The organism is Microbacterium sp. 22303 (genome assembly GCF_052045265.1).
Classification (GTDB): Bacteria; Actinomycetota; Actinomycetes; order Actinomycetales; family Microbacteriaceae; genus Microbacterium.
This window is the reverse complement of record NZ_JBQEOQ010000003.1, coordinates 172,661-397,841: the sequence shown is the minus strand read 5'-3', so window position 1 is coordinate 397,841 and position 225,181 is coordinate 172,661. Positions and strand designations below refer to the sequence as shown.

Below are 225,181 nucleotides of genomic sequence, written 5' to 3'. Positions count from 1 at the left end.
GCTCGTACTCGAACCTCGTCGACGCCGACTTCATCCTCGACAAGCGCGTCGTGGGCGGGCTGCAGCAGGTCCCGCAGCTGCTCGCCGAGCGCCTCGGCGATGATGTGCTGCTGAACCAGCCGGTGCGCACCCTCGAGTGGGACGAGCACGGCGTGACCGCGACCACCGACTCGCTCACCGTGCGCGCACGCTACGCGATCCTCGCGCACGCCCCGGTGCTCTACGACCGGATCTCCTTCGTGCCGTCGCTGCCGCGCCGCCAGCACCAGATGCACCAGCACCTGTCGATGGGCTTCGTGATCAAGGTGCACGCCGTCTACGACCGTCCGTTCTGGCGTGAGCAGGGCCTGTCCGCCACGGCGTTCAGCCCCTACGAGCTCGTGCACGAGGCGTACGACAACACCAACCACGGCGACGAGCGCGGCACCCTGGTCGGCTTCGTGAGCGACCAGAACGCCGACGACGTGTTCGAACTGAGCGCCGAGGAGCGCAAGGAGCGGATCCTGGAGTCCCTCGCGCACTACTACGGCCCCGAGGCGAAGAACACGGTCGTCTACTACGAGAGCGACTGGGGCTCCGAGGAGTGGACCCGCGGCGCCTACGCGGCGAGCTTCGACATGGGCGGTCTGCACCGCTACGGCAAGGACCTGCGCACGCCGGTCGGCCCCATCCACTTCGCCTGCTCCGACCTGGCCGGCGCCGGGTATCAGCACGTCGACGGCGCGATCCGCATGGGTCGCCTCGCCGCGTCGCAGATCCTCGACGCGGACCGCGGCGAGGAGGCCGGCGAGCTCATCGCCGCAGAGGCGGCCGAGGTCTGATGACCACCTCCATCGTCGTCGGCTACACGGCGACGGAGACCGGTTCCGACGCGCTGGCGCTGGGCGTGCGACTCGCCCGTGCCACGCGGCGGCGCCTGCACGTGCTCATCGTCCTGCCCGGCCACGGCGAAACCGCCGGCGCGGAGCAGGACAGCCCGGCCCAGGGGCAGGCGGCACAGTGGCTCGACGAGGCGCAGGAGATGATCCCCGCGGACGTCGCGCACACGGCGCACGTGCGCGTGCACGACTCCTTCGCGGAGGGGCTCGTGCTGGCGGGCGAACAGCTCGAGGCTGCTCTGATCGTCGTCGGTGCGGCGAACGGGGCGACCATCGGTCTGCACCGGATGGGCAGTATCGCGCAGGCGCTGCTGCACTCCTCGCCGATCCCGGTGGCGCTGGCGCCGGCCGGCTTCGCGCACAGCGTCGACGTGCAGGCACCGATCTCGCGGATCACCGCCGCGATCGGCAATCGCCCCGGCGCCGACGCACTGCTGGAGACGGCGGTGGCGCTGTCCGGCGCGACCGGCGCGACGCTGCGACTCGTCTCGCTCGTCGCGTTCGACGTGCCGCGCGGGTTCGACCCGAACTCCATCCGCCTGGTGAGCGCGGCGCACGGTGACGACGTGCTCGCCCGTGCGGAGATGGAGCTGCCGCGGGGCGTGCGCGCCGAGCTCGAGCGGGCTCCGGGGGACACGGTCGCGGAGGCCGTGGCGCAGCTGGCATGGCTGCCGGGGGAGCTGATCCTGGTCGGATCCAGCCGGCTCGCGCAGCCGCGGAGGCTGTTCCTCGGCTCGACCGCGGCGAAGATGCTCGACATCATCCCCGTACCCATGATCGTCGTTCCGCGCACACGCCTGGACGACAGCGCAGACTCTGGGTCCTGACCGGACCCGCACCACCTGATTGCATGAGAATCGAAGCATCTGACAAGGAGGATCGTATGACCGATCTGGAGAAGACCCTGCTGGAGAGCGTGCCCACCGGGCTCTACATCGCCGGCGAGTGGATCGCCGCCGAGGGCGACAAGACCTTCGACGTGCGCGACCCCGCCACCAACGAGGTGGTGCGCACGATCGCCGACGCCTCGCCGGCCGACGGCATGCGGGCCCTCGACGCGGCCGTCGCCGCACAGGACTCGTGGGCCGCGACCCCGCCGCGCACCCGCAGCGACATCCTCCGCCGCGCGTTCGACCTCGTGCAGGCGCACAAGGAGGACCTGGCGCTGCTGATGACCGTCGAGATGGGCAAGCCGCTGGCCGAGGCCCGTGGCGAGGTCGTCTACGGCGGCGAGTTCCTGCGCTGGTTCAGCGAGGAGGCGGTGCGCATCTCCGGCCGCTACGGCTTGAACCCCGAGGGCACCGGCCGCATGGTCGTCTCGCAGCGTCCCGTGGGCCCGTCGTTCTTCGTCACGCCGTGGAACTTCCCGTTCGCGATGGCCACCCGCAAGATCGCGCCCGCGCTCGCCGCCGGCTGCACCGTGGTCATCAAGCCGCCGGCACTGACCCCGCTCACCACGATGTACTTCGTGAAGCTGCTCGAGGAGGCGGGCCTGCCGGCCGGCGTCGTGAACGTCGTTCAGACCTCGCGCTCGTCGGCCCTGTCGGCGCCGATCATCGCCGACCCGCGTCTGCGCAAGCTGTCCTTCACCGGATCCACCGAGGTCGGCCGCAAGCTCATCGCCCAGGCGGCGGAAGGCGTGCTGCGCGTGTCGATGGAGCTCGGCGGCAACGCCCCGTTCGTGGTCTTCGAGGATGCGGATCTGGACAAGGCCGTGGAGGGTGCCCTGGCGGCGAAGTTCCGCAACATCGGCCAGGCGTGCACTGCGGCGAACCGCTTCATCGTGCACCAGGACGTCGCGGACGAGTTCGCCCGCCGCATCACCGAGCGCGTGAACGCGATGAAGATCGGGCGCGGCACCGAGGACGGCGTCTCGATCGGCCCCCTGATCGACCACGACGCTGTGGCCAAGGCCCAGGAACTCGTCGGCGACGCCGTCGAGCGCGGCGCGACGCTGCTCTCCGGCGGCAAGGCGCTGGAGGGTGTCGGATCCTTCTACGAGCCCACCGTTCTCGCGAACGTGCAAGCCGGCAGCGAGATCCTCCGCGAGGAGATCTTCGGCCCGGTGCTCGCGATCGCGACCTTCGCCGACGAGGCCGAGGCCGTGCGCCTCGCGAACGACACCGAGTACGGCCTGGTCTCCTACGTGTTCACGCAGGACCTCGCGCGCGGACACCGGATGATCGACGCTCTCGAGACGGGCATGATGGGTCTGAACGTGGGCGTCGTCTCCAACGCGGCCGCTCCCTTCGGCGGCGTCAAGCAGTCCGGCGTGGGCCGCGAGGGCGGCTTCGAGGGCATTCACGAGTACCTCTCGACCAAGTACACGCTGATCCCGGTCGACTGAACGCCAGCACCGGCGGGCTCGGGTTCCGCACGGATCCCGAGCCCGCCGGGACACCCCACAATGATGTGACACCGAAAGGATCGACATGACCGATTACGCCGTCGTCAACCCGGCAACGGGCGAGACCGTCGCCACCTACGAGACCTTCACCGATGCGCAGATCGAGGATGCCGTCGCCCGTGCGCACGGCGCCGCGGCGGTCTGGGGGCGCACTCCCGTCGCCGAGCGCGCGGCCGTGATCCGCCGCATCGCCGAGGGGCACCGCGCCCACCGCGACGAGCTCGGCGCGATCATCACACGTGAGATGGGCAAGCCCCTCGCCGCTGCCGTCGGCGAGGTCGACTTCGCCGCCGACATCATCGAGTTCTACGCCGACAACGCCGAGAAGATCAACGCCGACCAGCCTCTGGACATCCTGGGCGACGGCACCGCGGTGATCCGCAAGGCTCCGCTCGGCGTGCTCTTCGGCATCATGCCGTGGAACTTCCCGGCCTATCAGGTCGCGCGATTCGCCGGCCCGAACCTCGCGGTCGGCAACACGATCGTGCTCAAGCACTCCGAGCAGTGCCCGGAGTCGTCGGCTCTCCTGGAGAAGATCTACCACGAGGCCGGACTCCCCGACGGCGGCTACGTCAACGTCTACGCATCGATCGAGCAGGCGGCCACCATCGTCGCCGACCCGCGCGTGCAGGGCGTGTCCGTGACCGGATCCGAGCGCGCCGGTGCGGCTGTCGCGGAGAACGCCGGCCGCAACCTGAAGAAGGTCGCGCTCGAGCTCGGCGGATCCGACCCGTTCATCCTGCTCTCCACCGACGACCTCGACGCGACCGTGCAGGCCGCCGTCGACGCACGCCTGGACAACAACGGCCAGGCCTGCAACGGCGCCAAGCGATTCATCGTCGTCGACGGGCTCTACGACGCGTTCGTGGAGAAGGCCGTCGCCGCGCTGTCCGCGGTCACGCCGGGCGACCCGACCCAGGAGGACACCGTGCTGGGCCCGCTCGTCTCGGAGGCGGCCGCGGTCAACCTGCAGAATCAGGTCGACACCGCGGTGGCACAGGGAGCGACCCTGCTCACCGGCGGCACCCGCGACGGCGCGTTCTACACGCCGACGCTGCTCGCCGATGTCACGCCCGAGATGGACGTGTACCGCCAGGAGCTGTTCGGCCCCGCCGCCGTGGTCTATCGCGTCGCGGACGAGGACGCGGCGGTCGCGCTCGCGAACGACACCTCCTTCGGTCTCGGCTCGTACGTGTTCACCACCGACGACGCCCAGGCCGAGCGAGTGGCGAACGGCATCGACGCGGGCATGGTCTACGTCAACGTCGTGCTCGCCGACAGCCCGGAGCTGCCCTTCGGCGGCGTGAAGCGCAGCGGCACCTCGCGCGAACTCGGTCTGCTCGCTGCCGACGAGTTCGTGAACAAGAAGCTCGTCCGCGTGGCCTGATTCCGGCAGCTCGGATTCGTCCCGCCGCACTCAGCGGGAGAGAAGGGGCGGGCGTCGCATATCCTGCGGCGCCCGCCCCTTCGCCATGCCAGGGAACTCGACGGGAGCGTCAGGATCCGCTCTGCGCGCGGGCGGCGAACACGGTCAGCGCCTCGGCGTAGCGCTCCGGATCCGCCCGCGTCTCGGCCGTCGCGAGCAGCGCGGAGGAGCCGGCGATGCGAGTGAACTCGCCGCGGCACGGGATCTCGATCACCCGGACGAGCCCGGCCCTCCACGCCGGGATCAGGGTGTGGAGGGCGCGCCGCTCCGGGTGCTCGTGCAGCGGTGCGCGGTGTCCGGCGACGCGCTCGTGGACGCGACGCGAGACCCAGTCCGAGAAGGACGCGTCGAACGCCTCTGCGCCGAAGCGATCGCGCCACGTGGGGCCCCTCAGCTGCTCGAGCAGTGCGCGCCGCTCGTCCGAGCCCGGCGCGGTCGATTCGATCTTCGCGATCAGCGGCAACGGGTCCAGATCCGCGAGGTGGGTCAGGGCGCCGCGCCACAGCACGGACCACGCGTTCGACGATGCGGTCGCGTCCCTCGGGGAGCGTCGTGCCGTGGGCGGATCCGCCAGCGGAGGCGGCACATCGCCCGGCGGCTGCAGCCCGTAGACGTCACGCACCCAGAGCAGCTCGAGCAGGGCGTGCGGATCGTCCTCCACGCTGATCGACATGTCATGCGGCCAGGGGTTGCCGGGGATGGGGCGGGCGGAGCGCATGCCCTCAGGGTGCTCGTCGCTCCGGGCCGGGTCAAGCCCCCGCCCCGGCGCACCGGGTGGGGTCAGCCCGCCACAGGAAGGAGTCCGGAGAGCACCACGTCCACGATCCCTGCCGCGATGAGCTCGGCGTCTGGCACGGCGTCGAGGCCCTCGAACGCCGCGAGGAAGCCCCGGTGGAATGCGGCCCCGACCAGCAGTCGCGCGGCCGACTCCGTGTCGGCGTCCGCACGAAGGCGCCCGGCTTCACGCTCCGCATCGAGGTGGGCGCGCACGCCGTCGACCACGTGCGCGGGCCCGCTCCCATGCGCTGCGACACCCTCGCGATGCTCGGCGAGCAGCGCGGGCGAGCCGAAGATCGATGCGGCGATCGGGAACGTGCTGGTGAAGAACGCCATGAGGCTCACCACGAGCCCCGCGAGCCCCGCGGCCAGATCCCCGGGGTCGACCGGCAGGGGATCGAGCTGCGCGCGGGGCGTCCGCTCCTCGAGCACGCTGAGGAACAACTGCTGCTTGTCGGCGAAGTGCTTGTAGAGCATCGCCTCGGACAGGCCCGCCTGCGCGGCGATCAGTTTCGTCGTGGTATTGGCGAGTCCGCGTTCGCGCATCACGAGGAGTGCGGCGTCGAGCATCCGCTCGCGGGACGACGCGTGAGGTGTGGCCGAAGGCATCCTCCGAGTATAGTGAGTGAGTAATCACTAACCCCTTGGCTGAAGGAGAAGCGGATGCGTGTCGTCATCGTCGGAGCATCGGGTCGATCGGGCAGAGCCGCGGTCGCGCACGCCCTCGCCGCCGGGCTCGAGGTCGTCTCGATCGTGCGCAGGCCCGCCTCCGCGCCGGAGGGGACGATCGTGGCGACCGCGGACGCGCGGGACGTCGCTGCGCTCACGACGGCCCTGCGCGGCGCCGATGCGGTGATCTCCACGATCGGGCACGTCCGCGCCGACGGCGATGTCGTGCTGCTGCAGGAGGGCATGGCGGCACTCCTCGCGGCGATGGAAGCCGCCGGGGTGTCCCGCGTGATCGCCGTCTCCGCATCCGGGGCCTACGTGGCCCACGACGACCCGCTCTCCCGCTTCGTCGCGAAGCCGATCCTCGAGCGCGTGCTGAAGGCGAACAACACCGACACCCGCGCCATGGATGCGGCCCTCGCCGCCAGCGCCACGGATTGGACGAGCCTGCGTCCCTCCCGACTCATCCCCGGCGCGGGCGCCGCTGACTACCGTGTGGGCATCGATCGCACCGTGCGCTGGCACTACAGCACCCGTTTCGACACGGTCGGACGTGCCGCGGTGGATGCCCTGTCCCGTCCCGAGTGGATCCGGCACGCGGTCTACATCACCGAGTAGCGGGCGGCCCTGGGCAGGGATGGCCGGGCGTAGCCTCGAGATGTCCTGTTGCTTTCACGAGAGGCCGTCATGACCACCGTCGCCGAGAACATCGTCAGCACCCTCCGCGCGAACGGGGTGAAGCGCGTGTACGGGATCCCGGGGGACTCCCTGAACGGCTTCACCGACGCCCTGCGCAAGGACGGCGCCATCCGCTGGGTGCACGTTCGTCATGAGGAGACGGCCGCGTTCGCCGCGGCCGCGGAGGCCGCGCTCACCGGGGAACTGGCGGTCGCGGCCGGATCCTGCGGCCCGGGCAACCTGCATCTCATCAACGGGCTCTACGACGCCAACCGTTCGCGTGTGCCGGTGCTCGCGATCGCCGCGCACATCCCGACCAGCGAGATCGGTACCCAGTACTTCCAGGAGACCCATCCGCAGGAGCTGTTCCGCGAGTGCAGTGTCTACGTCGAGTACGTGTCGGATCCGGCCCAGATGCCGCGGTTGCTGCAGATCGCGATGCGTCAGGCGATCGAGAAGCGCGGGGTGGCGGTGCTCGTCATCCCCGGCGACATCGCGCTCGCGCCGGCCGAGGACGACCGCGTCACCGTGATCGAGCGCAGCCGGCCCGTGGTGGTCCCGAGCGGTGCAGAGCTCGAGCGCGCGGCGACCCTGCTGAATGCGGCGTCCAAGGTCACGATCCTCGCCGGCGCCGGAGCGGAGGGCGCACACGACGAGATCGTGGCGCTCGCGGATCGGCTCGCCGCGCCCGTCGTGCACGCCCTCCGCGGCAAGGAGTTCGTGGAGTACGACAACCCCTTCGACGTGGGCATGACCGGCCTGCTCGGCTTCGCGTCCGGCTACCGGGCGATGGACGGCGCCGACGCCCTGCTGATCCTCGGATCCGACTTCCCGTACCCGCAGTTCTACCCGGCGAACGCGACGACGATCCAGGTCGACATCCGCGGCGAGAACCTGGGGCGGCGCCATCCTCTGGATCTGGGTCTGGTCGGAGACGTCGGCGCGACCGCTGCGGCGCTGCTGCCGCGGCTCAAGGCCGACCGTCGGCGCACCCACCTCGACGATGCCACCGCGCACTACCGCAAGACGCGCGCCAAGCTCGACGAGCTCGCGGTGCCCTCGCGCGGCAAGGCGCCGATCCACCCGCAGTACCTGGCCCGGCTGCTCGACGAGGCCGCCGCGGACGACGCCGTGTTCACCGCCGATGTCGGCTCGCCCACGGTCTGGGCCGCACGCTATCTGCACATGAATGGCCGGCGCCGGCTCATCGGATCGTTCAACCACGGATCCATGGCGAACGCCCTGCTGCACGGCATCGGCGCGCAGGCGAGCGAGCCGGAGCGTCAGGTGGTGGCGCTCGCGGGCGACGGCGGGCTCACCATGATGCTCGGCGAGCTCATCTCCCTCACCCAGAACCGGCTGCCGGTGAAGACGATCGTGGTGAACAACTCCTCGCTCAACTTCGTGGAACTGGAGATGAAGGCGGCCGGTTTCGTGAACTACGGCACCGACCTGCGCAACCCCGACTTCGCCGCCGTCGCGGAGGCGATGGGCATCTTCGGGCGTCGCGTGGAGCGCAGCGAGGATCTTCCCGGCGCGCTCGCCGAGGTGCTCGCACACGACGGGCCGGCGCTCCTGGACGTCGTGACCGAGCGGCAGGAGCTGTCCATGCCCCCGGCCGTCAACGCCGAGCAGGTCAAGGGCTTCGCGCTGTACGCGATCCGCACCGTGCTCTCCGGACGCGGCGACGAACTGCTCGACCTGGCGAAGGCCAACTGGCGTCAGCTGTTCTGACCGGCGCCGGATCCGGTCCCGTGCCATGCCGCCGGGACCGGATCCGTCTCAGTCCTCGGCGAGCCGGCGCACCTCGGCGGCCTCGGCATCGCGACCGAGGCCTTGCAGCACGTCGCCGAGCTCGAGGGCCGCGATCTGGCGCAGGGGCGGGATGCCCGCGGCCTGGTCGAGCACCGCGCGGTAGGCGGCGACGGCATCGGCCGAGCGCTCTGCGCCATTGAGCGCCCTCGCGGCGAGCAGCGCGGAGCCGCCCGCCGACTGCGCGTCGCCGACGGCGGCGAAGGCATCCGAGGCGGTGAGCGCCGCCGCGACGCCCTCGTCCACCCGCTCGGCCGACAGCAGCGCCCGCGCGCGGGAGTCCGTCACATCGGCGATCACCCAGTCCGCGTCGTTCGCCCGCGCGACGGCCTCCACTTCGTCGAACAGCGCGAAGGCGCGAGGATCCTGCTGCGCGCCGTACGACTGGCCGAGGTTGTGCAGCACCTCGACCACGGCGGCCGGCGCATCCTCGGCCGTGCGGACGATCGCCGCGGCCTCCTCGAGGGTCTCGACGGCCTGGTCCCGCTCGTCGTACTGGGCGAGGATCTGCGCTCTGTTCATCAGGGCGAGTGCCTGATCGGCGGGGTTCTCGGCCTCGCCGAACAGCTCGGCCGCATAGCCGAAGGCGCCGTACGCCTGCCCGCCCTCGCCCGCGGCTCGCAGCGACCGCGCCAGCATCAGCGCGGTCATCGCCCTGCTGCCCGCGGGGACCTCGTCCGCCTCCTCGAGCTGCAGCACCTCGCCGAACAGCTCCGCCGCCTCCTCCACGGCTCCGGAGTTCAGCATGCTGCGCGCCACGCGGTACTTCGCGCCCGGGACGTCGCCGCCGATCTGCTCCAGCAGCCGAGCGCCGACGCGGTAGCGCGCGAGCGCCTGCTCCGGCTCCTCCGCGTCCTCCCAGAGTGCGCCGGCGAGCATCTGCGCCCCCGCGAAGCCCGACCTGCTGCCGAGCTCGGCCAGGATGCGGCCGGCCTCGTCGGCGTCGGCCGCGCCTTCGGCGAACGCACCGCGTCCGCCGTGGACGCGCGCACGCATCTCGAGCGTGCGTGCACGCACGCCTCGGGTGATCGCCGCGTCGGCCAGCAGGGCGTCGATCCGAGCGAGCGCCTCGTCGCCGCGGTCCGCCCGCAGCAGCGCCATGGCCGCCGCGATCTCCGCGCCGTGCCCGAGGCGGGCGTCCCCCGCCTCCGCGAACAGGGTGGCCGCCTGCTCCGAGAGCGCGAGGGCCGCGGCCGGGTCGTCGCCGAGATCGAACGCCAGCGTCAGCGCGATGTCGCCGCGGGTCGCGGGCGGCAGCGCACCAGGGCCGGACGGATCCGCGGACGCCGCGAGCAGGTCGGCGAGGGCCGCGTTGTCGGCCTCGGTCGCGGTGCCGAACAGAGCCAGCCCGAATCGCTCCTCGACGCCGGCCTGAGCATCGAGGCCGGCGGCGCGCAGGGATCGGATCCGGTCGGGCAGGAGCGCCGTCGCCTCGTCGATGCGCTCGAGGTTCACCAGCGCGGCGAGCCGCTGGCCGGTGAGCACCGCGCGGCGTTCGGCGTCGACGCGGTCGATCACGTGGGCCAGCGCATCCAGCGTGTCGGCGGCGGCGCCGTAGCCGGCGAGATCGAGCGCACGGCGGTACCAGCCGTCGTCGTCAGTCGGGGCGGTGTCGACCGGGGGCGCGGCGAACACGTCGCTGCGGATCGGCAGCTCGTAGCGCTCCGCGGCGGTCTGCCGGGCGAGGCGCAGGCGCTGCGCATGGTTATCGGTGCCGTCGCGCTCGTCGAAGCGCGCCCCGATCCGCTCGGCCGCGGCCCAGGCCGCCGCCGCGAGCCCGCCGGCGGACCACGACCCGCCGTCCGCGCCGTCGCGCACGCCGAAGAAGCGCTCGAGATCGGGGGAGTCGGCCCCGCGCACCGGCGTGGCTCCGTGGCCTGCCGCCGTGACTGCGTCGAGAGCCGTGCCGATCGCGGTGAGCATGCGGAAGTGGCCCTGTGCGTTGAGCGCGTCGTGGGCGAACCAGGGCAGATGCCGCTCGACGAGCGTGAGCGCGCGGGCCTCGTTGCCGCTCAGGGCGCAGAACCGGATGCTGTTCGCGATCGCCGTGAGCAGATCCGGGTTGTCCTTCGCCAGCCGGTAACTGCGCAGATGGGCCGCACGAGCCTGCTCGCCGCGGCCGAGGCGCAGGTACGGCAGCAGGGACACCGACAGTGCGTGCTCCGGCTCCTCGCCGCAGGAGAAGCCGCCCTCGAGCATCTCCTCGACGAGGCGGATCGCGTCCTCGTCGCGGTCCGTGTCGGCGAAGAACCCGGCGACCTGGCTCCGGCCGCAGGCATCGCAATGGCTGTGCGAGTCGCGCGGCGTGGCTTCCAGCTGCACGCGCAGCCGCTCCGCGTCGTCCATCCGCCCGGCCGCGTGCGCATCCTCGAACCGCGCCATCAGCACGCCGCTCATGCCGAGCCCTGCGGTGCGGTAGTGCGCCTCCATGTCGTCCAGCACCGCCGCGATCTGCTCCGGCGCGAAGGCGGGCGAGCTGCGCAGCGAGGAAGCCATCCACTTGAACTGCCACATCAGATCGGCCGCGCCGTTGTCGATGTCGGCAGGGAACCGGACCGGATCCGCGTCGTGGTGCGCGAGGCACCAGGCGAACGAGCTCAGCATCAGGTCGGTGAGCCCGCCCATGTTCGCAGAGGCGGTCTGCCGCATGCGGGCCTGGTACTCGAGCTGCTCGTCGCCGATCTCCTGCGCGAGCGCGACGGCCTCGGCGACGAGGGCGCGCTCCTGGGGTCCCCAGGGCGTGCGGTCGATCTCCTCGAGGAGACGGTCCAGCTGCTTCTTCGGTCCTGCCATGTCGTCCTCCGGGTGTGTGCGGCCCCGCGGTCTCCGCGAGGGAAGTGCTCCCGCCGTCGTGCGGGATCCTGGCCCCCGTCGTCAGGACGGGGTGAGGGGATCGGGTTCGTCGGCCAATGGGGGAAGCTCGAGGCCGGTCACTCCGGCCGACAGCGCGACGAGATCGGACAGTGCGCCGGTCATCAGGGCCCGGTCGGCGTCGCCGAGCGGACGGTGCCCGGCGAGCAGCGCCTGGATGTACAGCAGCTGCACGGTGCGCGCGAACACCGCGTCGTCGGCGACCGCGCTCAGCGAGCGCACCACACGATTGCCCCAGTTCAGGCACAGCCGGGCCGTGAGGTCGTCGTTCCGGTCCTCGCCCACCGCGCCGTCGATGCGGTCCAGCACGCCGCCCCAGAGGGAGCCCGCGATGCCCTTGGTCCTGGTGCGGTCGATGCGCCGCAGGACGGCGGGGTCCGCGACGTACAGCGAGGGCAGCTCCGGCTGGTCGATGGTGCGCACCACGACGGCGCACCCGACGTCGGCCAGCACGGCGCCCGCACGATCCTCCAGCGCGACCGCGGCGGCCCTGTCGTCCAGCGGAGGCGAGTCCAGCCGGTCCAGTTCGCTCACGACGTCGACCCGCTCGACGGTGACCGCCGGAAACAGCTCCGGGAGGCGGCGGATCAGATCCGCGTCGTACAGATAGCCGCCGTTCACCAGGATCTGCTCGGCTCGGCTGATGCCGGCGACCTGGCGGAACTCGTCCACGGTCTCCGCGTAGCGGATCCGCTCGTAGCGTTCGACGAGGTCTCCGACGCTCAGCGTGCCGTGCGTCGTCTCCACGGTGAGCCAGCGCGTGATGAACCGGGCGAGCTCGTCGTCGTGCCGGATGAGCGACTTGAGCCCCACCTCGTGCACCGCGACGAACTGCGCGAGCCGGTGCGGTTCGCGCAGTCCCAGCTCCAGCACCCAGCGCCGCAGCGCCGCGCCGAGCTGCTCCCGCACGAGGGCGAGCGCCTCGTCGTCGACCAGCGACTCGCGGCTGGCCGTGGGGTTCAGGCCGCTGGAGTCGATCACGGCGCGTACGAAGAACGCCCAGTCCGGCAGCACGTCGTCCGCGCGCTCGGACAGCAGCATGCGGCCGAGGTACATCCGCGTCGCCTGCCGGGCGCCGGGCGGGGGAGCGAAGGGCAGCACATAGGCGACACCGCGTGTCCCGGTGGCGGGCTCGGTGAGCTCGATGATGTCGAGCGGAGCGGATCCGATGATCTCGCGGCCGTAGGCGGCCGTCGCGGCCGGATCCTGCCGCGGGTCGAGGAACGGCGCCTCGTGCGTGATCCGCACGTCGCCGCCGGGCAGCTCCAGCAGCACGGTCGTGGGCAGGAACTCGGCGAAGGTCGTGGCGAGCTCACGCACGGCATCCGCGCGCAGCAGGTCGCCGGCGTCGAAGCGCGGCACCAGATGCACGCTGGTTCCGATGGGCAGGTCCTCGTCGAGCTCGCGTACCCGGAATGTGCCGTCGGCGGATCCGATCCATTCGACCGCCCGACCGCCACGGGCGCTGCGGGAACGGATCACGATCTCGTCCGCCACCATGAAGCAGCTGAGCAGCCCGATGCCGAACTGGCCCAGGTAGTCGCTGCGGGGCAGGTCGAAGATGTCGCGCTTGGAGCTGCGTCCGACCGTCGCGAGCAACTCGGCGACCTCGTCGGCGGTGAGGCCGACGCCGTCGTCGCTGAGCACGAACTCGCCGCCCTCGGCAGGGAGCGGACGGATCCGGATGGTGCCGCCGAGCCCGTCGACCTCGAGCCGCGCGGCGAGGGCGTCCCGGGCGTTCTGCAGCAGCTCGCGCAGGTAGACCCGGGGTCCGGAGTAGATGTGGCGGCTGAGCAGGTCCACGACGCCGCGCAGGTCCACCTGGAACTGCTGCGCGTCCGCGGGTGCCGGATCCTCCGCCGCCATCGACTCTCCCTCCGCGGGCGCCGATCCGTGGAGGCTCGTCGACCGCATGCCGAGCCTAACAAGCACCGCTCGGGGTCGACGGGCGTCCGCGCGCGGGGGAGCCCGGTGCCCATGTGCCGCGCCCGGGATGCAGCCCCGGTTCGGAGGGCCGGTGCGGATGCCGTACACTGGACGAGCAGTTGTTGTCTGCATTCTTTCGCCGTGCCCCGGGTCTCCCGGAACGCGGAGAAGATGCGGACAGAGATCCTCGGATCTCTAGGGCGGTAGCTCAATTGGCAGAGCAGCGGTCTCCAAAACCGCAGGTTGCAGGTTCGATTCCTGTCCGCCCTGCGCGTCGGCGCGCAGCCGGCACACGAAAGGTACTCCAGGATGGTTCAAGACGCATCGGGCGCCGTGGTTCCCACGGCGAACGGCGGCGCGAGCCGCGATAAGAAGCTGGGCTTCTTCGGTCGCATCGCGCTGTTCTTCCGTCAGGTGATCGCCGAGCTCCGCAAGGTGGTCACCCCCACGCGCAAGGAGCTCGTCAAGTACACCCTGGTCGTACTGGGCTTCGTGATCGTGATGATGGCCCTCGTGTACGGGCTCGACATGGCCTTCTCGTGGCTGACGACGCAAGTCTTCGGGGTTCCCGGGAAAACCGCGTGATCCCGCGGCCCGGTGGCAACTGACCCCGGGCCGAACCTGAAGGAGAGAAGAACCAGTGTCCGAACGCGAACGATACCTCGGAGACGACGTCGACTGGGCGACCGCCGCCGAGCAGTCCAGTGAGGACGACGAGGCCCAGGAGGGCGACGTGCTCGCCTCCGAGGAGCGCGCCGTCACCGCCGCCGAGCGGGTCGCCCTGCACATCGAGGGCGACGAGGACGACGTGGACGACGAAGACATCGAATTCGAAGATGACCCGGAGGCAGACGCGATCGTGAACGACGCTCTCAACCTGGACCAGGCGGCCGAGTCCGAGGCCGCCGCAGAGGTCCTCAACGACTCGGTGGCCGAAGAGGCCGCAGACCGCAAGGCCGCTGCTGCTGACGAGGTCACGCCGTACGACGGCCCCGACGTGAACGGCGAGGAGGACGCCCCCGTCCTCGACCCCGAGGAGGTCGCAGAGATCGACGCGGCCGCCGGTGTCGTGGACGCGGTCGAGTCCGAACTCGATCCTGCCGACGCAGCGAGCGCGCCGAGCGACGTCGACGAGGCCGATGCGGAGGAGGACCCGTACGAGGCCTTCCGCATGGACCTCCGGATGCTCCCCGGCAAGTGGTACGTGATCCACTCCTACGCCGGCTTCGAGCGCAAGGTGAAGGCCAACATCGAGCAGCGCAAGTCGACGCTCGAGGTCGAGGACGACATCTACCAGATCGAGGTCCCGATGGAGGACGTCGTCGAGATCAAGAACGGCCAGCGCAAGATGGTCACGCGCGTCCGGATCCCCGGCTACGTGCTCGTGCGCATGGAGCTCAACGAGGACACCTGGTCCGTCGTGCGGCACACGCCCGGCGTCACCGGCTTCGTCGGCAACGCGCACAACCCGACCCCGCTGCGCTTCGAAGAGGCCTTCAACATGCTGAAGTCCCTCGTCGAGGTCAAGGACGTCCCGACCGCCAAGGCCGTCGCTGCCAAGGGCGGCGTCGCCGTGGCCCGCCCGCTCGCGGCCGAGGTCGATTTCGAGATCGGCGAGACCATCACGATCAAGGAGGGCTCGTTCGCGGGCCTTCCCGGTTCGATCTCCGAGATCAAGCCGGAGAGCGGCAAGCTCACCGTGCTCGTCTCGCTGTTCGAGCGCGAGACCCCGGTCGAGCTGTCGTTCGACCAGGTCACCAAGATGATCTGACGCTTCCCCGGAAGCGCACGCGGAACGGCCGTCCCCTCGGGGGCGGCCGTTCTCGCTTCGTCATCGGCGTGGTCGCGGGCCCCATGTCGCGCCGGCGTCCCGACCCGGTGGCTGCCTGTGCGCGGACGCGCCCGGGATCCGGTAGACTTCTATGGTTTGTGCGCCGCCTCGTCGTGCGCGCGAACGCCACCGCGTTCCGGAGATGCCGGATCCGCGGGAGAGGGATGCCTCCGGCATCCGCTCGAGAAAGGAATCACTATGGCACCGAAGAAGAAGGTGACCGGCCTGATCAAGCTTCAGATCAACGCCGGTGCAGCCAACCCGGCGCCGCCGATCGGCCCCGCGCTCGGTCAGCATGGCGTCAACATCATGGAGTTCTGCAAGGCGTACAACGCCGCGACCGAGTCGCAGCGCGGCAACGTCATCCCCGTCGAGATCACCGTCTACGAGGACCGCAGCTTCACGTTCATCCTGAAGACCCCGCCGGCCGCCGAGCTGATCAAGAAGGCTGCGGGCGTGCAGAAGGGCTCTGCCACTCCGCACACCGTCAAGGTCGCGAAGATCACCGCCGAGCAGGTCCGTCAGATCGCCGAGCAGAAGCAGGCCGACCTGAACGCGAACGACATCGACGCCGCGTCCAAGATCATCGCCGGAACCGCCCGTTCCATGGGCATCACGGTCGAGGGCTGAGGGAGATAACAATGGCTACCAAGTCCAAGGCTTACAACGCTGCTGCCGCGAAGATCGAGGCAGACCGCTTCTACACCCCGACCGAGGCCGTGGTCCTCGCGAAGGAGACCGGCTCCGCGAAGTTCGACTCGACCGTCGAGGTCGCGCTGAAGCTCTCGGTCGACCCGCGCAAGGCGGACCAGATGGTGCGCGGCACCGTCATCCTCCCGCACGGCACCGGCAAGACCGCCCGCGTCATCGTGTTCGCGACGGGTCCGGCCGCTGAGGCCGCGATCGCCGCGGGTGCGGATGAGGTCGGCGGCGCCGAGCTCATCGAGAAGGTCGCCGGCGGCTGGACCAACTTCGACGCCGCGGTCTCCACCCCGGAGCTCATGGGCCAGGTCGGCCGTCTCGGCAAGGTGCTCGGCCCGCGTGGTCTGATGCCGAACCCGAAGACCGGCACCGTGACCCCGAACCCGGCCAAGGCCGTCGAGGAGATCAAGGGCGGAAAGATCGAGTTCCGCGTCGACAAGCACGCCAACGTGCACTTCGTCGTCGGCAAGGCATCGTTCTCGGCCGAGCAGCTCGACGAGAACATGAAGGCCGCGCTCGAGGAGATCGTTCGCCTCAAGCCGTCCAGCTCGAAGGGCCGCTACATCCAGAAGGGTGCGGTGTCGACCACGTTCGGCCCCGGCATCCCGCTGGACGTCAACGCCATCTGAGCCTGACGCTCATCACGAAGACCCTCGCCCCTCGGGGCGGGGGTCTTCTGCGTTGCTGATCGTTTCGCGGGTGGCGCTGACCGTCGCGGTCGCCGTTCAGCGCACCACCAGCGCGACGCACAGCAGCACCAGGGCGAGTCCCTGCAGCGTGGCCCGCAGGGGGATGATCGACTCCCACCGATCCTGCAGGGCCCGGACGTCGGTCGGCACGGTGCCTCCGAGTGCAGCAGCGGTGAGCGTCGTGTTGATCGGTTTCGCGATCGTGCCGAACAGCACGAGCCAGAGCAGCAGGGCCACGAGCGCGACGGTCGCGAGGACGGCGGCGGCGAGGCTGCCCCAGAATGCCGAGAGCGCGGCGGTCGCCACCGTGAGCACCACGCCCGCGATGCCGAAGCCCGGCAGTCGGCGATCCCCGTAGTAGTGGCCGCGGCCGACCACCTGTACGAGGGTCGGTTCATCGACCTCGGCGTAGACGGCGCGCAGCACGACGGCGGCGAGCACGTCGGTGCCGAAGATGACGGCGATGGCGGTGATGGCGCCGATGGCGGTGGTGATGATCGCAAAGGACATGGCTTCTCCTTCTTTGGGTTAGCGATGCTAACAGTTAGCGATGCTAACATCGTGCCATGACCCCGTCAACGCCCCCGCGCGCCGATCCCGCGGAGCGCTCCCGTGCCATCGTCGACGCCGCCCGACGCGTCGCCGAGACGGAGGGGTGGTCGGCCGTGACCGTCCGGCGGCTGGCGGCCGAGATCGGCTTCAGCCAGCCGATCCTGTACCGCAACTTCCCCGGCGGGCGGGACGAGATCGTCGAGCAGGTGATGATCGCAGGATTCGTGGCGATGACGGACGAGCTTGTGGATCCGGTCGAGGCGGATCCGCTCGAGCACCTCGTCCGCGCCTACCTGGCGTTCGCCCGCGCCCACCCTGCCCTGTACGAGGCGATGTTCGAGGCACGCACCCGCATCGTGTTCGCAGCCGAGCAGACGCCTGCCCAACTGCGCGCCGCATTCGAACCCTTCCTGCGCGCGGCATCGATGGGCGAGGTCGATGAGCGGACCGCGGTCGTGCGCGCGGAGCTGCTGTGGAGCATGCTCCACGGCGTCGCGAGGCTGTCGGCGTCCGAGAGGCTCGACCCTGCGCTGGAACAGGCGCGTCTCGGCGCGATCATCGCGCTGTTCGTGTCCTGACGCCTGAAGCGGCCCGCTCAGAACGCCGCACCGCCCTGGGCCGCCCACCAGATGAGCAGCATGGTGGCGAGGAAGCCGCACACGTAGTTCAGCAGGAGGAAGCGGCGCCATCCTCGGTTCGTCGCTCCTGATCCCTCGTCCGAGACCGAGCGGAACGGCCAGACGGCGCCGATGTACGGCAGCACGAGGACGGCCCCGAGTGGGCCCGGCCATGACGTGAAGAGCATGAGCGCGCCGGCGAGCGCCCACATCGCCGACGCGAAGCGCACGGTCCGCTTCGCGCCCAGCACGGTCGCGATCGAGGCGATCCCTGCATCTCGGTCCGGGACGACGTCCTGCACCGCGCCGAACGCGTGGCTCGCGACGCCCCACGCGAAGAAGGCGAGTAACAGCATCACGAGCGCCGGCGTCGGCGTCGCGCGCGCCAGCACGAGCCCGTAGACAGCGGGAGAGACGAAGTGGACGCTCGACGTCGCCGAGTCCAGGAAGGGGATCTCCTTGAACCGCAGCCCTGGCACGGAGTAGGCGATCACGGCGAACAGGCTGAACGCCAGTACCAGCCAGGACACCGGATCCCCGAGCGCGACGAGGAAGACGATGAACGGCACCGGGAGCAGCAGTGACCATGCCATCACCGCGCGGTGCAGTGTCGGAGAGAGCACGGCGCCCTCCGCACCGCCCTTGCGCGGATTCGCGAGGTCCGACGCATAGTCGAAGACGTCGTTGATGCCGTACATCGTGAGGTTGTACGGCACGAGGAAGAACAGCGTGCCGACCGCGAGGGCAGCGTCTACGCGGCCGGTCGTCAGGATGTAGGCGGCCGCGAAACCGAAGGCGGTGTTGATCCAGCTCAGCGGCCGAGAGGTCAGCAGCAGATCGAGGGGTAGGGATCGTGCTGTGGTCATGCTCATCGTGGTCGGTCCTCCGGGGTGCGGGCGTCGGGACCCCGTTCAGCCCTCTGCAGCCGCTCCTCGGGTGACGAGCGGCGCAGGTTCCACGCGGCCGAGCCGAGCAGAGCGGCCGCGATGGGATACGCGAGGTCCTCGATCGGGGCCAGGCCGATCCTGATCCCGCTGATCAGGCCCGGCGCGTACGTGAACAGGCCTGCGGCGATCATGAGCGAATCGAAGACGGCGGTGAGCACGATGAGGCCGAAGGCCGCGAGGACGAGCGCCGCGCCGTGACCTGCAGGCGCCCGGCGCCAGGTGAGCCCCTGCATCACGATGCAGGGGACGAGGAAGGTCGCGTCGACGATCAGATACGTGCCGTTCATCGACGGCGCTCCTCGCGTGCACGCAGGATCCGCAGTGCGCCCGTGTAGAGCACCATGGTCAGCTGCACCAGGAACAGGAGGAACACCGGCTCCTCGATCGGCAGATGGGGCAGGAGCAGGACGCCGGTGGAGAGCGGGTTGGGCTCACGCGTGAAGATGCCGGTCGCGATCCCGACGACATCCCAGAGCAGCAGCACTCCGGCGCCCGCGGCCAGGATGAGCAGCGCTCGCCCCGGCTCGGCCCAGAGGAACAGTCGCCAGCGCCGGTCGATGACGCCGACGCCCGCGATCGACACCAGCAGCAGCGCGAGATGGAGGAAGCTCACCACGCCTCCGCCGGCACGGGCAGCGGTCCGCTCGTGCGATCGTCGCGGAACGCCTTCAGCACGAGCTCTGCACTGATGAGGCACATGGGCAGACCGATCCCCGGCAGCGTCGTCGCGCCCGCATAGAACAGTCCGCGGGTCGTGCGGGAACGCGTGCGCCCGCGCAGGAAGGCACTCTGCCGCAGCGTGTGCGCGGGGCCGAGCGCCGACCCGCGGTACGAGTGCAGGTCGCGGGCGAAGTCGGCAGGACCCACGGTGCGCCGTACGACGATGCGCTCTGCGAGATCGGGCGCGCCCGCGTGCACCGCGAGCTCGGAGATCGCCCGGTCGGCGATGCGTTCCACCGCGGCAGCGCCGCGGCCGTCGAGACCTCCCACACCGATCGCCGGATCCGCCGGCACGGGGACGAGCAGGAACAGGTTCTCGTCGCCCTGCGGCGCGACCGTGTCGTCGGTGGCGCTGGGCATGCACGCGTAGAACGACGCCGGTTCCGGCACCCGCGGGGCGGATCCGAAGATCGCGTCGAAGTTCGCGTCCCAGTCCTCGGTGAAGAACAGGTTGTGGTGGGCGAGCCCCGGCAGGCGTCCGCGGACGCCCAGCATCGCGAGCACCGCGCCGGTTCCGGGGTTCATCCGCCGCCAGCGCCGGGGCGAGCGTTCGCGGGCCGCCGAGGGCAGCAGCGCCGTGTCGCTGTGGTGCATGTCGACCGTGCTCACGATGCGATCGAACGGCTCCTCCCGGACGACGCCGTCCGTGGCCACGGCGATGCCGCGCACGGCTCCGCGTTCGATCAGGATCCGGCGCACCTGTGCACCGGTGTGCAGCCGGGCCCCGGCGACGCGCGCTCGCCGCGCGAACGCGTCGATGACCGTGGTGAAGCCGCCCTGCGGGTACTGCACGCCGTCCTCCAGATCGAACGTGCTCATCAGATGGAACAGCGCGGGGGCGATCGAGGGCGCCCCGCCGAGGAAGACCGCGGGATACTGCAGGATCTGCCGCAGCCTCCGGTCCGAGAAGGAGGACTCGACCATGCTCTGCAGCGAGGTGCCCAGCAGCGTGGCCAGACGCGGCAGCTCGCCGACGTCGCTCCCGGGGAGGAACGCCCGCGGGTGCGAGAAATCGGTGTACAGGAAGCGGTCGGTGGCGATGCGGGCCGTGCGCGCCGCGGAGTCGAGATGACGGGCGAGGGCGGCCCCGGCGCCGGGCTCGAGCGATTCGAACAGGGCGAGCGAGCGGTCGCGGGCGGAGTGCATGTCGAGCGGAGCCTCGTTGTCGGAGAACACCCGGTAGGCGGGATCGAGGCGGATGAGATCGAGCTCCTTCTCGGCGCTCGTGCCCAGAAGGCGGAAGCAGTGGTCGAACACCTCGGGCATGAGGTACCACGAGGGGCCCGTGTCGAACCGGAACCCCTCCCTCTCCCAGCTCCCCGCGCGTCCGCCGAGTCGGTCGGACTGCTCGAAGAGGGATACATCGTGGCCGTCCGTGGCGAGCAGCGCCGCCGCCGCGAGCCCGGAGATCCCCCCGCCGAGAACCGCGACGCGGCTCACCGGGCGCCCCCGCCGCGGAGCATCGCGCGGCCGAACAGGGCGGCCTTGCGCGAGGCGGGTACGCGGATCCGGCGGACGACCAGCTCCTGCGCGGGCGTGCGCCGCAGCCGGGTGGAGAGATCCGCATAGAGCAGGTGCGCGGCCGCCACTGCCCGGCGCGAGGACGAGGGCAGCTCGCCGATCACGGCGTCGGCGGTCGAGAGATCCGCGTCCACCCGATCCAGGATGCTGTCGCGCTGCGCGTCGGTGAACGAGTGCGGGTCGACGCCGGGGAAGTAGGCTCGTCCGAGCGCGTCGGCGTCCTGGCCGAGGTCGCGGAGGAAGTTCACCCGCTGGAACGCCGATCCGAGGGCGATCGCGCCGCGATCCCAGCGCGCATCGCGCACCGGATCCGGCTCCAGCCCGCGGCGGAACGAAGCCAGGCACATGAGTCCGACCACTTCGGCGGATCCGTACACGTACTCGTCGAGCTCGCGCTCGTGCGTGAAGACGACGGGGGTGAGATCGCGCCGCATCGACGCGAAGAACGGGCGCGTCAGGTCGGTGCCGATCCCGGTCGCGCGTGCGGTGGCGGCGAACGCGTGCACGACGAGGTTCGCGCTGTATCCGGCGCGCAGTGCGGTCTCGAGCTCGCGTTCGAGCCCGTCCAGCACCGCACGGCATTGCGCAGGGGAGAGCCCGGCGCCCGCGGCGCAGCCGTCGACGATCTCGTCGGCGACCCGCACCAGCGCGTAGATCGCGGCGAGGTCCGCGCGCACGACGGGAGAGCACAGCCGGCTCGCGAGCCGGAAGGACGTGGAGTAGCTCACCAGGATCTGGGCCGATCCGCGCGCGGCGGCTCGATCGTAGAGGGCCAGCCCTGTGTCTGCGGTCATCGGCGGCGCTCCGTCGCGCTGACGATCAGGTGCTCCAGGTCGTCCCTCAGGCGTGCGGGAAGGTCGGTGAGCAGCATCGAGGCGCGCGCTTCGACGACGAGGCTCGAGATCACCGCTTCGGTGCGGGCGAGCCCGCCCGAGCACTCGATCGCGGTGCGGATCTCGGCCGCACCCCGCTCATCGAGCTCGGGATCGCCGAAGAGATCCGCCACGGCCCGCCATGACGGATGGGTTCGCGAGTGCGCGATGAGCAGGGTCAGCTTGCCCTCCCGCAGGTCGGAGAGGACGGACTTGCCGGTCTGGCGAGGGTCGCCGAAGACTCCGAGCACATCGTCGCGTGCCTGGAAGGCCACGCCGATGGTCGTGCCGATGAAGCCGAGCGCCTCCACCGTGGCGGCCGGGGCGCCGCCCAGCAGCGCTCCGATCCGCAGGGGCGCGCTGAACGAGTAGCGGGCGGTCTTGTGCTCCATGGTGCGCAGGATCGCCGCCTCACCGGCCTCGCCTCGGATGCCGAGCCGGATGTCCGCATGCTCGCCGACCGCAGCGGCGTCGATCGCATCGGCCAGGATGCTCGAGAGCGCACTGCGCGGCGCTGCGGAGGCCTCGAGGCCGACGATGAGACGGTGCGCGGCGGACAGGAGCAGGTCCCCCGTCAGGATCGCGCAGCTCTGGCCGTATCGGAGGGCGGTCGCCTCGTCGGCGCCGTCGGCGAGGGCCGCATCACGGCGCAGGGCGATCAGGTTGGGTCCGCCGCGGCGTACGAGGTCGCGGTCGATGACGTCGTCGTGCAGCAGGAACGCCAGATGGAGCAGTTCGACGGCGGCGGCGGCGCGGATCGCGTCGTCGGAGGGCTCGTCGGCGAAGGCGCGATGCGCGGCGAGCACGAGCCGTGGGCGCAACATCTTGCCGCCCTGTGCGCCGCGGCGGGCCTGAGCCCACACCGTGTCGAAGCCCTCGATTGCGCCGATGCGCTCGGCCACGTCGTGGAAGCACTCGTCGACCACGGCGTCGACCTCGGCGAGCACGTCCGCCGAGAGCATGCGGTCGCTCACGATGCCAGCTCCTCGAGCCCTCTGCCTCCGCCGAGGAACGGGAGCAGCTCGGCCTGGAGGACGAGCCAGGGGCTGAACGCCCACGGGGTGCGGCGCACGGACTCGGCGAGATCGTCAGCGTCGACCCAGCGGTGCTCGATCACCTCGTCGGGGTGCGGGCGGGGCGGCTGCGCGGTCGTCGCGATGTACACCGGGCAGATCTCGTTCTCGACGACGCCGGAGGCGTCCGTCGCGCGATAGCGGAAGAACGGCAGCACCGGTTCCACGGAGTCCAGGCGCAGTCCGAGTTCGTGCTCGGCTCGTCTGCGCACGGCGTCCACGAGCCCCTCCTCCGGGGCGGGGTGTCCGCAGAAAGAGTTGGTCCAGACGCCCGGCCAGGCGGTTTTCGTCAGCGCGCGGCGGGTGACGAGCAGGCGCCCTCGCGCGTCGAACACGTGGCAGGAGAAGGCGAGGTGGAGCCGGGTGTCGGCACCGTGGACGCTGCTCTTCGGCGCGACGCCGATCTGGGTGCCGTCGGCGTTCAGGAGCACGACCATGTCGGCGTCAGGGATCACGATCATCCTTTTGCTAACTAAGAAACTAACTAACCAGGTTAGCTGGAACTCTATGGCATAGAGTCCTCCCGTGGAAGTCCCCGAATCCGAACCCCGCCTCGATCGAGCGATGATCGATCCTCGGCTCATCGATCCCGCTGCGGAGCTCGTGCGGCGCGACCACCTGGCGGATGGGGAGGTCGACGAGATCGTCGAGCTGATGGCGGCGCTGCGTGCGTGGCACGGCGCGGCCGAGCGCATGAGCGCGGCCTCCCGGCGGTACATGAACCTCAATCAGAACGACATGCGCGCCGTGCGCTTTCTCATCGCGGCGGAGAACGCCGGACAGGTGGCGACCGCCCGCGCCGTGGCCGACCATCTGGGGATCAGCACCGCGGCCACGACGAAGATGCTCGATCGACTGGAGCGCGGCGGGCACATCATCCGGCGGCCGCATCCGGCCGACCGGCGATCGATCGTGCTCCAGGTCACCCCTTCGACGCGTCAGGCGGCCCGGGAGGGGGTCGGGCGTCTGCACGCGCGGCGCTTCGACGTCGCTGCCCGGATGTCGTCGGCCGACCGCCGCGTCGTCACCGGGTTCCTGCGTGATCTCGCCGCCACGGAGGGCGAGACCGCGGGCGGCGAGGAGTAGCGCCCGGACGTCGCTGTCGCCGACCTGTCCCGGGATCCGACGCGGATCGGCGCTCAGCCGAAGAACACCGGCAGCACCAGGCTGATCCCCATCACCACCAGCAGCGCGGCGATCGCGGTGTCAAGGATCCGCCAGGCGCGCGGCGTGCGCAACCAGCGGCCGAGGTGGCGCGCCCCGAATCCGAGAGCGAAGAACCAGATGACGCTCGCGATGATGGCGCCGGCTGCGAACAGCCACCGGCCATCGCCGTGCGTGGCGGCGATGGATCCGATGAGCAGCACCGTGTCGAGGTACACGTTGGGGTTCAGCCAGGTGAAGGCGAGCGTCGCCAGGATCACGGGCGCGAGCGGGGCCGTGCGGGTCAGCGTGGCGGTGCCGCCGGATCCGTTCTCGGGAGAGTCCGCGGGGGCGGCCTGGTCGGTCATGGCGGGTTCGGCGAGCAGTGCTTCGCCGCCGGCTTTCCACGCGCGCCGGGCCGCCAGCACGCCGTACACCACGAGCGAGATCGCCCCGGCCCAGCGCGCCACCACGATGAGCCAGGGCAGGGTCTTCACGAGGTAGCCGAGCCCTGCGGTGCCAGCCAGCACGAGGGCCGCATCGGAGGCCGCGCAGATCAGGACCACGGGCAGCACGTGCTCGCGGCGCAGTCCCTGGCGCAGCACGTACACGTTCTGTGCGCCGACGGCGATGATGAGCGAGAACATGAGACCGAGGCCGGAGAGCAGGATGAGCACGGATCGAGAGTATGGCCGGGATCCGGTTCAGTACCAGCGAAGATTCCTTAAGCGAGATTAGAATCGCTCATGTGCAGGTGGATCCGGAGTCCGCGCGAACGGTGGCCGCGGTGCTCGACGAGGGCAGCTTCGAGGCGGCGGCCCGCCGACTGCTGCTGACCCCGTCCGCCGTGAGCCAGCGGATCAAGACACTGGAGCAGCAGCTCGGTCGGATCCTGCTGGTGCGAAGCAAGCCCGCGAGAGCCACCGAGGCAGGGGAGGCCGTTGCCCGGTTCGGCCGCCAGATCGCTCTCCTCGAGCGCGATGCGATCGCCGGTTTCGGTCTGTCCGCGGAGGGAGAGGGAGCACGCATCAGGATCCCGCTCGCGGTCAATGCCGATTCGATGGCGACCTGGTTCCTGGCCCCGCTCGCCCGGCTCTCCGAGCGATACGACGTCGAGTTCGACCTGCATCGCGACGACCAGAACTTCACGGCGCGGCTGCTCGAATCGGGCACCGTGATGGCGGCGGTGACGAGCGAGTCGGAGCCGGTCGGCGGCTGCCGGGTCGAGGCTCTCGGTGCGCTGCGCTATGTGGCGGCGGCATCTCCGAGCTTCGCGCGTCGCTGGTTCCCTGATGGCGTGACCGCCGAGTCGCTCACGCACGCGCCGTTCGTCGACTTCGACCGGCGCGACCTGCTGCAGCAGGACTGGCTGCGCGAACGCGGCGTCGACCCATGGCCGGTTCCACGGCACCACGTGCCGGCCTCCGCGGACTTCTCGGTCGCCGTGGAACTCGGGTTGGGGTGGGCGCTGCTTCCCGTGCCGCATGCCGAGGCGGGCCTCGCGGACGGACGCCTGGTGCGGCTCGACGACGAGGAGTTCGCTTCGCCGCTGTTCTGGCAGCAGTGGAACCTGCGCTCCGAACTGCTGGAGGCGATCGCGGCCGAGATCCGCGCCGAGGCCGATCGCGTGCTGCGCTGACGGCGAGCTGCCTCTGGTTTCTCGCGGATCCGTGGCGCCGCGTCGGCGGCGCACCCTAGGGTCGAGTCATGGCATCCGAGCGCATCACGCTGACCGTTCCCGGACCCGACGGCGACCGGACCCTGGACCTGTCCAGCCCCAACCGCGCGGTCTGGCCGGCTGCGGAGGGCGGCCCCATCACGAAGGGCGAGCTCGCCGACTACGTGCAGACGGTGTCGACGCCGTTCCTCACCTCGACCGGCAACAGACCCGTCTCGCTCGAGCGCTTCCGGGACGGCATCGGTGGTGAGAGCTTCTTCTCGAAGAACCCGCCCAAGGGCACGCCCGACTTCGTGCAGAGCGTGATGTGCACGTACAACAGCGGACGCAAGCATCCGCAGATCGTGCTCACCGAGACCGCCGCGATCGTCTGGGCCGTGCAGATGAACACGGTCGTCTTCCACCCATGGGCCTCGCTCGCGTCCGACACCGACAATCCGGTGGAGCTGCGCATCGACCTCGATCCGCAGCCGGGCACGGGCATCGCCGAAGCGATCCCCGCGGCGCATGAGCTGCGCGCCGTGCTCCGTGAGGCGGGACTGGAGGCGTTCATCAAGACCAGCGGCAACCGCGGGCTGCACGTCTTCTGCCCGATCGTGCCGGAATGGGAGTTCCTCACGGTGCGGCACGCGGTGATCGCCGCGGGCCGCGAACTGGAGCGGCGGATGCCCGATCGCGTCACCACGGCGTGGTGGAAGGAGCAGCGCGGGGAGCGCATCTTCGTCGACTTCAACCAGGCCAATCGCGACCGCACGATGGCCGGCGCCTACAGCCCGCGCGCGCTGCCGGCCGCGACGGTCTCGACGCCGATCGAGTGGGACGAGCTGGACGACGTGGATCCCACCCGGTTCACGGTCCGCACCGTGCCGCAGCGCCTGGCCGACCTCGGCGATCCGTGGGCGCGTATGCAGGAGGCACCCGGACGCATCGACACGCTGCTGAGCTGGTGGGACCGCGACGTGGAGAACGGACTCGGCGAGATGCCGTTCCCGCCGGAGTTCCCGAAGATGCCCGGCGAGCCCCCGCGGGTGCAGCCCTCGAAGAAGGTCGCTGCGAACTGGGACGAGAACGGCGAGCGCGTGGGGGAGTGAGCCGCGACGTCAGTCGATGACGTCGGCGAGGTCGTATCCGGCGACGGTCTCGAGCTGCTCGTAGGTGCACGAGCGCGCCTCGCGGTCGTCTCGCCAGCGCTCGAACTGCACCGTGTGCCGGAACCGCCAGCCCTCCAGCTGGTCGTAGCGCACCTCGAGCACGCGCTCAGGGCGCAGCCGCACGAACGAGGTGTCCTTCGCGGCGCTGAACCGCGAGCGCTCGCCGTCGCCGGTCACGGCGGCGCCGGATTCGTCGCGCTCCACGAGAGGCGCGAGGTCCTCGACGAGCTGCTGGCGCATCGCGTCGCTCCACGCGGCGACGCCGCCGACCTGGCGCAGCACGCCGTCGTCGCCGTACAGACCCACGAGCAGGGATCCGACTCCGGATCCGCTCTTGTGGATCCGGTAGCCGAGCGCGACGACGTCCGCGGTGCGGGCGTGCTTGACCTTGATCAGGGTGCGCTTGTTGGGCGCGTAGGGCTGATCCAGCGGCTTGGCGACGATGCCGTCGAGGCCGGCGCCTTCGAACTCGGCGAGCCAGCGCCGGGCGGTGCCGGGATCCGTCGTCGTGCGGGTCAGGTGCAGGGGATGGGGCACCTCGACGAACAGGCGCTCGAGCCGTGCGCGGCGCTCGCCGAACGGCAGGGCCTGCAGGTCGTCATCGCCCTCCGCGAGCAGGTCGAACGCGACGAACATCGCGGGGGTCTCCACCGAGAGCTTCTGCACCCGTGAGGCGGCGGGGTGGATGCGCTGGCTCAGCGCCTCCCAGTCCAGGCGCTGCGATCCCGGAGGTCCGGTGGCGACCACGATCTCGCCATCGAGCAGGCACGGACCCGGCAGGAGGCGCGGGATCGCCTCGACGAGCTCGGGGAAGTAGCGGGTCAGCGGCTTCGCCCCGCGAGAGCCGATCTCGACGTTCTCGCCGTCCCACGACACGAGTCCGCGGAAGCCGTCCCACTTCGGCTCGTACAGCAGGCCGTCGGGGAACTTCGCCGGATCCGGCACAGCGGCGGCGGCCTTCGCGAGCATCGGTGCGGGGATCTCGTAGCGCATGGATCCCATCCTGCCGCCCGGCGGCCCTCCATGGCCATCGTCAGCCCGCCGGCGTGGATCCGAACAGGTCTCCCAGATCGACGCGCTCGCCGGCGTCGGCCAGCGCGGTGCGGGCGGCGTGCCAGCCCGCCATGAAGTTCACTCCGGGCCCTGGCGGTGTCGCGGCCGAGGCGAGGTAGACGCCCGGCATCGGCGTGCGCCACGGCGCGGGGGAGAGCACGGGGCGCACCACGGCCTGGCGCATCGTGAACGCGCCGCCGAAGATGTCGCCGCCGATCTCGGCCGGGTTCAGGTGCGTGCGCTGGCGCGGTGTGACGGCATGGCTCGCGAGGATGCGGTCACGGAAGCCCGGGGCGTACCGCTCGATCTGCCGCACGACCGGCTCGGTCGCATCGACGTCGGAGTTCGCAGGGGCGTGGATGTAGGCCCACAGCACCTGCTGGCCGGCCGGGGCCCTGGTGTCGTCCAGTACCGAGGGCTGCGCGACGAGCGCGTACGGCCACTCGGAAACGCGCCCCTGGGCGACGGCATTCTCGCTCGCCCACACCTGAGCGCGGGTTCCGCCGACGTGCACGGTCGGGGCGAGGGCGACCTCGGGATTGGCCCACGGCACCGGCCCGTCGAGGGCGAAGTCCACTTTCGCCGCCGCCGTGCCGTAGCGGTACGCGCGCACCGCCCTCGCGTAGTGCGGCGGCACGTCGCGCAGCGTGAGGGCCAGCCGTGGCGACGTGTTCAGCAGCAGCAGATCGCCGCGGTGCGGATCCCCCCAGTCCAGTGCGGAGAGGTCGACCACGCGCGTGCCGGTGCGGATCGTGCCGCCGTGCGCACGCAGATCCTCGGCGAGCACGTCGGCGATCCGCTGCGCACCCCCGCGCGGATACGCCCAGCCGCCGGCGTGCGCCTGGGCCATGAGCAGCAGGCCCGCCGCGGCGCCGCTCAGCGCCGGCAGAGCGGTGTTGGCGTGTGCGACCACGCCGGCCACGAGCGCCGCCGCCTCCGGGGTGCGGAAGGTGCGCGTCGCCATTGCGGAGCCCTGCTCGAGCGCGCGCAGCCCGTAGCGCACCGCGGTGACCGGGTCGCGGGGGAACCGCAGCAGCGAGCCGCCGGTGAAGTCCAGCACACCCTCGAGGTGCGAGCTCAGCGGACGCAGCATTGCGCGCCAGGCGCGGGCGTCGGGGCCGAGCCCATCGGCCGTGCGCTCCAGGTCGTGCCAGGCGATCCCCGCCCGCCCGCCGTCGAGGGGATGCGCATATGCCGCTTCGGGAATGATCCAGTCGATCCGGTCGCGGCCGAAGGCGCGCAGGAACGGGGAGGAGTAGGCGGCGGGATGCACCGCCGAGCAGACGTCGTGCACGAAGCCGGGCAGGGTGACCTCGGCGCTGCGCACCCCGCCGCCGATCGTCGCGCCGGCCTCGACCACCTCGACGACGTAGCCGGCCCGGGCGAGCGAGACGGCCGCGGCGAGCCCGTTCGGCCCGCTTCCGATGACGGTGGCGCGGGGCATGCCGCCAGTCTTTCACGCACGCAGGTCGCGCAGAGCAGAACGTGGGATGCTTGGAGCAATATGAATGAAGTCCAGGGTCCCACCCCTACTGGCACCTCCCGTCCTTACAAGTCCCTCGCGGACGCCCTGCGCGCGCACCGCATGGACTCCGCGAACTACGACTTCATCCGTGCGATCGTGGAAGCGGTCGGCATCAGCAGCCTCATCGATCGCGGCCGCTACATCGAGGCGATCCGCCTCGGCGAGGGCGCGGCCCTGCACATCGGGCGCACCTACACCAACGGCTTCGCCGAGGGCGAGCAGGTCGTCGTGGCCGGACGTGTGCTTCCCCTCGCTCCGAGCGAGGGCAGGGCGCCGTACTTCTACGTCACCCACCCCAGCGAGCTGCTCGGTGGACCGGCCGGCGTCTCGCGCCCGGCGCGCTCCGCGGGCACCCGCACCCCGGCGAAGCCGAAGCCGGAGCCGCGCGCCCCGAAGGCGACTGCGCGCGAAGATCGCGACTACGGCATCTGCGACGTCTGCTTCATGGTGAAGACGCCTTCCGGAGGCTGCGGCTGCGACTGAGTCGCAGCGCGGGCCGTGCGTCTGGGACGAGCGGCCCGCTCGTCAGGCGAAAGCGCTCATCCCGGTGATGTCGCGGCCGATCAGCAGGGCCTGCACGCTCTCGGTGCCCTCGTAGGTGTGGATCGCTTCGATGTCGGCCATGTGCTGCATGACGCCGTTCTCGAGCAGGATCCCATTGCCGCCGAGCAGATCGCGCGCCGTCGACGCGATACGTCGTGCGGCACGGGTGTTGTGGAACTTCGCCAGGGACGCCTGCGTGGGGCGGAGCGTGCCGGCCTCGTCCATGTCCGCCATGCGGCGGCAGTACAGCTGCATCGCGGTGAGCTCCTCGAGCATGTGCGTGAGCCGCTCCTGGACCATCTGGAACTTCGCGAGCGGCTTGCCGAACTGCACCCGGGTCTTCGCGTAAGCGAGGGCGGCCTCGTAGCAGGCGGTGGCGTGCCCGAGCGCCGACCAGGCGACGCCGGAACGCGTGGCGTACAGCACGATCGAGGCGTCCTTGAAGCTGCGCGTGCCGGGCAGCACCGCGTCCAGCGGCACGCGCACGTCGTCCAGGCGGATGTGCGCCTGGTGGATGCCGCGCAGCGACACCTTGCCCGTGATGACCGAGCCGAGGTATCCGGGGCGCTCCTGCTCGACGACGAAGCACCGCACGGATCCGTGCTCGGCCGCGCCCTCGTCGTCGATGCGCGCCCAGACGAAGGTGATGCCGCCGGAGGCGCCGTTGCCGATCCATTTCTTCGCGCCGCGCAGGACCCACGCGTCGCCGTCGCGCCGCGCGACGGTCTCGAGCGAGACGGAATCGGATCCGTGATCGGGCTCGGTGAGCGCGAAGGATCCGAGCACGGATCCTTCGGCGAGCGGGACGAGCCAGCGGTCCTGCTGCTCGGGGCTGCCGAACAGGGCGAGCGTGCGCAGAGCGAGCCCGCCCTGCACGGCGAGGACGGTGCCGAGGGAGCCGTCGCCGCGGGAGATCTCCATGTTCACGAGCCCCGCTGCGAGAGGGCTCATGCGAGTGAGGGCGGGGTGGACGATGCCGTCCACGACGAGGTCCATCTCGCCCATGCGGCGCGCGACGGCGAGCGGGTACTCGGCACGATCCCACGCGTCCTGCATCTGCGAGCCGACCTCGTCGACGTAGGCCTGCGCCCGCTCCCAGTGCGCACGGTCGGCGGAGGGGATGTCGGAGAAGACCTCGTAGTAGTCGGTGCCGCAGCGTCCGGTCACGTCGTAGGAGGTGACGGCTTCGCCGGGGAAGAGGGCGTCGTTGCTCATGGGGTCTCCATCCGGGGGAGTGAGACTCAGTCTCAAGATTCATGAGACAGCGTACCGTCTATCGACTGCTTTCGCGCACCCCGACGGCGCCGCGCTGCGGCGGGCGGGAGGTGGGCCGACTGCGGGTCAGCCCAGCTCGTCGCGCAGGCGACGGGTGATCTCCGCCATGGGCATCGAGCGTGGGAACACGGCGACGACCACCGAGTCCTCGCCAGGATCCGCCGCGGCGTCTGGATGCACGCCGTAGCGGCGCAGCACGTCGTCGAGTGCGCGACGCAGAGCTGCGGCCGAGGTACGGGATCCGCGCAGCAGCCGGCGCAGCACGTGGTTGTGCACGGCCGTCACGAGCGCGGCGAACCCGACCGCGTCGAGCGGATCCAGATCCGGCATCGAGCGGCGCAGGTACTCGTCGAACAGGCGCTCGTAACGGAACACCGTCACGATCTCGCGGTCGCGCAGCGTGGGAACGTCGCGGACCACCTGGTAGCGCAGCCGTGCCATCTCCGGGTCGGCGGCGAAGGCGCGGAACACCATCAGCGACCCATCGCACACCGCCGTCCAGGGGTTGGCGTGCGGGCGCTCGAGGTAGCGGCGCAAGCCGTCGAGGAGCTCCTCATGATCGGCGAAGACGACGTCGTCCTTGCCCCCGAACTGCCGGAAGAAGGTGGAGCGGGAGATGCCTGCGGCCTTGGCGATCTGTTCGACCGAGGTCGAATCGAAGCCCTGGGCAGAGAACAGCTCGAGCGCAGCGCGCACCACGGCGGTGCGAGCGGGGGACACGTCGGCGTGCTCGGTCATAAAAGGAGAGCCTAGTTGTCAGGATCCTGCGCCGGGAATGCTGAGTCATCGGACGTCGCGGGGGCCCGACCGATGGCTGGGTGCGCGGTCAAGAAGCGCGATTCCGCGGTAGTAGGCTGGCCTATCGGGTCGACTCACATCGACACCCGACAGAATTCCTGTCGCGTCCCATTCGTCGCAACCAGCGAAGGACTGCACGTGGACCTCTACGAGTACCAGGCACGAGACCTTTTCGAGAAGTACGGGGTGCCGGTTCTCGCCGGCATCGTCGCCGACACCCCTGAGGAGGTGAAGGCAGCAGCGGAGAAGCTCGGTGGCGTGGTCGTCGTCAAGGCGCAGGTCAAGACCGGTGGCCGCGGCAAGGCAGGTGGCGTCAAGGTCGCCAAGAACCCCGACGAGGCGTACGAGGCCGCCAAGGCGATCCTGGGTCTGGACATCAAGGGCCACGTCGTCAAGCGCGTCATGGTCGCCGCCGGCGCCCGCATCGCCCGCGAGTTCTACTTCTCGGTGCTGCTGGACCGCTCCAATCGCTCCTACCTGAGCCTCGCCTCGGTCGAGGGCGGCATGGAGATCGAGCAGCTCGCGGTCGAGAAGCCCGAGGCTCTCGCCCGCGTCGAGGTCAACCCGCTCGAGGGCATCACCCTCGACAAGGCCCTCGAGATCGCCAAGGCCGGGAACTTCGAGCCGGGCCTGGCCGAGAAGGTCGCCGACGTCTTCGTGAAGCTGTTCGAGGTCTACAAGGGCGAGGACGCGACCCTGGTCGAGGTCAACCCCCTCGTGCAGACCGAGGAGGGCGACATCATCGCCCTCGACGGCAAGGTCACCCTCGACGACAACGCCAGCGAGGTGCGCCACCCCGAGCACGAGGAGCTCGCCGACAAGGCGACCGAGAACCCGCTCGAGGCCAAGGCCAAGGAGTCGGGCCTGAACTACGTCAAGCTCGACGGCCAGGTCGGCATCATCGGCAACGGCGCGGGTCTGGTCATGTCGACCCTCGACGTCGTCGCGTACGCCGGCGAGAACCACGGTGGCGTGAAGCCCGCGAACTTCCTGGACATCGGCGGCGGCGCGAACGCGCAGGTCATGGCCAGCGGTCTGGACGTCATCCTGAACGACGAGCAGGTCAAGAGCGTGTTCGTGAACGTCTTCGGCGGCATCACCAGCTGCGTGGCCGTGGCAGAGGGCATCGTCAAGGCGCTCGAGATCCTCGGCGACGCCGCCACCAAGCCGCTCGTCGTGCGTCTCGACGGCAACCAGGTCGAAGAGGGCCGTGCGATCCTCGCCGCCGCCAACCACCCGCTCGTCACGCTCGCCGCCACCATGGACGAGGGCGCGGACAAGGCCGCCGAGCTGGCGAACGCCTGATCCGGCTTCCGAGACAAGGACAACGAACATGTCGATCTACCTCAACAAGGACTCCAAGGTCATCGTCCAGGGCATCACGGGCGGCGAGGGCACCAAGCACACCGCCCTCATGCTGAAGGCGGGCACGAACGTCGTCGGCGGCGTGAACGCGCGCAAGGCCGGAACCACGGTCTCGCACACCGACAAGGACGGCAACGCCGTGGAGCTGCCGGTGTTCGCCTCCGTCGCCGAGGCCATCGAGAAGACGGGCGCCAACGTGTCGGTCGCCTTCGTGCCGCCGGCGTTCACGAAGGACGCGATGGTCGAGGCCATCGACAGCGAGATCCCGCTGCTCGTGGTCATCACCGAGGGTGTGCCGGTCGGCGACTCCGCCGAGGCGTGGGCGTACGCGACCGAGAAGGGCAACAAGACCCGCATCATCGGTCCGAACTGCCCCGGCATCATCACTCCGGGCGAGGCGCTCGCGGGCATCACCCCGGCGAACATCACCGGCAAGGGCCCGATCGGTCTCGTCTCGAAGTCGGGCACGCTGACCTACCAGATGATGTTCGAGCTGCGCGACCTGGGCTTCTCCACCGCGATCGGCATCGGCGGCGACCCGGTCATCGGCACCACGCACATCGACGCGCTCGCCGCGTTCGAGGCCGACCCCGAGACCAAGGCGATCGTGATGATCGGCGAGATCGGCGGCGATGCCGAGGAGCGCGCGGCCGAGTTCATCAAGGCCAACGTCACCAAGCCCGTCGTCGGCTATGTCGCAGGCTTCACCGCGCCCGAGGGCAAGACGATGGGCCACGCCGGCGCCATCGTCTCCGGCTCCGCGGGCACCGCGCAGGCGAAGAAGGAGGCCCTCGAGGCCGCCGGTGTCAAGGTCGGCAAGACGCCGTCCGAGACCGCCGCCCTGCTCCGCGAGGTCTACGCCGCGCTGTAAGCATCACGACGAGGGGCTCCGGGCGATCTGCTCGGGGCCCCTCGTCGATTCCCGTCGCTCCGCCGGGTTCAGACCGGATCCGCGAACGCGCGCCGGTGCGCGCCCGGGGTGGTGCCGAAGCGCGCCCGGAAGTGATGGCGCAGGGTCACCGCACCGCCGAAGCCCGTGCGCGTCGCGACGGCCTCGATCGGCAGACCGGACGTCTCGAGCAGTCGCCGCGCCTCGTCCAGGCGGCGCTGCAGCAGCCAGTCGCCGGGGCTGGTGCCCGTGCGGTCGCGGAAGCGCCGGGTGAACGTGCGCCGGGAGAGGTGCACGGAGCCGGCCCAGGCGTCGATAGGCGGGGGTTCGGCGATCCGTCCCAGAGCCCAGGTGATGGCCCGGTCGATCTCGTCCCCCTCGGGGTCGGCGGCGAGGGGGCGGGACAGGAACTGGGCCTGCGAACCCTCCCGGTGCGGGGCCATCACGAGTGAGCGTGCGAGGTCGGCGGCGACGGCGCTGCCGAGCTCGGTGCGGACGATGTGCAGGCAGCAGTCCAGCGCCGCCGCCACCCCGGCCGAGGTGACCACGTCGCCGAGGTCGGTCCACAGCGCCTCGCAGCGCACAGTGAGCTCGGGATGCCGGGCGGCGAGCTGAGGCCCCGCCGACCAGTGCGTGGACACCTCCCTGCCGTCGGCGATGCCGCTCGCGGCGACGACGAACGTCCCGAGGCACAGGCCCAGGATCCGCGCGCCGCGGGCGTGCGCTTTGCGGACGGCGTCGAGCAGCGCGGCACTGGGCGCGACCTCCGGATCCCAGCTCGGAATCACGACGAGGTCGGCGGACGCGAACGCTTCGAGCCCCTCCGTCACGACGAGGTCCAGCCCCGCGGCGGTGCGCACCGGACCGGGCGTCTCCGCGACGGTCACCGTGCGATAGGCGGCCTCGACCGAACGCACTCCGACGCCGCCGAAGACCATCAGCGGCACGGACAGATGGAACGGGCTGATCCCGGGGAAGGCGAGGACGGCGGCGCGGCGCATGGCCCGATCTTATCGAAGAGTGTCGTCAGGGCCACTCCCGCGGCCGAACGGACGTCGCCACGATGGATCCATGACCGAGAACTCCGTGACCCTGACCCTGGTCGGTGGGCCGACCGCGATCATCGAATACGCCGGCTTGCGCCTGCTGACCGATCCGACTTTCGACGCACCGCGCAGCTACGACGGCGGCATCGCCCTGCACAAGCTGAGCGGGCCTGCGCTCGGCGCCGATGCGGTGGGTGCGATCGACGCCGTGCTGCTCTCGCACGATCAGCACCCCGACAACCTCGACGAGGCCGGGCGGACCTTCCTGCCGCGCGCGGGCGCCGTGCTCTCCACCCCGGAGGCGGCCGGCCGCATCGACGGCGTGACGGGGCTCTCCGCGTGGCAGACTCATCGCTTCGGCGATGTCGAGGTGACCGCGGTGCCGGCGCTGCATGGACCGGAGGGCGCCGAGGCGCTGTCCGGCACCGTGACCGGTTTCGTGCTGCGTGCGCCGGAGCGACCGGTCGTCTACGTTTCGGGCGACAACGCCTCGGTCGAACTCGTCGCAGACATCGCGGCGAGGATCGGACGGATCGACATCGCCGTGCTCTTCGCCGGAGCGGCCAACGTCGGGCGGTTCGGCGACGCCGACCTCACCCTCAACGCGCGCACCGCGGTCGCCGCCGCGCGCGAGCTGGGCGACGCCGTCATCGTGCCCGTGCACGCCGAGGGCTGGCACCACTTCTCCGAGACCCGCGAGCGCCTGGTGCGCGAGTTCGGCTACGCAGGGCTGGCCGATCGCCTACGCGTGCCGGAGGCCGGGGTGCCGCTCGTGCTCTGACGGCGTGGCGGTGGTCCGACGGCGCGGCGGCGCGAGACCGTCCAACCACATCGAGACCCCCTCTCAGGATCGAGGCCCCCTCCCAGGAGCGTTCCCGGAAGGGGGCCTCGACGCCGTGAGGGGGCCTCGAGCGGATCCTGGCGATCCAGCGGGCCCAGCGGATAGCGGATCCGGTCAGGCGCCGAGCAGCGCCTCGATGGGACCGCGGGCGAAGAACAGCACGAATCCGACACCGACCACCCACAGCAGCGGGTGGATCGTCTTGATCCGGCCGGTGAGCGCGTTGACGACGATCCAACTGACGAAACCGGCGCCGATGCCGTTGGCGATCGAGTAGGTCATCGGCATGACCGTGACCGTGAGGAACACCGGCAGCAGCACGCGGAAGTCGCCGAGGTCGATGTTCTTGATCTGGGAGAGCATCATGGCGCCGACGAGCACGAGCGCGGCCGCGGCGACAGCGCTGGGCACGAGGGCGGTGAGCGGCGTGAAGAACATCGCGAGCAGGAACAGCGCGCCCGTGATCGTCGTCGCAAGGCCTGTGCGCGCACCTTCGCCGATGCCCGCGCCGGATTCGACGAACACCGTCGCGGACGAGGACGACGTGCCGCCGCCGACGATCGCGCCGACGCCCTCGACGACCAGGGCCGCCTTGATACGGGGGAAGTCGCCCTTCTCGTCGGCCAGGTCGGCCTCCTTCGCCAGGCCGGTCATCGTGCCCATCGCATCGAAGAAGTTCGAGAACAGCAGGGTGAAGACGAACATGACCAGGGCGACGCCGCCGACCTTGGCGAGGTCGAAGCCGAAGTCGACCCGGCCGATCAGGCTCAGGTCGGGGATGCTCACGATGCTGCCCGTGAAGCCGAAGTCCTGGCCGAACGGCCAGATGAGGTTCACGATCGCGGCGAGCACGGTGCCGCCCACGAGCGCGATGAGGATCGCCCCCTTGACGCGCAGGGCGATGAGCGCCCCACCGATCAGGAGGGTGAGGACGAACAGCAGCGTGGGGATCGAGGCCACGGATCCGCCGACGCCGAGGTCGACCGGGGGAGAGGCCTGCTTCGTCGAGGTCACGAAACCGGCGTTCACGAACCCGATGAAGGCGATGAAGAGGCCGATGCCGACCGTGATGGCGAGCTTGAGCTGCACGGGCACGGCGTCGAAGATCAGCTTGCGCAGGCCGGTCGCGGCGAGCAGGACGATGATGACGCCGTTGATCATGACGAGGGCCATGGCCTCGGGCCAGGTGATCGATTTGACCACCGTGAACGCGAGGAAGGCGTTGATGCCGAGCCCGGCCGCGAATGCGAACGGCAGGCGGGCGATCAGTCCGAACAGGATCGTCATGACGCCGGCGGTCAGCGCCGTGGCGGCCGCGACGGCTGCGCCGGGCAGCGTATGGCCCGCGACATCGGCGGTGGACAGGATGATCGGATTGAGGATCACGATGTAGGCCATCGTCACGAACGTGACGATGCCTCCGCGGATCTCGGTGCCGAGGGTGGATCCGCGCTTGGTGATCTCGAAGAAGCGGTCGACGGCGTTCTTCGGCTCGGTTGCGGTCGGGTCGGACACGGGCGGGGGGGCTGTTGTCATGGGAGACCTCCGCGGAAGACCGTATCGCGTCGCGGATGCGGTCCGTGCGCCGCGCGGACGATCTCGGCCGCGGCGGCCGTCCGCGGCAGGCGTTCGACGCTCCGTTTCCGCGCGCCCGTCAGGGCCGCCGAGGCGGAGCACGTAGGCTCGAAACCGTCATGCAACGCCTCCTCATCGTGCTCCTGGCGGCGGTCGATGCGATCGTCGCCGCGGCCATCGGCCTCGCCGTGCTGCTCGCTCCGCTCACGGTGATCTGGGCGATCGCATTCGGTGCGAGCGCCGACTGGGGAGCGCTCTGGCCGAGTGCCGCGACGCTCTGGCAGTTCGGGCACGGCGTGCCCCTCGCGGTCGCACTGCCTGATGCGCTGGTGCGGGCGGTCGGGCTGGATCCGTCCGCGGCGTCCTTCGCCCTCTCGGTGCCTCCGCTTCTCTTCCTCGGGTTCACCGCGATCTTCGCAGCGCGCTCGGGGCGCCGAGCAGCGCTCGCCGGATCGTGGCTCACCGGCGTGGCGAGCGGCACGGCGGTCTTCGCCGTGATCTCTGTGTTCGCGGCGCTGACGGGCGGGCTCGGGGTGCTGAAGGCGCCGCTGTGGCTCGCGATCCTGTTCCCGCCGCTGGTGTTCCTGTGCGGCGCTCTCGCCGGGGCGGTCGCCACGGCGTGGGGCGAGGGCGACGGCGGCCTCGTCGACCGTCTGCAGGACGCGATGGACCGCTGGCCCGACTGGGCGCACGTCCCCGGTGACATCGTGCGCGGCGCCGCGGCGGCCGTGGCCGGCGTGGTCGGCGCGGCGGGGCTCGCCGTCGCCGTCACGGCGCTGTTCCGCGGCGGTCAGATCGTGGCGCTGTTCGAATCACTGCGTGCCGACCCGCTCGGCGTGGTCGTGATCGGGCTCGCTCAGCTGGCCTACCTGCCGACGCTCGTGGCATGGGCCGTGGCATGGATCGCCGGCCCCGGCTTCGCGATCGGTGCCGGAACCGCGGTCTCACCCGCGGGCACCGTACTGGGCGTGGTGCCCGGTGTGCCCGTGCTGGGCCTCGTGCCCGACTCGTCCTCGCCGTGGCTCCTCATCGTCGTGCTCGTGCCGGCGGCCGCGGGTGCTTTCGCGGGGTGGCTGATCCGCTCGCGGCAGGTGTCGGCGGGGGCGGAGGCCGGGATCGGCTCCCGCCTGGCGACCGCGGTCGGGATCGCCGTGCTCGCGGGCGGCTTCGGCGCGCTGCTGGCGGCGCTGTCCTCCGGATCCCTCGGCCCCGGCCGGCTGGCGGTCGCGGGACCGGATCCGGGTCCGGTCGCGCTCGCCCTCGGGCTGGAGGTGCTGGTCGGTGCCGCGATCCTGCTGCTCGCACCCCGTCGGCACGGCGATGTCGACGCCGCGTGGATCGACGACGATCGGGTCTGAACGGCGGGTGCGTCTCGGGGGACGGCGCCCTCTTGGCTCCCGGCTAGACTGTCTGGGTGCTGACGGTCGCCGTTCTCATCTCGGGCACCGGCTCGAATCTTCGTGCCCTCCTCGACGCGGCCGCCGACCCCGGATTTCCGGCTCGCATCATCGTTATCGGCGCCGATCGGGAGGCCGACGGTCTCGCCCACGCCGAGGCGTACGGGATCCCCTCCTTCGTCGTGCCGTGGGAGGCATTCGACAGCCGCGAAGCCTGGGGTGCCGAGCTCGATGCCCAGCTCAAGGTCTGGCGACCGGACCTCATCGTGCTCAGCGGGCTCATGCGGCTGCTGCCGCGCGACGTCGTCGCGGCCTGGTCTCCGAACATCATCAACACGCACCCGGCATTCCTGCCCGAGTTCCCCGGAGCGCACGGCGTGCGCGACGCGCTCGCGGCCGGGGTGAGCGAGACCGGCGCCAGCGTGATCGTGGTCGACGACGGCGTCGACAGCGGGCCGATCCTGGCGCAGGAGCGCGTACCGGTGCACGAGGGCGACACCGAGTCCGCCCTGCATGAGCGCATCAAGCCCGTCGAGCGGCGCCTGCTGATCGACACCGTCCGCCGTATCGCCGAAGGATCCCTGGATCTCGGCGCCCGCCCCCACGATCTCGGATCCTCATCGGCCCAGGCCGCTGACGAGAACTGACGCCTACCCGGAAGGAACCCCGATGGCCGGTCCCGCCCACGACCCGTCCCTCTACCGCCCCCGTGACGCTGTGCGCATCCGTCGCGCACTGATATCGGTCAGCGACAAGACCGGCCTGGTCCCGCTCGCGCAGGCTCTCGCGGCAAGCGGTATCGAGATCGTCTCGACCGGATCCACGGCCCAGACCATTCGTGATGCGGGCCTGGAGGTCACCGACGTCGCGACGGTGACGGGCGTCGCCGAGATGCTCGACGGCCGTGTGAAGACGCTGCACCCGTCCATCCACGGCGCGGTGCTCGCGGATCTCCGCCTGGAGGACCACGAGCGCCAGCTGGCCGAACTGGGGATCAGCCCGTTCGAGCTCGTCGTGGTGAACCTGTACCCGTTCGTGCAGACCGTGGCCTCTGGCGCGGTCGGCGACGACGTGGTCGAGCAGATCGACATCGGCGGCCCCGCCATGGTGCGCGCCGCGGCGAAGAACCACGCCAACGTCGCCATCGTGGTCTCGCCCGAGTCCTACCCCTCGCTCATCCGCTCGATCGACGAGGGCGGCACGACGCTCGCGCAGCGCCGCGAGCTGGCTGCACGTGCGTTCGCGCACACGGCGGCCTACGACACCGCCGTCGCGCAGTGGTTCTCGGACGGCACGCTGTCGAGCGATGGCGAACTGCCCGAGCAGCTCACGATCTCGGCCTCCCGCCTCGCCACGCTGCGCTACGGCGAGAACTCGCACCAGCGCGCCGCGATCTACACGCGCGCCGGCGGGCACGGCATCGCCCAGGCGACGCAGCTGCAGGGCAAGGAGATGTCGTACAACAACTACGTCGACGCCGACGCGGCCCTGCGCGCGGCCTATGACATGGTGCACCCGGCGGTCGCGATCATCAAGCACGCCAACCCGTGCGGGATCGCGACGACGGCTCCCAACGCTCTGGATCCGATCGCGAGCGCGCACCTGCGCGCCCACGAATGCGACCCCGTCTCGGCCTACGGCGGCGTGATCGCGGCCAACGGCACCGTGACGCTGAAGATGGCGGAGAACCTCAAGGACATCTTCACCGAGGTCATCGTCGCCCCGGCCTTCGAGCCGGCGGCGCTCGAGGTGTTCAAGGCGAAGAAGAACCTGCGTCTGCTGCAGCTGCCGGACGACTGGCAGCAGGAGCGCATGGACGTGCGCCTCGTCTCGGGCGGCCTGCTGCTGCAGGATGCGGACCGGTTCCCCGACGACATCCAGTCCGTCGCGAACGGCTGGGAGCTGGTCTCGGGCGAGCGCCCCGATGAGCTCGAGATGGAGAACCTCATCTTCGCGTGGAAGGCGTGCCGCGCCGTGAAGTCCAACGCGATCGTGCTGTCCAAGGGCAACGCCACGGTCGGCGTCGGCATGGGCCAGGTCAACCGCGTCGACTCGTGCCGTCTCGCGGTCGAGCGTGCGGGCGACCGTGCGGCCGGATCCGTCGCCGCCTCCGACGCGTTCTTCCCGTTCGCCGACGGCGCGCAGGTGCTCATCGACGCGGGCGTCACCGCGATCGTGCAGCCGGGCGGATCCGTGCGCGATGAGGAGGTCGTGGCCGCTGCCCGCAAGGCCGGCGTCGCGATGTTCTTCACGGGGGAGCGCCACTTCTTCCACTGAGCCCGGGAGGGTCCTGCGGGGCCGACAGGCTCCCACTGTCATGTCCGATTTCCGCGAGCCTGCGGGATTCGGACATGTCAGAGTGGAGGCATGAGCTTCCTCGGTATGACCTTCGACGAGCGGTATCGCGCGATCGATGCGCGCGACACCCGCTTCGACGGGCAGTTCGTCACGGCGGTGCGCTCGACCGGCATCTATTGCCGTCCGAGCTGCCCGGCGCGCACGCCTAAACCCGAGAACGTCACGTTCTTCCCGACCAGCGCCGCCGCGCACGAGGCCGGCTACCGCGCCTGCAAGCGCTGCCTGCCGGAGGCCGCCCCTGGCTCACCCGAGTGGAACCTGCGCGGCGATGTCGCGGCCCGGGCCATGCGCCTCATCGCGGATGGGGTCGTCGAGCGGGAGGGCGTGCCGGGGCTCGCCGCGCGGCTCGGCTACTCCTCGCGCCACCTCACCCGGCTGCTCGCCGGGGAGCTCGGTGCGGGTCCGCTCGCCCTCGCCCGCGCCCACCGTGCGCACACCGCCCGGATGCTCCTGGTCGGCACCGACCTGCCGATCGCCGACGTCGCATTCTCCGCAGGGTTCGCGAGCGTGCGCCAGTTCAACGACACCGTGCGCGAAGTCTTCGGCCTGGCGCCGGGGGAGTTGCGCGCCCGGCGCCCTTCGACAGACTCTGGGACCGGACGAGATGCGACGGCTGCGGCGACCGCGGTGCCCGGTGAGATCGACCTGCTGCTGCCGTACCGCAGGCCGTTCGACGCGGAGGGCCTGTTCGCGTGGATGCGTGCACGGGCACTCCCCGGGGTCGAGGAGGTGGGCGAGCGCCGTTTCTCCCGCCACCTGCGATTGGACGGCGGGCCGGGCTGGTTCGAGCTGAGTCTCGATGACGCCGACCGGCTGCACCTGCGCGCCCGGCTGGCGCAGCTCGCCGACCTCGCGCCCGTGGTCGCCCGCGCCCGTCGCCTCTTCGACTTGGACGCGGATCCGCTGGCGGTCGATGCCGCCCTGTCCGCGCATGAGCGGCTCGCCCCGTTGGTGGCGCACGTCCCGGGCATCAGAGTGCCAGGGGCCGCGGATCCGCATGAGATGCTCATCCGCGCCATGATCGGGCAGCAGATCACGGTCGCCGCCGCGCGCACCACGCTGACACTGCTCGCCCAGGAGCTGGGAGAGCGGGTCGGATCCGCCGATGACGCGCAGGGGGAGGGAATCCTGTTCCCCACCATGGCCGCGATCGCCGAGCACGGGCACGAGGTGCTGCGCGGGCCGGCGGCGCGGATCAGGGCGGTCACCGGAGCCGCCGCCGCCCTCGCCGACGGCTCGCTGTGGCTGACGCTCGGCGATGACGGCGAGGCGCAGCGTGCCGCGCTGCTGGCGATGCCCGGGATCGGGCCGTGGACGGCCGACTACGTGCGGATGCGTGTACTCGGCGATCCCGACGTGTTCCTGCCCGGCGACGTCGCGGCCCGCGCGGGAGCGGGTGCAGCCGGCCTGCCCTCGGAGGCGGGGCCCCTGGACGCGTGGGCCGCTCGCACGGCGCCCTGGCGCAGCTACCTCACCGCGCACCTCTGGCGCGCGGTCCCGCCGAAGGCTGTCAAGAACGCCAGGAACGCCACGACGGCTGCGACCGGCGCCGGCGCATCGAGCGCCGTCGACGCCGTCCGCTCCGACACCACCAAGACCACTCAGACCATCTCGATCACGGAAGGCTCGAAATGACCGCCATCATCCAGACCATCGACACCCCCGACGGCCCGTTCACGATTCTCGCCGACGAGCAGGACCGCGTGCTCGCGTCCGGCTGGACCGCCGATCACGAGGCGATCCTGCACCGCCTCGCGGAGAAGAACCGGCCCGCGGACGTCGTCGAGGGCCCGACTGCGGCGGCCGACGCGGTCGCCGCGTACTACGCCGGCGACGTCACCGCCATCGACGCCGTCGAAGTGCACCAGTTCGGCACCGACATGCAGAGCGCGGGCTGGGAGGCGCTGCGTCGGATCACCCCCGGGGAACCGCTCACCTACACCGAGTTCGCCGTCGCCCTGGGCAAGCCGGGCGCCGTGCGTCCCGCCGCCTCGATCTGCGCGCGCAACGCGCCCGCCCTGTTCGTGCCCTGCCACCGTGTGCTGCGCACCGACGGCACCCTCGGCGGCTTCGCCTGGGGGGAGGACGTCAAGCGCCGCCTGCTGGATCGGGAGGCGGCGCACGCGATCGTCGCGTAGCGGATCCGTATCCTGGCTCTACTCCTCCCGTCGTCCACGCCCCCTCCTGCTGTCCGAGCCCCCTCGTACGGGCGAACGCTGGAGGGGGCGCGGGCGCGCAGAGGGGGCCTCGACGCGCCGACGGGGGCCAAACCGGATCCGGCGGATCGGGAATGGATGCAGCACGCCGGATGCTGCCCTCAGTACCGGAGAGCCGTGCGAGGGCGACGGCCCGGGACGGGTCCACGGCGGCCGTGAGATCGGTTTCGGGAAAACGCTTGCGTTCAGGCGGTTCACAAACATAGGCTGGACGGCTGTCGCGTCAACCGACCGGCGGCCGTCGAACCGAGGAGGACACCATGCCCACGATCACCACTGCATCGTCGATCAGCGCTGTCGCCGGTTCGCCCCTCGCCCCGGCCGAGGACTGACTCGGAGCCACCCGCTCACGGCGGAACCTCTGCGTCTTCTCGGACGTCCGGCGGCTCAGGGCCGCTGAACCGCTCCGACCCCCTCAGGCCCCACCGGCCGCTCATCGCACGGATGTCTCGCATCCGCTCCTTCTCGTCCCCTGTCGTCCCTCCTGTCACGTAACTGCTGAGAATCATGTCTGAAGAATCCACGTCGTCCTCATCCGCCTCCACACTCTCCACGCCCCGTGCGCTCGCGCGCCTGGCGCCCTTCGTGAAGCCCGTCGCCTGGCGCCTCGTCGGGGGCGGTGCGTCTGCTCTGGCCGCCGCCGTGATCGCGCTGTGCGTGCCGCTGCTGCTGCAGGTCGTGCTCGAAGGCCCCATCGCCACCGGCGAGATCGGCGCCATCATCTGGGGTGCGGTCGCCGTCACGGTGCTCGCCCTCGGCGAGGCGATCATGGTGTGGTTGCGTCGCCAGTTCGTGCTGAACCCCGCCACGCAGGTGGAGTACCGCATGCGCACGCAGCTGTACTCGAACCTGCAGCGCCTGCCGGTCGCGTTCCACGACCGCTGGCAGTCGGGCCAGCTGCTCAGCCGCATGATGCAGGATATCGGCCTGATCCGCCGCTGGCTCGCCTTCGGTCTGGTGCTGCTCGTCGTCAACCTGCTCACCATCGTGATCGGCGCGGCGCTGCTGTTCCGCTGGCACTGGCTGCTCGGCACGATCTTCCTGATCACTGCCGTGCCGCTGTGGATCTCGGGCTTCCTGTTCGAGAAGCGCTACGGCGTGCTCACGCGGCGCAGCCAGGACCAGGCCGGCGATCTCGCCACGAGCGTCGAGGAGAGCGTGCACGGCATCCGCGTGCTGAAGGCTTTCGGACGCGGCAAGCACGCGCTCGTCAAGTTCGCGCGCCAGGCCGAGTCGCTGCGCGAGACCGAGCTGAGCAAGGCCCGTTCCGTGGGCTGGATCTGGTTCTGGCTCGTGCTGATGCCCGAGATCGCGTTCGCGCTCAACCTCGTGGCCGGCATCTGGCTGATCGCCCAGGGCGCCCTGAACGCGCCGGAGCTGTTCGCCTACTTCGCGATGGCGACCGTGCTGCGCTGGCCGATCGAGTCGATCGGCTTCCTGTTCTCGTTCATGCTCGACGCGCGCACGGCCACCGATCGCGTGTTCGAGATCTACGACGAGCAGAACACGATCACGGATCCGGAGAGCCCGGTGAGCATCGCCGAGCCCCGGGGCGAGCTCGCGTTCGAGGGCGCCCGCTTCCGCTACCAGGACGCCCGCCCGCACGAACGCGACCTGCTCGACGGCATCGACCTGGTGCTGCGCCCGGGCGAGACGATGGCCCTGGTCGGCATCACCGGATCCGGCAAGACGACGCTCACGACCCTCCCGACGCGTCTGTACGACGTGACCGGCGGACGGGTGACGCTCGACGGCGTGGACGTGCGCGACCTGACGCTGGCCGAGCTGCGCACGCACATCGCGATGGCGTTCGAGGACGCGACGCTGTTCTCGGCCACCGTGCGCGAGAACGTGCTGCTCGGCCGGGCGGACCTCGACATCCACAGCCCTGAGGCCGAGCGCGTGCTCCGGGAAGCGCTCGATGTGGCGCAGGCCGCCTTCGTCGACACGCTCCCCGAGGGCGTCGAGACGATGATCGGCGAGGAGGGGCTGAGCCTGTCCGGCGGACAGCGTCAGCGCCTCGCACTCGCCCGTGCCGTCGCGGCCAAGCCCAAGGTGCTCGTGCTGGACGATCCGCTCTCCGCGCTCGACGTCGACACCGAGGCGCTCGTCGAGGAGGCGCTGCGCCACGTGCTCGCCGAGACGACGGCGCTCATCGTCGCGCACCGCCCCTCGACCGTCGCCCTCGCCGATCGCGTCGCGCTGCTGCAGAACGGCAGGGTGACGGCCGTGGGCGCGCACTCGGAGCTGCTGCGCACGAGCGCGCATTACCGGCATGTGATCTCGAGCCTCGAGGCCGAGGAGGCCGCGCGCACGGGGGCGATCCCCGTGATCCGGGAGGCGGTCCCGGGGGTTGCGCCCGCCGCCGAGGCGCTCGACGAGATCGCCCCCGATACCCACGCCCAGAACGAGGAGGTGCAGGCATGAGCGTCATCGGAACTCAGGACGAGGACCGCTCCGACCTCACGCACGAGGAGAGCCGCGCGATCCGCCGCCGCTCGCTGCGGCTGTTCGGATCCCTGATCGCGCCGCTGAAGGTGCAGATCACGCTCACCGCGCTGGTGCTGGTGGTCTCGACGGCTGCCCAGGTCGCGGGCCCCGCGCTGATCGCGTACGGGCTCAACACGGCGCTGCCGGCGGTGCTGAAGCACGCGGACTGGATGCCGACCATCGTGGTCGGCATCGCCTTCCTCGTGATCGGCGCGCTCGGATCCGCCCTGATCGGCTGGTATGCGGTGCTCACCGCGCGCATCACGCAGGCGGTGCTGCTCGATCTGCGCAAGCGCATGTTCCTGCACACGCAGCGGCTGAGCCTCGAGTTCCACGAGAGCTACACCTCGGGCCGGATCATCTCGCGTCAGACGAGCGACCTGGACTCCATCCGGGAGCTGCTCGACGGCGGTCTGAACCAGCTCGTGTCCGGGCTGCTCTACGGCCTCTTCACGTTCATCGCGCTCGTCCTCGTGGACTGGGAGTCGGGCGTGGTGCTGGTGCTCGCCGGCATCCCGCTGGTGTACCTGATGCGCTGGTTCTACCAGCGCTCGCAGCTCGTGTACCGCGAGTCGCGCGTGATCAGCGCGAAGGTCATCGTGCAGTTCGTGGAGACGATGACCGGCATCCGCGCCGTGAAGGCGTTCCGCAAGGAGCCCCGCAACGACGTGTCGTTCCAGGAGGTCGCCGGCGACTACCGCGATGTGAACCGCCGTTCGATGCTGCTGTTCGGCACGTTCGAGCCGGGACTCATGGCGGTCGCGGCGCTCACCCTCGGCGTGGTCGTGGTGTGGGGCGGCGTGCGGATGGCGAGCGGCGAGATCCAGGTCGGCATCCTGCTGGCTGCGGTGCTGTACGTGCGCAACTTCTTCGCGCCCATGCAGGAGATCGCGATGTTCCTGAACTCCTTCCAGTCCGCCACGGCGGCGCTGGAGAAGGTGTCGGGAGTGCTCGACGAGGTGCCGACCGTTCCGGACCCGGTCAAGGCCGTCGACCTCTGGGAGTCGAGGGGGCACGTGCGCTTCGACGACGTCGAGTTCGGCTACGCCCAGGACCGGGTGATCCTGCCCGACTTCTCCCTGGACATCCCGGCGGGGCAGACGATCGCGCTGGTCGGCACGACAGGTGCGGGAAAGTCGACCCTGGCGAAGCTCGTGTCGCGCTTCTACGACCCGACCGCGGGCGCGGTGACCCTCGACGGTGTGGATCTGCGTGATCTGCATCCGAAGGACCTGCGTCGGGCGATCGTCATGGTCACGCAGGAGGCCTACCTGTTCAGCGGCACGGTCGCCGACAACATCGCGCTCGGCAAGCCCGACGCGACGATGGAGGAGATCCGGGCCGCCGCGCGGGCCGTGGGCGCCGATGCGTTCATCGACTCGCTTCCCGACGGGTACGAGACCGACGTGAACAAGCGCGGCGGCCGCGTCTCGGCGGGGCAGCGTCAGCTGATCTCGTTCGCGCGGGCCTTCCTCGCCGACCCCGCCGTGCTGATCCTCGACGAGGCGACCGCCTCGCTGGACATCCCGTCGGAGCGTCTGATCCAGGACGCGCTGCAGACGCTGCTCGCCGACCGCACCGCGATCATCATCGCGCACCGCCTGTCGACGGTCGCGATCGCCGATCGAGTGCTGGTCATGGAGCACGGCCGGATCATCGAGGACGACGCCCCGGATGTCCTCATCGCCGGCACGGGCAAGTTCGCGCAGCTGCATGCCGCGTGGCAGCAGACGCTGGTGTAGTCGCTCGAGCGCCGCGCGTCCTTCTTCGTTGTCTGCTGATCGGAGTGCATGGTCGGAGCAATTCGATTCACGCGTGGAACGGGGCGAGATGCGCGCCGCGGGCGATCGCTGCAACGAGGATCCGCTCGACGTTGTGCCAGTCGTACAAGATCTGCGCGTAGGAGAAGCGGAGCACGGTGTAGCCGCGCAGGCGCAGCTCGGCGTCGTGCGCGATGTCGCGTGTGCGGTCCGCCGATGACGAGTGGTACGCCCAGCCATCGACCTGGACCACGAGGTGCGTCCCGATGACGAAGTCCCCACATCGTGGCCGGCGAGGTGTACTTGGAAGCGCAGGCGTACGCCCCAACCGCTCAGCCGCACGTGGAAGATCGTCTCGAGCGAAGACCCTGTGTCCCCGCGAACGTGCTCGAGGACGCGACGCGCGGCTGAGCTGCGCCAGCCCACCTGTCTCAGCGATTCCAGCGTCATGGCCTCCCTGCGGATCGCCGACTCCCAGATGGCCGTCGCGTGGTCGAGGTCGAAGCACGCCGCGGCGTGGGCGAGTGCGTCTTCGAAGGACGCTTCCAATGATCGAGGCCGGCGGGGGCCGAGTGGCTTGGTCCAGTGGGCCCGCAACCCGACATCCCGGATCGATTCATGTGCGGGAAGGTGCAGATGCAGCATCTCCTCGGTGTCGGGCGGCACCCACCATCCCCGTCGTCGTGCAAGGGACACGCACGTGACCGCGCCTCCGGCCTCGGCCGCTCGCACCAGATCCACCGGAGCCGAGGGGATGGCGATCCACCGGGCGCGGATGCGCTGCACTCCGCCCGCGCGGATGGCGGCTCGCACGCGGGGAGGGGCGAATCCCGCGGCCGCGGCATCGTCACGGTGCCCGATGCCATCACGATGAGAGAGCCAGGTGAGCAGGTCCATGCCGACAGCCTGCAATGCGGCTTCAGTGCGGGAGAGCCGGTCTGCGGAACCGGGGTGGAGATCGCGTCCGCACGCAGTTGTGGAGGACGAGCTCCCACTCGGCAGACGGAACGAGATCCGCCACACGTTTTGCAGGACGCCCGCAACTCTGCAGGATGGATCCGGAGGATCTGACCTGTGGAAATGCAAATGCCCTGCGGAGTTGCGAACGCCGCGTTCCCGAGCGGAGAGCTCGGGGCGGCCGGATCCGTGGGCGATGTGCGCGGATCGCGGATCTGTAGGCTCGAGGCGTGGATCCGTTCTGGGCCTTCGCCGCGGAGTTCTGGTGGACCGCACCGGTCGTCGCCGGGGCGGGGGCGGTGAGCGTGCTCGGTGCACGCCGCGGGGCCGCCGGGGGACGCCGGCTGGGCTATGACGCCTCGCGCCTCGACCTGCAGGCCGCGCAGCGGATCGCGACGGAAGCGCGCCTCCGGGTGCGGGTCGCGCGGGCCGAGCTCGCGGGCCTCGTCGCGGGGCGGGCGGCGGGATCCGCGCACGCGGCCGAGGTGGCCGATGCCCGGCGCGCCCTGCGCGAGGCCGAGACGGGCGCCAGAGCCGCGGCGGCCTCGGTGCGGGCGCGACGAGCGCAGGTAGAGGCGGCGCGGGCGGACCTGGCGCTGAACGCGGATCCGCGGCGTCGTCCGCTGCCGCGCGCGATGGCGGCGCATGACGCGGTCGTGGCGCGCTGGATGGCCTACGAGACGGATCCAGCGAAGCTCATCGCATACCCCACCATCGGCGACGCCCGCGATCCGTCCACCGCCGCGTTCCTGCTCGCGATGGACGAGGCGCGGCAGGCGCGCCCGGATCCTGCCCGCCGCGTCGCCCCGGCCGAGTTCGGCGCCTACCGCGACGCGGTGGCCCGCCTCGAGCGCGCGTTCGACCTCGCCGAGCGCGACGCGCATGCCCGTGCCGAGGGCAGGGACCCGGAGCGCGAGCGCGCATCGCGCGGGACCGGATGGCAGGACACCGCCCAGCACGTGATCGCGCTGTCGGCCGAGGCTCTGGATCGGGCGGCCGATGCGGCGGCCTCGGCGATCGCCGCGTGGAACGCACGCGAGCGCGGACCGAAGCCGCGCAACCAGAACGACTGAGCGCAGGGGGCGCGATGCGTTCTGGAGGACGATGTCGCTTCTGAAGGACGTACCGGTCGGATCCGTCCTTCAGACGTGCAAACGTCCTGTGGAGTTCAGGATGACACGGGACGGATCACAGGGCGGCGACGTCCGGTTCGCCTGCTCATCGGGGAGAGAAGACGACGGGGCTTCGATGGGGGAGGGGATTCGAAACCCCGCCGCCGATCACAGCGTACGCGTGTCGCGGGCGCGCCGGGGTGCAGAACCGGGCGCGCCGGGGTCAGAAGCGGATCTCTGCGATGACTTCGGCGTATTCGGTCTGGCCGACCGGCGTGAAACCGACGCGTTCGAAGAACGCCTCGGGGCCTCCCGTGCCCGCCTCGTAGATCACGTTCAGGTGCTGGAAGCCGCGTGCACGGGCCTCGGCGATGAGGCTCTCCACGGCGAACCGGCCGACGCCGCGCCCCTGGTCGTCGGCGTCCACGTTGATGCGCCACAGCACGGAGCGGAAGTGCTCCTCCGGGGCATCGGGATCGAAGTTGGCGCTGACGAAGCCGACGACCTCGTCGCCGTCCAGCACGACCCGCTGCCAGCTCGTCTGCGGATTCATGACGGTCGCTGCGATCCCGTACGAGACGGGCGCGAGGTACTGCTCCTGCCCGGGCTTGAGGGAGAGGTTGTTGACGGCGACGATCGTCGCCGCGGACAGTTCGACCAGTCGCAGTTCCGTCATGGACAACAGGCTAAACCCTGGATGGGCCTCGTGACGGTCCGAGCCGAAACGTGGGGATAAGTTCATCTGCGCGGCACCGGGCGTGCGGATGGGGCCGGGCGCACGCGCGTGCAGGAACCGACGAACCTCGCTCGGGAACCGACCGAGGGCAGGTATCTTGGTATCGAGACAAATCCGCGCGATACCCCGCGCGCGCATCGCGCGAGGCCGCTGTCTGAAACCCTTCCTGCGTGAAACGGAGACCCCGGTGACCGACGACGCCATCATCTACACCTACACGGACGAGGCGCCGGCACTGGCCACCGCCTCGCTGCTGCCGATCGTCCAGGCCTACGCCCACCAGGCGGGCGTCGACATCGAGACCCGCGACATCTCGCTCGCAGGTCGGATCCTCGCGACGTTCCCGGAGCGTCTGAGCGCCGGCCAGGCCGTGGGCGACGCGCTCGCCGAACTCGGCGGGCTCGCTACGACGCCCGAGGCGAACATCATCAAGCTCCCGAACATCTCGGCCTCCATCCCGCAGCTCAAGGCGGCGATCGCCGAGCTGCAGAAGCAGGGCTTCGACGTCCCGGACTACCCGGACGACGCGACGACGGTCGAGGAGAAGGATATCCGCGCCCGGTACGACCGCATCAAGGGGTCCGCCGTGAACCCGGTGCTGCGCGAGGGCAACAGCGACCGCCGCGCCCCGCTCGCGGTGAAGAACTACGCGAAGAAGCACCCGCACCGCAACAAGGCCTTCGCCAACGGATCCAAGACGCATGTCGCGACGCTCGGACACGACGACTTCAAGGCGAACGAGCGCAGCTGGGTCTCCCCGGGCGATGACGTGCTCACCATCCAGCACGTCTCCGCCGACGGGCAGGTCACCGTCCTGAAGGAGAACCTCAAGGTGCTCCCGGGCGAGATCGTCGACGCGACCTTCCTGAACGCCGCGGCCCTCGACGCCTTCCTCGCCGAGACCCTCGCCGAGGCGAAGGCCGAGGACGTGCTCTACTCGGTGCACCTCAAGGCGACGATGATGAAGGTCTCGGATCCGATCATCTTCGGCCATGTCGTGCGCGCCTACTTCGCGGACGTCTTCGCCCAGTACGGCGACAAGCTCGCCGCGGCGGGCCTGACCGCCAACGACGGGCTCGGTTCCATCCTCGCCGGACTCGCCGGCATCGAGGGCGGCGAGGAGATCGCGGCGGCATTCGCGGCGGCTATGGAGAACGGCCCGCGCCTGAGCTACGTCAACTCGGACAAGGGCATCACCAACCTGCACGTCCCGAGCGACGTGATCGTCGACGCCTCGATGCCCGCCCTCGTCCGCAACGGGGGCAAGCTCTGGGGCAAGGACGGCGGAGAGGACGACACCCTCGCCGTCATCCCGGACTCGTCGTACGCCGGCGTCTACCAGGCCACGATCGAGGACGTCATCGCGAACGGCCCGCTGGACCCGGCGACGATCGGGACCGTGCCGAACGTCGGCCTCATGGCCCAGGCGGCCGAGGAGTACGGCAGCCACGACAAGACCTTCGAGATCGCCGCCGACGGGCGCGTCCAGGTCCTCACCTCGGCGGGCGATGTCGTGCTGGAGCACGAGGTGCACAAGGGTGACATCTGGCGCGCCACGCAGACCAAGGACGTCCCGGTTCGCGATTGGGTCAAGCTCGCCGTGAGCCGAGCCCGCGCCACCGGAGCGCCCGCCGTGTTCTGGCTGAACCCGGACCGCTCGCACGACGCGGCGCTCATCGCCAAGGTGACCGAGTACCTCAAGGACTACGACACCGACGGCCTGACGATCGAGATCCTCACCCCGGAGGAGGCGACGCGCTACTCGCTCGCCCGGATGCGCAAGGGCGAGGACATCATCTCGGTCACGGGCAACGTGCTGCGCGACTACCTCACCGACCTGTTCCCGATCCTCGAGGTCGGCACCAGCGCGAAGATGCTGAGCATCGTCCCGCTGCTCGCCGGCGGCGGCCTGTTCGAGACCGGTGCGGGAGGATCCGCCCCGAAGCACGTGCAGCAGCTCGTCGAGGAGAACTACCTGCGGTGGGACTCGCTGGGTGAGTTCTTCGCGCTCGCCGCGTCGTTCGAGCACTTCGCCGACCGCACGGGCAACGCCAAGGCCGCGATCCTGGCGAAGACGCTCGACGCCGCGACGGGCACGTTCCTCGAGAACGACCGTTCGCCGGGCCGCGCTCTCGGCACGATCGACAACCGCGGCAGCCACTTCTACCTCGCCCTGTACTGGGCGCAGGAGCTGGCGAAGCAGACCGAGGACGCCGAACTCGCGGCCGCGTTCGCGCCGGTCGCCGCCGCGCTCGCCGCGGATGAGGAGCGCATCGTCTCCGAGCTCACCGCGGTGCAGGGCAAGCCTGCCGAGATCGGCGGCTACTACCGCCCCGACGGCGCCCTCGTGGCGAAGATCATGCGTCCGTCGGCGACGCTGAACGCGGTCATCGACGGCCTGAACTGACAGCACGACGAAGGGGGCGGATGCTGCGGCATCCGCCCCCTTCGTCATTCCGTCCGGCGAGCCGTCGCATCGCGTCGCGCCGGGCACGAGAAGGGGCCCGCCGCGCGATGCGACGAGCCCCGTCCGGACGAGAGATCCGGATCCGGATCAGTAGTGCACGTTGACCTCGGTGCCCTGCGGGCTCCAGTCGAACAGCCACTCGGCGCGCCACTCCGGCATGCCGACGCAGCCGTGGCTCATCGGGCTGCCCCAGTTGTCGTGCCAGTACACGCCGTGCAGGGCCTCGTCACCGTTGAAGTACATGATCCACTTGACGTCGGGCTGGTAGTAGTACGGCGCCTTGGTGAGGTCGGTGTTGCCCATGTTCTGGGTCTCGAGCTTCCAGTTCACCGCGAACGACCCGGTGTGCGTCGCGAAGCCCTCGCGGCCCGAGGAGACCAACCAGGAGTCGACCACGTTGCCGTTCTCGGTGACCGTCACGGTCTCGGTGCTGAGGTTGACGTCGATCTTGCGCAGCAGCGTCGTGGAGCTGAAGGGCGTGTCTGTGATCGGGAGAGTGAGGGTGCCGTTGCCCTTCGCGATCTGCGCGGCGAACGTCGCCGCCGCCCCCGACATGTCACCGAGCTGGCGGCCGGTCACACCGGGGGTGATGTCGGCGAGCACCTCGCCCGAGGAGTTCACGACCGTGGTGGCGTTGACAGGCGCGCGGTTGACCGTCGCCGCGAGCGTGTCGATGCTCTTCTGGATGGCGGTACGATCCGCGGTGATCGCGAGCTTGCCGTCGTCGGGCGTGAGGGTGAGCCAGCTGGCGGCTGTGGCCGGGTCCACGGGGACCGTGCGCTCCGTGCCGACGTAGAAGCCGATCGTGGAGAGCAGGGTGTTGAGCTCGGTGACCGTGGCGGCGGCGGTCTTGTCGCTGATGGCGGGGGCGACCGGCGCCGCGTTCGCCTCGAACGTGAGCGAGCTGCGCCCGTTCTCGGCGGCTGACGAGATCGCCGCCGTGAGGGCCTTGAGGTCGATGCCGGAACCGTCCTTCGCGGGAGTCGCCGCGTAGCCGGTGCCGTGGAAGGCGACCGTGGCATCGGTGGCGTCCCGATAGACCGTGGGGACCTGCGCGCGCAGCGCGTGTTCGGCGGCGCGCTCGTCGAGGGTGATGGTGCCGGGGATCGGGGCGGACATCCAGCTCGTGATGTTCCACATCGGGCGCTCGGCGAAGGCCTTGTCGGCGAGCTTGGTCGCGTCGACATGCGCGCCCAGGTCGGATCCGCTGACGTGCTTGCCGTCGCCCTCGCCGGTCAGCGTCACCTGCATGGCGCCGATGTGGTTGCTGACGGCCTCTGCCGCGGCGCCGGGCGTCATTCCGCCGACCTGCACACCGGCGATCGCGGTGCCGGGGGCGATGAGGATCGTCGACGCGGCGCCCAGGCCCAGGACGAGCACGCCGAGGCCGATGCCGACCCAGCGGCCGACGTGGCGCTTCTTGCGCGGAGGCTCATCGGCGGGCGCCCACTCCACAGGGCGATCGCCCGCGCCGTCTCCGGCGGCGGCCTCTGCGGTCGCATCCGTGTCGTCGACGATCGTGTTCTCCTCGGTCGGAGCCCCCGCTGCCGTCACCAGATCCGTCACGTGCACACCCCCCTTGCCCTTCGGCGTTGTCAGTCTTTCAAGGATACGGGATGCCATATCACAAAACGGCAACGGAAGCACATGGACGGACGGAGGTGCGCGGGATCAGTGGCCCCGGGGCCTCGTCGTACAGCGCCGCGCGCGGGAAAACTTGGGGTGAACGAGCCAGGATCCGGTAACGTTCGAGGAGACCCGGTTCGCGACGCGCGCGACCGGGCTTGATTTTCACCCGTTCGTAAGGTGTACTAACAAACATGGCCCCACGGATGAGCAGCGTCGCCCGATGAACGCGGAGAGCGGGTCCAGCCCGCATCGCTTCGGGTCCGCGCGCAAGCTGCGCACGAGCACCAAGGTGCTCCCCGAGCACGCGCGCGGACACAATCGCGCCCTGGTGCTGCAGACGCTGTATCACTCCGGCGCCATGAGCCGCGCCGACCTCTCCCGGGAGACCGGTCTCACCCGCGTGACGATCTCCGACCTGGTCGGCGAGTTCATCCACGACGGCATCGTCGTGGAGAAGGGCATCCGCGAGACCACCGGCCCGGGTAAGCCGCCCATCCTCATCGACATCGATCGCGACGGCCATCGCATCGTCGGCCTCGACCTCTCCGGTCCGGGCGCCTTCGAGGGTGCGCTGATGAGCCTGGACGGCGTGGTGCTCGAGCGACGCGAGGTGCCCCGCCCGAACGGCGGCGCGGCCGCGTACGAGGCGGTCCGCTCCCTCGCTGCGGAGTTGGTCGAGCTGTCCACCGTGCCGGTGCTCGGCATCGGCGTCGGTGCTCCGGGAATCGTCCGGCCCGATGGGGTCGTGCTGAACTCGCCCAATCTGGACTGGAGCGATTTCCCGCTCGAGCGGCTGCTCAGCGCGGCCCTGGACCTGCCGGTCCTGGTGCGCAATGACGCGAACGCCGCGGTGCTCGCCGAGTACACCTTCGGCCAGGCTCGTCCGGACATGCTGCTGATCAAGATCGGCCGCGGCGTCGGGGCAGGCCTGATCTCGGACAGCCAGCCCCTCGTGGGCAGCCGCTACGCGGCGGGCGAGATCGGCCACGTCGTCGTCGGCACCGACGGCGGGCCGCGCTGCGCGTGCGGCAAGGAGGGATGCCTGGAGGCCTGGCTGAGCGCATCCCAACTGCGCGCGCGCATCGCCGAGGACCCTGCAGCCGAGGAGCAGGTGCTGCGTGAGGCCGGAACACGGCTCGGCGTCGCCATCGCGCCCATCGTCGCCGCGCTCGACCTCTCCGAGATCGTGCTGTCGGGACCTGCGGATCTGCTCGCCGGCACGCTCATCGACGCAGCCACGCGCACGCTGACCGAGCGCACGCTGGAGGGCGTCTTCGACGACGTCGCGATCCGGCTCACCGCGCAGGACGACATCGTGCTGCGCGGAGCCGCCGTCATGGTCCTGTCGGGCCAGCTGGGCGTCTCGTGAGCGCGATCCGCGTCGGCCTCGACGTCGGCGGAACCAAGATCGACGCGCTCGCTCTCGCCGCCGACGGCGCGATCCTCGCGCGCACCCGCATCCCCACGGGATGGGGCGATCACGCCGTCGTCACCGCCGTGCACGACGCCGTCGACGCGCTCGCCGGCGAGGGCGGCTTCCCGGTTTCGGACGTGGCATCGGTCGGCATCGGCATCCCCGGTCTCATCGATGCCGATGCGGGCCGCGTGCTGCACGCGGTGAACCTCGGCGTGACCGACCTGAATCTCGCCGAGGCCGTGCGCATCCGCCTGCCCGTCCCCGTCTCCGTGGAGAACGACGTGAAGGCGGCGGCCCTCGGCGCCGGGTCACTGCGCGGCGACGCCCACTCGATGGCCTACCTGAACCTGGGCACCGGGGTCGCCGCGGGGATCGTCATCGACGGGGCTCTCTGGCGCGGCGCGCACGGTACGGCCGGGGAGGTCGGGCATCTCTCCGTGGATCCCCGCGGGCGGGTGTGCGGCTGCGGGCAGCGCGGCTGCATCGAGACCTTCTGCGGCGGAGGCGCCGTGACCAAGGCCTGGGCGCGCGGCGGCGATCTTCCGCTCCGCGACATCTTCGACCTTGCGGAGGACGGCGACGCGCTCGCCCTGGAGCTGCGCGAGGGCATCGCGTTCGGCGCGGCCTCCGCGGTCCGCAGCCTCGTGCTCAGCGCCGACGTCGAGACCGTCGTGATCGGCGGCGGGGTCACCGCCCTCGGCGACCGCCTGCTGGACGACCTCGTGCGCCGGCTGCGCCAGGAGGGTGCGGAATCGCCGTTCATCGGCTCGCTGCGGTTGGACCGGAGAGTCGAACTGCTGCCGCTCGGATCCCCTGCGGCAGCGCTCGGGGCCGCGCTCGTCGGGGCCGCCCGCCTGCCCGCCGAACTCGTCTGATCACCGCACCGCCTCGAACCCGCACATCCGAATCCACGCCACCGACACCTAGAGGGAGCACCCCATGGCCGAAGTCGTCATCGTCGAGAACTCCACCGCCGCCGGCGAACTGGTCGCCGCCGAGATCGCCCGACTCATCGCGCGCCGCTCCGATGCGGTGCTCGGGCTCGCGACCGGATCCACTCCGCTGCCGGTCTACTCGGCACTGCGCACGCGACTCGCCGGCCTCGACGTGTCGCGCGTTCGCGGCTTCGCGCTGGACGAGTATGTGGGCATCGACCCCTCGCACCCGGAGAGCTACCGTTCCGTGATCACGCGCGAGGTCGTTCAGCCGCTCGGCCTGACGCCGGCGCTCGTTCATGTTCCGGACGGATCCGAGGACGGCATCGAGCACGCCGGGGCCGAGTACGACGCCAAGATCCGGGCGGCGGGCGGGGTCGACCTGCAGCTGCTCGGCATCGGCACCGACGGCCACATCGGGTTCAACGAGCCCGGCAGCTCGTTCGCGTCGCGCACCAGGGTGAAGACCCTCACCGAGCAGACCCGGGAGGACAACGCGCGCTTCTTCGACTCCCCGGACGACGTCCCGATGCACTGCATCACCCAGGGACTCGGCACGATCCTGGAGGCGCGCCACCTCGTGCTGCTCGCTTATGGCGAGGGCAAGGCGCAGGCCATCGCCGACGCCGTCGAAGGGCCGCTGTCGGCCTTGGTGCCGGCCACGGCGATCCAGCTGCACCCGCATGCCACGGTGGTCGTGGACGAGGCAGCGGCGTCGAAGCTCACGCTCGCGGACTACTACCGCTACACCTTCGCGAACAAGCCGGCCTGGCAGGGCATCTGACCGGCGGGCGCGAGTTCAGCGGGCGAGATCCGGCCATGCCAGGGGGAGCAGGTGCTCCTCGCTGAGCGGGGCGAGCGGCAGCGACTCCGCATCGGCCGGGGTGATCCACCGCAACTCGGCGAGCTCGGCCTGCACCTGCACGTCGCCGGGCTCGGCGATCGTGGCGAATGCGGTCGCGATCACGCGATGACCGGGCTCGTTCGCAGCCGCGGAGACGAACACGCCGAGCGGGCGCAGCGCGTCCTCGTCGATGCGCAGCCCCAGTTCCTCGTGCAGCTCGCGTGCGAGGGTCTGCGCGGCAGTCTCGCCGGCCTCGGGCTTGCCGCCCGGCTGCATGAACCGCTCGGTGCCCTGCTTGCGCACGACCAGCACGCGCCCCGCGGCGTCGGTGATGATCGCGGCCGAGACGTGGATGTCAGGCATGGGGATCCTCCGTGTCATGCTGCACCGCGTCGTTCGGCGCTGCGGTGTCGGGCTCGGTGATGCGGGGCGCGTAGACCCTGCCGGGGGCGAGTATTCCTGTCGGATCGAACGCCCGCACGATCTCGCGCTGCAGCTCCCACTGGTCCTCTCCGAGCTCCTCGGCGAGCCAGCGGCTCTTCAGTATTCCGATGCCGTGCTCGCCGGTGAGCGTGCCGCCCAGGCGCATGGCAGCACGGAACAGGTCGTCGGCGGCCTGCCAGATCCGCTCGGGGATCTCCGGGCTCTGCACGATGAAGTTCGGATGCAGGTTGCCGTCGCCGGCGTGCGCGACTGTGGGGATCTCGATCCCGTACTCCTGCTCGATGCGCGTGATCTCGTCGAACATCGCCGGCAGCGCGCTGCGCGGCACGGACACGTCTTCGATGAGGGTGGTGCCCAGGGCCGCCATGGCGGCGTGCATCGATCGACGGACCCGCAGCAGCTCCTCGCCCTCGACGGGGTCGTCGGTCACCGTCACGGTGCCACCGGCCCCGCGCAGCACCGGGGCGATCTGCTCCGCCTCGACCGCGGCCGAGCGTCCGTCGGTCTGGATCGTCAGTTGCGCCACGCCCTCGAGCGGCGGCTCCAGCCCGAGCAGCGCGTGCACGGCGGCGAGGGAGCGCGCGTCCATGAGCTCCATGATCGCGGGCTCGGCGCCCGAGGCGGTGACGGCCGCGGATCCGCGGGCCGCGTCGCGGACGGCGGGGAAGTTCGCGACGATCGTGCACGGGGTGCCGGGCACGACGCGGCGCAGCTTCAGGGTGGCGCCGACGATCACGCCGAGCCGGCCCTCGGACCCGATCACGAGCGACGTGAGGTCGAGGCCCGTCACGCCCTTCACGCTGCGGTGTCCGAGGTGCAGCAGGCGACCGTCGGCGAGCACGAGGTCGAGCGCCAGCACGGCATCGCGCACGACGCCGTACTTCGCGCACAGCAGCCCGCCCGCGCCTGTGGCGATGTTGCCGCCGATCGTGGAGATGTCGCGGCTGGCGGGGTCGGGCGGCCACCACAGGCCGTGTTCGGCGAGGAGCGCATCGAGCTCGGCGTTGAGGATCCCGGGTTCCACCACGGCGAGGAGATCGTCGGGGCGGATCTCGAGCACACGGCGCATGCGCAGAGTGGACAGCACGATCTCGCCGGCGCCGGCGATGGCGGCGCCTGCGAGCCCGGTGCCCGCCCCGCGCACCACGACAGGCGTGCGGGTCTCCTGCGCGATGCGAAGCGTCGCCTGCACGTCGGACGTCGATTCGGCGTGCACCACGGCGAGAGGAACGGACGGCGAGGCATGCCCGGATCGATCGGCGCGGGCGGCGTCGAGCGCAGCATCCGTCGTGTCGACGCGGTCGCCCAGCGCGGTGCGGAGCCGGTCCAGGACGGTGACGGGCACCGGCGGCCTCAGGACAGGGCGCGGCGGCCGGCCATGAGTCCCGTGGCGACCGCGACGACGGCGAAGCCGAGTCCGATCCAGGCCTGTCCCATCGTCCACCAGGCGACGGTCACAGCGGCGTAGAGGAGGAGTTCGACGGCGGCGCGCACGAACGGGTGCACGACCAGCACCGGGCGCGGCGAGAGGAACAGCGCCCACAGCAGCAGCGTGATTACCGGCGCGCCGATCGCGGCGACGATGTTCCACGGCAGGGTCCACGCGGCGAGGCCCCACAGCACGAGCGACGCGAGCGCGGCGACCAGGACGATCACGCGCACGATGTCGAGCGCGGTCGCGCGGGGGAGCACACCCTGCTGCAGGGGAAGCGGGGTGGCCGTTCCGGAGGTCTGGGTGGGGGTGTCGGCGGACATGCCGACAAGTCTACGCGCCGGGCGTGGGCAGGACCGTGGTGGGTGCGAGCGGGGGAGCAGGCTCGGACGGGGACGGCGTCACCGGTGCGTTCGTCGTAGCGGCGGTCGCGGGATCGGCGGCCACGGTCGCATCCTGAACCGGAGCGGGAACGACGGGAACGGCAGGCTCGGCGGGTGCAGCAGTGGTCGCGGCCGGAGTCGGCGCGGGCTCGGTAGGCGCCGCGGGCGCCGGGGAGGGCGCTGGGGCGGCAGGAGGAGGCGTCGTCGCAGGGGTTGCTGGGGGCACGCTCGGAGTGACGGTCGGGTCAGGGATCGAACCGGTCACGGCCAGTTCGGCCAGGGACGTCGTTCGCCACGCTCCCGGTGTCCCGGCCTCCATGGCGCGCAGCTTCACGGCGGCATTCAGGAGGATCTCGGCGGCGTTCGGACGAATGTCGGCCGTACCGGTCCCGTCGGCATCGAGCACGAGCTCGTCGCCTCGTGCGGGCCGTCCCTTGATCCAGACCTGGATGGTCGTGCCGGGCGTGCCCGTGATCGGGATCAAGACGTGCGTGTGCAGCTTCCCGTCGACCGAGAAGGTCGCCTTGCCCCACGAGAACGAGGGGCCGGTCCCGGGGTCTGTCCCCGGATCTGTGCCGGGATCCGTTCCCGGATCTGTGCCGGGATCTGTTCCCGGATCTGTGCCGGGATCTGTTCCCGGATCTGTGCCGGGATCCGTTCCCGGATCCGTGCCGGGGCCCGGCGGAGCAGGATCCACCGGCGGTACGACAGGGGCGGCGTTGCTCGCGGGTTCGCTCTGAGGGACGTCGACCGGGACGTTCACGATCGTCTTCGGCTTGTCCGGTCGCGGCGCGGGGTCGGGGGCCGGGGCGGGGTCTGGCTGAGTGGCGGGGGCTGTCGACGGCGGCGACACCTGAGCGACGATGCCGGACTCGCTCTGATCCGCGGCGGAGGGCGCCGAGGTGGAAGCGGGGTGCGCGGTCAGACCCGGCACCACGGCCGCGGCGACGATCGCGCCGGCGATCACGAGCGCAGCAGAGCCCGCGCCGACGAGCGCGCCGAACCCTGCCATGGCGCCGCCGGATGTGCCGGATCCGCCGCCCGAGGCCGCCGAGGTCCCCCCTGCCGCGGCCGCGCCGTGAGCCGCGCCGACACCCGTCGCGCCGGCACCGGCGGACCCGGCGACGACGGCGCCCTGCACGACGCTCGAGGGCATCGCGGCAAGGGCGACGACCGGAGCGGATCCGCTCTGCAGCATCGCGAGGTAGGCGCCGGACCCGCCGATGCCGAGCACCAGCGGCAGCAGCACGAACGCGAGGCGGTGCGAGACCTCCTTGGCCTCGGCGGCGACGATCAGGCAGCGTGCGCACTCGCCGAGATGATTCTCCAGCTTGCCGCGGTCGCGTGCCCCGAGATTGCCGCGCGAATAGGCGCCGAGGCGCTCGATGGTCCACTCGCAGACGGAACCGGCCTCGGCGGTGCTCAGATGGGCCTGGATCCATGCCTCGCGCAGACCCTCACGCGCCCGGAAGGCGAGCTGCGCGGTAGCTCCGGCCGTCATGCCGATCAGCGGCGCGATCTCGGCCGGCTTCATCTGCTCGATCTCGGAGTACCAGAGCACCTCCTGCCAGCGCGAAGGGAGGCTGCGGAAGGCCTTGGCGGAGAGGCTGTGGTCGAGGGCGTCGTTCGCGGCCTGCTCTGTCGAGGAGGGATCCGCGACGGTGTCGAGCTCATCGATCGGAGCCTCGCGCCGTGCGCGGCCCCAGCCGGCCGCGGTGTTGCGGATGCTGGTGAACAGATAGGCGCGGAAGGACCCGACGGGGCCTCCGCCCTTCTGGATGGCCTGATAGATCCGGGCGAAGGCCTCCTGCACGAGGTCGTCCGCGTCGAACGTGCTCGTGATGGACCGTGCCACCGAGATGCCCGATGCGTAGTGCCGACGCCACAGCTCGGCGTAGGCGCCGGCATCGCCCGAGCGGCTGCGCAGCACGAGGTCGGCATCGCTGCGCGCCGATTCGGGCGCGGCATCGTTCGGTGAAACGGTGTAGTCGGTCATCTCTCGGTTCTCAGGTCGGAAGCGTTCTCATCAGAAGAGACGCAGACCCCAGGTTCTCATCACGCGGAATATCCATTCTTCACCCTGAAGGGCGAACACGCCAGGGTGCGAACGAAATAGCCGGTCCTCGTCAGGGGCCTCGCGCGTCGGACTCGGTGCCGAGGCGCGTGAGACAGCGTGTCAGAACTTTTCTGAAGAAATCTTGCGAAGTCGCGTAATGGATCCGCGCCATCCCCATCTCTCCAGTCAGAGACAGTCTGAGTGGGCCACCGGGGGGCGGCGAGCACAGGCTCCGGCGGATGGGGATCCGTCGGCGGGGTCGGCCCGGCACCTCGGGGGAGGAGTTCCGGGCCGACCCGCTCTGACACGGGGACCTCTGATCGGGTACCAGAGGATCTGGGGGATCACGGGAGGGGGCTGCCGCTGGGGAACGGCGGCCCCGCCCTGATCGACGGCCTCGCGGTCAGCGCCGCAGCGGCGCGCCGGTCCACACGGTCGCCACGTCGAGTCCGGCGGCCAGCAGCACCGCGTCCGCGAGCTGCCCGGGCTCGAGCTCGCCCAGCTCGTCTGCGACGCCGATGGCACGCGCGGGCGTACGGGTCAGCGCGAGCACGGCGTCGGCGAGCGGCACGCCGGCCTCCACGGCGCGGCGCAGCGCCACGTCCTGCGTGAGCGTGGAGCCGGCGATCGAGCCGCTGTCCACCCTCGCCACGCCGTCGAGCACGGTGACGTGCAGCGAGCCCAGCATGTAGTCGCCGTCCGCGGATCCGGCTGCCGCCATCGCATCCGTGACCAGCGCGACCCGTCCCGGCGCCTCGTCGAACACGAGCTTGATGATGTGCGGGTGCAGGTGGATGTTGTCGGCGATCGCCTCCAGCGTGACGCGCTCGTCGCGCGCGGCGGTGAGCACCGGCCCGGGATTGCGGTGGTGCACCGGACGCATGGCGTTGAACGCATGGGTGAGGATCGTCGCGCCGGCGTCGAATGCGGCGCGCATCGTGTCGTCGTCGGCGTCGGTGTGACCGACCGCGGCCGCGGCGCCCGCGGCGACGACGAGGCGGATCGCCTCCAGGCCGCCCTCGAGCTCGGGAGCCAGAGTGACCTGGCGGACCGTGCCGCGGCCGGCGTCGAGCAGACGCTGCACGTCGGCCGCGGCAGGAGCACGCAGCAGCGCCGGATCGTGGGCGCCCATGTGCCCGGGGTCGAGGAACGGGCCCTCCAGATGCGAACCGAGCAGATCGTGGTCGGTCTGCATGAGGTCGGCGACCATGCCGACACGGGCGCCCAGCTCGTCGAGGGTCGCGGTGATCAGCGAGACGACGGCGCGCGTCGTGCCGTGCGTGCGGTGCATCGCGCGGGCGGTGCGGATCGCGTCCACGCCGTCGTCGAAGGCCGCGTTGGCGCCGCCGTGCCCGTGGATGTCGACGAAGCCGGGGGTGAGGATCGCGCCGTGGCCCGCCGTCTCGCGTGCGTCCACGACGATGTCCGCCGGCACCCAGTCGGATCCGGTGCCGCGCGCTGCGACGGACCCGTCCTCGAACCGCACCCAGCCGTCCTCGACGATCGATCCGCCGGAGACGATACGGGCGGAGTGGATGACGAGGGATCCCCGTGCGGAACTCTCGGTGCGGGCGGTCATGCGGTCTCCTCGAAGCTCGGGGCGAATGCGGCGGTGACGGGCTGCGGGATGCCGCCCGGCTCCGGAGTGGTCTCGTCGTCCAGCGCGGTGCGGTCGACGGCGATGCCCGAAGACTCCCACACGGGGATCAGCCGCGCGAGCCTGGCCCGGAACGAGGGCCAGGATCGCTCCGGTCCATTCTGCGCCGACCATCCGATCTCCGCCTGCGCGGCGATGCGCGGGAAGGCGAGGCGGTCGGCATCGGCGAGGCTCGACACGGTCTCGGTCCACAGCGGCGCCTCGACGCCGAGGATCGCATCGGCGGGCACATCGTCGAGGACCGCGGTCGGCTCCCAGTCGTAGGCGGTGCGCAGCGGCACCACACCGGCCCAGGCAAGGCCGAGCGGGAAGCCGGCGTGCGGCTTCATGTCGAGGTACGCCCGGTCGGAGGGGGACAGGATCAGGGCGCCACCGCGCTGGGCGAAATGCGCGGCATGCTCTCCGTGCGCGCCCTCGGGGACGGCGCCCGCCCAGTACTGCCCGAGCGTGCCCTCGGCGAGGTCGTCGACGGCGCCGGCCTCGTGCCAGGCGATGGGAGTCTTGCCCGTGGCCGCGGCGATCCGGCTGACCCGCTCGAAGAACAGTGCGAAGTCCTCGGATGAGGTTCCGAGGCACTCATCGCCGCCGATGTGCAGGTACGGTCCGGGCGTGAGGGCGGCGACTTCGGTGAGCACGTCGGTGATGAAGGCGTACGTGCTCTCGTCGTGGATCTGCACCGAGGAATGCCCGACGGCCCAGCCGGTGTACGGCTCGCCGTGCACCGGGAGGGACTGGTTCAGCGCGGTCGATTCGGTGATCGTCTTGTCGCTGAGGGAGGGCAGCGCGACCAGCTCCGGATAGGCGACCCCGACCGCATGGGTGTGCCCCGGCAGGTCGATCTCCGGCACCACGATCATGTGGCGCGCCGCGGCGTAGGCGACGATCTCGCGGTACTGGTGCTGGGTGTAGAACCCGCCGGCGCCTCCGCCGACCTCGCCGGCTCCGCCGCGCTCGGCGAGCAGCGGCCAGGACTCGATCTCGATGCGCCAGCCCTGGTCGTCGGTGAGGTGCAGGTGGAGGTGGTTGTACTTGAGCGAGGCCGCGCGGTCGATCCAGCGCTCGACGTCGGCGACCGAGAAGAAGTGGCGCGCGACGTCGAGCATGACGCCGCGGTAGCGGAAGCGCGGAGCGTCCTCGATGCGGATCTCCGGCACGGACCAGCCGGCGCGCTCTCCGCGGCGCAGCAGCTGCAGGAGGGTGCGGGTGCCGTAGAAGAGACCGGTGGCGTCGTGCCCCGTGACGCGGATCCCGTCGGCGCCGGCATCAAGCGTGTAACCCTCCGCGGAGCCTTGGGCGGGGTCGATCCCGAGCGTGATCCGCATGCCGCCGCTGTCGTCCACCGCATCGGCGCCGAGGAGCGCGCCGAGTTCGGCACGCAGAAGCGCGACCGCTTCGGGGTCGCCGTCGAGGCGCACGGATCCGAGCGGGACGGATCCTTCGCCCAGGCGCACGGAGGAGGGGAACGGGATGAGCGACGGTGCATCATGCAGGACCATGAACAAAACCTACCGTGCGCACGGCGTGCCGCACGGACGGGCGTCGTCATCGCCCTCCGGATCCTCATCCCGATCCGGTAGGCTCGTCGATGTCGCGACTGGCGTCTGGGTGGGTCACCACCGGGGAGCGACCGTCATGGATTCGACCGCGCGCCTGGGCCGATGAGCACCCCTCTCTTCGCAACCGTCAAAGGAGCATGCCATGACCGACCGTTTCTTCAATGCGCCTCTTTCCGAGGTGGACCCCGAGATCGCCCAGGTCCTCGACCGTGAGCTGAAGCGTCAGCAGACCTTCCTCGAGATGATCGCCTCGGAGAACTTCGTCCCCGTCTCCGTCCTGCAGTCGCAGGGATCCGTCCTCACCAACAAGTACGCCGAAGGCTACCCGGGCCGCCGCTACTACGGCGGCTGCGAGGAGGTCGACGTCGCCGAGGAGCTCGCGATCGCCCGTGCGAAGGAGCTGTTCGGCGCCGAGTTCGCCAACGTCCAGCCGCACTCCGGTGCGACCGCGAACGCCGCCGTGCTGCACGCGATCGCCCGCCCCGGCGACACCCTGCTCGGCCTGTCCCTGGACCAGGGCGGCCACCTCACGCACGGCATGAAGATCAACTTCTCCGGGCGTCTCTACGACATCGTCGCCTACGGCGTGAACCCCGAGACCTCGACCATCGACATGGACGAGGTGCGCCGTCTCGCCATCGAGCACAAGCCCAAGGTCATCATCGCGGGCTGGTCGGCCTACCCGCGCACCCTCGACTTCGCCGCATTCCGCGAGATCGCCGACGAGGTGGGCGCGCTGCTCTGGGTGGACATGGCGCACTTCGCCGGACTCGTCGCTGCGGGCCTGCACCCGAACCCGGTGCCGCACGCGCACGTCGTCTCCTCGACGGTGCACAAGACCATCGGCGGCCCCCGCTCGGGCTTCATCCTCACGAACGACGCCGACATCGCCAAGAAGATCAACTCCGCTGTCTTCCCGGGCCAGCAGGGCGGCCCGCTCATGCACGTGATCGCCGCGAAGGCGACCGCGTTCAAGATCGCCGGCACCCCGGAGTTCAAGGAGCGCCAGGAGCGCGTGCTGCGGGGCGCGGCGATCATCGCCGACCGCCTCTCGCAGCAGGATGTGAAGGACGCGGGCATCGCTGTCCGCTCAGGCGGAACCGACGTGCACCTCGTGCTGGTCGACCTGCGCGACGCCGAGATCGACGGCAAGCAGGCCGAGGATCTGCTGCACGACATCCACATCACGGTGAACCGCAACGCCGTCCCGAACGACCCGCGTCCGCCGATGGTCACCTCGGGCCTGCGCATCGGCACGCCCGCGCTCGCGACCCGCGGCTTCGGCGACGCCGAGTTCACCGAGGTCGCCGACGTGATCGCGCTCGCGCTGCAGCCGGGCGCCGACGTCGAGTCGCTGCGCGCCCGCGTGGACGCGCTCGCCGGCGCCTTCCCGCTCTACCCGGACCTCGTGCAGTGACGGCTCGGATCCTCGACGGCAAGGCGGCCTCGGCCGAGATCAAGGCGGAGCTGGCCGAGCGGGTCGCCGCGCTCGCGGAGCGCGGCATCGTTCCCGGCATCGGCACGGTGCTGGTCGGGGCCGACCCGGCCTCGCAGCTGTACGTGGGGATGAAGCACAAGCAGTCCGAGGCGATCGGGATGAACTCGATCCAGCGCGAGCTGCCCGCCGACGCCACGCAGGCCGAGGTCGAGGCCGTCATCGATGAGCTCAACGCGGATCCGTCCTGCCACGGCTACATCGTGCAGCTGCCCCTGCCGAAGCACCTCGACACCGACGCGATCCTGGAGCGGATCGACCCGGCCAAGGACGCCGACGGGCTGCACCCGACGAACCTCGGCCGGCTCGTGCTCAACGTGAACGCGCCCATCCGCACGCCACTGCCGTGCACGCCGCGCGGCGTGATCGAGCTGCTGCTGCGCAACGACTACGACCTCAAGGGCAAGCATGTGGTGGTCGTCGGCCGTGGCGTCACGATCGGGCGTCCGATGGGGCTGCTGCTCACGCGTCGCGACATCAACGCCACCGTCACCCAGGTGCACACGGGCACGCCGGACATGTCGCCGTACCTGCGCGAGGCGGACGTGATCGTCGCGGGCGCCGGAGTCAAGCACCTCATCCGGGCGGAAGACGTCAAGCCGGGCGCCGCGGTGCTCGACGTGGGCGTGACGCGCGAGACGGATCCGGAGACCGGCAAGAACAAGGTCTACGGAGACGTGGAGCCCGCGGTCGCCGAGGTGGCCGGCTGGATCTCGCCGAACCCCGGCGGGGTCGGCCCGATGACGGTCGCCCTGCTCATGACGAACGTGGTCGAGGCGGCGGAGCGCACCGCGGGCTGAGCGCCCCGGCGCACGCGCACCGACGACGAACGGGCGGATCCGACGACAGGTCGGATCCGCCCGTTCCGTCTGCGGGTCGCGGGCTCAGCCGAGCTCGTCGAGCATGCGGCGCTGCTCGGGCGTGAGGCCGTCCTGGAGCTCCCCGCGTGCCGCCGCGGTCGCCTGGGAGGACGCGGCGGAGGGAGCCGAAGCCGTCTCGGACGCGGATGCGGAGCGGGATCCGGCGATCTTCGCCCCGGCGGCGTCATACAGCTCGCCGGTCTTGCGTGTCAGTGCATCGTCGACCTGGTCGTAGACCACCCAGCCGACCAGAAGGATCAGCGGCGGCAGGATCCAGCCCCAGACGTTGCCTGCGCGCACGCCGCTCAGCCAGACGGTGAGCAGCCAGATGACGAACTCGACCACGAATACGGCCAGGTACTGCACGACCTTGGTGCCGCCGGCGGACATCGACGACGCGACCCTCTGCAGCAGCGGCTTGAGGAAGAGTGCCGCCAGGGTCAGGATCACCGATGCCCAGAGCGCATGCAGGCCGACTCTGGCGGGTGTCAGCCACCCGATGACGAGCAGCACGACCACGTTGAAGACGTAGAGCGACGCGAACCGCACGATCAGATTCCTCATGCGTCCAGACTGTCACGGAATCGGGTCCGGGGCCCGCTGCGCGGGTCGGATGGGCAGGGGTGGGGCGGATGCCCGGCTCTGCTCAGCCGGTTTCGGGCGGCCCGGCCCGGCCGGCTCGGCGCGAGTGCGTCAGCGCCCCGGGTGCACCGCGGCGATCGTGTCGAGCACGGACGCGTAGACGGCGTCGGCGTCGATCCACGGCGGTGCGACGCCGGCCAGTTCGAGACTGACCGCACCGTGCACCTGCGCCCACACCGCGAGAGTGCTGCGCAGATCGACCCCCTCATCGACACGGCCGACCCCCGTGAGCGTGCGTGCGAGGGGAAGGAGGGCGTCCAGCTCCGGATCCGGGTCCGGACCGCTGCCGCCGTCCGTCGCGCCGTGGGCGGCCCCGGCGATCGCGCCGCTGAACATGAGCCGGTAGCGATCGGGGTGCTGCAGCGCCCAGGCCCGATACGCCTCGCCGAGGGCTCGCAGGCCGCCGGCCTCCGCTTCGTGCTGCGCCTGCGCGAACGACGCGAACGAGTCCGCGATCACGGCGGTGATCAGGTCCGCCTTGCTGCCGAACAAGGTGTAGACGGCGGAGGTCGAGGTCTCTGCGCTGAGCGCCGCCTCGCGCACGGAGAAGCGCTCAGGCCCGTCGCGGTCGATCATCGCCGAGGCGACCTCGATGAGCCGGGAACGCAGGTTCGCATCGTGGGTGATGGGTCTTGCCATGGACGCGACTCTACCGTAACGTCGTTCTGTAACGACGTTCTATAACAACGTTCGAAAGGAGCGATGATGGGTCGGCAGGTCTTTCCCGGCCGGTACACGGCCGTCGTGGATCGCAGTGACATCACGGTCTTCGTGATCGGGATGCGTGCGAACAAGTGGTGGCAGCTGGGCCGCGTGCAGCGCGTGGCGCGGCAGATGCCGAAGATGCTCCGCCATCTCGCGCAGCATCCGGAGACAGGCATGCTCGGCTGCGAGAGCTGGCTGGGCCGTACGACGATCCTGCTCTCGTACTGGGAGAGCCCGGAGCACCTGCAGCGCTTCGCCGCGGATCGCGACGCTCCGCACCTGCAGCCCTGGCGCGACTTCATGCGCACGCTGCTCGGATCCGGCAGTGTCGGGGTCTGGCACGAGACCTACCAGGTCCCGGCGGGGGAGATGGAGGCGATCTACGCCGACATGCCGCTCTTCGGGCTCGCCGCGGCCACGGCCCACGGGCCCGTCGGTGCGGGGAGGAACACAGCGCGTCAGCGGCTCGGCCGCTGACGGCGTCGCCCTCGGCGGCTCAGGGGGTTCCCGGCAGGCCGAGGACCCGCATCGCGAACCAGAGCAGGCCGAACAGGAGCACCACGGCGGTGACGACGATGCCCAGCACGGTCGCCGTGCGGGGCATGCGGCGGCGCAGCAGCAGGAGCGGCGGGAAGACCACGAGGATGACGGCCAGCTGCACCGCCTCGATGCCCAGGTTGAACACGAGCAGCGACCACAGCAGCGTCCAGGACCACGGCTCGTCGATCTTCAGCGCGGTCGCGAAGCCGAGCCCGTGCACGAGGCCGAAACCGAACACGATCCCGAGTCGCACGAGCGAGGCCGAGCGGGACGGCGGCGGCGCCGGCTCGCCTCGTCGTCGCGCCGCGCGTCGGAGCCGCTCCTCCCAGAGATGCCAGCCCGCGACGGCGGCGATCGACAGCGCGATGGCGGGCTCGACCAGATTCGCACCGATGTGCACGAGCCCGAGCGCGGCGAGCAGCAGCGTGATCGAGTGCGCGAGGGTGAAGCAGGTCGCGGCGAGGACCACGTCGCGCAGCCGGCGCGAGCTGATGATGAGCGCGATGAGGAACAGGATGTGGTCGATCCCGGTCAGCAGGTGCTCGGCGCCGAGCAGGAAGAACTCGGCGAAGCGCGCGGTCCAGGGCTGCGCCGTCGAGAACTGCGGGTGCGCGGCGTCGAGGGCGGCGCTGCCGCTGCGGCCGTCGATCGCGTACGTCACGATCGTCTTGGTGTCCCTGACCATGCCCTCGGCGTCGGGGAACAGCGTGCTGTGCACGACCAACGCGCCGCCGTGGCCGGCCGCGCACGCATAGCGGATCCCGAAACGGGCGTAATCGGTCGCGTCCCTGGTGTGGAACACCGCGGGGACGTCAGGATGCGGTGCACAGACCGAGCCGCCGTCGACCGCAACGGTGAATCGTTTCGTGGTGTACGCGAGGATGGCGGCGGCGTGGTCGGCGAGCACCTGGTTCTCCGCGCCCGGCCGAGGGTGCTCGACGGCAGTGGCGAAGAGCGCGGGGTCGTCCTGCGCCTTGGCGGCGGACGCGCTGAGCAGCTCGTACTGGAGGTCGAACTCGACCCGGACATCGCTCGGGCCGGTCGCGGTGAGGTCGGCATACGCGACCGTTGTCACATGCGCCCAGGCCGGGGCGGCGGACAGCAGCAGCGCGGCGACGGTGACCGCGAGGGCCACCGCGACGCGCGAGGCCGAACGCATCTCCGGGTGCTTCGCAGCGCCCGGATCAGGCCTGCGGGGCCTGCCCGAGCTGCGACTCGATGCCCGCGATCCGGGCGTACTCGTCGAAGCGGAACGTGGCGCTGCCGCTCGCATCGCTGACGACCGCCGCCGAGTACGCCTCATCGGCCCACTGCATGTTCCAGCCGGCGAGCCGGGCCAGATCCCACACGGAGGAGCGCGCGTCGGAGAGCGTCAGCTCGGACAGGATCCGAGGCAGGGCGACGACGGCGTCGGCGACCGTGAGCGGCGGAAGGGCTGCGTCCAGCAGGAACACGGCGCGCGTGCCGCTGCCGACCGGGGCGGAGTAGTACGGCGAGCGTCCGGTGATCTCCTCGGCGATCGCGCCGACCTGATGCGCGGCGCCGGCGATCCAGCCGTCCAGGTCCGCGTCGATCTCGGCCGGGAACGGCAGCTCCGGATTGGACAGCGCATCGATCGAATAGGTCGTGCCGTAGTCGCGGAGGCCGGCGACGGACGGATCGGATCCGCCCTGCGGGTGCGCCCAGGCCCACATCAGCGAACGGGGTCCCGGGGCGATCGTGGCGACGAGCGATGCCCGCGCGACGAGCTGGCGGCTCGGATCGGTCTCCGACGTGAAGGTGAGGGTGCCCGCTGCAAGGTCGACGTCCCAGCGGTGCTCGCCCAGGGCGGCGGTCGCGGTGACCAGCTGGTCCTGGCGGAGGGCGGCGAACAGCGCGGCGCGGTCGGCGAGGGGCGCGAGGGCGGGGAACGTCATGCCCTCATCCTGCCGCGCAGGCCTATGAATGCGCCAGTCGCGCCGTCACGGAGGCGGCATCGGTGCATCACCGTCGTCACGACCCCCTAGGGTGGAGGGGTCCGCGGGAGCCCAGAGGGGCTGAGAGGGCCACGTGCCGACCGCTGAACCTGATACGGGTCATACCGTCGTAGGAAAGGGCACAGCCATGCGCATCATCGTCGTCGGCGCCGGGATCATCGGCCTCGCCAGCGCTTCCGAACTGCTTCGCCGCGGTCACGAGGTGACCGTGTTCGACCCTCTCCCCGCCGCGGGGGCGAGCCGCGCCGCCGCGGGAATGCTCGCTCCGACCACCGAGCTCACCTGGGGCCAGGACGTCCTGCATCCGCTGCTGGCAGAGGCGGCGGCGCGCTACCCGGCCTTCGTCAGCGCACTCGAGGAGCGCACCGGGCTCGGCACGGGCCACCGCCGTACCGCCACTCTGGCGCTCGGCGTCGACGCCGCCGACCGGGCGACGCTCGCAGAGCTCGCCGCGCTGGGTGGCGGCGCCGTGCGGCGGATCACCGGATCGGAGGCGCGGGAGCTCGAGCCCGCGCTCGCCCCGGCCGTGTCCGGGGGACTGCTCGTCTCCGAGGACCATCAGGTCGACCCTCGCCGGGTCACTGCCGCGCTGCTCGCCGAGCTCGGCTCGCGGGTGCGTCTGGAGGCGGTGGCCGCCGTCGAACGGGAGGCCGGCTCCGGGCGTGCGACCGGAGTGCGATCCGCGTCCGGCGAACGGGCGCCCGCCGACGAGGTGCTCGTGGCCGCGGGCCTGGGGGCGGCGCGGATCGGCGGAGTGCCGCGGCTGCCGCTGCGTCCGGTGTGGGGCGACATCCTGCGCCTGCGGGTGCCGGACGGGATCCGCCCGCTGCTCACCCACACGGTCCGCGGGCTGGTGCGGGGCTCCGCCGTGTACCTCGTGCCCCGCGAGGACGGCGAGCTCGTGCTCGGCGCCACCGTGCGCGAGGGCGGCGTCGAGGGAGTGCAGGCCGGTGGCGTGCTCGCGCTGCTGCGCGACGCGGAGCGGATCGTGCCCGGCATCGCGGAGTGCGAGGTCGTCGAGGTTCTCGCTCGGGCTCGCCCGGGCAGCCCCGACGCGGTGCCGCTGCTCGGCCGTGTCGCGCCCGGGCTGGTCGTCGCCACCGGGTTCGACCGGCATGGCGTGCTGCTGACGCCGTTGGCCGCTGAGCTCGGTGCGGACCTGGTCGAAGGGCGAGATGTCGCCCCGGCCTTCTCGGCGGCGCTGGATCCGTTCCGCTTCGGCGGCACCGGCGTGGCGGATGCCACCGTCGCCTCTGCTCTCAGCGTCGCCTGAACACCTCGTCCGTCGTGCGCCCGGACCTCGCCGTGCACTCGGCGCCCCGCGCCTCGCCGGTGCCTCTGCAGGTCCCCTCCCGCGTATCCCGCATCCTCCGAAGAAAGGCCGATGATGACCGACACCTCCATTGCCCCCACGATCCGGCTGAACGGCGCCCCGCGTGCCGTCGCGGCCGGATCGTCTCTGCTCGACCTGGTGGCGCAGGTCACCGGGCGCGAGCTCCGCGCCGACGGCGCGCGCGCCGACGGCGGACGTCTCGGCGTCGCCGCGGCGATCGCCGGCTCCGTCGTGCCTCGCACCGGCTGGTCCGTGCGCACTCTCGCCGATGGCGACGAGGTCGAGGTCGTCACCGCGGTGCAGGGCGGCTGACCGTCATGACCGCGATCGACACCACCCGCGCGCGTCCCGACCTCGCTGCGGACCTGCCCGCGGAGACGGATCCGTTCCTCGTCGCGGGGGAGCGGTTCTCCTCCCGTCTCATCATGGGGACGGGAGGCGCGACCAGCCTCGCACTGCTGGAGCAGGCGCTCCTGGCCTCGGGCACCGAGATCACCACCGTCGCGATCCGCCGGTTCTCCCCGGAGGGACGCGACTCCGTGTTCGCGCTGCTGGAGCGGCTGGGCGTGCGCGCCCTGCCGAACACCGCCGGCTGCTACACCGCCCGCGACGCCGTGCTGACCGCGCAGCTGGCCCGCGACGCGCTCGAGACCGATTGGGTCAAGCTCGAGGTGATCGCCGACGAGGAGACGCTGCTGCCGGATCCGGTGGAGCTGTTCCGGGCCGCGGAGGAGCTCGCCGCCGATGGTTTCCGCGTGTTCGCCTACACGAACGACGACCCCGCACTGGCTCGCCGTCTGGAAGACGTGGGCGTCGCCGCGGTGATGCCCGCCGGGTCGCCGATCGGCAGCGGTCTGGGCATCCTGAACCCGCACAACATCGCGACGATCGTGGACCGCGCGGGGGTGCCGATCGTGCTCGACGCCGGGGTCGGCACCGCGTCGGACGCCGCGTTGGCCATGGAGCTCGGCGTGGACGCGGTGCTGCTCGCGAGCGCCGTCACCCGCGCGCACGACCCCGCGGCGATGGCGAGGGCGATGCGCGCCGCCGTCGAGGCGGGGCGGCTGGCGCGCGCGGCGGGGCGGATCCCGAAGCGACCGCTCGCCCTCGCCTCGTCCGGCGCCGAGGGGCTCATCGCACGCCGCCCGTCGGAGGCGGACCTGTGACGCCGGCCGCCGTCGGCGCCGCCGTCGCGGACGATGTGGTCGGGTCGGCTGATGCGGTTGGGCCGGCTGCGCTGCCACCCCTGGTGGAGCCAGGCCCCGAATTGCCTCCGGCGCGGGCCGCGCGGTTCGCCCGGCACCTCGCCCTCCCGGGGGTCGGCGTGGAAGGGCAGCGCCGCATCGCCGCCGCCCGCGTGCTGGTGATCGGCGCCGGCGGATTGGGCGCCCCCGCGATCCAGTACCTCGCCGCGGCCGGCATCGGCCGGATCACCGTGGTCGACGACGACCGGGTGGAGCGCACCAACCTGCAGCGACAGGTGCTGCACACCGAGAGCGATGTCGGTCGCCCCAAGGCCGAATCGGCGCGGGAAGCCGTGGCGGCTCGGGACGCCGTGGTGCAGGTGGTCGCACGGGTCGAACGGCTCGGTCCGGACAATGTGCTGGCGCTCTTCGCGGCGCACGATCTCGTGCTCGACGGCAGCGACAACTTCGCCACCCGGTACCTCTGCAACGACGCGGCGGAGCTCACCGGCACCCCCGTGGTGTGGGCCGGGATCCTGCGCTTCGCCGGCCAGATGAGCGTGTTCTGGCCCGGTCGCGGGCCGATGCTCCGGGATCTGTTCCCCGAGCTTCCCGATGACGAGTCCCTCGACTGCGCGACCGGAGGCGTGTTCGGCGCGCTCTGCGGCGTGGTCGGATCGGCGATGGCCGTGGAGGCCCTCAAGCTCGTCTGCGGGATCGGCGAGCCGCTCGTCGGACGGCTCGCCCGGTACGACGCGCTCACTGCGAGATGGGACGAGCTGCGTTTCGCGGCGGATCCGGACCGCCCGCGAGCGACCGGGCTCGAGGCGGTCGCAGATGCGTGTCGCGCGGCGGCGGCGCTGCCGGAGGATCGCCTCGAGGACATCTCCGCGGGCGAGGTGGGCGTGCGCCTGCGCGCCGGGGCGGGCGGTCTCGTCGTGGTCGACGTGCGCACGTCCACGGAGCGGGCGGCGGCGTCGATCCCGGGATCCTTGCATGTGCCGCTCGGCCGCATCCTCGCCGACGGCTGGCCTGCGCTCGCCGCGGGGCTGGGCGAGGCCGCCGCGGACGGACGCGACATCGTCGTCACCTGTCAGTCCGGGATCCGCTCGGCCCGTGCGATCGACGCGCTGCGATCGACCGCTCCGGAAGGCACCCCGCTGCGCAACCTCGCCGGCGGTATGGCGGCCTGGGGCGTTCCGCTTTGAAACGGATCGGGTCAGTAGCTGGCGGCGGGGCCCGCCTCCGGGGCCGGGAGGAAGCGGGTCGCGAGGGCCTCGGAGGCGCGGGCGAGCAGAGCCACGTCTGCCCCGACGGCGACGAACGCGGCACCCGCGGCGATGTATGCATCGGCGGCGACCGGGTCGAACGCGTTCACCCCGACCGGCTTTCCGGCTGCGGCCACCGCACGGAACACGTGCTCGACCGCGGCGACGACGTCGGGGTGCGTCTGCTGTCCGAGCAGCCCCATCGACGCCGCCAGATCCGAGGGGCCGACGAACACGGCGTCCACGCCGTCGACGGCGGCGATCTCGGCGGCCGCGTCCACGCCCGCCGTGGTCTCGATCTGCACGGTCAGGGACACGTGCTGCGCTGCGTCGCCGAGGTAGCCCGCGACGCGGTTCCAGCGGGCGCTGCGGGCCAGGGCGGATCCGACGCCGCGGACGCCCGCGGGCGGGTACCTGGTGGCCGCGACCGCGGCGCGGGCCTCATCGGCGGAGGAGACCATGGGGACGATGATGTTCTGCGCGCCCAGGTCGAGCACCTGCTTGATGATCACCGGGTCGTTCCACGGCACGCGCACGAGCGGCGTGATCGGGTAGGCGGCAGCAGCCTGCAGCTGCGTCTGGAGCGAGTCGAGCGTGTTGGCCGAGTGCTCTCCGTCGATCAGCAGCCAGTCCAGTCCGGATCCGGCGGCGATCTCGGTGACGAGAGGACTGCCGGTGCACGCCCAGATGCCGATCAGCGCGCGGTCCGAGGAGGCCAGGTGCTCGCGGAAGGTCGGATTCAGACGAAGCGGCATTCGATCGTTCCCATCGGTCCGTAGTCGCACAGCACCTCGTCGCCGCGCGCCACCCACATCGGGCGCGTGAACGATCCTGCCAGGATGATCTCTCCTGCCTCCAGACGCGCGCCGTGCTGGTGGAACTTGTTCGCCAGCCAGGCGACGCCGGTGGCGGGGTGGCCCAGGACTCCGGCGGCGACGCCGGTCTCCTCGATCTCGCCGTTGCGCGAGAGCACGCCGGGCACCCAGCGCAGGTCGATCTCGTCGGGGCGCTTGTGCACGGTTCCGAGCACCATCGCACCGTAGGCGGCGTTGTCGCTGATCGTGTCGACGATCGTGCGGCCGTCGAGCTCGATGTGCGAGTTCAGCACCTCGAGCGCGGGGACGGCGTAGTCGATCGCGGCGAGGGCGTCCTCGAGCGTGCAGTCCGGACCCTCCAGCGGCTGCTTGAGCACGAAGGCGAGCTCCACCTCGATGCGCACATTCGAGAAGTGATCGACGGGGATCTCGGATCCGGACGGGTACACGGTGTCGTCGAACATGACGCCGTAGTCGGGCTCGGTGATGCCCGTGGCCTGCTGCATCGCCTTCGAGGTGAGCCCGATCTTGCGGCCGACCAGCGTGCGGCCCGCGGCCACCTGCGCGTCGCGCCAGACGCCCTGGATCGCATAGGAGTCCTCGACCGTCGCCTCCGGATGCCGTGCCGTGATCCGCGGGATCACGCCGTGCGTGCGGTCGGCCTCGGCGAGCTCTGCAGCGAGCGCGGTGATGGTGGATTCGGGCAGGCTCATAGCTGGTGGCCGAGCTTGTATTCGCCCTGCTTCCACTCCGGCATGGCCTCCTCGTCGGCGGGACGGGTGTAGCTGAACCCGTCGGCGCCGATCGTGACGGCCATCTCGCTGGAGTCGGTGCGGGCGACGACCGGCTGCGGGTTGCCGTCCAGGTCGAGCACGAGCGACGCGTCGGTGTACCAGGACGGCACGACGGGGTTGCCCCACCAGTCGCGGCGCTGGTTGTCGTGCACGTCCCACGTGATGACCGGGTTGTCCGGGTCGCCCGTGTAGTAGTCCTGCGTGTAGACCTCGACGCGGTGGCCGTCGGGGTCGCGCAGGTACAGGTAGAACGCGTTCGACACGCCGTGACGGCCGGGACCGCGCTCGATCGCATCGGAGCGGCGCAGCGCCCCGAGCTTGTCGCAGATCGCGAGGATGTTGTGCTTCTCGTGCGTCGCGAAGCACACGTGGTGCATCCGCGGGCCATCACCGCCGGTCATGGCGGTGTCGTGCACGGTGGGCTTGCGGCGCATCCACGCGGCGTAGACCGTGCCCGCGTCGTCCTGAATGTCCTCCGTGACGCGGAAGCCGAGGTCCTGCATGTACTTCACGGCGCGCGGCACGTCGGGCGTGACCTGATTGAAGTGGTCCAGGCGCACGAGCTCGCCCGGGATGTGCAGGTCGTAGCGCCAGCTCATCCGCTCGACGTGGTCGGTCTGGTAGAAGAACTCGTACGGGAAGCCCAGCGGATCCACGACCCGCACCGAGTCGCCGATGCCCTTCACGAAGCCGGACGGCGAGCGGCGCACGTCGCAGCCGAGCTCGGTGTAGAACGCGACGGCGAGGTCGAGGTCCTCGGGCGTCCGCACACGGTAGGAGAAGGCGGCGACCGCCGCGACCGGGCCCTTGCGCAGCACGAGGTTGTGGTGGATGAACTCCTCCGTGGAGCGGAGGTAGATCGCCTCGTCGTCCTCCTCGGTCACGTACAGCCCGAGCACGTCGACGTAGAACACCCGCGACGCGGCCAGGTCGGTGACGACGAGTTCCATGTACGCGCAGCGGAGCACGTCCGGCGGCGGGGAGGAGGGGGTGGCGACCGGGTTGTCGGTCGTGATGGGCGCCTCCTGGCTGGTGAAGAAGCCCGAGGAGGTGAGCGTCATGTCTGCACGATTGGTCATGTCAGCGTCCTTGCGTGATGAGAGGTTCGGGATCCGGTCAGCGGGGATCCGGGTCGTCGAGATCCTGCTCGGCGGGCGTCCCCGAGCCCGTCGAAGGGTCCTGCTTGCCGAACACCGGGTTGTGCGGGGCGCCGAGCGTGATGTGCACGCTCTGCTGGTCGGTGTAGAAGTCGATCGAGCGGTAGCCGCCTTCGTGCCCGAGGCCCGACGCCTTCACACCGCCGAACGGCGTGCGCAGGTCGCGCACGTTGTTCGAGTTCAGCCAGACCATGCCGGCCTCGACGGCACCCGCGAAGTTGTGCGCGCGCTTGAGGTCGTTGGTCCAGATGTACGCGGCGAGGCCGTAGCGCGTGTTGTTCGCGAGCGCGAGCGCCTCCTCGTCGGTGTCGAAGGGGGTGATCGCGACGACCGGGCCGAAGATCTCCTCCTGGAAGATCCGGGCGTCCGGAGACACATCGGCGAACACGGTCGGGGCGACGTAGTTGCCCGTCGGGAAGCCCTCGGGGCGTCCGCCACCGGCGACGAGGCGACCCTCGCCCTTGCCGATCTCGACGTAGCTCATGACCTTCTCGTAATGCTCCGGGTGCACGAGAGCGCCCACTTCGGTGGTCGGGTCGTGGGGCAGGCCGACCTTGACGCGCTTCGCCTGGGCGGCGTAGCGCTCGACGAACTCGTCGTAGATGTCGCGCTGCACGATGATGCGGGACCCGGCCGTGCACCGCTCGCCGTTCAGCGAGAACACGCCGAAGATGCAGGCGTCGATCGCGGTGTCGAGGTCGGCATCGGCGAACACGACGGCGGGACTCTTGCCGCCGAGCTCCATGGACAGGCCCTTCAGGAACGGCGCGGCGTTGCCGAAGATGAGCTGCCCGGTGCGGCTCTCGCCGGTGAACGAGATGAGCGGCACGTCAGGGTGCTTGACGAGCGCGTCGCCCGCATCCTCGCCGAGACCGTTGACGAGGTTGAAGACGCCCTGGGGGAGCCCCGCCTCCTCGAAGATGCCCGCCCACAGGGAGGCGGACAGCGGCGTGAACTCGGCCGGCTTCAACACGACCGTGTTGCCGGTCGCGAGCGCAGGGCCGAGCTTCCACGACTCGAGCATGAACGGGGTGTTCCACGGCGTGATGAGGCCCGCGACGCCGATCGGCTTGCGGTTGACGTAGTTCATCTGCTTGCCGGGCACCTTGAACGCGTCGTCGGCCTGGGCGACGATCAGGTCGGCGAAGAAGCGGAAGTTCTCGGCGGCACGGCGGGCCTGGCCCAGCGCCTGGGTGATCGGAAGGCCCGAGTCGAAGGACTCCAGCTCGGCGAGGCGCGCGTCGCGGGACTCGACGATGTCGGCGATCCGGTGCAGCACCCGCGAGCGCTCGCGGGGGAGCATGCGCGGCCAGGGGCCTTCGTCGAAGGCGCGCTTGGCAGCGGCGACGGCGCGCTCGATGTCGGCCTTCTTGCCGGCGGCGGCGTGCACGTAGGTCTCGTTGGTGACGGGGTTGAGCACCTCGAAGGTGTCGCCGTCGAGGGAGTCGACGAACTCGCCGTCGATGTAGTGCTGGATCTTCTCCGGCAGATCTGCCGGGGCGTAGGCGTCGGTCATCATCGTCCTTCCGGGTGGTTCGGGTGGCTTCGGTGGTGCGGTCAGAGGATCTCGGGGTGCAGCGCCGCGAGGAACGCGTCGCGCGTGCGCCAGCGGTGGTTGCGGGCGGCGAGCTCGATCTCGAGCGGATCCGCTCCGGTGCGGATCAGCTCCACGATCTGGGTGTGCTCCTCGACGGAGTGCTCGGCGCGTCCTGGCACGAAGGCGAACGTCGATTCGCGGATGCCGCTCAGGCGGGCCCAGCCGCGCTGCACGAGGTCGAGGATGTGCGGGTTCGGGCACGGCTCGTAGAGCACCGAGTGGAACTGGCGGTTCAGCTCGGTGAACCGGTGCGCGTCGAAGTTGTCGAGCAGGCGCGTCATGCGGTCGTTGACCTCGAGCGCCCGGTCCAGCGCCGTCGCGTCCAGGAGCGGGGCGGACAGCGACGTCGCCGCGCCCTCCACCAGCCCCAGGGTCTGCATGGTGTGCGCGTACTCGCTCTCGTCGACGAGGGTGACCCTGGCGCCGACGTTGCGCTCGAACGTGACGAGACCTTCGGCCTCGAGCCGGCGGATCGCCTCGCGCACCGGGACCACGCTCATACCGAGCTCGTCCGCAATCGTGCCGAGCACGAGCCGGAAGCCGGGACCGTACGCGTGGGAGGCGATGCGCGCACGGATCCAGGCGTAGGCCTGCTCCGACTTGCTGCCGGCGAGGACGTCGGCCATCAGACGCCGGTCCCGGTCCCTGAGCCCGTCGAAGGGTCGGCCCGGTGGGCGGCATCGTACTTCGCGCGCCAGGCGGCGTTCATCGGGAAGAGCCCGTCGACCGGATGCCCGGCCTCGACCTGCTCGGCGATCCAGGCGTCCTCGTCCTCCTGGGCGAGGGTCGCATCCACGACCTCCTCGACGAGGGAGGGCGGGATCACGATCACGCCGTCGCTGTCGCCGACGATGATGTCACCCGGCTGCACCGTGGCACCGCCGCAGGCGATCGTCACGTCGACGTCCCACGGCACGTGCTTGCGGCCGAGCACGGAGGGGTGCGCGCCTTGCGAGAACACGGGCAGGCCGATCTCTGCGACCGCCGCGAAGTCGCGCACGCCGCCGTCGGTGACCACACCGGCGGCGCGGCGGGCCCTGGCGCGCAGGGCGAGGATGTCGCCGAGCGTGCCCGTGGTGGCGTCGCCGCGGGCCTCGATGACGATGATCTCGCCCTCCTCCACGGCGTCGAAGCAGCGCTTCTGCGCGTTGTAGCCCCCGCCGTGACTGGTGAAGAGGTCCTCACGGGCGGGGACGAAGCGCAGCGTCTTCGCGGTGCCCACGATCTTGGCGCCGGGCAGGTTGGCTGAGACGCCGTCGATGAAGCAGGCGTGCAGGCCGCGCTTGCGCAGCTGGGCGCTGAGCCCTGCGGTCGGGGCGGCGAGGAGCTTCTCGCGCAGCGCGGGATCGAGCGCGGGCTTCGCGGGCGCCGGTGCCGCGGGCGCCTCCTCTGCCGGCAGCCCTGCAGCCTCGCGCGACCCCCAGGCCTCGGCGCGCTGCAGGTCGTCCACGGCGGGGAGGGATCCGAGCGCGCCGTCGAAGGCGACGGTGCCCTGGGTGACCGTGGTGCGCAGTCCACCGGAGGTGAGCGTCTTGGAGGAGTGCGGAGCGTCGACCTCGACGACGACCACGTCGCCGGGGACGATCACGCTGGATCCGGCCGGCGTGCCCGTCAGGATCACGTCGCCGGGCTCGAGCGTGAAGTGCTGGGAGAGGTCGGCGACGAGCTGCGGGAGCGGGAAGAGCAGGTCGCTGGTCTCGTCGTCCTGGCGCAGATCGCCGTTCACCCAGGCGCGCACGCGCAGCTGGGCGGGGTCGACCTCCGCGGCGGGGATGAGGTCGGGGCCGAGCGGCGTGTAGCCGTCGCCGCCCTTGGAGCGGACGTTGGAGCCCTTGTCGTTCGCGCGCAGGTCGTAGAGCCCGAGGTCGTTCGACGCGGTCACCCAGGCGACGTGCGACCACGCGTCCTCCGCACGCACCCGGTGCGCGGCGGTGCCGATGATCAGGGCGATCTCGCCCTCGAATGCGAGCAGCTCGGTGCCCGCCGGGCGCTCGACGACGCCGTCCGTGCCGGCCACCGAGGAGGCCGGCTTGAAGAAGTAGGAGGGTGCAGCGGGGATGCGGCCGCGCTGCTCCGCACGGGAGCGGTAGTTGAGGTGGATCGCGATGATCTTGCCGGGCCGGTCGATCGCTGCGGGCATGGGCGCCTCCTCGCGCGGATGTGTGCCGAAGGGGACTCCCTTGGCGTCGTATCCGAAATCGTATATCATCGTGCCGAGCCCGGCAAGCATGGGATCCGGATCCGTCCGCAGGATCCTGGATCCCGCGTCGGGCACGACGACGATGTCGGCCAAGACGACGACGTCCCACGCAAAGGAGACAGCATGTCCGCAGAATCCTCCCCGGGTTTCACGCCCACCGGCACGATCGCCTCATCCGCAGACCGGCGCAGGGTGGTCTTCGCCACCGTCATCGGCACCACGGTCGAGTGGTACGACTTCTTCATCTACGCCACCGCGGTGGGGCTCGTGTTCGGCCAGCTCTTCTTCAAGGACCTCGGCGCCAACAGCGCCCTGATCGGGTTCGCGACGGTCGGCGTGAGCTTCCTGTTCCGACCCCTCGGCGCCTTCCTGGCTGGCCACTTCGGCGACAAGTTCGGCCGCAAAGCGGTGCTGATGTGGACGCTGATCCTGATGGGTGCGGCGACAGCGCTGATCGGCGTGCTGCCCGATGCGAACGCGATCGGCGTCGCGGCTCCGATCCTGCTGGTGCTGCTGCGCATCCTGCAGGGGATCTCGGCCGGTGGTGAATGGGGCGGTGCGGTGCTGATGGCCGTCGAGCACGCGCCCAAGGCCAAGCGCGGCATCTTCGGCGCCGCGCCGCAGATCGGCGTGCCGCTGGGGCTGCTGATCGCCTCCGGTGTGATGGTGATCATGGCGCTGGTCGCGCCGGGCGACCAGTTCCTGTCCTGGGGCTGGCGGATCCCGTTCCTGCTCAGCGTCGTACTGATCGTGGTCGGCTACTACGTGCGCCGCCGGGTCGAGGAGAGCCCCGTGTTCACCGAGCTCGCCGAGCGCAAGGAGGCCGCGAGCATGCCGATCGTGCAGCTGTTCCGCAAGCATCTGCTGCTCGTGATCATCGCCGCGCTCGTCTTCGCCGGCAACAACGCGGTCGGCTACATGACCACCGGCGGATACATCCAGGGGTATGCGACCAACCCGGAGGGCGCGCTCAAGCTCGATCGCGGGCCCGTGCTCTGGGCGGTGGCCGGATCCGCCGTCACCTGGCTGCTGTCGACCCTGGTCGCCGGATGGATCTCGGATCGGATCGGTCGCCGGACCACCTACATCGTCGGATGGATCCTGCAGCTCATCGGTGTGTTCACGCTGTTCCCGCTGGTGAACACGGGTCAGATCGGGCCGCTGTTCGCTGCGCTCGCCTTCCTCACGATCGGTCTCGGCTTCACCTACGGCCCGCAGGCGGCGCTGTACACCGAGCTGTTCCCGGCGTCGATCCGGTTCTCGGGCGTCTCCATCTCGTACGCGATCGGGGCCATCGCCGGGGGCGCCTTCGCGCCGACCATCGCGACCGCGATCGTGCAGGCGACCGGCTCGACGCAGGCGGTCACCTGGTACCTCGCCGGGATGACCGTGATCGGCCTCATCGCGACGCTGCTGCTGCGCGACCGCAGCGGCATCCCGCTCGGGCCCGATCACGAGGCCGAGCAGTCGGTGAGCCCGATCTACGGGCTGTCCAAGGCCTGAGGCCGGCCGCGACTCCACAGGATGATTGCAGCTCTGGAGGACGATTCCGTCGGGAACGTCCTCCAGAAGTGCATCCGTCCTGAGGTGATGCGGTGCAGGGGAGTTCAGGCGCCGCGTCGCGGTCAGGCCCCGAGGGCCTCGCGGATCGTCGTCGCCGAGCGCTGCAGACGGGCGGCGATCTCTGCGTCGGTGCGGTCCGTGGCGACGTGCACCACGGCGATCGCCGCCGGGCGCTGCCCGCGCAGGGCCAGCGGCACGGCCACGGACTGCACGGTCGGGATCACCTCGTCGTGGCTCGTCGCGAAGCCCGCGGTGCGCACGCCCGCAGCCTCCGAGCGCAGCGCCGAAGAAGCTTCCGAGGGCCATTCCGCCTCCGCCAGCTGCGCGAGGATCGCCTTGCCCGGAGCGCCGACCTTCACCGAGTGCCGCGCCCCGGGACGCTGGGCGACACTGGCCACGGCATGCCGCGGTTCGACGCTCACCAGCGTGATGCACTCCTCGCCGTCGAGCACTGCGAGGAAGCAGGTCATGCCGAGTTCGTTGGCCACGGCGGTGAGCTCGGGGAGGGCCTCCGCCTGCAGGTCGTTCGCGACGCCGGCAGCGAGAGCGGCCATGCGCGCGCCGAGGGACACGAGCCCCGAGGCGTCTCGGGAGACGAGCCCGTGATCCTCGAGCGTGCGCAGCAGCCGATAGGCGATCGAGCGGTGCACGCCGAGTGCGCCGGCGATCTCGTCGATCGAGAGCCCTCCGCGCGCATCGGCGAGGACCTCCAGGATCCGGATGCCGCGGCTGAGGGTCTGCGAAGCGGGTGCGTCGGCCACGAATACTCCTCGCCGTCTTGATCGCTGACGCGACCTCGGATAGCCTGTGTTCAATAGTAGAACTTCGTGTTCGAATATAGAACATGGCGTCGCGAAGCGCAAGAGCCTCGCAGTCACGCAGTACCGAGCCCGACGGCGCCGTCAGGAAGGAATCGACGACGATGCAGTTCCACCACCACGGATATGTGTCCCACGACCCGCGGGTGCTCCCCGCCGCCGGCACGGGCATCGACCGCCCCGAGGATCTCCCCGACGAGATCGACGTGCTCATCGTCGGATCCGGCCCTGCGGGCATGCTCCTCGCAGCGCAGATGTCGCAGTATCCGGACGTCACGACGCGCATCATCGAGCGCCGCGACGGACGGCTCGTGCTGGGCCAGGCGGACGGGATCCAGCCGCGCAGCGTCGAGACCTTCCAGGCGTTCGGATTCGCCGAGCGCATCATCGCCGAGGCCTACAACATCGGCTGGATGAACTTCTGGGGCCCTGACCCGGAGAACCGGCAGAACATCGTCCGCACCGCGCGCACCGCCGACTACGGGTTGGACATCTGCGAGTTCCCGCACCTCATCGTCAACCAGGCCCGTGTGCTGGACTACTTCGCCGAGGCCGCCGCCGACGGCCCCGGCCGGATCATGCCGGACTACGGCGTGCAGTTCCTCGGCCTCACCGTCCAAGAGGAGGGCGAGTACCCGGTCGAGGTGCAGGTGCGATACGTCGCCGGGGCGCGCGAGGGCGAAGAGCGCACGATCCGGGCGAAGTACGTGGCAGGCTGCGACGGCGCGCGCAGCGGAGTGCGCGAGGCCATCGGACGCACGCACGTGGGGGCGATGGCCGCGCATGCCTGGGGCGTCATGGACGTGCTCGTGAACACCGATTTCCCGGACTGGCGCACCAAGTGCGCGATCAACGCCGAGGCCGGCAACATCCTGCACATCCCGCGCGAGGGCGGCTACCTGAGCCGGATGTACATCGACCTCGGCGAGGTCGCGGCCGATGACAATCACGCCGTGCGCGCGACCCCCATCGAGGCGATCATCGGCAAGGCGAACGAGATCCTGCACCCCTACTCGATCGACGTGAAGCAGGTCGCCTGGCACAGCGTCTACGAGGTCGGCCATCGCATCACCGACGGCTTCGACGACGTGGATCCGGGCTCCGCCGCCACGCCGCGCGTCTTCCTCACCGGCGACGCGTGCCACACCCACAGCGCCAAGGCCGGGCAGGGGATGAACGTGTCGATGCAGGACGGCTTCAACCTCGGCTGGAAGCTCGGCTCGGTGCTCACCGGCCGCGCGCCGGCGGCGCTGCTGTCGACCTACGGCGCCGAGCGCAAGCCGGTGGCGCAGCAGCTCATCGACTTCGACCGCGAGTGGTCCTCGCTCATGGCGCGCAAGCCCGAGGAGATCTCGGATCCGCAGGAGCTGGCGACGTTCTACCTGGGAACGGCCGAGTTCCCGTCCGGCTTCATGACGCAGTACGGCTCGTCGATGATCATCGGATCCGACGCGCACCAGGCTCTCGCGGCCGGGTTCCCGCTCGGAAAGCGGTTCAAGAGCGCGGAGGTCGTACGGGTCTCCGACGGCAACGTCGTGCACCTCGGCCACCACGCCAAGGCGGACGGCCGCTGGCGCGTGTACGCGTTCGGCGATGCGACCGGGTCCGGGCTCGATGCCTGGGCCGAGGCGGTGGCACCGGTGCTGGCGCGGTTCACGCCGGCCGCGGGAGATGTGGACGCGGTCTTCGACGTGAAGGCGATCTACCAGCAGTCGTACGAGGACCTCGACGTCACGACCGCGCCCGCGCTCTTCCAGCCGAAGACCGGCCCGCTCGGCCTCACCGACTGGGAGAAGCTCTACGCCGCTGCGCCCTCGCACTGGTCGAAGGGCGACATCTTCGTCGAGCGGGAGCTGTCACGCGACGGCGTCGTGATCGTGGTGCGGCCCGACCAGTACGTCGCCGCGATCCTGCCGCTCGGCGGCGTGGACGAACTCGCGTCGTTCCTGGAGGGCGCCTTCCTGGAGGCGTGATGATCACCAGCGGCAGGGATCCGGATCCCGAGAAGATACGGATCCCTGTCGCCTCTGGCGTCGCCCGGCACCCGCCGGTAACGTCGGCTCTGCGCGCGCCGCAGCGCTGTGGAGAGGTCGTGACGATGACGGACAACCCTGTGCCCGAGGTGCTGCCGGGTTCGATGATGCTGGAGCTGGTCCTCGTGCCGGTGACGGACATCGACCGGGCCAAGGCCTTCTACGCCGAGCAGCTCGGCTTCACCGCGGACGTGGACGTCCGCCCGCAGGAGGGCGTCCGCATCGTGCAGCTGACGCCGCCCGGTTCCTACTGCTCGATCACGCTGACCGAAGGCCTGCCGGATCAGCGGATGGACCCGGGCTCGCTGCGTGGTCTGCACCTCGTGGTGGCGGACATCGAGGCTGCGCGTGCCGAGCTGATCGGCCGCGGCGTCGATGTCGCTCCGGTCGTGGACCTGGGCGGCGTGCTGTATGCGGGATTCGAGGATCCCGACGGCAACACCTGGACGCTGCAGCACATGCCCTGGCGTCGCTGAGCAGGGCCGGGCGCCCTCCGCTCAGGAGTTCACGCGGATGATCTCCTCCTGGTACGGCGCGATCACGTCGCCCGAGATGCGCAGGTCGAGCACGAGGAACGGGCGCGTGGCCGGATCCTCGGCGCCCCAGGTGGCGAGCCGGTCGAGGTCGGCGAGAGTGTGCACGGCGACGCCCTCCGCGCCCACGGCCGCGGCGAACGCGGCGAAGTCGACCTGGGGGATGAGCATGGGCTCGCGCGCCAGACCCTTGAGCCCGTACAGGTTGACCTCGGCGCCGTAGGCCGCGTCGTTCCAGATCACGGCCACACCGCGGCCGCCGGCCGAGCGCACGGCCGACTCCAGATCGGCGATCGCCATGAGCCCGCCGCCGTCACCCGAGGTGAGCACCACGGTCGACTCGGGGCGCGCCCGGGTCGCGCCGACGACGCTGGGCCAGCCCTGTCCGATCGCCTGGAACGCGGTGCCGATCATCATCATCCGGTCGGGTGATGCCACCGGCCAGTACATGTTGGCCCATCCGATGAAGTGCCCGCCGTCCGAGACGACCACGCGATCCTCGGGCAGCAGCTCGGCGATGCGGCGGGCGGCGGAGCGTGGGTCGAGCCGGCCGTCGGGCGCGGCCTCGTCGCCGGGCGCGTACGCGCGGGCGGTGGCCACGTCGACGCTCTCGCGCCAGTCTGAGCCCGTCGCGCCCTGCAGCCGGGCGACGAGCGCCTCGGCGGCGAGCCGCGCGTCCGCGCGGACGAAGCCGCCCACGTGCGCGTGGGTCGCGGCCGGGGCCACGTCGATCTGGAACACCTGCGTGCCGGGTGCGAACAGCGCGCCGAACCGCATCGTAAACTGATTCAGCGACGCCCCGAACACCACGGCGACGTCGGCGGTGCGGACGAGCTCCATCGCGCCCTCGGCGCCGAATCCGCCGGTCACGCCCAGGTCGTAGCGCTGGTCGCCGAAGACTCCGCGGCCGAGCGCGGACGAGGCGGTCAGCGCGCCCGTCGCGTCGGCGAGCGCGGTCAGGGCCTCGCCGGCGCCGGCCAGCCAGGCACCGCGCCCGGCGAGCAGGAACGGACGCTTCGCGGAGCGCAACGCCTCGGCGATCCGGTCGAGCATGCCCTCGGCGAACTCCCCCTTGGGAGCGAGCGGCGCGGGCACACGCGGAGCCGGAGCGGCGGGCACCTCGCCCGCCTCGAGCGCGGCGACGTCGTAGGGGATGGCCAGCACGACGGGCACCCGGTAGGTGAGGGCGTGCTCGATGGCGATGACCGTGGTGGCGGCGGCGTCGGCCCGGCCCACGGTGTAGGTGCGGGCGCCGACGCCCGACGCGAGGGCGATCTGGTCGACGTCCCAGGGGCGCGGCCCGCTCGTGGGCTCGTCGCCGACGACCAGGACCAGGGGGATGTGCGCCTGCACCGATTCGGCGAGAGCCGTGAGCGTGTTCGTGAAGCCGGCCCCGTAGGTGCTGGTGGCGGCGGCGATGCGGCCGGAGGCGCGGAAGTGCGCGTCGGCGGCGACCACGGCGCCCTGCTCATGACGGACGGCCGTGAACGAGGCGTCGGTCTGCTTCTCGATCGCGTCGAGGAAGTAGGCGTTGCCGTTGCCCATCACGCCGAAGACGGCATCGATGTGCTGGGCGAGGGTGAGCGCGACGTGCGCGGAGACGGTGGGCATGCTGAAGGCCTTTCGAGACGACAACGGAACGAGGATCCGTATGTGTCTCGCCGGAGCGCGTCGTCGCACTGCGGGCTTCGTGCCCCTTTTTCGAGCACCGGCGCGGCAGCGGTTCGCGCATGCGCCGGACGCTCCCAGTGTAGCGATCGGCGGCGGCTGCCGCGGAGCGCCTATTCCCGAAGCAGCGCGCGGAGGGTCTGGATCGTGTCCGCGTCGGCCGCGGTCTTGTCGGGACGGTAATGCTTGACCCGGGCGAAGCGCAGCGCGATCCCGCCGGGATAGCGTGGCGACTGCTGCACGCCGTCGATCGCGATCTCGACGACGATCTCGGGGCGGAGGAGCACGGCGGCACCCGTGCGTCGCGTCTCGTAGCCGGGGAACGTCTCCGTCTGCCAGCGCAGCAACTCGTCGGTGAGGCCCTTGAACGTCTTGCCGACCATGACGAAGCCGCCGGGCTCGCCGAAATCGCCGTCCGGATCCCTGGCCCCGAGGTGCAGGTTCGAGAGCCAGCCGCGGCGGCGGCCGGATCCCCATTCCGCACCGAGCACGACGAGGTCGTAGGTGAGCACGGGTTTGACCTTCACCCAGGACTTGCCGCGGCGCCCTGCCGCGTAGGCGGATCCGATGGCCTTGACGACCACGCCCTCGTGCCCGGCTGTCAGCGCCTCCCGGGACAGGCGCTCGGCCTCCTCGGGGTCGGCGGTGACGATGCCCGGCATGCGCCAGGCGCCGGCGACGCGCTCGAGCTCTTCGAGGCGCACGGTGAGCGGCTCGTCGAGGAGGTCGCGGCCGTCGACGTGCAGCACGTCGAAGAACCACGGCCGCAGCACGAGCTCGCGTGCGACGTCGGCGCCGAAGCGGGACATGGTCTGCTGGAACGGGCGCGGCCCGCCGTCCTCGTCGAGCGACAGGGTCTCGCCGTCGAGGATGACGTCGTGGGCGGGTAGCGCGCGCACGATCTCGACGATCTCGGGGAGGCGGTGCGTCACGTCGGCGAGGCTGCGCGTGAAGATGCGGACGTCGTCACCGTGGCGGTGCACCTGGATCCGCGCGCCGTCGAGCTTGTACTCGACGGATGCTTCGCCGGTGATCTCGAGCGCCGCGCTCGGCGTCGCAGCGCTCGCTGCAAGCATCGGTAGCACGGGGCGGCCCACGGCCAGACCCACCGCATCCAGATCCTCCGCGGAGCCGGTCAGGGCGATGAGCGCGGTCGCGCCGAGGTCGCCGGAGAGCATCGCGGCTCGTCGCACCGCTGCGGCAGGGCGGTCGGAGGCGCGGGCGATCGCGTCGAGCACCACGCCCGCGAGCGCGCCGGTGCGCAGCTCGCCGAGCATCGCCCGGGCGAGGAAGTCCCATTCCGCGGCCGTGGCGCGTCCCGCGAGCCCCTCGAGCGCGGCGGAGCGAACAGCGGCGGATCCCGATCCCGTGACGGCGGCGAGTTCGTCGAGCGCGCGGTCGACGTCGTCGATCGTGAGCGCCGATTCGGCGGCGTGCGGCACGTCGATAGCGGTGATACCGCGCCAGCCGACGCCGAGCCGGCCCTGTCTGGGTGAGGCCAGCAGCAGGCCGACGACGGGTGCGAACTCCCCGGGCTCGGCACTCTGCAGCAGCCGCGCCAGCACGTCGATCTTGGCCAGGCGCGATGAGGTGGCAGCGGTCTGGCCAGCCGCGGCGACGAGCTCGCTGAGCTTCATGACGGCATTGTCACACTGGGGTCGGACATCGCGCTGGGTGTGCCCGAGGGAGGAACGCCCGAACGGATGCTTCGGCTCAGCGCCCGACGCCGAGCGCCGCGAGCCTGCTCTGCGAGGCCCGGGCGTCCGCGACGACGCGTCCGGTGTCCGCGTGCACCATCCGACCGCCGCTCTTCACCCGTCGGCCCGCAACGAAGACGGTGTCGACGTTGCCTTCGTGCGCGCCGAGAACGACGGCTGCGACGGGGTCCGATACCGGCGCGAGGTTGAGGTCCGTGGCTCGGATGCAGACCATGTCAGCGGACTTGCCCGGAGTGATCGATCCGATCACGTCATCGAGGCCGACGGCGCGCGCCCCCTGAAGCGTCGCGAACTCCAGCACGTCGTGCAGGGTCAGTTGGTGCGGCTCCGCCACGCTGCTGTGGCCGCCCCCGACCCACGAGCGGTAGTAGCCGAACAGCGAACGCATCTGCGTGAACATGTCGCCAGAGCATTTGGTCTCGGTATCTCCGCTGAGGCTGGGCCGGATCCCCACTGACAGCAGCCGGTCCAGCGGGATGTCTCCGATACCCCTCGCGTTCAGCTCGCAGTGCACACCCAGCGACACCGTGGCGCCCGCATCGGCGATCATCGACAGCTCCTCGGTCGAGGTGTTCGAGCAGTGCACGAAGGTCATGTCCTGTCCGAGCAGCCCCGCGCGGTGATACTGGGCGACGGCGCGCGCGGCGGCGTTGTGGCGGTAGGCGCCCACGTGCACGCTGACCCGGATGCCCAGGTCCCGCGCGCGGGCGATCTCGTCGTGCCACACCTCGGCCGAGGCCATCTCGGGTCCGCGCGCCGCGAGAGCCAGCTGAAGGAGAGGAGATCCCGCCGTGGTCGCGGCCAGTCGCTCGACGTCGCGCGGATGCTTCAGCACGCTGTCGTCGGTCCACTCGCCGGTCGCCGTCAGCGGCCAGCCGTGGCCGAGGATCCCGCGGATGCCCGCCTCGGTCAGCGCCGCGATGCCGGCATCGGCGTGCGCGGGGGAGTTCTGGATGTGCGCCCAGTCGAACAGCGTCGTCGTGCCGGCGCTCAACGCCGACACCGCCCCGAGCAGGGTTCCGGCGTACACGTCCTCCGGGAGGTAGTGCGTGCCCGCGCCGGCGAGCACTTCGCGGAAGTACGACAGCGGATCCGCGTCGCCGTAGGTGTGCCTGATCGCACTCTGCCAGGTGTGACGATGCGTGTCGACGAACCCCGGGATCACGATCCACTCCGTGGCGTCGACGACCTCGCCCAGGATCGTGGACCTGCCCTCCGCGACTTCGGCGATGAGGCCCTCCCGGATGACGACGTCCGCGTCGCGCAGCACACGACGCTGCTGGTCCATGGTCACCACGGTCGCGCCACGGAGGACCGTGACCGCGGAAGCCGCACCGCTCACGGGATCGTCACCCAGTCCGCCAGCGCGTCACGCACGGTCGTGAGGTCGGCGGGGCGTTCGCTCGTCGCCCAGTGCACGAATCCGTCCGGACGCACGATGGCAGCGGTGATCGTGCCCCAGTGCTCCGGCGGGTTCGGGATGACTCCGCTGATCACCGTCACCCCCGGAGCCTCGAGGTCGGCGAAAGCGCCGTCGCCGACGAGATCCAGGGTCAGCAGTCTGCCTTCGCGCAGGAGCTCTGCGCTGGTGTGCTGCCCCTCGGCGGTGCGGATCGTCAGGGGCGGGATGGGGCGGCCCGCCACGTCGGCGCCGGAGCGGGCCGTCGGATAGGCGGCGCTCAGGCCGTTCAGCTGCAGTCCGATCTCGCGGTTGGCACTCTCCTGCGGCAGGATGTCCCGCGCGAACATCCGCCGGAAGGCGATCCCTTCCGGCGTGAAGTCGAACTGGATCGAGCATTGGGCCTGCACGCTCTCCAGGAGGCCGTCGATGACGGGGCGGCGGTCGGCCTCGTAGGTGTCCAGGATCGACGCGGGCGACGCTCCGGTCGCGACGCGGCCGAGCTTCCAGCCGAGGTCGAATGCATCTTGGATGCAGAAGTTCATCCCGACGCCGCTGGCGGGATAGTGGATGCGCGCGCTTTCGCCGACCAGGAACACCCGGCCGGAGCGCAGGCTCCCTGCGACCCGCATCGCGTCGGTGAAGCGGGACGCCCAGAGCAGGTGGTCGAACTCGAGCTCCAGCCCGAAGATGTCGCGGATGCAGGAGCGCACCTCCTCGACCGTGACCGGTTCGGACTTGTCGGCGTGCCGGCGCTCCGCGTGCACGAGGTTGAAGCGGGTGGTCGCTCCGTCTGCGCCGAAGGGGAAGGACGCGCCCCAGCCATGCTCGTTGTCGGCCATGCCGCGACCGGCGGGCCACTTCATGTCGAGTGGCAGATCGACGATGATTCCCGTGAAGGTGCCGTCGTGTCCCTCGAACGGGATGCCCGCGAGCGTGCGCACGGCGCTGCGCCCGCCGTCCGCGCCGACGATGTACCCCGCCGTCCAGGTGCGCCGTGTGCCGTTTTCGTCCTCGGTGACGGCCGATGCGCGGTCGGAGTCCTGACTCAGCCCGACGACGGTGTGCCCGCGATGCACCGGCACAGCGGCCTCGGCCACGATCTCGTCGAGGACCTCCTCCGTGACGCTCTGCGGCAGGATCAGGCGATAGGGGAACTCGGTGCGCAGAAGCCGCCAGTGCACGGGCTGCATCCCCGCCCAGATGTGGAAGAGCAGGAACGGGTTCTTCCGGATGGCGGCGGCGCGCGCGATGAAGCGATCGGCGTGGCCACGGTAGTCCAGCAGCTCGAGCACGCGGGGGAGCACGGTGCCGGCGCGGGACTGCACCGGGGTGGTTCGTCGCTCGAACACGAGGACGCGCGCCCCCTGCAGCGCGAGCTCGGCGGCGGTTGTCAGGCCGGAGGGCCCTGCTCCGACCACGATGACATCAGCATCCATCTCACTCATGATTCTCCTCGACTGCGGGTGTGAACGTTGTCACGAATCGGGCGATCTCCTCGATCGCGGGCGGCTCGGCGAAGGCAGGATCCTCATGGTTCGCCCCTGCGACGAGCACGAGACGGCAGGGGACGTCGACCTCGGCCGCCCGTGCCGCGAGCCGTTCGGAATGGCGGTGATCAACGACCGCGTCCCGAGTGCCGTGCAGCAGCAGCGTGGGCGGTGCGGCAGGCATGATCATCGAGGTGGGGCTGAGTGCGGCGAGCATCTCGTCATCGAGTGCGGCGAGCGGTGCTCCGGCCAGGAGAGCCAGGCGGGAACGCGGGTCCAGACCGGTGAAGTCGGGGCCCGCCTCCGTGCGGAGGATCTCGGCGGGGACGGTGAGGCCGGGTGCGGGACGCAGTTCGTCGCCGGCGGCGGTGAGGTCGTACCGGCCGAAGAGCCCGATGACGCCGTCGACGGCGTGCGGGCGAGTGTAGCCGATGAGCGCCGCCAGGTGCGCGCCGGCGGAGGCCCCCATGAGGAACACCCCGGTGCCCGTGGGGGCGAGGGCGTCGATCACGGCTTCCACATCGTCGCGCTGGGAGGGGAACGGCGCGCGGTCCACGGTGCGGTATCCGACGGAGAGGACCGAGACGCCGCGGGCGGCCAGTGCGGCGAGACGTTCCGGGTGGTCCTGACAGCTGCCGGTCACCCAGCCGCCGCCATGCAGGTAGATCACAGTGGGGGAATCGGGCCTCGGGCTCGGATAGCGCTCGACGGGCAGCGTCGATCCATCGGGTCGTCGCAGCAGGAGGGACTCGGCCGGGAGCGGGTCGGCCGCCGCCGACACGGAGGACGGGGGAGAAGATTCCAAAACTTCACCAATCTTTGAAATACTGGCGAGGTGAGCACAGCCAAGACCCGAGTGGAACCCGTCCAGACCCAGCTGCGGGGGGAGATCCTGTCCGGCGTCGTGGTGCCGGGATCGAAGCTGCCGCTGGCCGAGATCGCCGGCCGGCTGCAGGCGAGTGTCGGTGTCGTCCGGGAGGCCCTGATCCGCCTCACCTCCGAAGGCCTCGTCGTCGCCGAGCCGCAGCTCGGATTCCGGGTCGCGGCCGTCTCGGAGAAGGACCTGCACGAGCTGATCGACACGCGGCTCGTGGTGGAGTGCGAAGCGTTCCGCAGTGCGATCGCGCACGGCAGCGTCGACTGGGAGAGCGACGTCATCGGCGCGTACCACCGGCTGCACCGCATCGAGCGGGATTCGGAAGGCGAGCGGAACAAGGATGCCTGGGTGTCGGCTCACCGGGCGTTTCACGAGACGCTGCTGGCCGGCTGTCCGAACCGCAGACTGGTCGCCGTGGCCATGTCGCTGAGGGATGCGGCCGAGCTGTACCGATCGGCATCGGTCACCGTGATGACCGCGGAGGATGAGGCGCGCCGCGATGCCGAGCACATCGCGCTGCGCGATGCCGCGACCGCCCGTGACCTCGTACGCGGTCCAGAGCTCCTCGGCGAACACATCAGGATGACCGCACGGTACTTCGACGGCATCGCCTGACCGGTCAGGCATCGTCTTCGCCTTCCGGGGCGCCGATCCCGAACCGGGACATCAGCTGGGCCAGCAATCGGTAGTAGCCGACCGTGGTGACCACCTCGGCCACCAGCTCCGCGGCGAGACCGGATCCCTGCGCCGGAGGGTTCGCATGCGCCGTCAGGTCTTCGGCGAGCTGGGCAGCAGCGGACTCGATCGGATCGGTGCACACGAACCGCCCGGTGCGGAGATCGGAGATCTCAGCGTCGGAGAGCCCGGAGGTCCGTGCCACGGCCGTGTGCGCGTAACGCTCGAACGCGGAGTCCGCGGCGCGGGCCACGGTGAGGATCACGATCTCGCGGACGCGCGCGCTCATCCTCGTCCGATACCGCAGCACCGCCCCCAGCTCCTGCAGGGGGGCGCCCAGTACGGGGAACCGGACCATCAGGCCGAAAGGGCCGACGAGCGAACCGTCCGGGTTCTGGAGTGGAAACGGCGAGGCACCGCCCCGGGGGCCGCCGGCGATCGCGTCGTGCACGGCACGCTGCGCCTCCGACAGTCCCGCCGGAGCAGTGGCGTCGTTCATTCGGCCTTCACGCTCTCAGCGATCGTGGACTTCGCGTCGACCACCGAATCCGTGATACCCGCGGTCTTGGCCCATTCGAAGCCGGACTTCAGGCCGGGCAGCGAAAGGGTGGCGTTATAGGTGTACTCGGAGATGCGGTCGCGCAGCGCCTTGCTGTCCGGGGTGCCTCCGGCCTTTGCGATCGTCACGACCTCGTCGAGGTGCTTCGGATCCTGGATGAATGCCGTGGCCTTCGCGATCGCCTTCTGCACCCGCTCGGCGGCGCCCGGCTTGGCGGCGATGGCTTGCGCCGTCATGAACAGCGCCGCATTCGACTGGTGCCCGAAGATGTCCGGGATGCCGGCATCCAGCCGGAACACGAACGAGGCGAGCCCGTGCTCCACGAGCGGAAGATCGAACCCTCCGCCCGAGACCACCGCCGCGACCTGTCCCGCGGAGAGCGCGTTGCCGGCGGCCGGTCCGGGGGTGTCGATGAGCGTGTATTCGCCGGGCTGCACGCCGGCCTCGCTCATGAGCTTCGTCACGGTGAGGCCGATGGGCCCCGCCTTCGCGGCGACCCCGATCGACTTCCCTCGCAGGGCTTCGAACGACGCCCTCCACCCGTCCGCGCCCTGGGGTTTCGGGATGTCCACGTTCTTCGCCGCCAGGAGCGTGAAGTCGACGTTCTCGTTCAGCCCCGAGACGAACTGCACCTTGACGCCGTTCTGCAGGTAGCGGCCGACGTTGTAGACGACGTCGGCCGACATGTCGAGCTGGTTGCCCGCGAGCGCGGCGGGCAGGGCCTGCGCCGAGGTCTGAACGACCTTGAGGTCGATTCCGTCCTCGGTGAAGTATCCCTTGGCGAGGGCCACGTCGACGGGGAGGAACGGCAGGGCGCCCGCGACTGGAGCGCTGTAGTTGATCGTGATGCTCTTGGACATGTCGCCCGATGCCGAGGCGGACGACGGCGCGGTGCCGGTGACGGCGGGATTGCACGCGGCGAGGCCGCCGATCAGCGCGAGCGCGCCCAGCGCTGCCAGGCTTGCGCGGGTGTACCTCTTCATTGCGGATCCTTCCAGGGGTCTGAGGCCGTCGACTTCGACGGCCCGGTCTATGTCGGGTGGGAAGCGGGATTCGGGCGGGGAATGGGAGGGGAAAAGACGGATCAGAGGCGCTGCCAGCGCAGCAGCGTGTGCTCGGTCCATGCCACGACGCCGTTCATGGCCGTGGTGATCACCGCGAGCAGTGCGAGCACGGCGAAGACGCCGGCGGAGTTGAAGTTCTGCCCGTAGAGCACGACCTTCTGTCCGAGGCCGCTGCTGGAGGCGACCATCTCCGAGGACACGACTCCGAGGATCGAGGTTACGACGCCGAGGCGCAGGCCGGCGAAGATCGCCGGGACGCAGGCGGGAAGCATGATGGTCCGAAAGCGCTGCCACGGCGAGGCGTGGAAGGCCCTCCCCAGCGAGACGAGGTCGGGCGGGACGCTCTTGGTGCCCGCGGCGGTCGAGACCAGCACCATGAAGAACACGATGGACACAGCGAGCGCGACCTTCGACATCTCGGTGATGCCGAACCAGAGCAGGAACAGGGGCGCCAGAGCGACGCGGGGGATGCTCATCAGGACCGAGATCCACGGCTGTAGTACACGGTCGAGCAGGGAGACGGCGGTGATGGCGAAGGCCGCCGCCACGCCGGCGACGCTGCCGATGGCGAAGCCGAGCAGCGTCGCGCGCAGCGTGACTCCGGCATCCGCCATCAGCGCGCCGAAGTTGGAGACGAAGAATCCGCCGATCGCGCTCGGGCGCGAGAAGAAGAGCGGATTGAGGATCCCGACGGCGGCGAACCATTCCCAGATCGCCAGGACGACGACCAGGCTGAGCACCTGCAGCACGCGGATCAGAACGCTCATTCCGCGTCTGTTGCGCACCGTCACGATCGCGGACGTGGCGATCGCGTCGTTCAGTTCGGCGTCGACGCGCGCGGCAAGGCTGCCAGTGATGCTGGTCGGCGACATCATTCCGCTCCTTCGGCGAACAGGTCCCACAAGGAGCGGACGAGATCCTGGTACCCGGGCTCGAATCGGAGCGTGTCCAGATTCCGGGCGCGGGGGAAGTCCACGGCGATGTCCGTGCGGATCGTGCCTTCGCGCATCATCACGATGCGATCCGCGAGGAGCGCAGCCTCTCCGAGGTCATGGGTGACGAACACCACGGTCTTGCCCGTCCCCTCCCAGATGCGCAGGAACTCGCCCTGCAGGCGGGCCTTCGTCTGCGCGTCGAGGGCGCCGAACGGCTCGTCGACGAGCAGCAGCTCCGGATCCATCGCGAGCGTGCGGGCGAGGTTCGCACGTTGGCGCATGCCGTGCGAGAGCTGGGAGGGATGCATGTCGCCCTTGCCGTCGAGCCCCACCAGGTGGAGCATCTCCGCGACGCGCGCCGAGCGTCGGGCCCTGGGCACGTGTCGCAGTTCCAGTCCGTAGGCGACGTTGCTGCTGATCGTGCGCCATGGCATCAGCGAGTCGCGCGCGAACATGTACCCGACGGCGGAGGACGCCGGCTGCGTGGTGGTGACCTCAACCGACCCGCGGCGCGGCGTCAGCTGGCCGGAGATCATGTTCAGGAGCGTCGTCTTGCCGCATCCGCTGGGGCCCACGAGGCAGACGAACTCGCCCCGCCGGATGTCGAGCGAGATCGCGTCGAGGGCGACATGGGTCGAACGCGCGGAGGGGAACCAGTGCGTGAGATTCTTCACGCTGATCATGGTGTCCGTGCCGGCGGAGGCGCCATCCTCCGTCCTTGGGGGCACCGCTCGTGCGGTCTCAGGCGTGTCGCTCATGACGATCTCCCTTCGCTGATGCGGTGTGCCGTGCGGGAACCGGTTCGTGCCGGGTCATCGTGCGGTCGGGGGGACGCCGTGGTCGAGGATGCCGTCGGGCACCTGTCCGTCCCACTGGTTGATCCAGAACAGGTCGTCCTCGCGCCACCGCCGGACCTCGCGTTCGGGATCGAAGATGCGCTCCAGATCGGTGTAGAGCTCGATGACGGCCCCGGTCGGCTCGACGTAGTAGACGGCGATGTTGTCGCCCGCGCCATGCCGGACCGGGCCCCAGGCCAGGCGGGACCCCGTACGCGCGAGCCGGTCGCCGAGACGGCCGAGATCGACGATGCTCTGGGTCTGCCAGGCGTGGTGATGCATCGCGGCGCGGGCGCTCTTGAAGACCGCGACACCGTGATGATCGTTGTTGCAGCGGAGGAAGAACGCGGCATCGGCGCCGATCTGATCGGAGACGCGGAAGCCGAACACGTCGACGAGGAAGTCGCGCATGGCCAGAGCGTCGACGACCTGGACATTCACGTGCCCGAAGCGATCGGGTCCGAAACCGCCGTGCTTGACCATGCTGTAGGCGGAACGCTCGAGGTAGATCTGCCAGGTGAACCCCTCGGGTCCGACGACGGCGAAGCCCTCGTCGATCTGATCCTCGATCGGCTGCTCCGAGACGACCCGGTATCCGGCGCGGGCGACGTTCTCGCGGATCTGCGCCAGGGCCTGCCGGCTCTGCGCCACCAGGCCGATGTGGTCGACGGAGTTCTCGTCGCTGCGGGTGTACACGATCTCGTGATGGTTGGCCTGCGCGCTGAGGAACGTCTTCTGCCGCGTCGACTCGACCTCGTGCAGTCCGAGGATCTCGGTGGCGTTACGGATGACGGCGTCGAGGTCGGTCGTCCGCAGCGACACATAGCCCAGGGAGGAGATGAGCCCGGTTCCGGTCATGAGTGCTGCCTTTCAGGAGAGGTTCGGGCCGGCTGCGGGGTCAGCGGGGACGAGGAAGCGCTGATTCAGTTCGCCGATTCCCTCGATCCAGCTGCGCAGGGATTCACCGGGCTGAAGGAACCGGGCGGGTGTGCGTCCGACGCCGACCCCGGCCGGGGTGCCCGTGAAGATGACATCGCCGGGAAGGAGCGTGATGGTCGCCGACAGGCGTGCGATGAGCGCTGCGACGGGGAAAAGGAGGTCCCGGGTCCGGCCCTCCTGCACGATCTCTCCGTCGATGGCGCAGCCCAGGGCCAGGTCGTCGCGGTTCCCGACGTCGTCCGGCGTGACGAGCCACGGACCGATCGGGGCGAACCCAGGAAACGACTTGCCAAGCGAGAACTGCGGTGCCGGTCCCTGCAACTGCGAGATGCGCTCGGAGAGGTCCTGGCCGACCGAGAGACCGGCGACGTGATCCCATGCGTCCGCCTCCGCGATGCAGTGCCCCGCCCGGCCGATGATCACCACGAGCTCGACCTCCCAGTCGGTGTGGCCGCCGGGCGGAAGCTGCACATCGGTGTCCGGCCCGGTGATCGACGAGACGAATTTCGTGAACGTCGGCGGGAGCTGATCCGGCAGGTCGAACCCTGACTCCGCGGCGTGGGCGCTGTAGTTCAGGCCGACCGCGATGACCTGCCGAGGCATGGGAGAGGGGCTGCCGAGGAGCGAACGCTCGATCGGCAGCGTCGGTAGCGCGGCGGTGTCGAGCGTCTTCGCCCAGAGCGTGAACTCGTCCCAGTTCTGCAGTACGGCTTCGGGGGTGGGCCCGAACTGGCCGTTGCTCGCCTCGGCGATGTCGACTCCGTGTTGCTCGTCGATGACCAGGAGACTCCGGCCGTCGTGGTTCGCGATCCTCATTCGGTTCCTCCAGAAGCGAGGCGCGTCCGCTCGACTCGCCCCGTTGCGTCTGCCAGCCCATCGTGCCGACAGATGCGAGATTCTCACAAAATATCGAAGATGGCAAGAAAATTCGTAAATAATGCGAGGATGCGAAGATTCCGAGGATGCGAGGGTCATGGCGAGCGAGACGTCGACGGAGGGCGGCGGCCGTCGGGGTGCGCCGTACCCCGCCAGGCGGTCCGTGCGACGCCCCTACGCGGCGGACTTCGTCAGCGCGAGCGCTGGATGAGCGCGAGCAGCGCCTGCCCGTACGCCTCGGACGGATCGGGATGCTCGAAGAGCAGCGGCTGCCCGGCGATCTCGATCTCGACCTGGAACGCGTCGTCGAGCCGCACCAGGCGGCGGAATGTGCCGCGCAGCAGATCCCGTAGCTGATCCTCACGCGGCAGCCAGACCGCTTCGGTGACCGTCACCGCGTCGAGCGCCCATTCGGTGGTGCCGTTGAATGCGAGGATCGTGCCGGTCGGGGTGCGCCGGGCCTCGATGGTCATGATGCTGACGGTGAAGACGTCGGCCTCGATCTCCAGCTCCACCTCATCCGGCAGAACGAGCTGGAAGCGGTCGCCCTCCGCGGGGTGCCACGCCAGGCCGGCGTCGCGCAGCGCGAGCGCGAGGTCCCGCGTGATCACGAAGCGGTCCTCGGGGCGATCGCGGCGCAGGGACCGGTCATTGGTCGCGCCGGTGTGCTCATCTTCTGAGCGTAGCCGCGCGCGGGGGAGGGCGGGCGAGCGCATGTCGGAGGAGTGCGGCAGGCTGGAGGCATGACGCAGCACGGCGCTTCACCCGAGACGCACGCGGCCGCCCTCACTGCCTTGCGAGCCCTCGTCGGCCGACCCGACGCCGAGTTCCACGATGGGCAGTACGAGGCGATCGAGGCGCTGGTCGCCGACCGGCGGCGGGCGCTGGTGGTGCAGCGGACCGGGTGGGGCAAGTCGGCCGTCTACTTCGTCGCGACCCTGCTGCTGCGGCACGAGGGCGCCGGCCCCACCGTGCTGGTCTCGCCGCTGCTGGCGCTCATGCGCGACCAGATCGCCGCCGCGGAGCGCGCGGGCGTGCGCGCGGTCGCGATCAACTCGACGAACGCGCATGAGTGGGCCGACGTGCTCGCGCAGCTGGACCGCGACGAGGTCGACGTGCTCCTGGTCTCGCCCGAGCGGCTCAACAACCCCTCGTTCCGCGAGCAGCAGCTGCCCGCCCTCGTACGCCGGATCGGCATGCTCGTGGTCGACGAGGCGCACTGCATCAGCGACTGGGGGCACGACTTCCGCCCGGACTACCGGCGGCTGCGCGAGCTCATCGCGCAGATGCCTGCCGACGTGCCCGTGCTCGCCACGACCGCGACCGCGAACAGCCGGGTGGTGGCCGATGTCGCTGAGCAGCTCGGCGCTGCGGAGGCAGGAGGCGGATCCGAGGTGCTCACGATCCGGGGTCCGCTCGCCCGCTCCTCTCTGCGGCTCGGGGTGCTGCGGCTGCCCGATGCGCCCAGCCGGCTGGCCTGGCTGCTCAGCCATCTGGACGAGCTGCCCGGATCCGGCATCATCTACACGCTGACGGTCGCCGCAGCCGTCGACACGGCGCGTCTGCTGCGCGATCGCGGACACGAGGTGCGCGCCTACACGGGCCAGACGGATCCGGACGAGCGTGCCGAGTCGGAGGCGATGCTCAAGCGCAACGAGGTGAAGGCGCTGGTCGCGACGAGCGCGCTGGGGATGGGATTCGACAAGCCCGATCTCGGGTTCGTGCTGCATCTGGGCGCCCCCTCGTCTCCGGTCGCCTACTACCAGCAGGTGGGCCGCGCGGGGCGCGCAAGCGAGAGCGCCGACGTGCTGCTGCTGCCGGGTGTCGAGGACCGCGACATCTGGCACTACTTCGCGACGGCCTCGATGCCGGATCGGGAGCGGGCGGAGCGGGTGATCGCGGTGCTCGGGGACGCGCCGGTGTCGACCCCCGTGCTCGAGGCGATGGTCGACATCCGGCGCACACCGCTCGAGCTGCTGCTCAAGGTGCTCGACGTCGACGGCGCGGTGCGCCGCGTGCAGGGCGGCTGGATCGCCACGGGCGAGCCCTGGGTCTACGACGCCGAGCGGTACGACCGCATCGCCGCCGAGCGCCGCGCGGAGCAGCAGCACATGGTGGAGTACGAACAGGGTTCCGGCTGCCGTATGGAGTTCCTGCAGCGCACCCTCGATGACGACACGGCCGAGCCGTGCGGGCGATGCGACAACTGCGCCGGCGTGTGGTTTCCGACCGGGATCGGCACCGAGGCCAGCGTCGCGGCCACGGCGTCGCTGGACCGGGTGGGCGTGCCGATCGAGCCGCGCCGGGCCTGGCCGACGGGCGCCGACCGGCTCGGGGTCCCCGTGAAGGGGCGCATCGCCGTGGAGGAGCAGGCGGGGGAAGGGCGCGCGCTCGCGCGTCTCACGGACCTCGGCTGGGGCGGTGCGCTGCGCGAGCTCTTCGCCGCCGGCGCCCCCGACGGCCCGGTTCCCGATCGGCTCCGCGACGCCTGCGTGCGGGTGCTCGCCGGCTGGGGGTGGGCCGAGCGTCCGGTCGCGGTGGTCTCGATGCCGTCGCGGTCCCGGCCGCTTCTGGTCGGGTCGCTCGCGCGGAGCCTCGCCGAGATCGGCCGGCTGCCGTATCTGGGCGAGCTCGACATGGTCGGAGCAGGCCCGACCGGCGGGCCAGGGGGCAACAGCGCGTTCCGCCTCGCGGGGGTCTGGGACCGCTTCTCGACCGACTCCCTCACCGTGCCCGCCGGCCCCGTGCTGCTCGTGGACGATCAGGCCGACAGTCGATGGACGCTCACCGTCGCCGCCCGCCTGCTCCGTCGGGCGGGCGCGACCGACGTCCTGCCGTTCGTGCTCGCGCTGCGGGGGTGATCCGCGGGGTCAGCGCACCCGGCCGAAGGCGCGCGCCGGGTGTTCCAGCAGCTCCATCACCCGGCGCAGGAACGAGGCGGCGTAACCGCCGTCGCACACGCGGTGGTCGAACACCAGCGAGAGCTGCGCGATGCGCCGCGCAACGATTGCGCCGTCGACGACCCATGGGCGCTCGATCATCCGGCCGATGCCGAGGATCGCGACATCGGGGTGGTTGATGATCGCCGCGGATCCGTCCACGCCAAGGCCGCCGTAATTGTTCAGCGTGAAGGTCGATCCGCGCAGGCGCTCGGGCGGCATGGATCCGGCTCGTGCGGTCGTGGCGAGCTCGCGCAGCGCCGCGTCGAGCTCGTCGACGTTGAGCTCGTGCGCACGCGGGATCACCGGCACCATGAGGCCACGGTCGGTGTCGGCGGCGACCCCGAGGTTCACGCCGTCGAACGAGAGGATCTCGCTCGCGTCGTCGCTGAGCCGCGATGCCAGCAGCGGATGCTCGGCGAGGGCGATCAGCACGAACCGTGCCACGAGGGCCGTGAGCGACGGGGCCTTGCCGCCTTCCGGCGCCATGGCGGCGCGGAGCGTCCGGAGCTCGGTGACGTCGACGTCCACCCAGACCGTGGCCTCGGGGATCTCGGACCGGCTGCGGGTGAGCTTCGCGCTCACCGCCTTGCGCAGCGGCGACATGCGCTCGCGGGAGGCGACGGCGAGCCCGTCGACGATCTCCCCGCTCAGTGGTCGCACATTGCGGTCATTCGCATCCGGTGACCGCAATTCGAGACCAGTGAGCGAGGGAGAGGCGGTGCTCGACAGGGTCGCGCCTGCCGAGGCGCCGAGCGCGTGCAGGGAGATCCCGTCCACGGCCTGGTCCACGGCGGCGCGCAGCACGTCGGCTCGGGTGACGGCGCCGTCGGATCCAGTCGGAGTGACCCGGCGCACGTCGAGACCGAGGTCGCGCGCGAGGCGGCGGACGAGGGGCGAGCGCACGGCGACCGGGCCGACGGACTCAGCCGTATCGTCAGCGCGCGGCGTCTCGTCTCTGCGTTTCGACTCGCCTTCGGCTCGCTCAACGAACACCGGCTCCGCCGGTGCTCGCTCAACGTCCAAAGGCACGCTCGGACGCCCCGCGGGGGAGCCGTCTCCGCGCACGGGCCCCGCCGTGCGGCGCGCGCGGCGTCGTCCCGACCCCGCGCGTTCGGTCGTGCCGTAACCGATCAGCACATTGCCGGATCCGGATCCGGCGCGCTCCTCGGACCGATACGCCTCCTTCTCGACATCGCCCGCGGCGGCCGGAACCGCGGCGGACGGCGCCGCAGACGCATCGGGATCGGCGACCTCGAGCACCGGAGCGCCGACGTCGATCGTCTCGCCCGGTTCGCCGTGCAGCGCCACGACCACGCCGGCATAGGGCGAGGGCAGCTCGACCACGCTCTTCGCGGTCTCGACCTCGGCGATGGGCTGGTCGGTGCGGATCGTATCGCCGACCTGCACGAGCCACTGCACCAGGCCGGCCTCGGTGAGGCCCTCGCCCAGGTCGGGGAGGCGGAAGACCTTCGTCGTCGCGGTGGTCATGCTTCTTCTCCGTGCTCGTCGAGCCAGTGCAGGGTGTCGATCGCATCGAGCACCCGGTCGGCGTCGGGCAGGTACCAGTGCTCGAACTTCGGCGGGGCGAACGGGGTGTCGAAGCCGGTGACCTTGCGCACGGGCGCCTCGAGGAATTCGAAGCAGCGCTCGAACACCCGGGACTGGATCTCGCTGGCCACGCTCGCGTAACCCGGCGCCTCGGCGACGACCACGGCGCGGCCGGTCGAGCGCACCGCGGCGGTGATCGTGGCGTCGTCGATCGGCGTCAGCGTGCGCACGTCGATGACCTGCACGCTGCGGCCTTCCGCGGCGGCGATCTCGGCGGCCTCGAGGCACGTCGCCACCGAGGAGCCGTAGGAGATGAGGGTCACGTCCGTGCCCTCGCGAGCGACCCGGGCGGATCCGATCTCCCCGACGATCGAGGTGTCGACCTCGCCCTTCGTCCAGTACAGCTTCTTCGGTTCGAGGAAGACCACCGGATCCGGCGACGCGATCGCCGCGCGCAGCAGGGAGTACGCGTCCTGCGGGGTCGACGGGCACACCACCGTGAGCCCCGGAGTGTGCGCGTAGTAGGCCTCGGACGAGTCGCAGTGGTGCTCGACGCCGCCGATGCCGCCGCCGGTGGGGATCCGGATCACCATCGGCATGGGCAGCGCGCCACGGGTGCGGTTGGCCATCTTCGCGACGTGGCTGACGACCTGCTCGAACGCGGGCAGCGCGAAGGCGTCGAACTGCATCTCGACGACCGGTCGCATGCCGTTCATGGCCATGCCCACTGCGGTGCCGATGATGCCCGACTCCGCGAGCGGGGTGTCGAAGCAGCGGTCCTCACCGTAGCGCTCGGTGAGTCCGTCGGTGATCCGGAAGACTCCTCCGAGCGCGCCCACATCCTCGCCGAACAGGACGACGTCGGGGTCGGTTTCGATGGCGTCGGCGAGGGCGCGGTTGAGCGCCGCCGCCATCGTCATGGTCTGCATGGTCGGAACCGTCTGGTTCTCGGGGGTGGCGGCGTCCACGCGGACGCCCTCGTGCGCGATGGTCATCGGGTGCCTCCTTCGGCGGATCCGGAGCGCTCCAGCTCGTCACGCAGCTGCTGCCACTGCTCCTGCAGCTGCGGCGAGCGGGTGCCGCGGACGAAGCGGAACAGGTCCTCAGGGTCGAGCTCGGGGTCGGCATTCAGGGCGTCCCGGAGGGCCGCGGCGATGGTCTCGGCGCCCTCGGCGAGCTCCTGCTCGCGGGCCTCGTCGAGCAGGCCGCGTGCGCTGAGGTGCGCGCGCAGGCGCGTCAGCGGATCCTTCGCGACCCAGGCCTGCACCTCGGCGCGCTCGCGGTAGCGGGTGTCGTCGTCGGCGTTCGTGTGCGCCTGCATCCGGTAGGTGTGGGCCTCGACGAGGGTCGGTCCACCGCCGGCACGGGCGCGATCCACGGCCTCGCCGAGCACGGCGATGAGGGCCGCCACGTCGTTGCCGTCCACGCGCTGCCCGGGCATGCCGTAGCCGACCGCCTTGTGCGCGAGCGAGGGGGCGGCGGTCTGCCGGCTCAGCGGCACGGAGATCGCGAACTCGTTGTTCTGCACGAAGAAGACGACGGGCACGTGGAACACGGCGGCGAAGTTCAGCGCCTCGTGGAAGTCGCCCTCGCTCGTGGACCCGTCACCGCACATCGCGAGCACCACCGTGTCCTCGCCGCGGTGCTTCGCGGCCTGCGCGAAGCCGACCGCGTGCAGCAGTTGCGTCGCCAGGGGCGTGGTCTGCGGGGCCACGTGGTGCTCGTGCGGGTCGTAGCCGGAGTGCCAGTCGCCCTTCAGCAGCACCATGGCGTCGGCAGGGGACACGCCCCGGGCGATCACCGCGACCGAGTCGCGATAGGTCGGGAACAGCCAGTCCTGCGCGCCGAGCACGAGCGAGGCCGCGATCTGGCAGGCCTCCTGGCCGTGCGAGGAGGGGTAGACCGCGAGGCGCCCCTGGCGGACCAGCGCGTTCGCCTGATCGTTGATGCGGCGTCCCTCGATGAGGCCGCGGTAGGCCCTGTCGAGCACCTCGTCCGCGGGCATCGGATAGCCGTCGTCGACGCGCGAGGATCCGGTCTCGTCGATCAGCTGCACCGGTTCATCGCGGGGGAGCAGATCGCGGGGATCCGTGTCGTGCGCGTGGCTCGTGGCAGGCATGGTGTGCTGCATCGGGTCCGCCTTCCTTGCCGAACGTGATGTCTCCAGTGTGCGTCGGTAGATGCAGTCGTCCAACAAGATCATGCTGAATCTGGACGATTGCAGATCAGAGGCACCAGAATGTGGCAGAGTGTCAGCGAAGAGAGCAGGGAAGGCGCGCGCATGGCGGAGCTGGATGACATCGACCGGGCGATCCTCGATGAGTTGCGTCGCGATGCGCGCGTGTCCATGACGGCGATCGCCGAGTCCGTGCACATCTCGCGAGCGGGCGCGCACGCGCGCATCAAGCGGCTGACCGACGCCGGGGTGATCACCGGGTACACCGTGCGCACGGATCCGGTGCTGCTCGGCCACCACGCCTCGGCCTACGTCATGCTCGCGCTCGAACAGCCGGCCTGGCAGGAGGTGCAGGAGCAGCTGCAGCGGATCCCCGAGGTCGAGCACATGGCGCTCGTGGGCGGCGACTTCGACGTGATCCTGCTCGTGCGGGCCAGCGACGCACGCGATCTCCGCCGGATCGTGCTCGAGGACATCCAGGCGATCTCGGCGGTCCGCTCCACGCGCACGACGCTCATCTTCGAGGACTTCGGGCAGAGCTGACCGCATCCGCGTTCCCGGGAGGTGCATCCGCACGGCAGAATGTATCCATGACGGATGCGGTGATCGAGCGCGAAGTGCTCACCTGGGACGGTTTCGGCGAGGCGACGCGGGATCTGGCTCGCCGGATCCTCGAGTCGGGGTTCGAGACCGAGGTGGTCGTCGCGATCGCACGTGGCGGGCTGCTGCCGGCCGGGGCCATCGCGTACGGCCTCGGCGCGAAGAACTGCGGCGCGATCAACGTCGAGTTCTACACCGGCATCGGCACGGTGCTGGACGCTCCTGAGGTGCTACCGCCGGCGCTCGACATGGAGTACCTGAACGGTCGCCGTGTGCTGCTGGTCGACGACGTCGCTGATTCGGGGCGCACGCTCGCCCTGGCCGTCGAGCTGCTCAAGAGCAAGGGCGCGGCCGTGCGCTCGGTCACGATCTACACCAAGCCCACCACGATCATCCAGCCCGACTACGCGTGGAAGGACACCGATCGCTGGATCGACTTCCCGTGGTCGGCCAAGGGCACGGTCCGCGAGGAGGACCTGGGCCTGGCGCCCACGGCCTGACCTCTCTCCATCTTCCGAATCGTCCCGGTGAGCGCCCTGCTCACCGGGACGATTCGTCGTCGGGGAGGGCTCAGTCGTCGGCGGGCGCGATGCGCGGGGGCCAGGCCGTGGCGCCGAGCTCGCGGGAGATGTTGCGGGCCGTGTCGCGCAGCGCGTGCAGCACCGCGTCGGGTGCGGGGCCATCTGCCGTCGGGTACACCACGGCGACCGCCGCCACGATGTCCCCGCGGGAGTCGGCGACGGGGGAGGCGAGCGACGACTCGCCCAGAACGGCCTCGTCGACCTCGGTTGCGAAGCCGTGCTCGGCGATCGCGGGAAGGCCGGCCGCGAGCACCTCGGGATGCGTGACGGTGTCGCCGGTCAGGCTCCGCAGCGGGCCTGAGAACACGGCCCGCTGGAATCCGAGGTCGTGCGCGAGCAGCACCTTGCCCATGGCCGAGGCGTGCGCCGGCAGCGCCGCGCCGGTCTCCAGCATCTGGGGGCTGTCATCGGGGCGAAGCACGTGGTGGATCACGAGCACCTCGGCGAAGTGCGGGGCGCCGAGCCGCACGGCCATGCCGGTGCGCCGCGCGAGCTCCTGGGTCCAGCGAATCGACCGCGCCCGCACATCGAGGGAGTCGAGGTAGACGCTGCTGAGCTTCAGCAGGGTCGGGCCCAGCATGTAACGCTGGCCGCCGCGCTCCTTGGCGACGAGCCCGTGCTCGCGCAGCGACGACACGATGCCGTGCACGGTCGACGGCGGCAGCTGCAAGGCAGTCGCGAGATCCGTGATGCCGAGGTGGCGGGAGCCCTGCAGCAGCTCGAGCACCTTCGCGGCGCGATCGATCGCCTGGATCATCGGTGCGGTTCCCTCCTCGACGGCAGCGGCGACGACGGTGCGGATCCGGATCTCTTGACAATCCGACATCCTCAACGCATATTCGACATTAACGAAAAGTATTCCGATTCTGGAGTGCAGTCGCCCGTGACGCAAGAGGTTCCGACCTCGGGTCTCGGCACGCCCCCGGATGCGGATCCGTCGGGATCCCGACCGTCGCGGAATGCTGGTCGGATCGCAATGGTGCTGGTGGAACTGCAACGAGGAGGTCGCAGGATGAAGAAGCTCATCAACGCCCCGGAGGACGTGCTCGCGGAGTCGCTGCGCGGGCTCGCGCTCGCGCATCCGGAGCTCGAGGTCGACCTGGCGAACCGCGTGATCCTGCGCGCGACACGCAAGGACGAGGGCAAGGTCGCGCTGCTGAGCGGCGGTGGATCCGGACACGAGCCGCTGCACGGCGGATTCGTCGGGACCGGCATGCTCGACGCCGCCTGCGCCGGAGAGGTCTTCACCTCGCCGACGCCCGATCAGATGCAGGTCGCCACGAAGGCGATCGACCGCGGCGCGGGCGTGCTGCACATCGTGAAGAACTACACCGGCGACGTGATGAACTTCGAGATGGGCGCCGAGCTCGCCGCCATGGACGGCATCGACGTGCGCTCGGTCGTGGTGGACGACGACGTCGCCGTGCAGGACTCGCTCTACACGGCGGGCCGCCGCGGTGTCGGCCTCACGGTGCTGCTCGAGAAGATCGTGGGGGCGGCCGCAGAAGAGGGGCAGGATCTCGCCGCTGTGGCCGATCTCGCCGCGCGTGTGAACGGCCAGGGGCGGTCCATGGGCATGGCGCTTTCGAGCTGCACCGTGCCGGCCGCGGGCAAGCCCACGTTCGATCTGCCCGACGATCAGATGGAGATCGGCATCGGCATCCACGGCGAGCCCGGCCGCCACCGCGTTCCGCTCGCGCCCGCCAAGGACATCGCGGCGCAGCTGGTCGAGCCGATCCTCGCCGATCTGGATTTCACCGGATCCCCGGCGATCGTGATGCTCAACGGCATGGGAGCGTCGCCGCTCATCGAGCTGTACCTGATGTACGGCGAGGTCGCGACGCTGCTGGAGAAGGCCGGCGTGACGGTCGCCCGCAACCTCGTCGGCAACTACATCACGTCGCTGGACATGGCCGGGTGCTCGGTCACCCTGCTCAAGGCCGACGACGAGCTCATCCGGCTGTGGGACGCGCCCGTCGTCACCCCCGGCCTGCGCTGGGGCGCCTGAACCGCTCGAAGGAGAACATCTGCATGTCGAACACCATCCCGCTCGCCGCTCTCGTCGACTGGCTGCACCGTTTCCGTGACGCCGTCGTCGCGCAGCGCGACTGGCTCACCGAACTCGACTCCGCGATCGGCGACGCCGACCACGGCGCGAACATGGCCCGCGGCATGAACGCGGTGGTCGAGAAGGTCGACCAGGCCGCGCCCGCGACGGCGGACGAACTGTTCAAGACCGTCGGCATGACGCTGGTGTCGACCGTGGGCGGGGCGAGCGGGCCGCTGTACGGCACGTTCTTCCTGCGGATCGGAGCGACGCTGGGCGCGGTGACGGACGTGGAGCCGTCGGCGCTGGCCGCGGGTCTGCGTGCGGGCCTGGAGGGCATCGTCGCGCGGGGCAAAGCGGAGGCGGGCGACAAGACGCTCTTCGACGCGGTGGCTCCGGCGATCGACGCGATGGACGCGGCACTCGTCGACGGGAAGTCCGCGGGAGAGGCGGCGGCGACGGCGGCCGTCGCCGCCGCGGCCGGGCGCGATGCCACGATCGACCTCGTCGCGCGCAAGGGCAGGGCCAGCTATCTCGGGGAGCGCAGCGCCGGGCACATGGATCCTGGATCCGCGTCGGCGACGCTGCTGTTCGAGACGCTCGCCGCGGCCGTCGCGGACTGACGGATCGATCTCATGCGTGCTGACGCTTGCGGGGTACGGGGGCCGGATCGATGAGCACCACCGGGATCGTCGCCGTCTCGCACAGCATGCGCCTCGCCGAGGCCGCCCGGGAACTCGCGGCGCAGATGGTGCCCGGTGGCACTGTGCCGATCGCGCTCGCCGCGGGGGCCGGGACGGATGCGGACGGCGTGCCGATTCTCGGCACGGATGCGACGCGGGTCGCGGCGGCGATCGACGAGCTCGCGAGCTCGTGCGACGGCGTGCTGGTGCTGATGGATCTCGGATCCGCGGTGATGAGCGCCGAGTTCGCCCTCGAGCTGCGCGCGAGCGACGTTCCGGTGCGGCTCGCGTCGGCGCCGTTCGTGGAGGGGTTGCTCGCGGCCGCGGTGACGGCGGCGCAGGGGGCGTCGTTGGACGAGGTCGCGGCGGAGGCGAACGGCGCGCTGATCGCGAAGTCGGCGCAGCTTTCGGACGAGCCGCAGGCTCCGGTCCGGTCGGGGGGCCCTGTGCTCGATGAGAGCGTGCTCGATGAGAGCGTGCCGGGACCTGCGGTCTCGCGGCCGGGGGAGAGGGCGCGCACGGTCGTCGTGCGCAACCCCGCAGGGGTGCATGCGCGTCCCGCCGCGATGATCGCGCAGGCGGCCGCCGGGGCGGAGTTGCGACTGCGGCGCCTGCCGGGCGGGGATCCCGTTCCCGCCTCGAGCATGATGCGGCTGCTCGCCTTCGGCGCCCGCCCCGGCGATGAGGTGCAACTGTCGGGTGATGCTGCCGCCGTGGAGCGCGTGGCCGCGCTGTTCGAGGACGGCTTCGGCGAGATGGCCGGACTGCGGAGCGCGGACGTGTCGTCCTCGGGGTCGTTGAGCGAGGACGCGCGGAGCGCGACCGAGACGAAACGCGGTGCCCTCGCAGGTGACGGCGTTTCGTCTCGCTTCGCTCGCTCAACGACCCCGGCCGGGATGCCGGCGACCCCGCACCCGGCTCCGGGGTCGCCCCCGGAGCCGGGCTCGACGCTGCGCGGCCTCGGGGTGAGCCCGGGGCGCGCGATCGCCCCGGTCGCCCGACTGGGCACGGTGATCGCCGAGCCTGCCGCCGCCGAGGCGGTGCCCGCCGCCGATCGCGACGCCGAGGCCGAGCGGGTCGCACCCGCTGCGGCGGAGGTCGTCACCGCACTCCGCGAGAGCGCGGCCCTTGCCGAGGGCGAGGTCGCCCAGATCCTCGAAGCGACCGCCCTGCTGGCCGCCGACCCCGATTTCGCCGCGGGGGCGGCCGCCCGAGTGCGCGCGGACGGGGTGTCGGCCGCCCGTGCGGTCTGGGACGAGGCGGCAGCCCAGGAACAGGTGCTGCAGGGCCTGGGCGGGCGGATGGCGGAGCGTGCGGTCGATGTGCGCAGCGTCCGCGACCGCATCGTGGCCCGGCTGACCGGACAGGAGCTCCCGGGGATCCCGGACCGGGCGGACCCGTTCGTGCTCGTCGCGCGGGACCTCGCGCCGGCCGAGACGGCGACGCTGGGCCGCAGCGCGTGCGTCGGGCTCGTCACCGAGGAGGGCGGGCCGACCTCGCACACGGCGATCCTCGCCCGTGCGCTCGGCATCCCCGCGGTCGTCGGGGTCGCTGATGCGACCGGCATCACGGCGGGGACCGTCGTGCTCGTGGACGGCGGAGCGGGGACCGTGCAGCTCGACCCGCCCGCGGATGAGCAGAGCACCGCAGCCGAGGAGATCCCCGCGTTCGACGGCGCCGGTGCGCTCGCCGACGGCACCGCGATTCCGCTGCTCGCCAACGTCGGCGGCGCGGCTGATGCGGACGCCGCGGCCGACGCCCGCGCGCAAGGCATCGGCCTGTTCCGTACCGAGTTCTGCTTCCTCGACCGCGCCGAGGAGCCGACGGTCGCCGAGCAGGTCACCGCCTACCGCGGCGTGCTCGCACCGTTCGCGGGGCGCAGGGTCGTGGTGCGCACGCTCGACGCCGGATCCGACAAGCCGCTCCCGTTCGCGATCACCGCCGACGAGGAGAACCCGGCTCTGGGCGTACGCGGACTGCGCGTCGCTCGTGCGCATCCGACGCTGCTCGCGCACCAGCTCGCGGCGATCGCGGAGGCGGGAGCTGCCGAGAGCGCGGAGCTGGAGGTGATGGCGCCGATGGTCGCGACGGTCGACGAGGCCCGCGACTTCGCGGCGGCCTGCCGGGCGGCGGGCATCGCACGCGTGGGGATCATGATCGAGACCCCCGCCGCGGCGCTCCTGGCCGCGGAGCTGCTCGCCGTGGTCGACTTCGTGAGCCTGGGCACCAACGACCTCACCCAGTACACGATGGCGGCCGACCGGCTCTCGGCGCCGCTCGGTGCGCTCAACGACCCGTGGCAGCCCGCCGTTCTGCGGCTGATCGGCACCGTGGGTGCGGCAGGACGTGCCGTCGGCAAGCCCGTGGGCGTGTGCGGCGAGGCCGGCGGCGACCCGGCGCTCGCGCCCGTGCTGGTCGGACTGGGGGTCACGAGCCTGTCGATGACGGCGCGGTCGCTCGCACAGGTGGCGGCGCGCCTGCGCACCGTCACCCCGGACGACTGCCGCCGCGCGGCCGCCGCGGCGCTCGGATCCGTGACCGCCGCCGAGGCGCGCATCGCCGTCGTCTCCGTTCTCGGGTGACCCCACGCTGAGCCTCGCCCCTCGCGGGCGCTGACGCGGGCCCGAAGACGCGAGAAACCAGATCCAGCATGAGACATCACCTCAGGCGTGGTGTCTCATGCTGGAAGTGGTTTCTCGTGGCCGCGTTCGCCGGGAACGGCCTACCACGCGCCTTCGTGGCGCAGACGAAACGGCCCCGGATCCAGGGAGCGGAAGCCGGGGCCGGTTCGGAGGGTGAGGGCTCACCCGGCGGTGAGCACCGCGCCCTCGGTCGTCGCAGCGGCACGGGCGACGGGCGCGCCCAGCTCCGCCGTCGGGGTGCGGTAGGTCTCCCGCAGGCCCAGGGTGCACAGTGCGATGATCGCGCACGCCGCCGCGGAATAGAGGCCGACGCCGAGCGGGTTGCCGTGGAACGCGATGAACATCGCCGTCGCCACGGTGGCGGCCGTACCGCCGCCGATCGCGGCGCCGGTCTGGTAGGTCACGGAGATCGCGGAGTAGCGCGACTGCTTCGAGAACTGCTCGCCGAGGAAGGCAGGGATCGTGCCCTGGGGCATGGCCATGAAGATGTTCACGCCGATGTAGCCGAGCACGACCAGCACCATGATGTGGCTCTCCGCCATCGGGAAGAAGGCGAAGAAGAAGGCGGCGTAGACCACGGCGCCCCAGCCGACGAGCTTCTTGCGGCCGATCCGATCCGACAGCAGGCCCATGCACGGGGCCGCGAACATGAACGCGGCGGCGCCGACCAGCTGCAGCACGAGCGACTCGGTCGAGGTGTAGCCGATCTCTTCCGCGTAGGTGATCGTGAAGATCGAGCCGATGTACGCGATCGTGTTGTAGCCGAACGAGACGCCGATCGCGAGCAGGATCGCGCGCGGGTGCTGCCGGATCGCGGCGACCAGCGGGACCTTCGGCGCGTTCTCGGTGGCGATGGTCTCCTGTGGCATGCGCAGCCGTGCGATGAGGCCGACGATCACGAGCGCGCCGCCGAGCCAGAACGGGATCCGCCAGCCCCATGCCAGCAGCTGCGCTTCGGGGAAGATCGAGATCGCGAGGAACACCAGCGTGCCCAGCAGCGATCCGATGCCGATGCCGGTGCTGGTGAAGCTGCCCCACAGGCCGCGACGGTTCTCCGGCGCGTTCTCGATGCCGAACAGCGACGCGCCGCCCCATTCGCCACCCGCCGCGAAGCCCTGGATCAGACGCAGCGAGACCAGCAGGACGGGTGCGAGCGCGCCGACGGCGGTGTAGGTGGGCAGGCAGCCGATGAGGAAGGTGCTCGATCCCATGATCAGCAGTGTGAGCACGAGCATGGACTTGCGGCCCAGGCGGTCACCGAAATGACCGATGACGATGCCGCCGAGGGGGCGAGCGACGAAGCCCACGCCGAAGGCTGCGAACGCGAAAAGGGTACCGGTGAGCCGGTCTGCGGTCGGGAAGAACAGCGTCGGGAACACCAGCGCGGCGGCGAAGCCGTAGATGATGAAGTCGTAGAACTCCAGCGCCGTGCCGAAGCCGGAGATGAAGAAGGTGCGCACCGCCGTCGCGGCGCGCTGCGCGACGGCTCGGGTATCGAGGGAGGCCATGGCTTGTCCTTTGCGGGTGGGGTCTAGAACCGGGTCATGCCGCGACGCGCGGCGTCGGCGGGCATGCCGGGGTAGACGTCGAGGTGGACCGATCCGGCGTCGATGCCGATCGTGAGGAGTGTCTCCCACTGTTCGTGGGCGGGCTTGTCGAGTTCGGGGCGCATGCACACGGCGGCGCCCGTTCCGTCGCCGCCGCACATCGCGGCGGCGCGCTCAAGGGGGTCGAGGCCGGTCATGCCGGCTTTCACTGCGGCGAGGTGCGTGTAGCGCTCGGCCGTGGTCGAATCGGCGGGCATCGTGTCGCCCGCCGAGAGGCCCTCATCGAGGAAGTGGTTGGTGTGCAGCAGCCAGCCGTCATCGCCGGGGTGCACGATGGCGACGCCAGCGGGGGAGACCTCGATCGAGGCCGCGCTCGGCCGGCGGTCGGCCGCGCCGCGCTCTGTCACGGTGAACACGGTGGAGGCGCTCACCGTCGCCGAGGAGGCGAGGGCGACGGCGTCGGCCACCGTGTCGGCCTCGTCGATGATGCGGCGGGCGATCGCGTGCACCGGCACGCCGCCGGTCGCGACGTCGTCGCGGTGGCTGAGGATGTTGAAGTGCAGTCCGAGTCCTGCGCTGTTCACGCCGATCTTCGCGGCCGTGCCGAACTCGGTGAACAACTTGGCGCGCCGGCCGGTGGCGGGGGCGTAGTCGAGGAGCAGCCCGAAGGGCACGAGCGTCGAGTGCCAGTCCCAGGTCTGGATCGTCTCGGCGGTGCCGGTGGCGGGCACGTGCACCGCGGTGGAGCACTCGCCCTCGCGCTGCGGCTCGGCGGCGGCGAGGATCTCGGTGCGCGCCCCGACGGCGGCGACGAGCAGGCGATCGACGTCGGCGGCATCGGCCATCGCGTCGGACTCCTCGGCGAGAGGGGCGTGCCACTGCCGCAGGAGGTCGTGGCTGCGGCGGGTGATCTCGTCGGCGAGGTCGAGGTCGATCCCGAGCGCGATGAAGTGTGCGCGGTACAGCTCGGCGCTGCGGCGCACGGCCTCGGGATACGCGCGCCCGATCGACCTGCCTCGCTCGCGCGGGTCGGTGGTGCTGCTGGTGAGCGTGAGAAGCCGCATCGGTCTCCAATGTCCATGCTGTGCGGTGCGACGCGCCGTCCTTGGCAGCGTGCGAGTGCTGTGGATAGAACGCTAGGAACATAAAACGTTTTATGCAAGGTGCTGGTGCGGAATTCTCCTCGGGACCTCTCCGGCGGATCCCGCAGCGCACGCCGGAGGGGATGGATCCGGCCCGGAATCGGAGAGAGACGTCCATCTCGCGTAGCATCCGAGCATGGCCCAGGGGCACGGCATCACCATCCGCGACGTCGCGCGTCGCGCCGGAGTCTCGATCACCGCCGTCTCGCATGCGCTGAACGGCAAGGGCACCCTGTCCGAGGGCACGCGCGCGCGGATCGTTCAGGTCGCCGCGGAACTCGGATATCAGGCCGACGCGATGGCGCGCGGGCTGCGCAGCTCGTCGATCGGTGCGATCGGACTCGTGTTCCGCTCGCTCGATGCGCTCGCGGACTACCGCCCGAGTGGCGTCGACGTGTTCATGCGCTTCGCGGGAGAGCTGTCGGCGCAGGCGCTCGCACGAGGGCTCAGCGTCGTGCTCGTGCCCGACCTCACACGCACCCCGATCCCACCGCTGGCGTTCTCGCTGGACGGATACATCGTCACGAACCCGCACCAGGACGACCCGGTGGTGGCCCTGCTGGAACGTCGCGGGATCCCGTGCGTCGCGCAGGGCAGCGTGCCCGGCCGCCCCGACTTCGTGGACTGGGTCTCAGAGGACGACGCCGCCTCGATGCGGCGCCTGCTCGACCACCTCGGGAAGGCGGGGGCGCGCTCGGTCGTGCTCGCGCACGGGACGGATCCGAACTCGTGGAACCTGGACAGCATCGACGCCTACACGGCGTGGTGCGCGGAGCACGGTGCGACCCCGCGGCTGCTCGCCCAGCCCGAGCGCACCGGGCTCGACGGCGGCGCCGAGATCGCCGCGCGCCTGCTCGCCGAGGGGCTTCCCGACGCGCTCGTCTGCATGACCGGGCGGCACGCGGCCGGCGCGGAGCAGACCCTGCTGGATGCGGGTGTCTCCGTGCCGGGCCAGGTCATGATCGCGACCGGATCCGATTCGGCGCACGCGCGGGCGGCGCGTCCGGCGATCACCGCGATCGAGATGACGCCGCGGGAGACCGGCATCGCCCTGCTGGACGCGCTCGAGGAGCTCATGGCCGGGCGCACACCGGAGACGCCCCGACGCACCGCGAGCGTGCTGCGGACCCGGGGGTCCACCGCGCGCGGCGTCAGTCGAGCGTGAGCACGAAACCGTCTCCGTCCGCGGACACCGTCACGTGCGTCAGGTCGGCGACGACCGCGTCCGGGGCGTGCACCGCGGATCCCGCGCCGACGCCGATCACGCGCATCCCCGCCGCCTGAGCGGCCTGGATTCCGGCCTCGGAATCCTCGAAGACGATGCAGTCCGCGGGATCCACCCCGAGCCGGGCCGCGCCGAGCAGGAAGCCCTCCGGATCCGGCTTCGACGCACTCACGTGCTCGGCGGTGACCAGGCCAGCCGGCACGTCGAGCTCGGCGGCACCCATGCGGGCGCGCATGAGCCGGTCGTCGGCCGAGGTGACGATCGCGTGCGGGAAGGGTGCGAGGGCGTTCAGGAATGCGGCGGCGCCCGGCACCTCGATGACTCCGTCCACGTCGCCGCTCTCGCGCTCGAGCATCTCCTGGTTCTCGGCGAGGTTCGCCTCGTGCGGACGGTCCGGCAGCATGATCGCCATGCTCTGGTGCCCCTGGCGTCCGTGCACCACGCTGAGCACGAAGTCGGGGTCGAGTCCGTGCGGCTCCGCCCAGGCCAGCCACAGCCGCTCCACGACCGCCGTCGAGTCGACGAGTGTGCCGTCCATGTCGAGCAGGGCGGCGCGGGCGCGGAAGGTCTGGGTCATGCTCCCAGGGTAGTGGCGGGCTCCGCGCCGGCGACCCGCGGGCGCCTGCTCCGCCCGACCGCGAGCACGGGGCAGCTCGGCCATAGGGTGGACGTGACAAGGGAGGGCGGCGCGATGCGAGCCGAGTGGGACCGACTGATCACCTGGATACGCGACGCGCGCGCTTTGGCGACGCTGCGCCAGATGCGCGAGACCGACGCGCTGCTGACAGGGGCGATCGCCTTCGTGCTGGGGTTCCTCGTGGCGTTCGCGATATTCTGGAACCGCACCCTGTCGATCACCGGCCCCTGGTCCGTCGGCGCGGTCGCTGCGATCGGCGGCGCTGCCGTGGCTGTACTGAGCTTCACCGCCGGCCGCATCGGGCTGCGCATGGAAGCGGTCGAAGCGCCCGAGAAGCAGGATCCGAGCGCCGCGAACGACGGCTTCGCGATCCCCGGGCAGAAGCTGCGCTGGTACGAGCTCGTCGCGATATCCCTCGCACATGGTGCGGTCGCGCTGCTCGCGTTGTTCGGACTCGCCGCGCTGCTCGAGGCGAGCTTCCGCGACGCCCCGGTCTTCCCCTTCCCCGGTGCCATTCTCGTCGCGGTCGCGCTCGCCCTCACCGCCTATGTCTGCTACCTCAGCGCGGCCGCGCTCAGCCCCACCTCGATCTCGCTGATCCTCGCGATCTTCCTTGTGATCGGCGCTCTCACCGCCATGCTCGAGGCGACGGATCCGCACTGGTGGCGTGACAACCTCTCCGCGCTGGGCATGTCGAGCAACGCCTCCTCGCCCGCGTTCAACAGCACCCTCATCGTGGCGGGCGTGATGGTCACCACGATCGCCCGCTATGCCACGGCGGCGCTGCCCGTGCCGGAGCCGAGGGATGAGCGCGGGCGCACGATCGTGCGGGTCGCCCTGATCCTGATCGGGCTCTTCCTCGCCTGTGTAGGGATCTTCCCCGTGGATCGCTTCTTCCTCCTGCACAACACGGTCGCGACGGGCATGGCGGTCTGCTTCGCCGCGGTCGTGATCGCGCTTCCCTGGCTGCTGCGACGGATCTCGCGAGTGTTCGTGGTGCTGGGCTGGGTGTTCGTGCTGGTGATCGCGCTGCTCGGAGTGTTCTTCGCGACCGGCTACTACAACCTCACCGCGGTCGAGCTCGTCGCCGCCGTGCTGATCTTCAGCTGGATCATCGTGTTCCTGCGTACCGCGGGCGCCGACCACGGACCGTGGGACGCCGAGCGCGTCGTCCGCGCCCAGGCCGCCGCCCGGAGCTGAGCAATATTCGCGACAGGGAAGGTGCGAACCGAACGGGCTCGGGGGCGTCCCCTTCGCGCGATGAGTGTCACCCTAAGGACGCGCCATCGTGGATGCTCTAAGCGTTGCGCCGGGCGATTTTGGAGCGGCGCCGCGAGCACGCGAACTCCGCCCTGATCAGAAGGGTGGTGGGTCGTTCGTTCGGAAACCGGTCGGGGTGATGACTTGGACGGTGTGGTTCTCGCGGTTCCGGTAGATCATCCTGGTGCGATGTCGTCGGACGTGATCGGCGGGGCACAGCGGTCGCAGGTTGCTCGTGTTGGTGGGTCCGCCTCGGGACCAGGGGTGGTCGTGGTCGAGGTCGGCGTCGAGCGCGAGCCGGTCGCAGCCGTCTCTCGCGCAGGTGCCGTGCTGCAGGACCAGCCAGTCACGTTGCGCCTTGGTGGGCCGATACGTGCGCCGATCCATGTCCAAGACGATGCCGTGGACGGGGTCGGTGATCACGCGCCGGAACCCGGTCGCATCCAGGAACGCCTGCCGTGCGGTGGCCGGGTCGATCGGACCGTGCCCGACCAGCTGCGCCTCCGTGCCCGAGGCGACCGGATTGCCCAGGAACGCTGTCGACGGCACTGCCGTCACGGTCTCACCGGTGACGAGGCCGATCGGTACGGTCACGAACACCGTCGTCTTCACCGCCCGGTCAGTACCGACACCCAGCAGCCAATCGCACAGCAAGTCCGCACGAACCTGATCCCTCGTGCGCCCCTCCCGGCGGTCCTTCTGGAGGTGTTTCGCGGTCGAGGTGAGGCGTCGCTTGATCGCAACCGCCTTCACCGTCGGGATCAGGGCTGTCAACCAGGACATCCCGTCACCGGCGTCTTCCACGACCACCCGCCGGTCCACCATCCCGCGGGCATGTTTGCGCTCGGGCGGGGTGGGGTCGAGCCGGTCGGTGAGGATCGTCACTCGCCGTCGGAACGTGCTGATGGGCAGGTGCAACGCCCACCTCGACGCGGTCTCATCGATCAACGCGATCGCATCCGCCGCGTACTGGCGGGCAGTCGGGTCAGCCCCGACCGGAGCCTGCAACCGCAACACCGCCGACACCGCGGTTTCCACGAACCGGAGTGACACGAACCCGTCCCGGGCGTGCTCCCACAACAACGGTAGGCACTCCGCCGCGGTCGACGCGGTGCACTCCAGCGAGCGGGCCTCGTTCTCCGAGATCTGCAACCGCACGGCCACATCGAAGAACACCGACCGCCGCGCATGATCCGCATCATCCCCGACCGCATAGATCTCAGGGTGTCGGCGGGCCAGGTCCACGACCTCCACGACCCGCTCCGCACGCCGCACCGCCCGCTGATTCAACGCGACATCATCCTCCTGCAACCCATCCAGGATCCGCGCGGCGACGAACGTCTCATCCACCACCACCATCACCTGAGGAGCATCGGCAACAGCCAGCTCCTCGAACAGTGCAGCGGTGGGGTGTTCCATTCCCCAAGTCTAGCACTTATGTTCGAACTACGGAAGAGCCAATCCGCCAGTTCCCCCGGGAAATCGCGGCCTGGGACGCTGCCGCCGAGCCCGTTCGAGAGGCGACGGGTCCGGCATCGTCGGGGCGCGGAGCATGACGAACGCCTGCAGTGGGACGGTATTGACGCTTTGTGCGGGAACGGGCTCGTGGAGATCCCTTCGCGGCTGGACGAGCGCCGTGCACTGCATGACAAGTCGCGGCGAGCCACCCCGTCGACAATGGGAGCATCGACCGTCGTCCGCACACTCGAAGGAGAGACCGATGACCGACACGTCCGCTGTGTCCGCGCTGCTCGACCGTATCCAGGCGCCCGAGGGCTCCGGCCGCGACATCCCCGATGCCGCCACGCGCGAGATCATCGGCCGCGCTCCCGTGCAGACCGCCGCCGACCTCGATGACGCCATCGCCCGCGCCAAGGCCGCGCAGCCCGCCTGGGAGGCACTCGGCCATGCGAAGCGGAGCGAACTGCTGCTCGCCGCGGCCGATGCGATCGACGCGAATGCGGAGGCGCTCGCGCAGCTGCTCTCCCGTGAGCAGGGCAAGCCGCTGAACGGCCCGAACGCCCGGTTCGAAGTGGGGGCGTGCACGGCGTGGCTGCGCACCAACGCGACGACGGTGCTGGAGCCCGAAGTGCTCGTCGACGACGAGAATCTGCACGCCGAGCTGGTCTACAAGCCCGCCGGCGTCGTGGGTGCGATCGGGCCGTGGAACTGGCCGTTGATGATCACCATCTGGCAGATCGGCCCGTCGCTGCGGATGGGGAACACCGTGGTCGCCAAGCCCAGCGAGTACACGCCGCTGAGCGTGCTGGCTCTGCTGTCGGTCATGAACGAGGTGCTGCCGGCCGACGTGCTGATCGGCATCTCCGGCGACCGCGAGGTCGGCGCGGGGATCGCGTCGCACCCCGACATCGACAAGATCATGTTCACCGGATCCACGGCCACCGGCCGGAAGATCATCGAGAGCTCCGCCGGCAATCTCGCCCGCCTCACGCTCGAACTCGGCGGCAACGACGCGGGCATCGTGCTTCCCGGCACGGATCCGGCCGCGATCGCCGAGGACCTGTTCTGGGGTGCGTTCATCAACACGGGCCAGACCTGCGCGGCCATGAAGCGCCTCTACGTGCACGACTCGCTGTACGACCAGGTCGTCGACGCGCTCGCCGGCATCGCCGCGAACGTGCCGATCGGCAACGGCCTGGACGAGAACAATGTGCTGGGCCCGCTGCAGAACAAGCAGCAGTTCGACATCGTCTCACGCCTCGTCGAGGACGCGAAGGCGCGCGGCGCCCGCATCGTGACGGGCGGCGAGGCGGCTCCCGAGCTCGGCGAGCTGTTCTACCGGCCCACGATCGTGGCCGACATCCCGAACGATGCGGCGCTCGTGCAGGAGGAGCAGTTCGGGCCGGCGCTGCCGATCATCCGCTACTCCGACGTCGACGAGGCGTTCGCGCTCGCCAACGCGGTCGATGTGGGCCTCGGCGCCTCGGTGTGGTCGAGCGACCCTGAGGCGGCCCGCGAAGCCGCGACCCGGATGCAGTCCGGCACGGTGTGGATCAACTCGCACGGCGGGCTGCACCCGATGGTGCCGTTCGGTGGGGTGAAGAGCTCCGGCTACGGCCTCGAGTTCGGTGTCGCCGGGCTCAAGTCGGTGGCCGTTCCGCAGGTCGTCTCCGGCCCCGGCCGGAGGGCCTAGACCATGGCCCGCTCCGCGATCGTCGTCGGAGCCGGCACCTCGGGGAGCATCGTCACCCGGCGTCTCGTGGACGCGGGGTCCGACGTGACGCTCATCGAGGCCGGCGGGTACGACACCAACCCCGCGATCCACGACCCGTCCCGTGCGGGCGAGCTCTGGCACGCCGCAGAAGACTGGGACTACTTCACCGTCCCTCAGGAGCACGCGGCCGGGCGACGGCTGCACCTGCCGCGGGGCAAGGTCACCGGCGGATCCCACGCACTGAACGCCATGATCTGGGTGCGCTGCGCGGCGAGCGATTTCGACGGCTGGGAACGCTCCGGCGCGACCGGCTGGGGCTGGTCCGACGTGCTGCCCGTGTACGAGGCGATCGAGAACGACCTGCTGCCGGTGACGGACGACTACCCGCTCGTGCCGATCCAGCAGTCGATCATCGACGCCGCCGTCGAGGAGGGACTGGAGCACAACCCCGACTACAACGGCGGCACGCTCGACGGCGTCTCGCAGGAGCAGGTCACGATGCGCGACGGCCGGCGCGTCAACACGTGGATGGCGTATGTGCGTCCCGTCGAGGACGCCCCGAACCTGCGCATCGTCACCGACGCCGAGGTCGCGACCGTGATCGTCGAGGACGGCGTTGCCGCGGGCGTGCGGCTGAGCGACGGATCCGAGCTTCGTGCAGATGAGGTGATCCTCGCCGCCGGCGCACTGGGCAGCCCCGCGATCCTGCTGCGCAGCGGCATCGGACCGCGCGCGGACCTCGAAGCCCTCGGCATCGAGGTGCTCCGCGACGTGCCGGCGGTCGGCGCGAACCTGCACGACCACCTGCTGTCCCCGGTGATCTTCACGACCGCGCAGCCCGTGGGCGCGCCGCAGCCGGGTGTCTCGGTCACGCAGACGCACCTGTTCTGGCGGTCGTGCGACGACCTCGCCGAGCCCGACACCCAGCCGATCCACTTCTCGGTGCCGATGTGGGGTGAGCTCGAGCCGCGGCCCGGCGCGCACGGACCCGGCGACGGGTTCTCGCTCCTGGCAGGTCTCGTGACGCCGCACAGCCGAGGCTCGCTGCGCCTGTCCGGCGCCGGGGTGCAGGATCCGCTCCTCATCGACCTCGCGGCCCTGGAAGACGACCGCGACGTGGCCGCGCTCGCCGCGTCCGTGCGCCAGGCGCGCCGGATCGGTGCCCGCCCGGCGCTTGCCGGGGAGTGGGGCGCGATCGAGGCCTATCCGGGGCCGGAGGTCTCGGACGCCGACGTGGAGGATTGGGTGCGCCGTACCGCGATCACCTATCACCACCAGGTCGGCACCTGCCGGATGGGGTCGGATCCGGACGCGGTCGTGGATCCGCGCCTGCGCGTGAACGGGATCGCGGGGCTCCGGGTGATCGACGCCTCGGTGATGCCGACGATCACCACGGGGAACACGAACGCCCCCGCCGCCGTGATCGGCGAGCGTGGCGCGCAGTTCGTGATCGAGGACGCGCGCTAGGACGGTCCGTCCGCGCCCCCTCTGAGCGTCGGCGCCCCCTCGCAGTGACGCACGTGCGAGGGGGCCCGGATGCTGCGAGGGGGCGCCGACGGACTCAGGATGCCTCGAGGAGGTTCGCGCTGTAGGGGACGCGCAGCGTCTGGGCGAACCGGTCGAAGAGCGCAGGGTCGCCGTCGAGCACGACGACGCCGGTGGCGAGCGCGTCCTGCGGGCTGAGCGTGCCTGCAAGCAGGTCGCGGATCCCCGGTCCTGCGGTGATCTCGAGATCGGCGTCGTCGAGAAGCCCGGGGTCGGCGGTGACGGCACCGCCCCGCATCACCACGTGCACCTCGATCTCGCCGACGCGCACGTTGTAGACCGTGTCCCAGTCGGCCGGCACCACGCCGTCGCCCGCCGCCACCCGGAGCGCCGCCGTGATCGAGGAGGTCGTGACGATCTCTCCCTCCCGTGGCTCACGCATGCCGCCGGCGCCCCAACGGGAGAGGGCGTCCAGTGCCGGCCCGAGCTCCTCCCCGCGCGGCGTGAGGCCGTAGACGACCGAGCGCTCGCCGCCGGCGGGCGCCGCCCTCTCGACGATCCCCTCGTCCTCGAGCTCCTTCAGCCGCGTCGCCAGCGTGTTCGTGGGAATGCCGGGGAGCCCCGCGACGAGTTCCGAGTAGCGCCGCGGCCCCACGCTCAGATCGCGCAGGATCAGCAGGGTCCAGCGCTGTCCGACGATCTCCGCCGCGCGGGCGAGACCGCAGAACTGGCCGTAGTGCTGGTTCGTCATGAAAATCACGATACCACTTGACTTCATTATTTGCAGTGTGCTTTATTTTTTGCAGTAACCCGGATTCGGGCACATCGCGAGAAGGAGAAGGACATGACCGCCACCATCGCCCCGGCCGAGATCGATGCCTCGCCGGAATCGGACGCCGGAGTCGCCGCGCGCAACCGCACCGCGCTGAGGCTGCTGCTCGCCGCGGTCTTCGTCGTGTTCCTGAACGAGACGATGATGGCCGTGGCACTGCCGCGGATCCAGGAGTCGCTGCACATCGACGCGACCCGTGGGCAGTGGCTGACTACGGCCTTCGCGCTCACCATGGCGGTCGTCATCCCGACCACCGGCTGGCTCATGCAGCGCCTGCGCACCCGCACGGTCTTCACCGTCGCGATGTCGAGCTTCGTCGCCGGCACGGTCATCGCCGCGCTGTCCCCGGTCTTCGAGATGCTCGTGGTGGGCCGCGTCGTACAGGCCATGGGCACCGCCGTGATGATGCCGCTCATGATGACGACCGTGATGACGGTCGTGCCCGCTGAGGAGCGCGGCAGGGTCATGGGGCGCGTGTCGATCGTCATGTCCGTGGCGCCTGCCGTCGGACCCATCGTCTCGGGCGCCCTCATCCAGGTGCTGCCGTGGCAGGGGCTCTTCTGGGTGATGCTTCCCATCGCACTCACGATGCTCGCCATCGGGATCCGCCGCATCCCGAACGTCTCGGAGACGCGTGCCGTTCCGCTCGATGCGCTGTCGGTGGTCCTCGCCGCCCTGGCGTTCTCCGCACTGGTGTTCGGTCTCAGCCAGATCGGCGCGACCGCGGTCGGCGAGGCGGCGGTGCAGCCCTGGATCCCGATCGTGCTCGGCCTGGCCGGGCTCGGGCTCTTCGTCTGGCGTCAGCTCGTGCTGCAGCGCACCGACTCGGCGCTGCTCGATCTGCGCACGTTCCTCTCGCGGGACTTCGCCGTCGCGGTCGCCATGATGACCGCCGGCATGGTGTCGCTGTTCGGCGCCTTCATCGTGCTGCCGCAGTTCGCGCGCTACACGCTGGGCCTCGACCCGCTGTGGGTCGGTGCAATCCTGCTCCCCGGCGGCCTGCTGATGGGGCTCGCCGGACCCACCGTCGGGCGGCTGTACGACCGCTTCGGTCCGCGCCCGCTGGTCATCCCGGGATCCATCGGTCTCGCGGCCTCGCTCTGGACCCTCGCGTTCGGACTGGGGGAGCACTCCTCCTGGGTGGTGCTGCTGGGGGCGCACATCGTGCTGATGCTGTCGCTCGCCTTCCTGTTCACGCCGGCGTTCAGCGCCTCGCTCGGTTCGCTGGCCCCGCAGCTGTACTCGCACGGCAGCGCGACGATCGCGACGCTGCAGCAGGTGGCCGGCGCCGCGGGCACGGCGATCTTCGTCGCCCTGTACGCGACCGGGGTGACCGCGACCGGATCCGCGGATCCCGACCTCCCCTCGCCGGCAGCAGCTGCCGCGGGCTCGCACCTCGCGTTCCTCGCAGGCGCGATCCTCTCGCTCGTCGTCATCGCCCTCGCCCTGTGCGTGCGCCGTCCGGCGGCGGCGGCGGTGGCGGCGACGACGGCGGAGGAGGAGGCGACGGCGGCGGTGGCGGCCGAGGTCTCGGAGGCGGAGGCCTGAACCGCCGACGCCCCCTCTGAGAATCGGGGCCCCCTCGCAGCGACGTTCCTGCGAGGGGGCCCCGATGCTGCAAGGGGGTGCCGGCGTCGGGGGCGCTCAGTCGTCCAGCAGCGCCGCGGCGAACATCGGGCGGGCGGCGTCCGCGCTCGGCGGGTGGAACAGTCCCGCCGTGGCATCGCGGTACAGACGGCTCAGCTCGTGGCCGTTGTCGAAACCGGATCCGCCGGTGCACATGAGGGCGGCCTCGGCGGCGCGGCGGGCGGCCGTCGAGGCGTTCAGCCGTGCACTCACGAGCAGCAGCGGCCACCGTGCGCCGTGGTCGAGCAGTTCGTCGAAGTCGCGGCAGTACGCCTCGAGCTGCGCCGGCACGGCGAGATAGTCGAGGTGCGCATCGGCGAGCCGGGTGCGGGACTCGGGAACCTCGGCGTAGGTCGCGTCAGCTTTCGCGGAGCGTCGCTTCTTCAGACCTGCTGCGCCCAGGTCGAGCGCACGACGGGCGACGCCGGCGTAGACGGATCCGATGAGCAGCTGGAAGTTGCTCGTGATCGCGAACGTGAGCAGATCCGGCACCCGCCCCACGGCGATGCGGCGGTTCACGCGCTCCGGCGCCATGCGCACGCTCTTCAGGATCGTGGCGCGGCTCTGCGACGCCCGCATCCCCATCACGTCCCACTGGTCCGACACGGTGATGCCCTCCGTGCCGCGTTCGAGGAAGCCGTAGACGAGCATCGGGTTCTCCGGATCCGTGTCGTCGCGGCCGTGCGTGATCAGCCGGGTCCAGACGGGGGAGAGAGACGTGAAGATCTTGACGCCGCTGAGGAGGTAGCCGCCGTCGGCCTGCGGAACGGCGGCCGTCTTCGAGTCCTGCATGACCCAGTCGTTCGAGGGCTCGCTGATCCCGAAGGCGAAGATCTCGCCGGCCATCGCCTCGGCGAATACGTCGTCGAGCGAGTGGTCGCCGCGGTCGGCGAGGGCTTTCGCGACGCCGGTGCACATGAGGTGCATGTTCACGGCCAGCGCGGTCGCGGGAGCCGCGGTCGCGAGCCGCTGCTGCAGATGCGAGACCTCATCGAGGCTCAGGCCGGGGCCGTCGTGCGCCTCCGGCACGAACAGCAGCAGGTACCCGCGCTCGGTGAGTTCGGCGAGGTCCTCGTCGAAGAACCGGTTCTCCAGGTCGTACACGGCGGCGCGTTCGCGGAACCGCTCGAGCAGCTCATCCGGCAGATAGTGCTCGGCGAGCTCGGCGTGGCGGGTGAGACGGTCGGTCATCGTGCCTCCTGTGCGTGGTCGGAGAGGTCGGGGGACTCGAGCACGATGGCGCCGTTGTGGCCGCCGAACCCGAAAGAGGGGGAGAGGACGCGGCGGATCCGCCCGGCCGCTCGGGCCATGCCGCGCACGATGTCCCAGTCCGCGAACTCGGGGTCGTCGAGGTTGACCGTGGGGGGGATCAGGCCGGTGCGCAGCGTCTGGATCGCGAGGATGGCCTCGACGGCTCCGGACGCGCCGAGCAGGTGTCCCGTGCTCGACTTCGTCGCCGTGGTCGGGATCTGCCGGGCGTGCGCGCCGAACACGTTCTCGAGCGCCGCGAGCTCGGCCGCGTCGCCGGCCGGGGTGCCTGTGCCGTGGGCATTGACGTGGTCTATGGCGTGTGCGGCATGCGGATCCAGCCCGGCGTCGGCGAGCGCCGCGGCGACGGCCTGCGCGGCGCCGAGTCCCTGCGGATGCGGGGCCGTGGGATGGTGCGCGTCGCTGGACTCGCCGAACCCGGCCAGCACGGCGAGCGGTGCGGCGCCGCGGGCGCGAGCGACGTCCTCGGCCTCGAGCAGCAGAGCCGCGGCGCCCTGGGCCATCACGAAGCCACGGCGTCCGCGGTCGAACGGACGGCTGGCCGCGGACGCATCCGACTCGTACCCGCTGGCGAGCGCGCGCAGGTTCGCGTTCGCCGCAAGGTTGACAGGGTTCAGGCAGTCCTCCATGCCGACGACGAGCACGGCGTCGGCGTACCCGTGCCGGATGCGGCGCAGCCCGTCGCCGAGCGCGATCGCGCTGGACGCGCACGTCGCCGTGACCCCGTGCGCGGTGCCGCGGGCGCCGTACCGCTCACTGAGCAGCGCTGCCGCGGCATCCGGCGCGCCGTGCACGACGACGCTCAGCGGCACGCCGCGGGGACCACGGGCGTCGAGGGCGCGGGTGGCGGCCTGCATCGCGTCCACCGGGCCGGATCCGGTCGCGGCGAGGACGGCGGCGCGGGTCGGATCCCAGGGGAGCGCTGCTCCGGAGCGCAGCGCGCCGGGATCGACGCCGGCGTCGGCCAGGGCCTGATCCGCGGCGGCGATCGCCCAGAGCTGCAGGGGGCTGAGGCGGCGGCTCAGCGGCGGATCAACGACCCCTGTCGCGTCGAAGCCCTGGATCCTGCCGCCGATCCGCACGGCCAGTTCTCGGAAGTCCGGTTCGTCGAGGGCGGTGATGGCGCTGCGGCCCGCGACGACCGCGTCCCAGAGGGAGAGGACGTCGAGGCCGCTCGGCGTGATCGCGCCGAGCCCGGTGACGACGACGCGCCGCGCCGCCGGGCTCACAGCCGGATCCCTTCGCCCTGCTCGATGAGCGCGGTGGTCGCCGGGCGCCGGATCTTGCCGCCGGCCGTGCGCGGGATCCGCTCGAGGACGTACCAGCGCCGTGGCACGAACTGCGGCGCCAGCCGCTCGCGCGCCCAGGCCTGGAGGGTGGCCTTGGTGATCTGCGCGGGGGAACCCGCCTCGACCACGAGCGCCACAACGCTGCCGAGTCGCGGATCCGGCAGGGCCACGGCGCACACCGGACCGAGCCCGGGCATCGCGTCGAACGCGCGCTCCACCTCGGGCAGTGAGACCTTGTGCCCGCCCGTCGTGACGATGTCGCCGGCTCGTCCGGCCAGCTGCAGTCGCCCGTCCACCAGGCGGCCCATGTCGTGCACGGTCGCCCAGCCGTCGGGCCCTCGCAGCACGGCGTCGGTCGCCGCGGCGAGGTAGCCGTCCGAGCAGGCGGCGGCGTGGATCCACAGCGTGCCGAGCTCGCCGTCGGGCACGACGTCGCCCTCGTCGTCGCGGATCTCGGCGCCGATGCCGTCGTAGATGTCGAGCAGCGTGCCGTCGCCGCCGCGGCTGTCGCCGATGAATCCGATCTCCGCGGCGCCGTAGTAGCTGATCAGCCGCACGCGCGGCAGTGCCGTGGCGAGGCCATCGCGCAGCGCCGCGGGCAGGTTCGCACCGCCGGTGACGACGAGGTCCAGCCCGGCGAAGGCGTCGGGAGCGCGCCGGGCGGCATCGATGAGCACCTGCACCACGGCCGGCACGGCGACGATCCGAGTGATCCTCTCCGCCGCGACGCGCTGCGCCAGGTGGGCGGCATCGAAGGCATCGGCGAGGTGTGCGCCGCCGCCGGTGGCGAGGCATTCGATGAGCGCGTACAGCGTGAGGCTGTACGACAGCGGTCCCGGGGCCAGAGTCTGCACACCGGGACGTGGTTCGAGGTGCGCGCTCGAGACGGTGACGTTCTCGCGGTACTGCCGCCGCGTCTTCAGGAAGGCCTTCGGATCGCTCGTGGTGCCGGAGGAGAACAGCAGCAGGAACGCCTCGTCGGCATCGCGCACCGTGGGCGGATCCGCGAGAGCCGTCGTCGCCTCCCGCGCGCGGAACTCCGCGAGGGAGAGCACGGTGCCGGTCCATCCGGCGGCGCGGAGTGCGGGTGCGAGCGCGGGGTCGTCGCCGATGACGAGCCCGATCCCCGCCGCCACCACGACGTGCACGCGGTGCGCGAGCGGCCACTGCGGGTCGATGGTGGCGGACACCGCGCGATAGCCGGCGAGGCCGGCGACGATGCGCGCGGCGTGGAAGGCGCTGGCGATGCTGACCGCGGTGATCGGGATCCCGCGGGTCTCCGGCGCTGGTGGCGGGGGAGCGGCCTGTGCGCGATGTGCGGCGTCGACGACGGCGAACACGCGACGGGAGTCCTCGACGAGCCCGGCGTAGTCCAGGGCGCCATCGGGCCCGACGATGGCCGGCTGAGCGGGATCGTGCGCGGCGGTGGAGAGCACGGTCCTGGTGATCGGCATGCCCCGCCCTTCCCGTGACGCGTGCGCGCCGGGCGCGGCCCGGCTTCGCCGATCCAGTCTATGACCGGGCGCGGTCACGGGACCGGTCGGGCCGCTGGTCACTCGTCCTGTGAGCGAGGCGACCGCGCCGATCGGGTGCACAGGCAACGGTGCTACTGTCGAAGGAGTCGGCATTCCTGCCGACGACCAGGGAAGACTTCTTGTCGACCGATGGGCTTCGGCCTTCCGCTTTGCGTCGCCTCCTCTGCGAGACCTGTAGGAGACCGATGCACGCTCTTGTCGCTGTTGATTCTGCCGAGCCGCGTTCCGCGGACCTGACCGATCCGACTCCTGCCCTTCCCCCGGGCTCCACAGCGGTGATCTACTGCGAAGGCCAGTTCGGCGAGCAGGACGGCAAGACCGCGAACGGTCTCATCCGCCACTCCGAGAAGTACGAGATCCTGAGCGTCCTCGACAGCCGCCATGCCGGAGCCGATGCGGGAATGCTGCTGGATGGCCATGCCAATGGCATTCCGGTGCTCGCCAGTCTTGCTGAGGCGATCGCTCATGCGGGCACAGCGCCCGACTACCTGATCTGCGGAGTCGCGCCGGCGGACGGCCTGCTCTCCACAGAACAGCGGGTGGTGCTCCTGGATGGCATCGCCCACGGGATGCACATCATCAACGGCTTGCACGAGTTCCTCAACGACGACGTCGAGTTCGTGGCGGCGTCCCTCGTGGCGCGCGTTTCCCTCACGGACATCCGACGCCCGCGGGAGAAGCAGGATCTGCATCTCTTCTCCGGACGGATCTTCGACGTCACCTGCCCGCGGATCGCCGTCCTCGGCACGGACGGCGCGATCGGCAAACGCACCACCGCGACTCTGCTGGTCCGGGCGTTGAACGAGCGCGGCATCCGCGCCGTGATGGTCGGCACCGGGCAGACGACGATCATCCAGGGCGGCAAATACGGTATCGCTCTTGACGCTCTGGTTCCCCAGTACTGTTCCGGTGAGGTGGAAGACCAGGTGGTCGCCGCGTTCGAAGGGGAGGATCCTGACGTCATCGTCGTCGAAGGGCAGGGCGCGCTCAGCCACCCCGCCTATCTGACGTCGGCGCACATCCTTCGCGGCAGCCGTCCGGCGGGCGTTCTGGTGCAGCATGCTCCCAAACGCCGCACGCTGGGGGACTTCCCGATGGTGCCGATGCCCACGCTGGCCAGCGAAGTGGCACTGATCGAGGCCTTCGCCGACACGAAGGTCATCGGGGTGACGGTGAACCACGAAGGCATGACCGACGCGGAGATCGGCATAGCCATCGAGAGCATCGAGCTCGAGCTCGGCCTTCCCGCCACCGATCCGCTCACTCGCCCGCTCGATGCCCTCGTCGAGATCGTGCTCCGCGCGTTCCCGGAGCTCACCCCGACGGTCGAGCGTCTGGCGTCCGCGCGGTCGCTCTGAAGACCGCCCTGCCGGGCTTCGTCTTGATCTCTCTTGCCATGCAAGCTAGCTTGTGATGCATGATACCGGACGCCGGGGCGCAGATGCGCAAGGGCGTTGTCGAGTACTGCGTGCTCGGGCTGCTCGCGCGCGGTCCGATGTACGGCTGGGAGCTCGCCGAGCGGCTCACGGCCGAGGGGCTCATCGCGAGCATCGGCACGCTCTATCCTCTGCTGTCGCGGCTGCGCCAGAGCGGCTGGGTGCGTACGTTCGAGCGCCCGTCGGAGTCCGGCCCGGTGCGCCGCTACTACGAGCTCACCGACAGCGGAGTGCGGCAACTCGCGCAGTTCCGCACATCGTGGACGCCGTTCGCGCGCAGCGTGGCCGGTCTGATCGCAGAGGCCCCGCCGACGGCGCGGGTGACCGCAGAGGGGGAAGCATGACCGAGGCCGAGGCGCAGAGCCTGCGTGACGACTACCTGGGACGGCTCGACGCCGCCATCGCGGATCTGCCGTGGCGTGTCGCGAACGAACTGCGCAGCGGCATCGAGGAGGAGCTCGACGGGCTCGATGCTGCGGAACTGCAGTCGCGGATCGTGCAGCTCGGGGATCCGGTGCGGATCGCCGCGGCCGCGAAGGAGGAGACCGGGTCCGCGCCACCCGCGCCCGTGGTCGTCGTGACTCCGGCACCTGTTCCGTCGGCGAAGCCTGCGATGGTCGACACGAAGTGGTTCGCGATCGTCGGCGCACTCGTGCTCGGCATCGGCAGCTTCCTGTTCCCGATCGGCGGATGGGTCATCGGGGTGGCCCTGGTCACATCGAGCAGGTTCTGGCGGCGGTGGGAGAAGGCGGTGGCGATCCTGCTGCCGTTCGCCGTTTGCGTCCTGATCGCGCTGATCTCACTCCTCGGCGCGCTGTGGCAAGGCAGCGGCTCGGCCGCCGGACCGGGCACGTCGAATCCGTTGCTGCCATCGGGGCTTGCGATGTGGCACACGTCGATCGTGCTGGGGTTCTTCTTCGTCCCCGTCGGCGCAGCATGGCTGCTCTGGCGCCTGCGCGGACGCGAGACGCCGCGTCGCTGACGAAGGCCGCGGACCCGGATCCGATCAGGCTCCCGGTGTGCCGTGGTAGCGCATCAGCGCGGGCACGCTGAGCGCCATCACGGCCAGGAACAGCATCAGCAGGCTCGCGCTGATCACCGTTGTGGCGGCGATCCCGATGCTCTGCGCGGTGGCGCCGATGGCCAGCGCCGCGATGGGCTGCGCGCCGATCGCCAGCTCCTGCAGTCCCATGGCCCGCCCCTGCAGCGCCGGCGGCGTGGCGGACAGCATGAGCGTGTTCTGCAGCACTCCGAACACCGACGAGACGAGCCCCGCGAGGATGAATGCGCCGGTCGCGATGAGCGTCGTGGGCGCCAGGGCGAACAGGATCCAGCACACTGACATCCCGGCGATCCCGCACACGAACACGGCGCCCTTCCACGGGAAGTCGCCGAGGGCGGCGATCACGAGCGAGCCGACGATTCCGCCCACTCCGAACGCGGTCAGCAGCAGGCCGAGTCCGGCCGCGTCCAGCCGCATGCTCTGCGCGAACACCGGCATGAAGCCCTGGTGGATCGACCAGATGAGGAAGTTCACGGCGACCGTGATCAGCAGCACTGCCAGCACCACGCGCAGGCGCGCGATCGCGAGGAAACCCTCGCCAAGCATGCGCCAGATCGAGGAGTGCGGCACCTCGGGCGGCCTGTAGCCGCCAGTCACGCCACGAAGCGCGATCAGCGAGAGCACGAACCAGAGGGAGCCGATCCACAGCGCCGTCGCCGTGCCGAACGCGCTCACCAGCAGCCCGCCGACCGCCGGCCCGAGCATGAGCGTCGTGTTCATCGCCAGGGCGTTCAGCGCGTTCGCGTTGCTGAGCTGTTCCGCCGGCACCTTGCCCGCGACCAGCGCGGCCCGCGCGGGCTGGGAGGGGGAGTGCGCCAGCCCCAGCGCCAGCCCGCCGGCGGTGAGCACGCCGAACGAGCCGAGCCCGGCCGTGGTGAGGGCGGCGAGGCCGACGGCTGCGACGATCGCGACGCCGCACGCGATCATGAGCAGGCGCCTGCGGTCCATCCGGTCCGAGATCGCGCCGGAGAGCGGGCCGAGCAGCAGGGGAAGCAGCCGCACCGTGGTGAACGCGGCGACGAGGATCTCGGATCCGGTCTGCGCGAACACCATCCAGCCGAGGATGAACGTGAGCGTCCACATCCCCCCGAAGAAGGCGATGTTCGAGAGCAGCAGGGCCGAGAACTCGCGATTGCCGTGCAGGGAGGAGAACGGGCGGAGCAGAGCGGCGGAGAACCGATTCGGGCGGGCGTCGGGGCGCTCCTCGATGGCCATCCGGTCTCCTGATCGTGCGCGGGCGGGCGCGATCCGGGGCACGGTGCGCGATTGGTATACCATTCTACGCCCGTGGCGGGGCCACGCAGAACGCCTCCGCGCCGCCGGCAACGAGCACGGCGGCGCGGACGGATGCGCGACTGCTCAGTCGGCCGTGTACACCTCACGCCCGGCGAACCAGGTCGAGAGCACGCGCGCGTCGATGATGGCGTCGGCGGGGCCCGCGATCGCGTCACGGTCCAGCACAACGAAGTCGGCGGACTTGCCGACCTCCAGGGATCCGGTCTCGGATCCGAGGCCCATCGCGACGGCGGCGTTGCGGGTGAAGACCTGCAGGGCCTCCTCGGCGGTGATCGCCTGTTCCGGCCAGAGCGTTCCTGGCGCGCGGCGCAGGGGATCCGCCCGGGTCACCAGTCCCTGGATGCCCTCGAGCGGGTTCGGCGACTCGCTCACCGGCCAGTCGGATCCGCCGGCGACGAGAGCCCCGGCGTCGATGAGAGCCCGGTTCGGCTGCGAGTGCTCGGCACGCTCGCCGAGCACCTCGGTGAGCATCTGCGGGATGACACCGGGGAACCAGATGAAGGGCGAGATGTCCGCCACGACGTCGAGCGCGGCGAGTCGCGGGATGTCGGAGTCGGCGAGGAACTGGCCGTGCGCGATCTGGATCGGGGTCGTGAAGCCCTCGGCGCGCAGCTGCTCCGCGACATCGAGCACGAGGCGGGCGGATCCGTCGCCGGTGCAGTGCACCTTGGCGCCGAGGCCGCGCTCGGCGACCTGCCGCAGCCAGCCGTACAGTTCGTCGAACGTCATCGTGGTCTCACCGTGGAAGTGCGCCCCGTGCGCCGCGTCGGGGACGTACGGCTCCAGGAACGAGGCGGTGCGTGCCGGCGGCACGCCGTCGAGGAAGATCTTCACGAAGTCGGGGCGGTGGTGCGCGGTGCGGAACTCCTCGCCGCGCTCGATGAGGGCGGATCCGACCGGGTCGAAGCCGAAGATCTCGTCGTTGACGAGCAGGGAGGACACGACCCAGGCGTTCAGCTCGCCATTCGTGTCGAGGGCTCGGAGCGCGCCGAGGATGTCGATGGAGACGCCCGCATCCTGGAACGCGGTGATGCCGTAGCTGTTCGCGAGGTGAACGCCGTGCGCCGATGCCGCGCGGTGCTGCGCGGCGCTCAGACCGCCGGATCGGTCGTACGCCTCCTGCACGGGGATCCCGGCGGCTTCGAGCAGCACGCCCGTCGGGGTGCCGTCCTCGGGGTCGAGGATCGTGACGCCGCCGGCCGGGATCGAGCCCGGCGCGATGCCCGCGAGCTCGAGGGCGCGCGAGTTCGCCCAGCGATTGTGCCGGGAGTCCTCCGCGATGACCACCGGGCGCCCGCCCGCGGCCTCGTCCAGCCGGAGCCGGACGGCCGTGCTCTGCAGCGACGGGAGCATGGTCGAGGCGACCACGCCGCCGATGATCCACGCGTCGTCCGGCAGCGTCGCGGCCTTCTCCCGCACCCGGTCGAGGATCTCGTCCAGAGTGAGGGAGGGCGGCAGGGTGAGCTCGAAGAGCTCTGTGCGCCCGGCCAGAGCGTGGTGATTGTGCACGTCTGCGAAGCCGGGGTAGACCGCGGCCCCGCCGAGCTCGAGCACCCGTGTCGCGGGTCCGCGCAGCGCGTCGACCTCGGCGCGCGTGCCGATCGCGGCGATGCGGCCGTCGCGCACGGCGAACGCCTGGGCGTCGGGCCGAGCGGGATCCACGGTGCGGATGACGTCGGCGGCGACGATGAGCTCGGCGGGGGCGGTCGTCATGTCAGGCCGTCGCCTTCTCGCCGGTGCCCTGCGCGCCGAAGTTCGCCGGCTCGAGCTCGGGCGCGTGGTGCGTCACCGAGATGAGGCGGCCCCAGGCGCCGAACGTGAAGTGCGTGGGCACCTCGCCGGTCTCGTCCAGTCCGAACAGCACGCCGTGCGAGCGGATCTTGTTGATGTCGCGGTGGTCGGCGACGGTGATCGACGCGCACGGGATGACCTTCTCGCGCCAGGCGAACATGTAGATCCCAGGCCGGATCTCCCACACGCTGTTCTCATCGGTGTCGGCGAGCCCGCGCTCCGGGCCGGCCAGGCACTGCCAGGTGTACCAGCGCTCGGAGAGGTACACGTGCTCGTACGCGTGGATCTCGCTGTACACCCACTCGACACGGCGGCCGATGAGGGCGGTCGTCGGCTGCGGCTCGACGCCGGCGGCCTCGATGCCGTCGATCGTCGCGGTGCCGAAGTGGTGCTGCACGCGCGTGCGGCCCTGCTCGGCCTGCGGCAGGATCTCGCTGATGATCGAGAGCACGCGTCCGGCGCGCAGGTCGATCACGAGGGAGACCGCCTCGTTCGGCAGGTAGCGGTGGTGGAACTGCACGTAGAACAGGTCGTCGTCGACCTCGATGGCCTCATAGGCGTCGGTGTCGGTCGCGGGCGCCGTCGGGTCGCCCTCACCCGGCGAGTAGGTCCAGGTGACCTCGTCGTCGGCGAAGCGATGCGCGATGCGGGTGCCGTTGGGGGCGGTGACGTTGATCTCGCGCCCGGACAGAGCCGTGGTGTGCGGCGCCTTGTTCGCGTCGAAGCCGGGGGCGAGGCCGTCCAGCGGCAACCAGGTCGAGGTGTCGGCGGGGTTCATGGTGGTCATGATGCTCCTTGATGAGGGGTGGTGAAAGTGGATGTCAGCGGTTGCTGAACTGCTCGAGATCGGCGGCGAGGCCGTCGTAGACGGCGGGTCTGGTGCGCTTCAGGTATTGCGCGTAGACGATCCCGCCGACCACCGCCAGCACCAGCAGCAGCGGCAGGAGGTTGATCCAGAGCTCCTCGGATCCGGCCACGATGTTGAAATTGAAGATCGCGAGGATCGAGATCGCCGCGATGCCCAGGAAGCCGATCCCCGGCGCGATGAAGGTGCTCCACCAGCGAGTGTCGTGCTGCCGGCGGAAGTACACGACGATCGACAGCGCCGCCAGGCCCTGCAGGATCAGCACGCTGAGCGTGCCGAAGCCGAGCATGGCCGGGACGACCTGCACGATCGGATCCGCACCGACGACGAAGAAGACGACGGCGACGACGCCTGCGAAGCCGGCCTGCACGATGCCGGCGATCGCCGGAGACCCGCCCGCGCGGGTGCGGGCGAGCGCACGGGGCAGGATGCGGGCGCGGCCGAGCGCGTACAGGTAGCGGCTCGCGGAGTTGTGGAAGGCGAGCATCGCGGCGAACAGGCTGACCAGCAGCAGGATCATCATGACCGTCGTGAGCGGGCCGCCGAGGTAGCGCTGGGCCAGTACGAAGATGAGGTCGCCCGTGGGCAGGTGCTTCACGGCGACAGCCTGCGCGTCCGGCACGCCGATCGCGCTGACGACCGCCCAGGTGGTGACGCCGAGGATGACGCCGATCGCGATGATCGCGGTGTAGGTGGCGCGCGGGATCGTGCGCAGCGGCTGCTTGGCCTCCTCGCTGAACAGCGCCGTTGCCTCGAAGCCGAGGAATCCGGTCGCCGCGAGCAGCATGCCGATCGGGAGCGAGCCGGAGAACACCCATTCGGGGCTGAACGCGGCGAAGGAGAATCCCTTCTGCACGAACACCGACACATCGAAGACGAGCAGCATCGTCGTCTCGAGCACGAGGCAGACGCCGAGCACCTTGGAGGAGAAGTCGACGCCGATGCGGGCGAGCACGAAGCAGACGGCGATCGAGAGCAGGCCCCAGAGGATCCAGCTCATGTCGAAGCCGGTGAGCTCCTTGATGATCGACTGCATGAAGAAGCCGCTCGTGCCGATGGTGCCGACCACGAAGAAGTTGTAGCCGAGGGTGGCGATGAGGCCGGCGATCAGCCCGCCGGTGCGGCCGAGGCCCTTCACGACGAAGGCGTAGAAGCCGCCCGCGTTCACGAGCTGCTTCGACATCTGCGCATAGCCGACGGCGAACAGCAGCAGGATCGCGGCGACGAGGAAGAACGACATCGGCGCGCCGCCGCCGTTGCCCAGCGCGATCGCAAGGGAGGCGACGACGACGATGCCGGTGAGCGGCGCGACGGCGGCGAGCACCAGGAAGACGATCCCGGCGACGCCGAGGGCTCCCTGTCGCAGTGCGGTGTGGGTCTGTTGGTCTTGTTCAGTGGTCACGTCGGCTCCTTCGCTCGGTGACGGCGCGTTCTTCCGGCCAGGGTGGGCGTCGCAGCGCGGACGTGATGCTGCGTGGAAGACGGGCATTCTCGGACTCTGCCGAGTCTGCCCTTCCCGGGTGCGGCGGACTTGCTCATGAGCGAAGGACGATGGTGTCAGCGTGCACACCCGTCCCGCGCCCCCTCGATCCCGCTTCGTCGGCGGAGCAGGATGGCGGAACGGAGACGGTCGGCATGGCCGGCACCGCGCACGGAGGGAGCGGCGATGGAGCTGCAGCTGCAGGGCAGGACCGCCCTGGTCACCGGTGCCGCCGGAGGGATCGGGCGTGCCGTCGCACAGGCGCTCACCGCAGAGGGGGTGCGGGTCGCGCTGCTGGACCGTTCGGCCGAGGGGCTCGCGGAGACCGCCGCGACCTGCCCGGGGTCCGTCCCCGTGGTCGCCGATGTCACGGACGAGATCGCGGTCGGCGCGGCCGTCTCCGATGCCGTCGCTGCCCTCGGCGCCCTGCACACGGTGGTGTGCTGTGCGGGCATCTCCGGCTCGGTCGGATCCGGGATCGACGAGACCTCGCTCGCCGAGTGGCAGGCCGTGTTCGCCGTGAACGTGACCGGGGCTTTCCTCGTGCTCCGGGCCGCGCTGCCGGCGCTGCGCGCGGCGCCCGCGGCCTCGGTCGTGCTGGTGGCCAGTGACTCCGCGTTCGTGGCGTCGCCCGGCATGGCGCCGTACTGCGCGTCCAAGGCCGCCCTCGTGCAGTTCGGGCGCGCGCTCAGCGTCGACCTCGCGGACGATGACGTGCGGGTGACGACGGTGTCGCCGTCGGTCGTCGACACTCCGATGAGCCGGGGCGATCTCGGCGACGAGGCGTTCGTCGCCCCGGCCTTCCCCGTGCAGAGCGCCGAGGAGATCGCGGCGCACGTGGTCTATCTCGCCTCTCCGCGCGCCCGCGCCGTGAACGGATCCGGCATCCTCAGCGACTTCGGATACAGCGCCCGCTCCGGCTTCCCCGCCTGAGCCTCGACATCAATCCGGCCCCTTCTCTCTCGCATCCCCGCTTCCCCGACAGGAGACCCCATGACCACCAACGGATCGACCGGACGCGTCGTCGTCATCACGGGCGGCGGCACCGGCATCGGCGCCGCGATCGCCGCCCGCTACGCCGCGGAGGGCGCGCACGTCGTCGTCGTCGGACGACGCGAGGCGCCGCTGCGCGAGGTCGAGCGCGCGGTCGGCGCGCATCCCGTGATCGCCGACGCCGCCTCGACCGAGGACGCGAAGCGTGCGGTCGCCGAGGTGCTGGCGACGTTCGGCCGCATCGACGTGCTGGTCGCGAATGCGGGCGGGCACGGGTTCGCCCCGGTGGGGGAGACGGACGATGCCGGCTGGGAGGGCGCGATCCGCGCGAACCTCACGACGGCGTTCGTGATGGCGCGCGAGGCGCTCCCCGCGCTCATCGAGGCCAAGGGCCAGATCGTCGTGATCTCGTCGCTCGCGGGACTCTTCGCCGGCCCCTCGGTCGCGGGGTACACCGTCGGCAAGCACGCGCTGATCGGCCTCACTCGCACGCTCGCGCGCGACTACGGCAAGCACGGGGTGCGCGTGAATGCGGTCTGCCCCGGATGGGTGCAGACGCCGATGGCGGACGAGGAGATGGACGAGTTCGCGGAGCACGCCGGCCTCGCGTCGCGGGAGGAGGCGTACGCCACGGTCACCGCGGACGTGCCCCTGCACCGCCCCGCGCAGCCTGCCGAGATCGCGGCCGTCGTGCGGTTCCTGGGATCCAGCGAGTCGTCGTACATGACCGGATCGGTGCTGGTCGTCGACGGCGGCGCGCACATCGTCGACCTGCCCACGACCGCGTTCGAGCACGCCGGGATGTAGGGCGGGTGGATCCGGTCTCTGAGCCTGTCGAAGGGACCGGATCCGCGTTCGAGGCGTTCAGTTCTTCGACGCGCGCGGATCCGAGCCGTCCGTCTTCGCGGCGGTCGGCGCTGTCGCCGTGGTCGGGGCGGCGCTATCGGCGGCACGCGGGCCTGGATCCGTCCGGGCGAGCACCGTGCGCAGCTCCGCGATCTCGGCGCGAAGCGCATCGACGTGCGCGACCGTGGCGGCCTGGCGACTGGTGTTCTCGGCCGACACCTGCTCGACGATCCATGAGGCGAACGTCGCCGTGACGACACCGAGCAGCGCGATGCCGCTGAGCATGAGACCGACGGCGATCACCCGTCCCTCCAGCGTGATCGGGGCGAGATCGCCGTAGCCGACGGTGGTGATGGTGGCGAACGCCCACCAGATGGCGTCGCCGAAAGTGGTGATGCTTCCGCCGCCGGCCCGCTCGGCGTCGAGCACTGCGAGCGAGGCGACGTAGACCAGCAGCAGGGTCGCGCTGGTGACGTAGATGACGATCTGGCCGCGCACGGCCCGGCCGGCCGTGCGCTGAAGCACGGCGAGAAGCGTGACCACGCGCAGTACGCGCAGGGGGCGGAGCATTGGCAGCACCACGGTAGCGAGGTTGAACAGGTGCGTGAGGAACCAGTGCCAGCGTCGCGGCGCGAGCACGAGGCTCACGATGTAGTCGATGAGGAAGGTTCCCCACGAGACCCAGAGCAGGTCTTCGAGCAGGGCGCCGAGTTCTCCCCGAGGATCCACGATCACCTGGATCGAATAGGTGACGAGGAACAGCAGGGACGCGACGATGAGCGGCCACTCGGTGATCCCCCGCCAGCGCTCCAACGTCATGCGCGCATCGTACGCCCGGACGGGTCGGCACGGGATGGCCGCGCGCGCCCGGATAGGCTGGGCGCCGTGACCCGGAGGACGAGGTGGACGACGATCGTCGTCGTGGTGATCCTCGCCGCGCTCGCGACGCTCGCCGTCGGGAGGGGATGGATCCCTGCTGATCAGCCCGCGGTGGTGGCTCCGTCCACGGCGACCTCAGGACCGGCCGCCGTCGGACCGGCCGCCTCTGGATCTGCCGGCGGAAGCTCCGACGATCCCGTCCGCGCGCTGTTCGATGAGCACCGCAGCGGAGTGGAGGTGCAGGGCACCGGCGTGGTCTCGCGCGTCTTGGCGGATGACACCGAGGGCTCGCCGCATCAGAAGTTCATCCTCACCACGCCCGGGGGCGTCTCGATCCTCATCGCGCACAACATCGACATCGCCCCGCGGCTTGACGGACTGTCGAAGGGCGACCGTGTCGACTTCCTCGGCGACTACGAGTGGAGCGACAAGGGCGGCACGGTGCATTGGACGCACCATGACCCGTCGGGGCAGCACCAGAGCGGCTGGCTTCGCTGGAACGGCCGCACGTTCTCCTGAGGTCCTGCGCGCGGGGCTTCCGCGACCTGTGCAGGCCCTCGAGACTGCCGTGGTGACGCCGTCGGCGTTCGTTGCGCTGACAGGCCCCGGGGTCTCATCCGTCATGAGCCGGCAGGATGCGTCCCCAATTGACGCGGATCCGCCTACCCGCCCAGATACGCCCGGTGCAGCAGCTGCGGATCCGCGTGCAGGTCCTCGGCGGTTCCCTGGAACGACACACGCCCACCCGCCACGACTACGGCCTCGCGCGCGATGCCGAGCGCGAGCTGGGTGAACTGCTCCACGAGCAGCACGCCCACGCCGGACTCGGCGATCGACTGCACGATCGGCACCAGCCGCATGAACACGACCGGCGCAAGGCCCAGCGACATCTCGTCGATGAGCAGGATCTTCGGTTTCGCGGCGAACGCGCGGGCGAGGACCACCATCTGCTGCTCGCCGCCCGACAGCAGCGCCGTGGCGGAGTCGATCCGCTTCTCCAGCTCGGGGAAGGGCGCGAGCGCCGCCTCGAGCTCGGCCGGGGTGCGCGCGGTGAGCGACAGGTTCTCGCGCACCGTCAGCGACGGGAACACGGCTCTGCCCTGCTCGATGTGCACGATGCCCCTGCGGGCCCGCGACACGCGGGAGAGCTTGTCGATGCGCTCCCCGTCCAGCGTGAGCGCACCGGCGGAATGACCCACGACGCCGGAGATCGACTCGATCAGGCTGGTCTTGCCCGCGCCGTTGGGGCCGACCAGGGCGAGCACCTCGCCGCCGCGCACGGTCAGCGACACGTCCGAGATCACCGGGCCCGCGCCGCGGCTGACGGTGATGCCGTCCAGCACCAGTTCGCTCATGACAGCAGCTCCGTCTCTCCCATGTAGGCCTTGACCACGTCGGGGTTCGCGAGCACCTCGTCCTGCGGCCCGGTGGCGAGCACCGTGCCGAAGTTCAGCACGGTGAGCATCGGGCACACCGAGCGGACCAGATCGAGGTCGTGCTCGATGATGATGAGCGCCGTGCCGTAGCGCTCCGGCAGCTCGCGCAGCCGGGCGGCGAGCGCGAGGTGCTCGTCGTGCGAGAGTCCGGCGGCGGGCTCGTCCAGGATCAGCAGCCGCGGCTGCGAGAGCAGCGCCGCCGCGACCTCGACCAGCCGGCGGGTGCCGACGTCGACGCTCGACAGCCGCGCCCTGGCGGGCGGGCAGCCGAAGAACGCGAGCGTCTCGTCGATGTCGGCGGCGGACAGTCGGCGCCGTGCGACGAACCGCACGTAGCCGCCCACCGTGAGCAGCGGCGGCACCCGGTCCTGCTGGAAGGTGCGGCGCAGCCCGAGCCGGGCGCGGCGCGTGGGGGAGAGACCGGCGAGATCCCGTCCGCCCAGCAGCACGCGTCCGCCGTGCTTGGGCAGGAATCCGCTGATCGCGTCGACGAACGTCGACTTGCCGGCGCCGTTGGGTCCGATCAAGCCCATGATCGATGCAGCGGGCACCTCGAACGACACGTCGTCCAGCGCCTTAAGCGCGCCGAACTGCACGGTCAGGTGCTCGACGGTGAGCACGGGCTCGCCGTTCAGCACCGCGGGGTCGAGCACGGCGGTGGTCGTGGTGCGGATCTCCTCGACGTGCTCGTCCGCGTCCGCGGGCAGCGCCGTGAGCACCGCGGCGGATGCGTCCGCGTTCTTGCGATCCTGTCGCTTCCAGATCGCCGAGCGGATCGTCTGCCCGAGGTTGGATCCGCTCGTGAGCGCCTGCACGCCCAGCACGCCGAAGATCACGAAGCCCCAGTCCTGCGGGATGCCCCAGCGCTTCAGCAGCTCGGGCACGAGCACCCAGAGGATGCCACCGAAGACCGCCATGTCGATGAGGTGCGCGCCCGACATGATCGCCAGCACGTACAGCGCGAGTGACTGCAGCGGAGTGAAGCTCGATGCGAACGGCAGCTGCACCTGACCGGCGAGCAGGCCGCCGGAGATGCCGCCGAGCGCGGCCGACACGGCGAAGGCGGTGAGCTTCGCGGTCTGCACGCTCTGTCCGGCTGCGGCGGTGCCGCGCTCGGAGAAGGCGACGGCCTTCCAGCTCGCGCCCCAGCGGCCGCGCTGCAGGAAGAAGACCCCGAGGCCGCACACCACCAGCACGATGATCGACAGGAAGAAGAACTGCTTGTCACTCGTGAAGCCGGCGGGGCGGTCGATCGAGATGCTGTCGGCGGATCCGGGGAACTGGATCTGTACGAGCGTCACATCCGCCGCAGCCGCGAAGCCGAGCGTGACGACGGCCAGGTTCACGCCGCGCAGGCGCAGCGCGGGCAGACCCACGAGCATCCCGACGAGGCCGGCCGCGATGCCGCCGGCGATGAGCCAGACGATGAAGCCGCCCGGCACGTGCCAGAGGTTGAACAGCGCCACGATCCAGGCGCCGACGGCGGCGAAGGTGAGCTGGCAGAGCGCGATCATGCCGGCGGATCCGGTCACGATGCCGAGTCCGAGGATCGCGATCGCGGCGGTCACGGCGCTGATCGCGAGGAAGACGAAGTACCCGGAGAGCGTGTTCGACAGGACCAGGCCGACGAGCACGCAGACCACGGCGACGGCGAACGGCCAGGTGTTGCGGAACAGGGGGTTCCCGGTCAGGCCCCGGCTCGAGGCGAGCGGGCGGTCAGCGTGCGGCATCCCACACCTCCTTGCGCTGCGTCCAGAGCAGCAGGATCACGATGAACAGGAACGGCAGGAAGTTGCGCACCAGCGCGACCTGGTTGATCTGCGCGACGAGGCCGCCGAGCACGCCGAGGACGAGTCCGCCCACGACGGTGAGGTCGAGACGCTTGAATCCGCCCAGCAGCGCGGCCGCGGCGGCGGGGATGATCAGCATCGCGAGCCCCGTGGCGTCGTTGGACTGCGACGGGGCGACGATGATGATCGCGATCGCGCCGATCACGCCGGTCACGAACCAGACCGCGATCGACAGCGGGCGGGACCGGATGCCGAGCAGCTCGGCCGTGGTGGGCCGCTCGGACAGGGCGCGCAGCTGCACGCCCACCCTGGTGCGGCTGAGCACGAGCTTGACCAGCAGCGCGGTCACGATCGCCATCAGCACGGTGGCGACAGTGACCTGGCTGACCACGACGCCGCCGATCGAGAAGGCGGGGCCGGCGATGATCGGGTCGAACGGCTGGGGCTTGTTGCCGAACAGGATGAACGACAGCGATATCAGCAGCAGCAGCGGCCCGACGGTCATCGCCGAGCGCGTCGTGGTGGAGGCCTCGGACAGCCAGGTGGCGGCGATCCAGCCGATCGCGACCGCCAGGACTCCGGCGACGAGGACGCCGAGAACCGAACCGAGCCAGATGGGCAGGCCGGCCTGGCGCACCAGCCAGACAGCGGTGAACGCGCCGAACATGCCGGTGGCGGCCTGCGCGAAGTTCACCACCCGCACCAGCCGCGACATCAGGGTGAGGCACACGCCCAGCACCGCGTAGAGGCCGCCGGCGGCGAGGCCGGCGATAGCGCCCTGCAACATGGCGTCGTCCTTTCTGTGTTCCGGTCGCTGAGCTCGTCGAAGCGCCCGGAAAGGGGTAGGCGGATCCGGTCTGCTCGGGCCCTTCGACAGGCTCAGGGACCGAGCAGACCGGATCCTCGGATCACTTGGTCAGGCGCAGCCAGTCGTCCGAGACCTTCTCCCACTTGTGGGTGCCGCTCTTCAGCACGATCGGCCAGCCGGCCGTGTTGTCGACGCCGAAGGTGTACGGCGTGCCGATCATCTTGTCGTTGATCGGCTTCATGCTCTTCAGCGCGGCGCTGACGCTCTCCCGGGTGACGTCGCCCTTGATCGTCTTCAGAACCTCGATGAAGTGCGTGGCGGCGAGGTAGCCGCCCTGGCTGAACGAGGTGAGCGGGATCTTGTTCTTCGTCATCAGGTCGCGCCAGCCCTTGTTGATGGCGTTGTCGTCGGTGAACGGGTAGAACTCGGCGGGCACGTAGACCCCGGCGCCGGCGTTGTCCACCGCCTGGGCGAAGTTGTCGCTGTAGACGCTGGTCAGGTACAGGAACGTGACGTCGTTCCAGCCCTGCGCGTTGGCGGCCTTGATCTGGCCGATCGCGTCCGGCTCGATCGGGTTCACGGCGAGCGCCTTGCAGCCGGCCTGACGGGCCTTCACGATGTACGGCGTGTAGTCGCTCGCGCCGTACGGCAGGGTGTCGTCGACGTACGAGGGCTTCTTGCCGGTCGCCTTGGTCCACTTGTCGATCGCCGCCTGGTAGGTCGGACGGGTGGAGCCGGCGATCTCGAGCAGGACGCAGATGTTGTCGAGGTGCAGCACTTCGGAGCCGTAGGTGAGGGTGAGCGTGAGGTCGTTGTACGGGCCGACGTTGGCGGGCGAGATGCTCTTGCTGTCGAAGCAGCCCGTGTCGACGCCGATGCCGGGGATCGACAGGATCCCCTCCTGCTCGTAGTACTTCTTGTTCAGGTCGCACTCGATCAGGCTCGCGGAGCCGACCATCGCGACCGCGTTGTCGCTGCCGACGATCTCGCGGGCGTTGGCGGTCGCCGTGGCAGGGTCGCCCTTGTCGTCGAGGGCCTTGTAGTCGATCTTCTGGCCGTTCAAGCCGCCCGCGGCGTTGAACTGGTCGAACACGGCCTTCGCGGCCTGGGACGCCTCGGGGAAGGTCGCAGGACCCGAGATCGTGTTGACGGACCCGACCACGATCGGATCCTTGGATCCGCCTGATCCGCCGGATCCGGAGCAGCCGGCCAGAGCCAGCACACCCGCGGTCAGCAGCGCTGCCGCGACGGTGATGCGCTTGTTCATGTGATTCCTGTCTTTCGGGTTGCGGGGCGGACCCCCGCGCTGTGGTGCAGGTCTGTGCGAGGTGTTCGTCAGTCGCGGGTGGCGCGGGAGAGCATCTCGGTGTCGGTGAACTGCTCGAAGGCCACGACTTCGCCGCCTTCGAGCCGCCACACGTGAGCGACGCGGGCGGCGAAGAAGCGTCCGGTGCTCTTGTTCGTGCCGGAGTAGGTGCCGATCCCGATCACGGTGTCGCCGCCGTCGATGACCTCGTCCACCGCGAGCGTGTAGTCATCCCAGTCGTCCTGGAGACGGGTGAACACGTTCTCCACGATCGCGTCCGCGCCGACGTAGGTGCCGGCGTAGGGGAAGCCGGCAGCCTCGGTCCAGCGCACATCGGCGGCGAGCGGGGCGAGCATGCCGTCGAGGTCGCCGCGATCGCTCGCCTCGTAGTGCGCGCGGATGATGTCGGCGTTGCTCATCGTGTGTGCCCTTTCGCGGTGTCGGATTCTGGAATGGAGGCCCCCGGGGCTCAGGAAGGGAGTCGTGAGCCTCGGGGACCGGTCTGTCAGACGGGCTGGGCGTCGGGGTAGACGACCGCCCCGAGCGGGTAGATGTGGCCGCCGGCGCGGGAGTGCTCCGAGGCGCCCTCGCCGTTCAGGCCGAGGAAGATGCCGGTCGTCCTGAGCTGGTAGCCGAGGTCGTGCAGCCAGACGCTCGCGACCGCGATCCGGAACTCCCGGAAGCAGAACAGGTACAGGCCGTCCGCGAACTTCCACACGGTGGAGAGGTCGGTGTCGCCGTGCCCGCGCTGCACGCCCTCGAGGCACTGCCAGGCGTAGCGCTGGCTGGACAGGTACACGTGCTCGTACAGGTGGTGCGGACTGTACCGGTAGACGTTGCGCTTGCCGATCAGGTCGCGGCTCGGACCGGGTGCCTCGCCGCTCGGCTCGCCGCCGTCGGTCGTCGCGGCCCAGAACTCCTGGCCGACCTGCGGGGTGCCCTCGATCGCCTCCGCGGCGATCCGGGAGCGGATCACGGTCGCCCGGTGTGTGGTCGTGGAGTAGACGACGGTGAGCGCCTCGCGTTCGCGGGAGGCGAGAGGCACGTTCACGAAGACGACATCGTCACGTACCGCGACAGCGTCGTAGGGGTCGGTGCCGGAGGAGCCGAGGCCGGACCAGTCGACGGTCCCTGAGCCTGTCGACGGGCCGAACGAGAGCGCCAGTGTCTGACCGTCGTCCAGCGTGAGGGTCAGCGCCGTCCCGGCGAGGTCGGTGTTCGGCAGGCGGTAGGTGTCGATGCCGGCGGCGAACTCGTCGTAGGTCCGCCACTCGTCGAGCGCCGGATCGGCGGCGGATGCGGTCACATCGTCGGTCACAGTGGGACTCCTTCGACCCAGCCCCGCCGGACTGCGGGGTGAGGCAATGCTCCGCCGTACTCGATCCAGCGCTCAACAACCCGACGCGGATCGCGCACCGAGAGTCAACCGGCGTGCCCCCAGGAGCAAGACGCCGGTCGGGGAGATTGCTTGCTAAAAACAAGTAGCGGGATCAGACTGCAACCATGACAGTGAGCGAGCGGAAGCTGATCCTGAGTTACTACGTGTCCGTCGACGGCAAGAGCGTCGGCGCGGAGAACGGGATGCGCGGCGTCATGGAGTCGATCGACGACGACGTGCAGGAGAACGAGTATGTCCGGCAACTCTGGGAGGCGGGGGCCTTCCTGATGGGCCGGGCCTCGTACGACGCGATGAAGGGTTTCTGGCCGGTGGTGGAGCATCCGTCCGCTGCGCCGATGAACGCGATCCCGAAGGTGGTGTTCTCACGCACGCCGGTCTCGGTGGAGGAATGGGGCGAGGCGAGCATCGCCGCGGGCGACCTCTCGGAGGAGATCGCGCGGCTGAAGGCCGAGCCGGGCAAGGACCTCTTCGCGATCGCAGGCGACACCTTCCAGCGGGCGCTGATCGCCGCCGACCTCGTCGACGAGTACCGGCTCTGGGTGCTGCCCGCGGCGGCCGGCACGGGCACCGCGCTGTTCCCGAAGCGGAGCGCCCCGCTGAGGCTGCGGCTGGTGCAGAGCACGCCGTTTCCCAGCGGGATCGTCGAGCTGCGTTACGCGCGCCAGTCGTAGAACGCGACCTCCTCGAGGGGGCGTCGGAGGCGGTGACCGCGAGATCAGTGCGTGGAGCGGTACTCGCTGGGGGAGACGCCGTAGGCGGTCTTGAACGCGCGGCTGAAATGCGCAGCGTCGACGAAGCCCCAGCGGGCGGCGATCGCGGCGACGGGACGATCGGCGAGGATCGGATCCAGCAGATCTCTGCGGCACTGCTCGAGTCGGCGGGTGCGGATCCACGTCGACACGGTGGTGCCCTGCTCCTGGAACAGGCCGTGCAGGTGCCGCGTGGAGATGAAGTGCGCGGCTGCGATCGACGTGGGACCGAGCTCGGTGGATGCGAGGTTGCGGTCGATGTGCCCGCGGATGCGCTGGATGAGGGCGCGGTGCGGGTCGCCGGCCGCCTCGTCGAGTCCCAGCTCGCGGGTGAACACGGTGGAGACGAGGTCGAGGGCGCTGTGCGCGAGGCGCGCTCCCGTGGCGCCGGCGAGCTGGTCGAGGTTCGTGGCGAGCTGACGCAGGTACGGCACGACCATGCCGCCCAGGCCTTCCTGGCCCGAGATGCGCACGGCGGTGAGCTGCCCGACCATCTCCGGCGGCAGGCTCAGCAGGTGCTTCGGGAACATGACGACCATGGTGCGGAAGTCCTCGTCGAACACGAGCGAGTACGGCCGGTCGGTGTCGTAGACGGCGAGGTCGCCGGGGGCCAGGACAGCCTCGCGGTCGTCCTGGATGAGCAGGCCGGTGCCGGCCAGCATCAGGCTCACCTTGAAGTACGAACGGTCGCCGCGGGCGATGAGCTCGGGCGTGCGCTCGACGACATGGCTCGTGGCGCGCACGTCGGTGACGTGCACCTCATCGACCGAGGCGCCCCGGATCATGCCGCGGAACGGGTCGGCTCCGGTGCCGCTCACCTGGAGCGGCACGAACGAGTCGGAGACCGCGGAGCGGAACTCGCTGATGTTGCGCGCGACGAGCGTCGAGACGGACTCTGCGGGAGCGACGGGAACTGCTGCCACGGCTGATCACCTCGGGAAGATGAAGGGTGGATCGACGACTTTGTATACGATCCGTTGAGGCACTCTACCACCGCGGCCCGTCCGGCGGGTGAGTTCCCTCCTGACGGGCCGCGGCGATCGAGGATCCGGCGCTACTCCACGAGCTTCCCGGCGGTGTCCACCTCGCGGATCAGCGCGTCGATCTCCGCCGGGATCGACGGGATCTCCTCGCGTACGACGCCCGTGGACGGCGACCACACCAGGTTCACCTGCAGGGCCGGATCCATCGCGGGGTAGTCGCTGCGGTTGTGGCAGCCGCGGGTCTCGCGGCGCTCGAGCGCCGCCTCCAGCGTCGCCCGTGCGGCGAGGGCGGAGGAGCGCAGGTCGAACGCGTGCGCGAGATCCTGGAACCCGGCGATGTCGGGGTGGATCCCGATCCGCGTCATCCGCTCCTCGATCGCGTCGAGTTCGGCGAGGCCCGCGACCAGTCCGTCCTCGTTGCGGACGACGCCGGCGTGCGCCGTCATGGTGTCGCGGATCGCCCGCTGCAGGGCTCGCACGTTCTCCGGGCCGTCGGTGGCGAGCAGGTCGTCGATCTCCGCCCGCGCACGGCGCACCGCGACGGTCGAGCGGCGCTGCGCGTCGAGTCCGTAGGCGTGCGCGACGGCGGCGCGGCCGGTGATACGGCCGAACACGAGCAGCTCGATGAGCGAGTTGCCGCCGAGCCGGTTCGCGCCGTGCAGACCCGAAGAAGCTTCGCCGATCGCGTACAGCCCGTTCACGTCGGTGCGGTGGTCCTCGGGGCGCACCCAGACTCCGCCCATCGAGTAGTGCGCGGTCGGTGCGATCTCGATCGGGTCCTTCGTGATGTCGAGCATCTGCAGCTCGAGCATCGTCTGGTACACGCGCGGCAGGCGGGTCATGATCGTCTCGCGGGGCAGGTGCGAGACATCCAGCCAGACGCCCCCGTTCGGGGTGCCCCTGCCCTCCGCGATCTCCGTGTACGCGGCCAGCGCCACGCGATCGCGCGTGGAAAGCTCCATCCGCTCCGAGTCGTACTTGCTCATGAAGCGCTCACCGAGGCCGTTGCGCAGAATGCCGCCCTCGCCGCGCGCCGCCTCGGAGACCAGTGTTCCCGCCTCGCTCTCCGGTTCGATGATGCCGGAGGGGTGGAACTGCACCAGCTCGGGGTCGCGGATCCGCCCGCCGGCCTCCACGGCCAGACGGAACGAGTCGCCGGTGTTCTCGTCGCGGCGCGACGACGTGCGCCGCCAGATCCGGTTGTGGCCGCCGGCGGCGAGGATCACGGCGTCGGCGTGGATGAGGTAGCGCTCGCCGGAGACCAGGTCGAAGCCGTAGGCGCCGAAGATGCGGGGCGCGGTGCCGCCGTCGGGTGCGGCGACGTCGTCGACCAGCAGGCGCGTGATGTAGACGGTGTCGAGGATGGGGATCTCGAGCTGTTCGGCGCGGTCGACGAGTGCGCGCTGGATCTCGAGCCCGGTGTAGTCGCCCGCGAACGCGGTGCGGCGAAAGGTGTGCGCGCCGAAGAAGCGCTGCGAGATGCGGCCGTCGTCCTCGCGGGCGAAGCCCATGCCGTAACGCTCGAGGTCGCGGATGCCCTCTTCCGCGCCTCGTGTGACGATCTCGACCGTGCGGGGATCCGCGAGGAAATAGCTCTCCTTGATCGTGTCGGCGGCGTGCTGCTGCCAGCTGTCCTGCGGATCCATGGTGCCGAGGGCGGCGTTGATGCCGCCGGCCGCGAGGGAGGTGTGGGCGTCGTGGCGCGGGCGCTTGCCGACGGCGAGCACGTCGACGCCCTGCTCGGCGACCTCGATGGCCGCGCGCAGTCCGGATCCGCCGGTGCCGATCACGAGCACAGTCGTGGAGACGAGGTGCTCGTGGGTGGTGTTCTCAGTCATGGCTTCCACGCTAGGAATCCGCCGACGATTACTCCAATGCATAATGCCGCTGGACTGAATGCCTCTAGGCTATGGCCATGAACCTCGAGCAGCTCCGCGGATTCGTCGAGATCGCCCGGCTCGGCAACTTCACCCGGGCTGCCGAGGAGCTGCATCTCGCGCAGCCTTCCCTGAGCCGGCAGATCTCGACGCTGGAGCGAGAGCTCGGATCCGAGTTGTTCCATCGCGCGCGCGGGCACATCTCGCTCACGGCTGCGGGCGAGGTGCTGCTGCCGTACGCCCGCCGCATGCTCGCCGATGCCGCCTCGGTGCGCCGGGAGATGGCCGAGATCGCGGGACTGCGCCGGGGGCGGGTGCGCCTGGGCGCTCCGCCGTCGCTGTGCGCGAGCATCGTGCCGGAGGTCGTGGGCGCGTTCCGTGCCGCACACCCCGGGATCGAACTGGAGATCACCGAGCGCGGCTCGCGGGGGCTCGTGTCCGCGCTGGCCGAGGGCGCGCTGGACCTTGCGCTCCTCGCCTCCTCGGATGCGGCGGCGGCCTCTCCGGTGAGCCTCACCCGTACCGCGCTGCTGGAAGAGGATCTCGTGGTGATCTCGTCCGCCGCGCAGTCGCCGGTGAGCCACGGCCGGGCGATCGCGCTCGCCGCGGTCGCGGATCTGCCGCTCATCGCCTTCCCGCGCAGCTACGAACTGCGCGCCGCGACCGATGCCGCCTTCGCCGGATCGGGGCTGACCGCGGAGGTGGTCGTGGAGGGGCCGGAGATGGACACCGTGCTGCGCTTCGTGGAGCGCGGAGTGGGCGTCGCCGTCGTCCCCGCCATGGTGGCGCTCGACCGCCCGGGCTTGCGCGCCGTGCCGCTGGCCTCGCCGAAGCTGACCCGCACGGTGAGCCTGGCGCACCGCGCCGACATGGCGCCGACCCGCGCTGCGGCCGCTCTGCGGGACACGATCATCGCCACCGCCGATGCGCTCGTCGGATCCGGCGGCTTCGTCGCGAAGGCGGTGTGAGCCCGCTCCGGCTCGTCCTCTCCGAGCGTCGCGCGGATCAGGATCCGGAGAGCACGTCGCCGAGGACGCGTGCGGCCTCGGGGAAGCGCTCGGGGGCCGCTCCGGAGTAGTTGAGTCGGACGAACGCACCAGACGGCTCTGCGGGGAACCACTCCGACCCCGGCGCGAGGATCACGCCGCGCACCGCGCACTCGCGCACGACCTGCTCGGCGTCTCCGCCCTCGGGCAGGCGTACCCACAGATTGAGCCCGCCGCGCGGCACCGTCTCGACGCTCGCGGTCGGGGCGTGCTCGTGGAGCGCGTCGAGCAGCAGATCCCGGCGGGCCCGCAGCTGCTCCCGCAGGCCTCGCAGATGAGTGCGCCAGGCGGGCTGTGTGACGACGTCGAGCGCCGCGGCCTGCAGCAGCCCGCTGACGTACATGGACTCCGCGGCGCGATCGGCCAGGATGCGCTCCCGCGCAGGCCCGCGGGCGATGACCGCCGCGACGCGCAGGGCGGGCGACACGCTCTTGGTCAGCGAACGGAGGTAGATCACATGGCCGTCGTCGTCCTGGAGGGCGATCGGACGGGGATCCGCGTCGATCGCGAGGTCGTGCGCCCAGTCGTCCTCGATGAGGAACGCGCCGTGCTGTCGCACGATCTCGAGCACGGCGGTCCTCGTCGTCTCGGACCACATCGCGCCCGTGGGGTTCGCGAACGTCGGCTGGGCGTAGAACCCGCGGGCGCCGGTCTCGGCGAAGGCGCGTTCGACGGCATCCGGATCCGGCCCATCCGGACCGGCGGGGACGGGCACGAGCTCGACGCCCGCCTGCGCTGCCGCGAGGATCGCGCCCCAATAGGTGGGCGATTCGATGAGCAGAGGCTGGCCGACGCCGACCACGGCGCGGAAGATCGAGCTGAGCCCGCTCTGGCTGCCGGAGATGATGAGCGCGTCTCGGGCGGATGCCGGGGTCACACCGACCGGAGCGGCAGCGGCGAGCTCCCCGGCGAACCATGCCTGCAGCTCGGGGGATCCCGCCGCGGGGGAGCGCAGCACGGCCGCCTCCAGGCGGGCCGCTCGGGCGAGCGCCTGCCGGACCAGGCGTTCGGGCAGCAGTTCGGGAGCCGGGTAGCCGGAATGCAGTGCGATCGCATCGGGGGCCGCGGAGCGCTGGGTCGAGGAGAGCAGAGGCATCCGCGACGGCAGCGCCCCGAGGGCCGCGGTCTGCCAGGAGTAGTCGGCGGGTCGTGCCGTGCGCATCGCGCGGGCGAACGTGCCGACCCCGGGCCGGGTCTCGATCAGGCCGAGTGCGGACAGTCGGCGCATCGCCTTCTGCACCGTCACCGGGCTGGCCCCGTGCTGGAGCGTCAGCTCCCGATTCGAGGGGAGACGGGCGCCCGGCGCCGCACGTGCGATCCACTCGCGCAGCGCTGTCACGATGCGCTCGGTGCTATCCTGACTCATGAAAGAACAGAGTAGCGTTACTCATCCGCCACGCCAAGCGTTATCCCTCCCTCCTGGGCTCGGCTGGGGTCTTCTCGGGGTCGTGGCGTTCTCGTTCACGGTGCCGTTCACCCGGGTCGCCGTCGGCGGGCTCTCTCCGCTGTTCATCGGCTCCGGCCGTGCCGTGGTCGCCGCTGTCCTCGCCGCGTCCGCCCTCGCTCTCACACGGCAGAAGCGGCCGACGGCGCGGCAGTGGCTGCGCGTGGCGGTCGTCGCCGGCGGCGTCGTCGCGGGCTTCCCCCTGCTCACGTCCTTCGCCCTCACGTCGGTGCCGGCGAGTCACGGTGCGGTCGTCATCGGGTTGCTCCCTGCGGCGACCGCCGTCGCCGCGGTGGTGCGCACGGGGGAGCGCCCCGCCCGGTCGTTCTGGCTCTTCGCCGCCTTGGGCGCCCTGACGGCCATCCTGTTCGCGGCGCTGCAGAACGGAGGCCTCGGTGAGCTGCGGCCGTCCGACCTGCTGCTGTTCGGCGCGGTGCTCGCCGCCGCGATCGGCTACGCGGAGGGCGGGCTGCTCGCGCGGGAGCTGGGGTCCTGGCAGACCGTGTCCTGGGCTCTCGTGCTCTCGGCGCCGCTCATGCTCGTGCTGGCGACGTTCGCGCTCGTGAACCGACCGCCCGACGCGACACCCGTGCAGTGGCTCGCGTTCGCGTACCTCGCGGTGGTGAGCATGTTCCTCGCCTTCTTCGCGTGGTACCGGGGACTCGCGATCGGGCCGATGGTGCAGGTCAGCCAGATCCAGCTCGTGCAGCCCGTGCTGAGCATCCTCTGGGCGGGGATCCTGCTCCGCGAGCAGCTCGGCTGGGCCACCATCCTCGGCGGACTCGCCGTCGTCCTGTGCGCCGCGCTCGCGGTGCGCACCCGCCTTCGGAAGGACTCCTGATGCGTCACACCTCTCGCTACCTGATGACCGAACCGGACGAGGTCAAGCGGCTGATCCGCGCGCACCCGTGGGCGACGTTCGTCTCGCACACGGCGACCGGGCTCGTCGCCTCGCACTACCCCGTGATCGTGGACGAGGCCGCCTCCGCCGGCGACGAGATCGTGATCGTCAGCCATTTCGGTCGCCCCGACGAGCAGCTGCACGAGCTCGGTGCGCACCAGGTGCTCGTGATCGTGCAGGGTCCGCACGACTACGTCTCGCCGAGCTGGTACGCGCCGGGCGACCTCGTGCCGACCTGGAACCACGTCACGGCGCACCTCTACGGCACGCCGGAGATCCTCTCCGACGAGGAGAACTACGCGATGCTCGGCCGGCTCACCGATCATTTCGAGCAGCACCGGCCTCATGGCCGCAGCCTGTCCGAGGACGAGGAGGGCACCCGCCGGATCGCCCGGGGCACTGTCGGTCTGCGGATGTCCGTCGATCGCTTCGACGCCCGGGCCAAGCTCAGCCAGAACAAGACGCCCGAGGTGCGCGACACGATCGCCGCCCGCCTGGACGAGCGCAACCCCGCCCTCGCCGTCGAGATGCGGCGCCGGCGGGGTTGATCCGTCCGGTCAGTGTCCGCAGGTGCAGGCGTCCCCGCCGCCGCAGCAGGCGGATCCGGATCCGGTCGCGGCGTGCGCCTGCGATGACTCGGGCACGTCCATGCCCGGGTTCTGGTCGAGGAAGCCGTACGGGCGGAACGCGAAGCCGGCGGTGTCGACGGGCATGATCGGCCAGTCCTCGGGGCGCGGGAAGTGCGTGAGCCCGAACGTGTGCCAGAGCACGAGGTCGGTGCCGTCGGGGCCGTCCAGGGGTGCGTCGCCCGAGGAGTACTCAGGCAGCCCGGATCCGCCCTGGTGCGCGTTCGGGTAGCGGCCGGCCGGCCACAGCTCGCCTTCGCGGTGCGCGGTGGCCCAGAGGTGCTTCGTCGCGAACGCCGCGCGCGCGGCCACGGAGGAAGCCGGATCCGCCATGAGCAGCGCGGTCGGCTGCGGCACCAGCTGATAGGCGGTCGCACGGCCCACGGCATTGGTGTGGGAGGCGCTCTGCACTTCCCACACCCGGGCGACCGAGGTGTCGGCCTCGCGCTGCGCGGCGGACTCGGAGGCCAGCACGGTCTCGGTCCAACTGAACGCGTTGCCGAACGGGTTCTCCGGGCCCATCGGCACGCGCTGGGCGTCGACCTCGACGAGGCGGTTGTCGTTGCCGTCGATCGCGACGTCCAATCGTGCGGAGAAGAGATGCTGGTGCACGGGGGCGAACACGCCGGGGGCGAGCTCGGTGGCGTGACGCTGCGGGACACCGGGTTCGCCGGCGCCCACGAACACGATGCCCGTGGCCTTCGCGATCACCTCGATCGTGCCGTCCAAGCCGAAGTTCCAGTAGAAGCCGTAGTCGTAGTTGCCGATCGTGGAGAAGTACGAGACGACGAAGCGGCGGGCGCGGCGCACATCGGAGCGGCCCTCGAGATTCGTGTGCTTCCAGAGGATCCCGGTGTCCTCCTCGTGCATGCAGATCACGTTCGGGATCCGCACCGGGTTGCCATGGTCGTCGGCGACGTAGCCGTCGAGGTACCGGATCACGCCCAGGCAGTCGCAGCCGAGCTCGAGGTGGTTGGCGTTCTTGCCGAGCAGGTACTCGCCGGCGTCGAAGTAGCTGATCCAGAAGCGTCCCGGTGCGGTGTCGCCGTACGGCACCACCATCTCGGGCACGCTGGCCCGGTTCAGCACCGGCCGGCCGTCGAAGCGCACGTCGTGCAGCACGAGCCCCTCGCGGGCGTTGAAGCTCACCCGCATCGACCAGTTCTCCCACTCGACGAGGGATCCGGAGACCGAGAAGCTCGGGCCCTCGGGCTGGACGATCTCGATGGGCTTGAGGGACGTGCGCGCTTCGCCCTGCACCTCGGGGTAGTAGTTGCCGTGTCCGGCGGGCACGGGGACGTCGCCGATGTCCTCGACGCGGATCACGCTGTTTGACGTGAGGTCGATGTGCACGATGAGGCCCTCGACGGGGTGCGCCCAGGGCGAGTCGTTCTCGTCGTAGCGGAGGAACGTGAGCGAGCGGATCACCCGTCGCCCGACCTCGTCGGCGCGGCCCGTGTAGCCCGGGGCGAGCGGCCCGCAGAAGGCGAGGTCGATGTGCGCGGCGAGTCCGCGGCGCTCCATCGCGGCGCGCCACTCGGGGGAGACCTTCGCGATCGCCTCGGCGCGCTCGTACTCCTCGAACAGGTACTGCGGCTGGCCGTAGGGCGGGGCGTCGTTGGGTACCCGCTCGGCGCGCAGCACCTCGCCGCGCGTGATCGACACCACGACTTCGGTGGCGACGCCGGTCGTCATGTCGAGCAGGGTCGCGTCGACGCGGCGGTCGATCGGGGCGCCCGGCGTCCACGCCGCGAGCTCCTGGCGGGTGGGCTCGTCGGGCAGCAGCATCGGCACCCGCACGGTGTCGCCGAGCAGGCCCGCTGATTCGAGGATCGCGCGGGCGGCTGCGATCTCGGGCCCGGTGAGGGGATCCAGCGGATGCGGCGTCGGGATGGCGTCGAGCGTGATCGGCTGCGGGGCGTGGTGGGGCATCGTCGACCTCTGCGGTTTAGTTGAGCGATTGCTCAAGAAACGGGTTGGCTCGATGATAGGCCGCGCAGGGGCGCGGGCGCAACGGGCGGATCCGCGCGCCGTCACGGGGTGCAGCGTGTGACGATCGGCACAGCGTGTGGCGATCAGCACACGGATCGGCGCCATTCCTGTGCTGATCGTCACGGAGTGTGCCGATCGTGACACGGCGTGGGCCGGCTGTGGTCCCTCAGGCGCGCCAGGGGTGCAGGATCGCCGCGAGCACGCGCAGGTGCGTGGCAGCGTCCGCCGGCTCGGCGACCTCGACGATCTGCTGCCCGTACGTGATCGCGCGCAGGAGGGCCAGCACGTCGTCGAGTGGGGTGTCCGCCCGCAGTTCGCCGTCGGCGACGGCCTGTTCGAGTGCTTCGGAGGTCTCCGTGCGCCAGAGCGGGATCGTCGGAGCGGACGCCTCGGCGGTGGGCGCGATCGAGGCGAGGCGCCCCCAGAACCCCACGACGACATGCGCTTCGGTGCGCGTGGTGGCGTCGACCGGCAGAACCTCGCGCATGATCGCCTCCAGGCGTGCGAGCCCGCGCAGGCCTTCGGTCGCCGTGCGGATCCGCTCCTCGGTACGGCGGGTGACTTCGGCCGCTGCGGCGCGGATCACGTCGTCGAAGCCGTCGAAGTAGTGCCACAGGGACCCGACGGCGACGCCCAGCTCGCGCGCCACGGCCCGCGAGTTCACCCCGTCGTGGCCGTCGCGGGCGGCGACGGCCAGCAGCGCCGCGGCGATGTCGCGCCGGCGCGCGTCGTGATCGACGACTCTGGGCATGCATCCATCCTGGCGCAGATTCCGCGATGGTCGTCCGCGCATCCGGGTGGCGCCGCGGATGGATCCGGTCTGGCCAGTCACCGATCGGTCGTCGAGATCCGGATGCCTCCCGGGGGTATTGTTTTTGAGCGTTCGATCAATAACACTGTTCGGATGCTCCACATGGCAGCGACGGTGCTGATGATCGGATTCGCGATCGCCGCGGCGGCGTGCTGCCTCGGTGCCGGACGCGTCGTGCCCAGCGCGGTGCCATGGCAGGCGCGGCAGAGCGCCGTGGTGATGGCCCTCGGCATGGTCGCCTTGTGTGCGGGCGGCCACGACGCCCGCATCCTGCTGCTGGTCGCGGTCTCGGGGATCGTCTCCGCGATGCTGGGCGTGGCGGGAACGCGCGGGCGGACGCACGCCGACGCCTGCTTCCACCGCGCGCTCGGCGGCGTGGTGATGGCGGTGTGCGCTCTGGCGATGCTGCGTACCGAGGTCGTCACGGGCGCGAATCCGGGCTCGACCGGCGGCGTCGCCGCGGCGGCGGCCGCGGGTCCTGGGCATGCCGGTCACGGCGGGATCGTGCCGCTGTCCGTGGTGGCGGCGACCGGAGTCACCGTGCTGCTCGGGCTCATGCTCTTCGCGCGGGTGCGGCACCGTACGGTTCTGGGCCGTGCCGCAGCGGTCGGTGCTCGGGGGACAGCGCGCGCCGTCGCTGTCGCCGCCGGTGGCGCGTCTTCCGGTCGCGCGGTGACGCGGGGGAGCGGGGCGCTCAACGGGCGGATCCTGCTCGAGGCGGAGGGCGCGGCGATGGCGGTGTCCATGGTCGTGATGGGCGCGATGGTGCTCGTGATCTGAGGTGCATGCGGCGCCTCGCAGCCCGGCTTCCCGCGTATCGTTCGGATCCCGTACATTCTGATGCATGACCTTCTCCGGCACTGCTGCGATCGACCTGGGTAAATCGCTGTGCCGCGCTCGGCTGACGAACGACGGGGACGGGATGCGCCGCGAGGGCGGGGGCGCGCCGGGACTGGCGGCCCGCGACGGTGTGGCGCTGGCTCTGGCCTCGATCCTGCCGCTGCTGGCCGACGTCCGCCCGTCGCGGATCGGCGTGGGCGCGGCCGGAGCGATGTACGCGGCGGCCGAGGCCGATGCGCTCGCGCGCGCGATCGCCGACGACCGTGGTGCGCCCGTCGCCGTCGCATCCGACGTGGTCACCGCGCACGTCGGCGCCCTCGGCGGGGAGGCGGGTGTGCTGCTCATCGCCGGCACCGGCGCGGTCGCGCTGGGCGTCACCGCCGACGCGTATCGCAGCGTGGATGGCTGGGGGCCGGACCTGGGCGACTTCGGCAGCGGGTCCTGGCTCGGACGCGAGGGCGTGCGAGCCGTCCTCCGCGCCAGGGACGGGCTGGGGCCGGAGACGGTGCTGACAGACGTGATGACCCTGCTCATAGGCGAGGAGACGTCGCCCATCGCGTGGCTGGGAGGCGCCGCGGCGCCGGCCCGGTTGCTGGCGACCTTCGCACCCGCCGTGCTCGACGCCGCCGACCAGGGCGACGCAGCCGCGCGCGCGATCCGCGACGAGGCCGCCCGGTTGCTCGCCGAGACCGCGCTCGCCGCGTCCGATGGATCCTCCCTGGTGGCCCTGCACGGTGGCCTGACCTCGCACGACGGATTCCGCGCTGCAGTCTCATCCGCACTCGAGACCCGCGGGCTCGAAGCCGCCCCCGCCCGCGGCGATGCCCTCGACGGCGCCGCCATGATCGCCGAGGGGCGCGCCCCTCTCCACGAAAGGTTCGTGCACCGTGCCGAATGAGAGCCTGCCCGACGAAGCCCTGCCGACCGATGCCGCGGCGACCGACGATGCCCGACTCGCGGCGCTGATCGGGGAGCTGTCGCACCTGTCCACCGAGCAGGCCGACACCTCTCGCGGCGATCTCGATCTGCTGTCGACGCTCGACCTCGTGCGGGCGATGAACGCCGAGGACCGGCGGGTGCCGGAGGCGATCGCCGCCCAGGCCGATCGGATCGTCGAGGCCGTCGACGGCATCACGGAGCGCTTCCGGCGCGGCGGACGGCTGATCTACATCGGGGCGGGGACTGCGGGGCGCGTCGGGGTGCTCGACGCCTCCGAATGCCCGCCCACGTTCGGCACGGATCCGAACATGGTCGTCGGCATCATCGCCGGCGGCGAGACGGCGATCCGCAACGCCGTGGAGAACGCGGAGGACGATGACGCCGCTGCCGCGGAGTCGTTGCGCGCCCTCGGACTGGGCGAGAACGACACCGTCGTCGGGATCTCGGCCTCGGGGCGCACGCCCTACGTGCTCGGCGGACTCAGCTATGCGCGCGAGGTGGGCGCCTTCACCGTCGCGATCGCTGCGAACGCCGGATCCGCCATCGGCGCTGCCGCCGACGTGCCGATCGAAGTCGTCGTCGGCCCCGAGTTCGTGACGGGGTCGACCCGTCTCAAGGCCGGTACGTCGCAGAAGCTCGTGGTGAACATGCTCACCACGCTGTCGATGATCCGCCTCGGCAAGACCTATCGCGGCGTCATGGTCGATCTGCAGGCCACGAACGAGAAGCTGCGGGCCCGGTCGGTGCGAACCCTCATCCAGCTCAGCGGCGCGGCGCAGGACGATGCAGTGCGCGCACTTTCGGAGGCGGGCGGATCCGTCAAGCTCGCCCTGCTGATGCTCTTCACGGGCGCCTCTGCGGAGGTCGCCGCACCGGCGCTGGCGGCGTCGGGCGGCGTGCTGCGCGACGCGATCGCCGCGTTGAACTGAGCTGAGCTGAACTGAACTGAACTGAGCTTCGGCATTCAGGTCGCAGTTTCTGCGCCAAAACGGGCGTCCAAAGGACCAAAAGTGCGACCTGAACACCCTCGACGGGACGCTGGGGACGCGCAACGGTCGCGAGAGCAAGCGATCAGCTCGACCGTCGTGCCGTGGGGCGCACGAAGAACCACGCGATCAACGCCGCCACGAGTGCCGCCGCGGCCATCGTCACACCCATCGTCACCGCGTTCGCACCGCCGATGCTCACGGCGAGGGGAGACAGCAGCGACCCCACCAGGAATGTCGACATGCCGAGCAGGGCGGAGGCGGTGCCGGCGCGGGAGCTGTGGTGCGCGAGCGCGAGAGTCGATGAGTTCGGGCCGCCCAGCCCGGCGCACAGCATGAATCCGACGAGCGCGGCGGCGACGCCCCAGACGCCTGCCCCGAGAAGTGCCAGCACGGCGAGCATGACGGCGGCGATGGCCGTCGCCGTGACGCCCAGCAGATAGACGCGCAGCGGACCCGTGCGCCGCACCACCAGACGGCTGGCCTGAGTGCCTGCGATGTTGGCGAGTGCTCCGAGCGCGAAAGCGAGACCGAAGGACTGCGGATCCAGTCCGAACTCGTCCTGCAGCACGAACGACGTCAGCGACAGGTACGTGAAGAACGCCACGCCGCCGCCGGCCCCGGCGCACAGCACCGCGACGAACAGGCGGTCCCGCAGGACCGCGCCCGTGTGTGCGCCGAGCTCCCGGATCCCGCCCGCGTGACGGTCTGCGGGGTCCAGCGTCTCGGGCAGCGCGAACAGCACCACCAGCAGCAGTGCGACGCCGATGCCCGCGAGCACGCCGAAGATCCCGCGCCAGTCCATGATCCGGGCGAGCTGCCCGCCCACCACCGGCGCGATCACCGGGGCGGATCCCGACACGAGGAACAGCAGCGACAGCATGCGACTGAGCTCGGCGCCGTCGAACTGGTCGCGGGCGACGGCGAGGCAGATGACGATGCCCGCGGAGCCGGCGAGTCCCTGCAGGAAGCGTGCGATCAGCAGCACCTCGATCCCGGGGGCGAGCGCGCAGACGAGCGACAGCACGGCGAAGGCCGAGACACCGACCAGGAGCGGGCGGCGCCGGCCGAAGCGGTCGCTGAGCGGCCCGGCGGCGAGCTGGCCGAGTCCGAGGCCCACCATGCACGCCGACATCGTGGCCTGCGCCAGCACGTCGCTCGTGCCGAGTGCTGTGGCGAGCTGCGGCAGCTGCGGCAGATACAGGTCCATCGACAGCGGGCCGAACGCCTCCAGCAACCCGAGCACGAGCATCGCGCGCAGCGTGCCCATGCGCGGGCGGGCGAGCACCTCGCTCATCCGTCGAGTCGCAGCACGCGGCGCAGCCAGCTCTCCCGTGCGGCGTTCGCCGCCACCGACACCGCGGCGTCCGGGGAGAAGCCGTGGAACCCGTGATACCCGCCGGCCCAGACGTGCAGCTCGGCCTGTCCTCCGGTCGCCCAGATCCGTGACGCGTAGTCGACCGCCTCGTCGCGGAACGTCTCGGCCGCGCCCACCTCGATGTATGCGGGGGCGAGGCCGGCGAGATCGGTCGCTCGTGCCGGGGCCGTGTACGGCGACACCCGGTCGGTGAACCGGTCGGATCCGGCGATCGCCGTCCAGGCGGTGTCGTTGTTGTTGCGGTCCCACGCGCCGATGCCGTCGTACTGCCGCGCCGACACCGTCTCGTTGCGGTCATCGAGCATGGGGCAGCCGAGCAGCTGCCCGGCGAGGCGCGGGCCGTTGCGATCGCGCGCCAGGAGGGCCACCGCCGCGGAGAGCCCGCCACCGGCGCTCTGCCCCGACGCGATGATGCGGTCGGGATCGATGCCGAGTTCGGCGGCGTGCGCCACCATCCACACCAGCGCCGCGTAGCAGTCCTCGGCCTGCGCCGGACCGGGGTGTTCCGGGGCGAGACGGTACTCCACGGCGACGCCCACGACGCCGTGCCGCTCGGCCAGGTCGATGAGCTCCGGCGTGCCGAAGAAGCGCGTGCCGAGCACCATGCCGCCGCCGTGGATGGACAGCACGGCGGGCCCCGGATCCGGGCTGGCGGTCGCGGGCCGGACGATCGTGATCTCCACGTCCGGTGCGCCGGCGGGGCCGGGGATCACCCGGTCCTCCCAGGTCACCGCTCTGCCTGCGGCCTGCGCGGTGATCGGCGGGATGATCGTCGCGAAGTGCGCGCGGTTCGCCAGGATCGTGTCGGCGCGCAGCGGGATGATCTCGACCAGGTCCAGGAACGCCGCGAGGCCGTCGACGAGCTCGGGGTCGTAGGGCACGGGCGTGATGGATCCGATCGCGGTCCCATTCGTCGTCATCACGCGCCCCAGATCCGGCGCAGCCAGCTCGCCCGCGCGGCCAGCGCCGCCCGCGAGATCTCAGCCTCGGGCATGTACATGTCGAAACCGTGGGCTCCGCCGCCCCAGACGTGCAGCTCGGCTCGACCGCCGGTGGCCCAGATCCGCAGCGCGTAGCGGGTGTCCTCGTCGCGGAACATCTCCGCCTCGCCGACCTCGATGAAGGCCGGGGCGAGGTTCGAGACGTCGACGGCGTGCGCCGGCGCGGCGTAGCCGGAGGCCTCCGGGCTGAACGCCAGTTCGTCGCCGAGCAGGCACGACCAGGCGAGCAGGTTCGCCTCGCGCTGCCACGTGCCGATCCCGTCGTACTGCAGGCTCGACACGGTGGTGTTCGTGTTGTCGAGCATCGGGCACAGCAGCAGCTGCCCGGCCAGCACCGGCCCCTGGCGGTCGCGGGCGAGCAGGGCGACGCCGGCGGCGAGGCAGCCGCCCGCGCTGCCGCCGCCGACGACGATCCGGTCGGGGTCGACGCCGAGCTCGGCGGCGTGGGCGTGCAGCCAGAGCAGTGCGGCGTAGCAGTCCTCGAGCCCGGCCGGGGAGGGGTGCTCCGGCGCGAGCCGGTACTCGACGTTGACCGCGACCACGCCGTGCTCCGCCACGATGTCGACCACGCGGCCGGTCTCCCAGCTGCGGTGCCCGACGATCTGTCCGCCGCCGTGGATGTTCAGGTAGGCGGGACGGCTCCGGTCGGAGGATCCACGCGGGCGGAAGATCGTGATCTCGATCCCGGGCGCCCCCGCCGGGCCCGGGATCACCCGGTCCTCCCAGTCGATCGCGCGCCCGGCGATCACCGTGTCGTTGTCGGGGAACATCGCGTCTGTGCCCTCGCGGGGCAGGGTCTCGCGGGTGAGGGCGGGCGGCGGGTTCAGCGCGATCGCATCGAGCACGATCTGCACCTCAGGGTCGAACGGGACCGGGGTCACGGTCGGATAGCCGGCGGCGGTGACGGTCATGCGGTGCTGCCTTTCGGTGGATACGGGAAGTTCAGGGACCTTCGGGATCGACGACGTCGCGGTCGGCCCAGAAGGGTTCGACGAGGCGGCGCAGCTCGGCCGATCCGACTCGGTCGACGAGCGCCGCCGCCTCGAGGTTCGCGCGCAGCTGCGCGATGCTCGAGGCCCCGAACAAGGTCGTGGTGAGCGCAGGGTGCGTGAGCGTGAAGGCGATGCCGAGCTGCGCCGGCGTCACCTCGAGCGACTCCGCGAGCGCCGTGAACGCCGGGACGTCGTCGACGATGCGCTGCCGGATGCCGCCCGGATCCCGGCCGATCTGCCGCTCGCCGTTCACCTTGCCGGCGAGCACTCCGCCCTCCAGGCAATCCGAGGCCTGCAGGGTCAGCCCCTGCTCCCAGAGCCGCGCGAACGGCTCGCCATCGGGAATGGACCGGCGCGAGACGCTGTACTTCAGCTGAGCGATCTGCGGACCTGCGACTCCCTCCGCGGCGGCGATGTCGATCAGCGCCTGGATGGATCCGGCCGACCAGTTGTTCACGCCCCAGGCGCGGATCAGCCCGCTATCTGCGAGGCCGGCGAGATCGAGCACGAGGTCGCGCAGTTCCAGGTCCTCCCGGCGCAGGTCGCCGAGGATCACCAGATCCGCATGCTCCGTGCCGACGCGGAACAGGGCGTTCTCGAGCTGCGGGCGGAAGCCGTCGGCGCCGAACGCCTCGAGCCACAGCTTCGACGACAGCAGCCACTCGTCGCGGCGGAGCCCCGCCGCGCGGACCATCGCGCTGAAGATGACGTCGGTGAAGGCGGGCGGCATACCGGGCCCGGTGTAGACGCCGACGTCGAAGAGGTTCACGCCGCGGTCGACGGCCTCGCGGAGCATGGCCGTGGCGTCGCCGAAGTCCATGCGGTCATAGGTGTGCCAGGATCCCAGCGAGAACAGCGAGGCGTGGATGCCGCTGGTGCCGATCTCGCGGCGGGGGAGTGTCGTGGTCATCGTGGTCCTCACAGCCGGGGGTCGATGACGGCCTTGACCTCATCGAGGTGGTGCATGTTCGCGATCTTCTCGGAGGCCTGGGCGAGTCCGACCGGCGCGCTGAACAGGTCGTCCCATTCGAAGCGGTCTGCGAAGGCCTGGAAGAAGTCGATCGAGCGGGCGTAGTCGGCGATGTCGCCGTTGAGCGAGCCGACCATGGTCAGTTCCTTGCCCATGAGCGTGCTGACCGGGAAGGCGTCCCCGACGGGGCCGGTGGATCCGACGATCACGACGGTGCCGCGCTGCGCGGCCATGCCGACGGCGTCCGGCCCCACACTCGGGGCGCCGGCGAAGTCGAACACGTGGTCTGCGCCGCGTCCGTCGGTGAGCTCCATGACCTGGGCGACGACGGGGCCGTCGCGGAAGTCCACGACCGCATCCGCGCCGAACCGCGCCGCGAGTTCGAGCCGCGCAGCCGGTGCGCCGACGGTGATGACACGCCCGGCGCCCGAGATCTTCGCCACGGCGGTCGCGAAGATGCCGAGTGCGCCGGCGCCCTGCACGACGACCGTGGAGCCGGGCCGGATCCTCCCACCGCGTTCGAACGCGCGCAGCACGGTCTTCGCCGCGCAGCCGGCCATCGAGGCCCAGGTGTCCTTCACCGCATCGGGCAGCAGCAGCTTCGCCGCCCCCGGCGTGACGTAGGCGTACTCGCTGAGGCCCGCGGTCGCGAACGGCGGCACGTCGGAGCGCTGCAGGAAGCCGTAGCCGCGCCGGGAGCAGTGCACGGGCTCGCGCAGCACGACGCAGCCGTAGCACTCGCCGCAGGTCGACTCGGACCACCCGATCCGGTCGCCGATGTGCAGCGGCCGGCCGAGCGCGTCGACGGTGCCGTTGCCGAGGGCGACGATCTCGCCGACCATCTCGTGGCCGAGCACCATCGGCAGCATGCCGGGGAAGGTCATCCTGCCCTCCCAGATCTCGATGTCGGTGCCGCACAGGGTCGACACCGCGATCCGCACCAGCGCGGCGCCGGGCGCGACCTCGGCCGGGAGCGGCAGTTCCTGCAGGGTGAGGGGCTGACCGTGCTCCGTGAGCACGGCCGCGCGGGTGGTGGTGGGGATGGTCATGCGGATCCTTCCGGGATCTGGCGCTTCGACAGGCTCAGCGACCATGTTTCAGACGAGCAGCTGGCCCCCGTCGACGGGGACGGAGACGCCGGTGATGTGGCTCGCGGCGGGGCCGGCGAGGAAGACGACGAGCGGGGCGACCTGCTCGACCTCGGCGATCGTGCCGAGCGGGATCCGCGCCTCCCAGGCGGCGCGCGCCTCGGGGTCGGTGGCGAAGCCGGCGGTGAGCGGGGTGAGGATCGGGCCGGGCGCGACCGCGTTCACGCGGATCCGGCGCCTGGCGAGCTCGATCGCGGCGGTGCGGGTCATGGCGTCGACGGCGGCCTTGGTCATCTCGTAGTGCCCCATGCCGGGCGTGGGCTGGCGCCCGCCGATCGACGAGGTGTTCACGATCGCGCCGCCGTCGGGCAGGCGCGGGGCGAACTCGCGGAGCATGAGGAACGTGCCGCGGATGTTCACGGCCACGGCGGCGTCGAAGACCTCGAGCGGGACCTGCTGCTGGGTGCCGCCGCCGAGCACGACGCCGGCGTTGTTGACGAGCACGTCGATGGTGCCGAGTGACTCTCCCGCCGCGGCGACCGAGGCGGGATCGGAGATGTCGAGCGCGAGTGCGGTGGCGTCGAGCTCCGCAGCCACCGCGGCCGCGGCGTCGGCGTTCACATCGCCGATGATCACCTCGTCTCCGGCCTCGCGGAAGGCGGCGGCGATGCCGCGGCCGAGCCCGGAGGCTCCTCCGGTTACGAGAATGCGGCGGGGGGAGATGGTCATCTCACGTCCTCTCTGACGGGGCATCTCCGTTATATTCTACAAGCATAGAAAAACGCAACCCGGGATCCCCCTGGTCGTTGAGCGAGGACGGCGAAGCCGCCCGAGACGAAACGCCCTCAGAGCAAGGAGTACTCATGTCAGCGTCGACACTTCCGCACCGCGCCCTCGGCGGGCTCGCCGTCCCACCGCTCGCGCTGGGATCCTGGAACACCTGGGATCGGATGGATCCCGACGCTGCCGTCACGATGATCCGCCGCGCCGTCGAGCTCGATGCCGGCTTCTTCGACGTCGCGTACTACAACATGGGGCCGCACGCCGAGAACTCGCGCACCGACATCCTCTTCGGGGAGGCCCTGCGGGCGAGCGGCGTCGCGCGGGACGAGATCGTGCTGTGCGGCAAGCTCTGGCTGTGGGACTGGCCGAACCAGTCCTTCCGCGCCCAGCTCGTCGAGAGTCTGGAGCGCGCGGAACTCGACCGCTTCGACACGCTCGTCGTCGGCGACTACCTCGACGAGCCCGATGTCGCGCGGATTGTGACCGACGTGAACGAGCTCATCGCCGAGGGGCTCGTGGGCGGCTGGGGGATCAACAACTGGCGGATCGGGCACACGCGGACCGCGCTGGCCGCGGCGGCCGACACGGGTCTCGTCGGGCCCTCGTTCGCCCAGCTCAAGTACGGAATCGCCCGGCGCGCCATGGCGGAGGGCGCCGCGTACGGCCCCCTCTTCGCGGACGGGACGCTCGCGTTGCAGGCCTCGGACGTGTTCGAGGGCGGGATCCTCGCGACCGGCCGCGCGCCCCAGCGCAAGATCGGCGCCGACGTCGGCGGCATCCGCGAGCGCATCCTCGCCCTGTACCCGGAGGTCGCCCGCATCGCCCGCGACTACGGCGTCGCGCCGACGGCCCTCGGCATCGCGTTCTGCCTCACGCATCCCGCCGCGGCGAACGTGCTGTTCGGGGCTTCCCGGATCGAGCAGCTGGAGCAGAACCACGCCGCCCTCGCCCTGGTCGCCGAGCGCGGCGCCGAGGTGCGCGAGGCGCTGGCCGGCCTGCAGGTCGACGTGGATGTCAACGACGACGGAGCGTGGTGAGCGCGAACCGTGCGTTCCTGGTCATGCCGGACGCGCCACGCGGCAAGCCGGAAGGCCCTCAGGCGGCCACGGTCGGGGGAGAGGGCTTGCGGTCTTTTTCCACGCATGTAGACTAAACGCAACGACACATCGAAGTGACGTCGGTGAGGCTCCCCGGAGCGCGGCCGAGGGCTCTTCGAACCTTCTTCCCCTACCCGCACCGAGAGAAGGAACCATGAAACGAGTGCCCCTCGCGATCGCCGCGGCCGTGGCCGCAGTTCTCGCCCTCACCAGCTGCTCCGGTGGCGCAGGCGCCACGCAGGCGAGCGATGGCGCCGCCGCGTCCGCGCCCGACGACCTCAACATCGGCAACTTCCTGGACGTCACGTCCTGGGATCCGTCCCTCGCCGACATCGGCTTCGACGGGCCGTACCTCTCCGCCGTCTACGACACCCTGGTCGCCCTGGACAAGGACGGCAAGCCGATCCCCTCGTTCGCCACGAAATGGACGGTCTCGGACGACGACAAGACCATCGACTTCGACCTCCGCACCGACGCGAAGTTCTCGGACGGTGAGAAGGTCGACGCGGAGGCAGTCGTCAAGAGCCTCGAGTATCTCAAGGCGGGCGCGCGCTCCGGTGAGGCGTACACGAACGTCTCCACGATCACCGCCAAGGACGACCGCACGGTCGAGGTCGCCCTCACCCAGCGTGACGACACGATCCTGTACCTGATGGGCCTCGGCCGCAGCTACATCATGTCGCCGAAGTCGATCGCCGCGGGATCCCTCGGCAAGGAGCCGATCGGATCCGGGCCCTACGTGCTCGACAGCGCGAAGAGCGTCGCGGGCAGCGAGTATCACTTCACCAAGGTGAAGGACCACTGGGACGCCAAGACCTACGCGTTCTCGAATCTCGCGATCTTCCCGATCCAGGACGCGACGGCCCGGCACAACGCGATGCTCAGCGGTCAGATCAACCTCGAGTACGGCGACGTCGCCAACCAGGCGCAGGCGGATCAGCAGGGCTGGAACACCGCCGATCGCGTGTCCGGCTGGGCCGGGCTCGTCATCACCGACCACACCGGCGCCAAGAGCAAGCCGCTCGGCAGCGTCGAGGTGCGCCAGGCGCTGAACTACGCTTTCGACGGCGCGGCGATCCTCAAGGCCGTGGGCAACGGCGCGGGCGTCGCGACGAATCAGGTCTTCCCCGACGGCGGCGACGTCAACGACCCGTCCCTCAACAAGACCTACGCCTACGACGTCTCCAAGGCGAAGGACCTCCTCGCCAAGGGCGGCTACCCGAACGGCTTCGAGATCTCGATGCCGATGTCGCCGATCTTCGAGATGTGGAAGCCTTCCGCCGAGCAGGCACTGACGGCGATCGGCGTCAAGGTGACCTGGGACAACATGCAGATGCCCGATTACCAGACGAACGCGCCGAACTACCCGATGTTCATCTCCTTCTTGGCCATGGACGGGAATGACGTCGCGACCGTGCAGCGGCAGGTCACGAGCAAGCAGTGGTTCAACCCGAACCCCGACTACGCGAGCAACACGGTGATCGCCCCGCTCGTGAAGAAGGTGCAGGAGTCCAAGGGCGCCGACCAGACGGCCGCGATCAAGGAGCTCGACAAGGCTCTCGTCGACCAGGCGTGGTGGTCCGTCTGGTACCAGGCGAAGAACACCTTCTACAGCGTCCAGGGCATCAAGGTTCAGCCGATCGTCGGCATGATGTTCCCGACCCTGCGCTCCATCACCAAGGGCTGATGCCCCGGGGATCCGGACCTGCCCGGGTCCGGATCCCCGCACCGACTCCTCCATCCCGAGAGGCCCTCATGCTCCTGTTCACCGCGAAGCGGCTGCTGTCCGGCATCGTGCTGCTCGTGGTCGTCTCCGTCGCGACGTTCTTCCTCGCGCACCTGGCGATCAAGGATCCGACCGCCGCGCTCCTGGGCACCACCGCGAGCCCCGCGCAGCAGGCCGCGCTGGCGGCGAAGATCGGCATCGACCGTCCGCTGCTCGTGCAGTTCTGGGACTGGTTCTCGCACCTCGTCACCGGCGACTTCGGATCCTCCTGGCGCAACTTCCAGCCCGTGGGCGCCCAGCTCGCGATCAAGGTCCCGGTCACCCTCTCCGTGGTGACCTTCGCGACGCTCATCACCGCCGTGCTCGGCATCGCCTTCGGCATGATCACCGGCCTGCGCCCTGGCACGTGGTTCGACCGGATCCTCAAGGCCATCTCGGTCGTGCTGTTCGCGCTGCCCGGCTTCTGGGTCAGCCTGGTCCTCGTCCTGTGGTTCGCGGTGCAGCTGAAGTGGTTCCCTGCGGTCGGCTACGTGCAGCCGTCCCAGTCCGTGGACGGATGGATCCGCTCGCTCACGCTCCCCGCGATCTCGCTCGCGCTCGGCGGCGTGGTCGCCGTCTCGGAGCAGCTGCGCAACGCCGTGATCGCGCAGAGCCGTCAGGACTGGGTGCGCACCCTGCGCAGTCGCGGTCTGTCGCCGGCCAGGGTGAACCTGCACATCCTCCGCAACGCCTCACCGGCTGCGCTCACCGTCATCGCCCTCATGTTCGTCGGCCTGCTCAGCGGCGCCATCGTGGTGGAGCAGATCTTCAGCCTCCCCGGCATCGGGCAGCTGACCAATCAGTCCTCGCAGAACGGCGACATCCCGATGCTCCTCGGCATCACCGTGGTGTCGATCGTCTTCGTCGTGATCATCAACCTCCTGCTCGACCTCGTGCTCGGCTGGATCAACCCGAAGGTGCGCGTCGCATGACCACCACCGACATCCGCGTCGCGTTCGACCGCGCCAGGCAGCGCCGCCGCTCCGGCCTGTTCCGCCGGTTCCTCCGTCACCCCGGCGGGTACATCCCGCTCGGGATCTTCGTCCTCATCGTGCTCGTGGGCGTCTTCGCCCCGCTGCTCGCCCCGATGGATCCGAACTTCGTCGACCTCGCCGCCGCCAAGGCGCCGCCGTCCGCAGCCCACCTGCTCGGCGCCGACTCGACCGGGCGCGACATCCTCAGCCGGCTCATCTACGGGACGCGCGTCACGATCTGGGGCGCGCTCATCACGATCGTGACCGCGGTCGTGATCGGCGTCCCCTCCGGCGTCGCCGCGGGGTACTTCCGCGGGCCGTTCGACCGGATCGCGATGTGGGTCAGCGACGCGCTGCAGTCGATCCCGGGCATGATCATCCTGCTCGTGGTCGCCGCGGGCAGCCGCAACAACTTCGAGCTGCTCATGGTCACGGTCGGCGTGTTCATGGTGCCGGGCTACTTCCGCATCGCCCGGTCGCAGACGATGACCGTGCGCGAGGAGCCGTACATCGATGCGGCGCGGGTGTCGGGCCTCTCCGATGCCCGGATCATCTCCCGGCACGTCGTCACCGCCGTCTACCCGCCCGTCATCATCCAGACGGCGCTCACCGCCGGCATGGCGATGGGCATGCAGGCCGGGTTGCAGTTCCTCGGCATCGGAGACTCGAACGTGCCCAGCTGGGGCGCGATGATGCTCGAGGGCTTCCGCCTCATGCTCACCTATCCGCTCATGCTGCTGTGGCCCTCGGTCGCGCTCGGCCTGACGATCGCGGTGCTCGCGATCATGGGTTCCACCCTCGCCGAACTGGCCCAGGTGCGCACCCCGCGGTTGCGCCGCCGCCGCGCTACGGCGATGGACGCCGCGGCCGCCGCCACTCCCGCGACGGGTACCGTGCGGCACGGGGTGGAGGGATCCGCACTGCGCGTGGAGAACCTGCGGGTGAGCCATGCCACACCGAACGGCGTCGTCGAGGTGGTGCACGGCGTCACGCTCGACGTCGCCCCCGGGGAGGTCGTCGGCATCGTCGGCGAGTCCGGATCCGGCAAGTCGCAGACGGTGTTCTCGGTGCTCGACCTGCTGCCCGCCAGCGGCGCGAGCACGGCCGACGCGATCCGCATCGCCGGGCACGACGTCGCCGCCGCGACGCCGAAGCAGCGCCAGGCCCTGCTCGGCCGCGAGCTCGGCTATGTGCCGCAGGAGCCGATGAGCAACCTCGACCCGTCGTACACGATCGGCCACCAGCTCGTGGAGCCGCTGCGCCGCGTGCACGGCATGAGCGCCGCTGATGCGAAGGCCAGGGCGCGCGAGGTGCTGCTGCGGGTGGGGCTGGCGGATCCGGACCGGGTCCTGCGCAGCTATCCGCACCAGGTCTCGGGCGGCATGGCGCAGCGCGTGCTCATCGCCGGCGCGATCTCGGGCCGGCCGTCGATCCTCATCGCCGACGAGCCCACCACCGCGCTCGATGTCACCGTGCAGGCCGAGGTGCTCGAACTGCTGCGCGAGCTGCAGCAGGAGTACGGCATGGCACTGCTCATCGTCACGCACAACTTCGGCGTCGTCGCCGACATCTGCGACCGCGTGATCGTGATGCGCGGCGGCGAGATCGTGGAGCAGGGTGACGTGGATCCGCTGTTCGCGCACCCGCAGCAGCCCTACACGCGGGAGCTCATCGCGGCATCGCTCGACGACGCCCTGGGGCGAGCGGAGCTCGACGCGTCGGACCCCGCGGCCGGCGCCACGACGGACACGACGGAGGTGCGCGCATGACCGCGCTGCTCGAGGTGCAGGATCTGGTCGTCGAGTACGGCCGTGGCCGGTCGGCGTTCCGCGCGCTGCACGGCGTCTCGATCGACGTCGCGCCCGGGGAGTGCATGGGTCTCGTCGGCGAATCCGGATCCGGCAAGTCCACGCTCGGCAAGGCGATCCTCGGCCTCGCACCCGTGACCGGCGGGAGCATCCGCTTCGACGGCAGGGACATCACGTCCCTCGGCCGCGCGGAGCGACGCGCGCTCGCCGCCGACGTGCAGGTCGTGTTCCAGGATCCGTACGGATCCCTGAACCCGGCGATGACCATCGGCGACATCCTGTCCGAGCCGCTGCTGACCAGCGGACTGGGCGGATCCGAGGCGCGGGCGCGCGTACGGGAGATGCTCGACCGGGTGCGCCTGCTCGAGACCGCGATGGACCGCTATCCGAGCGAGTTCTCCGGCGGTCAGCGTCAGCGCATCGCCATCGCCCGGGCTCTCGTGCGCCGCCCCCGCCTGATCGTGTGCGACGAGCCCGTCAGCGCGCTCGACCTCACCACGCAGGCGACGATCCTGGACCTCTTCATCGAGCTGCAGCGCGACACGGGCGTCTCCTACCTGTTCGTCTCGCACGACCTCGGCGTCGTGCGCCGGGTGTGCCACCGCGTCGCGGTGATGTACCACGGCGAGATCGTCGAGACCGGGGCGGGGGAGCAGATCACCCGCTCGCCGCGGCACCCCTATGCCGAGCGCCTGCGGTTGGCCTCCCCGGTCGCCGACCCAGTGAAGCAGAGGACGCGCCGTGCCGAATGGCTGGCGCTGCGCGAGGCCGCGGATGCCCCGATACGGTAGCAGGCAGCGATTCCGCACGTCCGCACCCCGGTGCGCGCCGCCGGCGGACGCCACGTCGGAAGGAACCCATGCCGAAGATCATCGATCACGATCAGCGTCGTCGGGAGATCGTCGAGGTCGCCAAGGGGATCATCCTCAAGGGCGGGTTCGAGGCGGCGACCATGCGCAGCATCGCCGCCGAGGCGGGCTTCGCGAACGGTGCCCTGAAGCACTACTTCCCTGGCAAGGAGAGCATCGTCGCGGCGACGTTCGAGACGATCCTCGCGCAGATCTCCGAGGGTGTGCAGGAGGCCGGATCCGCCCCGGACGGTGCGGAGGCGGCGCTGCGCAGCTTCCTGGAGGCGACGATCCCGCGAGATCCCGAGCAGATCGCCGCCGGACGGGTGCTGCTCGCGCTCTGGGAGTACGCGATGTCGAACGAGCAGCTCGCAGAGCTGTACCGGAGCCATCTGCGCTCTTGGCGCGCATCGCTCGTGGAGCGGATGGAGGCGGCCCGCGACGAGGGCGCGATCCGCGACCAGGACTTCGCGCCCCTGGCGAACGAGTACATCTCTTCCGCCGTGGGAGCGACCGTGATCAACCTCATGTACCCCGACGGCGATCGCATCGCCGACTATCAGGCCTACATCGACCAGTTCCTCGCGCGGCTGCGCTGACCCTGCTCCGGGCGGCCTCCACGCGTCATCGAGAGGAGGGCGCCCGATGACCGGCGCACCCAGGATCGCCCTGTCCGTCGTCCGCTCGGAGGGTGCCGGCCGACCGGCCCTGTTCCTGCACGGCCTCGCCTCGCGCGCCCGGCTCGACTGGCCCTGCGCCGCATGGGAGCCTGCCCTCGCGGATCGACCGGCTCTGCTCGTGGACCTGCCGGCGCACGGCGACAGTCCTGCGGCCGGCGTGCTCTCCACGTCACGCGTGGTCGACCTGCTCGCGCAGACTGTCGCGTCGATCGCCTCGGGGGAGGAGATCGACGTCGTCGGCTACTCCCTGGGCGCGCGTCTCGCGTGGGCGCTCGCCGGGCACCCCGAGGTCGCGGTGCACCGTCTCGCACTGGGCGGACTCAGCCCGTGGGAGCCGTTCACGATGGTCGACCTGCCCGCCGCCCGAGCCGCGCTCGCCGGAGGGCCGGCGCCGGCGGATCCGATCACCGGCATGATCCTGGGTATGGCTGCGCTCCCCGGGAACCGCCCCGAGGAGCTGCTCGATCTCATCGAGGGGCTCGCGTCGGAGCCGTTCGACCCGGCCGTCGCCGCGCCGACGCAGCCCGTGCTGCTGCTCGGCGGGACCGAGGACCCGATGTCGGAGGGCATCGACAGGCTCGCCGCCGCCGTGGCGGGCTCCCGCGTCGTGCGGGTGCCGGGCGACCACCTCGCGGCGCTGCACGCTCCCGAGTTCCGCACCGCCGTCGTGGAGTTCCTCGCCGAGGACTGAGCCCGGCGCGGTCCCCGAAGCTCCCCTGGACACCCCTGTCCATTATTTCCTACAATTGTAGAAACATGAAAGGCATGTACATGACCACCACTCCCGACGCCGCGCGGATCCTGGACATCGCGACGGGCTACATGGCCTCGAAGCAGCTCTTCGAGGCCAGCCGGATCGGCCTGTTCCCGGCGATCTCGAATGGCGCCGACACGGTCCCCGCCATCGCCGAGCGCACCGGCGCGAGTGAGCGCATCGTGCGCATCCTCGCCGACGCGATGACGGGCAAGGGGCTGCTGACGCGTACCGAAGGCCGCTATGCGCTCGAGCCGGACGCGGCCGCTTACCTGGCCGGAGACGCCTCGGCCGTGGACCTCGCGCCGTTCCTCACCTTCCTCGGCGAGATCAGCTACCCGCACTGGCTGCAGTTCGCGCACACCGTCGACACGACCGAGCCCGGCGACCTGCAGATGGACGACGCCCGCTGGGGGACCTTCATGGCCGGCGTCATGACCTACAACGCCCTGCACACGCAGGAGTTCGGCCGCCTCGTCGACCTCTCCGCCGCGACGAACGCGCTGGACTTCGGCGGCCTGTCGGCGGGCTTCGCGCTCGAGGCGATGCGGCGCAACCCGGGCCTGCGCACCACCTTCCTCTACGCGCCCGGGTTCGAGGGCGGCATCGCCGAGGCCGTCGAGGCGGCGGGCGTGGCGGACCGCGCCACGGTCGAGGTCGGCGACACGGCGGGCGCGCAGCCGCAGGGCGCCTACGATGCGGTGCTCGCGAACCACGTGATTCACCGGTTCTCGGCCGAGGAGAACGCGCAGATCTTCCGCAACCTCAGGGCCGCAGCGGTGCCCGGCGCCACCCTCACCGTGCTCGACTTCTTCCTCGACGACGACGCGCAGCAGCGCGGCATCGACGCGCTGCATGCGGGGGAGTACCTCGTGATCGACGGCACGGTCGTCTACCCCGAGGCGCAGGTCCGCGGCTGGCTGGCCGACGCGGGCTGGGAGGTGCGCGAGAAGATCGCCCTCCCCGCAAGCCCGCGGGTGCTCATCGCCACGGCGGTGTGAGAGCGGCGCGGCCTCGCGCGGCTCCTGTTCCGGGCGAGGCCGCGCGTCAGGATCCGGCTCTCGCGGACGGGACCGGATCCTCGGGCGGGCGACGAGCGGACACGTCGCCCGCCCCGTTCATCCACACGGCTCCGTGGCGAGCGTGAGGCGGCGAGCGGTGTGGTGGTCGCTCGCGCGCCCGCACTACGCCTGTGCGAACACCGTCCTGCCGTCGACGATGGTCCGCGCGATGCCGACATCGCCGAACGGACGACCTGGCGCGGCGGGGTCCTCGTCCAGGACCGTGATGTCCGCGACCTTGCCGACCTCGAGCGATCCCTTCCAGGCTGAGGCGCCGTCCTGGCGCGCCGGATCGATGGTCACGCGCCGGAGCAGCTGCTCGCGGATGCCCGCGTCGTCGCGGCCGAGCAGCGCGAGCGAGGCGTCCAGGCCGATGCGCCAGTCCGGCGTCGCGATCGGCGCGTCGCTCGTGATCGTGGTCAGCGCCCCCGAGGCGATCATGTGGCTCAGCGGCCAGGCGGCGGCGATACGGGCCGCGCCGAGCTGTGCGCCCGCCCAGTCCCGGGTGTGCTCCGCGATGAGCGGCTGCACGGCGAAGCCGGCGCCGACGGCGCCCATGCGCTCGATCTGAGCAGGGGTCGCGAGGTCGGCGTGCACGACGTAGTGCGGTGCGGCGGCGGCCCTGGGATGCGCCTCGAGCACCCGCAGGAACTCCTCGATCGACCGGTCGCCCGTGGCGTGCACCGCGACCTGCTCGCCCCGTTCGACGGCGAGGCCGATCATGCGCCGGTACGCGTGCAGCGCTCCCTCGGCGCCCTGGGGCAGCAGTCCGCCCGACGTGCCGTCGGGGTAGGGCTCGCTGACCCAGGCGGTCGTCATCGGAGGGATCCCGTCGGCGAAGATCTTGACCCCGGTGACGGCGAGCCAGTGCGGATCCGTCTCGGGTTTCGGCGCGCGGATCCCCTGCTCGAAGGCCGCGAGGTCGGCCGAGCCGTCCAGTTCCCCGAACAGACGCAGCAGCGTGACACGGGCGGTCTGGACGCCGGCGCGATGAAGCTCGAGGTAGGTGTCCATCATCGCGGTGCCGAAGCACCCGGTCTCGCCGGCGTCCTCACCGGGGCCGATCCCGGGTTCGGTGTAACTCGTGATGCCGAGTTCGGCGAGCAGACGCCAGGCGTTGCGCAGCGCGGCTCGGCGCTCGACGGCGGTGCGTATGAGCGTGCCAGAGGGCTGCTCGTGCGGTGAGGCGTCGGAGAAGAACAGGTGCGGCCAGCGCGCGCCGAGCCAGGCGGCATGCAGGTGCGCGTCGTTCACGCCGGGGATGGCGGTGCGGCCGTCGAGATCGACGGTTTCGGTCGCGTGGAGCCCGAGCGCCTCCGCGCCCAGGGCGATGATGCGGCCCGCTCGAACCGCGAGGGCGTCGGTCGTCGACCCGCCCGGATCGAGCGTGCGGATCCGTCCGCCGCGCAGGAGGAGGTCGGCCTCATCGCCGAGGTGATTCGCGTTCATTATTCCACCAGTGTAGACGAAAGGTGGGAGGGTGTGCGGCGTTGGATGGACCAAGGTGGGCTCCGTGTCCAGGCGCGGGTTCCGGGCTCTTTGCGTTCCCGTGCGCGGACATGTCGGCGCTCGCCTTGAGCGGCAGGGAAAGAACCGCGATTCTTGCACCCCGGATCGGCCGGGCGCGCGTCCTGCGTCCGCCTACCCTGGATAGGGGCGGATCCGCCCCTCCCGATCCCGCGCCACTGACCCCTGGCGCATCTGCTTGCAAGGACGCTGATGAACGACTTCGCCGCGCGCCGCGACGACTGGAAGGCCAGAGAAGAACTCGCAGAGCGGATGATCCCGCTGATCGGCGGGCTGAACCGCGATCGTGACGTGGTGACGTCGCTGCACGGACACCGCCTGCTCGGCCTGTCCACCACGGAGATTCTCGAGGTGCACGAGCGCGTCGCCGCGCTCGGTCATGACGAGCTCGCCCTGGAGGACACCCTCGCCGTGCTCGAGGCGCTGCGCGAGATCTCGCCCTCCGCCGCATCGCTCGACCTCGGCCGCCTCAGCGAGAGCGTGCAGGGCGACGTCGCAGGGCTGACCGAGCGCCTCCGCGTCGAGCTCGCGCCGGCCCTCGGCGAGGCCTCGCCCGCCGAGCCCACCGACGTGGTGCTGTACGGCTTCGGCCGCATCGGGCGTCTGCTCGCCCGCATCCTCATCGCGCACACCGGCGGCGGCAGCGGGCTGCGCCTGCGGGCCATCGTCGTGCGCAAGGGCGCCGAGAACGACCTGGTCAAGCGCGCGTCGCTGCTGCTGCGCGACTCCGTGCACGGCCGCTTCGAGGGCTCCGTCGACGTCGACGAGGAGAACTCGCAGCTCATCGCCAACGGCACCCGGATCCAGGTCATCTACTCGAACGACCCCGCGACGATCGACTACACCGCGTACGGCATCCGCGACGCGATCGTCGTCGACAACACCGGCCGCTGGCGCGATGAGGCCGGCCTCAGCCGTCACCTCGAGTCCACTGGCGTCGCCCGGGTGCTGCTCACCGCCCCGGGCAAGGGCGATCTCAAGAACATCGTGCACGGCATCAACCACGACACCATCGCCGACGCCGATCGGATCCTGTCCGCCGCGTCCTGCACCACGAACGCGATCACGCCGGTGCTCAAGGCGGTCGACGAGGCGTACGGCATCGTCCGCGGCCACGTCGAGACGGTGCACTCGTTCACGAACGACCAGAACCTCATCGACAACTTCCACTCCGGAGACCGCCGCGGCCGCTCCGCCGTGCTGAACATGGTCATCACCGAGACCGGAGCCGCGAAGGCCGTCGCCCGGGCTCTGCCGGAACTCGCGGGCAAGCTGACCGGATCCGCGATCCGCGTGCCCACGCCCGATGTGTCGCTCGCGGTGCTGCACCTCACCCTGGAGTGTCCGGCCGAGAAGGCGGAGATCAACGACTACCTGCGCCGCGTGTCGCTGCACTCGAAGCTGCGCCAGCAGATCGACTACGTCGAGTCGCCCGAGGTCGTCTCGACCGACTTCGTCGGCTCGCACCGGGCGGGCATCGTCGACGGCGTCGCGACCATCGCGAACGGCACCGACGTGATCCTTTACGTCTGGTACGACAACGAGTTCGGCTACTCGAGCCAGGTCATCCGCGTGCTCGAGGTCATGGCTGGTTCGCACCCGATCGTGTTGCCGGTGCGCCGCGAGGTCACGCTGCAGGGCTGAGCGAGTTCGAAGTTCGGGGCGCGTTCCGCGGGATCCAGTCCCCGGAGCGCGCCCCGAATCGTGTGCGGCCGCTCCTGTGCAGCGCTTCCTCGGTCTCGTCTTGGAACGGGTGTGGTGCAATCCTGAGGACAGGAGGCCCGCATGATCGATGCCCGGCCGCGTCTGCTCTATGTGGAGGATGACGCGGACATCGCCGAGATGACACTCGAGGTGCTCGGCGAGACCTACGCCGTCGACCACGTGACCGACGGCGCCGTCGCGCTGCGCCGGGCGCTCGACGAGCGCTACGACGTCATGCTCGTCGATCGCCGCCTTCCCGGCATGGACGGGGCGCGCCTGGTGGAGGCGGTCCGCACCGCGCGGATCACCACGCCCGTGCTCATGCTGACTGCGCTGGGCGCCGTTCCGGATCGCGTGGAGGGGCTGGACGCGGGCGCCAACGACTACCTCACCAAGCCCTTCGACTTCGAGGAGCTGCTGGCGCGGCTGCGCGCGCTGCGCCGCGGCTTCCAGGCGGAGGGCCGTCGGCGGGCGATCGGCGCGTGGACGTTCATCCCCGACTCCTGGGTGCTGCATTCGCCCACCGGCGCGCGCGTGTCGCTGACCGCCACGGAGGCTGCGCTGCTCGAGGTCCTCTCTGCGAGTCCGGAGCGGGTGTTCAGTCGCGAGGAGATCCTGCGCGGGGTGTTCTCCTCGGCGGACGGCGTCGGGACCGTCGACACCTACGTGCACTACATCCGGCGCAAGTCCACGCCGGAGATGATCGACACCGTGCGCGGGCGCGGCTACCGGGCGGGGGATCCGGGATGATCCTGTGCGCCCGGCGACGGGGGACGACGTCGTGAGCGGATCCGCCGATCGCGATCGGGTGCGCCGCTCAGCCCGGCAGATCGGGGTGTGGACGGGCGTCGCCTCGGCGATCGTGATCGCCGCCGGGGTCGGACTACTCATCGCGGTGATCCTCGCGACCTCGCGGCCGCAGGGAGACGACCGCGTCACGGCGGGGCCCCGGCCTGGCGGCTTCGACATCGGAAACCCCGATCACGTCGTCGTGGATGTCGACCGGGTGCTGCCATGGGTGGTCGTGCTGGGCATCGCGGGAGTGGCGCTGCTCGGGCTCATCGCGTGGTTCACGGCCCGGCGGGCGGTCGCCCCGCTGGAGGTGGCGCTGCAGGCGCAGCGCGACTTCGTGGCCGACGCCAGCCATGAACTGCGCACCCCGCTCACGGCGCTGTCCAGCCGCGTCCAGATCCTGCAGCGCCGTGTGGCCCGCGGTGAAGACATCGGCGATGCCCTCGACCGGCTGCGCGGTGACACGGCGGCGATGGACGACATCCTCACCGAGCTCCTTCTGGCAGCGCAATCCGACCAGGGGCCTGTCTTGGCGGCGGTGTCGGATGCCGCCGCCGCGGTGCACGGCGCCGTCGACCTGATCCGGCCGATCGCGGAGAGCGCGGACGTGACGCTGCAGGCGGCGGTCCCGGCGGGGCTGTCCGTCGCCGTGCCCGAGGTCACCCTGACCCGTCTGTGCACGGCTCTGCTCGACAATGCCGTGCAGCACGCGCCGTCGGGTTCGTCGGTGGCGCTCTCGGCGGGAGCCGGCAGCAGCGCGGGCCGAGGTTTCGCGGAGTTCCGAGTCGCCGACCGCGGTCCCGGCATCAGGGCCGAGGACCGGGAGCGGATCTTCACGCGGTTCGCCCGTGGTCCCGAGACCGGAAGGCGGCGCGGATTCGGGCTCGGCCTCGCGCTGGTCCGCGACATGGCGACGCGTTACGGCGGGTCTGTCGAGATCGAGGAGACCTCGGACGCGGGCACCACATTCCTGCTGCGACTGCCCCTCGCGCTCAGCTGAGGAGCGCCGTCTCCGCGGGGACCGCGGCGACCTCCACCCCGTGCGCCCAGCGGCGGATGCGACCGTCCGCCGCGATCAGCATCCCGGAGCAGTCGGGGGCGGCGCGCAGCCAGGTGAGGTCGTCGAAGCCCGCGACCACTGCAACCGTCGCCCAGGCGTCGGCGTCGCTCAGGTGCTCGGCGATCACGGTCGCCGTGGGGGCATCGCGCACGGCGTATCCCGTGCGGGGATCGACGATGTGCGCCCCGCGCTCGGCCGGCCCGGAGGTCGCGACGGCGCCCTCCCGCAACGGCACCTGTGCCCGCACGGCGCCGGGGCGGAGCGGATCCGCGATGCCGACGGTCCAGACCCAGTCCGCACCGGGCGCCGTGACCAGCTGCATGTCGCCGCCCGCGGAGAGCCCCGCCGCGAGGACGCCGTCCTCGGCCAGCAGCGGGGCGAGGTGCCGGAAGGCCGCTCGCTCGACGGCCCAGCCCTTGACGTACCCGGTCGGGTCGAACCAGCCGTGCCGGTTCGCGTCGAACCGCCCTCCGCTGGCCGACGCGAGGCGGACGCAGGCCTCCGACACCTCGAGGATCCGCGGATCCGCATCCTCGGGACGCAACGAGCCCGCGCGCAGCAGCGAGATCTGCGAGTCGGCGCGGAACGGGGAGAACAGCGCGTCGATCTCGTGCAGCTCGTCCATCGCCGCCGACTGCGCGGCGGCGATCCGTGCGGCGACGTCCGGGGCGGGGGAAGAGGAGGCGGTGAGCACATGTGCGCTCGCGACGGTACCCATGAGCTCCGCGGTGACGACGTGGCGCCGAGGTCCGGCCGCGCGCGCGTGCTCGGAAGACGGCGGCTGCACGGGCCGTGCCACGGCGCTCATGCCTTCGCCTGGTCGATCGCGCTCTGCAGCGACTGGGTGTAGCCGTCCGAGGTGAACGTGGCGCCCGAGACCATGTCGATCTGCGCTGACTGGGCGCTCTTGGTCTCCGAGACGAGGATCGGGATCGCCTGCGCGTTGATCTCCTCGTCACGGCGTTCGGTGTTGGGGTACTGCGGCACCGACACGTCGGTGATCTGCCCTCCGGACACCGTGATCGCGACCTGCACGGCGCCGTAACGGGTATCGGCGGCCTGGCCGGTGAACGTGCCGTCCTTGAGACCGGTCGGGGTCGTGGCGGATCCGGATCCCGAGGTCGTGGAGGAGGACGATCCGGAGGAGCTGCCGGACGCCGACGCCGACGAGCCGGACGACGCCCCGGAGGACGTGCTGCCCGAGGTCGTCCCGGTGGCGGATCCGGCCGTGCTCTTCGCCGTGCCGGCAGTGCCGCTCGCGGCCGGGGCGACCGCCTCCAGGGAGGTGCGGTAGCTGAACAGCAGGACCAGCCCGGTCAGCGTGGCGAGGACGGCGTAGACGATCTTCTTCATGATTCTCTCGCTCTCGGATCCGTCATCCGCCGCTCAGACGGCGAAGGCCTCACTGTGGATGCGTTCGGCGGGGACGCCGGCGGCGCGCAGGTCGCGGCGGATGCTTTGCATCCACGGGACGGGCCCGCACAGGTACACGTCGTACAGGGACAGGTCTCCGGCGATGCGCTGCAGCAGCTGCGCACCGTCCCACTCGGCGTGCGTGGCGGGCACCCAGCACGTGCCCGTCTCGGCACGGCGCCCGTGCAGCGTGTAGTGCACGAGCCCGCGGGAGACGGCGAGACGGTCGATCTCCGCGCGGCGCAGTGCGTGGGAGGCGGAGTGGTCGCGGGTGACGAGGATCGCCTCGCCAGGCGCGTACGGCTCGGACTCGAGCAGGGCGACGAGGGGCGCGACGCCCGCTCCGGCGCCGAGCATGAGCAGGCGTGATCCGCTCCGGCGCTCGCCGGTCATGTGGCCGTAGGGGCCTTCCACCATGACCCGCGTGCCCGGACGCAGCTCGGCCAGCCGGTCGGTGCCGTCGCCGACGCGGCGGGCCGAGATGACCAGCTCGTCGCCGGCCGGATCCGCCGCGAGGGAGAACGGGTGACCGCGGGTCCAGCCCGGTCCGTCCACGAAGCGCCAGATGAAGAACTGGCCGGCGCGCGCTCCGAGTCGATGCACGTCGCGACCGGCCACGCGGACCGACACCCCGTCCTGGCCGTCGGGCGACACGGCGACCACGCGCAGTCCGTGCCGGGCGCTGCGGATCAGCGGCACCGCGACCCGGAACCACAGCACGCACGCGGCGGTGCACGCCCACAGCGCCCACCAGTAGAACGTCGCGCCGGCAGAGGCGGTGAAGTCCGCGCCGGTCCACAGCATGTGCGGGATCGCGAGGGCGACGCCGAGGTAGCCGTACAGGTGCAGCAGATGCCAGGACTCGTAGCGCAGCCGGCGGCGCGCTCGGCGGATCGATGTGACGACGACGAGGATCAGCAGTCCCGTGCCGGCCGTCGCGAGCAGCATGCCGGGGTAGTCCCAGACGAAGTCCCAGGCCTGTATGAGCACGTCGGTGTGCGACGTGATCGCGTACCCGGCGGTGATGAGAACCAGGTGCGCCAGCAGCAGCCAGAACGACCAGAACCCGACGTGGCGGTGCAGCCGGGTGATCCCGTCCCGCCCGAAGCCGCGCTCGAACACGGGCACGCGGGCCATCAGCAGCACCTGGTACAGCAGCAGGTTCGCCGAGACGAGACCGGTGAGCCGTCCGAGTGTGGTCAGGGTGCCGCCGTCGAAAGCCAGCAGGGACTGGATGCCGGCGCCACTCACCCAGAGCGCGAGCACGAACAGGCTCGTCGCCCAGATCAGCGTCACCGCGGCCATCCGCCAGAGCGCCGGGCGCAGCCGGCGGGCCGGCGCAGCGACGAACCGCGGGACCGGAGTGAGGGTGGTGAGCGTTGCCATGGCACCATCGTCGGCGCGGGTTTGACAGAGAAGCCCAAGAATCGGTCGTCTTGAGCATCGTCATAGGGAACTCATCGGATCCGAACGGATCCGCGCCCGCGCCGCGGTGTCCGCACCCCGTGCGCGGCGCTGTCCGCGGCACCCGGCCGATGTCGGGACCGCACGGCATGATGGGTCCATGACGGCTCTTCTGAGCGAACGGCTCCGTTCGCACCGGCTCACCGCCCCTGCGCGCACCCCGGTCGCCGCCGCCCGGCACATGCTCGCCGTGCAGGGCCAGGAATTCATCGCCGGCCGTTGGGCGCTCGGCATCCGATCGTCCGGCGCGCCGACGCTCGCCGCCGTCGACGCCGCGTTCGACCGTGGCGAGCTCGTGCGCACCCACACCATGCGGGGCACACTGCACGTGATCCCCGCCGAAGACCTGCGCTGGGTGCTGTCGGTGACCGGCGAGCGCCAGCTCCGCCAGGACGCGACCCGCCAGCGCCAGCTCGGCATCGACGACGCCCTCATCGCCCGCGTCGAGGCGGCGTTCCGCGAGCGCCTGACCGACGGCGGGCGCACCAGGGCGCAGCTGTTCGACGACCTCGCGGAGATCGGCATCGATCCGGCGGGTCAGCGCGGCGTGCACCTCATCTACGCGCTCAACGTGCGCGGCATCCTGGTGCAGGGGCCCGTGGTGCACCGCGACGACGCGGTCTCCCGTGAGCAGCTGTTCATGCTGGCGGAGGAATGGATCCCAGAGACGACGCCGCCCGCCGATCCGCTCGCGGAGCTCTTCGTGCGCTACGTCGGAGGACACGGTCCTGCGACGGTCGATGACTTCGCATGGTGGTCGGGACTGCCGATCACCGTGGCGCGCGAGGCGGCGGAGCGGGGGCGCCCCCGCGTGACGGAGCAGGCAGAGGGCGTGTTCCTCGGTGTGGCCCGCCCGCGTCGCGCCGCGGGGGCGGACGATGCCGGGGCCCTCGCTCTGCCGATGTTCGACGAGTACTACATCTCGTACGCCGATCGCTCGCCCGTGGCATCGGCGCGGAGCATGGCGTCGATCGGCCCCGGCAAGAACGGCATGGTGCGCGCGAGCCTGCTCGCCGGCGGACGCATCGCCGGTGCCTGGTCGCATTCCGCCGCCGTCGGCCGGCACCGCGACCATCCGATCCCAGAGCTCTTCGAGGGGGAGCCGGCGCCGGATCCGGCCGCCGTCACCGCAGCCTTGCGCCGCTACGCCGACTTCGTCTCGGTGCACTGAGACGGAGCGCTGAAGGGCGCGCGGGTCGGAACGGCGCGTATCCGGATCCGGGGGCTGGTCCTGTGAACCCGTCACGAATCGCAGATACTGTCACGAATCGCCGACGGATCCGCAAGATTCGTCGGCGAAACGGGACAATCTCGGCGAAACGGGACACGCACGCACCCGCCACAGGCGACGCACGCGGCGCAACGGCCGGACGCGCACCTACTGGGCGGCGTGGCGGTCCAGGAAGGAGTACACCTCGTTGTCGTCGACGCCGGGGAACGCGCCGCGGGGAAGCGGCGAGAACATGTGGGTGTGCACGCGGGCGCTCGGCCAGGCCTTGTTGTTCCAGCGCTCTGCGATTCCGGCCGGAGGGCGGCGGCAGCACGCCTCGTCGGGGCAGGTCGACTGCGCGCGATCGGTGGTCTCCCGCCCGCGCCACCAGCGGGCGTCGTCGAACGGCACGCCGACCGTGATCGAGAAGCCGCCGCCGTCCGTGGAGCCCGTCTGCGTCGAGCACCAGAAGGTTCCGGAGGGGGTGTCCGTGTACTGGTAGTGCTCCGTGGTGCGATTGCGCTGGCTGAAGGCGGCGCGCGCCGAGAACTTGCGGCACACCGTGAGACCCTCGACGGATCCGGTCACGTCCATCGGCAGCGGCAGGTCGTCGTTCTCGTACACACGGGTGAGTGCGCCCGACTCGTCCACGCGCAGGAAGTGCAGCCGCATGTCGAGATGCTTGGTCATGAGGTTGGTCATCCGCATGCCGGCGGCCTCGTGGGTCACGCCGAACGCGTCGCGGAAGTCCTCGACGGCGAGGTTGCGGTCCTTCTTCGCCTGCTGCAGGAAGGCGACGCCCGCGGTCTCGGGGATGAGGCAGCACGCGGCGAAGTAGTTGATCTCCACCCGCTGCTGCAGGAAGTCGGCGTAGTCGGTCGGGGGAGTGTGCCCGAGCAGGCGGTGCGCCATCGCCTGCAGCGCCATCGAGCGCAGGCCGTGGCCGCCGGGGATCGATGCCGGCGGGAGGTAGATCCGCCCGTGCTCAAGATCCGTGACCGAGCGCGTGGAGTGCGGCAGGTCGTCGACGTACAGCAGCTCGAACCCGAGCTGCTCGGCCATGATGCTCACGGTGCGGTGCGTGAGAGCTCCCGAGGAGTGCCCTGCCGCCTTCAGCTGCTTCTCGGCGAGCGCCTCGATCTCGGGAAGGTGGTTGTCCAGCGCGCGCATCTTCAGGCGCAGCTCGGTGTTGGCCCGCCGCGCCTCCTCCGGCGTGGCGATCGCCTCGCGCTCACGGCGATGCAGCTCGCGGTGCAGGCCCAGGATCGACTCGATCGTCTCGTCGGGCATGCCCTTGCTCACCCGCACCGGGGCGATCCCGAGCTGACGGAACACCGAGCTGGACTGCGCGCGGTCGAGTTCGATCTCCAGCGCAGCGCGCCGGTTCGGCGGCTCGCCGGAGATGAGGTCGCTCACCTCGGTGCCGGTCGCGTCGGCGATGGCCTGCAGCAGCGAGAGCTTCGGCTCCCGCTTGCCGTTCTCGATGAGGCTGAGCTGGGAGCCTGCGACACCGACGGCGGCGCCGAGCTCGTCCAGGGTCATGCCGCTACGCGTGCGGTGGTGTCGGATGCGATGTCCGAGGGTGGTGAGCTCGAGTCCGGAGGCCATGGAATTGATCCTAGCGAAAGAATCAATGTTCTTGAAGCCAACAACGCCCCGAAGAGTGCCGAATACTGGCGCAGAATGGTCACATCGCCCCAGGCTTTAAGGAGCAGACAATGGCTATCGCCGAGACGTTCACCCCGCGGACCTCCCCCCTCGCTGCTGTGCGCGAGTACGGTGCGGCTCCCGAGTACGACACCCCGGCCTTCGCCGCGCTCAGCGCGTGGGTCGACGAGATCAGCGCCCTGACCCAGCCCGACCGCGTGCACTGGATCGACGGATCCGCCGCGGAGAACGACGCCCTGCTGCACGAGCTCGTCGACGAGGGCAAGCTCATCAAGCTGAACCCGGAGTGGCGTCCCGGCTCCTACCTGGCGCGTTCGCACCCCAGTGACGTCGCCCGCACGGAGGGACGCACCTTCATCGCCTCGGCGAAGGAGATCGACGCCGGCCCCACGAACAACTGGGCGGATCCCGCCGAGATGCACGCGAAGATGAACGAGATCTTCGAGGGCTCGATGCGCGGTCGCACGATGTACGTCGTGCCGTTCTCGATGGGCCCGGTCGGCGGACCGATCTCGCAGATCGGCGTGCAGGTCACCGACAGCGCCTACGCCGTCGCCTCGATCGGCATCATGACCCGCGTCGGCGAGGCCGTGGTCCGGGAGATCGCGAACGGCGCCCAGTGGGTGCGCACCGTGCACTCCGTCGGGGCCCCGCTGGCCGCCGGTGAAGCCGATACCACCTGGCCCTGCAACGACGAGAAGTGGATCGTGCACTTCCCCGACACGCTCGAGGTGTACTCCTTCGGGTCCGGCTACGGCGGCAACGCGATCCTCGCCAAGAAGTGCTTCGCGCTGCGCATCGCCTCGGTGCTCGCCCGCGACGAGGGCTGGATGGCCGAGCACATGCTGCTCATCCGCGTGATCTCGCCCCAGGGCAAGGCCTACCACGTGGCCGCAGCGTTCCCGTCGGCGTGCGGCAAGACCAACCTCGCGATGCTCCGCCCCACGATCCCGGGCTGGAAGGTCGAGACGCTCGGCGACGACATCACCTGGATCCGCCCTGGCGCCGACGGCCGCATGCGGGCGATCAACCCCGAGGCCGGCTTCTTCGGCGTCGCGCCGGGCACCGGCGAGTCGACCAACGTCACCGCGGTCGAGACGCTCTGGGGCAACACGATCTTCACGAACGTGGCGCTGCGCCCCGACGGCGATGTGTGGTGGGAGGGCCTGACCGATGAGGCTCCCGCGAACCTCATCGACTGGGAGGGCAACGCGTGGACTCCGGAATCCGGCCGTCCCGCCGCGCACCCGAACTCGCGCTTCACCGTGTCGGCGGCGCAGTGCCCGCAGATCGCGGAGGACTGGGAGGACCCGGAGGGCGTGCCGCTCGACGTGATCCTGTTCGGCGGACGCCGCGCCACCAACGTCCCGCTCGTCGTCGAGGCGACGGACTGGAGCCACGGCGTGTTCCTGGGCGCGACCATCTCGTCCGAGCGCACGGCGGCGGCGGAGGGCACGCTCGGTGAGCTGCGCCGCGACCCGTTCGCGATGCTGCCGTTCTGCGGTTACAACATGGGCGACTACTTCGCGCACTGGCTGAAGATGGGCCGTGCCGTCCGCTTCGACAAGGCTCCGCGCATCTTCCAGGTGAACTGGTTCCGCCGCGGCTCCGACGGCCGGTTCCTGTGGCCCGGCTTCGGCGACAACGCCCGCGTGCTCGACTGGATCATCCGTCGCATCGAGGGCGAGGTCGACGCCGTCGACAGCCCGATCGGACGCCTGCCCAGGATCGAGGACCTCAACCTCGAGGGTGCGGATGTCGCCGACGAGGATCTCGCCGAGCTGTTCAGCGTCGACACCGCGTCGTGGATCCGCGAGGCCGACTCGACCGAGGAGTTCTTCGCGACGTTCGGCGACCGCCTCCCGGCGGCGCTCACCACCGAGCTCGCCTCGCTGCGCTACCGTCTCGCGAGCGCATAAGACGTGATCCGGTTCCTCCGCCCGTGTGAACGGCCGGGGGACCGGATCCACCAGGACCCGCGGCGGCGGGATGCCGGAGACAGACCCATGGCTGAGTGGTCTCCGGCATCCTGCCGCCGCGTTCTCGTCGGTGCGTGACGGTCAGCCCACGTCGAGCACGATGGCCAGGGTCCCCCCGCCGGGAGGACCCTGCTGCACGCCGCCCGCAGAGATCCAGATCATGTTGTCCTGCAGCATGGCGGAGAACGCGCTCGCGACCACGGTCTTCAGGTTCTTGACGTACACGGGGTCGTCGGTGACCAGTCGCCGATCGCGGATGAGCCCGTCGACCGGCTCCTGGTACTTGACGTAGGTCGCGCGGATGCGCGAACGGACCTCGGGGGGCAGGGGACCCTCGCCGACGGCGATGCCGGCATCTCTGACCGCTCGGGTGACCGCACCGATGTCGAGCAGATCCGCGATGACAGCCCGTCCGACGCGCAGCCGGCCGCCGGCACCGCGGCGGTTGCCCAGCGCCAGCAGGTGCGTCTGCGGCCCCGCACCGCCCACGTCCTCCCAGATGTTCGACGACACCGCCACCTTGTCGCTGAAGAGCGCCGGATCTGTGCCGATCGCGGCCTCGTCCGGGAACGGGGCGCCGTCGACCACGACGCGCACGGCCTGCGCGATGCTGCCGCTGGAGAACCCGAAGACGCCCTGCGGATCCAGCTCGGGTGCCGCCCCGGTGCGCGCGGCCGCGATGTCCTCGAGCGGCGGGTAGTAGGACTTGCCGATCACGAACTCGACGTCTGCGGGGGCCATGCCGGCATCCGCCGCGGCAGCGCGTACCGCGTCCGCGTTGGCCTGCACGTGCGCGGCCCTGCCGATCCACTCGGGGAGGATCGTCGTGGAGGCGGCGTTCCCGATCGCGAGCTGGGGCAGGCCGTCCGCCGCCGGCTCCGCGGCGGTGCGCGTGTACACGACCAGATGCGGCGTCATGATCGTGCCGACACCGGCGCTGAAAGCCATCGGCACCGCTTCGATCGCAGGGACGGGCCGGGTGCCGTGGTCGAGCAGGAACCGGCGCACGGCCTGATCCGCATCGACCCGGCTCGTGTTGTACGTGTCGCCCCAGCCGCCGGTCTTGCCGGTGACGGCCACGATGTCGTCCGGGTTCAGCCGCCCGTCCGCCACGAGCGCGGCGAGCCCCGACACATCCCGCAGGCCGCTCATCGGCACGCGGAACGCGTCGACGGCCTCCGCGCTCATGCGCGGCTCGGTTCGCCGCTGCGCACCGCCTCCCGCAGTACGGCCTCGCGCAGTACGGCCTCCGCTCGCTCCGGGGTGAGCCAGCGCGGGTACTCCACGATCTCGTCGATCGCGTCGTTGAGCGCCCGGTATCCGGTCTCCACGGCGTCGTCATCGAGCTCCAGGCCGAGGTTCACGGCCAGCTGGCGCACCATGGCCCGGGTGCTGAGGCGGTCCCACACCCAGCGGATGTCCGCACCGACGACGTCCGCGTGCACGCACCCCGAGATCGGCGGGAACGTCCGGACGCCGTCGCGCAGCGCGCTCAGGACATCGGCCGTCGTGCTCTTCAGGTAGGCGTACTCGCCGGTGACCGGCTTGAGTGCCGGGTTGGGGATCCCGGTCTCCTCGTAGACCAGATCCGACAGGGCCTGCAGCCGATCGAGCCTGATGCCGGTGTCGACGCCGTAGAGCACCTCGAGGCTTGTCGCCACCTCTTCCAGCGGCGGGAAACCGCACCGGTAGGAGACGCCGTTCACCGAGACGTCGGGTCCGGCGCCCGCGGCGGCCGCGGCGATGGCGGCGGCGGTGCCGAGGCCGAAGTCGTCGTGCACGTGCATGGTCAGCGGCACGGCGGTGGTCAGCCGGGAGCGGAAGCGGCGGATGAACACCCGCATCGCCTCGGGGCCGAGGCTGCTGGTGGAGTCCATGAGGTCGATCCGCCGGGCGCCGAGTGCGACGGCCTCGTTCGCGGCGCGCATCATGGCGTCGAAGTCCCGGCGGCCCGCCTGGGCGAGCGTGACGGTCCACTCCAGACCGTTCGACGCGGCGTACTGGGTGACCTCGGCCAGCTGCGCGAACTGCCGTGCTTCCGCCTCGGGGGAGGAGGCCTCGACGATGCCGGGGCCGATGACGGTCGCCCCCAGCTCGAGGAGCAGGTCGACTGTCGAACGCGGATCGATCTTCGGGGCGCCCTCGCCGTTGCCGAGCAGGGTGTCGGCGTAGACGTTGCAGGTGAACCCGAAGCCACCGGCCAGGATCTCGCGCACCAGTGCGAGCTCGCGGGCGTTCGGCTCGTCGTCGCCCCACCAATCGAGGTTGAGGCTCTCGTCCTTGATCCCGATGTCGTCGAGCGCCTGCGCGATCCGCAGATATCCGTCGATCGTGGTGCGGGTGCCGGCCGTGTAGTTGGTCTTGCGGAGGGTGCTGTCGATCAGGCCCAGGGGGCGGGGGAAGTCGAACTCGCGGGTGACCTCTTCCTCGAAGTTGATCGGGCTGACCCAGTGGCTGCCCTCGACCCGGTATTCGTGGCGGGGGTTGATCATGTCTCGTCCTTGTCGTCTCGTTCTTCGTCGTTCGGGGTCGGCGACCACCGGCCGATGCGCCAGGGAGACGCGCACCGGCCGGTGTGCCCGTGCCCGACGTCAGCGCCCCGCGCCAGCGGTCTCGGCGACCGGGGTGTGCAGCGGGTAGCCGGCGTCGGCGATGATGGAGCGGGCCATGCGGGCCCCGGTCCGGATCGTGTCGACGGCCTCGTCGTACTCGTAGGGTTGCGTCAGGTAGCGGCGCCAGTCCGGAACCTCACCGGACTGGATGCGCTGCTCGTACGCGTGCACCATGTCGAGGTAGGCGGCGAGCTCCTCGACGCCGAGGTCCGGGTGACCGGCCAGGAACTCGGGATCGAACGCCTCGATCACGCGCGGGCGCTGAGCCGGCGCCTTGTCCGCGTAGGGCTGCGGCGGTTCGATCGTCACGTTCATCCGCGGGTTCGCGGCGACGATGATCGGCAGCAGTCCGGCGAAGTCGACGAGGCCCGTGCCGTACGGGCGCAGCTGGTGGGCGAGACCACCCTCCTCATGCGCCACATAGGCGTCCTTGAGGTGCGTCTGACGCACGTACGGCGCCACCCGTCGGGCCGAGAACACCGGATGCTCCATGCGCTGCAGCACGTTGGACGTGTCGAACACGATGCCGGTCGTGTCCGGTCCCACGGCCTCCACGAGGCGCACCAGCTCGAAGCTCGTGACCTCCTCATGGGTCTCCAGGTTCATGTGGATCCCGAGATCGCGGGCGATGGGCGCGAGTCGCTTCAGGAACTTCTCCGTCGCGGCCAGCTGGTCCGTCCAGTCCGCGTCGGTGCGGAACCGGTCGTAGGCGAGCCTGCCGAAATAGGTCCCTTTGAAGTTGGCCGTGGCGACCCAGAGCTCGCGGCAGCCGATGGCGGCGCTGGCCTCCATCATCCGCCGGAAGCCGCGCAGGATGTCCCCGTCCCCGATGGCCCGCAGCTCGGGGGCCTCTGGATTCGCGTACGGGTTCACCTTGCCGAGGCCTGTCTCCAGATACAGGTCCAGATCGTCCGCGCGCTGCCGGAGCTCGCGCAGCACTCCGGGGTCCAGCGTCGGACTCATGTCGAGCACGCTGCGGAAGAACAACCCGTCCATGCCGAGCTCGTGCGCGTGGCCGATCGTCGCGAGCGGCCCGCGCTTTGCGGCCTCCGGGATCTTCTTGCCGTCGACGCCGACCCGGATCCGGTGGGTCGATGCCGTTGACTCGGTCATCACGCCACCTTCTCCTCGAGAAGCCGTTCCAGCGCCCGCTGCCGGGCGATGGTCGGGTTGGGGTTCGGCACGGCGGCGAGCAGCGCCTTCGTGTAGGGATGCGACGGGTGCTCGAGCACGGTCTCGGCGGGACCATCCTCGACGATCCGGCCGAGCTGGATCACCGCGACCTGCGAGCAGATCTGCCTCACCACCGCGAGGTCGTGCGCGATGAACAGCACGGTGAAGCCGAGGTCCTCCTGCATGTCCTGCAGCAGGTTGAGCACCTGCGCCTGCACCGACACGTCCAGCGCCGAGACGGGCTCGTCGCAGATGAGCAGCTTCGGCCCCACGGCCAGAGCGCGCGCGATCGCGATGCGCTGCCGTTGCCCGCCCGAGAAGGATCGCGGGTAGCGGTCGAGATCGCGGTCGCTGAGGCCGACCTGCATGAGCAGCTCGGCCACGCGCGCGCGTCGCCGCTTGCGATCCGGTTCGAGGTCGTGCACGAGCAGGCCCTCGCCGACGAGCTTCTCCACGGTCATCCGCGGGTTCAGGCTCGACGTCGGGTCCTGGAACACGAACTGCACCTCTCGGCGGATCCTCTTCAGGGTCGCGCCCCTGGCCTCGGGGATGTTGATCCCGTCGTAGGTGATCGTGCCGCTCGTGGGCTTCTCCAGGCCCATGATGCTCTTGATGATGGTGGTCTTGCCGGATCCCGACTCGCCCACCAGCCCGGTGATCGTGCCCGCTTCGACCGTGAGATCGACGTCGCGCAGGGCGTGGACGGGCTCGCGCCCGAGCGCGTGGAACACCTTGTTCACGTCGCGCAGCTCCAAGAGGCTCATGCTGCCGTCTCCTCTCCTGCGAGGGGGTAGAGGTGGCAGGCGACGAGCCCGCCGTCGGGGGCGGGCCGCAGCTCCGGCACCTCCCGCGTGCACAGGTCGAACGCCTTGGGGCAGCGCGGGTTGAACGCGCAGCCGGTCGGGCGGTTCGCCGGGTGCGGCGGGGCGCCGGGGATGGTGAGCAGGCGGGGGACCGTCTGATCGATGCGCGGCACGGCCTGCAGCAGACCCTGCGTGTACGGGTGCGCCGGGTGCGCGAACAGCGAGTCGACGCTGCCCTCGTCCACTTTGCGGCCGGAGTACATGACCGCGACCCGGTCGGTGAAGCCGGCCACGGTGCCGAGGTCGTGCGTGATCAGCAGCACGGCGAGACCGCGCTCCTTGGACACCTTGTCCATGAGCGTGAGCACCTGCTCCTGCACGCGCACGTCCAGGGCGGTGGTGGGCTCGTCCGCGATGATCAGCGACGGGTCCGAGATGAGCGCCATCGCCAGGACCACGCGCTGACGCATGCCCCCGGAGAACTCGTGCGGGTAGGCCTTCATCCGGGCTTCCGCATCGACCACGCCGAGCTCCTCGAGCACCGCCTTCGCGCGCTTCGCGGCCTCGGCGTGCGAGACGCCGGCGATCCGCAGCGGCTCCATCACCTGGTCGCCGATCGTCATGAGCGGATTGAGCGCGCCCATCGGATCCTGGAAGACCATGCCGATCTTGTGCCCGCGGACCCGGACCATCTGCTTGTCGTTCAGCTTCAGCAGATCCTGGCCCTCGAACTCGACGGATCCGGAGAGACGGAAGTCGGAGTCGAGGCGCATGATCGAGCGTGCGGTGACGGATTTGCCGGATCCGGACTCGCCCACGAGCGCCACCCGGTCTCCCGGGCGCATCTCGAGGCTGAAGTCCTCGACCAGCCGGATCGGCTCGTCCTTCGGACCGGCGTCGATCGTGAGGTTCCGCACCGACAGGAGCGGAACGGCTGCCGGCGTGGCGCCGGTCGGCGCTGTGCCGACGTTCGTGAGAGTGTTCATTGCCGTACTCACCTTCTGCGAAGGGCGGGGTTGAAGCGGACCTGAAGGATGTCGCCGAACAGGCCGAAGGCCACGGCGGTGATGGCGATCGCGAGACCGGGGGCGAACGCCGCCCACGGCGCGGTGGCGATGATGCCCTTCGCGCTGGTGACCATCGCGCCCCACTCGGCGCTCGGCGGCTGTGCGCCGACGCCGACGAAGGACAGGCCGCCGAGGATCAGGATCGTGTTGCCGATGTCGCCGGCCCACTTGACCACGAGCACGTCGAGCGAGTTCGGGATCACGTGGTGCAGCATGAGCCGCGTCCGGGAGACGCCCAGCACACGGGCGTTCTCCACGTACGGCTGGGCCATCGTCTCCTTCATGACGCCGCGCAGCACGCGTGCCGTGACGGGCCATCCGGTGAGGATCATGGCGATGACGGCCGAGTTGAGGCTCGGACCGAGCGCCGCGGCGACACCGAGGGCGAAGATGATCGGCGGGAATGCCAGGGCGGCGTCGACGACCCGCATCAGCACCTCGTCGGCCCACTTGCCGCCCAGGGTGGCGAGGGTCGCGACCAGGATGCCGATGATCGAGAAGCCGGTGACGATGATCACCGAGCTCAGTAGCGACGACTGCGCGCCGGCGATGATGCGCCAGAACACGTCGCGGCCCTGCTCGTCCGTGCCGAACCAGTGCGCGGCGTTCGGCGGCTGCAGTGCGTTCAGGATGTCCGACCGGTAGACCGCGTCATACGGCGCGATCAGCGGTCCGACGATCGCCAGGAGCAGCAGCAGCACCACCACGATGGGGATGATGATCTGCATCCCGGAGATGCCGGTGATGGAGCGGACGGTGCGGCGCCGCATGGGCGCGATCATTGCGAGAGTGTTGCTCATGATTCTCCCCTCCTAGCCCAGCTGCCCTGCCCGCAGACGCGGGTCGCGGATGAGCTGGAGGACGTCGACGATGTAGTTGCACACGACCACCAGGACGCCGATCACCAGCACCCCGCCGAGCACGGCGAAGGTGTCCTTCTGGGCCACCGCGTTGGTCAGGTAGGAGCCGACTCCCACCAGACCGAACACGGACTCCACGAGGACGGCGGCGCCGACCATGGCGCCGAACTGGATCCCGACGAGGGTCATCGAGGGGCCGATGGCGTTCGGCAGGACGTGCCGCCAGACGAGCTGGCGCTGGGGGATCCCCTTGGCGCGGGCGACCGTGAGGTGCTCGCGGGCCAGGACCTGGATGAGCTCGGCGCGCATGATGCGGTACAGCTGCGCAGCGAACGGCAGGGCCAGGACGATGGCCGGGAGGATCAGATGCTGCACGCCGTCCCAGGCGGCCATCGGGTTGCCGGCGAGCAGCGAATCGACGATCACCGAGCCCGTCCGGGTCGGGACGTCGAACCCGCGCGACAGGCGACCGGAGATCGGGACCAGCTGCAGCTTCGTGCCCAGCAGGTACTGCAGCAGCAGTGCGAGCCAGAACGTCGGCAGGCCGGCGCAGATGATCACCAGCGTCTTGATCGTGAAGTCGGCCGCCCCGTCGCGTCGCAGCGCCGAGAGCGTGGCCAGCGGCGTCACGCAGGTGACGACGATGATCACGGCCAGCAGCACCAGCTCGATGGTCTGCGGGAGCACCTGTCCGATGCCCTGTGTGACCGACACGTGGGTGGTGATCGAGGTGCCGAGGTCGCCGCGCAGGAGCCTTCCGAAGAAGGTCATCAGCTGAACGAGGAACGGCTGATCCAGACCCAGCGCCTTGCTGACGGCTGCGACCTGCTCGGGACTCGCGTTCTCACCGGCGGCCACCCTGGCCTCATCACCCGGGATGAGCTTGACCATCAGGAAGACGAACGCGCTCAGGCCGATGAGGGTGATGACCGAGGAGAGCGCTTTGCGCAGCAGGAAGACCGTGGTCTGCTGTGCCGGATTGCTTTTCGCCATCGTCCTCACCCCACTCGGAGGGTGAAGAAGGAGATCGGCGTCGCGGACCAGGAGAAGTCGATTCCCTTGAGGTCGCTGCGGTAGCCGACCGGGAACGCCACCTGGAAGAGGTTCGCCTGCACGGAGTCGCCGGCCACGGTGGTCTCCACCTGCTTGTACAGGTCGCAGCGGTCACCGGCGTCGGCGGTCGCGCGCGCCTTGCTCAGCAGCTCATCGACCTTCGGGTTGCTGTAGGCGCCCTTGTTGGTGCCGCCGATGTTCGCGGAGTTGTACAGCTTGTCCAGCCCGGCACCGGGGTCCGGGGTCAGGATGTAGTCGTTGATCAGGGTGAGGCCCGGGATCGTCGCAGGGTCGGACAGCGTCTTGAGGTAGTCCGGGAAGGCGATCGGAACCAGGTTCACCGTCACGCCGAGGTCCTTGAGGTTGGACTGGAACAACGTGGCGATCTGGGTCTGCGTGGAGTCGACGGACTGGTAGCGCAGGTCGAGCGCTGTCGAGCCGAGACCGGAGAGCAGCTCCTTGGCCTTCGTCTTGTCCTGCGCGGACGGCTTGGCACCGGGCCGGCAGGTGAACGCCGGCGACAGGATGCCGCTGGAGATCGCGCCGTTGCTGTTCAGGATCTTCTGGAAGCCGCCGGAGTAGTCGAACGCCAGCTTGAGGCCTTCGCGGATCTTCGGGTCGGCGGTGGGCCCGGTCGACGTGTTGAACCACAGCTGGGTCTGGCCCGACGTGGGCACGAACTTGACCGAGACGCCGCTCTGTCCCTTCAGAGCAGTGGCATCGATCGCGGACAGGCCGAAGGAGACGTCGATGTTGCCGGCCTTGAGCTCGTCGCGGTTGGTCGCGCTCTCATCGATGCGACGGAACACCATCTGCGTGGGCCGCTTGTCATCGAATCCCCAGTACTTGTCGAACCGCTTCACGGTGGTGCCGTCGGCGGACGATGCATCCGTGCCCTCGAACGGGCCCGTCCCTGCCTCGTGCGCCTGCAGCCAGCCCTGCGCGTCGTCGGAGCCCGCGTTCTTGGAGACCAGGTCGGCCTCCAGGATGTAGATGTTCGCGAGGCCGTTGATGAAGAACGCGTTCGGCGCCTTCAGATTGATCACGATGTGCGAGTCGTCCACGACGGTCGTCGAGTCGTAACCCTGCAGCAGCGAGGCGACGCCCTGGCCGAGCCGGGTGTAGCGGTCGAAGCTGTACTTCACGTCCTTCGCGGTGAGGCGGGTGCCGTCATGGAAGGTGACGCCGTCGCGCAGGGTGAAGGAGATGGACTTCGCGTCGTCGGCGACCTTGAAGTCCTTTGCGAGCGCGCCGATCATCTTGTTGTCCTGAGCGGCGTCGAACTTGATCAGTGGCTCGTAGACGATGTTGTCGACCATGTTGGTCTGCGCGTAGTCGGCACGCAGCGGATCCATGGTGTTGAACTCGTGCTTGAAGCCGACGACGACGGACGTCGATGCGGCCGTGGTGCTGCCGCCGCCACCACCGCCTCCGGATCCGCCTGCGGTGCAGGAGGCGAGGGAAGCGGCGACGAGCGGGAGAGCGAGAAGTGCGGCGGCGAGAGTGACCTTGCGGCTGCGGTGCTGAATTGACATGGAGTGACTCCTGGATGAGAAAAGGGTGATTTCTCAGGGCGCGGGCTGGCGCCCTGCTCGGGGTTCGGGCATCACCGCACGGAAGACCCTTGAGGGTGAGGGGCAGCCGTGCGATGGCTCTTGTGGAGTGCTCCGGTGTCTGATGTTGAGTTATGCGGGCCGGATCGGGATCCGGCAGGGGCTGTGCGCTGTGATGCGGTCAGCTATGGGTGCGGATCAGAGTTCCCAGATTCCTCTGGGCGATTCGGTGATCCAGACGGCCCCATCATCGGTGACGAGGGCCATGTCGCCGGCGACGATGCAGCCGAGACCGGGAACGGTGAAGTTGGGATGCACTTCGATGACCATTCCCTTCTCGATCCGGACGCCGGAGTCATCGAGGGATCTGTCCCGGAGGGGATTGAGATCCCGCGCCGTCCCGGGCTCGACATAGGTGAGGCCGAGTCCGTGACAGCTCTGGAAGCGGAATGGATCCGTTTCCCGGGTGAAGGGGGCGTGCGCCGCGTACTCGTCCTCGATGACGTCGATGACGCGGTGCAGCGGCTCGCCGGGGCGCATGACCTCCAGGGCCGCGTCCTGGATCTGGATGAGGATGTCTGCGTAGGCGGCGAGTTCGGTGCTCGGCCGTCCGCGGACGCCCATGCGCAGGCACTGACCGAAGTAGCCCTCGTAGGAGGTGGTCGTGCCCAGCTGCACGCGATCACGGTCGGTGATCCGTGCGGGGAGTTCCATGAATTCGAAGTAGGTGGTCGGCGGCTCCTCGCCGATCGACAGCCAGCAGTTCGCCGAATCGGCGCCGAGCAGGCGGCCGACGTGCTCGGCCTCCGCCATGGCCGAGGGGCCCGAAGCGCCGGGCCGGGTCGACTCGGCGAATGCCGCCGCGACCATCGCGTCCGAGATGCGTGCCGAGATGCGGAGCATCTCGATCTCCTCGGGTGCGCGCGTGAGGCGCAGGCGATCGAGAACGCCCTCTGCCGCGATGATCCGGAAGTCGCGGAAACGCTCCGCCAGCTCCTGGTGCGCGGGGTGGCTCAGCTCGTCGATCCCGATCACGCCGATCCGTGCTCCACCGCCGATCCCGGCGTCGGAGAGCACCCGGGCTGCGGCCTCGGGATGCAGGCGCTGCTCGCCGGCCAGCACGATCTCGCCCAGCCAGGCGGAGCGCTGTGAGAACTCGCGACGCTCGTGCACACCGAAGGCCAGCACCGCGGCCGTGCCCGATGCGGCGACGACCACGGTCGACGGGGTGGGCTTGGCCGCGTAACCGGCGAGGAACTGGACGTACCCGGCGGTCTTCGTCCGCGAGCCCAGCATGCGCGGGCTGCCGAAGACGACGAGGGCGTCGAGATCCTCCGCGATCATCGCTGCGCGGACGCGTTCGATGCGCTGTTCCAGTACCGGGACCGGGACGGTGGCGGTGAAACGCTCCCGCGGGGCGACCGCGGCCTCCACCAGGCTCACGAGAGCCAGTCCCGGGGTGAACCCGCCAAGGAGGCGGGGCGCTCGCTTTCGGCGATCTGCGCGGGGGCGCGGAGCCGCGACGATGCGGTACCTGTGCCCCGGAGTGCCGAACTCGCTTTCGGCACTCGGGCGTCTGAAGCAGCCATGATTCAGAGCCAATCGTTCTTGGTTCAAGACCCCCTCGGGTGGGGGTGAGGTCACTGTAGATCTAAGACCAATGATTCCGCAAGGGGAGACCAAACTTTCGCGATGCGATATTCTTGAGACATATCGCACTCGGTCCAAGTGGTGTACCAAAATGGTGTACCAAAATCCGCTCGCCCGCAAGACCTGTCTGCGCCGCGCTCCGCGGCTCTTGCGGGAAGGTACCGGTTGCTCTCGGGGCGCTCGTGTCGACTCAACGCCGAGCGCAGGATTTGGTGTACCAAATCTTGACGCGGCTCTCCGTGCATGGGAGAGTTGATTCCACATCGTCCAGATGGAATAGGAATCCCGCATCGTGGAACCGGGAGCTCTTTCGTTGTAGGACGGGTCCGGACCGCGCTGCCCGATGCGGAGAGATCAAGAGATCAAGGGAGATCCCGATGTCCTCACTTCAGCTCGACATGTTCGCCGCCGGCGTGCGGAACGTCGCTCAGGCGGGAGCGTGAGCGCTGTGACACTGGATGAGATCAACGCGCTCGACCAGGATGCCTTCGTGGCCGCGCTCGGGCCGGTCTTCGAGAACTCGCCCTGGGTGGCGCGCGCCGCCTGGTACTCTCGGCCCTTCGAGGACGTGCGCGAGCTGCACCGTGCGATGTTCGCCGTCGTCGAAGCCGCCGACCGGCAGACCGTGCTCGACTTCCTCAATGCGCATCCTGCGCTCGCAGGCAAGGAGGCGCAGGCCGGCGAGATGACCACGGAGTCGGTGGGAGAGCAAGCCAGCGCCGGGCTCGACGCCCTCAGCCCCGAGGAGTTCGCGCGCATCGGCGAACTGAACAGCACGTACCAGGATCGGCACGGGTTCCCCTTCGTGATCGCCGTGCGCGGCCACACCAAGACCTCGATCCTCGCGGAGTTCGAGCGGCGCATCGGCGCCGACACCGAGGCGGAGCTGCAGGCCGCACTCGACCAGATCGCGCTGATCTCGCGGGGCCGGCTCGATCGCGTGGTCGCAGCCTGAGCCGCGCTGATCGGTGACAGCACTCGATGGCGCCGTGCTGGACGTCGGCGCGACGGGGTAGCGTCGCGGCATGGACGTCATCGATTACCTGATCGACTCTGATCCCGCGATCCGCTGGCAGGTCCTCCGCGACCTGACGGATGCGTCTCCGGAGGAGGTCGCGACGGAGCGTGCGCGCGTGGCCGCCGAGGGGTGGGGCGCCCGGCTCCTCGCGCTGCAGGCGGAGGACGGGCTGTGGGATGGCGGGGTGTACCGGCCCGGCTGGGTCGATGAGAGCCGTCCGATGTACGACGCGTGGACCGCGACGCACTTCAGCCTGCAGCAGCTGGTCGACTTCGGTGTCGACCCGGCGGACGAGCGGGTGCGGCGGGCGGTCACGCGGGTGCGTGAGGGCGTGCGCTGGGATCAGGACAACGCCCCGCGGTACTTCGACGGCGAGACGGAGCCGTGCGTCAACGGCGTGGTCCTCTCGAACGCCGCGTATTTCGGGGAGTCCGGCGACGCCGTCGTCCGCACTCTCCTCGCCGGGCAGCTGGCGGACGGCGGGTGGAACTGCTGGGCTGAGTACGGCGCCACGACCTCGTCGCTGCACTCCACGATCTGCGTGCTCGAAGGTCTCCTCGCCTGGGAGCAGGCGACCGGCGGCACCGAGGTGTCGCGGACCGCGCGGCTGGCCGCAGAGGAGTATCTGCTGGCGCGCCGGCTGTTCCTGCGGCGCAGCACGGGGGAGATCATCGACCCCCGCTTCACGATGGCCTCGTATCCGGTGCGCTGGTACTACGACGTGCTGCGCGGCCTGGACTACCTGCGCCGGGCACGCCCCGAGGGGGATCCGCGCTGCGCCGAGGCGCTCGAGCTGCTGCGCTCCCAGCGTGATGTGAATGGGCTGTGGCGGCTGGGCAACACGCACGAGGGGCCGACGCCGTTCGCCATGGAGGGCGAGTCCGAGGGGTTCCCGAGTCGCTGGGTCACTCTCAGGGTGCTGCGGGTGCTGCGCTGGGCGGGGGACGACGTCGTCTGACGGGGGAAGCCGCGCCCTTAGGCTGAAGCGATGCTCCTTCCGCCCAAGGCCAGACCAGGCGACCGCATCGCCGTGCTCTCCCCGGCATTCGCCGCACCTGCCGTCTCGCTGCCCGTGCACGAGCAGGCGATGCGCCGACTTGAGGAGATCACAGGGCTGATTCCGGTCGAATACCCGACGACGCGGCAGCTCGGCGCGTCCGCCGAGGCCCGCGCTGCCGACGTGAATGCGGCCTTTGCGGATCCGTCGATCCGAGCCGTCATCGCGACGATCGGCGGAGACGATCAGATCCTCGTGACGTCGCATCTCGACGCTGCCGCTGTGCAGGCGGACCCCAAGCCGTTCCTGGGATACAGCGACAACACCAACATCCTGAACTGGCTGTGGCGGCAGGGGATCGCGGGCTACTACGGCGGCTCGACACAGGTGCATCTCGGCCCAGGCCCCATGGTCGACGCGATCCACGCCCGCTCGCTGCGCGCGGCGCTGCTCGATGGCGGCACGATCGAACTCGACGAACCGGGGGAGTCGGAAGACTTCGGGCAGCGTTGGGAGCACCCGGACGCACTCACTCGGTTCGGCGATCGGGAACCGACTGAGCCGTGGGTATGGGCAGGGCCGGTCGTTCACGCGGCGGGACCGACCTGGGGCGGGTGCATCGAGGTGCTCGCTCAGCTCGCGCTCGCGGGACGCTTTCCTCGGGAGGAGCGACTCGACGGTGCGATCCTCCTCCTCGAGACGAGCGAGCGGCTCACCCCGGCCCCCATTGTGGCGGAGCAGCTCCGCGCCTACGGGGAACGGGGATTGCTTGCGCGGGTCTCGGGGGTCGTGGTCGCGCGGCCTCCGGTCAGCACCCACGAGGTCGTCCCCTCGGCGCAGGAGCGCGCCACCGCCCGTGCTGCTCAGCGCGATGCCGTTCTCGCTGCGATGACCCGCTACAACCCGGACGCGGTGGTGTGCGTGGGAGTGCCGTTCGGGCACACCAGGCCGCAATGGATCGTGCCGTACGGCGGCACGCTCGTGCTGGACGGCGCCGCGCGCCGGGTCGTGGCCGACTTCGCCTGAAGGCTCGCGCCGATGTCAGCGCCGCCCGAACCGGCGGTGCGCCGCCTGCCGGGTCGTGCCCAGTGCGCTGGCGATCGCCTGCCAGGAGTAGCCGGCGGCGCGCGCGCGGCGCACCTGCACCTCCTCGGCGCGGGCGATGTCGCGACGCACCTCGACCAGTCGGTGCAGTTCGGCGAGAGGTTCGCCCTGCGGATCCGTCGCCTGCGCGGTCTTCATGATTCTCTCGCCTCCATGATGAAGTCTTCTCGCGTCAATGCTGGTTGACGCGAGGGAGGCGTGTCAAGGGATGTTGACGGGATCCGATCAGCCCTGAGCGGACAGCTCGCCCGCCCGACGGCGGTTCCGCACCCCGATCGCGAGGACGGCGCCCATGACCAGCGCGAGCTCGAGCGCATTGAGGCCGAGCGCCGCACTGTGCAAGGCGTCGAGCGGCGTCGCCTCCTGCGCGAGGCCATGCGCATGCCCGCCCATTCCGGCGCCGCCCGACCACACGTGCAGCAGCAGCATCGCGGCCGCCATCGCCATCGCCGCACCCCACGCCGCGTCAGGAAGGGCCACGCGACGAGGGCGCAGGCAGAGCGCGCAGGTCGCCGCGAGCAGCACCATCGCCGCCGCGAGCACGGACGGGCCGCTCAGCAGCATCGCCGCGTGCACTGCGACGCAGGCGACGGTCGTCAGCAGCGTCGCGAGCTGAAGCACGGCCCAGCGCGGGTGGATCATCGTCGTCCTTCTCATCCGTGCTGGAACCAGGTCGTCTTCCAGTCGGTGTAGTTGTCCAGCGCATGCCGCGACAGGTCTCGGCCGAAGCCCGACTGCCGGAACCCGCCGAACGGCGTCGTGAGGCCCAGCGCATCGACCGTGTTGACCGAGACGGTGCCGGCGACGAGCCGCTCCGAGACCCGGTGCGCGCGGCCGAAGTCGGTCGTCCACAGCGAGGCCGCGAGGCCGTACTCGGTGTCGTTCGCGAGGCGGACCGCTTCGTCCTCGTCGTCGAAACCGAGTACCGCCACGAGTGGGCCGAACACCTCGACGTGGTGCAGGTCATGGTCCGCGCCGAGGCCGGTGACGATCGCGGGGTTGAGGTACGCGTCGGATCCGGTGATCGTCACGCGATCGCCACCTGCGACCAGGTCGCCGTCCGCAGCCGCCTGGGCGATCGCGGCGGAGACCTCGTCGGCGTGCGCGCGGCTGATCAGACTGCCGTTCCCATCGCTGCCCGCAAGCGGGTCGCTGGGAGCGTAGCCCCGTGCGGCGGCGGCGAGCAGGGCGACGAACTCGTCGTGCACCGACCGCTGCACCAGGATCCGCGAGTTCGCGGAGCACACCTGGCCCTGGTTGTAGAACGCGCCGAACGCGGCCTTCGCGGCCGCGGCCTCGAGGTCGGCATCCGCGAACACGAGGTTCGAGCTCTTCCCGCCGGCCTCGAGTGCGATCCGCTTCATGTTCGAGTTCCCGGCGCTCACCATGAGGCGCTTGGCGACGGCCGTCGAGCCGGTGAAGGCGAGCACATCGATGTCCGGGTGCAGCGCGATGCGCTCGCCGACGACGGATCCGCGCCCCGGCACGACATTGAGCACACCCGCGGGGATCCCCGCCTCGAGCGCCAGATCCGCGAGCCGCAGTGCGGTCAGCGAGGTCTCCGTCGCGGGCTTGTGAACGACACTGTTTCCGCTCGCGAGCGCCGGCGCGAGCTTCCACGCGGCGATCTCGAGAGGGTAGTTCCACGGCGTGATCGCGCCGACCACGCCGAGCGGCACGCGCTGGACGAGCGCGGTCGAGCCGGGTGGGGTGGCCGGGATCTCGTCGAACCGCTTGTCGGCCAGCTCGCCGTACCAGCGGAACGTCTCGGCGGTGCCGGGCACGTCGACGGTCAGTGTCTGTGCGATCGGCTTGCCGGAGTCGAGGGTCTCGAGCAGTGCGAGCTCCTCGAGGTTCGCCATGATCAGGTCGGCGAGACGGATCAGCGCCCGGCCGCGGTCGGCGGCGCTGCGCCGGCTCCACGAGCCCTCCTCGAACGCGCGCCGGGCGATTGCGACCCCGCGGTCGACGTCGTCCGCTGTGCCGGCGGCGAGATCGGCGAGGTGCGCGAGTGATCCGGGGCTCTGCACCGCGATCGTCGCAGCGTCCGACGCGTCGACGCGGCGTCCGTCGATCACGGCACGGCCGTCGATCGCGAGCGCGCGGCTGCGTGCGGTCCAGTCGATGGGGGTCATGAGGCACTCTCCTTCAGAGCATTCTCGGGGATCGGAGCGCCCGCGCGGGCGGCGACGACGTCGATCACGGTCCACGCCATGAGGACCGCGGCGTCGAGCAGCGCCTTCTCCGCGACGGGGCCGACGCACGCGGCGGCGAACTCCTTCTGGTGGTTGCCGTACGGCAGCGAGCCGACCCCGATGTACGGGTGGATCGCGGGGACGAGCTGGGACACGTTGCCCATGTCGGTGGACGCCCGGTTCATCCGCCCGGCGACCTCCGGATCCGCGAACACGCGCCCGCGTGCGATCGCGTTGGCCCGATAGAACGCGAGGGCGCGGTCGTCGGTGCGGAACTCGGAGTACGGCTTGCTCTCGGGCGTGACGCGCAGGGTGGCGCCCGAGGCGAGCGCCCCGGCCTCGAAGCAGCGGTTCACGCGCTCCTCGAGGACCTCCAGCTCCGCGAGCGAGTTCGCGCGCACGTACCAGCGGCCCTCGGTGCGCTCCGGGATCGCGTTCGGGGCGTGGCCGCCGACCGTCTGCACGCCGTGCACACGGGTGTCGGCAGGCAGCTGCTGGCGGAGCAGCCCGATCGCGACCTGTGCGACGAGGAACGCGTCGTTCGCGTTGACGCCCTGATCCGGATAGGCGGCGGCGTGCGCCGACACCCCGTCGTAGGCGATGTGGCTGTGCGAGACCGCGAACGGCCGAGCCTCGGCGACATCGACGGGCGCGGGGTGCACCATCATCGCGAGGTCGAGGTCCCGGAACGCGCCGGCCTCGATCAGCTCGATCTTGCCGCCGCCGCCCTCCTCCGCGGGGGTGCCGTAGACGCGTACGGTGAGGCCGAGCTCGTCGGCGAGCGGCGCGAGCGCGAGCCCGGCGCCCACGGCACCGGCGGCGATGAGGTTGTGGCCGCATGCGTGCCCGAGCCCGGGCAGTGCGTCGTACTCGGCCATGATCCCGATCACCGTGGGGCCGGATCCGGTCTCGGCGAGCAGGGCCGTCTCCAGACCCAGATACGCCGGAGTGACCTGGAAGCCGGCCGCGGTCAGCGCCTCGCCGACCCAGCCGGCGGCGCGGTGCTCCTGCCAGGCCGTCTCCGGGTTCGCGTGCAGCGTCTCGGAGAGGCGGATCAGGTCTGTGGCGGCCGCGGCGACGCTCGCGTCCGCGGCGGCCTTGAGCGCGGCGACGTCGGTCGCGGCGTTGAGCTCACTCATCGCCGGGCACTCCGTAGCTCGGGGCGGCGGAAGGGTCGATCCCGCGCGTGACGTAGTCGTCCCGCTGCGGCAGCCACACCTCGAGCAGGGCGCCGAGCTCGGCGATCGGGTCGCCCTCGGTCCAGTCGACCCGCAGGTCGGTGACGCGCCAGCCGGCGTCGCGCACGACCGAGAGGCCGGCGGAGTGCACGGGGCCCTCTTCGCCGCCCGCGGCGACCGCGACCTGCATGGCCGCGAGCAGGCGCCGCTCGAGATCGCCCTCGGCGGCGGCGAAGGCGTCGACCATGAGCTGCGGGATGCTGGTCGACGCGAGCATGTTGCCGCCCGCCGCCACTCCGGGACCTCGAGCCGCGCCGACGTTGCCGAGCGCGCGCTCGCCCGAGTACACGGCCGAGCGCCCCTGTGCGTCCACGACGAGCAGCTGGCGGAACGAGATGTGCGGGGTCGAGGCGGTCACGGTATCGAGCGCCTCATCGGCCGAAGTACCGTCGCGCAGCGCGGCGAGCAGGATCGGGCCGAGGCGCGGATCCGTGATGTTCTGCGAGTTCACCGCGCCGACGCCGTCGGCCAGGTGCACGCAGCGCGCGGCGACAGCGGGGGAGGACGACGAGATCGCGGATCCGAAGGCGCCGGTCTCGTCGCGCGCGACGATCGAGAACGTCATCGCGCCGCCTCGTCGTCGTCGGCGGGCCCACGATCGGCCGCGCTGCTGATCACGGCGGTCGCGTCGATTTCGACCAGCCACTCCGGGCGGGCCAGCGCGCTCACCACGAGGCCGGTCGAGACCGGGAAGACGCCGGTGAGCCAGCGACCCATCACGCGGTAGACGGTCTCCCGGTAGCGCGGGTCGATGAGGTAGACGACGACCTTGACGATGTCGTCGAGGGAGGATCCGGCCTCTTCCAGCAGCATCGCGATGTTCGCCATCGCCTTCTCGGCCTGCGCCTCGACGTCGCCGATCCCGACCGACTCGCGGGTCTCCAGATCCTGACCGATCTGGCCGCGCAGGTACACGACGCCGTTCGCGACGACTGCCTGGCAGAGGTCGTTGTCGAGGTTCTGCTCGGGGTAGGTGACCTTGGTGTTGAACGGGCGGATGCGGGTGTGCGTGGGCATCATGCGACTCCTGTCTGTGCGAGGGTGGGGACGGACCGGGTGACGTCGGCCTGGGCGCTGGCGGTGGCGCCGGTCGCGGCGGGGTAGGCCGCATAGCCGCGCTGGATGCCGATCTGGTCGGCGATGTAGCGCGCGTCGTGCCACACGCCCCAGAGGAAGCTGGAGCCGCGGCGGGACTGCCAGGGCAGGCCGAGGAAGTAGATCCCGGGCTCCGCGGAGACGCCGCGCTGGTGGATCGGCCGACCGCGCTCGTCGAAGGCCTCAGGGTCGATCTGCAGCCAGGAGTAGTCCAGCGCGAAGCCGGTGGCCCACACGATCGAGGTGATGCCGGCGTCCTTCAGGTCGAGCGAGAGGATCGGGTGCGTGAGGCTCTCCGGATCCGGTCCGATCACATGCGCCTCGGGCTCCTCCGGCAGGTCCAGCCCGTTGCGCAGCACGTAGGCGTCGGCTTCGTCGAGCACCGAGAGGTAATTCGCGTCTCCCGCGGCGATGTTGGCGCGCAGATCGGGCGCGATGGCGAGCACGCCGTCCTCGTAGGCGCCGGCGCGGCCGAGCAGCGTGACCCCGGTCGCGGCCAGCGCGCGGAAGTCGACGGTGTGCCCACCGCGCGCGCCGCTCACGGCGATCGTGACGTGCTCCGCGCCCACGGGCGGAGCGGCCATGTCCCACTTGCCGAGCACGCCCAGCCACCAGCAGAAGTCGCGGCCGCGGTAGCGCCGTGGCGGCCGGTCGTGCGGGCCCACCGCGAGGTAGACCTCGCGGCCCGAACGGCGCAGCTCATCGGCGATCTGCACGCCCGAGGATCCAGCGCCGACCACGAGCACGGCGCCCTCCGGCAGCTGCGCCGGGTTGCGGTACTGGTTGGAGTGGATCTGGTGGATCCCCGCGTCGTCCGGCACGACGGCTGGGATGATCGGACGCTGGAACGGCCCGGTCGCGGCGACCACGTAGCGGGCGTCGATCGTGCCCTCGTCCGTCTCCACCCGGAAGCCGGGGCGGTTCACGTGCCGGCGCACGCTGTGCACCTCGACACCCGTGCGGATCGGTGCGTGGAACTTCTCGGCGTACGCAACGAGATACTCGGCGACCTGCTCCTTGCCCGCGAAGGCGTCCGGATCCACGTCGAACTCCAGGCCGGGGAAGCGGTCGTGCCAGGCCGGGCCGTTGGCGACCAGCGAGTCCCACCGCCAGGAGCGCCAGCGCTCCGCGACCCGATCCCGTTCCACGACGAGGTGCGGCACGCCCGCCCGACTCAGGTGCTCGCTCATCGCGATGCCCGCCTGGCCGGCGCCGACGACCAGCACCTCCACGTCTTCGTGCGACATCCGTTCCTCCACTGCGCCGTTCCTCTACTGCCTCGGGTACTGCTGCTCCTCCATGCTCCCGAGGAGAGCGGCATCTGTACACTTCACAGATTCGAAGACCTGCATCTGATCTGTTGATACTCTTTCGCCATGGCCCGACTGCAGAGCGCCGACATGACCCTCGTCCAGCTGAGGTACTTCGTCACGGCGGCGATGCATCGCTCGATGACCGAGGCATCGATCGACCTGCACGTCGCTCAGTCCGCCGTGTCGACCGCGATCGCGCAGCTCGAGCGCTCGCTCGGCGTGCAGTTGTTCGTGCGGCAGCGCAGCAAGGGGCTCGCGCTGACGGAGGCAGGGGAGCAGCTGCTGCATGACGCGCAGTCGGTGCTCGCCCAGGTCGAGGAGATGACCGACACCGCCCGCGGACATCACCACCAGGTGCGCGGCACGCTGCGGCTGGCGTGCTTCGTCACGCTCGCGCCGTTCGTGCTGCCACGGCTGATCTCCCGCGTCGAGCAGGAGCATCCGGAGCTGCGGATCGAGATCATCGAGGCCGACATGGAGGGCACCACCGACCTGCTGCTGTCCGGCGCGGTCGAGGGCGGGATCGTCTATGACTTCGGCCGGGTGCACGACCTTGCGTTCGATCCGCTGTTCTCCGCGCCGCCGCACGTGATCCTCGCGGCCGATCATCCTCTCGCGACGCGTGAGGAGGTCGCGCTCACCGAACTCGCCGACTCCGAGCTGGTGCTGCTGGATCTGGCGCAGTCGCGCGAGTACTTCCTGGGGATGCTGGAGGGCGCGGGCGTGATTCCGCGAGTGCGGTACAGCTCGCACAGCTACGAGACCGTGCGCTCCCTGGTCGCCCGCGGGCACGGCTACTCGATACTGAACCAGGTGCCGCTCGCGCCGCTCACGTACGACGGGGGAGAGTTGCGGGCGCTCCGGATCGCGGGGGATGCGCCTGCCCTCGAGGTGTGCTTCGCCCGCGTGGCGCGGGTGCGGCCGACGGCCAGGACGCGCGCCGTGGCAGCCCTGGCCCGCGAGCTCTTCGGCACAGCGTGAGGCTCGCGGGCTGAGGTTCGTCCGTCAGCAGTGGCACTCGCCCTCGGCGCAGTGCGCGCAGGCGTGGCCGCTCGGCGACGGCGGCACGTCGAGCGCCGGGTTCTGGTCGAAGAAGCCGGTCGGCTTGAGCGTGAAGCCGGTGTAGTCCACCGGCATGATCGGCCAGTCCTCGGTGCGCGGGAAGTGCGTCAGGCCGAAGCTGTGCCAGAGCACGATGTCCTCGCCGTCGATCCCGCGGTCCGCCTTCTGGTATTCCGGGAGGCCGGGGGATCCGACGCTCTGGTTCACGAAGTCGCCGGCGGGGTAGCGCTCGCCCTCCGCGTAGCGGGTGACCCAGAGGTGCTCGGTCGCGAAGGCCGCGCGCTTGCTGATCGAGGATCCGTCGGCCGCCGCCAGGGTCGGCTGACCCTCGGGGAACAGCGTGTACGCGACGGGCTCGCCGACGTGGTTGTGCTTCTCGGTGTTGACGATCTCCCACACTCGGCCGAGCGATCCGTCCGCGCGCAGGCGCCCCTCGGACTCTCGCCCGATCACGCGACGGGAGCGGCTGAACGCATTGCCGTGCGGGTTGCCCTCGCCCTGCGGAACGCGCTTCAGGTCGAGCTCGTGCACGGCGTTGCTCTCGCCGTCGACCGACATGTCGAGCCGCGCGCAGAACAGGTGCTGGTGGAACGGTGCGGCGAGGCCCGGCGCGATCTGAGATGCGTACGGGTAGCCCTCGCCGGGGTAGCGCGCGGTGAACACGATGCCCGTGGCCTTGGCCTCGAACTGGATCGTGCCGTCCAGGTAGAAGTACCAATAGAAGCCATAGTCGTAGTTGCCGACGGTCGTGAAGAAGCTCACCACGAGGCGACGCTGCCGCCGCGAGGAGCGGTGCTGCGCCCACTCGTCGGTGTGCTTCCAGAGCAGGCCGAAGTCCTCCTCATGGATGCAGATGCCCTGGGAGATCTCCCGCGGGTTGCCGAAGTCGTCCGCGACGACGGGGGAGAGGTAGGTGATCTCGCCGAGGCAGTCGCAGCCGAGCTCGAGCGAGTTCGCGTCGCGTCCGACGAGGTACTCGCCGGTGTCGAAGTAGTTCTGCCAGGAGCGGTAGGGAGCCGGATCTCCGTAGGGAACGACCATCTCGGCGATCGAGGCGCGCTCGACGATGGAGCGGCGCACACCGTGGTCGTCGAAGCCGATCTGGCCGAGGATCAGTCCCTCGCGGGCGTCGAAGCCCACGTGCAGGTCCCACTTCTGCCAGCGCAGCACGTTGCCCTCGAGCGTGAAGCTCGGCCCCTCGGGCTGCACGATGTGCAGCGGCTTGAGGTCGGTGCGGAGCGCGCCGGTGAGCTCCGGGCTCTCGAAGTTGCCGTTCGTCAGCGGGTCGTCGCTCGGGCCGTCGTCGATGATCCGGACGACTTTGCGCTCGATCATGTCGACGAACGCGACCAGCTGGTCGACCGGGTGGCCCCAGGCGTAGTCGTGCTCGTCGCGCTGCACGAACGCGAGTCCGCGGAGCAGGCGCTTGCCCTCCTCGCCGTCGTAGTCGAAGATGCCCGCGCTCAGCGGTGCGACGCGCACGCCGTCCGGCGTGAGTCCGCGGGAGGCGAGGGCTGCCTGCCAGCCCGGATCGGCTTTCAGGATCCCCTCGATCGCCTCGAACTCCTCGATCAGCACGGGAGCCTGGCCGGTCAGCGCCGGGTCGACATCGACCGCCGAGAGCGTGCTCGCGGTGCCGAGGTCGATCAGAACATCACTGGTCGCGCCCGTGGCCGTGTCGAGCAGGATCGCGCGCGCCTCGCGCGGAGTCGCTCCACCGGCGCGGAGCGCGGCCTTGGCCGGCTCGTGGAGTGAGAGGTACGCAACCCGCACGGTCTCGCCGAGGCGGCCCTCGGCGACCAGGTGGTCGCGCGCCGCGGTGATCTCGGCGGCGCTCAGCGGATCCAGCGGGTGTGCCGGCGGGGTGTTCAGAGGGGTGCTCACGGTATCTCCTTCGGGGCGAGCCGCGGCGGGCTCGGGGCGACGGTTCTGGTCTGCAGGGGTCGGCGCGTCCGACCTCTTCGGTCAGGCTTCGCGGGCCTGGGCGGCGACGGCTTCGAGATCAGCCGCGGATGCGGTGGCCGGGTCCTCGGGAGCGTATCCGGGGCGGCGCCGCTCGTACAGGTAGCCGACGACGGCGAGCACGGTGATCACGACGAGGGTGCCGATCGTGAAGGTCTCGAACGTGCCGCGGTCCACACCCCAGGTGTCGACGAAGTCGTACTTCACGCCGAGCACTCCCTCGAGGGTGCCGGGGAACACGGCGACCCAGGAGCCGAGCACGACCCAGGCGTAGATCACGACCGTGCAGACCCACAGCCCCGCACGTCCGCCCGGGACGCGGAACGGACGATGCACGTCCGGGTACTTCTTCCGCAGCGCGATGACGGTCGGGAAGATCACCAGGTAGGACAGCAGCAGCGTCGAGATCGCGACCGTCAGCACGACCGTGAAGACGTCGGCGCTGCCGCCCTTCAGCAACAGGGTCGCGGCGACGCAGAAGACGGTCGCGATGATGCCGGAGAGCAGATTCATCCGCACCGGGGTGCCGAGGCGCGGGGAGAACTTCCCGAAGTAGCGGAAGAACGCGCCGTCGGCGCCGGCCGCGGCCTGCACCCGATCGGAGGCGATCATCCAGGCGCTGGCCTGGGTCAGCACGACGAACACGAACAGCAGCGCGGCGATGAACATCAGCGGTCCGGACGCGGCGCCGTAGACGGTGAAGACCTCCTTGAACGCGTCCAGCAGGCCGCTCGCACCCTGCACCTTCTCGGCGGGCAGCACCGCGAGGATCGCGAAGATCGGCACGAGGTAGCACAGGATCGAGACCAGGCCCGAGGTGGCGACGGCACGGGGGACGTCCTTCTGCGGGTCGCGCATCTCCTCGGCGGCGCCGTTCGGGGCCTCGAAGCCGACGACAGCGAACAGGATCACCGGCGTGACGGCGAGGAAGCCGCCGACGGTGGGGGAGAAGTCGCCCACCGCGTAGCCGTGCACGCCGTTCTTCGCCGCGTAGACGACCACCGTGACGACGAAGATCACGAGCAGCGCGACCTTGACGATGCCGCCCGCGGCGACGATGTGCTTGCCGTACTGCAGGCCGACGATCGCGGTTGCGATCGCGATCCAGATGAACGCGACCTTGAACAGCAGGTCGACCGGCGATCCATCCGGCAGCGGGGAGATGTAGGCGTTCCAGGTCGCCGCGGAGATGAACACGAGCGACCCGCCCATCCACAGCGGGTTGGTGATCCAGTAGAACATCGTCGAGATCGCCGCGGCGAGCTTGCCGTACGCGAGGCGCACCCATACGAACGGGCCGCCCTCCTCGTGGAAGGCGCTGCCGAGCTCGGCGACCACGAGCGCGTACGGCAGCAGGAACGTGATGCCGATCACGAGGGTCCAGGTGAACGCCTCCGCGCCGCCGCCGGCCGCGATCTGCGCGACGGTGTCGATCGCGATGATCGCGCTGATCGACAGCAGGACGATGTCCAGTCGTCCCAGCGTCTTTCGGAAGTTCTGGGTACGAATCGCGGATGTGGCGATCTCAACGCTCATCGGGGACTCCTCTGTCCGAGCCATGGCTGATCCTCGCTGCCCCGATCGCGAGATGCGACGGGAGCCTTCTTCGGGTGGTGGTCTCAGTCAAGCGCGCGGATTCGAATCACGCCAATACACAGATACGCGGCGCTGCATCAAGGGAAATGATGCAGCGCCGCGCACGGGCGAGTGCCGGATCAAGGGAGAGTGGGCACGCCCAGATCGTCCTCGTAGGCGTGGTCCTTGGTCTCGGGGATCAGGATCAGCGCGATGAGGGTGAGCACCGCCATCGACGACAGGTAGATGCCGACCAGGACGGGCGAGCCGTCCGCGAGCTGCCACAGCCACACCGCGATGAGCGGGGCCACGGCGGCGCCGAGGATGGACGACACGTTGTACGCGACCGCCGAGCCCGTGTAGCGCACGTTGGTGGGGAACAGCTCGGGCAGCAAGGCGCCCATCGGGCCGAATGTCGTGCCCATGAGCAGGAAGCCGAGGATCAGGAACGACTGGGTCAGCACCACGGCGAACGGCTCGCCGGCGTGCTGTCCGAGGAACAGCGGGAACGTGAAGCCGAACAGGATGATCGCGATCGTCGTCCAGATCAGCAGTTTGCGGCGGCCGATCCGATCGGCCCAGGGGCCGGAGAGCAGTGTGAAGATTCCGAAGAAGACGACGCCGATGATCTGCATCACCACGAAGTCGGTGTAGCCGAAGCCCTGGCCGGGGTAGAACTGCGCCGCGAACGCGGCGGGGTCGAACGGGGCGCCCTTCGCCTCTGCGGCCTTCTGCGCCGCGGCGGACGCGATCTCCACCGACCACGGCTTGGTGCCGAACGAGAGGGTGAAGTTCGTCATCAGGTAGAACAGCACATACGTGGCGAGCATCACGAAGGTGCCGAGGATGAGGTGCTTCCAGTGATGACGGAACACCGTGGCGAGCGGCAGCTTGCGGATCGTGCCCTTGTCCTCGGCGCGCTTGAAGGTCTCCGACTCCACGAGCTTGAGACGCACCCACAGCCCGATGATCACCATCACGGCGGAGAACAGGAACGGCACGCGCCAGCCCCAGCTGAGGAATGCCTCCGACTTCAGCGTCGGGTCGGAGGCGTGCGGCAGCAGCGCATTGATGGTCAGGAACAGGCCGTTCGCGATGATGAAGCCGAGCGGGGCGCCGAGCTGGGGGAAGGATCCGTACCAGGCGCGCTTTCCCTCGGGGGCGTTCTCGGTGGCGACCAGCGCAGCCCCCGACCACTCGCCGCCCAGCGCGAAGCCCTGCGCCAGGCGCAGGATCAGCAGCAGCAGCGCCGCCCACCAGTTGATCTGCTGAAACGTCGGCAGCAGGCCGATGAGGAAGGTGGCGATGCCCATCGTGAGCAGAGAGGCGACGAGGGTGGCTTTGCGCCCGTACCGATCGCCGAAGTGGCCGAACACCATGGCGCCGATGGGGCGCGCGATCATCGCGGCGCCGAACACGCCGAACGAGGCGAGCAACGCGGTCGTGTCGTTGCCGGTCGGGAAGAACAGGATCGGGAAGACGAGCACCGCGGCGGTCGCGTAGACGTAGAAGTCGTAGAACTCGATCGTCGTGCCGATGAGGCTCGCGAGGATCACCCGCGATCGGGGGTTGGCGGGTGCGGTCGTGGCGGTGCTCATGCAGTCCTCCGGTCGGTGCGTCGAATGCGCTCGTCGGGTCCCCAGCCGTGCGACGAGCACGGGGGAGTCTACGCCTGGCGTTCAGCGAATCCACAGGTGGACACGCGAGCACGGCGGAGTGTGACGGCGACGCGCGTCGGATCCCGCGCTCTACAACCCCATGGAGGGGAGAGGTCAGCGCGGCGTCACCAGATGGCGGCGATGCCGGCGTTCGCGGCGGTCAGGATGCCGACGAGCCAGAACATCGCCGGCGGGACGGCCTGGCCGCGCTTCTGCCGGGCCGAGCCGATGCCGATCAACGCGCCGATGATCAGCAGGATCACGAGCTTGGTGCCGATCTTGGCGTAGTTCATGCTCGCGCCCTCGGGCAGTCCCCACGGGGCGGCGAGCACGAGCCCGGCGACGCCGGCGATCGCGAGACCGGTGTTCATGAGGCCGGTCATCTGCTTCTTGCCGCCGAAGGCCTGCACGGCCCACGCGCCGAACAGTGTCGCGAAGCCGATCAGATGGACGAACAGCACGATGTGGCGCAGGGTTTCCATGACCTCAGGCTAGGCCTGGGATCGCTCCGGCACCAGGAAGGCGCACCTCATCGCGCGTTCAGCCGGAGCAGTCGTCCGAGTGTGGACGCCGTGGGCGTTCCGTGTCGCGGCGATCAGCCCCGCAACGACCGGATGACCTGAGCGGTGCGCAAGGCGGCGTCGGCCGCCTCTGCGCCCTTGTCCTCCTTCGAGTCCTCGAGGCCGGCACGCTCCAGGCCCTGCTGCTCATCGTCCAGCGTCAGCACGCCGAAGCCGACGGGCTTGCCGGCGTCGAGCGCGACCCGGGTGAGGCCATCAGTGGTGGCCGCCGAGACGTACTCGAAGTGCGGGGTGCCGCCGCGGATGATCACGCCGAGCGCGACCACCGCGTCCGCACCGCCCGCGAAGGCGGCCTGCGCGGCCACGGCCAGCTCGAACGAACCGGGGACGCGCACCAGACGGTGGTTCGCCCCTGTCTCCTCGAGCACGCGCTGGGCACCCGCGATGAGGCCGTCCGTGATCGTCTCGTGCCAGGTGCCGGCGACGATCACGACATTGAGCCCGGTCGCGTCGATTCCGCCGGTGGTGGGTGCTCCTGCGCCGCTCATTCGTCGTCCCTTCCGTTCTCCGCACCATTGGCGGCCAGGGCGGCGGCGAGCTCGGACTCGCCGATGATGTGGCCCATGCGGTCGCGCTTGGTCTCGAGGTACTGGTGGTTGTTGGGGCCGACTCCGACGATCAGCGGCACCTGCTCGATGACATCGAGCCCCAGTTCGCGCAGCTGCGCGACCTTGTCCGTGTTGTTCGTCAGAAGGCGCACCTTCCTCACACCGAGGTCGGTGAGGATCCCGGCCGCCGCGGCGTAGTCGCGGGCGTCGGCGGGGAGGCCCAGCGCGAGGTTGGCATCGACCGTGTCGAGGCCCTCCTCCTGCAGGGCGTACGCGCGCAGCTTGTTGATCAGGCCGATGCCGCGTCCCTCGTGGCCTCGCATGTAGATGACGATGCCACCCTCCTGCTCGATCGCGTCGAGGGCCGCCTCCAGCTGCGGGCCGCATTCGCACTTGAGGGATCCGAACGCCTCGCCCGTCAGGCACTCCGAGTGCACCCGCACCAGCGCCGTCTCCGTCGGCTCGCCTGAGACGACCGCGATGTGGTCGGTGCCGGTGATGCGGTCCTTGTAGGCGAGGAAACGGAACACGCCGTGCGTCGTGGGCACGGTGGCGTCGGCGCGCAGGCTCACCCGGCGACGGGTGTTGTTGGCGACGCAGTCGGCCTCGTCCCGTGGGTCGACCTCGTTGAGATGCGCGATCAGCTGCTCGATCGTGATCACGGGGATCCCGTCGCGCTCGCCGAGCTCCATCAGTCCGGGCAGACGCATCATGCTGCCGTCCTCGGCGACGACCTCAGCGATCGCGCCGACCGGGCGCAGACCGGCCAGCCGCATCAGCTCGACGGCCGCCTCGGTGTGTCCGCCGCGCTGGCGCACCCCGCCGTCGACCGCACGCAGGGGCAGCACGTGCCCCGGACGGATGAGGTCGTTCGGCAGGGACGCCGCGTCGGCCAGCACGTTCAAAGTGCGGGCACGGTCGGCGGCGCTGATGCCGGTGGTGACGCCGGAGGCTGCGTCGACGCTGATCGTGTACGCGGTGCTGCGCGCGTCCTCGTTGGCCTCGACCATCGGGGGCAGGTTCAGCGCGTCGGCGATGTCGGCGGGCATGGGTGCGCACAGGTACCCGGAGGTCCAGCGCACGGTCCATGCGATCCACTCGGGGGTCGCGAGCTCGGCCGAGAGGATGACGTCGCCTTCGTTCTCGCGGTTCTCGTCATCCGCGACGAGCACGGGGCGGCCGGCGCGGAGCGACTCCAGCGCCTCGGCGATCGTGGAAAGGCTCATCGCGAGCCTCCTTCCGGTGTGGCGGCGCGGTCGGCGCCGGCGTCTGCGGCACGGAACGCGAGCAGCCGCTCGACGTGCCGGGCGAGGATGTCGGTCTCCAGGTTCACCCGGTCGCCGACGGCGCGGGATCCGAGCGTGGTCGCCGCGAGGGTCTCGGGGATGAGCGAAACCTCGAACCAGTCCTGTGGGGTTGAATCGGTCCCTGAGCCTGTCGAAGGGGGCTCGCTGACTGCGCTCACGGTCAGCGATGTGCCGTCGACCGAGATGGATCCCTTGTCCACGACGAGCGGGGCGAGGTCGTGCGGCAGCGAGATGCGCAGCACGCTCCACTGTGCACCGGGCCGCACCTCGAGCACTTCACCGACGCCGTCGACGTGGCCCTGCACGATGTGGCCGCCGAGGCGGGCGCCGACCGGCATCGCCTTCTCGATGTTCACCCGCGTGCCCACCGTCGCGCCGCCGATCGCGGCGACATCGAGCGTCTGCTTCATGACGTCGGTGTCGAAGGTGTCGGAGGTGGATCCGACCACGGTGAGGCACACGCCGCTCACGGCGATGGACTCGCCGTGCACCGCGTCGGACGCGGCCTTCGGGGCGCGCACGGTCAGGCGCCAGCCGTCGCCGGCGGGCGTGATCGCAGTGATCTCGCCGATCTCCTCGATGATTCCGGTGAACATCAGGCTTCTCCTTCGCTCCGGGAGGGGTCGTTCCGGGAGGTGTTCTCGTCTGCGGGGACGGCGTTCACCGTCGCGTCGTTTTCGGCGGCTTCGTCGGCGGCGGCGGCCGCCTGGGCGGCGGCCGGCCGGGCGATCGCCAGCAGATCCGGGCCGAGCGGCAGCCACTCATCGACGACCAGGCGCCGGGCTTCACCGATCGAGGACACGCCGATGTCGCCGAGGGCCAGCTTCGGTCCGCCGATCAGCACGGGGGCCAGGTAGGCCAGGACCTCGTCCATCAGCCCTTCGGCGAGGAACGCACTGGCCAGGGTCGGCCCGCCTTCCACGAAGACGCGCTGGATCCCACGATCGCGGAGATCCGCGAGGATCGCCGTGAGGTCGTGCTCGGTGTAGAACAGCGGCGCGTGCGGATGGCGGCGCACGGCGGCCTCGGCGGGAGTCTCCCTCGCGCCGATGACCACGGGGACGGGCTGGCGGGGGAGCAGGGCATCGCCGTCGCGGGCGGTGAGGGCAGGGTCGTCGGCCAGCACCGTGCCGGTGCCCACGATGATCGCGTCGGCCGCGGCACGACGGCGGTGCACGTCGGCGCGGGCCGCGGGGCCGGTGATCCATTGGCTGGATCCGTCCGCCGCGGCGGCGCGGCCGTCCAGGCTCTGCGCCCACTTCACCGTCACATGCGGACGGCCGAGGCGCTGCACCGTGAGCCAGTCGCCGATCAGAGCCTCGGCGGCGTCGGCCTGCTCACCGGCGACGACGTCGAGGCCGGCGGCGCGCATCCGCTCCGCGCCGCCGCCGGATCGCACGCCAGGATCGTCGAGCGCGTAGACGACGCGGGCCACGCCGGCGTCGATGAGTGCCTGGGCGCACGGACCGGTGCGGCCGGTGTGATTGCACGGTTCGAGCGTCACCACGGCGGTCGCGCCGCGGAGCTCGGCCGGCGCGAGCTTCGAGAGCGCATCGACCTCGGCGTGCGGGGTTCCCGCGCCACGGTGCCAGCCCTCGGCGAGCACGTCGCCGGTGGGGGAGAGGATCACGGCGCCGACCTGCGGGTTCAGCCCGCGCGGGCCGCGGCGCGCGATCTCGAGCGCGTGCGTCATCGCCGCCCGCTCCGCCGCTGTCGCCGTCATGTCGCCTTCTTCATCCTGGTCCAGATCACCGGGGTCGGGGCGCACGTCGATCGTGCGTGCTGCCTCTCATCCGGACTCGCGAGCCTTCGCTCGCATCACCGTCGGTCCCGGAATTGCGCCGGATCGGCCTCGGATCCGTGTCGGATCCTCGGTTCGCGGACTGTCACCGCCGGTTCGGATTCTCACCGACCCCGGAGCACGTTGTGTTGCTCTCAGCTTAGTCAACGCGCGGATGCCGGTTTCATTCCGGCGGATGCATCTGTGACGCCCCATGTCGTTCCGGCTCACTTCAGCAGCCGTGACAGCCGACGGTCCGCGAGCACCTTGCCGCCGGTCTGGCAGGTGGGGCAGTACTCCAGCGATCGGTCGGCGAAGAACACACTGCGCACCGTGTCGCCGCACACCGGGCAGGGTTCCCCCCTGCGGGCGTGCACCTGCATCCCTCGTCGTTTCGCGTCCTTGAGTTCGGCTGGCGGCTTGCCGCTCGCCTCTGCCACTGCCTCACGCAACGTCGACTGCATCGCGTCGTACAGCCCGGTGACCTCTGCCTCATTTAGACCACCGGCGGGCGCGTAGGGCGACATCCTGGCGGCGTGCAGGATCTCGTCCGAGTAGGCGTTGCCGATGCCGCCGATCACCGCCTGGTCCCGCAGCAGACCTTTGATCTGCGTGCGCCGGCCCTCGAGCAGCGCCGCGAACACGTCGCGGGTGAAGGACGGATCCAACGGGTCAGGCCCCAGTCGTGCGATGCCGGGAACGTCGGCCGGATAGCGGACGACGTACACGGCGAGGGACTTCTTCGTGCCCGCCTCGGTGAGGTCGAAGCCGCTGCCGTCGTCGAACGCGATCCGCAACGCGATCGGCGACTTGCCCGGGCGGATCAGCGTGGTGGGGAGGGCGTCGTACCAGCGCAGCCATCCGGCCTTGGCGAGGTGGAAGACGAGGTGTAGGTGCGGTTCGGTGTCGCTCTTCAGCGTCAGATCCACGAATTTCCCGTGGCGTGCTGCACCGTCGATCTGTGACCCCGCCAGTGCGGTCACGGGCGGGTCGAAGGTCTTCAGCGCCGCGATCGCCGACACCGAGGCGCGGGTGATGGTGAGCCCGACCGCGCGCTCCGCGAGGAAGTCGACCAGCCCCTGCACCTCAGGCATCTCCGGCATGGGATCATCCTGCCACCCCCGTGCGACATCCGGGCAGGGCGGTCCGGATGACGGCCGCCGAACGCTCAGGGGAGGGCTCAGCCGAGGTCGATCGGCCAGTCCACGGGAGCGCGGTCGTCGCTGCGCAGCAGCGCGCCGCTCCATCCGTCGTCCCGGCCTCGCGGCCCCGACAGTCCCTGCCGCAGGAGGCCTTCGTAGCGGAACCCGAGCGCCCGGGCGCTCCGCGCCGACGGCACGTTGCCGACCACGGCGCGCCACCGGATTCGGGCGAGACCCAGCTCGGCGAATCCCCAGTCGATCACGGCGCGAGCGGCCTCGGTGAGGTATCCGCGTCCGCGCGCAGGCGCGGCCACCCAGTAGCCGAGCTCGGCGTCGCCGCCCGTCGGGTGCTCGACGATGTGATGCAGTCCGATCGACGCGATCAGCGTGCCGTTGGCGTACGCCGCCCACACCGTCTGGGATCCGTCCTCCCACCACTCACCGACGAGCCGGACGTAGTCTTCGGCGTCCGCGCGACCGTAGGGGCTCGGCACAGTGGTCCAGCGCGGGATCTCCGGGTCCTGGCACGCCTCCGAGATCGCTTCGACGTCGGCGGAGGTCGGGGCGCGCAGGACCAGGCGAGGTGTGCGCAGCTCGACCGGTTCCATCGGTTCAGCCTAGGCCCGCCGCCCGGCCCGGATCGTCCACGTGCGTGCGAAACTCAGTCGATCCCGCCGCAGAACCGATCGACGAGGTCATCCGGTGCGCGATCGACTGAGTTCGGAACGGCGAGTGCCCGAGCCCGGAACTGGCGACGCCGTCCGCATCGTCCTGCACAGGCGCGGCAGAATCCGCAGTCTTCACAGATTCCGGCGGCGAGAGCCCATGGCAACTCGCGAACGGCCACCCTCGGGGGATGATCGACCAGCGATTCAGGACCTTCGAACTGCGCGCCCAGGGGTATACCGGCAGGATGATCGCGCAGGCGGTGCAGTATGGGACGCTGATCCGGCTGCGACAGGGGCAGTACACGACGGCGCGCTGCCCGGAGTTCGCGCTCGAGGCGGGACGGTTCGGCGGGCGGGCCGACTGCGTGAGTGCGCTCGCGCTCGCCGGCGTCTTCGTCCGCGAACGGCATCCGCTGCACCTGCAGATGACGCCGCACTCCTCGCATCACGCTCTCCCCTCGGCACTGATCGTCCGGCACTGGCGGGCGTGCTCCGCGCCCTGGAACGACCTCGCCGTCCCCCTCGTCGATGCACTCGCGCAATCGCTCGCCTGCCAGGAACCGCGGGACGCCGTGGCGTCGCTGGACAGCGCCCTGCATCAGGGGCTGATCGACCTCGACGGGCTCGACGAGGTCTTCGAGCTCGCCCCCCGGCGCACGCGCGTGCTCCGTCGCCTCGTGGACGGGCGGGCGGAGTCCGGACCGGAGACGCTCGTGCGCATCGCCGCCCGCGCGCTGGGGTTCGATGTCGCCGTGCAGGTGCTGTTCGACTTCGGCCGGGTGGATCTGCTGCTCGACGGCTGGCTCGTGGTCGAGTGCGACTCCCGGGCGCATCACGAGGACTGGGCGCAGCGGCGCCGCGACTACGCGCGGGACCGCCAGGCGGCGGCGCAGGGACTCTGCGTGCTGCGACTGATCGCCGAGGACATCATGTACGACCGAGAGGGCGTGGTGGCGGCGCTGCGGGGCATGCGCGGCTTCCGACCGGCACGCCGCCGCAGCGTCACGAACTCAGTCGATCTCGGGGCCCGATCGCAGAACGCGCCGGCGCAGCACCGGATCGACTGAGTTCGGCACGCCGAAGCACGCCGAACACCGCCGAGCACCCGCCCGACCGCCGACTCAGACTCGGCGGAGCAGGCCGACCTTGTCGTACACCTGGGCGAGGGTCCGGTCGGCGACTTCGTCGGCGCGGGCGGCGTTGGCGGCGAGGATCCGGTCCAGCTCGGCGGGATCCGCGAGCAGCTCGTTCGCGCGGTCGCGCACCGGGCCGAACTCGTTCACGACGACCTCGGCGAGCCCCTTCTTGAAGTCGCCATAGCCGCGGCCCGCGTACTCGTCCTCGATGGACGCGATCTGACGGCCGGTGAGGGCTGCGTAGATCGTCAGCAGGTTGGAGACGCCGGGCTTGTCCTCGCGGTCGTACCGGACGGATCCTTCGTTGTCGGTCACGGCGCGCATGATCTTCTTCGCCGACTTGGCCGGGTCGTCCAGCAGCCACAGCACGCCGGCGTCCGACTCGGCCGACTTCGACATCTTCGAGGTGGGGCTCTGCAGGTCGTAGATGCGCGCGGTGTCCTTCTGGATCACCGGGATCGGCACCACGAACGTCTCGCCGTAGCGCGCGTTGAACCGCTCCGCGAGGTCGCGGGTCAGCTCGACGTGCTGCTTCTGATCGTCGCCCACCGGCACGACATCCGTCTGGTAGAGCAGGATGTCGGCGGCCATCAGCACCGGGTACGTGAACAGGCCGACCGAGGTCGCGTCGGTGCCGTACCGTGCCGACTTGTCCTTGAACTGGGTCATGCGACCGGCCTCGCCGAACCCGGTAATGGTCGACAGGATCCAGGCGAGCTCGGCATGCGCGCGCACATGCGACTGCACGTACAGCGTCGACTTCGACGGCTCGATCCCCGCCGCGATGTACTGGGCGGCGGTGCGGCGGGTCTTCTCCCGCAGCTCCGCCGGGTCGTTCGGCTGGGTCAGCGCGTGCAGGTCGACCACGGAGAAGAACGCGTCGTAGGAGTTCTGCAGGTCCCGCCACTGCAGCAGCGCCCCGATGTAGTTGCCGGCCTGGAGGGAGTCGGCGGAGGGCTGCATTCCGGAGTAGAGGCGGGGTTTCGTCACAGAACAATCCTATGGGGACGGGATCGAGCGCCCGACCGTGCGTTCGGTGCCTCGACGACAGCGCGGCGAGGCACCGGGCGGCAGCTCAGTACGTGTAGTCGACGATGACCGGAGTGTGGTCGCTCCAGCGCTCGGCGTAGGTGGCGGCGCGTGCGACGCGGTAGTTCGTCGCCCGTGCCGCGAGAGGTGCCGTGGCGAGGTGGTAGTCGATGCGCCAGCCGGAGTCGTTGTCGAAGGCCTGGCCGCGCATCGTCCACCAGGTGTACGGGCCGGCGACCTCGCCCGCAGCGACGCGTCCCACATCGACCCAGCCGAGGCCCTTGCCGTCGCCCTCCGCCACGAAGGGGCGCGTGTCGCTGAGCTGGCCCACCATTCCCCGGCCGATGCCCTCCTGACCGATCGCAGGTTCCCCCGCGGCGCCGAGGAAACGGTCGAAGTACGCACGCTCGCGCGCGAGGAAGCCGGCCTTCTTGACGTTGCCCTTCCAGTTCAGGATGTCGAGGGGCCGATGCCCGACGTTGAGATCGCCCGTGACGAGCGAGAGGGCGTCGTCTGCACCCAGCTCGCCCATGCGCGTGGTCATCGCGTCGAGGAACTTCCACTTCTCGTCCTGCTTGGGGGTGTCCGCCTCACCGCTGTGCACGTAGGCGCTGACGACCGTGAGCGGGACGCCACCGAGATCGAAGTCGGCCTCGAGCCAGCGGCCCTTCGAGTCGAAATCCTCGGGTCCGAGCGCAGTCCGCGATGCGGTCGCCGGGATCCGGCTGAGCACGGCGACGCCGGCGCGGCCCTTCGCCGTGGCTTCGTCGTGCAGGATCGACCAGCCGGGGAACGCCTGCTCCAGGTGCTCGTCCTGCGCGCGCACCTCCTGCAGGGTGAGGACATCGACGTCGGCGGCGTCGAGCCAGCCATGCATTCCGTTGCGGACCGCGGCGCGGATCCCGTTGACGTTGACCGTGGCGATACGCAGGTGGGGCATGGTCTCCAGCCTAACGAGCGCCTCCGACATCGCTTCCCACGTCCGGGGTGCGACGACGCGGCCGTGCTTCGGTCGGCGCATCGGTGCGCGGTTCACTGCGGCGCGGGCCCTCCAGCAGCAGCCCGAGCAGGCCCTCCTCGTCATCAGCGGGCGCTGCCGCCGCCTGCTCGGCGAGCGCATCGCCCCAGTCGTCGTGAGCCTCGCGCACCGCGCGGGCCGTCGCGGCACGGCGCCACCACGGTGCGGCGTCGTGCGCCTGCTCGGCCCGGCGCACGCGCACCTCGGCGGCCAGAACGAGGGCCGCGAGCTCCGCGCGGTGCGCGGCGTCCTCGTCGACCTCCTGGAGGGGCTGGTCGCGGTCCTCGGCCGTGAGCGCGATCCACGCCGCGGCGACCAGGATCACGACCGCCACCCAGCGGCACCAGAGCAGCATCGCGATGATCACGGCGAAGGTCGCCAGCAGCGGATTGCCCGGGGTGTGGGCGAGCAGCAGCCCGGCCCCGAGCTGCAGCACCACCACCGCGCCGCCGCCGAGCATCGCTCCGGGGAGGATGGTGCGCCAGGCGAGCCTGGTGCCGGTGAGGAACCGCACGAGCAGTGCGATCGCCGCGGAATCGATCGCGAACATGACCACGACCGACCCGGTCCGGGTGAGCAGGTCGAAGGCGGTGGCGCCGAGATGCCAGCCGAGCAGGTCGAGCACCTGCCGGAGCGCCCATACCCCGGCGAAGCCGAGCACCGATCCGACCAGCAGCGCCAGACCGAACAGGATCCCGGCGACGCCGTCGCGCAGCTTCAGCAGCATGAAGCTGCGGCCGTCGTAAGGCAGCCCGAAGATGTCGCGCACGGCGCGCCGGGTGAAGGTCACCGCGGTGATCCCGGTCCACGTGACGACGACGGCGGCGACGAGCCCCGTGATGCTCAGCACGCTGCTGGCTTCGGAGGCGAGCGACTGCACGTCATCGGGGTGGACGAGGC

General features: G+C 70.7%; 202 protein-coding genes, 1 tRNA gene and 3 riboswitches (2 of these 206 cut by a window edge). Of the genes, 84 read left to right on the top strand and 119 right to left on the bottom strand.

All coding sequences use genetic code 11. From position 1 onward, the window contains the following. The 4 genes from ACTJI8_RS11340 to ACTJI8_RS11325 form a co-directional block, all read left to right on the top strand. A protein-coding gene (locus ACTJI8_RS11340) for a flavin monoamine oxidase family protein (RefSeq protein ID WP_440733542.1) crosses the window boundary here: on the top strand, positions 1–821 show its 3' portion. 580 nt of this gene lie to the left of the window's left edge; the window shows 821 of its 1,401 coding nt (coding positions 581–1,401); the start codon falls outside the window, past its left edge; its stop codon occupies positions 819–821. Continuing rightward, a complete protein-coding gene (locus tag ACTJI8_RS11335; RefSeq protein ID WP_440733541.1) occupies positions 821–1,705 on the top strand; it encodes a universal stress protein in 885 nt (294 codons plus the stop codon). Before ACTJI8_RS11340 ends, ACTJI8_RS11335 begins: the two co-directional genes overlap by 1 nt. A 56-nt stretch (positions 1,706–1,761) precedes the next feature. Continuing rightward, positions 1,762–3,225 (top strand): NAD-dependent succinate-semialdehyde dehydrogenase, encoded by a 1,464-nt coding sequence (locus tag ACTJI8_RS11330; protein WP_440733540.1) that lies wholly within the window; start codon positions 1,762–1,764, stop codon positions 3,223–3,225. An 85-nt stretch (positions 3,226–3,310) separates the two neighbouring features. After that, a complete protein-coding gene (locus ACTJI8_RS11325; RefSeq protein WP_440733539.1) occupies positions 3,311–4,672 on the top strand; it encodes an NAD-dependent succinate-semialdehyde dehydrogenase in 1,362 nt (453 codons plus the stop codon). Between the two features lie 109 nt (positions 4,673–4,781). Here the strand turns inward: ACTJI8_RS11325 and ACTJI8_RS11320 are convergent, their stop codons facing one another. Further along, on the bottom strand, positions 4,782–5,429 hold the full coding sequence (locus ACTJI8_RS11320) for a hypothetical protein (protein WP_440733538.1): 648 nt from the start codon (positions 5,427–5,429) through the stop codon (positions 4,782–4,784). A gap of 62 nt (positions 5,430–5,491) precedes the next feature. Then, complete coding sequence (locus ACTJI8_RS11315) at positions 5,492–6,097, bottom strand: TetR/AcrR family transcriptional regulator (RefSeq protein WP_440733537.1); 606 nt, start codon at positions 6,095–6,097, stop codon at positions 5,492–5,494. 54 nt (positions 6,098–6,151) lie between these two features. Here ACTJI8_RS11315 and ACTJI8_RS11310 point away from each other — a divergent pair, with 54 nt between their 5' ends. After that, positions 6,152–6,775, top strand: coding sequence for an NAD(P)-dependent oxidoreductase (locus ACTJI8_RS11310; protein ID WP_440733536.1), 624 nt, complete (start codon positions 6,152–6,154; stop codon positions 6,773–6,775). A 69-nt stretch (positions 6,776–6,844) separates the two neighbouring features. Next, positions 6,845–8,569, top strand: a complete 1,725-nt coding sequence (gene poxB, locus ACTJI8_RS11305) for a ubiquinone-dependent pyruvate dehydrogenase (protein WP_440733535.1) — start codon at positions 6,845–6,847, stop codon at positions 8,567–8,569. Positions 8,570–8,617: 48 nt separating this feature from the next. Here the strand turns inward: poxB and ACTJI8_RS11300 are convergent, their stop codons facing one another. After that, positions 8,618–11,440, bottom strand: coding sequence for a hypothetical protein (locus ACTJI8_RS11300; protein ID WP_440733534.1), 2,823 nt, complete (start codon positions 11,438–11,440; stop codon positions 8,618–8,620). A gap of 81 nt (positions 11,441–11,521) precedes the next feature. Next, positions 11,522–13,384, bottom strand: coding sequence for an HSP90 family protein (locus ACTJI8_RS11295; protein WP_440733648.1), 1,863 nt, complete (start codon positions 13,382–13,384; stop codon positions 11,522–11,524). 257 nt (positions 13,385–13,641) lie between these two features. Here ACTJI8_RS11295 and ACTJI8_RS11290 point away from each other — a divergent pair. From ACTJI8_RS11290 to rplA, 5 genes are all read left to right on the top strand, one after another. Then, positions 13,642–13,714 (top strand) — tRNA-Trp (locus tag ACTJI8_RS11290). Between the two features lie 39 nt (positions 13,715–13,753). Then, positions 13,754–14,029, top strand: coding sequence for a preprotein translocase subunit SecE (secE, locus tag ACTJI8_RS11285; RefSeq protein ID WP_045250801.1), 276 nt, complete (start codon positions 13,754–13,756; stop codon positions 14,027–14,029). 55 nt (positions 14,030–14,084) lie between these two features. Then, positions 14,085–15,215 carry a transcription termination/antitermination protein NusG gene (nusG, locus tag ACTJI8_RS11280; protein WP_440733533.1) on the top strand — a complete coding sequence of 377 codons (1,131 nt, stop codon included), beginning with the start codon at positions 14,085–14,087 and terminating at the stop codon, positions 15,213–15,215. Between the two features lie 258 nt (positions 15,216–15,473). Then, on the top strand, positions 15,474–15,905 hold the full coding sequence (gene rplK / locus ACTJI8_RS11275; protein ID WP_045250755.1) for a 50S ribosomal protein L11: 432 nt from the start codon (positions 15,474–15,476) through the stop codon (positions 15,903–15,905). Between the two features lie 11 nt (positions 15,906–15,916). After that, positions 15,917–16,606 (top strand): 50S ribosomal protein L1, encoded by a 690-nt coding sequence (gene rplA / locus ACTJI8_RS11270; RefSeq protein ID WP_440733532.1) that lies wholly within the window; start codon positions 15,917–15,919, stop codon positions 16,604–16,606. 96 nt (positions 16,607–16,702) lie between these two features. Here rplA and ACTJI8_RS11265 read toward each other — a convergent pair whose 3' ends face one another. After that, a complete protein-coding gene (locus tag ACTJI8_RS11265; protein WP_440733531.1) occupies positions 16,703–17,176 on the bottom strand; it encodes a DUF1772 domain-containing protein in 474 nt (157 codons plus the stop codon). A gap of 56 nt (positions 17,177–17,232) precedes the next feature. Here ACTJI8_RS11265 and ACTJI8_RS11260 point away from each other — a divergent pair, with 56 nt between their 5' ends. Beyond that, positions 17,233–17,796 carry a TetR/AcrR family transcriptional regulator gene (locus ACTJI8_RS11260; protein WP_440733530.1) on the top strand — a complete coding sequence of 188 codons (564 nt, stop codon included), beginning with the start codon at positions 17,233–17,235 and terminating at the stop codon, positions 17,794–17,796. Positions 17,797–17,813: 17 nt separating this feature from the next. Here ACTJI8_RS11260 and ACTJI8_RS11255 read toward each other — a convergent pair whose 3' ends face one another. Genes ACTJI8_RS11255 through idi form a run of 7 tightly spaced genes read right to left on the bottom strand, consistent with a single transcriptional unit; the run spans position 17,814 to position 23,420 of the window. Next, a complete protein-coding gene (locus ACTJI8_RS11255) occupies positions 17,814–18,707 on the bottom strand; it encodes a prenyltransferase (protein WP_440733529.1) in 894 nt (297 codons plus the stop codon). After that, on the bottom strand, positions 18,704–19,069 hold the full coding sequence (locus ACTJI8_RS11250; RefSeq protein WP_440733528.1) for a lycopene cyclase domain-containing protein: 366 nt from the start codon (positions 19,067–19,069) through the stop codon (positions 18,704–18,706). Before ACTJI8_RS11250 ends, ACTJI8_RS11255 begins: the two co-directional genes overlap by 4 nt. Then, complete coding sequence (locus ACTJI8_RS11245; protein WP_233310402.1) at positions 19,066–19,395, bottom strand: lycopene cyclase domain-containing protein; 330 nt, start codon at positions 19,393–19,395, stop codon at positions 19,066–19,068. Before ACTJI8_RS11245 ends, ACTJI8_RS11250 begins: the two co-directional genes overlap by 4 nt. Continuing rightward, positions 19,392–20,942, bottom strand: a complete 1,551-nt coding sequence (gene crtI, locus ACTJI8_RS11240; RefSeq protein ID WP_440733527.1) for a phytoene desaturase family protein — start codon at positions 20,940–20,942, stop codon at positions 19,392–19,394. The genes ACTJI8_RS11245 and crtI overlap by 4 nt, the downstream gene beginning before the upstream one ends. Continuing rightward, on the bottom strand, positions 20,939–21,817 hold the full coding sequence (locus ACTJI8_RS11235; RefSeq protein ID WP_440733526.1) for a phytoene/squalene synthase family protein: 879 nt from the start codon (positions 21,815–21,817) through the stop codon (positions 20,939–20,941). The genes crtI and ACTJI8_RS11235 overlap by 4 nt, the downstream gene beginning before the upstream one ends. Further along, positions 21,814–22,869: a polyprenyl synthetase family protein gene (locus ACTJI8_RS11230; RefSeq protein WP_440733525.1), complete on the bottom strand. Its 1,056-nt coding sequence runs from the start codon at positions 22,867–22,869 to the stop codon at positions 21,814–21,816. Before ACTJI8_RS11230 ends, ACTJI8_RS11235 begins: the two co-directional genes overlap by 4 nt. Then, on the bottom strand, positions 22,866–23,420 hold the full coding sequence (gene idi / locus ACTJI8_RS11225) for an isopentenyl-diphosphate Delta-isomerase (RefSeq protein WP_440733647.1): 555 nt from the start codon (positions 23,418–23,420) through the stop codon (positions 22,866–22,868). The genes ACTJI8_RS11230 and idi overlap by 4 nt, the downstream gene beginning before the upstream one ends. A gap of 73 nt (positions 23,421–23,493) precedes the next feature. On the opposite strand from idi, the gene ACTJI8_RS11220 reads away from it, so the two are divergent. After that, complete coding sequence (locus ACTJI8_RS11220) at positions 23,494–24,054, top strand: MarR family winged helix-turn-helix transcriptional regulator (protein ID WP_440733524.1); 561 nt, start codon at positions 23,494–23,496, stop codon at positions 24,052–24,054. Positions 24,055–24,107: 53 nt separating this feature from the next. On the opposite strand, the gene ACTJI8_RS11215 is transcribed toward ACTJI8_RS11220, so the two are convergent. Continuing rightward, entirely contained in the window at positions 24,108–24,788 is a 681-nt protein-coding gene (locus ACTJI8_RS11215; RefSeq protein ID WP_440733523.1) for a LysE/ArgO family amino acid transporter, read from the bottom strand. Positions 24,789–24,859: 71 nt separating this feature from the next. Between ACTJI8_RS11215 and ACTJI8_RS11210 the strand changes: the two genes are divergently transcribed. Beyond that, the gene (locus ACTJI8_RS11210; RefSeq protein ID WP_440733522.1) at positions 24,860–25,750 is read left to right on the top strand and encodes a LysR family transcriptional regulator ArgP; all 891 of its coding nucleotides are present in this window, start codon (positions 24,860–24,862) and stop codon (positions 25,748–25,750) included. Positions 25,751–25,818: 68 nt separating this feature from the next. Next, entirely contained in the window at positions 25,819–26,880 is a 1,062-nt protein-coding gene (gene ligD / locus ACTJI8_RS11205) for a non-homologous end-joining DNA ligase (protein ID WP_440733521.1), read from the top strand. A gap of 9 nt (positions 26,881–26,889) precedes the next feature. Here the strand turns inward: ligD and ACTJI8_RS11200 are convergent, their stop codons facing one another. Together ACTJI8_RS11200 and ACTJI8_RS11195 are read right to left on the bottom strand one after the other, a co-directional pair. Beyond that, complete coding sequence (locus tag ACTJI8_RS11200) at positions 26,890–27,933, bottom strand: ATP-dependent DNA ligase (protein ID WP_440733520.1); 1,044 nt, start codon at positions 27,931–27,933, stop codon at positions 26,890–26,892. 40 nt (positions 27,934–27,973) lie between these two features. Then, positions 27,974–29,437: a phytoene desaturase family protein gene (locus ACTJI8_RS11195; RefSeq protein ID WP_440733519.1), complete on the bottom strand. Its 1,464-nt coding sequence runs from the start codon at positions 29,435–29,437 to the stop codon at positions 27,974–27,976. A gap of 60 nt (positions 29,438–29,497) precedes the next feature. Here ACTJI8_RS11195 and ACTJI8_RS11190 point away from each other — a divergent pair, with 60 nt between their 5' ends. Further along, the gene (locus ACTJI8_RS11190; RefSeq protein WP_440733518.1) at positions 29,498–30,001 is read left to right on the top strand and encodes a hypothetical protein; all 504 of its coding nucleotides are present in this window, start codon (positions 29,498–29,500) and stop codon (positions 29,999–30,001) included. Between the two features lie 42 nt (positions 30,002–30,043). Here ACTJI8_RS11190 and ACTJI8_RS11185 read toward each other — a convergent pair whose 3' ends face one another. Further along, positions 30,044–31,276 carry an acyl-CoA dehydrogenase family protein gene (locus ACTJI8_RS11185; protein WP_440733517.1) on the bottom strand — a complete coding sequence of 411 codons (1,233 nt, stop codon included), beginning with the start codon at positions 31,274–31,276 and terminating at the stop codon, positions 30,044–30,046. Between the two features lie 126 nt (positions 31,277–31,402). Further along, positions 31,403–32,074 (bottom strand): TetR/AcrR family transcriptional regulator, encoded by a 672-nt coding sequence (locus ACTJI8_RS11180; protein WP_440733516.1) that lies wholly within the window; start codon positions 32,072–32,074, stop codon positions 31,403–31,405. A gap of 198 nt (positions 32,075–32,272) precedes the next feature. Here ACTJI8_RS11180 and sucC point away from each other — a divergent pair, with 198 nt between their 5' ends. Continuing rightward, positions 32,273–33,439, top strand: coding sequence for an ADP-forming succinate--CoA ligase subunit beta (sucC, locus tag ACTJI8_RS11175; protein WP_440733515.1), 1,167 nt, complete (start codon positions 32,273–32,275; stop codon positions 33,437–33,439). Between the two features lie 28 nt (positions 33,440–33,467). Then, complete coding sequence (gene sucD, locus ACTJI8_RS11170; protein ID WP_440733514.1) at positions 33,468–34,370, top strand: succinate--CoA ligase subunit alpha; 903 nt, start codon at positions 33,468–33,470, stop codon at positions 34,368–34,370. Positions 34,371–34,438: 68 nt separating this feature from the next. Here sucD and ACTJI8_RS11165 read toward each other — a convergent pair whose 3' ends face one another. Further along, the gene (locus ACTJI8_RS11165; RefSeq protein WP_440733513.1) at positions 34,439–35,389 is read right to left on the bottom strand and encodes a GlxA family transcriptional regulator; all 951 of its coding nucleotides are present in this window, start codon (positions 35,387–35,389) and stop codon (positions 34,439–34,441) included. A gap of 70 nt (positions 35,390–35,459) precedes the next feature. Between ACTJI8_RS11165 and ACTJI8_RS11160 the strand changes: the two genes are divergently transcribed. Beyond that, positions 35,460–36,215, top strand: a complete 756-nt coding sequence (locus ACTJI8_RS11160) for an MBL fold metallo-hydrolase (protein WP_440733512.1) — start codon at positions 35,460–35,462, stop codon at positions 36,213–36,215. A 174-nt stretch (positions 36,216–36,389) separates the two neighbouring features. On the opposite strand, the gene ACTJI8_RS11155 is transcribed toward ACTJI8_RS11160, so the two are convergent. Beyond that, positions 36,390–37,811: an NCS2 family permease gene (locus ACTJI8_RS11155; RefSeq protein WP_440733511.1), complete on the bottom strand. Its 1,422-nt coding sequence runs from the start codon at positions 37,809–37,811 to the stop codon at positions 36,390–36,392. Positions 37,812–37,969: 158 nt separating this feature from the next. On the opposite strand from ACTJI8_RS11155, the gene ACTJI8_RS11150 reads away from it, so the two are divergent. The 7 genes from ACTJI8_RS11150 to ACTJI8_RS11120 all read left to right on the top strand — a co-directional run bounded on the left by ACTJI8_RS11150 (position 37,970) and on the right by ACTJI8_RS11120 (position 48,053). Next, entirely contained in the window at positions 37,970–39,208 is a 1,239-nt protein-coding gene (locus tag ACTJI8_RS11150) for a cell division protein PerM (RefSeq protein WP_440733510.1), read from the top strand. Between the two features lie 56 nt (positions 39,209–39,264). Continuing rightward, positions 39,265–39,894 (top strand): phosphoribosylglycinamide formyltransferase, encoded by a 630-nt coding sequence (gene purN / locus ACTJI8_RS11145; protein WP_440733509.1) that lies wholly within the window; start codon positions 39,265–39,267, stop codon positions 39,892–39,894. Positions 39,895–39,916: 22 nt separating this feature from the next. After that, positions 39,917–41,524 (top strand): bifunctional phosphoribosylaminoimidazolecarboxamide formyltransferase/IMP cyclohydrolase, encoded by a 1,608-nt coding sequence (purH, locus tag ACTJI8_RS11140; RefSeq protein ID WP_440733508.1) that lies wholly within the window; start codon positions 39,917–39,919, stop codon positions 41,522–41,524. A gap of 90 nt (positions 41,525–41,614) precedes the next feature. Then, complete coding sequence (locus ACTJI8_RS11135; RefSeq protein WP_440733507.1) at positions 41,615–43,240, top strand: DNA-3-methyladenine glycosylase 2 family protein; 1,626 nt, start codon at positions 41,615–41,617, stop codon at positions 43,238–43,240. After that, positions 43,237–43,743: a methylated-DNA--[protein]-cysteine S-methyltransferase gene (locus ACTJI8_RS11130; protein ID WP_440733506.1), complete on the top strand. Its 507-nt coding sequence runs from the start codon at positions 43,237–43,239 to the stop codon at positions 43,741–43,743. The genes ACTJI8_RS11135 and ACTJI8_RS11130 overlap by 4 nt, the downstream gene beginning before the upstream one ends. Before the next feature lie 585 nt (positions 43,744–44,328). Continuing rightward, a complete protein-coding gene (locus ACTJI8_RS11125) occupies positions 44,329–46,248 on the top strand; it encodes an ABC transporter ATP-binding protein (RefSeq protein WP_440733505.1) in 1,920 nt (639 codons plus the stop codon). Then, positions 46,245–48,053 (top strand): ABC transporter ATP-binding protein, encoded by a 1,809-nt coding sequence (locus ACTJI8_RS11120; protein WP_440733504.1) that lies wholly within the window; start codon positions 46,245–46,247, stop codon positions 48,051–48,053. Before ACTJI8_RS11125 ends, ACTJI8_RS11120 begins: the two co-directional genes overlap by 4 nt. 67 nt (positions 48,054–48,120) lie before the next feature. On the opposite strand, the gene ACTJI8_RS11115 is transcribed toward ACTJI8_RS11120, so the two are convergent. Beyond that, positions 48,121–48,324: a DUF559 domain-containing protein gene (locus tag ACTJI8_RS11115; protein WP_440733503.1), complete on the bottom strand. Its 204-nt coding sequence runs from the start codon at positions 48,322–48,324 to the stop codon at positions 48,121–48,123. Positions 48,325–49,258: 934 nt separating this feature from the next. Here ACTJI8_RS11115 and ACTJI8_RS11110 point away from each other — a divergent pair. Beyond that, positions 49,259–50,101 (top strand): hypothetical protein, encoded by an 843-nt coding sequence (locus tag ACTJI8_RS11110; protein ID WP_440733502.1) that lies wholly within the window; start codon positions 49,259–49,261, stop codon positions 50,099–50,101. 262 nt (positions 50,102–50,363) lie between these two features. On the opposite strand, the gene ACTJI8_RS11105 is transcribed toward ACTJI8_RS11110, so the two are convergent. Then, the gene (locus ACTJI8_RS11105; protein ID WP_440733501.1) at positions 50,364–50,816 is read right to left on the bottom strand and encodes an N-acetyltransferase family protein; all 453 of its coding nucleotides are present in this window, start codon (positions 50,814–50,816) and stop codon (positions 50,364–50,366) included. Positions 50,817–51,063: 247 nt separating this feature from the next. Between ACTJI8_RS11105 and ACTJI8_RS11100 the strand changes: the two genes are divergently transcribed. Next, on the top strand, positions 51,064–53,283 hold the full coding sequence (locus tag ACTJI8_RS11100; protein ID WP_440733500.1) for an NADP-dependent isocitrate dehydrogenase: 2,220 nt from the start codon (positions 51,064–51,066) through the stop codon (positions 53,281–53,283). A 147-nt stretch (positions 53,284–53,430) separates the two neighbouring features. Here the strand turns inward: ACTJI8_RS11100 and ACTJI8_RS11095 are convergent, their stop codons facing one another. Further along, positions 53,431–54,909: a L,D-transpeptidase family protein gene (locus ACTJI8_RS11095; protein ID WP_440733499.1), complete on the bottom strand. Its 1,479-nt coding sequence runs from the start codon at positions 54,907–54,909 to the stop codon at positions 53,431–53,433. Positions 54,910–55,192: 283 nt separating this feature from the next. On the opposite strand from ACTJI8_RS11095, the gene ACTJI8_RS11090 reads away from it, so the two are divergent. The 3 genes from ACTJI8_RS11090 (at position 55,193) to ACTJI8_RS11080 (ending at position 58,108) form a co-directional block, all read left to right on the top strand. Beyond that, on the top strand, positions 55,193–56,341 hold the full coding sequence (locus tag ACTJI8_RS11090) for an ROK family transcriptional regulator (protein WP_440733498.1): 1,149 nt from the start codon (positions 55,193–55,195) through the stop codon (positions 56,339–56,341). Then, positions 56,338–57,264, top strand: a complete 927-nt coding sequence (locus ACTJI8_RS11085) for an ROK family protein (RefSeq protein ID WP_440733497.1) — start codon at positions 56,338–56,340, stop codon at positions 57,262–57,264. Before ACTJI8_RS11090 ends, ACTJI8_RS11085 begins: the two co-directional genes overlap by 4 nt. Positions 57,265–57,328: 64 nt before the next feature. After that, complete coding sequence (locus ACTJI8_RS11080) at positions 57,329–58,108, top strand: glucosamine-6-phosphate deaminase (protein ID WP_440733496.1); 780 nt, start codon at positions 57,329–57,331, stop codon at positions 58,106–58,108. 15 nt (positions 58,109–58,123) lie between these two features. On the opposite strand, the gene ACTJI8_RS11075 is transcribed toward ACTJI8_RS11080, so the two are convergent. From ACTJI8_RS11075 to ACTJI8_RS11050, 6 genes are all read right to left on the bottom strand, one after another. Then, on the bottom strand, positions 58,124–58,531 hold the full coding sequence (locus tag ACTJI8_RS11075) for an NUDIX hydrolase (protein ID WP_440733495.1): 408 nt from the start codon (positions 58,529–58,531) through the stop codon (positions 58,124–58,126). Next, positions 58,524–59,957 (bottom strand): FAD-binding oxidoreductase, encoded by a 1,434-nt coding sequence (locus ACTJI8_RS11070; RefSeq protein WP_440733494.1) that lies wholly within the window; start codon positions 59,955–59,957, stop codon positions 58,524–58,526. The genes ACTJI8_RS11075 and ACTJI8_RS11070 overlap by 8 nt, the downstream gene beginning before the upstream one ends. Before the next feature lie 8 nt (positions 59,958–59,965). Then, positions 59,966–60,367: a YrdB family protein gene (locus tag ACTJI8_RS11065; protein WP_440733493.1), complete on the bottom strand. Its 402-nt coding sequence runs from the start codon at positions 60,365–60,367 to the stop codon at positions 59,966–59,968. 10 nt (positions 60,368–60,377) lie between these two features. After that, a complete protein-coding gene (locus ACTJI8_RS11060; protein WP_440733492.1) occupies positions 60,378–62,423 on the bottom strand; it encodes a sigma-70 family RNA polymerase sigma factor in 2,046 nt (681 codons plus the stop codon). A gap of 463 nt (positions 62,424–62,886) precedes the next feature. Continuing rightward, complete coding sequence (nagA, locus tag ACTJI8_RS11055) at positions 62,887–64,062, bottom strand: N-acetylglucosamine-6-phosphate deacetylase (protein WP_440733491.1); 1,176 nt, start codon at positions 64,060–64,062, stop codon at positions 62,887–62,889. Continuing rightward, positions 64,059–65,636: a beta-N-acetylhexosaminidase gene (locus ACTJI8_RS11050; protein ID WP_440733490.1), complete on the bottom strand. Its 1,578-nt coding sequence runs from the start codon at positions 65,634–65,636 to the stop codon at positions 64,059–64,061. Before ACTJI8_RS11050 ends, nagA begins: the two co-directional genes overlap by 4 nt. An 84-nt stretch (positions 65,637–65,720) precedes the next feature. After that, a riboswitch (ZMP/ZTP riboswitch) is annotated at positions 65,721–65,803 on the top strand. A 35-nt stretch (positions 65,804–65,838) separates the two neighbouring features. Here ACTJI8_RS11050 and glyA point away from each other — a divergent pair. After that, positions 65,839–67,113: a serine hydroxymethyltransferase gene (gene glyA / locus ACTJI8_RS11045; protein WP_440733489.1), complete on the top strand. Its 1,275-nt coding sequence runs from the start codon at positions 65,839–65,841 to the stop codon at positions 67,111–67,113. Continuing rightward, on the top strand, positions 67,110–67,991 hold the full coding sequence (locus ACTJI8_RS11040; RefSeq protein ID WP_440733488.1) for a bifunctional methylenetetrahydrofolate dehydrogenase/methenyltetrahydrofolate cyclohydrolase: 882 nt from the start codon (positions 67,110–67,112) through the stop codon (positions 67,989–67,991). The genes glyA and ACTJI8_RS11040 overlap by 4 nt, the downstream gene beginning before the upstream one ends. An 84-nt stretch (positions 67,992–68,075) precedes the next feature. On the opposite strand, the gene ACTJI8_RS11035 is transcribed toward ACTJI8_RS11040, so the two are convergent. Together ACTJI8_RS11035 and ACTJI8_RS11030 are read right to left on the bottom strand one after the other, a co-directional pair. After that, positions 68,076–68,615 (bottom strand): hypothetical protein, encoded by a 540-nt coding sequence (locus ACTJI8_RS11035; protein ID WP_440733487.1) that lies wholly within the window; start codon positions 68,613–68,615, stop codon positions 68,076–68,078. Positions 68,616–68,744: 129 nt separating this feature from the next. Beyond that, complete coding sequence (locus ACTJI8_RS11030) at positions 68,745–69,332, bottom strand: TetR/AcrR family transcriptional regulator (protein WP_440733486.1); 588 nt, start codon at positions 69,330–69,332, stop codon at positions 68,745–68,747. A gap of 63 nt (positions 69,333–69,395) precedes the next feature. Between ACTJI8_RS11030 and ACTJI8_RS11025 the strand changes: the two genes are divergently transcribed. Then, positions 69,396–69,875, top strand: coding sequence for a DUF4188 domain-containing protein (locus ACTJI8_RS11025; protein WP_440733485.1), 480 nt, complete (start codon positions 69,396–69,398; stop codon positions 69,873–69,875). 19 nt (positions 69,876–69,894) lie between these two features. Here ACTJI8_RS11025 and ACTJI8_RS11020 read toward each other — a convergent pair whose 3' ends face one another. Both ACTJI8_RS11020 and ACTJI8_RS11015 read right to left on the bottom strand, forming a co-directional pair. Continuing rightward, positions 69,895–71,097, bottom strand: coding sequence for a HupE/UreJ family protein (locus ACTJI8_RS11020; protein ID WP_440733484.1), 1,203 nt, complete (start codon positions 71,095–71,097; stop codon positions 69,895–69,897). 25 nt (positions 71,098–71,122) lie between these two features. Then, the gene (locus tag ACTJI8_RS11015) at positions 71,123–71,854 is read right to left on the bottom strand and encodes a DUF6882 domain-containing protein (RefSeq protein ID WP_440733483.1); all 732 of its coding nucleotides are present in this window, start codon (positions 71,852–71,854) and stop codon (positions 71,123–71,125) included. Positions 71,855–71,947: 93 nt separating this feature from the next. Next, positions 71,948–72,048, top strand: a riboswitch (TPP riboswitch). Here ACTJI8_RS11015 and thiO point away from each other — a divergent pair. From thiO to ACTJI8_RS10995, 4 genes are all read left to right on the top strand, one after another. Beyond that, the gene (gene thiO, locus ACTJI8_RS11010) at positions 72,042–73,187 is read left to right on the top strand and encodes a glycine oxidase ThiO (RefSeq protein WP_440733482.1); all 1,146 of its coding nucleotides are present in this window, start codon (positions 72,042–72,044) and stop codon (positions 73,185–73,187) included. (Overlaps the previous riboswitch by 7 nt.) Positions 73,188–73,298: 111 nt before the next feature. Beyond that, the gene (thiS, locus tag ACTJI8_RS11005) at positions 73,299–73,559 is read left to right on the top strand and encodes a sulfur carrier protein ThiS (RefSeq protein ID WP_440733481.1); all 261 of its coding nucleotides are present in this window, start codon (positions 73,299–73,301) and stop codon (positions 73,557–73,559) included. Between the two features lie 113 nt (positions 73,560–73,672). Then, a complete protein-coding gene (locus ACTJI8_RS11000) occupies positions 73,673–74,413 on the top strand; it encodes a thiazole synthase (RefSeq protein ID WP_440733646.1) in 741 nt (246 codons plus the stop codon). Continuing rightward, positions 74,410–75,639 (top strand): ThiF family adenylyltransferase, encoded by a 1,230-nt coding sequence (locus tag ACTJI8_RS10995; RefSeq protein ID WP_440733480.1) that lies wholly within the window; start codon positions 74,410–74,412, stop codon positions 75,637–75,639. Before ACTJI8_RS11000 ends, ACTJI8_RS10995 begins: the two co-directional genes overlap by 4 nt. An 11-nt stretch (positions 75,640–75,650) precedes the next feature. Here the strand turns inward: ACTJI8_RS10995 and ACTJI8_RS10990 are convergent, their stop codons facing one another. Genes ACTJI8_RS10990 through ACTJI8_RS10965 form a run of 6 tightly spaced genes read right to left on the bottom strand, consistent with a single transcriptional unit; the run spans position 75,651 to position 82,202 of the window. Next, a complete protein-coding gene (locus ACTJI8_RS10990; protein WP_440733479.1) occupies positions 75,651–76,454 on the bottom strand; it encodes an HpcH/HpaI aldolase family protein in 804 nt (267 codons plus the stop codon). After that, positions 76,439–77,227 (bottom strand): 2-keto-4-pentenoate hydratase, encoded by a 789-nt coding sequence (locus tag ACTJI8_RS10985; protein WP_440733478.1) that lies wholly within the window; start codon positions 77,225–77,227, stop codon positions 76,439–76,441. The genes ACTJI8_RS10990 and ACTJI8_RS10985 overlap by 16 nt, the downstream gene beginning before the upstream one ends. Further along, positions 77,224–78,387 (bottom strand): 3,4-dihydroxyphenylacetate 2,3-dioxygenase, encoded by a 1,164-nt coding sequence (hpaD, locus tag ACTJI8_RS10980; RefSeq protein ID WP_440733477.1) that lies wholly within the window; start codon positions 78,385–78,387, stop codon positions 77,224–77,226. The genes ACTJI8_RS10985 and hpaD overlap by 4 nt, the downstream gene beginning before the upstream one ends. A gap of 37 nt (positions 78,388–78,424) precedes the next feature. Next, positions 78,425–79,981, bottom strand: a complete 1,557-nt coding sequence (hpaE, locus tag ACTJI8_RS10975; RefSeq protein ID WP_440733476.1) for a 5-carboxymethyl-2-hydroxymuconate semialdehyde dehydrogenase — start codon at positions 79,979–79,981, stop codon at positions 78,425–78,427. 41 nt (positions 79,982–80,022) lie between these two features. Beyond that, complete coding sequence (locus tag ACTJI8_RS10970; protein ID WP_440733475.1) at positions 80,023–80,688, bottom strand: GntR family transcriptional regulator; 666 nt, start codon at positions 80,686–80,688, stop codon at positions 80,023–80,025. Next, positions 80,688–82,202, bottom strand: a complete 1,515-nt coding sequence (locus ACTJI8_RS10965) for a fumarylacetoacetate hydrolase family protein (protein WP_440733474.1) — start codon at positions 82,200–82,202, stop codon at positions 80,688–80,690. The genes ACTJI8_RS10970 and ACTJI8_RS10965 overlap by 1 nt, the downstream gene beginning before the upstream one ends. Before the next feature lie 183 nt (positions 82,203–82,385). Between ACTJI8_RS10965 and ACTJI8_RS10960 the strand changes: the two genes are divergently transcribed. Further along, the gene (locus ACTJI8_RS10960; RefSeq protein WP_440733473.1) at positions 82,386–83,765 is read left to right on the top strand and encodes an MFS transporter; all 1,380 of its coding nucleotides are present in this window, start codon (positions 82,386–82,388) and stop codon (positions 83,763–83,765) included. Positions 83,766–83,887: 122 nt separating this feature from the next. Here ACTJI8_RS10960 and ACTJI8_RS10955 read toward each other — a convergent pair whose 3' ends face one another. Continuing rightward, positions 83,888–84,586 carry an IclR family transcriptional regulator gene (locus tag ACTJI8_RS10955; RefSeq protein WP_440733472.1) on the bottom strand — a complete coding sequence of 233 codons (699 nt, stop codon included), beginning with the start codon at positions 84,584–84,586 and terminating at the stop codon, positions 83,888–83,890. Between the two features lie 161 nt (positions 84,587–84,747). Here ACTJI8_RS10955 and ACTJI8_RS10950 point away from each other — a divergent pair, with 161 nt between their 5' ends. Both ACTJI8_RS10950 and ACTJI8_RS10945 read left to right on the top strand, forming a co-directional pair. After that, positions 84,748–86,616 carry an FAD-dependent monooxygenase gene (locus tag ACTJI8_RS10950; RefSeq protein WP_440733471.1) on the top strand — a complete coding sequence of 623 codons (1,869 nt, stop codon included), beginning with the start codon at positions 84,748–84,750 and terminating at the stop codon, positions 86,614–86,616. A 125-nt stretch (positions 86,617–86,741) separates the two neighbouring features. Next, entirely contained in the window at positions 86,742–87,152 is a 411-nt protein-coding gene (locus ACTJI8_RS10945; protein WP_440733470.1) for a VOC family protein, read from the top strand. 21 nt (positions 87,153–87,173) lie between these two features. On the opposite strand, the gene ACTJI8_RS10940 is transcribed toward ACTJI8_RS10945, so the two are convergent. The 5 genes from ACTJI8_RS10940 to ACTJI8_RS10920 form a co-directional block, all read right to left on the bottom strand. After that, positions 87,174–88,820, bottom strand: a complete 1,647-nt coding sequence (locus ACTJI8_RS10940) for a thiamine pyrophosphate-binding protein (RefSeq protein WP_440733469.1) — start codon at positions 88,818–88,820, stop codon at positions 87,174–87,176. Between the two features lie 170 nt (positions 88,821–88,990). Next, positions 88,991–90,514, bottom strand: coding sequence for an ATP-dependent DNA ligase (locus ACTJI8_RS10935; RefSeq protein WP_440733468.1), 1,524 nt, complete (start codon positions 90,512–90,514; stop codon positions 88,991–88,993). Between the two features lie 76 nt (positions 90,515–90,590). Next, on the bottom strand, positions 90,591–91,937 hold the full coding sequence (locus ACTJI8_RS10930; protein WP_440733467.1) for an amidohydrolase family protein: 1,347 nt from the start codon (positions 91,935–91,937) through the stop codon (positions 90,591–90,593). Then, complete coding sequence (locus ACTJI8_RS10925; RefSeq protein ID WP_440733466.1) at positions 91,934–93,442, bottom strand: FAD-dependent oxidoreductase; 1,509 nt, start codon at positions 93,440–93,442, stop codon at positions 91,934–91,936. The genes ACTJI8_RS10930 and ACTJI8_RS10925 overlap by 4 nt, the downstream gene beginning before the upstream one ends. After that, positions 93,435–94,289: an alpha/beta hydrolase gene (locus tag ACTJI8_RS10920; RefSeq protein ID WP_440733465.1), complete on the bottom strand. Its 855-nt coding sequence runs from the start codon at positions 94,287–94,289 to the stop codon at positions 93,435–93,437. Before ACTJI8_RS10920 ends, ACTJI8_RS10925 begins: the two co-directional genes overlap by 8 nt. A gap of 30 nt (positions 94,290–94,319) precedes the next feature. Here ACTJI8_RS10920 and ACTJI8_RS10915 point away from each other — a divergent pair, with 30 nt between their 5' ends. Further along, complete coding sequence (locus ACTJI8_RS10915) at positions 94,320–94,976, top strand: GntR family transcriptional regulator (RefSeq protein WP_440733464.1); 657 nt, start codon at positions 94,320–94,322, stop codon at positions 94,974–94,976. Between the two features lie 4 nt (positions 94,977–94,980). On the opposite strand, the gene ACTJI8_RS10910 is transcribed toward ACTJI8_RS10915, so the two are convergent. The 7 genes from ACTJI8_RS10910 to ACTJI8_RS10880 form a co-directional block, all read right to left on the bottom strand. Further along, positions 94,981–95,535 (bottom strand): carboxymuconolactone decarboxylase family protein, encoded by a 555-nt coding sequence (locus tag ACTJI8_RS10910; RefSeq protein WP_440733463.1) that lies wholly within the window; start codon positions 95,533–95,535, stop codon positions 94,981–94,983. Next, positions 95,532–96,578: an ABC transporter substrate-binding protein gene (locus tag ACTJI8_RS10905; protein ID WP_440733462.1), complete on the bottom strand. Its 1,047-nt coding sequence runs from the start codon at positions 96,576–96,578 to the stop codon at positions 95,532–95,534. The genes ACTJI8_RS10910 and ACTJI8_RS10905 overlap by 4 nt, the downstream gene beginning before the upstream one ends. Positions 96,579–96,679: 101 nt before the next feature. Next, complete coding sequence (locus ACTJI8_RS10900; RefSeq protein ID WP_440733461.1) at positions 96,680–97,534, bottom strand: ABC transporter permease; 855 nt, start codon at positions 97,532–97,534, stop codon at positions 96,680–96,682. Further along, on the bottom strand, positions 97,531–98,352 hold the full coding sequence (locus ACTJI8_RS10895; protein ID WP_440733460.1) for an ABC transporter ATP-binding protein: 822 nt from the start codon (positions 98,350–98,352) through the stop codon (positions 97,531–97,533). The genes ACTJI8_RS10900 and ACTJI8_RS10895 overlap by 4 nt, the downstream gene beginning before the upstream one ends. A gap of 54 nt (positions 98,353–98,406) precedes the next feature. Continuing rightward, on the bottom strand, positions 98,407–99,288 hold the full coding sequence (locus ACTJI8_RS10890; protein ID WP_440733459.1) for a VOC family protein: 882 nt from the start codon (positions 99,286–99,288) through the stop codon (positions 98,407–98,409). 12 nt (positions 99,289–99,300) lie between these two features. Beyond that, on the bottom strand, positions 99,301–100,185 hold the full coding sequence (locus ACTJI8_RS10885) for a fumarylacetoacetate hydrolase family protein (RefSeq protein WP_440733458.1): 885 nt from the start codon (positions 100,183–100,185) through the stop codon (positions 99,301–99,303). 251 nt (positions 100,186–100,436) lie between these two features. Continuing rightward, positions 100,437–100,856, bottom strand: coding sequence for a pilus assembly protein CpaE (locus tag ACTJI8_RS10880; protein WP_440733457.1), 420 nt, complete (start codon positions 100,854–100,856; stop codon positions 100,437–100,439). 132 nt (positions 100,857–100,988) lie between these two features. Here ACTJI8_RS10880 and ACTJI8_RS10875 point away from each other — a divergent pair, with 132 nt between their 5' ends. Next, the gene (locus ACTJI8_RS10875) at positions 100,989–103,106 is read left to right on the top strand and encodes a RecQ family ATP-dependent DNA helicase (RefSeq protein ID WP_440733456.1); all 2,118 of its coding nucleotides are present in this window, start codon (positions 100,989–100,991) and stop codon (positions 103,104–103,106) included. Between the two features lie 9 nt (positions 103,107–103,115). Here ACTJI8_RS10875 and ACTJI8_RS10870 read toward each other — a convergent pair whose 3' ends face one another. The 3 genes from ACTJI8_RS10870 to pdhA are packed head-to-tail and all read right to left on the bottom strand — an operon-like array spanning position 103,116 to position 106,866. Then, entirely contained in the window at positions 103,116–104,675 is a 1,560-nt protein-coding gene (locus ACTJI8_RS10870) for a dihydrolipoamide acetyltransferase family protein (RefSeq protein WP_440733455.1), read from the bottom strand. After that, positions 104,672–105,730: an alpha-ketoacid dehydrogenase subunit beta gene (locus ACTJI8_RS10865; RefSeq protein WP_440733454.1), complete on the bottom strand. Its 1,059-nt coding sequence runs from the start codon at positions 105,728–105,730 to the stop codon at positions 104,672–104,674. Before ACTJI8_RS10865 ends, ACTJI8_RS10870 begins: the two co-directional genes overlap by 4 nt. After that, complete coding sequence (gene pdhA, locus ACTJI8_RS10860; RefSeq protein ID WP_440733453.1) at positions 105,727–106,866, bottom strand: pyruvate dehydrogenase (acetyl-transferring) E1 component subunit alpha; 1,140 nt, start codon at positions 106,864–106,866, stop codon at positions 105,727–105,729. The genes ACTJI8_RS10865 and pdhA overlap by 4 nt, the downstream gene beginning before the upstream one ends. 150 nt (positions 106,867–107,016) lie before the next feature. Between pdhA and ACTJI8_RS10855 the strand changes: the two genes are divergently transcribed. Both ACTJI8_RS10855 and ACTJI8_RS10850 read left to right on the top strand, forming a co-directional pair. Then, the gene (locus ACTJI8_RS10855) at positions 107,017–107,454 is read left to right on the top strand and encodes an Lrp/AsnC family transcriptional regulator (protein ID WP_440733452.1); all 438 of its coding nucleotides are present in this window, start codon (positions 107,017–107,019) and stop codon (positions 107,452–107,454) included. A gap of 47 nt (positions 107,455–107,501) precedes the next feature. Continuing rightward, entirely contained in the window at positions 107,502–108,011 is a 510-nt protein-coding gene (locus ACTJI8_RS10850; protein WP_440733451.1) for a phosphoribosyltransferase, read from the top strand. Positions 108,012–108,081: 70 nt separating this feature from the next. On the opposite strand, the gene ACTJI8_RS10845 is transcribed toward ACTJI8_RS10850, so the two are convergent. Further along, positions 108,082–108,918 (bottom strand): IclR family transcriptional regulator, encoded by an 837-nt coding sequence (locus tag ACTJI8_RS10845; RefSeq protein ID WP_440733450.1) that lies wholly within the window; start codon positions 108,916–108,918, stop codon positions 108,082–108,084. Between the two features lie 186 nt (positions 108,919–109,104). Between ACTJI8_RS10845 and dhaK the strand changes: the two genes are divergently transcribed. The 3 genes from dhaK to ptsP are packed head-to-tail and all read left to right on the top strand — an operon-like array spanning position 109,105 to position 113,404. Beyond that, positions 109,105–110,100 carry a dihydroxyacetone kinase subunit DhaK gene (gene dhaK / locus ACTJI8_RS10840; RefSeq protein ID WP_440733449.1) on the top strand — a complete coding sequence of 332 codons (996 nt, stop codon included), beginning with the start codon at positions 109,105–109,107 and terminating at the stop codon, positions 110,098–110,100. A gap of 23 nt (positions 110,101–110,123) precedes the next feature. Continuing rightward, positions 110,124–110,762 (top strand): dihydroxyacetone kinase subunit DhaL, encoded by a 639-nt coding sequence (gene dhaL / locus ACTJI8_RS10835; RefSeq protein WP_440733448.1) that lies wholly within the window; start codon positions 110,124–110,126, stop codon positions 110,760–110,762. 50 nt (positions 110,763–110,812) lie between these two features. Continuing rightward, positions 110,813–113,404 carry a phosphoenolpyruvate--protein phosphotransferase gene (gene ptsP / locus ACTJI8_RS10830; protein WP_440733447.1) on the top strand — a complete coding sequence of 864 codons (2,592 nt, stop codon included), beginning with the start codon at positions 110,813–110,815 and terminating at the stop codon, positions 113,402–113,404. Positions 113,405–113,625: 221 nt separating this feature from the next. Here ptsP and ACTJI8_RS10825 read toward each other — a convergent pair whose 3' ends face one another. Continuing rightward, complete coding sequence (locus tag ACTJI8_RS10825; RefSeq protein WP_440733446.1) at positions 113,626–114,972, bottom strand: MFS transporter; 1,347 nt, start codon at positions 114,970–114,972, stop codon at positions 113,626–113,628. Between the two features lie 23 nt (positions 114,973–114,995). Continuing rightward, positions 114,996–116,075 (bottom strand): C45 family autoproteolytic acyltransferase/hydolase, encoded by a 1,080-nt coding sequence (locus ACTJI8_RS10820; RefSeq protein WP_440733445.1) that lies wholly within the window; start codon positions 116,073–116,075, stop codon positions 114,996–114,998. A gap of 214 nt (positions 116,076–116,289) precedes the next feature. Here ACTJI8_RS10820 and ACTJI8_RS10815 point away from each other — a divergent pair, with 214 nt between their 5' ends. Next, on the top strand, positions 116,290–117,318 hold the full coding sequence (locus ACTJI8_RS10815) for a LacI family DNA-binding transcriptional regulator (RefSeq protein WP_440733444.1): 1,029 nt from the start codon (positions 116,290–116,292) through the stop codon (positions 117,316–117,318). Here ACTJI8_RS10815 and ACTJI8_RS10810 read toward each other — a convergent pair. After that, the gene (locus tag ACTJI8_RS10810; protein WP_440733443.1) at positions 117,305–117,955 is read right to left on the bottom strand and encodes an HAD-IA family hydrolase; all 651 of its coding nucleotides are present in this window, start codon (positions 117,953–117,955) and stop codon (positions 117,305–117,307) included. The two genes, ACTJI8_RS10815 and ACTJI8_RS10810, sit on opposite strands and share 14 nt — an antisense overlap. A gap of 183 nt (positions 117,956–118,138) precedes the next feature. On the opposite strand from ACTJI8_RS10810, the gene ACTJI8_RS10805 reads away from it, so the two are divergent. Beyond that, complete coding sequence (locus ACTJI8_RS10805) at positions 118,139–119,215, top strand: DUF998 domain-containing protein (RefSeq protein WP_440733442.1); 1,077 nt, start codon at positions 118,139–118,141, stop codon at positions 119,213–119,215. 156 nt (positions 119,216–119,371) lie between these two features. On the opposite strand, the gene ACTJI8_RS10800 is transcribed toward ACTJI8_RS10805, so the two are convergent. Further along, positions 119,372–120,694 carry a DUF222 domain-containing protein gene (locus ACTJI8_RS10800; RefSeq protein ID WP_440733441.1) on the bottom strand — a complete coding sequence of 441 codons (1,323 nt, stop codon included), beginning with the start codon at positions 120,692–120,694 and terminating at the stop codon, positions 119,372–119,374. 301 nt (positions 120,695–120,995) lie between these two features. Here ACTJI8_RS10800 and ACTJI8_RS10795 point away from each other — a divergent pair, with 301 nt between their 5' ends. Together ACTJI8_RS10795 and ACTJI8_RS10790 are read left to right on the top strand one after the other, a co-directional pair. Then, the gene (locus tag ACTJI8_RS10795) at positions 120,996–122,429 is read left to right on the top strand and encodes an aldehyde dehydrogenase family protein (RefSeq protein WP_440733440.1); all 1,434 of its coding nucleotides are present in this window, start codon (positions 120,996–120,998) and stop codon (positions 122,427–122,429) included. Between the two features lie 3 nt (positions 122,430–122,432). Continuing rightward, positions 122,433–123,917: a GMC family oxidoreductase gene (locus ACTJI8_RS10790; RefSeq protein ID WP_440733439.1), complete on the top strand. Its 1,485-nt coding sequence runs from the start codon at positions 122,433–122,435 to the stop codon at positions 123,915–123,917. Positions 123,918–124,011: 94 nt separating this feature from the next. Here ACTJI8_RS10790 and ACTJI8_RS10785 read toward each other — a convergent pair whose 3' ends face one another. Continuing rightward, positions 124,012–124,686, bottom strand: a complete 675-nt coding sequence (locus ACTJI8_RS10785) for a winged helix-turn-helix transcriptional regulator (RefSeq protein WP_440733438.1) — start codon at positions 124,684–124,686, stop codon at positions 124,012–124,014. A 93-nt stretch (positions 124,687–124,779) separates the two neighbouring features. Between ACTJI8_RS10785 and ACTJI8_RS10780 the strand changes: the two genes are divergently transcribed. Further along, positions 124,780–126,315, top strand: a complete 1,536-nt coding sequence (locus ACTJI8_RS10780; protein ID WP_440733437.1) for a DHA2 family efflux MFS transporter permease subunit — start codon at positions 124,780–124,782, stop codon at positions 126,313–126,315. Between the two features lie 96 nt (positions 126,316–126,411). On the opposite strand, the gene ACTJI8_RS10775 is transcribed toward ACTJI8_RS10780, so the two are convergent. From ACTJI8_RS10775 to ACTJI8_RS10765, 3 genes are read right to left on the bottom strand one after another with little or no spacing between them, the layout of a single operon-like run. Then, positions 126,412–127,584, bottom strand: coding sequence for an acyl-CoA dehydrogenase family protein (locus ACTJI8_RS10775; protein ID WP_440733436.1), 1,173 nt, complete (start codon positions 127,582–127,584; stop codon positions 126,412–126,414). Continuing rightward, positions 127,581–128,891 (bottom strand): beta-ketoacyl-[acyl-carrier-protein] synthase family protein, encoded by a 1,311-nt coding sequence (locus tag ACTJI8_RS10770; protein WP_440733435.1) that lies wholly within the window; start codon positions 128,889–128,891, stop codon positions 127,581–127,583. The genes ACTJI8_RS10775 and ACTJI8_RS10770 overlap by 4 nt, the downstream gene beginning before the upstream one ends. Continuing rightward, positions 128,888–130,405, bottom strand: coding sequence for a class I adenylate-forming enzyme family protein (locus ACTJI8_RS10765; RefSeq protein WP_440733434.1), 1,518 nt, complete (start codon positions 130,403–130,405; stop codon positions 128,888–128,890). The genes ACTJI8_RS10770 and ACTJI8_RS10765 overlap by 4 nt, the downstream gene beginning before the upstream one ends. A gap of 266 nt (positions 130,406–130,671) precedes the next feature. Between ACTJI8_RS10765 and ACTJI8_RS10760 the strand changes: the two genes are divergently transcribed. Genes ACTJI8_RS10760 through ACTJI8_RS10750 form a run of 3 tightly spaced genes read left to right on the top strand, consistent with a single transcriptional unit; the run spans position 130,672 to position 132,904 of the window. Continuing rightward, complete coding sequence (locus ACTJI8_RS10760; protein WP_440733433.1) at positions 130,672–131,844, top strand: DUF1611 domain-containing protein; 1,173 nt, start codon at positions 130,672–130,674, stop codon at positions 131,842–131,844. Between the two features lie 59 nt (positions 131,845–131,903). Next, a complete protein-coding gene (locus tag ACTJI8_RS10755) occupies positions 131,904–132,266 on the top strand; it encodes a PadR family transcriptional regulator (RefSeq protein WP_440733432.1) in 363 nt (120 codons plus the stop codon). Further along, positions 132,263–132,904 (top strand): hypothetical protein, encoded by a 642-nt coding sequence (locus tag ACTJI8_RS10750; protein ID WP_440733431.1) that lies wholly within the window; start codon positions 132,263–132,265, stop codon positions 132,902–132,904. The genes ACTJI8_RS10755 and ACTJI8_RS10750 overlap by 4 nt, the downstream gene beginning before the upstream one ends. A 24-nt stretch (positions 132,905–132,928) precedes the next feature. Here the strand turns inward: ACTJI8_RS10750 and ACTJI8_RS10745 are convergent, their stop codons facing one another. The 4 genes from ACTJI8_RS10745 to ACTJI8_RS10730 all read right to left on the bottom strand — a co-directional run bounded on the left by ACTJI8_RS10745 (position 132,929) and on the right by ACTJI8_RS10730 (position 138,339). Further along, the gene (locus ACTJI8_RS10745) at positions 132,929–134,200 is read right to left on the bottom strand and encodes an MFS transporter (RefSeq protein ID WP_440733430.1); all 1,272 of its coding nucleotides are present in this window, start codon (positions 134,198–134,200) and stop codon (positions 132,929–132,931) included. Positions 134,201–134,344: 144 nt separating this feature from the next. Further along, the gene (locus tag ACTJI8_RS10740; RefSeq protein WP_440733429.1) at positions 134,345–135,994 is read right to left on the bottom strand and encodes an amidohydrolase; all 1,650 of its coding nucleotides are present in this window, start codon (positions 135,992–135,994) and stop codon (positions 134,345–134,347) included. A 1-nt stretch (position 135,995) separates the two neighbouring features. Beyond that, positions 135,996–136,859 (bottom strand): molybdenum cofactor biosynthesis F family protein, encoded by an 864-nt coding sequence (locus ACTJI8_RS10735; protein WP_440733428.1) that lies wholly within the window; start codon positions 136,857–136,859, stop codon positions 135,996–135,998. 34 nt (positions 136,860–136,893) lie between these two features. Next, positions 136,894–138,339, bottom strand: coding sequence for an APC family permease (locus ACTJI8_RS10730; RefSeq protein WP_440733427.1), 1,446 nt, complete (start codon positions 138,337–138,339; stop codon positions 136,894–136,896). 264 nt (positions 138,340–138,603) lie between these two features. On the opposite strand from ACTJI8_RS10730, the gene ACTJI8_RS10725 reads away from it, so the two are divergent. Then, positions 138,604–139,350 (top strand): SDR family NAD(P)-dependent oxidoreductase, encoded by a 747-nt coding sequence (locus ACTJI8_RS10725; RefSeq protein ID WP_440733426.1) that lies wholly within the window; start codon positions 138,604–138,606, stop codon positions 139,348–139,350. Positions 139,351–139,410: 60 nt separating this feature from the next. After that, a complete protein-coding gene (locus ACTJI8_RS10720) occupies positions 139,411–140,217 on the top strand; it encodes an SDR family NAD(P)-dependent oxidoreductase (protein ID WP_233312560.1) in 807 nt (268 codons plus the stop codon). Positions 140,218–140,274: 57 nt separating this feature from the next. Here ACTJI8_RS10720 and ACTJI8_RS10715 read toward each other — a convergent pair whose 3' ends face one another. Further along, positions 140,275–141,075: a potassium channel family protein gene (locus tag ACTJI8_RS10715; RefSeq protein WP_440733425.1), complete on the bottom strand. Its 801-nt coding sequence runs from the start codon at positions 141,073–141,075 to the stop codon at positions 140,275–140,277. A gap of 66 nt (positions 141,076–141,141) precedes the next feature. On the opposite strand from ACTJI8_RS10715, the gene ACTJI8_RS10710 reads away from it, so the two are divergent. After that, entirely contained in the window at positions 141,142–141,654 is a 513-nt protein-coding gene (locus ACTJI8_RS10710) for a DUF3465 domain-containing protein (RefSeq protein WP_440733424.1), read from the top strand. Between the two features lie 143 nt (positions 141,655–141,797). Here ACTJI8_RS10710 and ACTJI8_RS10705 read toward each other — a convergent pair whose 3' ends face one another. The 6 genes from ACTJI8_RS10705 to ACTJI8_RS10680 all read right to left on the bottom strand — a co-directional run bounded on the left by ACTJI8_RS10705 (position 141,798) and on the right by ACTJI8_RS10680 (position 147,793). Next, complete coding sequence (locus ACTJI8_RS10705) at positions 141,798–142,490, bottom strand: ABC transporter ATP-binding protein (protein ID WP_440733423.1); 693 nt, start codon at positions 142,488–142,490, stop codon at positions 141,798–141,800. After that, positions 142,487–144,301: a branched-chain amino acid ABC transporter ATP-binding protein/permease gene (locus ACTJI8_RS10700; protein ID WP_440733422.1), complete on the bottom strand. Its 1,815-nt coding sequence runs from the start codon at positions 144,299–144,301 to the stop codon at positions 142,487–142,489. Before ACTJI8_RS10700 ends, ACTJI8_RS10705 begins: the two co-directional genes overlap by 4 nt. After that, the gene (locus ACTJI8_RS10695; RefSeq protein WP_440733421.1) at positions 144,288–145,148 is read right to left on the bottom strand and encodes an ABC transporter permease subunit; all 861 of its coding nucleotides are present in this window, start codon (positions 145,146–145,148) and stop codon (positions 144,288–144,290) included. Before ACTJI8_RS10695 ends, ACTJI8_RS10700 begins: the two co-directional genes overlap by 14 nt. Positions 145,149–145,269: 121 nt before the next feature. After that, positions 145,270–146,436 carry an ABC transporter substrate-binding protein gene (locus tag ACTJI8_RS10690; protein WP_440733420.1) on the bottom strand — a complete coding sequence of 389 codons (1,167 nt, stop codon included), beginning with the start codon at positions 146,434–146,436 and terminating at the stop codon, positions 145,270–145,272. Positions 146,437–146,504: 68 nt separating this feature from the next. Next, positions 146,505–146,894, bottom strand: a complete 390-nt coding sequence (locus tag ACTJI8_RS10685; protein WP_440733419.1) for a nuclear transport factor 2 family protein — start codon at positions 146,892–146,894, stop codon at positions 146,505–146,507. Positions 146,895–146,980: 86 nt separating this feature from the next. Beyond that, positions 146,981–147,793: a MoaF C-terminal domain-containing protein gene (locus ACTJI8_RS10680; protein WP_440733418.1), complete on the bottom strand. Its 813-nt coding sequence runs from the start codon at positions 147,791–147,793 to the stop codon at positions 146,981–146,983. 185 nt (positions 147,794–147,978) lie between these two features. Here ACTJI8_RS10680 and ACTJI8_RS10675 point away from each other — a divergent pair, with 185 nt between their 5' ends. After that, positions 147,979–148,545: a dihydrofolate reductase family protein gene (locus ACTJI8_RS10675; RefSeq protein WP_440733417.1), complete on the top strand. Its 567-nt coding sequence runs from the start codon at positions 147,979–147,981 to the stop codon at positions 148,543–148,545. A gap of 44 nt (positions 148,546–148,589) precedes the next feature. On the opposite strand, the gene ACTJI8_RS10670 is transcribed toward ACTJI8_RS10675, so the two are convergent. Beyond that, positions 148,590–149,546, bottom strand: coding sequence for a helix-turn-helix domain-containing protein (locus ACTJI8_RS10670; RefSeq protein WP_440733416.1), 957 nt, complete (start codon positions 149,544–149,546; stop codon positions 148,590–148,592). 131 nt (positions 149,547–149,677) lie between these two features. Then, positions 149,678–151,444 (bottom strand): FAD-binding protein, encoded by a 1,767-nt coding sequence (locus ACTJI8_RS10665; protein WP_440733415.1) that lies wholly within the window; start codon positions 151,442–151,444, stop codon positions 149,678–149,680. Between the two features lie 77 nt (positions 151,445–151,521). Here ACTJI8_RS10665 and ACTJI8_RS10660 point away from each other — a divergent pair, with 77 nt between their 5' ends. Next, the gene (locus tag ACTJI8_RS10660; RefSeq protein WP_440733414.1) at positions 151,522–152,451 is read left to right on the top strand and encodes a LysR family transcriptional regulator; all 930 of its coding nucleotides are present in this window, start codon (positions 151,522–151,524) and stop codon (positions 152,449–152,451) included. Between the two features lie 37 nt (positions 152,452–152,488). On the opposite strand, the gene ACTJI8_RS10655 is transcribed toward ACTJI8_RS10660, so the two are convergent. Continuing rightward, positions 152,489–153,895, bottom strand: coding sequence for a PLP-dependent aminotransferase family protein (locus tag ACTJI8_RS10655; protein WP_440733413.1), 1,407 nt, complete (start codon positions 153,893–153,895; stop codon positions 152,489–152,491). Here ACTJI8_RS10655 and ACTJI8_RS10650 point away from each other — a divergent pair. Beyond that, positions 153,894–154,814, top strand: coding sequence for a DMT family transporter (locus ACTJI8_RS10650; protein ID WP_440733412.1), 921 nt, complete (start codon positions 153,894–153,896; stop codon positions 154,812–154,814). The genes ACTJI8_RS10655 and ACTJI8_RS10650 overlap by 2 nt on opposite strands. Then, entirely contained in the window at positions 154,814–155,422 is a 609-nt protein-coding gene (locus tag ACTJI8_RS10645) for an FMN-binding negative transcriptional regulator (RefSeq protein ID WP_440733411.1), read from the top strand. The genes ACTJI8_RS10650 and ACTJI8_RS10645 overlap by 1 nt, the downstream gene beginning before the upstream one ends. 9 nt (positions 155,423–155,431) lie before the next feature. On the opposite strand, the gene ACTJI8_RS10640 is transcribed toward ACTJI8_RS10645, so the two are convergent. Both ACTJI8_RS10640 and ACTJI8_RS10635 read right to left on the bottom strand, forming a co-directional pair. Next, complete coding sequence (locus ACTJI8_RS10640; RefSeq protein ID WP_440733410.1) at positions 155,432–157,432, bottom strand: primary-amine oxidase; 2,001 nt, start codon at positions 157,430–157,432, stop codon at positions 155,432–155,434. A 226-nt stretch (positions 157,433–157,658) separates the two neighbouring features. Continuing rightward, positions 157,659–158,243, bottom strand: a complete 585-nt coding sequence (locus tag ACTJI8_RS10635; RefSeq protein ID WP_440733409.1) for a TetR/AcrR family transcriptional regulator — start codon at positions 158,241–158,243, stop codon at positions 157,659–157,661. Positions 158,244–158,396: 153 nt separating this feature from the next. Between ACTJI8_RS10635 and ACTJI8_RS10630 the strand changes: the two genes are divergently transcribed. The 3 genes from ACTJI8_RS10630 (at position 158,397) to murQ (ending at position 161,011) form a co-directional block, all read left to right on the top strand. Next, positions 158,397–159,083, top strand: a complete 687-nt coding sequence (locus ACTJI8_RS10630; protein ID WP_440733408.1) for a hypothetical protein — start codon at positions 158,397–158,399, stop codon at positions 159,081–159,083. 64 nt (positions 159,084–159,147) lie between these two features. After that, positions 159,148–160,041 (top strand): N-acetylglucosamine kinase, encoded by an 894-nt coding sequence (locus ACTJI8_RS10625; RefSeq protein ID WP_440733407.1) that lies wholly within the window; start codon positions 159,148–159,150, stop codon positions 160,039–160,041. Further along, positions 160,031–161,011: an N-acetylmuramic acid 6-phosphate etherase gene (gene murQ, locus ACTJI8_RS10620; protein ID WP_440733406.1), complete on the top strand. Its 981-nt coding sequence runs from the start codon at positions 160,031–160,033 to the stop codon at positions 161,009–161,011. Before ACTJI8_RS10625 ends, murQ begins: the two co-directional genes overlap by 11 nt. Before the next feature lie 142 nt (positions 161,012–161,153). Here the strand turns inward: murQ and ACTJI8_RS10615 are convergent, their stop codons facing one another. From ACTJI8_RS10615 to ACTJI8_RS10590, 6 genes are read right to left on the bottom strand one after another with little or no spacing between them, the layout of a single operon-like run. Further along, positions 161,154–162,365 (bottom strand): multidrug effflux MFS transporter, encoded by a 1,212-nt coding sequence (locus tag ACTJI8_RS10615; protein ID WP_440733405.1) that lies wholly within the window; start codon positions 162,363–162,365, stop codon positions 161,154–161,156. Beyond that, positions 162,362–163,366, bottom strand: coding sequence for an alpha/beta hydrolase (locus ACTJI8_RS10610; RefSeq protein WP_440733404.1), 1,005 nt, complete (start codon positions 163,364–163,366; stop codon positions 162,362–162,364). Before ACTJI8_RS10610 ends, ACTJI8_RS10615 begins: the two co-directional genes overlap by 4 nt. Next, positions 163,366–164,358, bottom strand: a complete 993-nt coding sequence (locus ACTJI8_RS10605; RefSeq protein WP_440733403.1) for an alpha/beta hydrolase — start codon at positions 164,356–164,358, stop codon at positions 163,366–163,368. The genes ACTJI8_RS10610 and ACTJI8_RS10605 overlap by 1 nt, the downstream gene beginning before the upstream one ends. 31 nt (positions 164,359–164,389) lie before the next feature. Continuing rightward, complete coding sequence (locus ACTJI8_RS10600; protein WP_440733402.1) at positions 164,390–165,349, bottom strand: aldo/keto reductase; 960 nt, start codon at positions 165,347–165,349, stop codon at positions 164,390–164,392. A gap of 8 nt (positions 165,350–165,357) precedes the next feature. Next, positions 165,358–166,458 carry a zinc-binding dehydrogenase gene (locus ACTJI8_RS10595; RefSeq protein ID WP_440733401.1) on the bottom strand — a complete coding sequence of 367 codons (1,101 nt, stop codon included), beginning with the start codon at positions 166,456–166,458 and terminating at the stop codon, positions 165,358–165,360. 48 nt (positions 166,459–166,506) lie between these two features. Continuing rightward, positions 166,507–167,226, bottom strand: coding sequence for an SDR family NAD(P)-dependent oxidoreductase (locus ACTJI8_RS10590; RefSeq protein WP_440733400.1), 720 nt, complete (start codon positions 167,224–167,226; stop codon positions 166,507–166,509). Between the two features lie 134 nt (positions 167,227–167,360). Here ACTJI8_RS10590 and ACTJI8_RS10585 point away from each other — a divergent pair, with 134 nt between their 5' ends. The 8 genes from ACTJI8_RS10585 to ACTJI8_RS10550 all read left to right on the top strand — a co-directional run bounded on the left by ACTJI8_RS10585 (position 167,361) and on the right by ACTJI8_RS10550 (position 176,207). Then, positions 167,361–168,317 carry an aldo/keto reductase gene (locus tag ACTJI8_RS10585; protein ID WP_440733399.1) on the top strand — a complete coding sequence of 319 codons (957 nt, stop codon included), beginning with the start codon at positions 167,361–167,363 and terminating at the stop codon, positions 168,315–168,317. A gap of 214 nt (positions 168,318–168,531) precedes the next feature. Continuing rightward, positions 168,532–170,064 carry an ABC transporter substrate-binding protein gene (locus ACTJI8_RS10580; protein ID WP_440733398.1) on the top strand — a complete coding sequence of 511 codons (1,533 nt, stop codon included), beginning with the start codon at positions 168,532–168,534 and terminating at the stop codon, positions 170,062–170,064. A gap of 68 nt (positions 170,065–170,132) precedes the next feature. Further along, entirely contained in the window at positions 170,133–171,074 is a 942-nt protein-coding gene (locus tag ACTJI8_RS10575; RefSeq protein WP_440733397.1) for an ABC transporter permease, read from the top strand. Further along, a complete protein-coding gene (locus ACTJI8_RS10570) occupies positions 171,071–172,885 on the top strand; it encodes a dipeptide/oligopeptide/nickel ABC transporter permease/ATP-binding protein (RefSeq protein WP_440733396.1) in 1,815 nt (604 codons plus the stop codon). The genes ACTJI8_RS10575 and ACTJI8_RS10570 overlap by 4 nt, the downstream gene beginning before the upstream one ends. Beyond that, entirely contained in the window at positions 172,882–173,715 is an 834-nt protein-coding gene (locus ACTJI8_RS10565; RefSeq protein WP_440733395.1) for an ATP-binding cassette domain-containing protein, read from the top strand. Before ACTJI8_RS10570 ends, ACTJI8_RS10565 begins: the two co-directional genes overlap by 4 nt. A 68-nt stretch (positions 173,716–173,783) precedes the next feature. Then, entirely contained in the window at positions 173,784–174,371 is a 588-nt protein-coding gene (locus ACTJI8_RS10560) for a TetR/AcrR family transcriptional regulator (RefSeq protein ID WP_440733394.1), read from the top strand. A gap of 46 nt (positions 174,372–174,417) precedes the next feature. Continuing rightward, positions 174,418–175,143, top strand: coding sequence for an alpha/beta fold hydrolase (locus ACTJI8_RS10555; protein ID WP_440733393.1), 726 nt, complete (start codon positions 174,418–174,420; stop codon positions 175,141–175,143). Between the two features lie 80 nt (positions 175,144–175,223). Continuing rightward, positions 175,224–176,207 carry a methyltransferase family protein gene (locus ACTJI8_RS10550; protein WP_440733392.1) on the top strand — a complete coding sequence of 328 codons (984 nt, stop codon included), beginning with the start codon at positions 175,224–175,226 and terminating at the stop codon, positions 176,205–176,207. Positions 176,208–176,390: 183 nt separating this feature from the next. Here ACTJI8_RS10550 and ACTJI8_RS10545 read toward each other — a convergent pair whose 3' ends face one another. Next, positions 176,391–177,716, bottom strand: a complete 1,326-nt coding sequence (locus ACTJI8_RS10545) for an amidohydrolase (RefSeq protein ID WP_440733391.1) — start codon at positions 177,714–177,716, stop codon at positions 176,391–176,393. A gap of 270 nt (positions 177,717–177,986) precedes the next feature. On the opposite strand from ACTJI8_RS10545, the gene ACTJI8_RS10540 reads away from it, so the two are divergent. The 3 genes from ACTJI8_RS10540 to ACTJI8_RS10530 all read left to right on the top strand — a co-directional run bounded on the left by ACTJI8_RS10540 (position 177,987) and on the right by ACTJI8_RS10530 (position 181,290). Continuing rightward, the gene (locus tag ACTJI8_RS10540) at positions 177,987–179,438 is read left to right on the top strand and encodes a glyceraldehyde-3-phosphate dehydrogenase (RefSeq protein WP_440733390.1); all 1,452 of its coding nucleotides are present in this window, start codon (positions 177,987–177,989) and stop codon (positions 179,436–179,438) included. Between the two features lie 141 nt (positions 179,439–179,579). Further along, a complete protein-coding gene (locus ACTJI8_RS10535) occupies positions 179,580–180,248 on the top strand; it encodes a response regulator transcription factor (RefSeq protein ID WP_440733389.1) in 669 nt (222 codons plus the stop codon). 31 nt (positions 180,249–180,279) lie between these two features. Further along, positions 180,280–181,290, top strand: coding sequence for a sensor histidine kinase (locus ACTJI8_RS10530; RefSeq protein ID WP_440733388.1), 1,011 nt, complete (start codon positions 180,280–180,282; stop codon positions 181,288–181,290). Here ACTJI8_RS10530 and ACTJI8_RS10525 read toward each other — a convergent pair. The 3 genes from ACTJI8_RS10525 to ACTJI8_RS10515 are packed head-to-tail and all read right to left on the bottom strand — an operon-like array spanning position 181,283 to position 184,149. Next, the gene (locus ACTJI8_RS10525) at positions 181,283–182,158 is read right to left on the bottom strand and encodes an FAD:protein FMN transferase (protein WP_440733387.1); all 876 of its coding nucleotides are present in this window, start codon (positions 182,156–182,158) and stop codon (positions 181,283–181,285) included. The genes ACTJI8_RS10530 and ACTJI8_RS10525 overlap by 8 nt on opposite strands. Further along, positions 182,155–182,703 carry an FMN-binding protein gene (locus tag ACTJI8_RS10520; protein ID WP_440733386.1) on the bottom strand — a complete coding sequence of 183 codons (549 nt, stop codon included), beginning with the start codon at positions 182,701–182,703 and terminating at the stop codon, positions 182,155–182,157. The genes ACTJI8_RS10525 and ACTJI8_RS10520 overlap by 4 nt, the downstream gene beginning before the upstream one ends. 33 nt (positions 182,704–182,736) lie before the next feature. Then, entirely contained in the window at positions 182,737–184,149 is a 1,413-nt protein-coding gene (locus ACTJI8_RS10515; RefSeq protein WP_440733385.1) for a ferredoxin reductase family protein, read from the bottom strand. Positions 184,150–184,327: 178 nt separating this feature from the next. On the opposite strand from ACTJI8_RS10515, the gene ACTJI8_RS10510 reads away from it, so the two are divergent. Further along, the gene (locus tag ACTJI8_RS10510; RefSeq protein WP_440733384.1) at positions 184,328–185,398 is read left to right on the top strand and encodes a winged helix DNA-binding domain-containing protein; all 1,071 of its coding nucleotides are present in this window, start codon (positions 184,328–184,330) and stop codon (positions 185,396–185,398) included. Positions 185,399–185,605: 207 nt separating this feature from the next. Here the strand turns inward: ACTJI8_RS10510 and ACTJI8_RS10505 are convergent, their stop codons facing one another. Next, positions 185,606–187,045: a helix-turn-helix domain-containing protein gene (locus ACTJI8_RS10505; protein WP_440733383.1), complete on the bottom strand. Its 1,440-nt coding sequence runs from the start codon at positions 187,043–187,045 to the stop codon at positions 185,606–185,608. Between the two features lie 110 nt (positions 187,046–187,155). Between ACTJI8_RS10505 and ACTJI8_RS10500 the strand changes: the two genes are divergently transcribed. Next, positions 187,156–189,024, top strand: a complete 1,869-nt coding sequence (locus tag ACTJI8_RS10500) for a phosphoenolpyruvate carboxykinase (GTP) (RefSeq protein ID WP_440733382.1) — start codon at positions 187,156–187,158, stop codon at positions 189,022–189,024. A 141-nt stretch (positions 189,025–189,165) separates the two neighbouring features. Here ACTJI8_RS10500 and ACTJI8_RS10495 read toward each other — a convergent pair whose 3' ends face one another. From ACTJI8_RS10495 to ACTJI8_RS10455, 9 genes are all read right to left on the bottom strand, one after another. Continuing rightward, positions 189,166–190,272 carry a ring-opening amidohydrolase gene (locus tag ACTJI8_RS10495; protein WP_440733381.1) on the bottom strand — a complete coding sequence of 369 codons (1,107 nt, stop codon included), beginning with the start codon at positions 190,270–190,272 and terminating at the stop codon, positions 189,166–189,168. After that, positions 190,269–191,576, bottom strand: a complete 1,308-nt coding sequence (locus ACTJI8_RS10490; protein WP_440733380.1) for a hypothetical protein — start codon at positions 191,574–191,576, stop codon at positions 190,269–190,271. The genes ACTJI8_RS10495 and ACTJI8_RS10490 overlap by 4 nt, the downstream gene beginning before the upstream one ends. 99 nt (positions 191,577–191,675) lie before the next feature. Beyond that, entirely contained in the window at positions 191,676–192,809 is a 1,134-nt protein-coding gene (locus ACTJI8_RS10485) for a sugar phosphate isomerase/epimerase family protein (RefSeq protein WP_440733379.1), read from the bottom strand. After that, positions 192,809–193,633: an ATP-binding cassette domain-containing protein gene (locus ACTJI8_RS10480; RefSeq protein ID WP_440733378.1), complete on the bottom strand. Its 825-nt coding sequence runs from the start codon at positions 193,631–193,633 to the stop codon at positions 192,809–192,811. Before ACTJI8_RS10480 ends, ACTJI8_RS10485 begins: the two co-directional genes overlap by 1 nt. After that, on the bottom strand, positions 193,630–194,658 hold the full coding sequence (locus ACTJI8_RS10475; RefSeq protein WP_440733377.1) for an ABC transporter ATP-binding protein: 1,029 nt from the start codon (positions 194,656–194,658) through the stop codon (positions 193,630–193,632). Before ACTJI8_RS10475 ends, ACTJI8_RS10480 begins: the two co-directional genes overlap by 4 nt. An 8-nt stretch (positions 194,659–194,666) precedes the next feature. Continuing rightward, entirely contained in the window at positions 194,667–195,539 is an 873-nt protein-coding gene (locus tag ACTJI8_RS10470) for an ABC transporter permease (RefSeq protein WP_440733376.1), read from the bottom strand. A 12-nt stretch (positions 195,540–195,551) separates the two neighbouring features. Further along, positions 195,552–196,592 carry an ABC transporter permease gene (locus ACTJI8_RS10465; RefSeq protein ID WP_440733375.1) on the bottom strand — a complete coding sequence of 347 codons (1,041 nt, stop codon included), beginning with the start codon at positions 196,590–196,592 and terminating at the stop codon, positions 195,552–195,554. 5 nt (positions 196,593–196,597) lie between these two features. Continuing rightward, a complete protein-coding gene (locus tag ACTJI8_RS10460; protein ID WP_440733374.1) occupies positions 196,598–198,187 on the bottom strand; it encodes an ABC transporter substrate-binding protein in 1,590 nt (529 codons plus the stop codon). A 216-nt stretch (positions 198,188–198,403) separates the two neighbouring features. Continuing rightward, positions 198,404–199,648, bottom strand: a complete 1,245-nt coding sequence (locus tag ACTJI8_RS10455) for a M24 family metallopeptidase (RefSeq protein WP_440733373.1) — start codon at positions 199,646–199,648, stop codon at positions 198,404–198,406. A 646-nt stretch (positions 199,649–200,294) separates the two neighbouring features. Here ACTJI8_RS10455 and uraD point away from each other — a divergent pair. The 3 genes from uraD (at position 200,295) to ACTJI8_RS10440 (ending at position 202,896) form a co-directional block, all read left to right on the top strand. After that, positions 200,295–200,810: a 2-oxo-4-hydroxy-4-carboxy-5-ureidoimidazoline decarboxylase gene (uraD, locus tag ACTJI8_RS10450; protein WP_440733372.1), complete on the top strand. Its 516-nt coding sequence runs from the start codon at positions 200,295–200,297 to the stop codon at positions 200,808–200,810. Between the two features lie 70 nt (positions 200,811–200,880). Next, positions 200,881–201,831: a hypothetical protein gene (locus tag ACTJI8_RS10445; protein ID WP_440733371.1), complete on the top strand. Its 951-nt coding sequence runs from the start codon at positions 200,881–200,883 to the stop codon at positions 201,829–201,831. A 30-nt stretch (positions 201,832–201,861) separates the two neighbouring features. Continuing rightward, entirely contained in the window at positions 201,862–202,896 is a 1,035-nt protein-coding gene (locus tag ACTJI8_RS10440; RefSeq protein WP_440733370.1) for a S66 family peptidase, read from the top strand. A 15-nt stretch (positions 202,897–202,911) separates the two neighbouring features. Here ACTJI8_RS10440 and ACTJI8_RS10435 read toward each other — a convergent pair whose 3' ends face one another. From ACTJI8_RS10435 to ACTJI8_RS10405, 7 genes are all read right to left on the bottom strand, one after another. Continuing rightward, on the bottom strand, positions 202,912–203,112 hold the full coding sequence (locus ACTJI8_RS10435) for an AsnC family protein (protein ID WP_440733369.1): 201 nt from the start codon (positions 203,110–203,112) through the stop codon (positions 202,912–202,914). A gap of 87 nt (positions 203,113–203,199) precedes the next feature. Then, a complete protein-coding gene (locus tag ACTJI8_RS10430; RefSeq protein ID WP_440733368.1) occupies positions 203,200–203,616 on the bottom strand; it encodes a hypothetical protein in 417 nt (138 codons plus the stop codon). A gap of 11 nt (positions 203,617–203,627) precedes the next feature. Next, positions 203,628–205,109 carry an aldehyde dehydrogenase family protein gene (locus ACTJI8_RS10425; protein ID WP_440733367.1) on the bottom strand — a complete coding sequence of 494 codons (1,482 nt, stop codon included), beginning with the start codon at positions 205,107–205,109 and terminating at the stop codon, positions 203,628–203,630. Then, entirely contained in the window at positions 205,106–206,308 is a 1,203-nt protein-coding gene (locus ACTJI8_RS10420; protein WP_440733366.1) for an amidohydrolase, read from the bottom strand. Before ACTJI8_RS10420 ends, ACTJI8_RS10425 begins: the two co-directional genes overlap by 4 nt. Then, positions 206,301–206,972, bottom strand: a complete 672-nt coding sequence (locus ACTJI8_RS10415; RefSeq protein ID WP_440733365.1) for a DUF1028 domain-containing protein — start codon at positions 206,970–206,972, stop codon at positions 206,301–206,303. Before ACTJI8_RS10415 ends, ACTJI8_RS10420 begins: the two co-directional genes overlap by 8 nt. Beyond that, positions 206,969–207,424 (bottom strand): RidA family protein, encoded by a 456-nt coding sequence (locus ACTJI8_RS10410; protein ID WP_440733364.1) that lies wholly within the window; start codon positions 207,422–207,424, stop codon positions 206,969–206,971. Before ACTJI8_RS10410 ends, ACTJI8_RS10415 begins: the two co-directional genes overlap by 4 nt. Then, complete coding sequence (locus ACTJI8_RS10405) at positions 207,424–208,749, bottom strand: flavin-containing monooxygenase (RefSeq protein ID WP_440733363.1); 1,326 nt, start codon at positions 208,747–208,749, stop codon at positions 207,424–207,426. Before ACTJI8_RS10405 ends, ACTJI8_RS10410 begins: the two co-directional genes overlap by 1 nt. A gap of 129 nt (positions 208,750–208,878) precedes the next feature. On the opposite strand from ACTJI8_RS10405, the gene ACTJI8_RS10400 reads away from it, so the two are divergent. After that, on the top strand, positions 208,879–209,796 hold the full coding sequence (locus ACTJI8_RS10400; RefSeq protein WP_440733362.1) for a LysR substrate-binding domain-containing protein: 918 nt from the start codon (positions 208,879–208,881) through the stop codon (positions 209,794–209,796). Positions 209,797–209,820: 24 nt separating this feature from the next. Here the strand turns inward: ACTJI8_RS10400 and ACTJI8_RS10395 are convergent, their stop codons facing one another. The 10 genes from ACTJI8_RS10395 to ACTJI8_RS10350 form a co-directional block, all read right to left on the bottom strand. Next, positions 209,821–211,761: a primary-amine oxidase gene (locus ACTJI8_RS10395; protein WP_440733361.1), complete on the bottom strand. Its 1,941-nt coding sequence runs from the start codon at positions 211,759–211,761 to the stop codon at positions 209,821–209,823. 81 nt (positions 211,762–211,842) lie between these two features. Continuing rightward, a complete protein-coding gene (locus ACTJI8_RS10390; protein WP_440733360.1) occupies positions 211,843–213,375 on the bottom strand; it encodes an APC family permease in 1,533 nt (510 codons plus the stop codon). Positions 213,376–213,554: 179 nt separating this feature from the next. Beyond that, entirely contained in the window at positions 213,555–215,012 is a 1,458-nt protein-coding gene (locus ACTJI8_RS10385) for an MFS transporter (RefSeq protein WP_440733359.1), read from the bottom strand. A 185-nt stretch (positions 215,013–215,197) separates the two neighbouring features. Continuing rightward, a complete protein-coding gene (locus ACTJI8_RS10380; protein ID WP_440733358.1) occupies positions 215,198–215,554 on the bottom strand; it encodes a Fe-S protein in 357 nt (118 codons plus the stop codon). A gap of 113 nt (positions 215,555–215,667) precedes the next feature. Then, a complete protein-coding gene (ribH, locus tag ACTJI8_RS10375) occupies positions 215,668–216,141 on the bottom strand; it encodes a 6,7-dimethyl-8-ribityllumazine synthase (RefSeq protein WP_440733357.1) in 474 nt (157 codons plus the stop codon). After that, on the bottom strand, positions 216,138–217,427 hold the full coding sequence (gene ribA / locus ACTJI8_RS10370) for a GTP cyclohydrolase II (RefSeq protein WP_440733356.1): 1,290 nt from the start codon (positions 217,425–217,427) through the stop codon (positions 216,138–216,140). The genes ribH and ribA overlap by 4 nt, the downstream gene beginning before the upstream one ends. Further along, complete coding sequence (locus ACTJI8_RS10365) at positions 217,424–218,104, bottom strand: riboflavin synthase (RefSeq protein ID WP_440733355.1); 681 nt, start codon at positions 218,102–218,104, stop codon at positions 217,424–217,426. Before ACTJI8_RS10365 ends, ribA begins: the two co-directional genes overlap by 4 nt. After that, positions 218,104–219,231, bottom strand: coding sequence for a bifunctional diaminohydroxyphosphoribosylaminopyrimidine deaminase/5-amino-6-(5-phosphoribosylamino)uracil reductase RibD (ribD, locus tag ACTJI8_RS10360; protein ID WP_440733354.1), 1,128 nt, complete (start codon positions 219,229–219,231; stop codon positions 218,104–218,106). Before ribD ends, ACTJI8_RS10365 begins: the two co-directional genes overlap by 1 nt. A gap of 53 nt (positions 219,232–219,284) precedes the next feature. Further along, positions 219,285–219,434, bottom strand: a riboswitch (FMN riboswitch). A gap of 81 nt (positions 219,435–219,515) precedes the next feature. Next, positions 219,516–220,391, bottom strand: coding sequence for an Fpg/Nei family DNA glycosylase (locus ACTJI8_RS10355; RefSeq protein WP_440733353.1), 876 nt, complete (start codon positions 220,389–220,391; stop codon positions 219,516–219,518). 77 nt (positions 220,392–220,468) lie between these two features. Then, entirely contained in the window at positions 220,469–221,038 is a 570-nt protein-coding gene (locus ACTJI8_RS10350; protein ID WP_440733352.1) for a GNAT family N-acetyltransferase, read from the bottom strand. Between the two features lie 248 nt (positions 221,039–221,286). On the opposite strand from ACTJI8_RS10350, the gene ACTJI8_RS10345 reads away from it, so the two are divergent. Then, the gene (locus ACTJI8_RS10345) at positions 221,287–222,165 is read left to right on the top strand and encodes an endonuclease domain-containing protein (RefSeq protein ID WP_440733351.1); all 879 of its coding nucleotides are present in this window, start codon (positions 221,287–221,289) and stop codon (positions 222,163–222,165) included. 54 nt (positions 222,166–222,219) lie between these two features. On the opposite strand, the gene trpS is transcribed toward ACTJI8_RS10345, so the two are convergent. The 3 genes from trpS to ACTJI8_RS10330 all read right to left on the bottom strand — a co-directional run. Next, on the bottom strand, positions 222,220–223,224 hold the full coding sequence (trpS, locus tag ACTJI8_RS10340) for a tryptophan--tRNA ligase (protein ID WP_440733350.1): 1,005 nt from the start codon (positions 223,222–223,224) through the stop codon (positions 222,220–222,222). Between the two features lie 85 nt (positions 223,225–223,309). Further along, positions 223,310–224,203: an exodeoxyribonuclease III gene (locus ACTJI8_RS10335; RefSeq protein ID WP_440733349.1), complete on the bottom strand. Its 894-nt coding sequence runs from the start codon at positions 224,201–224,203 to the stop codon at positions 223,310–223,312. Between the two features lie 10 nt (positions 224,204–224,213). Next, a protein-coding gene (locus ACTJI8_RS10330) for a YihY/virulence factor BrkB family protein (RefSeq protein WP_440733348.1) crosses the window boundary here: on the bottom strand, positions 224,214–225,181 show its 3' portion. It continues 295 nt past the right edge of the window; 968 of the gene's 1,263 nt are visible here — the last part of the coding sequence; its start codon lies off the right edge, out of view; the stop codon is at positions 224,214–224,216.

Bases quoted from the DNA above. Each gene is read 5' to 3' on its own strand.
- ACTJI8_RS10565 (WP_440733395.1), top strand. From the start codon at position 172,882: ATGACCGCGCTGCTCGAGGTGCAGGATCTGGTCGTCGAGTACGGCCGT.
- ACTJI8_RS10965 (WP_440733474.1), bottom strand. From the start codon at position 82,202: ATGCCCGCAGCGATCGACCGGCCCGGCAAGATCATCGCGATCCACCTC.
- ACTJI8_RS10555 (WP_440733393.1), top strand. From the start codon at position 174,418: ATGACCGGCGCACCCAGGATCGCCCTGTCCGTCGTCCGCTCGGAGGGT.
- ACTJI8_RS10725 (WP_440733426.1), top strand. From the start codon at position 138,604: ATGGAGCTGCAGCTGCAGGGCAGGACCGCCCTGGTCACCGGTGCCGCC.
- ACTJI8_RS10755 (WP_440733432.1), top strand. From the start codon at position 131,904: ATGATACCGGACGCCGGGGCGCAGATGCGCAAGGGCGTTGTCGAGTAC.
- ACTJI8_RS10580 (WP_440733398.1), top strand. From the start codon at position 168,532: ATGAAACGAGTGCCCCTCGCGATCGCCGCGGCCGTGGCCGCAGTTCTC.
- ACTJI8_RS11250 (WP_440733528.1), bottom strand. From the start codon at position 19,069: ATGAACGGCACGTATCTGATCGTCGACGCGACCTTCCTCGTCCCCTGC.
- ACTJI8_RS10345 (WP_440733351.1), top strand. From the start codon at position 221,287: ATGATCGACCAGCGATTCAGGACCTTCGAACTGCGCGCCCAGGGGTAT.
- ribA (WP_440733356.1), bottom strand. From the start codon at position 217,427: ATGAGCCTTTCCACGATCGCCGAGGCGCTGGAGTCGCTCCGCGCCGGC.
- secE (WP_045250801.1), top strand. From the start codon at position 13,754: ATGGTTCAAGACGCATCGGGCGCCGTGGTTCCCACGGCGAACGGCGGC.
- ACTJI8_RS11080 (WP_440733496.1), top strand. From the start codon at position 57,329: ATGGCCGAAGTCGTCATCGTCGAGAACTCCACCGCCGCCGGCGAACTG.
- ACTJI8_RS10810 (WP_440733443.1), bottom strand. From the start codon at position 117,955: ATGACCCAGACCTTCCGCGCCCGCGCCGCCCTGCTCGACATGGACGGC.
- ACTJI8_RS10805 (WP_440733442.1), top strand. From the start codon at position 118,139: ATGCGCGAGACCGACGCGCTGCTGACAGGGGCGATCGCCTTCGTGCTG.
- ACTJI8_RS10350 (WP_440733352.1), bottom strand. From the start codon at position 221,038: ATGGAACCGGTCGAGCTGCGCACACCTCGCCTGGTCCTGCGCGCCCCG.
- ACTJI8_RS10535 (WP_440733389.1), top strand. From the start codon at position 179,580: ATGATCGATGCCCGGCCGCGTCTGCTCTATGTGGAGGATGACGCGGAC.
- ACTJI8_RS11105 (WP_440733501.1), bottom strand. From the start codon at position 50,816: ATGACGGAACTGCGACTGGTCGAACTGTCCGCGGCGACGATCGTCGCC.
- thiO (WP_440733482.1), top strand. From the start codon at position 72,042: ATGCGCATCATCGTCGTCGGCGCCGGGATCATCGGCCTCGCCAGCGCT.
- ACTJI8_RS11315 (WP_440733537.1), bottom strand. From the start codon at position 6,097: ATGCCTTCGGCCACACCTCACGCGTCGTCCCGCGAGCGGATGCTCGAC.
- ACTJI8_RS11330 (WP_440733540.1), top strand. From the start codon at position 1,762: ATGACCGATCTGGAGAAGACCCTGCTGGAGAGCGTGCCCACCGGGCTC.
- ACTJI8_RS11120 (WP_440733504.1), top strand. From the start codon at position 46,245: ATGAGCGTCATCGGAACTCAGGACGAGGACCGCTCCGACCTCACGCAC.
- nagA (WP_440733491.1), bottom strand. From the start codon at position 64,062: ATGACCGCCCGCACCGAGAGTTCCGCACGGGGATCCCTCGTCATCCAC.
- ACTJI8_RS10940 (WP_440733469.1), bottom strand. From the start codon at position 88,820: ATGCCCACCGTCTCCGCGCACGTCGCGCTCACCCTCGCCCAGCACATC.
- ACTJI8_RS10705 (WP_440733423.1), bottom strand. From the start codon at position 142,490: ATGAGCGAACTGGTGCTGGACGGCATCACCGTCAGCCGCGGCGCGGGC.
- ACTJI8_RS11125 (WP_440733505.1), top strand. From the start codon at position 44,329: ATGTCTGAAGAATCCACGTCGTCCTCATCCGCCTCCACACTCTCCACG.
- hpaE (WP_440733476.1), bottom strand. From the start codon at position 79,981: ATGACCGACGCCTACGCCCCGGCAGATCTGCCGGAGAAGATCCAGCAC.
- ACTJI8_RS11165 (WP_440733513.1), bottom strand. From the start codon at position 35,389: ATGCGCCGCGCCGCCGTCCTCGCCTTCCCCGGGATCAGCCCGTTCCAT.
- ACTJI8_RS10470 (WP_440733376.1), bottom strand. From the start codon at position 195,539: ATGAGCAACACTCTCGCAATGATCGCGCCCATGCGGCGCCGCACCGTC.
- ACTJI8_RS10405 (WP_440733363.1), bottom strand. From the start codon at position 208,749: ATGTCGCACGAAGACGTGGAGGTGCTGGTCGTCGGCGCCGGCCAGGCG.
- ACTJI8_RS10520 (WP_440733386.1), bottom strand. From the start codon at position 182,703: ATGAAGAAGATCGTCTACGCCGTCCTCGCCACGCTGACCGGGCTGGTC.
- sucD (WP_440733514.1), top strand. From the start codon at position 33,468: ATGTCGATCTACCTCAACAAGGACTCCAAGGTCATCGTCCAGGGCATC.
- ACTJI8_RS11090 (WP_440733498.1), top strand. From the start codon at position 55,193: ATGAACGCGGAGAGCGGGTCCAGCCCGCATCGCTTCGGGTCCGCGCGC.
- ribH (WP_440733357.1), bottom strand. From the start codon at position 216,141: ATGAGCGGCGCAGGAGCACCCACCACCGGCGGAATCGACGCGACCGGG.
- ACTJI8_RS11265 (WP_440733531.1), bottom strand. From the start codon at position 17,176: ATGTCCTTTGCGATCATCACCACCGCCATCGGCGCCATCACCGCCATC.
- ACTJI8_RS11150 (WP_440733510.1), top strand. From the start codon at position 37,970: ATGCAACGCCTCCTCATCGTGCTCCTGGCGGCGGTCGATGCGATCGTC.
- ACTJI8_RS10760 (WP_440733433.1), top strand. From the start codon at position 130,672: ATGCACGCTCTTGTCGCTGTTGATTCTGCCGAGCCGCGTTCCGCGGAC.
- ACTJI8_RS10985 (WP_440733478.1), bottom strand. From the start codon at position 77,227: ATGAGCCTGCCCGAATCCACCATCACCGCGCTCGCTGCAGAGCTCGCC.
- ACTJI8_RS10950 (WP_440733471.1), top strand. From the start codon at position 84,748: ATGCAGTTCCACCACCACGGATATGTGTCCCACGACCCGCGGGTGCTC.
- ACTJI8_RS10650 (WP_440733412.1), top strand. From the start codon at position 153,894: ATGAAAGAACAGAGTAGCGTTACTCATCCGCCACGCCAAGCGTTATCC.
- ACTJI8_RS10815 (WP_440733444.1), top strand. From the start codon at position 116,290: ATGGCCCAGGGGCACGGCATCACCATCCGCGACGTCGCGCGTCGCGCC.
- dhaK (WP_440733449.1), top strand. From the start codon at position 109,105: ATGAAGAAGCTCATCAACGCCCCGGAGGACGTGCTCGCGGAGTCGCTG.
- rplA (WP_440733532.1), top strand. From the start codon at position 15,917: ATGGCTACCAAGTCCAAGGCTTACAACGCTGCTGCCGCGAAGATCGAG.
- ACTJI8_RS10870 (WP_440733455.1), bottom strand. From the start codon at position 104,675: ATGACCACCGCGACGACGAAGGTCTTCCGCCTCCCCGACCTGGGCGAG.
- ACTJI8_RS10855 (WP_440733452.1), top strand. From the start codon at position 107,017: ATGGCGGAGCTGGATGACATCGACCGGGCGATCCTCGATGAGTTGCGT.
- ACTJI8_RS10460 (WP_440733374.1), bottom strand. From the start codon at position 198,187: ATGTCAATTCAGCACCGCAGCCGCAAGGTCACTCTCGCCGCCGCACTT.
- ACTJI8_RS10690 (WP_440733420.1), bottom strand. From the start codon at position 146,436: ATGAACAAGCGCATCACCGTCGCGGCAGCGCTGCTGACCGCGGGTGTG.
- ACTJI8_RS10570 (WP_440733396.1), top strand. From the start codon at position 171,071: ATGACCACCACCGACATCCGCGTCGCGTTCGACCGCGCCAGGCAGCGC.
- ACTJI8_RS10540 (WP_440733390.1), top strand. From the start codon at position 177,987: ATGAACGACTTCGCCGCGCGCCGCGACGACTGGAAGGCCAGAGAAGAA.
- ACTJI8_RS10410 (WP_440733364.1), bottom strand. From the start codon at position 207,424: ATGCCCACGCACACCCGCATCCGCCCGTTCAACACCAAGGTCACCTAC.
- ACTJI8_RS10785 (WP_440733438.1), bottom strand. From the start codon at position 124,686: ATGACGAACCAGCACTACGGCCAGTTCTGCGGTCTCGCCCGCGCGGCG.
- ACTJI8_RS10640 (WP_440733410.1), bottom strand. From the start codon at position 157,432: ATGCCCCACCACGCCCCGCAGCCGATCACGCTCGACGCCATCCCGACG.
- ACTJI8_RS10800 (WP_440733441.1), bottom strand. From the start codon at position 120,694: ATGGAACACCCCACCGCTGCACTGTTCGAGGAGCTGGCTGTTGCCGAT.
- ACTJI8_RS11155 (WP_440733511.1), bottom strand. From the start codon at position 37,811: ATGACAACAGCCCCCCCGCCCGTGTCCGACCCGACCGCAACCGAGCCG.
- ACTJI8_RS10390 (WP_440733360.1), bottom strand. From the start codon at position 213,375: ATGAGCGTTGAGATCGCCACATCCGCGATTCGTACCCAGAACTTCCGA.
- ACTJI8_RS10795 (WP_440733440.1), top strand. From the start codon at position 120,996: ATGACCGACACGTCCGCTGTGTCCGCGCTGCTCGACCGTATCCAGGCG.
- ACTJI8_RS11300 (WP_440733534.1), bottom strand. From the start codon at position 11,440: ATGGCAGGACCGAAGAAGCAGCTGGACCGTCTCCTCGAGGAGATCGAC.
- ACTJI8_RS10510 (WP_440733384.1), top strand. From the start codon at position 184,328: ATGACGGCTCTTCTGAGCGAACGGCTCCGTTCGCACCGGCTCACCGCC.
- pdhA (WP_440733453.1), bottom strand. From the start codon at position 106,866: ATGCAGCACACCATGCCTGCCACGAGCCACGCGCACGACACGGATCCC.
- ACTJI8_RS10850 (WP_440733451.1), top strand. From the start codon at position 107,502: ATGACGGATGCGGTGATCGAGCGCGAAGTGCTCACCTGGGACGGTTTC.
- ACTJI8_RS10845 (WP_440733450.1), bottom strand. From the start codon at position 108,918: ATGTCGGATTGTCAAGAGATCCGGATCCGCACCGTCGTCGCCGCTGCC.
- ACTJI8_RS10595 (WP_440733401.1), bottom strand. From the start codon at position 166,458: ATGACCATCCCCACCACCACCCGCGCGGCCGTGCTCACGGAGCACGGT.
- ACTJI8_RS10560 (WP_440733394.1), top strand. From the start codon at position 173,784: ATGCCGAAGATCATCGATCACGATCAGCGTCGTCGGGAGATCGTCGAG.
- ACTJI8_RS10750 (WP_440733431.1), top strand. From the start codon at position 132,263: ATGACCGAGGCCGAGGCGCAGAGCCTGCGTGACGACTACCTGGGACGG.
- poxB (WP_440733535.1), top strand. From the start codon at position 6,845: ATGACCACCGTCGCCGAGAACATCGTCAGCACCCTCCGCGCGAACGGG.
- ACTJI8_RS10790 (WP_440733439.1), top strand. From the start codon at position 122,433: ATGGCCCGCTCCGCGATCGTCGTCGGAGCCGGCACCTCGGGGAGCATC.
- ACTJI8_RS10765 (WP_440733434.1), bottom strand. From the start codon at position 130,405: ATGCCGATCACCAGGACCGTGCTCTCCACCGCCGCGCACGATCCCGCT.
- ACTJI8_RS10695 (WP_440733421.1), bottom strand. From the start codon at position 145,148: ATGTTGCAGGGCGCTATCGCCGGCCTCGCCGCCGGCGGCCTCTACGCG.
- ACTJI8_RS11200 (WP_440733520.1), bottom strand. From the start codon at position 27,933: ATGCGCTACGAGATCCCCGCACCGATGCTCGCGAAGGCCGCCGCCGCT.
- ACTJI8_RS10960 (WP_440733473.1), top strand. From the start codon at position 82,386: ATGTCCGCAGAATCCTCCCCGGGTTTCACGCCCACCGGCACGATCGCC.
- ACTJI8_RS10575 (WP_440733397.1), top strand. From the start codon at position 170,133: ATGCTCCTGTTCACCGCGAAGCGGCTGCTGTCCGGCATCGTGCTGCTC.
- ACTJI8_RS10485 (WP_440733379.1), bottom strand. From the start codon at position 192,809: ATGACCGAGTCAACGGCATCGACCCACCGGATCCGGGTCGGCGTCGAC.
- ACTJI8_RS10355 (WP_440733353.1), bottom strand. From the start codon at position 220,391: ATGCCGGAGATGCCTGAGGTGCAGGGGCTGGTCGACTTCCTCGCGGAG.
- ACTJI8_RS10435 (WP_440733369.1), bottom strand. From the start codon at position 203,112: ATGAAGACCGCGCAGGCGACGGATCCGCAGGGCGAACCTCTCGCCGAA.
- rplK (WP_045250755.1), top strand. From the start codon at position 15,474: ATGGCACCGAAGAAGAAGGTGACCGGCCTGATCAAGCTTCAGATCAAC.
- ACTJI8_RS10935 (WP_440733468.1), bottom strand. From the start codon at position 90,514: ATGAAGCTCAGCGAGCTCGTCGCCGCGGCTGGCCAGACCGCTGCCACC.
- ACTJI8_RS10635 (WP_440733409.1), bottom strand. From the start codon at position 158,243: ATGCCCAGAGTCGTCGATCACGACGCGCGCCGGCGCGACATCGCCGCG.
- ACTJI8_RS11030 (WP_440733486.1), bottom strand. From the start codon at position 69,332: ATGGCAAGACCCATCACCCACGATGCGAACCTGCGTTCCCGGCTCATC.
- ACTJI8_RS10775 (WP_440733436.1), bottom strand. From the start codon at position 127,584: ATGACCGACCGTCTCACCCGCCACGCCGAGCTCGCCGAGCACTATCTG.
- ACTJI8_RS10605 (WP_440733403.1), bottom strand. From the start codon at position 164,358: ATGACCGTCACCGCCGCCGGCTATCCGACCGTGACCCCGGTCCCGTTC.
- ACTJI8_RS10545 (WP_440733391.1), bottom strand. From the start codon at position 177,716: ATGAACGCGAATCACCTCGGCGATGAGGCCGACCTCCTCCTGCGCGGC.
- dhaL (WP_440733448.1), top strand. From the start codon at position 110,124: ATGTCGAACACCATCCCGCTCGCCGCTCTCGTCGACTGGCTGCACCGT.
- ACTJI8_RS10385 (WP_440733359.1), bottom strand. From the start codon at position 215,012: ATGAGCACCGCCACGACCGCACCCGCCAACCCCCGATCGCGGGTGATC.
- ACTJI8_RS10645 (WP_440733411.1), top strand. From the start codon at position 154,814: ATGCGTCACACCTCTCGCTACCTGATGACCGAACCGGACGAGGTCAAG.
- ACTJI8_RS11310 (WP_440733536.1), top strand. From the start codon at position 6,152: ATGCGTGTCGTCATCGTCGGAGCATCGGGTCGATCGGGCAGAGCCGCG.
- ACTJI8_RS11185 (WP_440733517.1), bottom strand. From the start codon at position 31,276: ATGAGCAACGACGCCCTCTTCCCCGGCGAAGCCGTCACCTCCTACGAC.
- ACTJI8_RS10625 (WP_440733407.1), top strand. From the start codon at position 159,148: ATGACCTTCTCCGGCACTGCTGCGATCGACCTGGGTAAATCGCTGTGC.
- ACTJI8_RS11320 (WP_440733538.1), bottom strand. From the start codon at position 5,429: ATGCGCTCCGCCCGCCCCATCCCCGGCAACCCCTGGCCGCATGACATG.
- ACTJI8_RS10675 (WP_440733417.1), top strand. From the start codon at position 147,979: ATGACAGTGAGCGAGCGGAAGCTGATCCTGAGTTACTACGTGTCCGTC.
- ACTJI8_RS11025 (WP_440733485.1), top strand. From the start codon at position 69,396: ATGATGGGTCGGCAGGTCTTTCCCGGCCGGTACACGGCCGTCGTGGAT.
- ACTJI8_RS11335 (WP_440733541.1), top strand. From the start codon at position 821: ATGACCACCTCCATCGTCGTCGGCTACACGGCGACGGAGACCGGTTCC.
- ACTJI8_RS10875 (WP_440733456.1), top strand. From the start codon at position 100,989: ATGACGCAGCACGGCGCTTCACCCGAGACGCACGCGGCCGCCCTCACT.
- ACTJI8_RS10335 (WP_440733349.1), bottom strand. From the start codon at position 224,203: ATGCCCCACCTGCGTATCGCCACGGTCAACGTCAACGGGATCCGCGCC.
- ACTJI8_RS10550 (WP_440733392.1), top strand. From the start codon at position 175,224: ATGACCACCACTCCCGACGCCGCGCGGATCCTGGACATCGCGACGGGC.
- ACTJI8_RS10610 (WP_440733404.1), bottom strand. From the start codon at position 163,366: ATGACGACGAATGGGACCGCGATCGGATCCATCACGCCCGTGCCCTAC.
- ACTJI8_RS10905 (WP_440733462.1), bottom strand. From the start codon at position 96,578: ATGAAGAGGTACACCCGCGCAAGCCTGGCAGCGCTGGGCGCGCTCGCG.
- ACTJI8_RS10715 (WP_440733425.1), bottom strand. From the start codon at position 141,075: ATGACGTTGGAGCGCTGGCGGGGGATCACCGAGTGGCCGCTCATCGTC.
- glyA (WP_440733489.1), top strand. From the start codon at position 65,839: ATGACCGACCGTTTCTTCAATGCGCCTCTTTCCGAGGTGGACCCCGAG.
- ACTJI8_RS10415 (WP_440733365.1), bottom strand. From the start codon at position 206,972: ATGACGTTCTCGATCGTCGCGCGCGACGAGACCGGCGCCTTCGGATCC.
- ACTJI8_RS11035 (WP_440733487.1), bottom strand. From the start codon at position 68,615: ATGAGGAATCTGATCGTGCGGTTCGCGTCGCTCTACGTCTTCAACGTG.
- ACTJI8_RS10745 (WP_440733430.1), bottom strand. From the start codon at position 134,200: ATGGCCATCGAGGAGCGCCCCGACGCCCGCCCGAATCGGTTCTCCGCC.
- ACTJI8_RS10970 (WP_440733475.1), bottom strand. From the start codon at position 80,688: ATGGCCGACGTCCTCGCCGGCAGCAAGTCGGAGCAGGCCTACGCCTGG.
- ACTJI8_RS10420 (WP_440733366.1), bottom strand. From the start codon at position 206,308: ATGAGTGAGCTCAACGCCGCGACCGACGTCGCCGCGCTCAAGGCCGCC.
- ACTJI8_RS10365 (WP_440733355.1), bottom strand. From the start codon at position 218,104: ATGTTCACCGGAATCATCGAGGAGATCGGCGAGATCACTGCGATCACG.
- ACTJI8_RS10590 (WP_440733400.1), bottom strand. From the start codon at position 167,226: ATGACCATCTCCCCCCGCCGCATTCTCGTAACCGGAGGAGCCTCCGGG.
- ACTJI8_RS11065 (WP_440733493.1), bottom strand. From the start codon at position 60,367: ATGTCCGCCGACACCCCCACCCAGACCTCCGGAACGGCCACCCCGCTT.
- ACTJI8_RS10655 (WP_440733413.1), bottom strand. From the start codon at position 153,895: ATGAGTCAGGATAGCACCGAGCGCATCGTGACAGCGCTGCGCGAGTGG.
- ACTJI8_RS10720 (WP_233312560.1), top strand. From the start codon at position 139,411: ATGACCACCAACGGATCGACCGGACGCGTCGTCGTCATCACGGGCGGC.
- ACTJI8_RS10865 (WP_440733454.1), bottom strand. From the start codon at position 105,730: ATGACCATCGCGCACGAGGGCGTCCGCGTGGACGCCGCCACCCCCGAG.
- ACTJI8_RS11160 (WP_440733512.1), top strand. From the start codon at position 35,460: ATGACCGAGAACTCCGTGACCCTGACCCTGGTCGGTGGGCCGACCGCG.
- ACTJI8_RS10925 (WP_440733466.1), bottom strand. From the start codon at position 93,442: ATGAGTGAGATGGATGCTGATGTCATCGTGGTCGGAGCAGGGCCCTCC.
- ACTJI8_RS11135 (WP_440733507.1), top strand. From the start codon at position 41,615: ATGAGCTTCCTCGGTATGACCTTCGACGAGCGGTATCGCGCGATCGAT.
- ACTJI8_RS10480 (WP_440733378.1), bottom strand. From the start codon at position 193,633: ATGAGCCTCTTGGAGCTGCGCGACGTGAACAAGGTGTTCCACGCGCTC.
- ACTJI8_RS10505 (WP_440733383.1), bottom strand. From the start codon at position 187,045: ATGGCCTCCGGACTCGAGCTCACCACCCTCGGACATCGCATCCGACAC.
- ptsP (WP_440733447.1), top strand. From the start codon at position 110,813: ATGAGCACCACCGGGATCGTCGCCGTCTCGCACAGCATGCGCCTCGCC.
- thiS (WP_440733481.1), top strand. From the start codon at position 73,299: ATGATGACCGACACCTCCATTGCCCCCACGATCCGGCTGAACGGCGCC.
- ACTJI8_RS10780 (WP_440733437.1), top strand. From the start codon at position 124,780: ATGACCGCCACCATCGCCCCGGCCGAGATCGATGCCTCGCCGGAATCG.
- ACTJI8_RS11000 (WP_440733646.1), top strand. From the start codon at position 73,673: ATGGGGACGGGAGGCGCGACCAGCCTCGCACTGCTGGAGCAGGCGCTC.
- ACTJI8_RS10615 (WP_440733405.1), bottom strand. From the start codon at position 162,365: ATGAGCGAGGTGCTCGCCCGCCCGCGCATGGGCACGCTGCGCGCGATG.
- ACTJI8_RS10445 (WP_440733371.1), top strand. From the start codon at position 200,881: ATGGACGTCATCGATTACCTGATCGACTCTGATCCCGCGATCCGCTGG.
- ACTJI8_RS10735 (WP_440733428.1), bottom strand. From the start codon at position 136,859: ATGACCACCATGAACCCCGCCGACACCTCGACCTGGTTGCCGCTGGAC.
- ACTJI8_RS10475 (WP_440733377.1), bottom strand. From the start codon at position 194,658: ATGAACACTCTCACGAACGTCGGCACAGCGCCGACCGGCGCCACGCCG.
- ACTJI8_RS10440 (WP_440733370.1), top strand. From the start codon at position 201,862: ATGCTCCTTCCGCCCAAGGCCAGACCAGGCGACCGCATCGCCGTGCTC.
- ACTJI8_RS11255 (WP_440733529.1), bottom strand. From the start codon at position 18,707: ATGAGCATGACCACAGCACGATCCCTACCCCTCGATCTGCTGCTGACC.
- ACTJI8_RS10820 (WP_440733445.1), bottom strand. From the start codon at position 116,075: ATGCGGCTTCTCACGCTCACCAGCAGCACCACCGACCCGCGCGAGCGA.
- ACTJI8_RS10665 (WP_440733415.1), bottom strand. From the start codon at position 151,444: ATGACTGAGAACACCACCCACGAGCACCTCGTCTCCACGACTGTGCTC.
- ACTJI8_RS10945 (WP_440733470.1), top strand. From the start codon at position 86,742: ATGACGGACAACCCTGTGCCCGAGGTGCTGCCGGGTTCGATGATGCTG.
- ACTJI8_RS10515 (WP_440733385.1), bottom strand. From the start codon at position 184,149: ATGGCAACGCTCACCACCCTCACTCCGGTCCCGCGGTTCGTCGCTGCG.
- ACTJI8_RS11050 (WP_440733490.1), bottom strand. From the start codon at position 65,636: ATGGTCCTGCATGATGCACCGTCGCTCATCCCGTTCCCCTCCTCCGTG.
- ACTJI8_RS10740 (WP_440733429.1), bottom strand. From the start codon at position 135,994: ATGACGACCGCCCCCGCCGAGCTCATCGTCGCCGCCGACGTCATCCGC.
- ACTJI8_RS10495 (WP_440733381.1), bottom strand. From the start codon at position 190,272: ATGAGCGCGGAGGCCGTCGACGCGTTCCGCGTGCCGATGAGCGGCCTG.
- ACTJI8_RS11130 (WP_440733506.1), top strand. From the start codon at position 43,237: ATGACCGCCATCATCCAGACCATCGACACCCCCGACGGCCCGTTCACG.
- ACTJI8_RS10990 (WP_440733479.1), bottom strand. From the start codon at position 76,454: ATGCCGCTTCGTCTGAATCCGACCTTCCGCGAGCACCTGGCCTCCTCG.
- ACTJI8_RS11190 (WP_440733518.1), top strand. From the start codon at position 29,498: ATGAATGAAGTCCAGGGTCCCACCCCTACTGGCACCTCCCGTCCTTAC.
- ACTJI8_RS10425 (WP_440733367.1), bottom strand. From the start codon at position 205,109: ATGACCCCCATCGACTGGACCGCACGCAGCCGCGCGCTCGCGATCGAC.
- ACTJI8_RS10525 (WP_440733387.1), bottom strand. From the start codon at position 182,158: ATGAGCGCCGTGGCACGGCCCGTGCAGCCGCCGTCTTCCGAGCACGCG.
- ACTJI8_RS11295 (WP_440733648.1), bottom strand. From the start codon at position 13,384: ATGGCGGCGGAGGATCCGGCACCCGCGGACGCGCAGCAGTTCCAGGTG.
- ACTJI8_RS10825 (WP_440733446.1), bottom strand. From the start codon at position 114,972: ATGGCCTCCCTCGATACCCGAGCCGTCGCGCAGCGCGCCGCGACGGCG.
- ACTJI8_RS11015 (WP_440733483.1), bottom strand. From the start codon at position 71,854: ATGACGTTCCCCGCCCTCGCGCCCCTCGCCGACCGCGCCGCGCTGTTC.
- ACTJI8_RS10890 (WP_440733459.1), bottom strand. From the start codon at position 99,288: ATGACCGGAACCGGGCTCATCTCCTCCCTGGGCTATGTGTCGCTGCGG.
- ACTJI8_RS10685 (WP_440733419.1), bottom strand. From the start codon at position 146,894: ATGAGCAACGCCGACATCATCCGCGCGCACTACGAGGCGAGCGATCGC.
- ACTJI8_RS10500 (WP_440733382.1), top strand. From the start codon at position 187,156: ATGGCTATCGCCGAGACGTTCACCCCGCGGACCTCCCCCCTCGCTGCT.
- ACTJI8_RS11195 (WP_440733519.1), bottom strand. From the start codon at position 29,437: ATGCCCCGCGCCACCGTCATCGGAAGCGGGCCGAACGGGCTCGCCGCG.
- ACTJI8_RS10380 (WP_440733358.1), bottom strand. From the start codon at position 215,554: ATGGAAACCCTGCGCCACATCGTGCTGTTCGTCCATCTGATCGGCTTC.
- purH (WP_440733508.1), top strand. From the start codon at position 39,917: ATGGCCGGTCCCGCCCACGACCCGTCCCTCTACCGCCCCCGTGACGCT.
- ACTJI8_RS11325 (WP_440733539.1), top strand. From the start codon at position 3,311: ATGACCGATTACGCCGTCGTCAACCCGGCAACGGGCGAGACCGTCGCC.
- ligD (WP_440733521.1), top strand. From the start codon at position 25,819: ATGGCATCCGAGCGCATCACGCTGACCGTTCCCGGACCCGACGGCGAC.
- ACTJI8_RS11235 (WP_440733526.1), bottom strand. From the start codon at position 21,817: ATGACCGCAGACACAGGGCTGGCCCTCTACGATCGAGCCGCCGCGCGC.
- ACTJI8_RS10630 (WP_440733408.1), top strand. From the start codon at position 158,397: ATGCTCCACATGGCAGCGACGGTGCTGATGATCGGATTCGCGATCGCC.
- ACTJI8_RS10660 (WP_440733414.1), top strand. From the start codon at position 151,522: ATGAACCTCGAGCAGCTCCGCGGATTCGTCGAGATCGCCCGGCTCGGC.
- ribD (WP_440733354.1), bottom strand. From the start codon at position 219,231: ATGACGGCGACAGCGGCGGAGCGGGCGGCGATGACGCACGCGCTCGAG.
- ACTJI8_RS10910 (WP_440733463.1), bottom strand. From the start codon at position 95,535: ATGAACGACGCCACTGCTCCGGCGGGACTGTCGGAGGCGCAGCGTGCC.
- ACTJI8_RS11180 (WP_440733516.1), bottom strand. From the start codon at position 32,074: ATGACCGAGCACGCCGACGTGTCCCCCGCTCGCACCGCCGTGGTGCGC.
- ACTJI8_RS10465 (WP_440733375.1), bottom strand. From the start codon at position 196,592: ATGGCGAAAAGCAATCCGGCACAGCAGACCACGGTCTTCCTGCTGCGC.
- ACTJI8_RS10490 (WP_440733380.1), bottom strand. From the start codon at position 191,576: ATGATCAACCCCCGCCACGAATACCGGGTCGAGGGCAGCCACTGGGTC.
- ACTJI8_RS10895 (WP_440733460.1), bottom strand. From the start codon at position 98,352: ATGAGCGACACGCCTGAGACCGCACGAGCGGTGCCCCCAAGGACGGAG.
- ACTJI8_RS10585 (WP_440733399.1), top strand. From the start codon at position 167,361: ATGTCAGCGTCGACACTTCCGCACCGCGCCCTCGGCGGGCTCGCCGTC.
- ACTJI8_RS11020 (WP_440733484.1), bottom strand. From the start codon at position 71,097: ATGCGTTCGGCCTCGCGCGTCGCGGTGGCCCTCGCGGTCACCGTCGCC.
- hpaD (WP_440733477.1), bottom strand. From the start codon at position 78,387: ATGACCAATCGTGCAGACATGACGCTCACCTCCTCGGGCTTCTTCACC.
- ACTJI8_RS10885 (WP_440733458.1), bottom strand. From the start codon at position 100,185: ATGAGGATCGCGAACCACGACGGCCGGAGTCTCCTGGTCATCGACGAG.
- ACTJI8_RS10600 (WP_440733402.1), bottom strand. From the start codon at position 165,349: ATGACCACGACACTCCCCCGCCGCGAGATCGGCACCAGCGGCATCCAC.
- ACTJI8_RS11075 (WP_440733495.1), bottom strand. From the start codon at position 58,531: ATGCCTGACATCCACGTCTCGGCCGCGATCATCACCGACGCCGCGGGG.
- ACTJI8_RS10700 (WP_440733422.1), bottom strand. From the start codon at position 144,301: ATGCCGCACGCTGACCGCCCGCTCGCCTCGAGCCGGGGCCTGACCGGG.
- ACTJI8_RS10900 (WP_440733461.1), bottom strand. From the start codon at position 97,534: ATGATGTCGCCGACCAGCATCACTGGCAGCCTTGCCGCGCGCGTCGAC.
- ACTJI8_RS11060 (WP_440733492.1), bottom strand. From the start codon at position 62,423: ATGACCGACTACACCGTTTCACCGAACGATGCCGCGCCCGAATCGGCG.
- ACTJI8_RS10430 (WP_440733368.1), bottom strand. From the start codon at position 203,616: ATGATCCACCCGCGCTGGGCCGTGCTTCAGCTCGCGACGCTGCTGACG.
- ACTJI8_RS10400 (WP_440733362.1), top strand. From the start codon at position 208,879: ATGGCCCGACTGCAGAGCGCCGACATGACCCTCGTCCAGCTGAGGTAC.
- ACTJI8_RS11260 (WP_440733530.1), top strand. From the start codon at position 17,233: ATGACCCCGTCAACGCCCCCGCGCGCCGATCCCGCGGAGCGCTCCCGT.